222 protein-coding genes, 3 tRNA genes, 1 pseudogene and 1 riboswitch (1 of these 227 running past the window's edge) are annotated in these 220,691 nt (G+C 60.9%); of the genes and pseudogenes, 117 read left to right on the top strand and 109 right to left on the bottom strand.

Going from position 1 to position 220,691, the window contains the following annotated elements:
- A protein-coding gene (locus AC0JZ8_RS04710) for a pilus assembly protein N-terminal domain-containing protein (protein ID WP_092664131.1) crosses the window boundary here: on the bottom strand, nt 1-130 show its 5' portion. 269 nt of this gene lie to the left of the window's left edge; the window shows 130 of its 399 coding nt (coding positions 1-130); it begins with the start codon at nt 128-130; its stop codon lies off the left edge, out of view.
- A 415-nt stretch (nt 131-545) separates the two neighbouring features.
- On the opposite strand from AC0JZ8_RS04710, the gene AC0JZ8_RS04705 reads away from it, so the two are divergent.
- The 9 genes from AC0JZ8_RS04705 to AC0JZ8_RS04665 all read left to right on the top strand — a co-directional run bounded on the left by AC0JZ8_RS04705 (nt 546) and on the right by AC0JZ8_RS04665 (nt 9,444).
- A complete protein-coding gene (locus AC0JZ8_RS04705; RefSeq protein WP_062454124.1) occupies nt 546-716 on the top strand; it encodes a Flp family type IVb pilin in 171 nt (56 codons plus the stop codon).
- 102 nt (nt 717-818) lie between these two features.
- Nucleotides 819-1,337, top strand: a complete 519-nt coding sequence (locus tag AC0JZ8_RS04700; RefSeq protein ID WP_471891930.1) for an A24 family peptidase — start codon at nt 819-821, stop codon at nt 1,335-1,337.
- Nucleotides 1,338-1,456: 119 nt separating this feature from the next.
- On the top strand, nt 1,457-2,263 hold the full coding sequence (gene cpaB, locus AC0JZ8_RS04695) for a Flp pilus assembly protein CpaB (RefSeq protein WP_062454122.1): 807 nt from the start codon (nt 1,457-1,459) through the stop codon (nt 2,261-2,263).
- A gap of 13 nt (nt 2,264-2,276) precedes the next feature.
- On the top strand, nt 2,277-3,839 hold the full coding sequence (locus AC0JZ8_RS04690) for a type II and III secretion system protein family protein (protein ID WP_062454121.1): 1,563 nt from the start codon (nt 2,277-2,279) through the stop codon (nt 3,837-3,839).
- Nucleotides 3,840-3,852: 13 nt separating this feature from the next.
- Complete coding sequence (locus tag AC0JZ8_RS04685) at nt 3,853-4,569, top strand: CpaD family pilus assembly protein (RefSeq protein ID WP_209902838.1); 717 nt, start codon at nt 3,853-3,855, stop codon at nt 4,567-4,569.
- 25 nt (nt 4,570-4,594) lie between these two features.
- On the top strand, nt 4,595-5,884 hold the full coding sequence (locus AC0JZ8_RS04680; protein ID WP_471891929.1) for an AAA family ATPase: 1,290 nt from the start codon (nt 4,595-4,597) through the stop codon (nt 5,882-5,884).
- Nucleotides 5,885-5,911: 27 nt separating this feature from the next.
- Nucleotides 5,912-7,408 (top strand): CpaF family protein, encoded by a 1,497-nt coding sequence (locus AC0JZ8_RS04675; protein WP_062578692.1) that lies wholly within the window; start codon nt 5,912-5,914, stop codon nt 7,406-7,408.
- A gap of 35 nt (nt 7,409-7,443) precedes the next feature.
- Nucleotides 7,444-8,457 (top strand): type II secretion system F family protein, encoded by a 1,014-nt coding sequence (locus AC0JZ8_RS04670; RefSeq protein WP_113166919.1) that lies wholly within the window; start codon nt 7,444-7,446, stop codon nt 8,455-8,457.
- A gap of 48 nt (nt 8,458-8,505) precedes the next feature.
- Nucleotides 8,506-9,444, top strand: a complete 939-nt coding sequence (locus AC0JZ8_RS04665) for a type II secretion system F family protein (protein WP_062580105.1) — start codon at nt 8,506-8,508, stop codon at nt 9,442-9,444.
- A gap of 100 nt (nt 9,445-9,544) precedes the next feature.
- On the opposite strand, the gene AC0JZ8_RS04660 is transcribed toward AC0JZ8_RS04665, so the two are convergent.
- On the bottom strand, nt 9,545-10,396 hold the full coding sequence (locus AC0JZ8_RS04660) for a tetratricopeptide repeat protein (protein WP_162734904.1): 852 nt from the start codon (nt 10,394-10,396) through the stop codon (nt 9,545-9,547).
- 155 nt (nt 10,397-10,551) lie between these two features.
- On the opposite strand from AC0JZ8_RS04660, the gene AC0JZ8_RS04655 reads away from it, so the two are divergent.
- The 4 genes from AC0JZ8_RS04655 to AC0JZ8_RS04640 all read left to right on the top strand — a co-directional run bounded on the left by AC0JZ8_RS04655 (nt 10,552) and on the right by AC0JZ8_RS04640 (nt 13,755).
- On the top strand, nt 10,552-11,946 hold the full coding sequence (locus AC0JZ8_RS04655; RefSeq protein WP_471891928.1) for a leucyl aminopeptidase family protein: 1,395 nt from the start codon (nt 10,552-10,554) through the stop codon (nt 11,944-11,946).
- A gap of 86 nt (nt 11,947-12,032) precedes the next feature.
- Complete coding sequence (locus tag AC0JZ8_RS04650; protein ID WP_184654226.1) at nt 12,033-12,386, top strand: MarR family transcriptional regulator; 354 nt, start codon at nt 12,033-12,035, stop codon at nt 12,384-12,386.
- A 48-nt stretch (nt 12,387-12,434) separates the two neighbouring features.
- Nucleotides 12,435-13,283, top strand: a complete 849-nt coding sequence (locus AC0JZ8_RS04645) for a C40 family peptidase (RefSeq protein WP_471891927.1) — start codon at nt 12,435-12,437, stop codon at nt 13,281-13,283.
- 103 nt (nt 13,284-13,386) lie between these two features.
- Complete coding sequence (locus AC0JZ8_RS04640) at nt 13,387-13,755, top strand: hypothetical protein (protein WP_062454111.1); 369 nt, start codon at nt 13,387-13,389, stop codon at nt 13,753-13,755.
- A 65-nt stretch (nt 13,756-13,820) separates the two neighbouring features.
- Here the strand turns inward: AC0JZ8_RS04640 and AC0JZ8_RS04635 are convergent, their stop codons facing one another.
- From AC0JZ8_RS04635 to AC0JZ8_RS04615, 5 genes are all read right to left on the bottom strand, one after another.
- Complete coding sequence (locus AC0JZ8_RS04635; protein WP_471891926.1) at nt 13,821-14,669, bottom strand: hypothetical protein; 849 nt, start codon at nt 14,667-14,669, stop codon at nt 13,821-13,823.
- A 52-nt stretch (nt 14,670-14,721) separates the two neighbouring features.
- On the bottom strand, nt 14,722-15,582 hold the full coding sequence (locus tag AC0JZ8_RS04630) for a hypothetical protein (RefSeq protein WP_325263826.1): 861 nt from the start codon (nt 15,580-15,582) through the stop codon (nt 14,722-14,724).
- 406 nt (nt 15,583-15,988) lie between these two features.
- Nucleotides 15,989-16,075, bottom strand: a tRNA-Leu gene (locus tag AC0JZ8_RS04625).
- A 91-nt stretch (nt 16,076-16,166) separates the two neighbouring features.
- Nucleotides 16,167-16,478 carry an Rdx family protein gene (locus tag AC0JZ8_RS04620; RefSeq protein WP_471891925.1) on the bottom strand — a complete coding sequence of 104 codons (312 nt, stop codon included), beginning with the start codon at nt 16,476-16,478 and terminating at the stop codon, nt 16,167-16,169.
- A gap of 17 nt (nt 16,479-16,495) precedes the next feature.
- A complete protein-coding gene (locus AC0JZ8_RS04615; RefSeq protein WP_471893324.1) occupies nt 16,496-17,377 on the bottom strand; it encodes an NAD(P)-dependent oxidoreductase in 882 nt (293 codons plus the stop codon).
- 77 nt (nt 17,378-17,454) lie between these two features.
- Here AC0JZ8_RS04615 and AC0JZ8_RS04610 point away from each other — a divergent pair, with 77 nt between their 5' ends.
- The 3 genes from AC0JZ8_RS04610 (at nt 17,455) to AC0JZ8_RS04600 (ending at nt 18,471) form a co-directional block, all read left to right on the top strand.
- Complete coding sequence (locus tag AC0JZ8_RS04610; RefSeq protein ID WP_062454108.1) at nt 17,455-17,643, top strand: YegP family protein; 189 nt, start codon at nt 17,455-17,457, stop codon at nt 17,641-17,643.
- A 126-nt stretch (nt 17,644-17,769) separates the two neighbouring features.
- The gene (locus AC0JZ8_RS04605) at nt 17,770-18,063 is read left to right on the top strand and encodes a hypothetical protein (RefSeq protein WP_062454107.1); all 294 of its coding nucleotides are present in this window, start codon (nt 17,770-17,772) and stop codon (nt 18,061-18,063) included.
- A 156-nt stretch (nt 18,064-18,219) separates the two neighbouring features.
- On the top strand, nt 18,220-18,471 hold the full coding sequence (locus tag AC0JZ8_RS04600; RefSeq protein WP_062454106.1) for a hypothetical protein: 252 nt from the start codon (nt 18,220-18,222) through the stop codon (nt 18,469-18,471).
- A 52-nt stretch (nt 18,472-18,523) separates the two neighbouring features.
- Here the strand turns inward: AC0JZ8_RS04600 and AC0JZ8_RS04595 are convergent, their stop codons facing one another.
- From AC0JZ8_RS04595 to AC0JZ8_RS04585, 3 genes are all read right to left on the bottom strand, one after another.
- Entirely contained in the window at nt 18,524-21,469 is a 2,946-nt protein-coding gene (locus AC0JZ8_RS04595; RefSeq protein WP_471891924.1) for a PAS domain-containing protein, read from the bottom strand.
- 220 nt (nt 21,470-21,689) lie between these two features.
- Nucleotides 21,690-23,513, bottom strand: coding sequence for a translation elongation factor 4 (gene lepA / locus AC0JZ8_RS04590; RefSeq protein WP_062454104.1), 1,824 nt, complete (start codon nt 23,511-23,513; stop codon nt 21,690-21,692).
- Between the two features lie 72 nt (nt 23,514-23,585).
- Nucleotides 23,586-24,833: an MFS transporter gene (locus AC0JZ8_RS04585; RefSeq protein ID WP_471891923.1), complete on the bottom strand. Its 1,248-nt coding sequence runs from the start codon at nt 24,831-24,833 to the stop codon at nt 23,586-23,588.
- A 172-nt stretch (nt 24,834-25,005) separates the two neighbouring features.
- Between AC0JZ8_RS04585 and AC0JZ8_RS04580 the strand changes: the two genes are divergently transcribed.
- Both AC0JZ8_RS04580 and AC0JZ8_RS04575 read left to right on the top strand, forming a co-directional pair.
- Nucleotides 25,006-25,584, top strand: a complete 579-nt coding sequence (locus AC0JZ8_RS04580) for a helix-turn-helix domain-containing protein (RefSeq protein ID WP_092663873.1) — start codon at nt 25,006-25,008, stop codon at nt 25,582-25,584.
- Between the two features lie 17 nt (nt 25,585-25,601).
- Nucleotides 25,602-26,123: a GNAT family N-acetyltransferase gene (locus AC0JZ8_RS04575; RefSeq protein ID WP_471891922.1), complete on the top strand. Its 522-nt coding sequence runs from the start codon at nt 25,602-25,604 to the stop codon at nt 26,121-26,123.
- Nucleotides 26,124-26,163: 40 nt separating this feature from the next.
- Here the strand turns inward: AC0JZ8_RS04575 and AC0JZ8_RS04570 are convergent, their stop codons facing one another.
- Nucleotides 26,164-27,405, bottom strand: coding sequence for an MFS transporter (locus tag AC0JZ8_RS04570; protein ID WP_471891921.1), 1,242 nt, complete (start codon nt 27,403-27,405; stop codon nt 26,164-26,166).
- Nucleotides 27,406-27,453: 48 nt separating this feature from the next.
- Nucleotides 27,454-28,071, bottom strand: coding sequence for a TetR/AcrR family transcriptional regulator (locus AC0JZ8_RS04565; RefSeq protein WP_471891920.1), 618 nt, complete (start codon nt 28,069-28,071; stop codon nt 27,454-27,456).
- Nucleotides 28,072-28,214: 143 nt separating this feature from the next.
- Between AC0JZ8_RS04565 and AC0JZ8_RS04560 the strand changes: the two genes are divergently transcribed.
- A complete protein-coding gene (locus AC0JZ8_RS04560; protein ID WP_471891919.1) occupies nt 28,215-28,382 on the top strand; it encodes a hypothetical protein in 168 nt (55 codons plus the stop codon).
- A gap of 93 nt (nt 28,383-28,475) precedes the next feature.
- Here the strand turns inward: AC0JZ8_RS04560 and AC0JZ8_RS04555 are convergent, their stop codons facing one another.
- A complete protein-coding gene (locus AC0JZ8_RS04555) occupies nt 28,476-29,576 on the bottom strand; it encodes a TRAP transporter substrate-binding protein (protein ID WP_062454098.1) in 1,101 nt (366 codons plus the stop codon).
- Nucleotides 29,577-29,737: 161 nt separating this feature from the next.
- Complete coding sequence (locus tag AC0JZ8_RS04550; RefSeq protein WP_113109669.1) at nt 29,738-30,844, bottom strand: TRAP transporter substrate-binding protein; 1,107 nt, start codon at nt 30,842-30,844, stop codon at nt 29,738-29,740.
- Between the two features lie 254 nt (nt 30,845-31,098).
- On the opposite strand from AC0JZ8_RS04550, the gene mbfA reads away from it, so the two are divergent.
- Nucleotides 31,099-32,082 (top strand): iron exporter MbfA, encoded by a 984-nt coding sequence (mbfA, locus tag AC0JZ8_RS04545; protein WP_062578723.1) that lies wholly within the window; start codon nt 31,099-31,101, stop codon nt 32,080-32,082.
- 125 nt (nt 32,083-32,207) lie between these two features.
- Here the strand turns inward: mbfA and AC0JZ8_RS04540 are convergent, their stop codons facing one another.
- Both AC0JZ8_RS04540 and AC0JZ8_RS04535 read right to left on the bottom strand, forming a co-directional pair.
- Nucleotides 32,208-32,822, bottom strand: a complete 615-nt coding sequence (locus AC0JZ8_RS04540; RefSeq protein ID WP_062454096.1) for a transglutaminase-like cysteine peptidase — start codon at nt 32,820-32,822, stop codon at nt 32,208-32,210.
- 135 nt (nt 32,823-32,957) lie between these two features.
- A complete protein-coding gene (locus AC0JZ8_RS04535) occupies nt 32,958-33,758 on the bottom strand; it encodes an alpha/beta hydrolase (protein WP_471891918.1) in 801 nt (266 codons plus the stop codon).
- 219 nt (nt 33,759-33,977) lie between these two features.
- Between AC0JZ8_RS04535 and infC the strand changes: the two genes are divergently transcribed.
- The 6 genes from infC (at nt 33,978) to pheT (ending at nt 39,493) form a co-directional block, all read left to right on the top strand.
- The gene (gene infC, locus AC0JZ8_RS04530) at nt 33,978-34,514 is read left to right on the top strand and encodes a translation initiation factor IF-3 (protein ID WP_062454094.1); all 537 of its coding nucleotides are present in this window, start codon (nt 33,978-33,980) and stop codon (nt 34,512-34,514) included.
- 197 nt (nt 34,515-34,711) lie between these two features.
- Nucleotides 34,712-34,915 (top strand): 50S ribosomal protein L35, encoded by a 204-nt coding sequence (gene rpmI / locus AC0JZ8_RS04525; RefSeq protein WP_046793986.1) that lies wholly within the window; start codon nt 34,712-34,714, stop codon nt 34,913-34,915.
- Nucleotides 34,916-34,957: 42 nt separating this feature from the next.
- Complete coding sequence (gene rplT / locus AC0JZ8_RS04520; protein ID WP_062454093.1) at nt 34,958-35,362, top strand: 50S ribosomal protein L20; 405 nt, start codon at nt 34,958-34,960, stop codon at nt 35,360-35,362.
- A gap of 146 nt (nt 35,363-35,508) precedes the next feature.
- Nucleotides 35,509-36,591 (top strand): phenylalanine--tRNA ligase subunit alpha, encoded by a 1,083-nt coding sequence (pheS, locus tag AC0JZ8_RS04515; RefSeq protein ID WP_062454092.1) that lies wholly within the window; start codon nt 35,509-35,511, stop codon nt 36,589-36,591.
- Nucleotides 36,592-36,617: 26 nt separating this feature from the next.
- Entirely contained in the window at nt 36,618-37,061 is a 444-nt protein-coding gene (locus AC0JZ8_RS04510) for a GFA family protein (RefSeq protein WP_471891917.1), read from the top strand.
- A complete protein-coding gene (gene pheT, locus AC0JZ8_RS04505) occupies nt 37,058-39,493 on the top strand; it encodes a phenylalanine--tRNA ligase subunit beta (RefSeq protein ID WP_471891916.1) in 2,436 nt (811 codons plus the stop codon). Before AC0JZ8_RS04510 ends, pheT begins: the two co-directional genes overlap by 4 nt.
- Here the strand turns inward: pheT and AC0JZ8_RS04500 are convergent.
- Complete coding sequence (locus AC0JZ8_RS04500; RefSeq protein WP_471891915.1) at nt 39,490-39,723, bottom strand: tautomerase family protein; 234 nt, start codon at nt 39,721-39,723, stop codon at nt 39,490-39,492. The two genes, pheT and AC0JZ8_RS04500, sit on opposite strands and share 4 nt — an antisense overlap.
- Between AC0JZ8_RS04500 and AC0JZ8_RS04495 the strand changes: the two genes are divergently transcribed.
- Nucleotides 39,716-40,333, top strand: a complete 618-nt coding sequence (locus tag AC0JZ8_RS04495) for a hypothetical protein (protein WP_471891914.1) — start codon at nt 39,716-39,718, stop codon at nt 40,331-40,333. The genes AC0JZ8_RS04500 and AC0JZ8_RS04495 overlap by 8 nt on opposite strands.
- A 9-nt stretch (nt 40,334-40,342) precedes the next feature.
- Here the strand turns inward: AC0JZ8_RS04495 and AC0JZ8_RS04490 are convergent, their stop codons facing one another.
- From AC0JZ8_RS04490 to AC0JZ8_RS04475, 4 genes are read right to left on the bottom strand one after another with little or no spacing between them, the layout of a single operon-like run.
- Nucleotides 40,343-40,702 (bottom strand): nuclear transport factor 2 family protein, encoded by a 360-nt coding sequence (locus AC0JZ8_RS04490; RefSeq protein ID WP_471891913.1) that lies wholly within the window; start codon nt 40,700-40,702, stop codon nt 40,343-40,345.
- A gap of 54 nt (nt 40,703-40,756) precedes the next feature.
- A complete protein-coding gene (locus tag AC0JZ8_RS04485) occupies nt 40,757-40,981 on the bottom strand; it encodes a DUF3072 domain-containing protein (protein ID WP_471891912.1) in 225 nt (74 codons plus the stop codon).
- A gap of 54 nt (nt 40,982-41,035) precedes the next feature.
- Nucleotides 41,036-42,031, bottom strand: a complete 996-nt coding sequence (locus AC0JZ8_RS04480; protein ID WP_471891911.1) for an aldo/keto reductase — start codon at nt 42,029-42,031, stop codon at nt 41,036-41,038.
- Between the two features lie 36 nt (nt 42,032-42,067).
- Nucleotides 42,068-43,018 carry an aldo/keto reductase gene (locus tag AC0JZ8_RS04475; protein WP_471891910.1) on the bottom strand — a complete coding sequence of 317 codons (951 nt, stop codon included), beginning with the start codon at nt 43,016-43,018 and terminating at the stop codon, nt 42,068-42,070.
- Between the two features lie 190 nt (nt 43,019-43,208).
- On the opposite strand from AC0JZ8_RS04475, the gene AC0JZ8_RS04470 reads away from it, so the two are divergent.
- On the top strand, nt 43,209-44,195 hold the full coding sequence (locus AC0JZ8_RS04470; protein ID WP_471891909.1) for a Gfo/Idh/MocA family protein: 987 nt from the start codon (nt 43,209-43,211) through the stop codon (nt 44,193-44,195).
- A gap of 1 nt (nt 44,196) precedes the next feature.
- On the opposite strand, the gene AC0JZ8_RS04465 is transcribed toward AC0JZ8_RS04470, so the two are convergent.
- Both AC0JZ8_RS04465 and AC0JZ8_RS04460 read right to left on the bottom strand, forming a co-directional pair.
- Complete coding sequence (locus AC0JZ8_RS04465) at nt 44,197-44,577, bottom strand: GtrA family protein (protein ID WP_062454083.1); 381 nt, start codon at nt 44,575-44,577, stop codon at nt 44,197-44,199.
- Nucleotides 44,574-45,587 (bottom strand): glycosyltransferase, encoded by a 1,014-nt coding sequence (locus AC0JZ8_RS04460; RefSeq protein WP_471891908.1) that lies wholly within the window; start codon nt 45,585-45,587, stop codon nt 44,574-44,576. The genes AC0JZ8_RS04465 and AC0JZ8_RS04460 overlap by 4 nt, the downstream gene beginning before the upstream one ends.
- Before the next feature lie 152 nt (nt 45,588-45,739).
- On the opposite strand from AC0JZ8_RS04460, the gene AC0JZ8_RS04455 reads away from it, so the two are divergent.
- From AC0JZ8_RS04455 to AC0JZ8_RS04445, 3 genes are all read left to right on the top strand, one after another.
- Nucleotides 45,740-47,584: a hypothetical protein gene (locus AC0JZ8_RS04455; protein ID WP_471891907.1), complete on the top strand. Its 1,845-nt coding sequence runs from the start codon at nt 45,740-45,742 to the stop codon at nt 47,582-47,584.
- A gap of 32 nt (nt 47,585-47,616) precedes the next feature.
- Nucleotides 47,617-49,230 (top strand): exodeoxyribonuclease VII large subunit, encoded by a 1,614-nt coding sequence (gene xseA / locus AC0JZ8_RS04450; protein WP_471891906.1) that lies wholly within the window; start codon nt 47,617-47,619, stop codon nt 49,228-49,230.
- Nucleotides 49,231-49,353: 123 nt separating this feature from the next.
- Nucleotides 49,354-49,689 (top strand): hypothetical protein, encoded by a 336-nt coding sequence (locus AC0JZ8_RS04445; RefSeq protein ID WP_430258078.1) that lies wholly within the window; start codon nt 49,354-49,356, stop codon nt 49,687-49,689.
- 43 nt (nt 49,690-49,732) lie between these two features.
- On the opposite strand, the gene AC0JZ8_RS04440 is transcribed toward AC0JZ8_RS04445, so the two are convergent.
- The 3 genes from AC0JZ8_RS04440 to AC0JZ8_RS04430 form a co-directional block, all read right to left on the bottom strand.
- Entirely contained in the window at nt 49,733-50,986 is a 1,254-nt protein-coding gene (locus AC0JZ8_RS04440; RefSeq protein ID WP_471891905.1) for an aminopeptidase, read from the bottom strand.
- A gap of 92 nt (nt 50,987-51,078) precedes the next feature.
- Nucleotides 51,079-51,552, bottom strand: a complete 474-nt coding sequence (gene ybaK / locus AC0JZ8_RS04435) for a Cys-tRNA(Pro) deacylase (RefSeq protein WP_471891904.1) — start codon at nt 51,550-51,552, stop codon at nt 51,079-51,081.
- Nucleotides 51,553-51,557: 5 nt separating this feature from the next.
- A complete protein-coding gene (locus AC0JZ8_RS04430) occupies nt 51,558-51,911 on the bottom strand; it encodes an ArsC family reductase (protein WP_192078114.1) in 354 nt (117 codons plus the stop codon).
- Between the two features lie 170 nt (nt 51,912-52,081).
- Here AC0JZ8_RS04430 and AC0JZ8_RS04425 point away from each other — a divergent pair, with 170 nt between their 5' ends.
- A complete protein-coding gene (locus AC0JZ8_RS04425; protein WP_092663836.1) occupies nt 52,082-52,246 on the top strand; it encodes a hypothetical protein in 165 nt (54 codons plus the stop codon).
- 255 nt (nt 52,247-52,501) lie between these two features.
- Here the strand turns inward: AC0JZ8_RS04425 and AC0JZ8_RS04420 are convergent, their stop codons facing one another.
- The 14 genes from AC0JZ8_RS04420 to AC0JZ8_RS04355 all read right to left on the bottom strand — a co-directional run bounded on the left by AC0JZ8_RS04420 (nt 52,502) and on the right by AC0JZ8_RS04355 (nt 66,648).
- Nucleotides 52,502-53,092 carry a YqaA family protein gene (locus AC0JZ8_RS04420; protein ID WP_062578755.1) on the bottom strand — a complete coding sequence of 197 codons (591 nt, stop codon included), beginning with the start codon at nt 53,090-53,092 and terminating at the stop codon, nt 52,502-52,504.
- Between the two features lie 65 nt (nt 53,093-53,157).
- A complete protein-coding gene (gene guaA, locus AC0JZ8_RS04415) occupies nt 53,158-54,747 on the bottom strand; it encodes a glutamine-hydrolyzing GMP synthase (RefSeq protein WP_471891903.1) in 1,590 nt (529 codons plus the stop codon).
- 40 nt (nt 54,748-54,787) lie between these two features.
- Nucleotides 54,788-55,426: a 5'-methylthioadenosine/S-adenosylhomocysteine nucleosidase gene (locus AC0JZ8_RS04410; RefSeq protein ID WP_471891902.1), complete on the bottom strand. Its 639-nt coding sequence runs from the start codon at nt 55,424-55,426 to the stop codon at nt 54,788-54,790.
- Nucleotides 55,423-55,872 carry a PaaI family thioesterase gene (locus AC0JZ8_RS04405; protein WP_062454073.1) on the bottom strand — a complete coding sequence of 150 codons (450 nt, stop codon included), beginning with the start codon at nt 55,870-55,872 and terminating at the stop codon, nt 55,423-55,425. Before AC0JZ8_RS04405 ends, AC0JZ8_RS04410 begins: the two co-directional genes overlap by 4 nt.
- Before the next feature lie 70 nt (nt 55,873-55,942).
- A complete protein-coding gene (locus AC0JZ8_RS04400; protein WP_471891901.1) occupies nt 55,943-56,395 on the bottom strand; it encodes a TspO/MBR family protein in 453 nt (150 codons plus the stop codon).
- Between the two features lie 37 nt (nt 56,396-56,432).
- Complete coding sequence (locus AC0JZ8_RS04395; protein WP_471891900.1) at nt 56,433-57,518, bottom strand: DUF1513 domain-containing protein; 1,086 nt, start codon at nt 57,516-57,518, stop codon at nt 56,433-56,435.
- A 3-nt stretch (nt 57,519-57,521) separates the two neighbouring features.
- Nucleotides 57,522-58,628 carry an imelysin family protein gene (locus tag AC0JZ8_RS04390; RefSeq protein WP_471891899.1) on the bottom strand — a complete coding sequence of 369 codons (1,107 nt, stop codon included), beginning with the start codon at nt 58,626-58,628 and terminating at the stop codon, nt 57,522-57,524.
- Nucleotides 58,628-60,298: a di-heme oxidoreductase family protein gene (locus tag AC0JZ8_RS04385; RefSeq protein WP_471891898.1), complete on the bottom strand. Its 1,671-nt coding sequence runs from the start codon at nt 60,296-60,298 to the stop codon at nt 58,628-58,630. The genes AC0JZ8_RS04390 and AC0JZ8_RS04385 overlap by 1 nt, the downstream gene beginning before the upstream one ends.
- Before the next feature lie 29 nt (nt 60,299-60,327).
- Nucleotides 60,328-61,599, bottom strand: a complete 1,272-nt coding sequence (locus tag AC0JZ8_RS04380) for an imelysin family protein (RefSeq protein ID WP_471891897.1) — start codon at nt 61,597-61,599, stop codon at nt 60,328-60,330.
- Between the two features lie 126 nt (nt 61,600-61,725).
- Nucleotides 61,726-63,015: an RsmB/NOP family class I SAM-dependent RNA methyltransferase gene (locus AC0JZ8_RS04375; protein WP_113109365.1), complete on the bottom strand. Its 1,290-nt coding sequence runs from the start codon at nt 63,013-63,015 to the stop codon at nt 61,726-61,728.
- A gap of 99 nt (nt 63,016-63,114) precedes the next feature.
- Nucleotides 63,115-63,531 carry a septal ring lytic transglycosylase RlpA family protein gene (locus tag AC0JZ8_RS04370; RefSeq protein ID WP_062454067.1) on the bottom strand — a complete coding sequence of 139 codons (417 nt, stop codon included), beginning with the start codon at nt 63,529-63,531 and terminating at the stop codon, nt 63,115-63,117.
- A gap of 381 nt (nt 63,532-63,912) precedes the next feature.
- Nucleotides 63,913-64,785 (bottom strand): SDR family oxidoreductase, encoded by an 873-nt coding sequence (locus tag AC0JZ8_RS04365; protein ID WP_471891896.1) that lies wholly within the window; start codon nt 64,783-64,785, stop codon nt 63,913-63,915.
- Nucleotides 64,785-65,963, bottom strand: coding sequence for a tRNA epoxyqueuosine(34) reductase QueG (gene queG / locus AC0JZ8_RS04360; RefSeq protein WP_471893323.1), 1,179 nt, complete (start codon nt 65,961-65,963; stop codon nt 64,785-64,787). Before queG ends, AC0JZ8_RS04365 begins: the two co-directional genes overlap by 1 nt.
- A complete protein-coding gene (locus AC0JZ8_RS04355) occupies nt 65,956-66,648 on the bottom strand; it encodes a glutathione S-transferase family protein (RefSeq protein WP_062454065.1) in 693 nt (230 codons plus the stop codon). Before AC0JZ8_RS04355 ends, queG begins: the two co-directional genes overlap by 8 nt.
- Nucleotides 66,649-66,810: 162 nt before the next feature.
- Here AC0JZ8_RS04355 and AC0JZ8_RS04350 point away from each other — a divergent pair, with 162 nt between their 5' ends.
- Nucleotides 66,811-67,617: an undecaprenyl-diphosphate phosphatase gene (locus AC0JZ8_RS04350; RefSeq protein WP_062578775.1), complete on the top strand. Its 807-nt coding sequence runs from the start codon at nt 66,811-66,813 to the stop codon at nt 67,615-67,617.
- Nucleotides 67,618-67,687: 70 nt separating this feature from the next.
- On the opposite strand, the gene AC0JZ8_RS04345 is transcribed toward AC0JZ8_RS04350, so the two are convergent.
- The 3 genes from AC0JZ8_RS04345 to AC0JZ8_RS04335 all read right to left on the bottom strand — a co-directional run bounded on the left by AC0JZ8_RS04345 (nt 67,688) and on the right by AC0JZ8_RS04335 (nt 69,438).
- Entirely contained in the window at nt 67,688-67,840 is a 153-nt protein-coding gene (locus tag AC0JZ8_RS04345) for a hypothetical protein (protein ID WP_092663810.1), read from the bottom strand.
- A 216-nt stretch (nt 67,841-68,056) separates the two neighbouring features.
- A complete protein-coding gene (locus AC0JZ8_RS04340; protein ID WP_325263860.1) occupies nt 68,057-69,037 on the bottom strand; it encodes a complex I NDUFA9 subunit family protein in 981 nt (326 codons plus the stop codon).
- A gap of 113 nt (nt 69,038-69,150) precedes the next feature.
- Nucleotides 69,151-69,438 carry a DUF1330 domain-containing protein gene (locus AC0JZ8_RS04335; protein WP_092663808.1) on the bottom strand — a complete coding sequence of 96 codons (288 nt, stop codon included), beginning with the start codon at nt 69,436-69,438 and terminating at the stop codon, nt 69,151-69,153.
- 57 nt (nt 69,439-69,495) lie between these two features.
- Here AC0JZ8_RS04335 and AC0JZ8_RS04330 point away from each other — a divergent pair, with 57 nt between their 5' ends.
- Nucleotides 69,496-70,566 (top strand): right-handed parallel beta-helix repeat-containing protein, encoded by a 1,071-nt coding sequence (locus AC0JZ8_RS04330; protein WP_471891895.1) that lies wholly within the window; start codon nt 69,496-69,498, stop codon nt 70,564-70,566.
- A gap of 24 nt (nt 70,567-70,590) precedes the next feature.
- Here AC0JZ8_RS04330 and pyrF read toward each other — a convergent pair whose 3' ends face one another.
- The 4 genes from pyrF to dnaN all read right to left on the bottom strand — a co-directional run bounded on the left by pyrF (nt 70,591) and on the right by dnaN (nt 73,731).
- Nucleotides 70,591-71,283, bottom strand: coding sequence for an orotidine-5'-phosphate decarboxylase (pyrF, locus tag AC0JZ8_RS04325; RefSeq protein ID WP_174195490.1), 693 nt, complete (start codon nt 71,281-71,283; stop codon nt 70,591-70,593).
- 5 nt (nt 71,284-71,288) lie between these two features.
- Nucleotides 71,289-71,876: a histidine phosphatase family protein gene (locus tag AC0JZ8_RS04320; protein ID WP_471891894.1), complete on the bottom strand. Its 588-nt coding sequence runs from the start codon at nt 71,874-71,876 to the stop codon at nt 71,289-71,291.
- 19 nt (nt 71,877-71,895) lie between these two features.
- On the bottom strand, nt 71,896-72,489 hold the full coding sequence (gene pmtA, locus AC0JZ8_RS04315) for a phospholipid N-methyltransferase PmtA (RefSeq protein ID WP_062454058.1): 594 nt from the start codon (nt 72,487-72,489) through the stop codon (nt 71,896-71,898).
- Between the two features lie 123 nt (nt 72,490-72,612).
- Nucleotides 72,613-73,731, bottom strand: a complete 1,119-nt coding sequence (gene dnaN / locus AC0JZ8_RS04310) for a DNA polymerase III subunit beta (protein WP_062454057.1) — start codon at nt 73,729-73,731, stop codon at nt 72,613-72,615.
- Between the two features lie 262 nt (nt 73,732-73,993).
- Here dnaN and rsmI point away from each other — a divergent pair, with 262 nt between their 5' ends.
- The 4 genes from rsmI (at nt 73,994) to AC0JZ8_RS04290 (ending at nt 78,083) form a co-directional block, all read left to right on the top strand.
- Nucleotides 73,994-74,935 carry a 16S rRNA (cytidine(1402)-2'-O)-methyltransferase gene (gene rsmI, locus AC0JZ8_RS04305; protein WP_471891893.1) on the top strand — a complete coding sequence of 314 codons (942 nt, stop codon included), beginning with the start codon at nt 73,994-73,996 and terminating at the stop codon, nt 74,933-74,935.
- Nucleotides 74,936-74,944: 9 nt separating this feature from the next.
- Nucleotides 74,945-75,316 carry a YraN family protein gene (locus AC0JZ8_RS04300; protein ID WP_471891892.1) on the top strand — a complete coding sequence of 124 codons (372 nt, stop codon included), beginning with the start codon at nt 74,945-74,947 and terminating at the stop codon, nt 75,314-75,316.
- A gap of 110 nt (nt 75,317-75,426) precedes the next feature.
- Nucleotides 75,427-76,377, top strand: coding sequence for a glutathione synthase (gshB, locus tag AC0JZ8_RS04295; RefSeq protein WP_471891891.1), 951 nt, complete (start codon nt 75,427-75,429; stop codon nt 76,375-76,377).
- A 173-nt stretch (nt 76,378-76,550) separates the two neighbouring features.
- Nucleotides 76,551-78,083: a YifB family Mg chelatase-like AAA ATPase gene (locus tag AC0JZ8_RS04290; RefSeq protein ID WP_471891890.1), complete on the top strand. Its 1,533-nt coding sequence runs from the start codon at nt 76,551-76,553 to the stop codon at nt 78,081-78,083.
- Between the two features lie 36 nt (nt 78,084-78,119).
- On the opposite strand, the gene dut is transcribed toward AC0JZ8_RS04290, so the two are convergent.
- Nucleotides 78,120-78,590 (bottom strand): dUTP diphosphatase, encoded by a 471-nt coding sequence (gene dut, locus AC0JZ8_RS04285; RefSeq protein ID WP_471891889.1) that lies wholly within the window; start codon nt 78,588-78,590, stop codon nt 78,120-78,122.
- Between the two features lie 90 nt (nt 78,591-78,680).
- Between dut and AC0JZ8_RS04280 the strand changes: the two genes are divergently transcribed.
- Entirely contained in the window at nt 78,681-80,261 is a 1,581-nt protein-coding gene (locus AC0JZ8_RS04280; RefSeq protein ID WP_471891888.1) for a peptide chain release factor 3, read from the top strand.
- Nucleotides 80,262-80,263: 2 nt separating this feature from the next.
- On the opposite strand, the gene AC0JZ8_RS04275 is transcribed toward AC0JZ8_RS04280, so the two are convergent.
- The 4 genes from AC0JZ8_RS04275 to otsB all read right to left on the bottom strand — a co-directional run bounded on the left by AC0JZ8_RS04275 (nt 80,264) and on the right by otsB (nt 84,202).
- On the bottom strand, nt 80,264-80,848 hold the full coding sequence (locus tag AC0JZ8_RS04275; protein ID WP_471891887.1) for an IMPACT family protein: 585 nt from the start codon (nt 80,846-80,848) through the stop codon (nt 80,264-80,266).
- A 49-nt stretch (nt 80,849-80,897) separates the two neighbouring features.
- Complete coding sequence (locus tag AC0JZ8_RS04270; protein ID WP_471891886.1) at nt 80,898-81,836, bottom strand: threonine/serine dehydratase; 939 nt, start codon at nt 81,834-81,836, stop codon at nt 80,898-80,900.
- A gap of 153 nt (nt 81,837-81,989) precedes the next feature.
- Nucleotides 81,990-83,369 carry an alpha,alpha-trehalose-phosphate synthase (UDP-forming) gene (otsA, locus tag AC0JZ8_RS04265; protein WP_062454049.1) on the bottom strand — a complete coding sequence of 460 codons (1,380 nt, stop codon included), beginning with the start codon at nt 83,367-83,369 and terminating at the stop codon, nt 81,990-81,992.
- Nucleotides 83,370-83,404: 35 nt separating this feature from the next.
- Complete coding sequence (otsB, locus tag AC0JZ8_RS04260; RefSeq protein WP_471891885.1) at nt 83,405-84,202, bottom strand: trehalose-phosphatase; 798 nt, start codon at nt 84,200-84,202, stop codon at nt 83,405-83,407.
- A 192-nt stretch (nt 84,203-84,394) separates the two neighbouring features.
- Between otsB and AC0JZ8_RS04255 the strand changes: the two genes are divergently transcribed.
- Nucleotides 84,395-85,213 carry a class II glutamine amidotransferase gene (locus AC0JZ8_RS04255; protein ID WP_113166959.1) on the top strand — a complete coding sequence of 273 codons (819 nt, stop codon included), beginning with the start codon at nt 84,395-84,397 and terminating at the stop codon, nt 85,211-85,213.
- 3 nt (nt 85,214-85,216) lie between these two features.
- Here the strand turns inward: AC0JZ8_RS04255 and coaBC are convergent, their stop codons facing one another.
- Nucleotides 85,217-86,422: a bifunctional phosphopantothenoylcysteine decarboxylase/phosphopantothenate--cysteine ligase CoaBC gene (gene coaBC, locus AC0JZ8_RS04250; RefSeq protein WP_471893322.1), complete on the bottom strand. Its 1,206-nt coding sequence runs from the start codon at nt 86,420-86,422 to the stop codon at nt 85,217-85,219.
- Between the two features lie 146 nt (nt 86,423-86,568).
- Between coaBC and AC0JZ8_RS04245 the strand changes: the two are divergent.
- Nucleotides 86,569-86,930: pseudogene (locus AC0JZ8_RS04245) on the top strand (glyoxalase superfamily protein); the annotation flags it as partial.
- A 9-nt stretch (nt 86,931-86,939) separates the two neighbouring features.
- On the opposite strand, the gene AC0JZ8_RS04240 reads toward AC0JZ8_RS04245, so the two are convergent.
- Nucleotides 86,940-87,812, bottom strand: a complete 873-nt coding sequence (locus tag AC0JZ8_RS04240) for a LysR family transcriptional regulator (RefSeq protein WP_471891884.1) — start codon at nt 87,810-87,812, stop codon at nt 86,940-86,942.
- 97 nt (nt 87,813-87,909) lie between these two features.
- On the opposite strand from AC0JZ8_RS04240, the gene AC0JZ8_RS04235 reads away from it, so the two are divergent.
- Entirely contained in the window at nt 87,910-89,178 is a 1,269-nt protein-coding gene (locus AC0JZ8_RS04235) for an MFS transporter (protein WP_471891883.1), read from the top strand.
- Here AC0JZ8_RS04235 and AC0JZ8_RS04230 read toward each other — a convergent pair.
- From AC0JZ8_RS04230 to ubiE, 5 genes are all read right to left on the bottom strand, one after another.
- Entirely contained in the window at nt 89,175-89,960 is a 786-nt protein-coding gene (locus tag AC0JZ8_RS04230; protein ID WP_471891882.1) for a COG3904 family protein, read from the bottom strand. The two genes, AC0JZ8_RS04235 and AC0JZ8_RS04230, sit on opposite strands and share 4 nt — an antisense overlap.
- Nucleotides 89,947-91,314, bottom strand: coding sequence for a hypothetical protein (locus AC0JZ8_RS04225; protein WP_471891881.1), 1,368 nt, complete (start codon nt 91,312-91,314; stop codon nt 89,947-89,949). Before AC0JZ8_RS04225 ends, AC0JZ8_RS04230 begins: the two co-directional genes overlap by 14 nt.
- Nucleotides 91,315-91,407: 93 nt before the next feature.
- Nucleotides 91,408-92,994, bottom strand: coding sequence for an aromatic amino acid lyase (locus AC0JZ8_RS04220; RefSeq protein WP_209902942.1), 1,587 nt, complete (start codon nt 92,992-92,994; stop codon nt 91,408-91,410).
- An 87-nt stretch (nt 92,995-93,081) separates the two neighbouring features.
- Nucleotides 93,082-94,644 carry a 2-polyprenylphenol 6-hydroxylase gene (ubiB, locus tag AC0JZ8_RS04215; protein ID WP_471891880.1) on the bottom strand — a complete coding sequence of 521 codons (1,563 nt, stop codon included), beginning with the start codon at nt 94,642-94,644 and terminating at the stop codon, nt 93,082-93,084.
- A gap of 4 nt (nt 94,645-94,648) precedes the next feature.
- On the bottom strand, nt 94,649-95,425 hold the full coding sequence (gene ubiE / locus AC0JZ8_RS04210; protein ID WP_062454932.1) for a bifunctional demethylmenaquinone methyltransferase/2-methoxy-6-polyprenyl-1,4-benzoquinol methylase UbiE: 777 nt from the start codon (nt 95,423-95,425) through the stop codon (nt 94,649-94,651).
- A 127-nt stretch (nt 95,426-95,552) separates the two neighbouring features.
- Between ubiE and mutM the strand changes: the two genes are divergently transcribed.
- From mutM to AC0JZ8_RS04185, 5 genes are all read left to right on the top strand, one after another.
- Complete coding sequence (mutM, locus tag AC0JZ8_RS04205; protein ID WP_471891879.1) at nt 95,553-96,431, top strand: bifunctional DNA-formamidopyrimidine glycosylase/DNA-(apurinic or apyrimidinic site) lyase; 879 nt, start codon at nt 95,553-95,555, stop codon at nt 96,429-96,431.
- A 280-nt stretch (nt 96,432-96,711) separates the two neighbouring features.
- Nucleotides 96,712-96,978, top strand: coding sequence for a 30S ribosomal protein S20 (rpsT, locus tag AC0JZ8_RS04200; RefSeq protein WP_062454038.1), 267 nt, complete (start codon nt 96,712-96,714; stop codon nt 96,976-96,978).
- A gap of 847 nt (nt 96,979-97,825) precedes the next feature.
- Nucleotides 97,826-99,394 (top strand): chromosomal replication initiator protein DnaA, encoded by a 1,569-nt coding sequence (gene dnaA, locus AC0JZ8_RS04195; RefSeq protein WP_471891878.1) that lies wholly within the window; start codon nt 97,826-97,828, stop codon nt 99,392-99,394.
- Nucleotides 99,395-99,520: 126 nt separating this feature from the next.
- Nucleotides 99,521-100,138 carry a LysE family translocator gene (locus tag AC0JZ8_RS04190; RefSeq protein ID WP_184654175.1) on the top strand — a complete coding sequence of 206 codons (618 nt, stop codon included), beginning with the start codon at nt 99,521-99,523 and terminating at the stop codon, nt 100,136-100,138.
- 5 nt (nt 100,139-100,143) lie between these two features.
- Nucleotides 100,144-100,737 (top strand): class I SAM-dependent methyltransferase, encoded by a 594-nt coding sequence (locus AC0JZ8_RS04185; RefSeq protein WP_062454036.1) that lies wholly within the window; start codon nt 100,144-100,146, stop codon nt 100,735-100,737.
- Here the strand turns inward: AC0JZ8_RS04185 and hemW are convergent, their stop codons facing one another.
- The 4 genes from hemW to rph form a co-directional block, all read right to left on the bottom strand.
- On the bottom strand, nt 100,738-101,901 hold the full coding sequence (gene hemW, locus AC0JZ8_RS04180; RefSeq protein WP_062454924.1) for a radical SAM family heme chaperone HemW: 1,164 nt from the start codon (nt 101,899-101,901) through the stop codon (nt 100,738-100,740).
- Nucleotides 101,902-101,937: 36 nt separating this feature from the next.
- Nucleotides 101,938-102,582: an RdgB/HAM1 family non-canonical purine NTP pyrophosphatase gene (gene rdgB, locus AC0JZ8_RS04175; RefSeq protein WP_471891877.1), complete on the bottom strand. Its 645-nt coding sequence runs from the start codon at nt 102,580-102,582 to the stop codon at nt 101,938-101,940.
- An 8-nt stretch (nt 102,583-102,590) separates the two neighbouring features.
- Complete coding sequence (locus tag AC0JZ8_RS04170) at nt 102,591-102,995, bottom strand: VOC family protein (RefSeq protein WP_192087615.1); 405 nt, start codon at nt 102,993-102,995, stop codon at nt 102,591-102,593.
- A gap of 123 nt (nt 102,996-103,118) precedes the next feature.
- The gene (gene rph / locus AC0JZ8_RS04165; protein WP_092663772.1) at nt 103,119-103,838 is read right to left on the bottom strand and encodes a ribonuclease PH; all 720 of its coding nucleotides are present in this window, start codon (nt 103,836-103,838) and stop codon (nt 103,119-103,121) included.
- Nucleotides 103,839-103,971: 133 nt separating this feature from the next.
- Here rph and hrcA point away from each other — a divergent pair, with 133 nt between their 5' ends.
- Together hrcA and grpE are read left to right on the top strand one after the other, a co-directional pair.
- Nucleotides 103,972-105,051, top strand: a complete 1,080-nt coding sequence (hrcA, locus tag AC0JZ8_RS04160) for a heat-inducible transcriptional repressor HrcA (RefSeq protein WP_062454032.1) — start codon at nt 103,972-103,974, stop codon at nt 105,049-105,051.
- A gap of 89 nt (nt 105,052-105,140) precedes the next feature.
- Nucleotides 105,141-105,779, top strand: a complete 639-nt coding sequence (gene grpE, locus AC0JZ8_RS04155; RefSeq protein WP_062454031.1) for a nucleotide exchange factor GrpE — start codon at nt 105,141-105,143, stop codon at nt 105,777-105,779.
- A 72-nt stretch (nt 105,780-105,851) separates the two neighbouring features.
- Here the strand turns inward: grpE and AC0JZ8_RS04150 are convergent, their stop codons facing one another.
- From AC0JZ8_RS04150 to lptC, 7 genes are all read right to left on the bottom strand, one after another.
- Nucleotides 105,852-106,088: a hypothetical protein gene (locus AC0JZ8_RS04150; protein WP_062454030.1), complete on the bottom strand. Its 237-nt coding sequence runs from the start codon at nt 106,086-106,088 to the stop codon at nt 105,852-105,854.
- Between the two features lie 139 nt (nt 106,089-106,227).
- Nucleotides 106,228-106,692, bottom strand: a complete 465-nt coding sequence (gene ptsN, locus AC0JZ8_RS04145; RefSeq protein WP_062454029.1) for a PTS IIA-like nitrogen regulatory protein PtsN — start codon at nt 106,690-106,692, stop codon at nt 106,228-106,230.
- A gap of 61 nt (nt 106,693-106,753) precedes the next feature.
- Nucleotides 106,754-107,326, bottom strand: coding sequence for a ribosome hibernation-promoting factor, HPF/YfiA family (gene hpf / locus AC0JZ8_RS04140; protein ID WP_062454028.1), 573 nt, complete (start codon nt 107,324-107,326; stop codon nt 106,754-106,756).
- 228 nt (nt 107,327-107,554) lie between these two features.
- Complete coding sequence (gene rpoN / locus AC0JZ8_RS04135; protein ID WP_471891876.1) at nt 107,555-109,138, bottom strand: RNA polymerase factor sigma-54; 1,584 nt, start codon at nt 109,136-109,138, stop codon at nt 107,555-107,557.
- A 167-nt stretch (nt 109,139-109,305) separates the two neighbouring features.
- Nucleotides 109,306-110,106: an LPS export ABC transporter ATP-binding protein gene (lptB, locus tag AC0JZ8_RS04130; RefSeq protein ID WP_371816128.1), complete on the bottom strand. Its 801-nt coding sequence runs from the start codon at nt 110,104-110,106 to the stop codon at nt 109,306-109,308.
- Between the two features lie 18 nt (nt 110,107-110,124).
- The gene (locus AC0JZ8_RS04125) at nt 110,125-110,673 is read right to left on the bottom strand and encodes an LptA/OstA family protein (protein WP_062454026.1); all 549 of its coding nucleotides are present in this window, start codon (nt 110,671-110,673) and stop codon (nt 110,125-110,127) included.
- A gap of 12 nt (nt 110,674-110,685) precedes the next feature.
- Entirely contained in the window at nt 110,686-111,363 is a 678-nt protein-coding gene (gene lptC / locus AC0JZ8_RS04120) for an LPS export ABC transporter periplasmic protein LptC (RefSeq protein ID WP_062578831.1), read from the bottom strand.
- A 213-nt stretch (nt 111,364-111,576) separates the two neighbouring features.
- On the opposite strand from lptC, the gene sppA reads away from it, so the two are divergent.
- The 3 genes from sppA to AC0JZ8_RS04105 all read left to right on the top strand — a co-directional run bounded on the left by sppA (nt 111,577) and on the right by AC0JZ8_RS04105 (nt 113,375).
- Entirely contained in the window at nt 111,577-112,533 is a 957-nt protein-coding gene (gene sppA, locus AC0JZ8_RS04115; protein WP_471891875.1) for a signal peptide peptidase SppA, read from the top strand.
- Between the two features lie 47 nt (nt 112,534-112,580).
- Entirely contained in the window at nt 112,581-112,880 is a 300-nt protein-coding gene (locus AC0JZ8_RS04110) for an integration host factor subunit beta (RefSeq protein ID WP_062454023.1), read from the top strand.
- Nucleotides 112,881-112,997: 117 nt separating this feature from the next.
- Nucleotides 112,998-113,375, top strand: coding sequence for a lipopolysaccharide assembly protein LapA domain-containing protein (locus tag AC0JZ8_RS04105; RefSeq protein WP_062580121.1), 378 nt, complete (start codon nt 112,998-113,000; stop codon nt 113,373-113,375).
- A gap of 10 nt (nt 113,376-113,385) precedes the next feature.
- Here the strand turns inward: AC0JZ8_RS04105 and AC0JZ8_RS04100 are convergent, their stop codons facing one another.
- Nucleotides 113,386-113,856: a CoxG family protein gene (locus tag AC0JZ8_RS04100; protein ID WP_471891874.1), complete on the bottom strand. Its 471-nt coding sequence runs from the start codon at nt 113,854-113,856 to the stop codon at nt 113,386-113,388.
- 133 nt (nt 113,857-113,989) lie between these two features.
- Between AC0JZ8_RS04100 and AC0JZ8_RS04095 the strand changes: the two genes are divergently transcribed.
- From AC0JZ8_RS04095 to olsB, 5 genes are all read left to right on the top strand, one after another.
- Entirely contained in the window at nt 113,990-115,189 is a 1,200-nt protein-coding gene (locus AC0JZ8_RS04095; RefSeq protein ID WP_471891873.1) for a class I SAM-dependent methyltransferase, read from the top strand.
- Nucleotides 115,186-116,043, top strand: a complete 858-nt coding sequence (locus tag AC0JZ8_RS04090) for a TrmH family RNA methyltransferase (RefSeq protein ID WP_113166974.1) — start codon at nt 115,186-115,188, stop codon at nt 116,041-116,043. The genes AC0JZ8_RS04095 and AC0JZ8_RS04090 overlap by 4 nt, the downstream gene beginning before the upstream one ends.
- Complete coding sequence (gene lspA / locus AC0JZ8_RS04085) at nt 116,043-116,549, top strand: signal peptidase II (RefSeq protein WP_471891872.1); 507 nt, start codon at nt 116,043-116,045, stop codon at nt 116,547-116,549. Before AC0JZ8_RS04090 ends, lspA begins: the two co-directional genes overlap by 1 nt.
- Nucleotides 116,550-116,644: 95 nt before the next feature.
- Nucleotides 116,645-118,378 (top strand): hybrid sensor histidine kinase/response regulator, encoded by a 1,734-nt coding sequence (locus AC0JZ8_RS04080; RefSeq protein ID WP_471891871.1) that lies wholly within the window; start codon nt 116,645-116,647, stop codon nt 118,376-118,378.
- 112 nt (nt 118,379-118,490) lie between these two features.
- Nucleotides 118,491-119,375, top strand: a complete 885-nt coding sequence (gene olsB / locus AC0JZ8_RS04075) for a l-ornithine N(alpha)-acyltransferase (protein ID WP_062454017.1) — start codon at nt 118,491-118,493, stop codon at nt 119,373-119,375.
- A 122-nt stretch (nt 119,376-119,497) separates the two neighbouring features.
- Here olsB and AC0JZ8_RS04070 read toward each other — a convergent pair whose 3' ends face one another.
- Together AC0JZ8_RS04070 and AC0JZ8_RS04065 are read right to left on the bottom strand one after the other, a co-directional pair.
- The gene (locus AC0JZ8_RS04070; protein ID WP_471891870.1) at nt 119,498-119,761 is read right to left on the bottom strand and encodes a type II toxin-antitoxin system Phd/YefM family antitoxin; all 264 of its coding nucleotides are present in this window, start codon (nt 119,759-119,761) and stop codon (nt 119,498-119,500) included.
- An 84-nt stretch (nt 119,762-119,845) separates the two neighbouring features.
- Nucleotides 119,846-122,143: an NADP-dependent malic enzyme gene (locus tag AC0JZ8_RS04065; protein WP_209902960.1), complete on the bottom strand. Its 2,298-nt coding sequence runs from the start codon at nt 122,141-122,143 to the stop codon at nt 119,846-119,848.
- Between the two features lie 213 nt (nt 122,144-122,356).
- On the opposite strand from AC0JZ8_RS04065, the gene mutS reads away from it, so the two are divergent.
- The 3 genes from mutS to AC0JZ8_RS04050 all read left to right on the top strand — a co-directional run bounded on the left by mutS (nt 122,357) and on the right by AC0JZ8_RS04050 (nt 126,555).
- Nucleotides 122,357-125,005, top strand: coding sequence for a DNA mismatch repair protein MutS (gene mutS, locus AC0JZ8_RS04060; protein WP_471893321.1), 2,649 nt, complete (start codon nt 122,357-122,359; stop codon nt 125,003-125,005).
- Between the two features lie 30 nt (nt 125,006-125,035).
- Entirely contained in the window at nt 125,036-125,518 is a 483-nt protein-coding gene (gene greA, locus AC0JZ8_RS04055; protein WP_092663754.1) for a transcription elongation factor GreA, read from the top strand.
- Between the two features lie 92 nt (nt 125,519-125,610).
- Nucleotides 125,611-126,555 carry an MYG1 family protein gene (locus tag AC0JZ8_RS04050; protein ID WP_471891869.1) on the top strand — a complete coding sequence of 315 codons (945 nt, stop codon included), beginning with the start codon at nt 125,611-125,613 and terminating at the stop codon, nt 126,553-126,555.
- Between the two features lie 4 nt (nt 126,556-126,559).
- Here AC0JZ8_RS04050 and AC0JZ8_RS04045 read toward each other — a convergent pair whose 3' ends face one another.
- On the bottom strand, nt 126,560-127,612 hold the full coding sequence (locus AC0JZ8_RS04045; RefSeq protein ID WP_471891868.1) for an alpha/beta hydrolase family protein: 1,053 nt from the start codon (nt 127,610-127,612) through the stop codon (nt 126,560-126,562).
- A 126-nt stretch (nt 127,613-127,738) separates the two neighbouring features.
- Here AC0JZ8_RS04045 and AC0JZ8_RS04040 point away from each other — a divergent pair, with 126 nt between their 5' ends.
- The 3 genes from AC0JZ8_RS04040 (at nt 127,739) to murJ (ending at nt 133,614) form a co-directional block, all read left to right on the top strand.
- Entirely contained in the window at nt 127,739-128,803 is a 1,065-nt protein-coding gene (locus AC0JZ8_RS04040) for a helix-turn-helix domain-containing protein (protein WP_471891867.1), read from the top strand.
- A 175-nt stretch (nt 128,804-128,978) separates the two neighbouring features.
- Nucleotides 128,979-131,849, top strand: coding sequence for a [protein-PII] uridylyltransferase (locus tag AC0JZ8_RS04035; protein WP_471891866.1), 2,871 nt, complete (start codon nt 128,979-128,981; stop codon nt 131,847-131,849).
- A gap of 172 nt (nt 131,850-132,021) precedes the next feature.
- Nucleotides 132,022-133,614 (top strand): murein biosynthesis integral membrane protein MurJ, encoded by a 1,593-nt coding sequence (gene murJ / locus AC0JZ8_RS04030; protein ID WP_471891865.1) that lies wholly within the window; start codon nt 132,022-132,024, stop codon nt 133,612-133,614.
- A gap of 2 nt (nt 133,615-133,616) precedes the next feature.
- On the opposite strand, the gene AC0JZ8_RS04025 is transcribed toward murJ, so the two are convergent.
- Entirely contained in the window at nt 133,617-134,108 is a 492-nt protein-coding gene (locus tag AC0JZ8_RS04025) for a YcbK family protein (RefSeq protein ID WP_471891864.1), read from the bottom strand.
- A 225-nt stretch (nt 134,109-134,333) separates the two neighbouring features.
- Between AC0JZ8_RS04025 and AC0JZ8_RS04020 the strand changes: the two genes are divergently transcribed.
- The 16 genes from AC0JZ8_RS04020 to trmB all read left to right on the top strand — a co-directional run bounded on the left by AC0JZ8_RS04020 (nt 134,334) and on the right by trmB (nt 148,506).
- On the top strand, nt 134,334-134,741 hold the full coding sequence (locus AC0JZ8_RS04020; protein ID WP_471891863.1) for a VOC family protein: 408 nt from the start codon (nt 134,334-134,336) through the stop codon (nt 134,739-134,741).
- Nucleotides 134,742-134,879: 138 nt separating this feature from the next.
- On the top strand, nt 134,880-135,944 hold the full coding sequence (gene trpS / locus AC0JZ8_RS04015; protein ID WP_092663740.1) for a tryptophan--tRNA ligase: 1,065 nt from the start codon (nt 134,880-134,882) through the stop codon (nt 135,942-135,944).
- 116 nt (nt 135,945-136,060) lie between these two features.
- Complete coding sequence (locus AC0JZ8_RS04010) at nt 136,061-136,552, top strand: universal stress protein (protein WP_430258136.1); 492 nt, start codon at nt 136,061-136,063, stop codon at nt 136,550-136,552.
- 121 nt (nt 136,553-136,673) lie between these two features.
- Complete coding sequence (locus AC0JZ8_RS04005; protein ID WP_174195519.1) at nt 136,674-137,240, top strand: NifU family protein; 567 nt, start codon at nt 136,674-136,676, stop codon at nt 137,238-137,240.
- A 21-nt stretch (nt 137,241-137,261) separates the two neighbouring features.
- A complete protein-coding gene (gene tsaB / locus AC0JZ8_RS04000) occupies nt 137,262-137,915 on the top strand; it encodes a tRNA (adenosine(37)-N6)-threonylcarbamoyltransferase complex dimerization subunit type 1 TsaB (RefSeq protein WP_174195520.1) in 654 nt (217 codons plus the stop codon).
- Nucleotides 137,916-137,954: 39 nt separating this feature from the next.
- On the top strand, nt 137,955-138,449 hold the full coding sequence (locus tag AC0JZ8_RS03995; protein WP_092663734.1) for a GNAT family N-acetyltransferase: 495 nt from the start codon (nt 137,955-137,957) through the stop codon (nt 138,447-138,449).
- 38 nt (nt 138,450-138,487) lie between these two features.
- Nucleotides 138,488-138,913 carry a Fur family transcriptional regulator gene (locus AC0JZ8_RS03990; protein ID WP_062454001.1) on the top strand — a complete coding sequence of 142 codons (426 nt, stop codon included), beginning with the start codon at nt 138,488-138,490 and terminating at the stop codon, nt 138,911-138,913.
- A 39-nt stretch (nt 138,914-138,952) separates the two neighbouring features.
- Nucleotides 138,953-139,756 carry a lyso-ornithine lipid O-acyltransferase gene (gene olsA, locus AC0JZ8_RS03985; RefSeq protein WP_471891862.1) on the top strand — a complete coding sequence of 268 codons (804 nt, stop codon included), beginning with the start codon at nt 138,953-138,955 and terminating at the stop codon, nt 139,754-139,756.
- A gap of 42 nt (nt 139,757-139,798) precedes the next feature.
- Entirely contained in the window at nt 139,799-141,208 is a 1,410-nt protein-coding gene (miaB, locus tag AC0JZ8_RS03980; RefSeq protein ID WP_092663732.1) for a tRNA (N6-isopentenyl adenosine(37)-C2)-methylthiotransferase MiaB, read from the top strand.
- A 24-nt stretch (nt 141,209-141,232) separates the two neighbouring features.
- Nucleotides 141,233-142,288, top strand: coding sequence for a PhoH family protein (locus tag AC0JZ8_RS03975; RefSeq protein ID WP_062453998.1), 1,056 nt, complete (start codon nt 141,233-141,235; stop codon nt 142,286-142,288).
- Nucleotides 142,289-142,305: 17 nt separating this feature from the next.
- Nucleotides 142,306-142,815 (top strand): rRNA maturation RNase YbeY, encoded by a 510-nt coding sequence (gene ybeY / locus AC0JZ8_RS03970; protein ID WP_062578871.1) that lies wholly within the window; start codon nt 142,306-142,308, stop codon nt 142,813-142,815.
- A gap of 9 nt (nt 142,816-142,824) precedes the next feature.
- Nucleotides 142,825-144,021 (top strand): transporter associated domain-containing protein, encoded by a 1,197-nt coding sequence (locus AC0JZ8_RS03965; protein ID WP_113166986.1) that lies wholly within the window; start codon nt 142,825-142,827, stop codon nt 144,019-144,021.
- Between the two features lie 90 nt (nt 144,022-144,111).
- A complete protein-coding gene (gene lnt, locus AC0JZ8_RS03960; protein ID WP_471891861.1) occupies nt 144,112-145,713 on the top strand; it encodes an apolipoprotein N-acyltransferase in 1,602 nt (533 codons plus the stop codon).
- Nucleotides 145,714-145,862: 149 nt separating this feature from the next.
- Complete coding sequence (locus AC0JZ8_RS03955; RefSeq protein WP_062453994.1) at nt 145,863-146,282, top strand: helix-turn-helix domain-containing protein; 420 nt, start codon at nt 145,863-145,865, stop codon at nt 146,280-146,282.
- A gap of 176 nt (nt 146,283-146,458) precedes the next feature.
- The gene (gene metK, locus AC0JZ8_RS03950; RefSeq protein WP_471891860.1) at nt 146,459-147,718 is read left to right on the top strand and encodes a methionine adenosyltransferase; all 1,260 of its coding nucleotides are present in this window, start codon (nt 146,459-146,461) and stop codon (nt 147,716-147,718) included.
- Between the two features lie 86 nt (nt 147,719-147,804).
- Nucleotides 147,805-148,506, top strand: a complete 702-nt coding sequence (trmB, locus tag AC0JZ8_RS03945; RefSeq protein WP_113109405.1) for a tRNA (guanine(46)-N(7))-methyltransferase TrmB — start codon at nt 147,805-147,807, stop codon at nt 148,504-148,506.
- 12 nt (nt 148,507-148,518) lie between these two features.
- Here the strand turns inward: trmB and AC0JZ8_RS03940 are convergent, their stop codons facing one another.
- Both AC0JZ8_RS03940 and AC0JZ8_RS03935 read right to left on the bottom strand, forming a co-directional pair.
- Nucleotides 148,519-148,776, bottom strand: a complete 258-nt coding sequence (locus AC0JZ8_RS03940) for a BQ00720 family protein (protein WP_062453991.1) — start codon at nt 148,774-148,776, stop codon at nt 148,519-148,521.
- 43 nt (nt 148,777-148,819) lie between these two features.
- Nucleotides 148,820-149,263 carry an Hsp20 family protein gene (locus tag AC0JZ8_RS03935; RefSeq protein ID WP_062578879.1) on the bottom strand — a complete coding sequence of 148 codons (444 nt, stop codon included), beginning with the start codon at nt 149,261-149,263 and terminating at the stop codon, nt 148,820-148,822.
- A gap of 160 nt (nt 149,264-149,423) precedes the next feature.
- On the opposite strand from AC0JZ8_RS03935, the gene AC0JZ8_RS03930 reads away from it, so the two are divergent.
- Nucleotides 149,424-150,365: a nucleoside hydrolase gene (locus AC0JZ8_RS03930; RefSeq protein WP_430250558.1), complete on the top strand. Its 942-nt coding sequence runs from the start codon at nt 149,424-149,426 to the stop codon at nt 150,363-150,365.
- A gap of 102 nt (nt 150,366-150,467) precedes the next feature.
- Here AC0JZ8_RS03930 and AC0JZ8_RS03925 read toward each other — a convergent pair whose 3' ends face one another.
- A complete protein-coding gene (locus AC0JZ8_RS03925; protein ID WP_062453988.1) occupies nt 150,468-151,328 on the bottom strand; it encodes an LOG family protein in 861 nt (286 codons plus the stop codon).
- A 164-nt stretch (nt 151,329-151,492) separates the two neighbouring features.
- Between AC0JZ8_RS03925 and dapD the strand changes: the two genes are divergently transcribed.
- From dapD to AC0JZ8_RS03905, 4 genes are read left to right on the top strand one after another with little or no spacing between them, the layout of a single operon-like run.
- Nucleotides 151,493-152,353: a 2,3,4,5-tetrahydropyridine-2,6-dicarboxylate N-succinyltransferase gene (gene dapD, locus AC0JZ8_RS03920; protein WP_062453987.1), complete on the top strand. Its 861-nt coding sequence runs from the start codon at nt 151,493-151,495 to the stop codon at nt 152,351-152,353.
- A gap of 15 nt (nt 152,354-152,368) precedes the next feature.
- Nucleotides 152,369-153,565 carry a succinyl-diaminopimelate desuccinylase gene (gene dapE, locus AC0JZ8_RS03915; protein ID WP_471891859.1) on the top strand — a complete coding sequence of 399 codons (1,197 nt, stop codon included), beginning with the start codon at nt 152,369-152,371 and terminating at the stop codon, nt 153,563-153,565.
- Nucleotides 153,549-154,169, top strand: a complete 621-nt coding sequence (locus tag AC0JZ8_RS03910; RefSeq protein WP_062453985.1) for a hypothetical protein — start codon at nt 153,549-153,551, stop codon at nt 154,167-154,169. Before dapE ends, AC0JZ8_RS03910 begins: the two co-directional genes overlap by 17 nt.
- A gap of 48 nt (nt 154,170-154,217) precedes the next feature.
- Nucleotides 154,218-154,814 carry a hypothetical protein gene (locus tag AC0JZ8_RS03905; RefSeq protein ID WP_471891858.1) on the top strand — a complete coding sequence of 199 codons (597 nt, stop codon included), beginning with the start codon at nt 154,218-154,220 and terminating at the stop codon, nt 154,812-154,814.
- On the opposite strand, the gene truA is transcribed toward AC0JZ8_RS03905, so the two are convergent.
- From truA to def, 3 genes are read right to left on the bottom strand one after another with little or no spacing between them, the layout of a single operon-like run.
- On the bottom strand, nt 154,802-155,566 hold the full coding sequence (gene truA / locus AC0JZ8_RS03900) for a tRNA pseudouridine(38-40) synthase TruA (RefSeq protein WP_471891857.1): 765 nt from the start codon (nt 155,564-155,566) through the stop codon (nt 154,802-154,804). The two genes, AC0JZ8_RS03905 and truA, sit on opposite strands and share 13 nt — an antisense overlap.
- On the bottom strand, nt 155,566-156,501 hold the full coding sequence (gene fmt / locus AC0JZ8_RS03895; protein WP_430250553.1) for a methionyl-tRNA formyltransferase: 936 nt from the start codon (nt 156,499-156,501) through the stop codon (nt 155,566-155,568). The genes truA and fmt overlap by 1 nt, the downstream gene beginning before the upstream one ends.
- 58 nt (nt 156,502-156,559) lie before the next feature.
- A complete protein-coding gene (gene def, locus AC0JZ8_RS03890) occupies nt 156,560-157,075 on the bottom strand; it encodes a peptide deformylase (RefSeq protein ID WP_062578892.1) in 516 nt (171 codons plus the stop codon).
- 205 nt (nt 157,076-157,280) lie between these two features.
- Between def and AC0JZ8_RS03885 the strand changes: the two genes are divergently transcribed.
- Both AC0JZ8_RS03885 and AC0JZ8_RS03880 read left to right on the top strand, forming a co-directional pair.
- On the top strand, nt 157,281-158,393 hold the full coding sequence (locus tag AC0JZ8_RS03885; protein WP_471893320.1) for a DNA recombination protein RmuC: 1,113 nt from the start codon (nt 157,281-157,283) through the stop codon (nt 158,391-158,393).
- A gap of 49 nt (nt 158,394-158,442) precedes the next feature.
- Nucleotides 158,443-159,345 carry a ribokinase gene (locus tag AC0JZ8_RS03880; RefSeq protein ID WP_471891856.1) on the top strand — a complete coding sequence of 301 codons (903 nt, stop codon included), beginning with the start codon at nt 158,443-158,445 and terminating at the stop codon, nt 159,343-159,345.
- Between the two features lie 94 nt (nt 159,346-159,439).
- Here AC0JZ8_RS03880 and AC0JZ8_RS03875 read toward each other — a convergent pair whose 3' ends face one another.
- Together AC0JZ8_RS03875 and AC0JZ8_RS03870 are read right to left on the bottom strand one after the other, a co-directional pair.
- Nucleotides 159,440-160,168: a hypothetical protein gene (locus tag AC0JZ8_RS03875; protein WP_471891855.1), complete on the bottom strand. Its 729-nt coding sequence runs from the start codon at nt 160,166-160,168 to the stop codon at nt 159,440-159,442.
- A 105-nt stretch (nt 160,169-160,273) separates the two neighbouring features.
- Nucleotides 160,274-160,987, bottom strand: coding sequence for a pyrimidine 5'-nucleotidase (locus tag AC0JZ8_RS03870; protein WP_184654148.1), 714 nt, complete (start codon nt 160,985-160,987; stop codon nt 160,274-160,276).
- 106 nt (nt 160,988-161,093) lie between these two features.
- On the opposite strand from AC0JZ8_RS03870, the gene AC0JZ8_RS03865 reads away from it, so the two are divergent.
- Nucleotides 161,094-161,996 carry a DMT family transporter gene (locus tag AC0JZ8_RS03865; protein WP_471891854.1) on the top strand — a complete coding sequence of 301 codons (903 nt, stop codon included), beginning with the start codon at nt 161,094-161,096 and terminating at the stop codon, nt 161,994-161,996.
- Nucleotides 161,997-162,017: 21 nt separating this feature from the next.
- On the opposite strand, the gene argB is transcribed toward AC0JZ8_RS03865, so the two are convergent.
- A complete protein-coding gene (gene argB, locus AC0JZ8_RS03860; protein ID WP_062578904.1) occupies nt 162,018-162,905 on the bottom strand; it encodes an acetylglutamate kinase in 888 nt (295 codons plus the stop codon).
- 142 nt (nt 162,906-163,047) lie between these two features.
- Here argB and AC0JZ8_RS03855 point away from each other — a divergent pair, with 142 nt between their 5' ends.
- The 3 genes from AC0JZ8_RS03855 (at nt 163,048) to AC0JZ8_RS03845 (ending at nt 165,052) form a co-directional block, all read left to right on the top strand.
- Nucleotides 163,048-163,587 (top strand): sigma-70 family RNA polymerase sigma factor, encoded by a 540-nt coding sequence (locus AC0JZ8_RS03855; protein WP_062454914.1) that lies wholly within the window; start codon nt 163,048-163,050, stop codon nt 163,585-163,587.
- Nucleotides 163,584-164,324, top strand: a complete 741-nt coding sequence (locus AC0JZ8_RS03850) for an anti-sigma factor (RefSeq protein ID WP_471891853.1) — start codon at nt 163,584-163,586, stop codon at nt 164,322-164,324. The genes AC0JZ8_RS03855 and AC0JZ8_RS03850 overlap by 4 nt, the downstream gene beginning before the upstream one ends.
- A gap of 170 nt (nt 164,325-164,494) precedes the next feature.
- On the top strand, nt 164,495-165,052 hold the full coding sequence (locus tag AC0JZ8_RS03845; protein ID WP_062453974.1) for a fasciclin domain-containing protein: 558 nt from the start codon (nt 164,495-164,497) through the stop codon (nt 165,050-165,052).
- A gap of 82 nt (nt 165,053-165,134) precedes the next feature.
- Here AC0JZ8_RS03845 and yihA read toward each other — a convergent pair whose 3' ends face one another.
- The 5 genes from yihA to rpmH all read right to left on the bottom strand — a co-directional run bounded on the left by yihA (nt 165,135) and on the right by rpmH (nt 169,357).
- Entirely contained in the window at nt 165,135-165,788 is a 654-nt protein-coding gene (gene yihA / locus AC0JZ8_RS03840; RefSeq protein ID WP_113109416.1) for a ribosome biogenesis GTP-binding protein YihA/YsxC, read from the bottom strand.
- 58 nt (nt 165,789-165,846) lie between these two features.
- Nucleotides 165,847-166,803 carry a DMT family transporter gene (locus tag AC0JZ8_RS03835; protein WP_471891852.1) on the bottom strand — a complete coding sequence of 319 codons (957 nt, stop codon included), beginning with the start codon at nt 166,801-166,803 and terminating at the stop codon, nt 165,847-165,849.
- Between the two features lie 193 nt (nt 166,804-166,996).
- A complete protein-coding gene (gene yidC, locus AC0JZ8_RS03830) occupies nt 166,997-168,805 on the bottom strand; it encodes a membrane protein insertase YidC (protein WP_062453972.1) in 1,809 nt (602 codons plus the stop codon).
- Nucleotides 168,805-169,197, bottom strand: a complete 393-nt coding sequence (rnpA, locus tag AC0JZ8_RS03825; protein WP_062453971.1) for a ribonuclease P protein component — start codon at nt 169,195-169,197, stop codon at nt 168,805-168,807. The genes yidC and rnpA overlap by 1 nt, the downstream gene beginning before the upstream one ends.
- A gap of 25 nt (nt 169,198-169,222) precedes the next feature.
- A complete protein-coding gene (rpmH, locus tag AC0JZ8_RS03820; protein ID WP_062578914.1) occupies nt 169,223-169,357 on the bottom strand; it encodes a 50S ribosomal protein L34 in 135 nt (44 codons plus the stop codon).
- Between the two features lie 484 nt (nt 169,358-169,841).
- Here rpmH and AC0JZ8_RS03815 point away from each other — a divergent pair, with 484 nt between their 5' ends.
- The 5 genes from AC0JZ8_RS03815 (at nt 169,842) to AC0JZ8_RS03795 (ending at nt 176,565) form a co-directional block, all read left to right on the top strand.
- On the top strand, nt 169,842-171,878 hold the full coding sequence (locus AC0JZ8_RS03815; RefSeq protein WP_471891851.1) for a methyl-accepting chemotaxis protein: 2,037 nt from the start codon (nt 169,842-169,844) through the stop codon (nt 171,876-171,878).
- A gap of 218 nt (nt 171,879-172,096) precedes the next feature.
- On the top strand, nt 172,097-173,605 hold the full coding sequence (locus AC0JZ8_RS03810; protein WP_113109678.1) for a sensor histidine kinase: 1,509 nt from the start codon (nt 172,097-172,099) through the stop codon (nt 173,603-173,605).
- 136 nt (nt 173,606-173,741) lie between these two features.
- Nucleotides 173,742-173,818: transfer RNA gene (locus tag AC0JZ8_RS03805), tRNA-Arg, on the top strand.
- Nucleotides 173,819-173,931: 113 nt separating this feature from the next.
- Nucleotides 173,932-175,461, top strand: a complete 1,530-nt coding sequence (locus tag AC0JZ8_RS03800; protein WP_471891850.1) for a glycosyltransferase family 39 protein — start codon at nt 173,932-173,934, stop codon at nt 175,459-175,461.
- Between the two features lie 66 nt (nt 175,462-175,527).
- Nucleotides 175,528-176,565, top strand: a complete 1,038-nt coding sequence (locus AC0JZ8_RS03795) for a 4-hydroxyproline epimerase (protein ID WP_184654142.1) — start codon at nt 175,528-175,530, stop codon at nt 176,563-176,565.
- A 38-nt stretch (nt 176,566-176,603) separates the two neighbouring features.
- Here AC0JZ8_RS03795 and AC0JZ8_RS03790 read toward each other — a convergent pair whose 3' ends face one another.
- On the bottom strand, nt 176,604-177,530 hold the full coding sequence (locus AC0JZ8_RS03790) for a tetratricopeptide repeat protein (protein ID WP_184654141.1): 927 nt from the start codon (nt 177,528-177,530) through the stop codon (nt 176,604-176,606).
- A gap of 253 nt (nt 177,531-177,783) precedes the next feature.
- On the opposite strand from AC0JZ8_RS03790, the gene pyrC reads away from it, so the two are divergent.
- From pyrC to AC0JZ8_RS03770, 4 genes are all read left to right on the top strand, one after another.
- On the top strand, nt 177,784-178,827 hold the full coding sequence (gene pyrC / locus AC0JZ8_RS03785; RefSeq protein ID WP_471891849.1) for a dihydroorotase: 1,044 nt from the start codon (nt 177,784-177,786) through the stop codon (nt 178,825-178,827).
- Nucleotides 178,828-178,940: 113 nt separating this feature from the next.
- Nucleotides 178,941-180,116: a GGDEF domain-containing protein gene (locus tag AC0JZ8_RS03780; RefSeq protein WP_062578921.1), complete on the top strand. Its 1,176-nt coding sequence runs from the start codon at nt 178,941-178,943 to the stop codon at nt 180,114-180,116.
- Between the two features lie 160 nt (nt 180,117-180,276).
- Nucleotides 180,277-180,972: an orotate phosphoribosyltransferase gene (locus tag AC0JZ8_RS03775; protein ID WP_062453965.1), complete on the top strand. Its 696-nt coding sequence runs from the start codon at nt 180,277-180,279 to the stop codon at nt 180,970-180,972.
- 91 nt (nt 180,973-181,063) lie between these two features.
- Nucleotides 181,064-181,990: a carbohydrate kinase family protein gene (locus tag AC0JZ8_RS03770; protein WP_192087585.1), complete on the top strand. Its 927-nt coding sequence runs from the start codon at nt 181,064-181,066 to the stop codon at nt 181,988-181,990.
- A 60-nt stretch (nt 181,991-182,050) separates the two neighbouring features.
- On the opposite strand, the gene AC0JZ8_RS03765 is transcribed toward AC0JZ8_RS03770, so the two are convergent.
- From AC0JZ8_RS03765 to AC0JZ8_RS03750, 4 genes are all read right to left on the bottom strand, one after another.
- Nucleotides 182,051-182,215, bottom strand: a complete 165-nt coding sequence (locus AC0JZ8_RS03765; protein ID WP_082471821.1) for a DUF3096 domain-containing protein — start codon at nt 182,213-182,215, stop codon at nt 182,051-182,053.
- A 176-nt stretch (nt 182,216-182,391) separates the two neighbouring features.
- Nucleotides 182,392-184,008 (bottom strand): glucose-6-phosphate isomerase, encoded by a 1,617-nt coding sequence (pgi, locus tag AC0JZ8_RS03760; protein ID WP_471891848.1) that lies wholly within the window; start codon nt 184,006-184,008, stop codon nt 182,392-182,394.
- 101 nt (nt 184,009-184,109) lie between these two features.
- On the bottom strand, nt 184,110-185,363 hold the full coding sequence (locus AC0JZ8_RS03755) for an alpha/beta hydrolase (protein ID WP_062578927.1): 1,254 nt from the start codon (nt 185,361-185,363) through the stop codon (nt 184,110-184,112).
- Between the two features lie 135 nt (nt 185,364-185,498).
- Entirely contained in the window at nt 185,499-187,196 is a 1,698-nt protein-coding gene (locus AC0JZ8_RS03750) for a long-chain-fatty-acid--CoA ligase (RefSeq protein WP_471891847.1), read from the bottom strand.
- A gap of 262 nt (nt 187,197-187,458) precedes the next feature.
- Between AC0JZ8_RS03750 and AC0JZ8_RS03745 the strand changes: the two genes are divergently transcribed.
- Entirely contained in the window at nt 187,459-187,851 is a 393-nt protein-coding gene (locus AC0JZ8_RS03745; protein ID WP_113167380.1) for a PRC-barrel domain-containing protein, read from the top strand.
- 64 nt (nt 187,852-187,915) lie between these two features.
- On the opposite strand, the gene AC0JZ8_RS03740 is transcribed toward AC0JZ8_RS03745, so the two are convergent.
- Together AC0JZ8_RS03740 and AC0JZ8_RS03735 are read right to left on the bottom strand one after the other, a co-directional pair.
- The gene (locus AC0JZ8_RS03740; protein WP_471891846.1) at nt 187,916-188,761 is read right to left on the bottom strand and encodes a GNAT family N-acetyltransferase; all 846 of its coding nucleotides are present in this window, start codon (nt 188,759-188,761) and stop codon (nt 187,916-187,918) included.
- A gap of 29 nt (nt 188,762-188,790) precedes the next feature.
- A complete protein-coding gene (locus AC0JZ8_RS03735) occupies nt 188,791-189,741 on the bottom strand; it encodes a D-2-hydroxyacid dehydrogenase (protein ID WP_471893319.1) in 951 nt (316 codons plus the stop codon).
- 85 nt (nt 189,742-189,826) lie between these two features.
- Here AC0JZ8_RS03735 and AC0JZ8_RS03730 point away from each other — a divergent pair, with 85 nt between their 5' ends.
- Both AC0JZ8_RS03730 and AC0JZ8_RS03725 read left to right on the top strand, forming a co-directional pair.
- Nucleotides 189,827-190,939, top strand: coding sequence for an NAD(P)/FAD-dependent oxidoreductase (locus tag AC0JZ8_RS03730; protein ID WP_471891845.1), 1,113 nt, complete (start codon nt 189,827-189,829; stop codon nt 190,937-190,939).
- A 115-nt stretch (nt 190,940-191,054) separates the two neighbouring features.
- On the top strand, nt 191,055-191,309 hold the full coding sequence (locus AC0JZ8_RS03725) for a DUF6074 family protein (protein WP_062453958.1): 255 nt from the start codon (nt 191,055-191,057) through the stop codon (nt 191,307-191,309).
- A 172-nt stretch (nt 191,310-191,481) separates the two neighbouring features.
- Here the strand turns inward: AC0JZ8_RS03725 and AC0JZ8_RS03720 are convergent, their stop codons facing one another.
- The 5 genes from AC0JZ8_RS03720 to AC0JZ8_RS03700 form a co-directional block, all read right to left on the bottom strand.
- Nucleotides 191,482-192,399, bottom strand: a complete 918-nt coding sequence (locus tag AC0JZ8_RS03720; RefSeq protein WP_471891844.1) for an SMP-30/gluconolactonase/LRE family protein — start codon at nt 192,397-192,399, stop codon at nt 191,482-191,484.
- Nucleotides 192,400-192,439: 40 nt separating this feature from the next.
- The gene (locus tag AC0JZ8_RS03715) at nt 192,440-193,387 is read right to left on the bottom strand and encodes an ABC transporter permease (RefSeq protein WP_471891843.1); all 948 of its coding nucleotides are present in this window, start codon (nt 193,385-193,387) and stop codon (nt 192,440-192,442) included.
- Complete coding sequence (locus AC0JZ8_RS03710) at nt 193,384-194,325, bottom strand: ABC transporter permease (protein WP_471891842.1); 942 nt, start codon at nt 194,323-194,325, stop codon at nt 193,384-193,386. Before AC0JZ8_RS03710 ends, AC0JZ8_RS03715 begins: the two co-directional genes overlap by 4 nt.
- Entirely contained in the window at nt 194,322-195,800 is a 1,479-nt protein-coding gene (locus AC0JZ8_RS03705; protein ID WP_471891841.1) for an ATP-binding cassette domain-containing protein, read from the bottom strand. The genes AC0JZ8_RS03710 and AC0JZ8_RS03705 overlap by 4 nt, the downstream gene beginning before the upstream one ends.
- Before the next feature lie 87 nt (nt 195,801-195,887).
- Nucleotides 195,888-196,895 carry a substrate-binding domain-containing protein gene (locus AC0JZ8_RS03700; protein WP_471891840.1) on the bottom strand — a complete coding sequence of 336 codons (1,008 nt, stop codon included), beginning with the start codon at nt 196,893-196,895 and terminating at the stop codon, nt 195,888-195,890.
- A gap of 239 nt (nt 196,896-197,134) precedes the next feature.
- Here AC0JZ8_RS03700 and AC0JZ8_RS03695 point away from each other — a divergent pair, with 239 nt between their 5' ends.
- Both AC0JZ8_RS03695 and AC0JZ8_RS03690 read left to right on the top strand, forming a co-directional pair.
- Nucleotides 197,135-198,367 carry a GAF domain-containing sensor histidine kinase gene (locus AC0JZ8_RS03695; RefSeq protein ID WP_184654130.1) on the top strand — a complete coding sequence of 411 codons (1,233 nt, stop codon included), beginning with the start codon at nt 197,135-197,137 and terminating at the stop codon, nt 198,365-198,367.
- A gap of 2 nt (nt 198,368-198,369) precedes the next feature.
- Nucleotides 198,370-199,095, top strand: a complete 726-nt coding sequence (locus AC0JZ8_RS03690) for a response regulator transcription factor (protein ID WP_062580135.1) — start codon at nt 198,370-198,372, stop codon at nt 199,093-199,095.
- Between the two features lie 32 nt (nt 199,096-199,127).
- Here AC0JZ8_RS03690 and AC0JZ8_RS03685 read toward each other — a convergent pair.
- Both AC0JZ8_RS03685 and AC0JZ8_RS03680 read right to left on the bottom strand, forming a co-directional pair.
- Nucleotides 199,128-199,203, bottom strand: a tRNA-Thr gene (locus AC0JZ8_RS03685).
- A 116-nt stretch (nt 199,204-199,319) separates the two neighbouring features.
- Nucleotides 199,320-200,276 (bottom strand): NAD(P)H-dependent flavin oxidoreductase, encoded by a 957-nt coding sequence (locus AC0JZ8_RS03680; protein ID WP_471891839.1) that lies wholly within the window; start codon nt 200,274-200,276, stop codon nt 199,320-199,322.
- Between the two features lie 295 nt (nt 200,277-200,571).
- On the opposite strand from AC0JZ8_RS03680, the gene AC0JZ8_RS03675 reads away from it, so the two are divergent.
- Nucleotides 200,572-201,843 carry a hypothetical protein gene (locus tag AC0JZ8_RS03675; RefSeq protein WP_162734930.1) on the top strand — a complete coding sequence of 424 codons (1,272 nt, stop codon included), beginning with the start codon at nt 200,572-200,574 and terminating at the stop codon, nt 201,841-201,843.
- Nucleotides 201,844-201,893: 50 nt separating this feature from the next.
- On the opposite strand, the gene ppk2 is transcribed toward AC0JZ8_RS03675, so the two are convergent.
- Nucleotides 201,894-202,772, bottom strand: coding sequence for a polyphosphate kinase 2 (gene ppk2 / locus AC0JZ8_RS03670; protein WP_062453936.1), 879 nt, complete (start codon nt 202,770-202,772; stop codon nt 201,894-201,896).
- Nucleotides 202,773-202,869: 97 nt separating this feature from the next.
- Between ppk2 and phoR the strand changes: the two genes are divergently transcribed.
- The 7 genes from phoR to phoB all read left to right on the top strand — a co-directional run bounded on the left by phoR (nt 202,870) and on the right by phoB (nt 210,812).
- Nucleotides 202,870-204,186: a phosphate regulon sensor histidine kinase PhoR gene (phoR, locus tag AC0JZ8_RS03665; protein WP_174195551.1), complete on the top strand. Its 1,317-nt coding sequence runs from the start codon at nt 202,870-202,872 to the stop codon at nt 204,184-204,186.
- A gap of 195 nt (nt 204,187-204,381) precedes the next feature.
- Nucleotides 204,382-205,416 (top strand): substrate-binding domain-containing protein, encoded by a 1,035-nt coding sequence (locus AC0JZ8_RS03660; RefSeq protein ID WP_062453935.1) that lies wholly within the window; start codon nt 204,382-204,384, stop codon nt 205,414-205,416.
- 193 nt (nt 205,417-205,609) lie between these two features.
- A complete protein-coding gene (gene pstC, locus AC0JZ8_RS03655) occupies nt 205,610-207,094 on the top strand; it encodes a phosphate ABC transporter permease subunit PstC (protein ID WP_471891838.1) in 1,485 nt (494 codons plus the stop codon).
- Entirely contained in the window at nt 207,091-208,407 is a 1,317-nt protein-coding gene (gene pstA, locus AC0JZ8_RS03650; protein ID WP_113109437.1) for a phosphate ABC transporter permease PstA, read from the top strand. Before pstC ends, pstA begins: the two co-directional genes overlap by 4 nt.
- A gap of 15 nt (nt 208,408-208,422) precedes the next feature.
- Nucleotides 208,423-209,238, top strand: a complete 816-nt coding sequence (pstB, locus tag AC0JZ8_RS03645; protein WP_062453932.1) for a phosphate ABC transporter ATP-binding protein PstB — start codon at nt 208,423-208,425, stop codon at nt 209,236-209,238.
- A 51-nt stretch (nt 209,239-209,289) separates the two neighbouring features.
- Nucleotides 209,290-210,003: a phosphate signaling complex protein PhoU gene (gene phoU, locus AC0JZ8_RS03640; protein ID WP_062453931.1), complete on the top strand. Its 714-nt coding sequence runs from the start codon at nt 209,290-209,292 to the stop codon at nt 210,001-210,003.
- Nucleotides 210,004-210,128: 125 nt separating this feature from the next.
- On the top strand, nt 210,129-210,812 hold the full coding sequence (gene phoB / locus AC0JZ8_RS03635; RefSeq protein WP_062453930.1) for a phosphate regulon transcriptional regulator PhoB: 684 nt from the start codon (nt 210,129-210,131) through the stop codon (nt 210,810-210,812).
- Here the strand turns inward: phoB and AC0JZ8_RS03630 are convergent.
- On the bottom strand, nt 210,794-211,708 hold the full coding sequence (locus tag AC0JZ8_RS03630; RefSeq protein WP_471891837.1) for a DMT family transporter: 915 nt from the start codon (nt 211,706-211,708) through the stop codon (nt 210,794-210,796). The two genes, phoB and AC0JZ8_RS03630, sit on opposite strands and share 19 nt — an antisense overlap.
- Nucleotides 211,709-211,832: 124 nt before the next feature.
- Here AC0JZ8_RS03630 and AC0JZ8_RS03625 point away from each other — a divergent pair, with 124 nt between their 5' ends.
- Nucleotides 211,833-212,621, top strand: a complete 789-nt coding sequence (locus tag AC0JZ8_RS03625; protein ID WP_471891836.1) for an ArsR/SmtB family transcription factor — start codon at nt 211,833-211,835, stop codon at nt 212,619-212,621.
- Here AC0JZ8_RS03625 and AC0JZ8_RS03620 read toward each other — a convergent pair.
- Both AC0JZ8_RS03620 and AC0JZ8_RS03615 read right to left on the bottom strand, forming a co-directional pair.
- On the bottom strand, nt 212,560-212,994 hold the full coding sequence (locus AC0JZ8_RS03620) for a PACE efflux transporter (protein ID WP_471891835.1): 435 nt from the start codon (nt 212,992-212,994) through the stop codon (nt 212,560-212,562). The two genes, AC0JZ8_RS03625 and AC0JZ8_RS03620, sit on opposite strands and share 62 nt — an antisense overlap.
- A 196-nt stretch (nt 212,995-213,190) precedes the next feature.
- Nucleotides 213,191-213,730, bottom strand: a complete 540-nt coding sequence (locus AC0JZ8_RS03615) for a GcrA family cell cycle regulator (RefSeq protein ID WP_062453927.1) — start codon at nt 213,728-213,730, stop codon at nt 213,191-213,193.
- A 451-nt stretch (nt 213,731-214,181) separates the two neighbouring features.
- Between AC0JZ8_RS03615 and AC0JZ8_RS03610 the strand changes: the two genes are divergently transcribed.
- From AC0JZ8_RS03610 to AC0JZ8_RS03600, 3 genes are all read left to right on the top strand, one after another.
- Nucleotides 214,182-215,378 carry an acetylornithine transaminase gene (locus AC0JZ8_RS03610; RefSeq protein ID WP_471891834.1) on the top strand — a complete coding sequence of 399 codons (1,197 nt, stop codon included), beginning with the start codon at nt 214,182-214,184 and terminating at the stop codon, nt 215,376-215,378.
- Nucleotides 215,379-215,427: 49 nt separating this feature from the next.
- On the top strand, nt 215,428-216,345 hold the full coding sequence (argF, locus tag AC0JZ8_RS03605) for an ornithine carbamoyltransferase (protein WP_471891833.1): 918 nt from the start codon (nt 215,428-215,430) through the stop codon (nt 216,343-216,345).
- Nucleotides 216,346-216,544: 199 nt separating this feature from the next.
- Nucleotides 216,545-217,534 carry an Hsp33 family molecular chaperone gene (locus AC0JZ8_RS03600; RefSeq protein WP_092663650.1) on the top strand — a complete coding sequence of 330 codons (990 nt, stop codon included), beginning with the start codon at nt 216,545-216,547 and terminating at the stop codon, nt 217,532-217,534.
- Nucleotides 217,535-217,547: 13 nt separating this feature from the next.
- Here the strand turns inward: AC0JZ8_RS03600 and apaG are convergent, their stop codons facing one another.
- Nucleotides 217,548-217,940 carry a Co2+/Mg2+ efflux protein ApaG gene (gene apaG, locus AC0JZ8_RS03595; protein WP_062453923.1) on the bottom strand — a complete coding sequence of 131 codons (393 nt, stop codon included), beginning with the start codon at nt 217,938-217,940 and terminating at the stop codon, nt 217,548-217,550.
- Nucleotides 217,941-218,106: 166 nt separating this feature from the next.
- Entirely contained in the window at nt 218,107-219,297 is a 1,191-nt protein-coding gene (locus AC0JZ8_RS03590) for an O-succinylhomoserine sulfhydrylase (RefSeq protein WP_062578956.1), read from the bottom strand.
- 46 nt (nt 219,298-219,343) lie between these two features.
- A riboswitch (SAM riboswitch) is annotated at nt 219,344-219,422 on the bottom strand.
- Nucleotides 219,423-219,495: 73 nt separating this feature from the next.
- Here AC0JZ8_RS03590 and AC0JZ8_RS03585 point away from each other — a divergent pair.
- On the top strand, nt 219,496-220,590 hold the full coding sequence (locus AC0JZ8_RS03585; RefSeq protein WP_471891832.1) for a 2'-deoxycytidine 5'-triphosphate deaminase: 1,095 nt from the start codon (nt 219,496-219,498) through the stop codon (nt 220,588-220,590).
- Nucleotides 220,591-220,691: the final 101 nt, after the last annotated feature.

The following is a 220,691-nucleotide window of genomic DNA, read 5'->3' as shown; positions in this document are numbered from 1 at the left end:
CCACTGGCCTATCCAGTTTCAGTACCCGCGCGTGATTCATGAACACGCGCACAAGGCCGTCTTCCTGCGCCAATGCCGGGCCGCTGAGGCTTGTGGCAATGCCGCAAAGGCATGCGAAGGCAACGAGCATTTTGCGCACAACCATCGTGGTGGCCTTTGAATCGATGAACAGTCGTGTCTCAAAGATGGCGTGGAATGGTGAATGAAGCCTTAAGTAAACATCTCGAGGCTGAGCTTTCCGAAACGTTAACCAATGATGACAGGAGCAAGAGCGGCATTTCCGTGCAAAAATGCGGCTGCAAATATCCCATATCCGCATGTTTATGATATTTTATTAGGTAAATATAATGTTCGGGGACGCAGTTTTCGATTTGAATGATGCTGTTGGTGGGTTGTTTACCCAATGTGCCGTATCAGCGGAGTTAACACTTTGGAAAGGTTCTTCGTTAAGTCGATAGCAATCGTCTAGGGTTAGTTTGGGTTATCCGAACAGCGGAAAACAGTTGTCGGTAAGTGCTGAACCGTAGGTGGGAATAGGAGATTCCATGTCCAAGATTTTTGCTCGTTTTATGAAGGATGAGTCTGGTGCGACCGCCATCGAGTATGGCCTCATCGCAGCTCTCATTTCCGTGGCCCTGATCGCCGGTGCGACCACGCTCGGCGGCGCTCTGAACAACCAGTTCAAGAACCTCGCTACCAAGCTGAACCAGCAGTAAGTTCTTAAGAACCGTGATGTCTATGTGTAGACCGCCCCACCAGGGGCGGTTTTACAGCTTTAGGCCTTGATACATAAGATCGAGGGACGCGGCGCCAAAAGGATGCTTGAAATGGTTGTCATTGTAACCTTGATCGTTCCATTCTGTCTTGCGCTCGCTGCCATCAGCGATCTTTTCACCATGAAGATCCCGAACAAGCTGTCTGCCGCTATCCTCGTTTCGTTTCTCGTCTTCGCACCGCTGGTCGGTCTTGGATGGGCGGACTATGGGATGAGTTTTGCCGCAGCTTCCGCCGTGTTTGCTGTGTGCTTCATGCTGTTTGCGATGAACGTGATGGGCGGCGGCGATGCCAAGCTTCTGACGGCAACGGCAATCTGGTTCGGATTTACGCCCGCCCTGATTTCGTTTCTGGTGACCGTCGCCTTCGTCGGCGGATTTATTACACTCATCTTCCTGCTGTTGAGAGCAAACGCCAATACAGCAATGGCAATGGGGATCCGCCTGCCGGCTTCGCTGGTGACAGAAAGCAAGATTCCCTATGGTATCGCGATCGCGATCGGCGGCTACTTGACCTTCCAGCAGTCGCCTGTCGTCAATCTTGTGCTTCTCTCCGCAAGCTAATCGACGCGCACGGCAGGGTAACATTGCGTTAACCCAAATCGTAAGCTTCCTATTAACCATAATTACACCATTCCGGCGCATGCTCTCGAGGATTGATTTGTATTCCTCCGAGGAAGCTCATGAAGCCCGCTCGTCTTATGATTCTCGCAGTCGCAGTTGTAGCGGCAGGTCTTGCCGGCCTGCTGGCGATGCGCCTTACTGGTCAGAAGGGCCCGGACCTCGTCGAGACGGTCATCCAGCGGGAGCCGACGACGAAAGTTCTCGTTTCGGCTGAGAACATTCCCGTCGGAAGCCGGCTCAATGACAAGTCGGTCCAGTGGGTAGAGTGGCCGAACGGCAGCGTCGTCGAAGGCTTTATCACGAGCGACGCCCGGCCGGATGCCATCGCCGATGTCGCCGGCTCTGTCGTTCGCCTGCCGATCTTCAAGGGCGAGCCAATCCGCGCCGAGAAGATTGCAGACTCCTCCAGCCGCATCATGTCCTCGCTGCTTCCGTCCGGAAAGCGCGCTGTCGCGACCGAGATTTCCGTCGCCACCGGTGCCGGCGGCTTCGTGCTCCCCAATGACCGCGTCGACGTGATCATGGTGCGCGAGAACAAGGACAGCGGCAATTTCATCACCGAAAACGTCCTCAACAACGTCCGGGTGCTCGCGATCGACCAGCAGATCCAGGAGGCGCCGGATGGCAGCAAGTCGGTGGTCGGAACGACCGCCACGCTGGAACTGACCCCCGATCAGGCAAAGATCATCACGGTGGCGCAGCAGATGGCAGAGCGCCTGACGCTTGCTCTCCGTTCGGTCGCGGATGCCCAGGAAGCCGATACGGTTGCAGCAGATTATCTGCTGCATGGCGGCGGCAAGGCAGAGGTCCAGGTCATCAAATCAGGGGCGATCGTCAAAAGTTCTGCCTCACAGCAGACGAAGTGAACGGGGCGGGCACATGAGCAAGCTAAGAGCCAGAATTCGTAGGTCCTCGGTCGCCGGGATAGCCCTCTGCCTGTCGGTATCGGGTTTTCCAGGCGGATACGCGCCGGTCGGTCTGTCGGTCCGCGATGCAGTGGCCGCTTCCGATGCCAACCTTATCCGCATCACCGAAGGCGGCCCTGGCGTGAAACGCCGAGTCCAACTCGGTTTGAACAAGGCGCTGGTTGTCGATCTCCCGGCCGATGCGCACGACATCCTGGTCGCAGATCCTTCGCTTGCCGATGCGGTCACGCGAACCTCGCGCCGCATCTACCTGTTCGGGAAGACTGTCGGCCAGACCAATATCTTTGTGTTCGGCCCGAACGGCGAGGAGATCGTCAGTCTCGACGTCGAGATCGAACGCGACATCTCCGGTCTGCAGCAGAACCTTCGCCGGTTCCTGCCGGAATCCGACATCAAGGTCGAGATCATCTCCGACAACATCGTGCTGTCGGGCACGGTGCGCACGCCGCAGGATTCGTCGCAGGCGGAAAAGCTCGCGCGCGCCTTCCTCAAGGGCGGTGAAGCAACCACCCGCAACATCACCGCACAGGGCAATAACGGCGATGCGGATATCTTCGCCGAAAACCGCCAGCAGTCGCAGATCGTCAACCTGCTGACGATCGAGGGCGAAGACCAGGTCACGCTCAAGGTCACGGTTGCGGAAGTCAGCCGCCAGGTCCTGAAACAGCTTGGTTTCAACGGCTCGATCAGCGGCAACAAGGGTAGCTTCTCCTTCTTCAATCCTGCGAATCTGGGGAATGCTGTCAGTCTGGGAAGCCAGGGGGCATTGTCTGGCTCCGTTGGTGCAGCCACTCTCGCCACAACCATGAATGCCATGGAACAGGCCGGCGTCATGCGCACGCTTGCCGAACCAAGCCTGACGGCGATTTCGGGTCAGCAGGCTAAATTCTATGTTGGCGGCGAGTATCGACTGCCAGCGGAGCAGGAAGTCAACGTTGACGACGAAACCCGCAAGACGACGGTCAACCGATCCATCACCACCGTGGACTATGGCATCGAGCTGAATTTCAAGCCGATCGTTCTGTCGCCTGGCCGTATCAGTTTGAATATCGAAACCAATGTTTCGGAGCCGACCTATGAGGGTTCCGTAACGACGGGCAACGGCACAAGCCTGAGCGTTCCGGGCAACACCTACATGTCGATCCGCAAGCGCGAAGCCTCAACCACGGTCGAGCTTCCCTCCGGCGGTTCGATCGTTATCGCCGGCCTCGTGCAGGACAATGTCCGCCAGGCGATGTCTGGACTGCCGGGCATCTCTAAGGTTCCTGTCTTCGGTACGCTGTTCCGCAGCAAGGACTTCATCCGCAACGAGACCGAACTCGTCATCATCGCGACGCCCTATCTCGTAAGGCCTGTGGCCCGCAACGAGATCGCCCGCCCGGATGACAACTTCAATCCTGAGAACGACGCGGCTTCCTTCTTCCTGAACCGCGTCAACAAGATCTACGGCCGCAATGAGCCGGCCAAAAGCGGTGGCAGCCAGTATCATGGCTCCGTCGGCTTCATCTACAAGTAAGCGGGGATCGATCATGACCATCACATCGACATCGGCCTCCGCTGCAAAGCGTCGCCAAATCCGGTCTGCCCTGGGCATTGCGGCACTTGCCGCGCTTTTGTCCTCCTGCGGCAACAACATGACGACCGGCTCGGTTCCAGACGACTACCGCACCCGTCATCCGATCGTTCTGGCGGAGGGTGAATCCTCGTTGGATATTCCGATTGGATCGGGCGACGTTCGTCTGACGATCGGACTGCGCGACACGGTGAAGGGTTTCGCACAGCGGTTCGTATCCTCGCCTGCCGGCGTCATCCAGGTCCAGGTTCCGCAGGGCTCATACAATGCCGGTGCTGCATCGCATCTGGCTGGCGACGTTCGCCGCACCCTGATCGCCAACGGCATCAAGCCACAGCGCATCCTGATGACGAGCTATGGAGCCTCGCCGACCGGCGATGCGGCCCCGATCCGGCTTTCCTTCGTCACGACAAAGGCGATGACCGGCCAGTGCGGCAAATGGCCGGCAGACCTGTCGAACGATACCTACAACAACAGCAACTGGTACAATTTCGGCTGCGCCTCGCAAAACAACCTGGCCGCCCAGATCGCCAACCCGTCGGACCTGATTGCTCCACGCGGAATGACGCCGATCGATGCCACGCAGCGCGCCGGTGTGATCCGCACTTACCGCGGCGAGACGACAACCAGCGACAGTGGCAGCGGCACGACGATCAACATCAACGGCAACTGACGGCGGCCTTGAACCGGAGAGAACCATGAGCGCGATCAACTACGAAATTCGCGGTTCCGGCCAGGAGGAGATCTCGGGCGCCGAGCCGGAGCGGAACGGCGACATGGAGGCCCTGCGGCCTCTGCCGCGCATTTCCATCCACGCCTTTTGCGAAAGCGACACCATGCAGCGGATGATGGACCGCATGGGCCGCGACCGTCGCATGGCAAAAGTCAATCTGCGTGTCACAAGCGGCAGCGTTGCTGCAGCCGCCAACATGGTTGCGTCGTCACCAACCCCCAATCTGGTCATTCTCGAGACCGATGCGGAGCCAAGAAACCTGCTGCACGAGCTGACACCGCTTGCGGAAGTCTGCGACCCGACGACCCGTGTGATCGTCATCGGGCGCTATAACGATATCCCGCTTTACCGCGAACTGATCCGCAACGGCATATCGGAATATCTTGTCGGTCCTGTCGAGATGGCGGACATGCTGGCATCGATTTCGGCCATTTTCGTCGATCCGGAAGCCGAGCCTCTGGGCCGTTCGATCGCCTTTGTCGGCGCCAAGGGTGGCGTCGGTGCATCGACCATTGCGCATAACTGCGCATTCGGCATTTCCAGCCTGTTCTCCACCGAAACCATTCTTGCCGATCTCGACCTGCCGTTCGGGACCGCCAATATCGATTTCGATCAGGATCCGGCCCAGGGTATTGCCGAAGCGGTGTTTGCACCCGAGCGCCTCGACGAAGTTTTTCTCGATCGCCTGCTGACCAAATGCTCCGAACACCTCTCGCTTCTGGCCGCCCCCTCGCTGCTCGACCGGGCCTATGATTTCGACAGCATGGCTTTCCAGCCGATCATCGAGGTCCTGCAGCGCTCGGCGCCCGTGGCTGTTCTCGATATCCCGCATGGCTGGTCGGAATGGACCCGTTCGGTTCTCGCGTCGGTGGACGAGGTGGTCATCTGTGCGGCTCCCGACCTTGCCAACCTGCGCAACACCAAAAACATGATCGATGCGCTGAAGAAGCTGCGTCCCAACGACCGCGCTCCGCATCTCATCCTCAACCAGGTCGGCATGCCGAAGCGCCCGGAGATTGCGCCTGCCGATTTCGTCGAGCCGCTTGAAATCGAACCGATCGCCATCCTGCCTTTCGATGCGCAGTTGTTCGGCAATGCCGCAAACAGCGGTCGGATGATCTCGGAAATCGACGCCAAATCTCCGATGGCCGAAACCTTTTCGCAGATTGCTCACATCGTCACCGGTCGGGTGGCCATGAAGAAGGCGAAAAAGGGCGGTCTCGGCAAGGTCATGCAAATTCTCGGCCGCAAATAGTCAGACGTTTAGGGACTGGATCAAATCATGTTTGGAAAGCGCGGAAACGAAGGTTCTGGGAAGAGCGTCGGCTTGATGCCGCCCGTCTCTGCGCCGCCTGCCATGACGCCGCAATCGGCCATGAAATCCACAGCACCGGAGATTCTGGCCGAGCCCGTGCGCGATACAGGCGGAGTACGCCAAGCCGTCGCACCGCCACCGCTTGCGCCACCGGCCGCCGGCCGTCGTCGCCAGGCCCGCACCGAACAGTATTACGATACCAAGAGCCAGGTTTTCTCAGCACTTATCGATACGATCGATCTGTCGCAACTTGCCAAGCTCGATGCCGAGAGCGCGCGCGAGGAAATCCGCGACATCGTCAACGACATCATCACGATCAAGAATTTCGCGATGTCGATTTCCGAGCAGGAGGAACTGCTCGAGGACATCTGCAACGACGTGCTGGGCTATGGTCCGCTGGAGCCGCTTCTGGCCCGCGACGACATTGCCGATATCATGGTCAACGGCGCCGGCCAGACCTTTATCGAAGTCGGCGGCAAGACGATCGAGTCGGAGATCCGCTTCCGCGACAACGCGCAGCTCCTGTCGATCTGCCAGCGCATCGTCAGCCAGGTCGGCCGCCGCGTCGACGAAAGCTCGCCGATCTGCGACGCCCGTCTGCCGGACGGTTCGCGCGTCAACGTCATCGCGCCGCCACTGGCGCTCGACGGGCCTGCTCTCACCATCCGCAAGTTCAAGAAGGACAAGCTGACGCTCGATCAGCTGGTCAAGTTCGGAGCGATCACGCCTGAAGGCGCAACTGTTCTGCAGATCATCGGCCGCGTCCGCTGCAATGTCGTCATTTCCGGCGGTACCGGCTCTGGCAAGACCACGCTTTTGAACTGCCTGACGAGCTATATCGACAAGGACGAGCGCGTCATCACCTGCGAGGATACGGCCGAACTGCAATTGCAGCAGCCGCATGTCGTGCGTCTCGAAACCCGGCCGCCGAACATCGAAGGTGAGGGCGAGATCACCATGCGCGACCTCGTCAAGAACTGCCTGCGTATGCGCCCGGAACGCATCATCGTCGGCGAAGTGCGCGGACCCGAAGTGTTCGACCTTCTGCAGGCGATGAACACGGGCCACGACGGATCGATGGGCACGATCCACTCCAACACACCGCGCGAATGCCTGAGCCGCATGGAATCGATGATCGCCATGGGCGGCTTCACCCTGCCGGCTAAGACCGTTCGCGAGATCATCACGGGATCGGTCGACATCATCATCCAGGCGGCACGTCTGCGCGACGGTTCCCGCCGCATCACCCAGATCACCGAGGTGATCGGCATGGAAGGCGACGTGATCGTCACCCAGGACCTGATGCGCTACGAAATCGAAGGCGAGGATGCCAATGGTCGCCTGATCGGCCGCCACGCATCGACCGGTATTGCCAAGCCGCATTTCTGGGATCGCGCACGCTACTTCGGCGAGGAGCGCCGTCTGGCGGCAGCTCTCGACGCGATGGAAATGGTAAAATCTTGAGAGCGGATCAGAGATAGGTCTCGCGGGAGCGACGGATGTTCGGACTGGATATGACCGTTGTGTTGATCATCGCTCTGGCGGCCGTAGCCGCCGGTGCGGTCTGCTATGCGCTGCTGTTTTCCCGCATCGAGGTCGAGAAAAAGACCGATGCGCGGTTGAGCCGGGTCAAGAGTGCGGAAACCGACCTGACCCGCATGAAGGCATCGCGGGATCGGGTCCAGGAGCTTTCCAAGCGCCGCAAGTCGGTCCAGGACAGTCTCAAGGACCTCGAAAAGCAGCAGCAGGAAAAAAACAAGAAGATGGGCGACCGCAGCCTGAAGGCGCGGCTGCCGCAGACCGGTCTGTCTCTCACCGTCCCACGCTTCTACGTCTACAGCGCCGTGTTCGGACTTTTCGTCTTTCTGGTGACGTTGATCGCCGGCTTGCCGCTGCTTGGCGCCACCGGTGCCGCGTTTGCGGCGAGCCTTGGGTTTCCGCGCTGGGTCGTCGGTTTCCTGATCAAACGCCGTCAGGCCAAGTTCCTGGACGAGTTCGCCAATTCGCTGGATGTCATGGTTCGCTCGATCAAGTCGGGACTGCCTCTCAATGATGCCATCCGGCTGATCGCGTCGGATGGTCAGGAGCCGGTCAAGACCGAGTTCCGGCGCGTGGTGGACTCCCAGCAGATCGGCCTCAGCATCCCCGAAGCCTGCGCACGCATGCTGCAGACGATGCCGCTTTCGGAAGTCAACTTTTTCGCCATCGTCATCGCCATCCAGAGCCAGGCTGGCGGCAATCTTTCCGAAGCGATCGGCAATCTTTCGCGCGTCCTGCGCGAGCGCAAGAAGATGAAGGCCAAGGTGAAGGCGCTGTCGATGGAAGCCAAGGCTTCCGCGTGGATCATCGGCTCATTGCCCTTCGTCGTGTCGACGCTCGTCTATCTGACCTCGCCGGACTACATATCGATCCTTTTTACAGACCCACGCGGCCATATCATCATGCTCTTCTCCGCAGTCTGGATGGGCATCGGAATTTTCGTGATGCGCAACATGATCAACTTCGAGATCTGAGGAGAACCGCACGTGAAGGATCTCGCCGCCACCTTAACCGATCCGGCCATGTTGTTTGCGCTTCTGGTCGCCGTCGCAGTGTTTGCGACCTGCTACACGCTGGCGATCCCCTTCATGGAAAAGGGAACGCTCGACAAGCGCATGAAAGCGGTTTCGACCGAGCGCGACGCAATCCGCGCCCGTGAGCGCGCGCGAATGAACGATCTGTCGAAGGCATCGCTGCGCACCCAGAACAACCGCTCTGCAAGTCACATCGTCGACCGGTTCAATCTGCGCGAAGCGCTTGTCGATGCCAATACGGTGAACAAGCTGCGCGCCGCAGGTCTGCGCACCCAGAACGCCCTCAACTTGTTCCTGGCGGCGCGTTTCATCCTGCCGTTCTGCTTCCTCGCAGCAGCCGCGGTGTGGATCTTCGTGCTTGGCAATCTGGAATCCAAACCGATTGCCATCCGCATGCTGGCGGCCATCGGGTTCGGCTATCTGGGCTTCTACGCTCCCAACATCTATATTTCCAACCGTATGAAAAAGCGGCAGCATTCGATCAAGAGAGCCTGGCCCGATTCGCTCGACCTGATGCTGATCTGCGTGGAGTCAGGGATCTCGATCGAAGCCTCCATGCGCCGGGCGGCCGAGGAGATCGGCACCCAATCGCCTGAATTGGCGGAAGAACTGGTGTTGACCACGGCGGAGCTGTCCTTCCTTCAGGATCGGCGCACGGCTCTCGAAAACCTCGGCATCCGCACTCAGCTTGATATTGTGAAGGCCGTGGCGCAGGCGCTGATCCAAGCCGAACGCTATGGTACGCCCATCGCGCAGGCTTTGCGCGTTCTGGCTCAGGAAGGCCGTGACGAGCGCATGAATGACGCGGAAAAGAAGGCTGCGGCGCTTCCGCCGAAGCTGACCGTCCCGATGATCCTGTTCTTCCTGCCGGTCCTCATCGCCGTTATCCTCGGCCCGGCCGGCATCCAGGTCTCCGACCGGTTCTGACCGGCAGCCTGATAACCGCCCGCATTGGCTCAAAAGCAAAAACCGCCATCCCGATGGAAATGGCGGTTCTGTTTCGCTGAAATTGTCGAAGCCGACTGGATCAGTTGACCGCCGTCGTGCCCTTGTCGCTGTCGGCGAGTTTGCGCCAGGAGTTCTGCTGGGAGAGCATGGAGCGCAGGTAGGTCACGTTGGCATCGGCCTGCTGCTGGGAGAGTTCGCGGCGAGCGATGCCCTCTGCCTCTGCGAAGCGTCCCTGCAGACCGACGACGAGCGCCAGGTTCTGGCGCACGCGGCTGTCGGCGCCCGGCTGTTGCGAGGCGTTCTTCATGTAGCTTTCGGCAGTCTTCAGATCGCCGGAGAGAACATAGGACATGCCGAGGTTGGACATGACCGTCGGCTCGTTCGGCCGTGTGTTCAGGGCCTGGCGATATTTCGCGCGAGCTTCCTGCGAGCGGCCGAGCTGATCGAGAACGGCACCTTCCGCCGAATAGAGGCGCCAGTCGGGATGGTCAGGAGTCTGCGCGCGGTTGATCGTTGTCAGTGCCTGTTCGAGCTGGCCGGCGCCTGCCTGTGCCTTGCCATAGGCGGAAAGGACATCGCGATCTGCAGGATGCGCAATCGCCACCTGCTGCATTACGGCGAGTGCCTGGGTGTTCTTGCCGGTCATGCCGAGAACGTTGGCGTAGCGCAGGCCGATATCCTTGTTGCTCGGGTTCTTGACATAAGCAGCGCCGATGGAGCGTTCCGCTTCAGCGAGTTCGCTTGCGTTCATGCCATCCAGCGGCGCAGCGGAGATCCTCTGGGGAATCGAGCCCGTCGTCAGCGTATCGCGCTTGCTCGTGGTACACCCCGTCACAGACAGTGCCAGAAGAACGATCGCGGTTGCCTGCGCAAGCGGCGCGAGCGCGAACAGCCGGGACGAGCGAGACGGGGTGGCGACAGATGCAGTCATCGATGGCGATCTCGTTGGGGGCGTCGTTCAATCGTCGTCCGGTCTAGCAGCCGATTGTCGTCGGCGCTTTGCGAACACATTTGAAAGAAAGGAATAAACTGTTAACCCTAACGATCCGTTAAAATGAACGTTTCCAGATCCTTGCGAAGGCTGCCATGACCCCATACCAGCATACCGTCCGTCCAGCACTGTTCAGCTCTATGGGTGTTGCGACCCGGCCCGTCCATGCCGTCACGCCCGCGGATCTGGAGAACGGTCGTCTCGACGCGGCGGTCACCGACTGGGCGAGGGCTGCAGGCTTCAAGGCCGAAGCCGGCGCATTCACCTTGCTGCCGGGCAAGGACGGCGGCGTTGCCGGCGCGCTGTTCGGACTGGGCAAGAACCCGTCGGAGCAACCGTTCGTCGCGGGAAAGCTGTCAAAGCTGCTTCCGCCAGGTGATTGGCATCTGGAAGGCGAGGGCGTATCGCCCGAGCAGTTCGCGCTCGGATTTGGTCTCGGCAGCTATTGCTTCAGCCGTTACAAGACTGAAAAGTCGAAGGATGTCCGCCTCGCCATTGGAGCTTCTGCGGATGCGGCAGATCTCGAGCGCCAGCTTGCCGGTGTGTTCCTCGCCCGCGATCTCGTCAACATCCCGACCAACGAGATGGGGCCGGACGAACTGGACGCAGCCTTCCGGGCGCTCGGCGCGCAGTACGGCGCAACCGTCACCACGATCGTCGGTGATGACCTGCTGACACAGAACTTCCCGCTCATCCACACGGTCGGTCGCGCCAGCGCCTCGCAGCCGCGTCTCCTCGAGATGCGCTGGGGCAAAAAGGGCGATCCGCGGGTCACGCTGGTCGGCAAGGGCGTGTGCTTCGATACCGGCGGTCTCGACATCAAGGGCGCCGCCAACATGGCGCTGATGAAGAAGGACATGGGCGGTGCCGCCAATGTCATGGGTCTTGCGTTGATGATCATGGATGCAGGCCTGGCGATCGATCTTCAGGTTCTGGTGCCCGCGGTTGAAAACTCGATCTCATCCAACGCCTTCCGTCCCGGCGACATCTACAAGAGCCGCAAGGGCATCACCGTCCAGATCGACAATACCGATGCGGAAGGCCGGCTCGTGCTGGCCGACGCGCTCGCCTATGCGGACGAGACCCCGCCGGAGCTGCTGATCGACATGGCGACGCTGACGGGTGCCGCACGCGTCGCGCTCGGCACAGAACTCGCCCCCTATTTCACCGACGACGAGGCGCTCTCAGCCAAACTTACGGCAGCAGCAGGCTCGCAGGCGGATCCGATGTGGCGACTGCCTTTGTGGATGGGCTACGACAAGGACATCCGGTCTCGCGCCGCCGACATCACGAACGCGCCTTCCGGTGGCATGGCCGGTGCGATTACCGCGGCGCTGTTTCTCAAACGCTTCGTCACGGCCGCAAAGAGCTGGGTGCATTTCGATATCTATGCCTGGGTTGCAGCGGACAAGCCGCATGCCTCCGTCGGCGGCGAAGCATTCGCGATCCGGGCGCTCTACAAGGTCATCAAGGACATGGCGGCGAGGTAAGGTCGCGGGCGCGGAAGATGCGGTGCCAAACGAAGCGGTAAGATCTCGCACCTAAGATGCTCGACACAAGCAATCTTGGAGGCGGGATGGCCGCAGACTTAACCGCAACGCAGGCACTCGGCCTCTGGCATCGCGTTTCGCTGGAACAGGTGAAGCGCGACGAGCGGGATCTCACCTTGCGCCAGTTGTCGATCCTCCTGCATATCTATCTCGTGCCGCCGCCCCACACGGTGCGTGGCTTGGCCGCCACCCTCGCCGTCACCAAGCCGGTAGTCACCCGCGCACTCGATACGATGGGTGCGCTCGGTCTGGTCGATCGGGTGAGAGACGAGCGCGATCGCCGCAATGTCGTGATAAAGCGGACCGTGGCCGGCGCCCTTTACCTCGAAAATCTCGGCGACCTCATCATCCGTGAAAGCCGCCGCACGGCTGCCGCATAGTGCGACGAACCTGCTGATAAATCCGATCTGACCCTGGAACACACAAAGATGACCGATCTCGACAAACGCCTCCATGCCTTCCGTGCCGACCTTGCCGATGCGGCGCTCGAAGGTCGCGTCGATGCCCCCCGCTTCGTGCAGGGCGTCGCAGCCCAAATCGCCGTCCCCGTTGCCCCGCTTCGCCCGTCACCGGATCTCGAAAGCGGTATCGACACGCAACTCCTGTTCGGTGAAACCGTGCGTGTCTTCGACCGCAAGGATGGCTTCGTCTGGGTCCAGGCCGATCAGGATGGCTATGTCGGTTACCTCCCGGACGTGATGCTCGACGTCGTCGAACAGGCGACGCACCGTATCGCCACGCAGCGCACCTTCGTCTATCCGGGCCCGGAATTGCGCAAGCCGCCGCTTCGCGCACTGTCGATGGGCAGCCGCGTGACGATCGTCGGCAAAAGCGAAACCCGCGGCACCCACTATTTCACGCTGGCCGGCGGCGGCGCCGTAATTGCCGACCACTGCCTGCCGATCTCGGAAGTTGCCGGCGACGACTATGTCGCGGTCGCTCTCCGGTTCCTGGAAACGCCCTATCTCTGGGGCGGGCGCACGGGCTTCGGCATCGACTGCTCCGGCCTCGTCCAGCTGTCGATGGCGATGATCGGCAAACCGGTACCGCGTGACAGCGACATGCAGGCAGCCTTTGGTGGGAGAATCGATGCCGAGGATCTCCGCCGCGGCGATCTCGTCTTTTGGAAGGGCCATGTCGGAATCATGGAAGACCCGGAAACCCTGCTCCACGCCAACGGCCACACGATGACTGTGGCGCGCGAAAATTTCAAAGCCGCTGTGGAGCGGATAGGCTGGCTCTACGGACAGCCGACCGATTACCGCCGCTTTCCATGATCCGGGCGCAACGATCACGCAAATGTGGGATCGCATCCGCTGGCACCGTGGCGTTGCACCTCTTATTTCGTGAAGGTGATAGAGTGCCGACAGGGACAGAAAAATGCTGAAGGGTGCATGGATTTTACCAGCCGCGATGCTGATGGGGGTCGTCGTAACGGCCCTTGTTCCTGATGACACGATGGCTGCGGAAGGCGACGTGTTCACCCAGTCGCCCCAGACCTTCTTCAAGAACCTGCCCGGCGTGAAACCGACGGAAAGCCTCGTCAAGTCGGATCCCGATTCCTATTCGTGCACCAGTGATATCGGCTACGTCTCGGAATTGAGGTCAGGGCCGGGCGCCCGCTTCTGGGATGACGTGCCGCGGCGGCTGTATCACTGCGAAACGAACAACGGCATTCGCTATACGGGCACGCAGATGCCGAATACGCACTGGGTCCCAGGCATCAACCCGCGGCATCTTCCGAAGTAGAGCGGAGGTGTTTACGAGGCTTCACACGTCTCTCTCGGATTGGGGTTGACGCTGAGAGGCAGTCGCTAGGTCATCAGCCCGCGGATATACTGGCGCAATTCGCATTCCTCGCGAGGGACGCGTTTGACGCTGAATATCCCGTCGAAGGTTGATACACCGATATGTGGAGAGCGCATCGACCGGGGTACGCGCTGAGCGTAGACCGCGCCGTTGCCTGATCTAATCTGGTCGATCAACTCCGGCGTAATTTTAATGGCCGTGCAGTAATCGCAGAAGGTAATCGGGTGAGCGTAGTTTACGCCCGCCATTGAAAGGCTCGCTGCGACGGTAGGAGGGATGACCTCTTCGCTATTGAACCCGCACGGAGCCATAGGAAAATTCTCGACGAATAGGCGCGCAATCCGAGCGAATATGCGATTGCTGTAGAACTGGCCTTCCGCCTGCCCAGCGAAGTACGACGTTAGCCCGAGACTGGCGACGAAGTTGCGGACGGACATATCGCTCGCGACGTCGGTGCGGAAACCTCCCCAATCGGCAGCAAGGTCGTAGATCTGGACATGAGACCCCATTGCATACTTGGACACATACTCACTAAGCCCTGGCTTCACGAGAAGTTCGTTGGATGAAATCAGAACGACGCGATCGAAGTCGGCGCCCCGCTCGAGCGCGTAGAGATAGTTGCTGACATGCGTATGGAGGAGGCCCGCGTTCCATCTGGTCTCGTATGAACTAGGATTGATCAGGACATTCGGAAGGTCGCACTCCCGACGAAACTCGTCCTGCAGCGCGGCGGCTCCCGCTGATATGTGGATGGCAATTGTTGAGCCGGGGCAGAAGTAATTAATGTTTGCGATTTGATCCCGCACGATGGCGGGCATTTCATGGACCGGCAGGGAAAAGAGGATTTTGGTCATCAACGGGCCTGGCTCAGAAAAATTGACGATGGCGTTGGAACACTGCGGCGACTTAACCATCTTCCGATTGTGACATCACGTTCTCCCAGGCTTCGTATCGATCAGCCGGCAAACTGACCGCATAGACGTCTTTCAACACACACGCTCCGAGATGAACCGGCCGCAGAGACCTTGGTTTAGCGCGCGCGTGGAGAGCTCCGTCGCCCGTCTTGAGTTGGTGAAGAACAGCTTCCGATATGTCCATCTGAGCGTTGGCAGCCGTGAACGTGATGGGCAGTGAGACGTTCGTGCCGGTAAAACCAAGCCACATGTTAAGCGTTGGAGGTAAGATCTGCTCCGTCGGAAAACCGCACGGCTCCATCGGAAACGATTCCATGTACATGCGCTCCAGATGGGCGAAGACACGTCGGCTGAAGAACTGACCTTCCGCCTGCCCGCCAGCGAAGAGCGGAAGCCCAAGCAGGGACAGGAAGTGTTTCATACCGGCCGAGTCTAAAACCTCAGGCCGAAACACAGACCAGTTGTTCGCGGTCTCTATGCTTTCATAGAGCTCGGTCTGAGCGCCCGTTGTGAACCGCTTCGTATACTCGCCTAATCCGGATTTGATGAGCAGGTCCTCCGCTGAGAAAAGGACGATCTTGTCAAAATCTAGAGACTGCGCAACGGCATGTTGGAAGTTGCTGACATGGGCATGTAAAACGCCCTCCTGCGGCCTGATCTCATAGGAATTTGGATTGAAGAAGACGTTGCAGGAGCCGCTGCTTTGAGGGACATCGCCTCCTCGAAATGTCGAGCCCCGCGCATGATGAACGCAGATAAACGACCCAGGCGAGAAACGATCGATTGCCGAAATCTGACGCTCGAGAACTTCCGGGCTACCATTCGCAGTGATCGAGAAAAGCAATTTTTCCATAGGGACACCTGGTCGTTAAATGGCGATTGCGTTGCATTCGACGACTGAAGACCGAGCATCGTTGCTGCTGCATGCGTTACGTGCATTGGCTGTCCTGAGGCTTATCTGGATCTTGGAGTATCGGAGCTGATCCGAGATTGTATCTCAGTCCGTGTTGCGACGTTGAGCATCGATCCAATGATCACTGGAGTGGTGTTGGTGAGGCCCTCGACAGAGCAGAGGGCAAGGACCAAACCTCACTGGCAGATCAATAGCCTTGAACAGTCTTTCCAAGACCTCATCCGCACCATCCATTCCTTGGGGGACAATGGTTACTCATCGCGCGTGTCATGCGCCGCGGAGACGCAGACAGAACAAGACCTGCACAATCAGTGGCTTATAGCTAAAGCCAATAGTAAAATGGGAATGGTGCCCAGAAGAGGACTCGAACCTCCACACCCTTTCGGGTACCAGCACCTGAAGCTGGCGCGTCTACCAATTCCGCCATCTGGGCGACGGAGAGCGATGTACGAGGGACACCGGGTCAAGTCAACAGGGTTTTTGAAGTTTTCATGTCAGGCCCCGAAAAACTTTCAAAAACCGTCCTAACCCGCGGTGTCGACTTCGGTTTTGGCTTGGTGTCGGTCGATGTGGCCAAGGTCCCGGTCGGGGTCGAGGATATCGCGAACCCGCTGCTTCAATTCCTTGGGACCAGGAAAACCGCCATCGCGTTTGCGCTCCCAGATCAACGCGCCGTCGATGCGGATCTCGAATGCTCCGCCGGTGCCCGGGATAAGCCCGACCTCGCCTAGCGAATCACCGAATGTCTGCAGCATTTCCTGCGCCATCCAGCCGGAGCGCAGCAGCCAGTTGCACTGGGTGCAGTAGAGGATGGTGATATGCGGTTTGTCCGTCATGCAACTCAACTCCTGTTTCAGTCCGCGTCGGCAACCAGTTTGACCATGGTCGCCAAGTCTGCGTCGCCATAGCCGGCGTCCAATGCCGCCTCGAAGCTTGCAAGCGACGCCGAGATCGCAGGGATGGAGATCCCGAGCTCCTCTGCAAAATCGCGCACCAGCCGCGCATCCTTCACCGCACCCGACACAGGAAACCCGACCGTGTCCGTCTCACCTGAAATGACAGGAAGCCTGCTCTTCATCGCCGGGCTCGCAGCCGGGCTTCCCGCAAGGATTTCTAGGATCTTCGCTGAAGAGAGGCCGGCGCTCTTGCCTAGCAGCAGTGCCTCCTTGAGATTCTGCCACAGTCCCATCAGCATCATGTTGTTGACGAGCTTGGCCGATGCGCCATCTCCGAGTTTTCCCACATGCAGCGCACGGTCGGAAAGCGTTTCCGCAACGGGCCGGAAGCGCTCGTGGTCTTCAGGCGAGCCGCCGATATAAAGCCCGACCTTTCCCTGAAGCAGCATCTCCGGGCCGCCGGCGATCGGCGCGTCGAGGAGGCCGGCACCCGATCGACCGATGGCCTCCTGGTGGCTCCGCAGAGTCATAGGGCTGACCGTGCTGGTATCGACGATCAGCTTGCCCGTAAGGTCCGTAGCCGCGAGTGTGTTAAGCACATCATGCACCGCCTGATCGTCGATCAGGGCAAGAATGATGACGTCGGAACGCTCTGCTAGGGAGGAAAGGTCTTCAACGGCATCAATGCCGAGAGCCCTCTGCCGCGCACCAAAAGCGTCGCTTCGGCTCCAGCCGGTGACAGCGAAGCCCTGTTGTGCAAGGCGGGCTGCCATGGCGCTTCCCATCCGTCCGAGACCGACGATACCGACACGCTCTTTGTTCAAACCCGTTTCCTTCATGGCAGGCGCATATCCCTCTTGTTCCATCCCTTATCCAGTGGCATCTTCTTGTTTAGGGTCAGCTGAGGGAGGCTAAATTGTACAAGTTTCAGGTCTACAAGGACAAGACTGGTGAGTTCCGTTTCCGCTTCAAAGCGTCGAACGGCGAAACGATGTTTATCTCTGAAGGATACAAGCAGAAGGCGTCGGCAATCAACGCGATCGAATCGATCAAGAAGAATGCGCCTGGTGCCACAACCGAAGACGGTACAACCGCCACCGTTTGACGGTTTGAATGTTCGTCTGCCGGATTCCAACGTAAGGTTTTAGCGCAGACACAATGTCCGATCCGCAGATCTTTGGAACAAATTCCTTGTGGTCGCATTGTCTCTGCTGAAACGGAGGAAACAAACATGGCTTACGATCCAAACTCGAATAACACCCGCCCTGACCTTCGCACCACCCCGGAGACGCGTAAAAGCTCTTCCTGGATGGGCTGGGTAGCCATTCTGGCAGTTATCGTCGTCGGCGCGTTTGTCTGGTCGCAGATGGGTGGCTCGACCACCGATCCTGCCACGACATCCTCGACCGCAACGCCGCCTGCTGTCACGGAACCGGCAGCACCTGCTCCGGCAACGCCAGCAGCGCCTGCTCCGGCCGCACCGGCTCCTGCTGCACCGGCAACGGGCGGTACGACCCAGCCGTAACAGGCAGGGAAAGACCATCGATCGAACCGCTCGTCCGCAAGGACGGGCGGTTTTTCGTTTGCGGGGGGACGCCCCCGCGTCGTTAACCTTTTGTTAACCAAATTTGCCGACCCTTCGATGACGCCTCAACCCCATCCGTCTGTCGAAGGAGAGAGCATGAAGCTCGTTACCATCGAAAACAAAATCGTCGAGAACAGCCATCATACGTTGATCGTGATGCGGGATGGCCCCACCTGCCAGGCGGTCCGGGTCCTCAACGATGACGGAATCGGCAGCGTGCGATCAAAGCTCTCCCTGATGGAGACGATCGCCAGCCGCAAACTGGACCATGGGGAAGTGGCATTTGACGGCTGCGTCTGGATCACACCGGCGGACCTTCCGCATCCCTTCCTCCCGGCGAAACATTGAAGCCGCCGGGGCGTGATGCAGGCAACAGGCCCCGGCCATGCGGGGATCCGGACTACGAACCCGCGTTGACGCCTGCCAGAACCGCCGCAAGGTCCATCTCGTTGTAAGGCTTCTGCAGAAGGCGGGAGCCGGGTGGCGCGTTGTCCGGCTTGTGGCTCTCTCCCGTTGCGAACACGACGGTCAGGTCGGGCTTTTCCGCCACGGCACGCACCGCCAGATCACCGCCGACTGTATCCGGCAGGCCGATATCGGTGATCAGGACATCGATCGAATTGCTTTCGAGCTCGACCAGCGCTTCTTTTCCCGTCCCAGCCTCGATTACCTGATGGCCGAGTTCGGCAAGCATCTCGGCCGTGTTTCCCCGGATCAGAAAGTCGTCTTCGACCAGCAGGATCGTCAGCGTTTTCGGCGTCGCGGCGGCAACTTCGGCAACGGGCTTGACTGTTTCCGCCCTGGGGGCGGTCGCCTGGTCCACCTGCTTCTGGTTGGCGATGACATGGCGAATACGGCGCGCCAAAGCCTCGCGGGTATAGGGCTTTGACAAGAGCTCGACACCGGCATCCAGAATGCCGCCGTGGACGATGGAATTTTCAGTGTAGCCGGAGGTGAATAGCACCGCGAGATGCGGCAGGCGCTCCTTTGCGCGACGCGCCATTTCGCGGCTCTTCAGCGGGCCCGGCATCACGACGTCGGTAAAGATGACGTCGATTGGAATGCCGCTCTCGACCACGTTGAGGCCGGCCTGTGCATCCTTTGCCGTCAGGACGCGGTAGCCGAGATCGGTCAGCGTCTCGAAAACAGTGTTGCGCACCGCCTCGTCGTCTTCCACGACCAGCACGGTTTCCGAGCCGCCGACGACCGGGCCGGCCTGGACGACCACTTCGCGGTCCTCATCGGCGACGGACCGCGGCAGGTAGACCTTCACGGTCGTGCCCTCGTTCACCTCGCTGTAAATCTTCACATGCCCGCCGGACTGCTTGACGAAGCCGTAGACCATGGACAGTCCCAATCCGGTTCCCTTGCCCTCTGGCTTGGTGGAAAAGAACGGCTCGAACACTTTATCGAGAATATCTGGCGCCATGCCGGCGCCCGTGTCCGTCACGGCCAGCATCACGTATTGACCGGGCGTGACTTCCACATGGGTGCGAGCGTAATCCTGGTCGAGAAAGGCGTTGCCCACCTCAATCGTCAATTTGCCGGACCCCTCCATCGCATCACGTGCGTTGATTGCGAGGTTCAGAAGCGCGTTTTCGACCTGCGTCGGGTCGGCATAGGTGTTCCACAGCCCGCCGCTGGCAATTACCTCGACCTCAACCGCCTCACCGAGCGACCGGCGCAGCAGATCGTCCATTCCGGCAATAAAGCGGCTGATGTTGATGACGCGTGGCTCCAGCGCCTGCCGGCGGCCGAAAGCCAGCAACTGGCTGGCAAGCTTTGCACCGCGGCTGACGCCGGCAAGCGCATTGCCGACACGCCGTTCCGCCTGTGCATTGCCGACAATGTCCTTGGCCAAGAGCTGAAGATTGCCGGCAACGACCTGCAACAGGTTGTTGAAGTCATGCGCAACGCCCCCGGTCAGCTGACCGATCGATTCCATCTTCTGCGCCTGCTGCAATGCCCGTTCGGCCTGGCGCCTCTCGGCGATCTCCGATTCGACGCGGGCTTCCAGGCTTTCGTTCAGCTGTCTCAGCTGTTCCTCTGCCCGCAGGCGGTGGCGGACCTGCCGTTCCAGGTTGCTGGCATGGTCCTGCAGGTTCGATTCGGCCTCCCGCTGCTCGGTGATATCGGTATGGACACCGACCCATTCCTCGATGTCGCCCGAGGAACCGATGATCGGCACGCCGCGGATGGCAAAGGTACGATAGAGGCCGTCATGGCGGCGGACGCGATGTTCCCAGACATAGGTGGATTTGGACGCGACGGCCGCCTGCCAGCTGGCGACCGAACCTTCCCGATCATCGGGATGCACGGCATCTGCCCAACCGTAGTCCTGGTATTCTTCGAAACGCTGGCCGGTCAGCGTGGCCCAGGCCGTCTGTTCGCCCAGCATCCGGCCGTCGGCGGTGTTGGTCCACAGCACGCCATGGATGGCCGCGACCGCGGCCCGGAACCGTTCATTGCTGCGACGAAGTGCGTTCTCGGATTGTTTGCGGTCCTCGATATCGATGATCAGCACATAGATGCCGTCGATCTCACCCTTGGAGGTGAAGCGCGGAACGTAGCGGATTTCGGCTGTCCGTTCTTCTCCGTCAGGACGTTTGATCACCGTGTCCGTGATCACCCGTTCGCCGGAGAGCGCTTTTTGAAGCAATGGTATGCGGGCAGCGTAATAGGCGTTGCCGATCACCTCCGCGGCATGCTTGCCAATCACGTCGCTGGCGGCAAGTCCGAACCACTCCTGATAACCGTCATTGGCGAAGCGATAGACATGGTCGCGGTCGAGGAACCCGACGAGGATGGGGAGCGCGTTGGTAAGGCGGCTGAGCTCTTCCTGGCTCTGAGCCAAGGCGTTCAGCGCGTGCACCTTCTCGGTGTTTTCGAGCACCGTGCACAGGACACCGTCTACCTTGCCGGTTTCGTCGTAGATCGGCGTGTAGAACAGATCGAAGACGACATCCTCAGGCGATCCATGACGGTTCAGCACCATGACCTGGTCGCGGAAGGACTGGACCTCTCCCCGAAAGCCGGCTTCAAGGATTGTCTTGTTCCATTCCCAGATTTCCGGCCAGACAGCGGAAACCTTGTCACCGAGCGCGCGTGGATGATAATCCCCGGCAATCTCCTTGTAGCCGTCATTGTAGATCATCACATGGTCGTCGCCCCACATCAAAACCTGCGGGATCGGCGAATTGACCATCGAGTTGACCTTGATCCGCAGATGCGAAGGCCAGTCTTTGATCAGCCCGAGAGACGTCTTCGTCCAGTCGAACTGGCGTATGAGCTCGCCGCTCTCGCCTCCGCCAATAGGCCAATGCGCGGATACGACCTGATAGTTCATGACGTCACCAAATGCGTGTGATGGAATAGGCGCCGGTAATATGCCGTCAATCGGCGGTTTTCAAAGCAATTTTTGCAGATTATCAAACTTTGGACGGCGCGATCTGTTCGTTTATTGCGGTCCGGCCCAGATCTTTTGATTCCTGTCCCGAAATGATCCGGCTGACCGAGCAATCGGCGAGTAAAAAGGGCCGGTTCTTTCGAACCAGCCCCTGTGCAAATCAATCGTCTTTCATCTTCAGCGCTGCAATGAATGCTTCCTGCGGAATGTCGACTTTGCCGAACTGCCGCATGCGCTTCTTGCCTTCCTTCTGCTTGTCGAGCAGCTTGCGCTTGCGGGTGGCGTCGCCGCCGTAGCACTTCGCCGTCACGTCCTTGCGCATCGCAGAAATCGTCTCGCGGGCAATCACGTTGCCGCCGATGGCTGCCTGGATCGGGATCTTGAACATGTGCCTGGGGATCAGATCCTTCAGCTTCTCGCACATGTCGCGGCCTCGCTTTTCGGCAGCAGTCCGGTGCACCAGCATCGACAGCGCGTCGACAGGCTCGCCATTCACCATGATCGACATCTTCACGAGGTTGCCCTCCTGATAGCCGTGCAGGTGGTAGTCGAACGAGGCATAGCCCTTGGAGATCGACTTCAAACGGTCGTAGAAATCGAACACCACTTCGTTGAGCGGCAGTTCATAGGTCAGCATCGCGCGCTTGCCCACATAGGTAAGCTCGGTCTGGATGCCGCGGCGGTCCTGACAAAGCTTCAGGATGCCGCCGAGATAGTCGTCCGGGGTCAGGATCGTCGCCTTGATCCAAGGTTCGCGGATTTCCGAGATCTTGACGACATCAGGCATGTCGGCCGGGTTGTGCAGCTCGCGCTCGGAACCGTCGGTCATGGTCAGCTGATAGACCACCGAAGGCGCGGTTGCGATCAGATCGAGGTTGAACTCGCGTTCCAGACGCTCCTGGATGATTTCGAGATGCAGCAGTCCGAGGAAGCCGCAACGGAAACCGAAGCCCAGAGCCGCAGACGATTCCATCTCGAACGAGAACGAAGCGTCGTTGAGGCGCAGCTTGCCCATCGCGGCACGCAGGTCTTCGAAATCGGCCGCATCGACCGGGAACAGGCCGCAGAACACGACCGGTTGCGCAGGCTTGAAGCCCGGCAGAGCCTTGGCGGTCGGCTTCTTGTCTTCGGTAATGGTATCGCCGACGCGGGTGTCGGCCACTTCCTTGATCGAGCCGGTGAAGAAACCGATCTCGCCCGGGCCGAGACTATCGACCGCCAGCATCTTCGGCGTCAGAACGCCGACGCGTTCTACCTGATATTTGGCGTCCGTGCCCATCATGCGGATGGTCTGGCCCTTGGTCAGCACGCCATCAAGGATGCGAACGAGAACCATGACGCCGAGATAGGTGTCGTACCAGCTGTCGACCAGCAGCGCCTTGAGCGGACCCTTGTCGCCCATCTCGCTCTTCGGCGGCGGCAGCTGGTGGACGATGGCTTCGAGAACGTCGGGAATGCCGAGGCCGGTCTTTGCCGAGATCAGCACAGCCTGGCTGGCATCGATGCCAATCACTTCCTCGATCTGGTCGCGGATACGGTCGGGCTCGGCAGCCGGCAGGTCGATCTTGTTGAGGACCGTGACGATCTCGTGATTGTTGTCGATCGCCTGATAGACGTTCGCAAGGGTCTGCGCTTCGACGCCCTGTGACGCATCGACGACCAGCAGCGAACCTTCGCAGGCCGACAGCGAGCGCGACACTTCGTAGGCAAAGTCGACGTGGCCGGGCGTGTCGATCAGGTTGAGAACATAGGTCTCGCCGTTGTTCGCCTTGTAATGCAGGCGCACGGTCTGGGCTTTGATGGTGATGCCGCGCTCGCGCTCGATATCCATCGAATCCAGAACCTGCTCGGACATGTCGCGTTCGGCAAGGCCGCCGGTCGTCTGGATTAGACGATCGGCGAGCGTCGATTTGCCGTGGTCGATATGGGCCACGATCGAGAAATTGCGGATATGGTCAAGCGGCGTGCGGGAATTGGTGCTCATGGCTCGCGCATATAGCAGCGCCCGTGTCTGCCGCAAAGAGGGAAGATAACCTTTCGTTGAGGATGAAAGACCTTAATTCTCGGGATTTACAGCTCCGGGTTCGGTCAGCGCCGCTGCATTCGGAAGCTGGGCGCTGCGCACTTCGTGGCTCTCCCGGTCGGCCTCGGGTGCCGGACCGCGTTCTTTCAAGCGCTGCAGAACGAACAGGCCATAGACGACAGCCACCGCCATTGCCGCGACGATGAAGGTTTTTCCGCCCAGAACAGGTGTCAGCATCGTCACCATCAGCGGCACGATCGTCGCAGCCGTCGACCATGCAACGAGAAGCGTGGAAGACAGCGGCACGAAATCGCCGGGGTCCGCGCGGTCGTTGGCATGAGCGTTGGCCACCGAATACACGGTCTCCACCGAACCCCCGAAGATCAGGAAGACGATCATCAGGATATAGAGATGCGAGAAGGAGGAGAAAAACGCTCCGAAGCCGGCAAACACGATGAGCACGCAGGTGATCAGAAGCACAAAGCGGCGATCCATCCGGTCCGACAGGATACCGAGCGGATATTGCACGAACAGCAGTCCCGTCTGCATCACGAACATCAGCATCGCGACATCGGTCTGCGATACGTTGTTGGTAGAGGCGTAGATCGGCAGGAAGCCCTGTACCACCATCGAAAGACCACCCGAGGCAAGCACGCCGACCAGACCGACCGGCGAGATCTTCCAGGCCATCTTGATATCGACATTGACGCGCGCCGGGGCGGGCGGGTTCGGCAGACGGGTCAGCCCGATCGGCAGGATCGCAAGCGCGGTAAAGAAGACCACCGCAAGCGGCGCAAGATTGCCGTCGGTCGGGATCTGGCCGAAAATCCAGTTGCCACAGCCGAGGCCCAGAACATAGGCCATGTAGAAGAACGACATCGCCTTGCCGCGCCATTCGTTGGAGGCGGCGTGATTGAGCCAGCTCTGGGCGATGATGAAATTGACGTTGGCGGCCGCACCATAGATGCCGCGCGCAAAAATCCAGATATAGGCGGGAAGGTCGGCGGCAATCAGCACGGCTGCAATGATGACCATCGCCATCGAGCAGGCAAACAGCCGCGCATGTCCGACGCGCTTGATCAGCGGTCCGCCCAGCACGCAGCCGACGAGGCCGCCGAATGCGACGGCCGTTACCGCAGCACCTGCCGCCCAGGGCGTTTCCGACCTTGTCAGCATGAACGGCACGTAGGCGAACATGATGCCGCTTCCGATCGCGGCGATCGTCATCGAGACGACGATGCTGGCGATTGAAAAGGGCGATACAGCCGCTCGTCCATTCATGTCGAAAATCCTGATTTTGATGAAACCTTGGCGCTACCGGCGCGGCTGCTCGGTCGACGATCCATAGCGTATCGAATGGGACATTCGCTATCGCGGAAACGCCATCACCTTTAAAAATTCATCCAGCCTTCGCAAATCTCTTGATTCCATCAAAAGAGAATTTATATCTCTGATAATGGAAAATTCAGACAGCGAAATCGAACTGGCGATTGGCGAAAGGCTGAAGGCGCTACGGGCCTCTGCAGGGCTAACGCTGGACGAACTGTCGGTGCGCTCCGGTGTCAGCCGGGCGATGATTTCGCGCATCGAACGCGCAGAGGCGAGCCCGACGGCCGCGCTGCTGGCAAGGCTCTGCGAAGGACTGGGTCAAAGCCTCTCCACCTTCTTTGCGCCAGACGAGCCGTCATCATCACCTCTGTCGAAGAAGACCGAGCAAAGGCTGTGGCGCGATCCGACCACCGGATATCTGCGCCGCTCCGTCTCGCCGCCGGGCATGCCGACACCGATCGATATCGTCGAGGTGGAGTTTCCGGCCGGTGCACGTGTCAGTTTCCCGCCGCGCGAGGAAAGCCGGATCATGACCCAGCATGTCTGGCTGTTCGAGGGGGAACTGAACATGGTGCTTCCGGACGTGACCCACCGTCTCATGCCCGGCGACTGCCTGTTCATGGATATTGGCGACGCCTTCGAATTCCACAATCCGAGTGATCGCCCCGCCCGCTATGCGGTGATCCTCAACCGCGGCCGCTGACGCCACAGGAGCAAACAATGACCCCGACCATCCGTATACTCGATGCCGTCGCCACCCGCGCTGCGATCCCCGATCTCAGTGACATCCTGTCCGATTGCATCAATGGCGGCGCATCGCTGGGCTTCATGCTGCCTTTCGCGCCTGAGGATGCCACCGGATACTGGAATGGTATCGCAGACGAGGTGGAAAAGGGTGCCATCATTCTGGCTGTCGCAGAGGTCGAGGGGCGGGCGGTCGGCACCGTCCAGATCGGTCTTGCGTCGAAGCCGAACCAGCCGCATCGGGGCGACCTGATGAAACTCCTCGTCCACCACGATGCCCGCGGCCTTGGCCTTTCGCGCAAGCTGATGGAGGCCGTCGAAGCGGAAGCAGCACGGCAGGGACGCACGCTTCTGGTGCTGGACACCGCAACCGGCAGCGACGCGGAGCGCATCTATCCCCGCTTCGGCTGGGAACGCGTCGGCGTCATTCCCGATTACGCCCTTTGGCCACAGGGCGGCCTTTGCGGCACGACGCTGTTTTACAAGCGGATCGGGTAAGCGCCATGAGTGGCCCGCAAAACACGCGGGCCATATCTCGTCATCGTTTTTCCGTGAGGAAATAGGCAAAGGCTGCGGCCGGCAGGGCGAGGCCGATCGCCGATGCGGCGAGCCAGCCGCTTTGCGCATAGGCCCAGGCACCGATTGCCGAACCCAGTGCTCCGCCGACAAAGAAGGTGGCCATGAAGAGGCCGTTCAGGCGGCTGCGCAGCTCAGCATCAAGGCCGTAGATCGACCGCTGGCCGATCACCAGCGTCATCGACACGCCGAAATCGAGCGCGATGGCGGCCAAACCCAGCATCACCAGCGCAAAGGACGAACCTTCAGGCGCGACATGGGTGATCAGGAAGGCGGCAACGACAGCGAGGATGCCGAATGCGGTTGCCGGCTTGCCGAGGCCGCGGTCGGCCAGCCGCCCGGCGATCGGAGAAGCAACCGCACCGGCGACACCGACAAGCGCGAAGATTGCGATGGCGCCCTGGCCCAGCTGGAAGGCCGGCCCTGCCAAGAGAAGCGGCGTCACAGTCCAGAACAGGCTGAACGCGAAGAACTGGGCGAACTGGTAGAAGGACCGCCGGCGCAGGAGCGGTTGCGTCGTGTAGATCCTTCCCATGGAAGCGATCAGGCCGGGATAGCTAAGCGTCGTCTTCGGCATGCGCCTGGGCAAACGGACGGACAGCACCAGACCGACGGCAACCATCACGGCAGCCGACAGGAAGAACACCGTATGCCAGGAGGAGAAGCCGGCGATGAAGCTCGCGACCGGTCGCGCCATCATGATGCCGATCATCAGCCCGCTCATGACATTTCCAACGACCCGGCCGCGGCTCTCCTCCGGTGCAAGGTTTGCAGCAAAAGGCACGATCATCTGCACGGCTGTGGACGTGATGCCGATCGCAAGCGATGCCGCAAGGAAGGGGAGCGGTGTCGTCGAAAGCCCGGCTGCAATCAGGGCAACGCTCGTGGCGGCAATCATCAGGATGATCAGCCGGCGGTTCTCGACGAGATCGCCGAGCGGCACCATGAACAGCAGGCCGAGCCCATAGCCGATCTGCGTCAGCGTGACGATCAGGCCGGTTGCGCTTTCGGAAAGTCCGATCGATGCGGCAATCGGGCCCGCAAGCGGCTGCGCATAGTAAAGGTTGGCGGCGATCAGACCGGCCGCAGCGGCCATGGTGAAGGCCATTACCGGGGAGAGGGTGGGCGCTGCACTTGGCGATGTGGCCGCCGTTTCGGCGTCCGGCGAAACCCGACGAGCGGGGGAAGGAACTGGGGATGTCATGGTGGGCTCTTGGGAGGAGAAAGGGGAGGGAGAAAAAGAGACGTGCTGTCAGTCGAGAATTCTAAGCGCGGTTTCCACGGTGGCGATGGCGCGTGCCTGGCCCTGTCCGGCCTTACCCGCGATCCGCAGACCCTGGATGACGGCGTAGAAGAACTGCGCCGTCACTTCGGGATCGCTCCCACCGGAAATCGATCCGTCCGCCTGGCCCTCCCGAACCAGGTTCTCGAACAGATCTTCGATGCGGGCTTGCGATAGTTTCACACGTCGATCCGTTTCGAGATCGAAAAGCGCAAGTTCGACGGCAGCGCCGACGACGAGGCATCCGCGTCGGCCAAGTTCGCCATGCGCCGAGTTTGCATAGTGATGCAGCGCAAGACGCATGCGGTCGCGGCCGTTGCCGCCAACGGCTATCGCGTCTGCAAGGGCTGCGTTGCGCACCTGCTTGTAACGATCGAAGGAGGCGAGAAAGATCGCCTTCTTGTCCTTGAACGCCTTGTAGAGGCTTCCGGCCGTCAGCCCCATCGCGTCCTTGAGGTCCGCAATCGACGTCGCGTGATAACCCTGCTCGGAAAACACGACGATCGCCTTGTCCAGCGCCGCTTCGATTTCGAACTCGCGCGGCCGGCCTGCCGTTCGAGCAGTATCGGTGAGGGTTTCGATCGTCATAGTGGAATGCCTAATTAGGAAACGATCGTTTCCAAATAGGATCGGATTATGTTGTCGTCAAGGGAGATGTCGGTTTTTCGGGAACAGATCTTTGAGAGTTGAGTTGGAAACACCGTCACCAACCCCAAAAGCTGGAGGACATTATGAGCAAGAGTGACGTAGCACAGACCGTAAAGCGCGCAGAACGCCAGGTGGAAAACACCAGTTCCGGCGGCCACCTCGGTGGTACCTATTACGGCCAGAGCGCCGACGGGAAGACCGCGTCGACAAATATCAATGTCGGCAGCAATCGCCCCAACACCGGTAGCTAAGATCGTCCAGGCCCATCTGAAGAGATAGGCCGGAGCTCTTACAAGTTTTGAAAGCCCCGTCGCGTGCGGGGCTTTCGTCGTTTTATTCGATGCTCAGAGCGTGCCGGCGCGCTGCTGCATCATCATGAACGTATCGTAGCTGTATTCGGCCACCTGCGCCCAGAGATAGGAGTCCTTCTTGAACGCCTGCTGGTGATCGTAGATCTTCTTGAAGGCCGGGCTTTTCTGGGAAAGCTCCGCATAGGTTTCCATCGCGGCCTTGAAGCACACATCCAGAATGTCGCGGTTAAACGCCTTCAAGACGGCGCCTTCGCCGACCAGCTTCTTCAGAGCGACAGCGTTATGGGCGTCGTAATTGGCAAGCATGCTCATGTTCGCTGCCGCGCAGGCATCGGTCAGGATCTGCTGGTAGCTCTTCGGCAGGCTGTTGAATTTTTCGAGGTTGAAGAAGGCATGCATGGCCGGGCCGCCTTCCCACCAAGCCGGATAGTAGTAGTATTTCGCGACCTTGACGAAGCCGAGCTTCTGATCGTCATACGGACCGACGAATTCGGTCGCATCGATCGTGCCCTTTTCGAGCGCTGCATAGACATCGCCGCCGGCAATCTGCTGGGGCGTCACGCCGACCTTCTGCATCACCTGGCCGGCAAGGCCAGCAATACGCATCTTCAGGCCCTTCAGGTCGTCGATCGTGTTGATCTCCTTGCGGAACCAGCCGCCCATCTGCGTGCCGCTATTGCCGGCCGGCAGTGCGTAAAGGCCACGCGGCGCAAGGAACTCGTTGATCAGATCATTGCCGCCGTTGAGGAACCAGGCATTCGTCATGCGGGCATTGAGGCCGAACGGAATGGCGGTGCCAAGCGCAAAGGCGGGATCCTGTCCGATGTAATAATAGGAGCATGTATGCGCCATCTCGACCGTGCCGTTGGCAACCGCGTCGGCGGCCTGCAGAGCCGGCACCAGTTCACCGGCGCCATAGGTCTGGATGGTGAAATTGCCGTCCGTTGAATTCTTGACGCTGTTGGCAATCTGGGTCGCCGCATCGAAGATGATGTTCAGGCTCTTTGGAAACGACGAGGTCAGCCGCCAGGTGATCTTCGGACGCTCCTGGGCGATTGCCGGCGTGGCCAACGCGGCAGCCGCGGCGCCGATGCCGGCAGTGGTAGCATTGTGCAGGAAACGTCTGCGATCCATGAAATATCCTCCTGAGATGTCTGAAAAATCTCGTTCAAGCCGTCTTGGTCTTAAAGCTCTTTTCCCGGCTCCGACAAGAGGAATCGACAGTGTTTGCCTTGCCGCAAAAGGAAAACCCCGGGCTGGGCCGGGGTTCTCGATTGAGCAGGTGCGCTTGATGATCAAAGCTTGCCGTTGCGCTGCTGGATCATCATGAACGTGTCGTAGGTGTAATCGGCGATCTGCGCCCAGAGATAGGCATCCTTCTTGAAGGCCTGCTGGCTGTCGTAGATCTTCTTGAAGGCAGCGTTCTTGGCCGTGAGTTCCGCATAGGTTTCCTGCGCCGCAGCGAAGCTGGCATCTAGGATCTGCTGGTTGAAGGCCTTCAGCACGGCACCTTCCGACACAAGCTGGCGCAGCGCCTTGGCGTTGCTGGCATCGTAGCGAGCCAGCATGTTCATGTTGGCGTTGGCGCAGGCATCTTTCAGAATGCGCTGGTAGCTCTTCGGCAGATTGTTGAACTTGTCGCGGTTGAAGAAGGCGTGGACGGCCGGGCCACCTTCCCACCATGCGGGATAGTAGTAGTATTTCGCGACCTTCACGAAGCCGAGCTTCTGATCGTCATACGGACCGACGAATTCGGTCGCATCGATCGTGCCCTTTTCCAGGGCCGCATAAACGTCGCCGCCGGCGATCTGCTGCGGCGTGACGCCAAGCTTCGTCATCACCTGGCCGGCAAGGCCGGCGATGCGCATCTTCAGACCCTTCAGGTCGTCGATCGTGTTGATCTCCTTGCGGAACCAGCCACCCATCTGGGCACCCGTATTGCCGGCCGGCAGCGCATAGAGATTGTAATTGCCGAGGAATTCGTTGAGCAGGTCGTTGCCCCCGCCGATCGAGAACCAGGAGTTCGTCTGGCGGGCATTGAGACCGAAGGGCACCGACGTGCCGAGCGCGAATGTCGGATCCTTGCCAATGTAATAGTAGGAGCAGGTATGCGCCATTTCGACGGTGCCGTTGGAAACAGCGTCTGCCGCCTGAAGGCCGGGCACAATTTCGCCGGCAGCGAATGTGTGGATGGTGAAGTTGCCGTCCGTCGCTTCCTTGACGCTTTGCGCGATATCGGTGGATGCGGCCCAGAGGATGTCGGTGTTCTTGGTAAAGGAGGATGTCATCCTCCAGGTGAGCTTGGGACTTTCCTGCGCGATCGCGGGAGCGGCAAGAGCCCCGGCTGCAACTGCGCCGATTCCGGCGGTCCCTGCCTGCCGAAAGAAATGTCTGCGGTTCATACGGGTCATGCCTTTCTGACTGGCCCTTGACGGCCGGTAACTTCATTTCACCGGTCCTCACCGGCGTCTGCTCTTAATCCGATCATTTCGTCACCGGCAAGTAAAAAGTGCAGGAAGTTGCGCTGCGCTGCAGCATTGGTTTGCGAATATTGCGCGCGATTTTTTTTCTCAAACGGATCGAAGGGCACGGTTTGGAGTGACTTGAACTTTCACACAAAAAAGTTAGGTTAGAATTATTCTAATAAGGAGCTTCGATGTTCACTCGTTTGGTGCCCGGGTCCCGCCGGGCGTTTTTGTCGCTGAGCGAAGAGGAAATCCTCGCTCTTGCCATCTCGTCGGAAGAGGAGGACGCGCGCATCTATCTCTCCTACGCGAAGAACCTGAAAGAGGCATATCCGAGCTCCGCAAAGGTGTTCGAGGACATGGCCGAGGTCGAGCAGACCCACAAGAACATGCTGATCCAGATGTTTCGCTCCCGCTTCGGCGAGAACATTCCGCTGATCCGCAGAGAGCATGTGCAGGGATTTTACGCCCGCAAGCCCGACTGGCTCATGCGCAATCTGCCGCTCGACAAGATCCGCGAACAGACGGAAGCGATGGAGCGCCAGGCGGCACGGTTCTATCGCGAGGCCGCCAAAAGGGTATCGGATGCCTCGACGCGGCAGCTCCTGGGCGATCTGGCCTTGGCCGAGGACGGGCATGAAGACATCGCCCGGATGCTCGGCGAAAAGCACGTAACCGAGGAAACGCGTTCGGAAGAAGACCTGTCTGCCCGGCGTCAGTTTATCCTGACCTATGTCCAGCCAGGGCTTGCCGGCCTTATGGACGGTTCGGTTTCGACACTGGCGCCGATCTTTGCGGCAGCATTCGCCACGGGCGATACCTGGTCGACCTTCCTGATCGGTCTGTCCGCATCGGTCGGTGCGGGTATCTCGATGGGCTTTACCGAAGCGGCACACGATGATGGCAAGATTTCCGGTCGCGGCTCCCCCATCAAGCGCGGATTTGCCTCAGGCATCATGACCGCCATCGGCGGCCTCGGCCATACGCTACCCTATCTCATTCCGCATTTCTGGACGGCTACCATCGTTGCGGCGATCATCGTCTTCTTTGAACTCTGGGCGATTGCCTTCATCCAGAACCGTTACATGGAGACACCGTTCTTCAAGGCTGTCTTCCAGGTCGTGTTCGGCGGCTCGCTGGTCCTGGCCGCAGGTATCCTGATCGGCAACGGATAGCGCGCTGGTTATCGGTTCGCCGCAGCCGGCGCATCGACAGCAAAAAAGAAGACCCGCCGCTGCAAAGCAGGGCGGGTCTTGTCATTTCTGCTAGATGATGCGGACCGTCGTCTGAACGGATGGCTTTACCGGAGAGCGCCGACGAGAAGATCGCGGCCATTTTCAATGGTGACCCAACGCCCTGCGTTGAACGAAGCCTGGCGCTTCAGGAACGTGTAATGCGTCGCGGTCCAGGGCAGGACATCGTTATCAAGATTGTCGAGAATGAAATCTCCATCCGCAGTGCGAAGCGTCAGAACGGCGTGACCTTCTCCATCCGGCTTGCGCACGACCGTCATCAGAAGGTCGGAATAACTGAAGCCTGCTTCGGCCAGTTCCTTGCGCTTCTGCAACGCGAAATCCTCGCAGTCGGCAAAGATGGTCGGATAGGTCCAGAACTCTTCCCGACCGTAAGCATCCATGTCGGTCTTGGCGATATAGCGCTCGTTGACTTCCAGGTTGATCCGGCGAACCGTTTGCCAGCTGTCTTCGTTGAGTTTGGGAGCGGGCGCCGACCGGCTCTTCAGAGAACATTCCGCGGGGAGGCGCTGGCAGAACTCGAAATGGCCGATCGGTTGCGACGTCACGTCACCGGTCACCATCGATGCAATCGACCGCGGAGCCGGCATTGCGGCGCCGGCAGGCACCAGCGCGCACAAAAGGATCACCGCAAAGCGCCGTACCAGCAAGGCTTTCATCATGACCCGTCCCTTAAAGTCCTAACGAAAAGTTAAGGGCCGAATGGGGGTCAAGTCAATCGTTCAGGTTTTGTTAATCTTCATTAAAACTGCTTTATGGTTAACAATGCTGCATTCTCGCATCAGCCCAAAATTTACTCATTTATTTATTAGGCCCATGATTGCACCCCTCATTTTTTCGATATCCTGAGGCCTGGAAAGGCGGTGATCACCGTCACGTACAAGCGTCAGCGTCACGTCGTCGGCAGGCAGGAATTCCATGAGTTTCAGCGCGTGTTCATAAGGCACGTCGCGGTCGTTCATTCCCTGAAGGATATGCACGGGGCAACCGGTTTCGATAATGCCGGTCAGTACTCGGTTGCGTGCTCCATCCTCAAGCAGGTCGCGGGTGTAGATATCAGGTTCGCTGCTATATTCGGAGGGTTCCTCGACATAGCCGTTGACAGCAAGCGACTGTCGCTGCTCTTCCGTCAGATGCGGCTCGATCAGCTCCCCCGTAAAATCGGGGGCGGGGGCAATCAGCACCATACCCTCGACTTTGGGCGACCCGCCACGCTTCTTAAGCTCTTGGGCCACACGAAGCGCGATCCAGCCGCCCATCGACGAGCCGACCAGCACTACGCTCTTGGGTTTCGTGTGGTCGAGCACGGCAAGAGCCTCCTCCAGCCAGCGGGAAATCGTGCCGTCGCGAAACGCGCCGCCGGAGACGCCGTGGCCGGAATAGTCGAAGCGGATGCACTCGGTGCCGAGCGTCTCGGCCAGCGCGTCGAGTTCGACGGCTTTGGTGCCCGTCATGTCCGATCGGTAGCCGCCGAGCCAGACGAAAGCCGCATTGTCGTTGGAAGCGGATGCCGGCCTGACGAGGATTGCGATCTCGCGCATTGTCTCTGCGGTGCCAACCGGAATGCGGATAAGGTCTGATGGGGTGGTCGCTGACATGTGGGTCTCCTTGACGTCGCAGCCTCCGATTGCGTCAAACAGAGGCATCCTGAAAGGTGGGCATCTATAAATCACATTGTCAGACGATTGCAGCAGGTGATTTTTCCCCGCGTATATGGTATTGACATCTATCCAGTGATGACGACATTCCGCTTTCGGCTGCAGCCAAGCGAGGAATTGTCGTTGCTGCGTGCTGAAATTATCTAGGAGAACACGACCATTCGCAGACCATTCAAAGCCGATGCCCCCGTCAAGGAAGGCCCGCGCTCAAACCGGGAAATCCGCGTTCCCAAGGTCCAGCTTATCGATGCCGAAGGCTTGAATCTCGGTGCGATACCGACCGACCAGGCCCTCAAGATGGCCGAGGACGCCGGACTCGATCTCGTCGAGATCTCGCCGAACAACGATCCGCCGGTATGCAAGATCCTCGATCTTGGTAAGCTGAAATACGCGAACCAGAAGAAGGCGTCCGAAGCGCGCAAGAAGCAGAAGATCGTCGAAATCAAAGAAATCAAGATGCGCCCGAACATCGACACCCATGACTATGAGGTGAAGATGAAGGCGATGAACCGGTTCTTTGAGGAAGGCGACAAGGTAAAGGTGACGCTGAAGTTCCGTGGCCGCGAAATGGCCCACCAGGAACTCGGCATGAAGCTTCTGCTGCAGGTCAAAGAAGACACTGTTGAAATTGCCAAGGTGGAAGCCGAGCCCAAGCTCGAAGGCCGCCAGATGATGATGGTGCTGGCGCCGAAGTAAGCGCCACGCCAATCGCCCCGTGCCTTTAGAAGGTCAGGGTATCGGCGTTGTCACGCCATTCTTCTTATCCCATTGCGCTTTTAATCCTCTGCGGTTATAAGCGCGCGTCCGAACGGTCCGGCAGGGCATGCCGTGGCAGTTCAAAATGCTTGGAATTCGCATCGTCTGTGGTTCCGATACAATTATGGAGTAGCAAAATGCCCAAGATGAAGACGAAATCGGCTGCCAAGAAGCGATTCAAGGTAACCGCGACCGGTAAGGTCGTTGCCGCCGCTGCTGGCAAGCGCCACGGCATGATCAAGCGTTCCAACAAGTTCATCCGCGATGCACGCGGCACGATGATCCTCGCTGAGCCTGACGGCAAGAAGGTTATCAAGAACTACCTGCCGAACGGTCTCTAAGACTCATTCGACGATTTGGAACAGTTTTAAGGAGATCATGACATGGCACGCGTAAAACGTGGCGTAACTTCCCGCGCCAAGCACACCAAGACACTCAAGGCAGCCAAGGGCTTCTACGGCCGCCGCAAGAATACCATCCGCGCCGCAAAGGCAGCAGTCGATCGTTCGCGTCAGTTCGCAACGCGCGACCGTCGCGTCAAGAAGCGCAACTTCCGCGCTCTCTGGATCCAGCGTATCAACGCCGCTGTGCGCGAATCCGGCCTGACCTACGGCCGCTTCATCGACGGCCTCAACAAGGCTGGCATCGAAGTCGACCGCAAGGTCCTGTCTGACCTGGCAATCCATGAACCTGCAGCATTCGGCGCTCTCGTCGAAGCTTCCAAGACGGCTCTGGCCTACCTCAAGGACGCCGGCACGAAGAACGAGTTTGAAAGCGCGGTCAAGTAACCAGCGCTTCCCAAGCTTGTAGCTGATAGATTTTGGGGAACCCGCGCTGGCAGTGAGCTGGCGCGGGTTTTTCTTTTGTCGGCTCTGATATTTTGTCTGCCCGCATTCGCATTCGCTTAATTGTCCGAGCATCAACGGAACACATCATGTCCGATCTGGAAAATCTGAAAACCTCGCTTCTGGCTGAAATCGAAGGTGCCAGCGATGAGGCGTCGATCGAAGCCGTGCGCGTCAACGCGCTAGGCAAGAAAGGCTCCGTCTCCGAGCTCCTGAAGACGCTCGGCGGCATGTCTGCGGAAGAACGCCAGACCCGCGGCGCGGCGATCAACGCGCTGAAGACTGAGGTCACCGAGGCGATCACGAGCCGCAAGACGATGCTGAAGGACGCAGCGATCGACGCGCGTCTGAAGGCCGAGACGCTCGATGTGTCGCTGCCGGTGCGCTCTTCTCCTGCCGAGCGCGGCCGTATCCATCCGATCAGCCAGATCACCGACGAAATCACCGCGATCTTTGCAGACATGGGCTTCTCGATCGCCGAGGGCTCTGATGTCGAGACCGACTACTATAACTTCACCGCGCTGAATTTCCCCGAAGGCCATCCCGCCCGCGAAATGCACGACACGTTCTTCTTCCAGCCGGATGAAAAGGGTGAGCGCAAGGTGCTGCGCACCCACACCTCGCCGGTCCAGGTTCGCACGATGGAAGCGCAGGACCCGCCGATCCGCATCATCATTCCCGGCAAGACCTATCGCCAGGATTCCGACGCGACGCATTCGCCGATGTTCCACCAGGTCGAAGGCCTCGTGGTCGACAAGAAGGCGCATGTGGGCAATCTGCGCTATGTGCTGGAAGAGTTCTGCAAGACCTTCTTCGAAGTGCCGTCAGTGACGATGCGGTTTCGTCCGTCCTTCTTCCCGTTCACCGAACCGTCCTTCGAAGTCGATATCCAGTGCGACCGTTCAGGACCGATCGTGAAGTTCGGCGAAGGCACCGACTGGATGGAAATCCTCGGCTGCGGCATGGTGCATCCAAACGTGCTGCGCGCCGGCGGGCTGGATCCGGATGAATATCAGGGCTTTGCCTGGGGCATGGGCCTCGATCGTATCGCCATGCTGAAATACGGCATGCCGGACCTGCGCGACTTCTTCAATGCCGACGTGCGCTGGATGAACCACTACGGTTTCCGTCCGCTCGACATGCCGACATTGTTTGGTGGGTTGAGCCAGTAACCGGAACCATTGCGGACGGAATTGCGATGAGTGAGATGGTGACGCGACAGGGGAGGGTGCACCGCGGTGGCTGCCGCTGCGGCGCGATCCTCTTTGCGGCCAGCGCTGACCCGATCTACGCCAGTTACTGCCACTGCAGCGATTGCCGGAAAGCAACCGGTTCGCCTGTCGCTGCCTTTGTCGGGTTCAAAACCGGCGACGTGACTTTCGCAGGCGAGACCGGCTCGGCCTACGGCACAGCACCCGTCAAGCGCAGCTTCTGCGCGACCTGCGGCGCACCGATCGCCTATACCGATGAGCGGCTCGCCGACCGGATCTACTTTATGCTTGGCGCCATGGATGCGCCGGAAAACTATCCGCCCAGCGTGCACGGTTACGTGCGCGAAGAGCTTCCTTTCTTCCATGTCGATGACGGCCTGCCACGGATGGAAACCATGACCGTGCAGAGACCTTCAGGAGAAAACCGATGAAATTCACGCTTTCCTGGCTCAAGGATCACCTTGAAACCGATGCCAATCTCGAGCAGATCTGCGAGCGCCTGACGGCGATCGGGCTGGAAGTCGAGGATGTCGATGACAAGGCAGCCTACAAGCCTTTCGTCATCGCAAAAGTCCTGTCGGCGGAAAAACATCCGGAAGCGGACCGCCTGAAGGTTCTTTCCGTCGATGCCGGTCCGGATGTCAACGGCGGCAAGCCGCTGCAGATCGTCTGCGGCGCGCCGAATGCCCGCGCCGGTCTGGTCGGTGCGCTTGCGCGTCCGGGCGATTACGTTCCGGGTATCGATGTGACGCTTGCCATCGGCAAGATCCGCGGCGTCGAAAGCCACGGCATGATGTGCTCCGAAAAGGAGCTGAACATGTCGGAAGATCATAACGGCATCATCGATCTTCCCGACGATGCGCCGGTCGGCACCTCGTTCGCCGCCTATGCCGGCCTCGACGATCCGATGATCGAGATCAACCTGACGCCGAACCGTCCCGATTGCACTTCGATCTATGGCATCGCCCGTGATCTGGCTGCATCCGGCCTCGGCACGCTGAAGCCCCGCGCGGAGCCTCAGCTCAAGCTCGAAGGTGAAACCTCGGTCGGCCTGTCGATCGATCTCGATGACGAAAACCTGTGCCCCGGCTTCGGCCTCCGCCTCGTGCGCGGCGTGAAGAACGGCGCGAGCCCGGCCTGGATGCAGACGCGCCTGAAGGCGATCGGCCTGCGTCCGATCAACGCGCTCGTCGACATCACCAACTACATGACCTTCGACCAGGGCCGGCCGATGCACGTCTTCGATGCCGCCAAGGTCAAGGGCGATCTGGTCGTTCGCCGCGCAAGCGAAGGCGAAACGATCCTCGCGCTCGATACCCGCGAATACAAGCTTTCACCCAACAACGTCGTCATCGCCGATGACAACGGCGTCGAATCCATTGGCGGCATCATGGGTGGCGAACATTCCGGCTGCGACGAGAACACCGTCGATGTCCTGATCGAATCGGCTCTGTGGGACCCGATCAACATCGCGAAATCCGGCCGCGCGCTCGGCATCATCACCGATGCCCGCTACCGGTTCGAACGCGGCGTCGACCCAGACTATATGCTGCCCGGCCTCGACCGCACCACGCAACTGGTTCTGGAACTCTGCGGAGGCACCGCGGCCGAAGCAAAGGTCGTCGGCTACACGGCATATGAGCCGAAGGTCGTCGATTTCCCCTTCGCCGAGGTCAAGCGCCTGACCGGCCTTGAGATCTCCTCAGAAGAAAGCCGCCAGATCCTCGATCGCCTCGGCTTCACGGTCGAAGGTTCAGGCGAGCGCGTATCGGTGAAGGTCCCATCCTGGCGTCCGGATGTCGATGGCAAGGCCGATCTCGTCGAAGAGGTCATGCGCATCCACGGTGTCGATCACATCAAGCCGGAGCCGCTCGAAAGCATCGGCAGCGTCAATGGCAAGATCCTGACGACGTTGCAGATCCGCACCCGCACGGCCAAGCGTGCACTCGCTGCCCGCGGCATGCTGGAAGCGGTCACCTGGTCGTTCATTCCCGAGGCGCAGGCAAAGCTGTTCGGCGGCGGCGCGCCCTCGCTGAAGCTCGCAAACCCGATCGCAGCCGACATGTCGGATATGCGTCCCTCGCTGCTGCCGGGTCTGTTGACCGCTGCCCAGCGCAATGCTGACAAGGGTTTGGGCGATGTGGCGATCTTCGAAGTCTCCGGCACCTACGAGAACGACACGCCGGAAGGCCAGCGTCGCGTTGCCGGCGGTGTCCGCCGCGGCACGGCCTCCATCAATGGCGCAGGCCGCCTTTGGTCGAACGGTGCCAAGGGCGGCGGCAAGCCGGTGGATGTCTATGATGCCAAAGCCGACGCGCTGGCCGTGATCGAAGCCTGCGGCTTGCCCATGTCGAACGTGCAGGTCGAACAGGGTGGTCCCGCCTGGTATCATCCGGGCCGCTGCGGCACGATCAAGATGGGTCCGAAGATCGTGCTTGGCACGTTCGGCGAATTCCATCCAAAGACGCTGTCGGCGCTCGATGTCTCTGGCGCGCTGTGCGGCTTCGAGGTCTATCTCGACGCCATGGCCGAGCCGAAGAAGAAGGCGACCCGCACAAAGCCGCCGCTGGAACTGTCGCCCTTCCAGGCGGTCAAGCGCGACTTCGCCTTCGTGGTGGAATCATCAGTCGAAGCCGGCGCGATCGTCAAGGCCGCGACCAGTGCCGACCGCAAGCTGATCTCAGGTGTGAACGTGTTCGACGTCTTCGAAGGCGCGTCGGTCGGCGAGGGCAAGAAGTCGGTCGCGATCGAGATCCTGATCCAGCCGGTCGACAAGACACTGACGGACGAGGATTTCGAAGCACTCACCGCCAAGATCGTCGCCAACGTCGTCAAGGTGACCGGCGGCGTGCTGCGCGCCTAATTGGCGCGCTGGTAACGCCATTCCTGTGTCCTGCCGCCATATCCATAGGATGCGGCGCGGACGTCCTGAACATAGATGTAGCTCTCCTCATGCAGATCGCCGAGGAGAGCCCCAAATCCCTCGAAGGCCGCCCGGATAAAGGCGGCCTTTTCGCTTTTGGTATTGGTTTTGTGGGTTTCAAACGGGCGTGGTAACTTCACAAGAATCGTGAAGGAAGGGCCGGTGCGCAAGCCAAATTCCATGAAGGGGCTGGAGGAGCTTGGCCGGGTCAGGCTATCGGAAAACTTCTTCTTCCGCGATTTCCTGTTTTCCGAGATTGCCGCGGTCTATGGCCTGGCCAATGTCCCTGACGATCCGCATCTGGCGATCGAGGCGGGGCGGCGCCTTTGTGAAGAGTTGCTGGAACCGCTGCAGGCGACATTCGGCCGGCTGCATGTGCGCTCAGGTTACCGCGCAGCTGAAGTCAACGCCTTCGGCAATATCAGGGGATTAAACTGCGCCACCAATGCCGCCTCGTCTGCGGATCATATCTGGGATCTTCGCGATGCCGATGGCTGCATGGGCGCAACGGCCTGCGTCGTCGTCCCATGGCTGATTGACAATGTCAGCGAGGAAGGCGACTGGCGAAAGCTCGCCTGGTGGATCCACGATCACCTTCCCTATGCCTCGCTCTGCTTTTTCCCGAAACTCTGGGCCTTCAATATCCAGTGGCATGAGCGACCGGTTCGGCGGATCACGAGCTATGCCCAGCCCCGCGGCCTCCTGACAAAGGCCGGAATGGAAAACCATGGGGGCGACCATTCGGAATGGTACCAAGGCTTTCCGGAGATGAGGCGATAGCAAGCGGTGTCAGGAATGCAGGTGGTAGAGCTTGCTGACAATGACCCAGCGGTTATCAACCTTCAATAGAGAGAGGTAGTCGGTAAACCGGAGGCCGGCAAATTCGTCGATGAGTTTGACGCTGGCTGCGTCGCCGGTGATATCCAGAGCAAGGATCTCGATCAGAGGCTGCGTACCTGCCGGCGCTGGCCCTTCTGAAGCGACCGCTGCGACAAATTCGGCCACCGACAGCCATTCGACCGCATTGTCGTAGTTTCCGATGATCGAAGCTTTTGGATGAAACGCTTTGCGGAGCGCACCTTCATGCGCAAACGTCATCCCGTCCACGTAGAGATGCACGACCGACTGTACTGCCTGCTCTTCAGACATGACGAGGCCCTCCCCAAGGCTCTACAATAGCAGAACCCGGGGAGGGCTCAACACTCACATCTTCAGCTTCTCGCGCAGCGCATCGATGCGCTTGGAGGCTTCGGCCTTGGACAGATCTTCGGCGAAAGCGTCGGGATCCTTCGCCTGCTCGCTGAGGGTCTTGAGATAGGAGCCCTGGGCACCTGTCATCGGCTCGTCACCGGTGACCCAGTCATCCGGGTCCTTCTCGGTGTTCGATGCGGGATCCGGGTCAGTCTTCGGGTTATGTATGTCGCTCATAGTTTCCTCACCGTTTGGATGTTCCTTAAACGTTCTCGGTGAAACGAAGTTCCATCATCGGCGTGGCGTCCATGCCGCCTGTCCGCCGTAACGGGCCCCGGCAATCTTGTCGGGAGACAGCATGTCGTCGAGGAGCTTCACGTCATCGGCGGTCAGCACGACGTCGGCTGCTCCGGCATTCTGCTCCAGATTGGGGATTTTGCGCGCGCCGGGAATGGGCACGATGAAATCGCCTTTGGCGAGCACCCAAGCGAGGGCAAGCTGCGCCGCCGTGATGCCCTTTTCGGCCGCCATCTGTTCGACAAGCCGCACCAGCGCTAGGTTCGCTTCCATGTTCTCAGCCTCGAAGCGCGGCATGGTCCGGCGAAGGTCACCCTCGCCGAATTCCGATGTGTTCTGGATCTTGCCGGTCAGGAAGCCGCGGCCGAGCGGGCTGAACGGCACAAAGCCGATCCCCAGCTCACGGCATGTATCGATCACATCGCCCTCGGGATCGCGGGTCCAGAGCGAGTATTCGCTTTGCAGCGCCGCAATGGGGTGCACCGCATGAGCGCGCCGGATGATGTCAGGGCTCGCCTCCGAAAGCCCGAGCGCGCGCACCTTGCCTGCCATCACCAGCTCCGCCATCGCTCCGACCGTCTCCTCGATCGGCACATCAGGATCGACGCGGTGCTGGTAGAAGAGGTCGATCACGTCGATGCCGAGGCGTTTCAGCGACGCTTCGGCAACCGCGCGTACCTTCTCCGGCCGGCTGTCGAGACCGGACATTGCGCTCGAGTCCTTTTTAGTGGGATCGATCCTGAATCCGAACTTGGTGGCGATCACCACCTTGTCGCGGAACGGCTTCAACGCCTTGCCGACCAGCTCCTCATTCACGTAGGGGCCATAAACTTCGGCCGTGTCGAAGAAATTGACACCGATCTCGACGGCGCGGTGCAATGTCCTGATCGACGTCGCCTCATCCTGCCCGCCATAGGCATGGCTCATGCCCATGCAGCCAAGGCCAATCGCCGAGACCGTCAGTTCAGTTCCAAGCTTGCGTGTCTGCACGGGAATTCTCCAGGTTAAACGTTACGGAGGGATAGATCAGGCGCCGGCCTCGTTGAGCAGCGCCATCTGCGCGTCGCTGAGCTTGAGTTTTCCGGCCGCGATGATCGCCTCAAGCTGGTTCAGGCTGGTGGCGCTGGCGATCGGCGCGGTAATGCCCGGACGCGCGGCGACCCAGGCGATCGAAATCGCAGCCAGGCTTTCGCCTGTTTCCGCGGCCACCTGGTCGAGTGCTGCAAGCACCTTCAGGCCCCGGTCGTTGATATAGTCGGGCATGCGATTGCCGCGCGTCCTGCCTTCTGCATCTTCGGCCTTGCGATACTTGCCCGTCAGGAAGCCAGCCGCCAATGCGTAGTAGCTGATGACGCCGATATCCTCTGCGATGCAAAGGTCCGCAAGCGGGCCTTCGAACTTGTTGCGGGTGTAGAGATTGTATTCCGGCTGCAGCACATCGTAGCGGGGCAGGCCGTTTTTGTCAGCGGCATTGAGCGAGGCCCGCAACTGTTCGACACTGAAGTTCGAGCAGCCGATGGAACGCACCTTGCCGGCATCCTTCAGCTTCGCAAGCGCGCCAAGCGTCTCCTCATGCGGCGTGTCGTCATCGGGAAAATGCGAAAGGTAGAGGTCGATATAGTCGGTCTGCAACCGCTGCAGGGATTTGTCGACGGCTTCCACCACCCACTTCGCCTTCAGCTTCTTGTCGTCGCCCATGGTGGGGTAACCGAACTTGGTTACAATGACAGCCTTGTCGCGGGCCACCGTGCCGCGCTTCAGCCAGTTGCCGATCACGGTCTCGCTCTCGCCACCCTGATGTCCCGGCGCCCATGCGGAATAGACGTCGGCGGTGTCGATCGTATTGAACCCCGCCTCGAAGAACGCGTCCAGCATCTCGAAAGAGGTTTTTTCGTCCGCGGTCCAGCCGAACACGTTGCCGCCGAAAACGACGGGCGAGATGGAAAGTCCGGTACGGCCGAGCAAGCGCATGTCCATGATGGTCTCCAGATAGATGACGTGGGGAAGCGATAGTGGTGAAGGATGAAACTATGCTGATTGGATCGACTGTCAAACCGACAAGCGGGCACAAGGTTTCAGCACTGCCAACAACGACAGTTGCCCGCCCGACCAAGCGGCCCTAGGTTAGCCTCCCAATGACTGTCTGTGAATGTGTGGAGGCACTGCTATGTTGCGTTTTGGAATCCTGTCGACGGCGAAAATCGGACGGGACGCTGTCGTTCCCGCACTGCTAGACGCCGAAAACTGCGTGGTCAGCGCCGTTGCCAGCCGTGACATTGCCAAGGCGCGCGCATTTGCGGACCGGTTCGGCGTGCCGCATGCGTTCGGTTCCTACGACGAGATGCTGGCGTCGGACATGATCGATGCCGTCTATATCCCGCTGCCGACCAGCCAGCATGTGGAATGGTCGATCAAGGCGGCCGAGGCCGGCAAGCATGTTCTCTGCGAAAAGCCGATCGCGCTGAAGGCGAGCGAGATCGAGCGACTGATCGCTGCAAGGGATGACAATGGCGTTCTGATTTCCGAAGCCTTCATGGTGACCTACGCGCCCGTCTGGCACAAGGTGCGCGAACTCCTGAAGGAAGGCGCAATCGGCGACCTCAAGCATGTCCAGGGCGCCTTCAGCTATTTCAACCGCGATCCGGATAACATGCGCAACATCCCGGAACTCGGCGGCGGCGCGCTGCCGGATATCGGCGTCTACCCGACCATTGCGACGCGCTTTGCGACCGGCCTAGAACCTCTACGCGTCCAGGCCACGGTAGTGCGCGATCCGGACTTCGGCACGGATATCTATGCAAGCGTCAAGGCGGCGTTCGAGACATTTGAAATGAGCTTCTACATCTCGACCCAGATGGCGGGTCGCCAGCTCATGGTGTTCCACGGCACAGAGGGCACGATCGAGGTCAAGTCTCCGTTCAATGCGGATCGCTGGGGCGCCGAAGAGATCGAACTCACCAACCAGAAGCACAACGTCTCGCAGATCTTCCGTTTCCCCGACAGCCGCCAGTATCGCCGGCAGGCAGAAGCCTTTGCCAAGGCAGCCATGGGCGAGGCGGCGGACATCGTGACGCTCGAGAACTCGCTTCTCAACCAGCGCTTCATCGATGCGATCTACCGCGCCGGAGAGACCGACGGCTGGGAGACGGTCTGACCTAGTTCTTGTGGCGGAAGACGAAGCGGGAATACCCGAAATAGCTGTAGGCCGTTGCTGCAGCCGAGGCGAACACGATCGCCGCAATCGGCTGCAGGAACGGCGCCCGCCACATTAGCAGGGAATAGACGGCGTAATTGATACAGGCCGAGGTGATGCCCACGGCCCAGTATCGAAAGCCCTCTTGCGCCAGCGAGTGCGGCGATGGCTCGAACGTCCGGTTGCGGTTGATGAGCCAGGTAAAGCTCATCGCGGCCATGATCGCAGGAATACGGGCCGCAAACGGACCGAACCCGGCAACCGCGATGAGAAAATACGTCAGTCCAGCATCGATAACGAAGCCGCAGCCGCCCGCGGCCAGGAACCAGAAAAGTCGCTTCATGCGGCGCTCTTGGCGTCGCCTTTTGCATCCTTGCGGCGGCGGCCGGCAGGCTTCTGCAGCGAGACCGGAGCGTGCACCCGTTGTGGCATGCTCATATAGTGGATGCGCAACTGCTCTGACCGCGCCCGTGATACGGAATCGAGGATGAGCCCGGCCGTGAACACCAGGAACGAGATCAGCATCAGCACCAGCGAGAACACCCAGGTCGGCATCCGCTCGACCAGGCCCGTCTCGAAATACTCGACCAGCACCGGCGCCATGAAGGCGAGGCTGGTTGCCATGATGGCAGAGCTGATCGTGCCGAAGAAGGCGAAGGGCCGTGTTTCCTTCATCAGCATTGCAAACATCCAGAGGATTTTCGCGCCATCGCGGAAGGTGGAGAGCTTGGAATGCGATCCTTCCGGACGCCGTCCGTAATCCAGCTCGATCTCGCAGATCGGCAGTTTCAGACGCGACGCATGCACCGACATTTCCGTCTCGATCTCGAACCCGCCTGATACGGCCGGAAAGCTTTTGACGAAGCGACGCGAGAAGGCGCGGTAACCGGAAAAGATATCGGTGAAGTCGCGCCCGAAAATCGTCCGGTAGAGAATGTTGAACAGCCGGTTGCCGGTCGCATGGCCCTGACGCCCGGCATCCGCATGAACGCCGCGGCGGGTGCCGACAACCATGTCGGCGCGCTCGGTCAGGAGCGTGCGGATCAGCTCTTCCGCGTCTTTCGGAGAATAGGTGCCGTCGCCATCCGCCATCAGATAGATATCGGCGTCGATATCGGCAAACATGCGGCGCACCACATGGCCTTTGCCCTGGCGCCGTTCCCGCATCACCTCGGCACCGGCGAGCATTGCTTTCAGCGCGGTGCCATCGGTCGAATTGTTGTCGTAGACATAGATGCGCGCATCGGGCAGTGCCTGTCGAAAGCCGTTCACCACAGCTTCGATCGTCGATGCTTCGTTGTAGCAGGGCAGAAGAACGGCGATCTTCAGATCACCCGTCAGGGCATCGGTCATGGTTTTCACTCGATACAAAGAAGACCGCAGACGGCACACGCCGCTTCACCGCTTTACTATTTCTTGGGAAGGTTAAGGCTAGGTTTCGGGCTGGAATATTTCGGGGCGAAAATGCGAAAGCCCCGGAAATCATGGTCGGAGGTGGGGAAGACATGCAGGTCGTTAGCGGGCGCGGTGCGATATCGTCGAGGCTTGCGCCCGTGGTGATGATCTACTGGCTTGCAATCTCGATCATGGCATTGGTCATCAAGCTGCCCACCGCGACCGATCTGATCGGTGCCGACAACGACGACATCATGCGGCTGGTCGAAGTCCGCGATCTCCTTGGCGGTCAGAGCTGGTTCGACATGATGCAGTACCGGCTCGGCCTCGCCGATGGCACGCTCATGCACTGGTCACGTCTGGTCGATCTGCCGATCGCGACATTGATCAAGTTTTTCTCGCTGTTCATGGCAATGCCGCTGGCCGAAGGCGTCGCGGCAACGGTCTGGCCGCTTCTCGTCTCGCTCCTCCTGTTCGTCCCGCTCGGCCTTGCCGGCCGCCGCATCGGCGGGGTGGTCACCCTGCATCTGGTGCTCGGCATCGGCGCGATCTTCGTCTTCACCAACATCAAATTTCAGCCGGGCGCGCTCGATCACCACAATGTCCAACTGGCGCTTGCCATGTGGGTCACAGCCATGCTGGTCGATCCGCAATATCGCCGGTCAAGCTATGCCGTCGCCGGCATTGCAGCGGCGCTGGCGATCGCCGTCGGTGCCGAAACGGTCCCTTTCGTCGCTGCCGCCTGCATCTGCGTCGTGCTGCAATGGGCCTGGCACGGCAGGTCGTTCGCCGGGGCCGCCAAAGCGTTCGGCCTCTGCCTCACGCTTGCGATCTCCGCCGCCTTTTTCGCCACCGTGCCGCCCTATCGCTATGCGGTCGTCACCTGCGATAATCTTTCCTTCGGCTTTTATTCGCTGACGGCGATCGGTGGCGCCGGCCTGTTCATTCTGGCAAGCCTGCCCTTGCCCGATAAACGGTTGCTGCGTTTCGCCATGCTGGGGGCGGCCGGCGTCGCCCTTCTTGCTGCAGCCCGCGCAATTGCGCCGGAATGCCTCGGCAATCCGCTGGCAAACCTTGATCCGCTGCTTGTCGAACTCTGGCTGAACGGCGTAACCGAGGCACGCTCGATCGTGGCGGAAGTGCGCGACACACCCGAACTCGTCGGCGGCTTCTATGCCGTGGGCCTTTTCGCCATCCTCGTCTGCCTTGCCCGCATCGCGTGCCGCAGCAAAGTCGAAATCCACGTCGTGCTTGTGGTTCTGCTCGGCGTTTCCTTCGCTGTTGCCGCTATTCAGGTGCGCGGCACGATCTTCTCAAACCTTCTCAGCATCCTGCCGCTGTCTCTGCTGATTGCCGATATCCGCGTCCGTGCCAATGCAGACCGCAACAATCCAGGTCTTGCCGCGGCCTATATTGTCACGGTCCTTGCGTCCGTCCCGGTCGTCTGGGGCGTGGTCGGCATTCTCGTGAAAGACGGCGTCGGCTCCGTCGACCTCAATATCCTGTCCACCGATAATGCCGGCGAGGCGGGGGAATGCGGCGGGCCGCAGGCATGGGCGGCGCTGAACACGCTGCCGGTCGGCGTCGTCGCGTCTCCCTCCAACAGCGGCGCGGAGATTATCCGCTTTACCCGACATCGCGCGCTCTCTGCGCCCTATCATCGCAATCAGGGCGGCATGCTGACCGAACTGCATATCGGCCTGGCGCAACCCGATGAAGCCAAGGCCTTTATCGATGGTGCCGGTGTCACGGCTCTCACCTTCTGCAAGAGCGATCCGCAGACCGAGCGGCTGATCGCGATGAAACCTGACGGCCTCTATGCCGCGCTCGCCCGGAGTGACGTCCCACCATACCTGCAGCCTGTGGCCACAGGCCCGCTGGATGGGTTCATGATCTATCGGGTTGTTCGAGACTACCGCGAGATTAAGCGTCGGATGATCCGGAAAGACGGATGAAATCGGCGCAGCCTTCGGTTAGAACAAAGGGCATGACGAGCCCTATCGCCCAAGAATCGCCGACGAACCTCACCGAATTTTCCGTGTCGGAGCTTTCCGGCTCAATCAAGCGCACGATGGAAAATGCGTTCGATCATGTGCGGGTGAGGGGAGAAATTTCCGGTTATCGCGGTCCGCACTCTTCCGGTCATGCCTATTTCTCGCTGAAGGACGACCGCTCGCGCATTGATGCGGTCATCTGGAAGGGCACCTTCTCGCGCCTGCGGTTCCGGCCGGAAGAAGGCATGGAAGTGATCGCGACCGGCAAGATCACCACATTTCCAGGCTCGTCGAAATATCAGATCGTCATCGAAAACCTCGAGCCGGCAGGCGCCGGCGCGCTCATGGCGCTGCTTGAGGAGCGCCGCCGCAAGCTCGGTGCCGAAGGCCTGTTCGATCAGGACCGCAAGCAGCCCCTGCCTTATCTGCCGCGTGTCATCGGCGTGGTGACCTCGCCAACCGGCGCCGTCATCCGCGATATCCTGCACCGCATTTCCGATCGCTTTCCCGTCCATGTGGTCCTATGGCCCGTCAAGGTTCAGGGCGAGGGGTCCGGCGAGGAAGTCGCCGCTGCCATCCGCGGGTTCAACGCGCTCGGGCCAGGTGACGCCATCCGAAGACCAGATGTGCTGATCGTCGGGCGGGGCGGCGGCAGTCTGGAAGACCTCTGGAGCTTCAACGACGAGATCGTCGTGCGCGCTGCAGCCGAAAGCCGGATACCGCTGATCTCGGCCGTGGGCCACGAGACCGACTGGACGCTCCTCGATCACGCCGCCGATGTTCGCGCACCGACGCCGACAGGCGCCGCCGAAATGGCTGTTCCCGTGAAGGCGGATCTCGAAGCTCAGCTCGCCAGCCTGGCCGCCCGGCTGCGGGGCTGCGCAGCGCGCCAGATGGACCACCGCAAACAGTCGCTGCGGGCGCTCGTCCGCGCGCTTCCGTCGCTCGACCAGCTGCTGGCACTTCCGCGCCGACGGTTCGATGAAGCCGCGGCTGGCCTCGGCCGCGGGCTGGAGCGCACGACGGTCGTCAAGCGCCGCGCGTTCGAGCGTGTCTCGTCCGGTCTGCGCCTCGATCTCCTGACGGGCAGGCTCCAGCAACAACGCCAGGCTTTGAACGACCGGCTGCTACGGGCCGATCGTTGCCTGGAGAGAAGAGCGTTGAGCGAACGCGGGCGTCTGTCGCGTTTCGAAGCGTCGCTGAAATCTCTGCCCGCGCGGCTGCTCGGCCAGATCCAGCGCGAGCGTCAACATCTCGTATCGTTCGGGCGCCATGCCGATACCGCCATGTCGCACACGCTCGCGCGCAGCCGTTCGGCCATCTCGGCGCAGGATCGCGTCCTGCAGTCGCTCTCCTACAAGAACGTCCTGCAACGCGGTTTTGCGGTCATTCGAGATGAGAACAACCACCCCCTGACACGGGCCGCTGGCATCGGCGAGGGCCGGGCGATTTCCGTGGAATTCGCTGACGGTCGTATCTCGGCCGTCACGGGCGGCGAGGCACCCGTTGACGATCCGTCGCCCTCCGCACGGCCATCTCAGCCGAAAAAGAAGCTGCCGAAACCGGAAGGTGCCGACCAGCCTGCCAAGCAGGGCACGCTGTTCTAACCCTTGGGCGGCAGCCCATTCAAATCCCCGCCAAGACTTCCTATCTTCTCCACGAAGAGACCTCTCTGGAACACGGCGTTGCAAGCCGCGTTTCCTCGGCAGTTGCAAACGGAGACCATGGCCATGAAAAAAGCATTCGCGACCTCGTTGCTGATCCTCTCGGCGGCAGCTTTCGGCACTCCGGCACTGGCCGGACAGACGAGGGCATCGGAGATCATCTTCGGCAAGGCCTATGACGACAACGTCATCGCCATCCAGTCCGGCTCGCTCACCAGCCGCAAGGACGGGTATTCCGAGTGGTCGGGTTCCGGCAACGACTTCATCATGCGCCGGGCCCAGGCGGAAGTCAGTGCCGACAGCAGCCTGATGCGCTCGCTCGAAGCCCGCGGCATTGCGGTCCACAACGTCCTGTCGGTGGAAACCGCTGCCAATGGCGGCAAGGTCGTCTATTACCGTTGATAGTGGCAAAGGCCCGGCAAATCCGGGCCTCGCGTCTCGTGCGTCAGGCCCATTCGCCGGCGCGCATGACAGGCACTTTGGAACCATCGGCCCTGATGCCGTCGATATCCACCTTGTCGGATCCGATCATCCAGTCGATGTGGATGAGGCTCGAATTGCCGCCCTGCGTCCTGATCTGCTCCGGCGTCAGTGAAGCTCCATCGAGGAAGCATTTCGAATAGCACTGGCCGAGCGCGATATGGCACGACGCGTTTTCGTCGAACAGTGTGTTGTAGAACAGGATGCCGCTTGCCGAAATCGGCGAGGAGTGCGGCACCAGGGCCACTTCGCCCAGCCGGCGAGCACCCGCATCCGTATCGAGAACCCGGCTCAGCACTTCCCCGCCCTTGGCGGCACTTGCCTCGACGATGCGGCCACCCTCGAACTTAACCCTGATATCGTCGATCAACGTGCCCTGATGCGACAGCGGCTTGGTGCTGGAAACATAGCCTTCCACCTTCAGCGCGTGGGGGGTGGTGAACACTTCCTCGGTCGGAATGTTCGGATTGCAGGTGATCCCGTTCTTCGCAACGGACGCCCCGCCATGCCATTCATGGCCATCAGCCAGGCCGACCGTGAGATCCGTGCCGGGGCCGGTGAAATGAAGCGCCGAAAAACGCTCGCCGTTCAGCCAGGTGGAGCGCTTCTTGAGGTTCGCATTGTGCGAGGCCCAGGCAGCGACGGGGTCGTCGAGATCGACGCGGGAAGCGGCAAAGATCGCATCGGCCAGCTTGCGCACCGCCACCTCTTCGGCCACGTCCGGGAACACCTGCCGCGCCCATGCCGGGTTGGGATAGGAAATGATGTTCCAGTTGATGTCGAAATTGGCGATCTTTTCAAGCGCCGGCTTATAGGCCATCGAATTGGCCTTGTTGGCCCGCGCCACCTTGGTGGGATCCTGTTCGGAGAGCATCATCGGGTTGTCACCGGAGATCGCCAGCCGCGCGGCACCATTGGCGTAAGCCTTCGCCATGCCCTCGTAGAGCCAGTCCGAGGCCTTGTCGAAACTCGCATCGGGCGCGAATTCGTAGCGCGCAAGCGTCGTCTCTTCGTCGGAATAGAACGTGGTAACAAGACCGGCACCGGCCTTGTAGGCGTGGCGGGTCAGGAACCGCACCAGCGGCAAGGCCGCAATAGGCGCCGTGATGACAAGATCCTGGCCCTTCTCCAGCCCAAGACCAACCTTGACCGCCACTTCGGCAAGCTTTTCGAGTTTCTGCGGATCGATGGCGGTCTGGAAATTCGGCACGATTGTCATAATGGCCTCTGTTCTTGGAATATCTGCTGACACGACTTAGGGTAACTGAGGTGAATTTGAAGTCGATCGGTCACGATCATAGTCCCCTCGCTTCACGCAACAAGGGCCGCCGCTATCGCTTTCAACGCCGATTGTGCGTCTTTTGGGGCAAGACGAACCTGAAGCCCTCGCTGGCCACCATTGATGAAAACGTGGACCTCCTCGAGAGCTGTCGCTTCGATGGCCGTCGGGACGAGCTTCCTCTGTCCGAACGGGCTGATGCCGCCGACACGATAACCGGTTATCCGTTCCGCATCGGCCGGCTTCATCATGGCCGCAGACTTGCCGCCGAAGGCCGCCGCAAGCTTCTTCATCGAGACTTCCCTATCGGACGGGATGACAACGCAGACCGCCTTGCCGTCCACCTCCGCCATCAACGTCTTCAGGACACGGCAAGGCTCTTCGCCGATCGCCTCGGCTGCCTGAAGGCCGATGCGTTCGGCGTTTGGATCATAGTCGTAGGTGACCGTCGTGAAGCTCACGTCAGCCTTCTCGAGGACTTCGGTTGCGCGGGTCGCCCTGGACATGAAATTCAGGTCTCGGTGAATGTCGCGGCGTAGGTTTCCGGTTTGAAGCCGACAACCAGCTCGCCATCCGCTTCCAGTATGGGCCGCTTGATCATCGATGGCTGAGCCGCCATCAGCGCGATCGCCTTCTCCCGGTCGAGATCCAGCTTGTCGGTCTCGGGAAGTTTCTTGAACGTGGTGCCTGCGCGATTCAGCACCTGTTCCCACCCGGCGCGCCCCGTCCAGTCGTCAAGATGATCGGGGTCGATACCGAGCGCCTTGTAGTCGTGGAAGGTGTAGGCAACGCCCTTCTCATCCAGCCAGGCGCGGGCCTTCTTCATCGTGTCGCAATTCTTGATGCCATAGATGGTGATCGCCATGAAAACCTCTTCAGTTGATGACGATCGATAGCAACGACACCTCGGTTTAGGCAAGGCATGGATGCCGTGAGGTCCGTGCCATGTGATTGGCGCATGCCTCCTCTGTGAGCTTGTCGATTGTATAGGCACAATCAGAAGCCTATTTTAGGAACATCACAAGGAGAGATCAAATGTCTGCATCTATCAAGAACCGCGTTGGCGCATTCGGTCGTGCATTTGCACTGTTCGGCGCTGCCGTCTCCGCATCCGCTGCTGTCGAGAACAACCGTCGTCCGCACGCCCGTGATCTCGAGATCCTCGGCATCGATCCCCAGGCTTTCCGCAAGGTTCGCTAATCATACTTCCAAAGACCGCCCGGCGGGAAAGCTCCTGCCGGACATGTGTGGCGTAATCCTTCACCACACCATAAGCGCTGATGATACGACCCGGCTGAGCCCTTCAGCCAGAGCAGGTCACCATCCCGCTAAACGCATGGCTTGTTTCGAAAGCCAATAGGCGATCAAGCCACAAACTTCCCCGCAAAAATAATGATACTAGGCCAGGCGCGCCCAGGCTGCCTGATAGCATAGACGAGCTGGCGTCGCGCCAACTCAGCTCATCAGCATCTTGTAGGCGCAATAGACGGCGATCAGCACGACGGCGCCGATCAGTGCGATCTTCCCGAGCCGCTTCTCGATGAAGTGCCGGATGCTCTCGCCGTGGCGGCGCAGGAGCCATGCCAGGAGAAAGAAGCGGGCACCGCGGGTCACCACGGCCGCCGCGATGAACAGCCAGATGTTGACATGCACGGCACCGGACAGGATCGTGACCACCTTGATCGGCGGCAGATGCGCAAAGCCTGAGGTGACCAGCATCAGCAGGATCGTCTCGTAGGTGATGCCGGACTTCAGCTCGTTGAACGTATCGAGCTTGCCCCAGAATTCGAGGATCGGCACAGCGATCGCATCGAAAGCGAAAAACCCGATCCACCAGCCCGCAATGCCACCGAGGACCGAAAACGTTGTAGCGATCAGGGCGTAGCGCCAGGCGCGCTCTGGTCTCGCGAGCGCCATGGGCAGAAACAGCACATCTGCCGGCACCAGGAAGACAGAGCTTTCGACGAAGGCGATGACCGCAAGCCACACGCTTGCGGACTTGCGGGCGCTGAGCGCCATCGTCCAGTCATAGAGGCTGCGGAGCATAGGAATATCCGGGAAGGGATTGGGACGTGACAGGCCGCCGAGTGATGCGGCCGGTCACTAAAGGCCTATTCCCACTCGATCGTGCCGGGCGGCTTGCTCGTCACGTCGTAGACGACGCGGTTGATGCCGCGCACTTCGTTGATGATGCGGGTTGCCGCACGGCCGAGGAAGTTCATGTCGTAGGGGTAGAAGTCGGCCGTCATGCCGTCGACCGAGGTGACCGCGCGCAGCGCACAGACGAAGTCGTAGGTGCGGTAGTCGCCCATCACGCCCACGGTCTGGACCGGCAGCAGCACGGCGAATGCCTGCCAGATCGTGTCGTAGAGACCGGCCTTGCGGATTTCGTCGAGATAGATCGCATCCGCCTTGCGCAGGATATCGAGCTTTTCGCGGGTAATCCCACCGGGGCAGCGGATGGCAAGGCCTGGACCCGGGAACGGGTGGCGGCCGATAAAGCTTTCCGGCAGGCCGAGTTCACGGCCGAGTGCGCGGACCTCGTCCTTGAAAAGTTCGCGCAGCGGCTCCACCAGCTGCATGTTCATGCGCTCAGGAAGGCCGCCAACATTGTGGTGGCTCTTGATGGTGACCGACGGGCCGCCGGAGAACGAAACGCTCTCGATGACGTCGGGATAAAGCGTGCCCTGCGCGAGGAAGCGCGGAGCGCCCTTGCCGTCGGAGGCGATCTTGGCGGCTTCCGCTTCGAAAACCTCGATGAACAGGCGGCCGATCGTCTTGCGCTTGACCTCAGGGTCGGAAACGCCGGCAAGCTGGGTCAGGAACAGGTCGGATGCATCCACGGCAACGAGCGGGATGTTATAGGCATCGCGGAACATGCCGACGACCTGTTCGGTCTCGCCCTGGCGCATCAGGCCGTGGTCGACATAGATGCAGGTCAGCTGGTCGCCGATCGCCTCATGGATCAGAATGGCTGCAACGGATGAGTCGACGCCGCCGGATAGGCCGCAGATGACGCGCTCCGTGCCCACCTGTTCCTGGATCTTGCGGATCATTTCAGCCTTGTAGGCCGCCATGGTCCAGTCGGACTTCAGGCCGACGATCTTGTGCACGAAATTGGACAAGAGCTTGGCGCCATCTGGCGTGTGCACCACTTCCGGATGGAACATCGTCGTGTAATAGCGGCGGCTCTCGTCGGCAGCGATCGCGAACGGCGCGTTTTCGGATGTGGCGATGACTTCGAAGCCATCGGGCAACTGCGTAACGCGGTCGCCGTGGCTCATCCACACCGGATAGCGTCCGCCCTGTTCCCAGAAACCATCAAACAGCGGGCTGGATTTCTTGATTTCGACATCGGCGCGACCGAATTCCGCGGCATGGCCACCCTCGACGACGCCGCCGAGCTGGGTTGCCAGCGTCTGCTGGCCGTAGCAGATGCCAAGGATCGGAACGCCGCTGTCGAACACGGCCTGCGGCGCGCGGGGGCTACCCTCTGTCGTGACCGATGCCGGGCCGCCGGAAAAGATCACACCCTTCGGCGCAAGCTTGTCGAACGCGTCCGAGGCACTCTGAAACGGGTGGATCTCGCAATACACACCCGCTTCGCGCACGCGGCGCGCAATCAGCTGCGTCACCTGGCTGCCGAAATCGATGATGAGAATGCTGTCGGGATGAGCTACCAAGGGCGTTGTCTGGGTCATGGCGAGCCTTTAGAGAAAAACTGGCTTTTGTGCAACTGCGTCAGAGCGCCAAATCGCCGCTTTCGAGGGCGTTTTCAAGCCGGTCGATGACCGCGGCAAGCTTCTCGTCAATGACATGGAGATATTCCGTCCAGTTGTCGACATGCTTCAGCTCTGCCTTGCCGTCGGAAATGCCCCGCAGGCCGATCAGCGGAACACCGAAAAGCTGACAGCATCGCAGCACGGCAAAGGTCTCCATGTCCACCATGTCGGCGGCCACGAGATCGTAAGCTGATCCCGAAACGATATTGCCGCCCGTCGAAAGCGACGCTTCCGCAATGCCGGGGATGCGTAGCGGCATGGGGACGATTGCCGGGTGATCGAGAAACGGTGTGCGTCCCTTCTCGAAACCAAGCGGGGAGGCGTCCATGTCGCGATAGGCAACGGAGGATACCTGATAGACTTCTGTCTGCTCGTGACTGCGCGACCCGGCGGACCCGAGTGAGACGACCAGATCCGGCAACCGGCTTTCCGTTTCCAGCCGTGTCAGCGCGCGCGACAGGACGGCCGCCGCCTCAACCGGGCCGACGCCGGTCATCAGCGGCTTGATCCGCGTTTTGAGATGCGGACCGTATTCGGCATCGACGGCCATCACGAACATGACCTTTTTGCCCGCAACCGACTTGAGTTCGAAATTCATCCGACGATATCCTGCCTGCCCCGGATGACCATCATCGATGCGGTCATGGACGCAATGAGTTTTGCCGGCCCGTCACTGATCGCATAACCGCGCCCGTCCGCGACAATGATCGTCGACCCGGGCTTGGTGATTTCGCCGCGAAACAGAAACCGCTCTCCACGTCCGGGCGACAACAGGTTCACCTTGAACTCGATCGTCAGGATCGAGGCATCAGGCGCAATCGTCGTGTAGGCGGCATAGGTGCAGGCGGTATCGAGGGCTGCCGAAATCACGCCGGCATGCAGAAAACCATGCTGTTGGGTCAGCTTTTCGCTATAGGGCAGCTCGATCTCGATCATCGCCTGCTCGACCCGGGTGAGCTCCGCATCGAGCATTGCCATCGCGCCCTGCCGGTCAAAACTCTGGCGAATACGCTCGCGAAAATCGCCTGTTTCGAGAATGCTCATGCCTGCCCCTTTGATCGAGGCAAGGTGCCATGCCGGGCCGGTATCGGCAAGCCGGTTTGGTCTCGGCTCGTCAATTGAGCATGACGATCGAAATGTTGAGCATCGTCGCAAACGCGACCCACAGCGCGTAGGGCACGAATAGGAGCGCGGCGGTTCGGTTGGGCTGCCAGCTCATGGCGATGAAGAGCAGGATGAAAGCGAGCATCGGAACGATGATGGTGAGGCCCAGAACCGGGTTCTGCATTCCGAAGAAGGCCGGAGACCAGAGAAGGTTCAGGACGGCCTGCACCGCAAACACCACGAGCCTTCGAGTGTTGTTCTGGTCGTACCACGTGGATGCGAGCGCTGCCCCAATCATGCCGTAGAGAACCGTCCAGACCGGTCCGAAGATCCAGTTCGGCGGATTGAAGAACGGCTTGTTCAGCTGTTGGTACCATTCGCCGGGAATGTTGCTGACGCCGCTGATCACGCCGACGGCGACCGACGCGATGATGAAGAGACCGTAGACAATAGGTTTGCGCATGTACCCTCAGATAGAGCGGTTTGAGCGGCCGGAAAGATCATCCGATGCGAACGATGTGCTGGTCCCAGGCTATCCGGCTTTTGGTCTCGTTGAAACGCCCGTCATAGGTCGAGACCGCGATGCCATGCGCGGCCGGTGCGACGCCCGCAGCCTCCCGCACCGTCTCCTCCTTGAGCAGTTGACCGGTCCTTGCATCCAGCGTCACCGCCGCACCGCCGACCGGTGATGTCAGGCCGACCAGCCCCTCGCGACGGTTGACGGCAATCGCGCCCACATAATTGCCAAGCCGCACCGTGGTTTGTTCGGGCAGGTCGAGGAAGGCGATGTCTTCGCCCTTCGAAAACCAGCCGGCAAGCGGAGGCAACGCGTTGCGCGCACCTTCCCACTGGCAGGCAAACCAGATCCGGCCACTATCGGCAATGTCGAGATGCCGGGTGGAAAGCTGCGATAGCGCCGGCGGCATCAGGTGTTTCTGGATCAGCGCGCCGGATCGTGCATCCAGCAGCACCAGCGATGGCTCCATACGATCGAGATTGAGCTTGGTGCGGCCGAAATCCGGATGCGTCTCGATACCGCCATTGGCAATGACCAGCATCGACCCGTCGTCGGAGACGGTCATATCGTGGGTGCCGACACCATGGGCATCGAATTCGCCGATGCGGCGGAAGCCGTCGCGTCCATCATAGACGCCGATCATGCCGCGATTGCCGTCGAAATCATTCTCGCTCGCGTAGAGCCTGGTACCATCAGGCGAGAAATGCCCGTGCCCGTAGAAATGTCGCCCCTCCGGCGCGGTGATCATGACAGGCTCCGCCCGGCGTGCCGCATCGAACACCATGGCGAACGTGCCGGGCCGCCTGGCGAAGGCCACCGTTCGACCGGTCGTAGCACTGAAGGCCATGCCATGCGCCCGGGCGGGCAGCGCCACACGATCGATGATCTCGCCGCGCTCCGACACGGTCGCGATGCCGAATGAGCCGTCGGGTGCGCGAAAACCCGAGGCATAGACCGCGTCTGCCCGTTCCAGCGCCATCAGCGAGCCCGGGTTAAGGGCCGCGGTAAAGGCGACGCCGGCCGCCTTCAGGAAGCCGCGTCGATCGATTGTTTCGCCGCGCCAGCTCATGGCCTAGTCGCCGTCTGCAAACGAGAAGCCGGAGGAAAGCCCGATCGCGCCGCCGTAACCGTCGTTCAGCTTGGCGATCACGTCCTTTCCGCCGTCGAGAAGCGATTGCAGCTTCGCCTGCTCGCCGGGGTTTTCGACCGCCACTTCGATATTGGGCATGACGGTGCGGGCCGTGGCGATCATCGACTGCAATCTGGCCTGCGTTGCCGCGACGACCGGTCGGTCCTTTTCCTGCAGCAGCTCGACCATGCCCGACGTGGCGAGCAGCTTTGACAATCCATCAAGATTGCCGTGCAGGCTGTCCCAGGTGTTTTGCGAACGCCAGAACAGCGCCTGTTTCGGAAACGTCGCCTTGCCGGCACCCTTGTAGAATGTCTCGATCCGCTGGTCGCGCACGGCCTCCGCGCCATGGACCAGAATACCGAGCAACGCAGTTATCGCCTCGCCGCCTGTGCGAAAGGCCGGGTTGTCGGGTCCCGGCTGTTCCCAAGTCTTGGCGATGCCATCCGGCGCGTCCCAGATACCGGCCACTTCCTTTGCGACATTGGCAACGTTCTGCGCGGCTGCGGCGGCATATCGGCAGCGAAATGCATTCTCGGCCGTCAGCAGATCGCTATCGGCATTGGTGCCGTAAAGCAGATATTCGAGTGCACCGAGACCCTGCGTCGCAACACTTTTCGCGGCAAGCGTCGCTGGGTCCGTCGCTGTTTCGTCCTTCTTGGCAAGCACAGCCTGCACCTGCTTCAGACCGGTGCTCTTGCGGTCGGGATAAAACAGAACCCGCTCGAACCGGTTCTGCTCGATGATCGGTCCGGTGCGGACGATCTCGATCGACCCCCAGCTGACGACGAGCGCGCGGAATGCGGTCTTAACGACGTCGAGATTGGCGACCGAAGGCGCCTTGCAGAGCGCAGCACTCTTGTCGGCCATATTCTGCGCAGACGTCTCGAAGGCATCATAGCCCGGCCGGACAAAGCCGTTGACCGCCGCAGTCATCACCTTCGTGACGGTAGCTGCCGGAAGTTCGACTGCCGGCACGCTGTCGGCATCCTGCGCCTGCGCTGTTGTGGACAGCAGCAGAGCCAGGCCGGCCGCGAAGATCATGCGCATCAGAGTGACTCCAGGAAGGTGAGAAGAGAAGCGCGATCATCCTTGGAAAGCGATGCAAAGGCATCGCGTGCCGTCTGCGCCTCGCCGCCATGCCAGAGAATTGCCTCGGTCAGGTTTCGCGCCCGCCCGTCATGCAGGAAGAACGTGTGCCCATTGACGGTCTGCGTCAAGCCGATACCCCAGAGCGGCTGGGTGCGCCATTCCTGCCCGTTCGCCACGCCCACCTGCTGGCCATCGGCAAGGCCTTCGCCCATGTCGTGCAGCAGGAAGTCGGAATAGGGCCAGATCAGCTGGAACGCATGCGCCTTGTTTCCCGCATCGCGGCGGGTCACGAATTTCGGCATGTGACAGGAAGCACAGCCCGCCTGATAAAACAGCTGCTTGCCCTTCAGCACGCCGGCATCGCCGATATCGCGTCGCGCGGGCACGGCGAGGTTTTCCGAGTAGAAGGTGACGAGCGGCAGCACTGGATCAGGTGCTTCCACAGGGCCGAGCCGCGGCTGGACACCGGTCGGCAGGGCCAGACAGTCGCTCTGCGCCTTCCTGCAGTCGCCGTGATCGAACGGATCGTCCGGCGTCGAGATGCCGATATCGCCGGCGAAAGCCGATGAACTCTGGTCGCGGATGGAGGCGTTCTGCGCCTTGAAGCCGAAACGGCCGATCTTCAGCTCGCCGCTCTTGTGGTCGCGCACCAGCGCGGCCTTTCCCGAAATACCGTCACCATCAGTGTCATCAGGATCGGCGTTGGCAAGCAGGTCGGCCTCGTGGATCGCCTGAATGAGGCCCATGCCGATCATGGGCGGAGCCACGCGCGGCGAAAGCGTGACATCGCCCTCCATCGGGCCAAATCCCAGGTCTGCAACCGAATAGCTGGGCTTGCGCAGAGTAACCACCTCGCCATCGGCAAGTTTCACCGGCAGGTCCTGATAGGCAATCTGCAGTCTGCCTTCGGCCTGCAGCCCGGGCACGGCGAGATCCTGCAACTGCTCGCCATAGACCGCATCCGGAAAGTTGAGCTTGCGATAATCGGCGATCACCGCGCGTTCTTCGTCGGTCCGGGCCGGGCGGGCCAGCCGCAGGAACATCGAGGTCGCGTCGGCGCCACCTTCCGGCGGATGCCCGCGACCATCCTTCAGGTGACAGCTCTGGCAGGCCCGCGCATTGAACAGCGGACCCAACCCGTCGGAAGCCTGGGTCGACGAGGGAGATGACACCCAGAGCTTCGTGAACAGCGCATTGCCGAGCTTGAACTCCTGCTCTTCCTCAAACGTGATGTTGGCAGAAAAATGCGAGAAGATATTGCCGTTGACGCTGGCCTTCGTCGTCGCGCCGCCGCCGGCCATCAGCTCGAACTGCTCCGGCTTGGAGAAGTCCGTCGTGGCACGCGTCACGCTCTCCACCCGCTTCTGGTCTTTCGGGTTGAGATCGGTGCGCGACGTCGGAAAAATGCTGTCGCCGCCGGTGGCGATCAGCGGGATCAGGAAGAGAGCGCCGGAAACGACTGGCAAAACCAGCCGAAACAAATACCCGCTGCTCCTCCTGGCACTTTTCCCGGGAGGAGGAAGGCAGCGGGAAGCGGCCTCGTCGTCCAGCGGGTGCTGGCGACAAGTCGGGGAGTGGTTATGCCCCTCCCGCGTTCGGGGAGGGGTGAATGAGGTGAAATGTTTCATCGCAATCGCTTGGCAACCGCTTCAGCGGCTCACTGGAATACCGCATCGGGATTGTCGAGGCTGTCGGAGCCTTCGAGCTCAACCTTGCCGAGATCGAGCGACGCGACGACGCGCTCGATGGTCTTGGTCTGGTCGATCAGCCCGTCGATCGCCTTCTGGACCACGGCATTGCCGTCGGCATTGTTCTCGCCGATCATCTGGTCGTAGGCCTCGACCTTCTGGGCGCGGTCGGCCATCGCGTTCATGGCCGCAAGCGTCGCATCCAGCTTGCCCTTCATCTCGTCGTCCAGCGCCTTGTCCTTGGCCAAGACGAGATCTGACAGCGAGGCACCGGTCATCTTGGTGCCGTCGATACGGGTATATTCTCCCGTATAGGCCGACTTGATGCCGATCGCGTCGTTCAGGTGCGAGGCATAGGTGTTGTCGGAGAAGCAGTCATGCTCTTCTTCCGGATCATGCAGCAGCAGGCCAAGCTTCATCCGCTCGCCGGCAAGCTCGCCATAGGAGAGTGAGCCCATGCCGGTCAGGATGGCGCTCAGACCCTTCTTGCCATTGGCCTCGACGGTCTTGGCGGCCTTGCCCTTGGGGCCCCACGCCACAACCATGTCTTTCAGATCGGCAACCAGCAATGCGGTTGCCGCTTTCAGGTAGGCGGCGCGACGGTCGCAATTGCCGTTGGTGCACTCGGTCTTGCTGTAATCCGTGTAGGGCCGCGTGCCGGCGCCAGGCCCGGTGCCATTGGTATCCTGGCCCCACAGCAGAAACTCGATCGCGTGATACCCGGTCGCCACATTCGCCTCGATCTCGCCGGCCTCATGCAGGCTGCGAAGGGTCTTCGTGGTGATCTTGGTCGTGTCCAGCGTCTTGCCGTTCACCTTGATCTTGGGGTTGGCAATGATGTTGGCCGTATAGAGCGCGTTCTCGTCGCTTTCGGTGCCATAGGAGGGATCGACGTAATCGATCAGGCCTTCATCCAGCGGCCAGGCATTGACCTTGCCCTCCCAGTCATCGACGGCAGAATTGCCGAAACGATAGACTTCGGTCTGCTGGTAGGGAACACGGGCCGCGATCCAGGCCGCTTTTGCTGCCTTCAGGGTTTCCTCGCTCGGATTTGCAATCAGTGCGTCGACCGCCTTTTCGAGGCTTTGCGCTGATATCAGCGAATCCTCGAACTTGGCATGCGCCAGCTCGGAATAATGCTTGAGCACGGCGGCCGGCTTCGTGTCGGCGCGCGCTGCCGTTAATGTAGTCGATGCGGCGAGAAGCGCCAGTGCGGCGCTGAAAGCGAATTTGCGGATCATGTCCCTCTCCATTGCGGCGTCGTTTGAAAACGAGGCTGCCTCAAAGGCTCATCGCGCAAATCTAAACTTGTGTCAAATGATCTAGTTTAGAATGCTTTCAGGGTAAATCCGCAAGACAAGTCCCGCTCAAACCTTGCGTTGCATGCGGCAGAAAAAGAATCCGTCCGTATCGGTACTTGCGGGAGACAGTGTCACCGTCGCTGCATCCTTGGCGCGAGGCGTGGCCGCGTCGTTGCCGAAAATCTTCGCCCACTGGTCGGCTGCCGGCACAATGGAGAATTCGGGGTTTTGCTCGCAGAAACGGACAGCCTGCTGGTCGTTTTCTTCCGGCAGGATCGAACAGGTCACATAAAGAAGCGCGCCGCCCGGCTTCACGAAAGCGGATGCTTCGGAAAGTGCGTCCTGCTGCTGCGCAATGCGCTCGTCGAGGTTCTTCTGCGTCAGCCGCCATTTCGTGTCGGGGCGACGGCGCCACGTACCCGTGCCGGTGCAGGGCGCATCGACCAGAACTGCGTCAAGCTTGTTCCGGAGACCTTCAAGCTGGCGTGCATCGTCGTGAACCTGAACATTGCGGGTGCCGGCCCGACGCAGGCGCTCGATGATCGGCGCCAGCCGCTTGCGGTCGGTATCGTAGGCGTGAACCTGGCCCTTGTTGTTCATCGCAGCCGACATCGCCAGCGTCTTGCCGCCGCCACCGGCGCAATAGTCCAGCACCTGATGGTTCTCGGCAGGCTGTACGAGCTCGGCCACGATCTGCGAGCCCTCGTCCTGCACCTCGAACCAGCCCTTCTGGAAGGAAAGCTCGGCGGTGATATTGGGAAGCCGGGAAGCACCTTCGCCGGCAGCGATCCGGATGCCGTTGCGGGCAATGCGCGCAGGCTTGGCACCGGCGCGGTCCAGCGCCTTGACCACCTTGTCGCGCGACGCCTTCAGCGTGTTGGCGCGCAGATCAAGCGTCGGTCGGGTGGCAAGTGCCTTTGCCTCGGCCAGCCAGTCGTCGCCAAAATTTGCTTCGAAGGAAGGCTGAACCCAGTCCGGAATGTCGCCCTGGATGTGAAGCGGCGCGTCTTCCAGCTTGCGGGAGGAAAAGGCGGCGATATGCGCTTCGGTCAAAACCGGCGGCGCGAAACGGTCGTCGGCAAAATCGGCAGCCAGGGTTTCCGGAGAATATCCCCACTGGCGAAGGAGAACCGCATAGGCCAGTGCGACAGCACTGTCGTCATCCATGATGAATGCGTGGCTGAGCCGCATGCGCAATGCGTCGTAAACGATGTTACCGATTGCGGCGCGGTCGCCGGATCCGGCAAAGCGGTGCGCGAGGCCCCAGTCCTTCAGCGCGTCGGCGACGGGGCGTCTGCGTGCCTCGATATCCGCCAGTACGTCGATTGCTCCGGCTACTCGTCCGCCCAGTCGCATGTCATTCTCCGTCTCGGTTGAACCCGTGTGGGGTGGGTCGTAACCGCGAACGGTCGAAAGGGCAAGTGCAGCACGTCAGGCGTTCAAAGCTCTGGTGCCTCAGCCGTCGACGTCCTTGATGCCCTTGCCGGAGATCTTCTGGCTGGAAGCGCGGGTGTCGGCAACGATCTGGTAGCAGACCTGCGCAGTGCCCGAAGAGACCATGCCGATATCCTTGGCTGCGGCTTTCGAAACGTCGATCACCCGGCCGCGAATGAACGGACCGCGATCGTTGATGCGCACGACGACGCTTTTGCCGTTGCGCTTGTTGGTCACGAGAACCCTGGTGCCGAATGGTAGCGAGCGATGTGCGGCGGTCAGCTTGGCGGCGTTCATCCGCTCGCCGGAAGCGGTCTTTGATGAAAGAGCATACCAGGATGCATGGCCGCATCCGGGCGCAGCATTGGCCTGCGCGGTGCCGAGTAGTGCAAAAGCAGCAATGGCAACCGCGAGTGTCGAGCGTCGAATTGTTGTCAAGTCGGTCGTCCCCGTCCGTTTGTCCCTGCACGTTGCGTGCAGCCGGCTTAAGCGGGGCCAAAAATGGCGAAAAAGTGGGATTTGTTATCACGGAGTGTTACGCATTGTAACATTCGTGATTACATTGCGATCGATGTTGTTAATACACCCGGCTAAGCTTTTTCGGAAGAAAAGCTTTAGAATCAGTCTCCAAGCGAAACGTCATTCCACTGTTCCCCACGGACGACTCGTGTTCACGAAAACAGGCAAAATTTTTTTCTCTTAAAGTCGGTCTGTTGTCTTATTTGGACCGGTTTTGGGGCGCCGCGCCCCAGGCATTAAGAATTTATGACCGGGATAATGGCTCAGGATGAAAATTCCCACCGATGAGTAGAGGAGATTTCACGCTCTCCAGCGGTCGGAAGACCACAATTCCGAGAGTGAAACATGGTAGTTCGGAAAGCGGAATTGGAAGCCGGCGGCCCTGATCTTCTCATTCGAGACGCGCTTGCTGGCGCCATAGAAGGACCGCGCCATCGGCGACATGTCGGCGGTGTCGAAATCCTGTTCGGGCGGCGGTTCGACGCCCATCATCCGGGCAGCCTCGACGATCACGTCCTGGGGCGGGCATGGCTCGTCGTCGGTGACATTATAGAGGCCACCCATCCGCTGGCTCCCGAGAAACAGCGAGGCGCCCCCGATATCCTCTACCCGGATCCGGTTGAACACCTGACCCTTCTTGATGATGCGTCGCGCGCTGCCGCGGGAGAGATTGACGAACGCATTGCGGCCGGGTCCGTAGATGCCGGAAAGACGCATCACTGCGCATGGCACGCCGACACTGGTCGCCTGCTCGCTCCAGGCATCCTCCGTATCGACGCGCTCGATTGAGCGCCCAAGAATGGGGCTTCCCGGCGTCTCCTCGGTCACCCAGTCACCGCCATGGTCACCATAGACACCGACGGTCGAGAGATAGCCGATCCATTCGAGCTTCGGAAACAAGGCCGAGAGCTTGCCGTCGATCAGCTTCAGGAGCGGATCGCCTTCATGACCGGGTGGGATGGACTGAACCAGATGCGTCACCTCGGCCATCTCGCCCGGCAGCGCTCCATCGAAGTCGCTGCCGTCGAAGATGAAGGGCCGAATGCCCTTTACGCGAAGAGCCACGGCCTTCTCCTCGCTGCGAACCGTACCGGAAACCGTAGCGCCGTCGGCCATGAAGGCCTCCGCAATCGCCTGGCCGGAATAGCCGCATCCGAAGATCATCACCCGCATCAAACCACTCCTGCCATCATCCATTCGTCTTTAACCTCCGCATCATCCTCCGGCCCGCGCGCATCTGCAAACAAAGCGAAGTCACCTTGCGACATCAGCCGCTTCAGCGCCCAGATCGCCATGCCGCGCACGACAGGGGACGCATCCGCTGACAGGCTGCGACACTGGTCGATGAAGCCGCGGTCACCGGAATTGCCGGCGGCGATCAGCACGTTACGCACGAAACGGTCACGACCAATCCTCTTTACCGGCGAACCGCTGAAGAAGGTGCGAAACGCCGGGTCGTCCAGCGTCAGAAGAAAGGCGATCGACGGTTCCTTGAGGTCCTCGCGCGCCTTCAGCTTCATCTCAGACGCGCTGGCCGCGAACTTGTTCCATGGGCATGCCGCAAGGCAATCGTCGCAGCCATAGATACGGTTGCCGATCATCGGCCGGAATTCGGGCGCGATCGGTCCCTTGTGCTCTATCGTCAGGTAGGAGATGCAGCGCCGCGCATCCAGCCGGTAGGGCGCCGGAAACGCCGCCGTCGGGCAAGCGTCGAGACAGGCGCGGCAGGAGCCGCAATAGTCCCGCTCAGCCTCGTCGAAGGCCAGATCCGCTGTCGTGAACAGGCTGCCGAGAAAAAGCCAGGACCCGTGCGTGCGGCTGACCAGATTGGTGTGCTTGCCCTGCCATCCGATGCCGGCGGCTTCGCCAAGCGGCTTTTCCATCACCGGTGCCGTATCGACGAATACTTTGACATCCTCGCCGGCACGGGCGGCAAACCGTGTGGCGATCTCCTTCAGCCGACCCTTGATCACGTCGTGATAGTCGCGGTTGCGGGCATAGACGGAAATCGCGGCCTTGTCGGGCTTCTCCAGAATGCCGCGCGGATCCTCGTCCGGCCCGTAATTCATCGCAAACATCACGATCGACCTGACTTCGGACCAGAGCGCCTTGGGATCGCCGCGACGCTCGCGCGTCTCCGCCATCCAGTCCATCGTGCCGTGATGCTCGTCAGATAGAAATGTCGTTAGCCGTTCCGGTGCTTTCGGAATGCTGTCGGGCCTTGTGATGCGACAGAGATCAAAGCCCTGGGCTGCGGCTTCCTCGCGAATGAAGGCAGCCAGCTTCTGCCGACGCCGGTCGGCCCGAAGGTCGACCTTCTCCTGGCTCAGGTCGTGGTCCGGCTCAGAAATCAAGGTCCGCATAATGCGATACCGGAGTGAGGCCGCGAATGCGCTCGGACAGCAGCGGACGGAAGGAGGGGCGGGATTTGATCCTCTGGTACCAGTCCTTGGCGATCGGGATTTCCGACCAGTCGATTTCGCCGAGATAATCGAGCACGGAAATCGAGGCGGCGGCAGCAAGGTCCGCATAGCTCAGGCGCTCGCCGGCCAGCCACTGGCGCGAGCCGGCAAGCCAGGCAAGATATTTCATGTGCTGGCGAATATTGGCGCGAGATGTCCGCAGCACTTTCGAATCAGGTGCACCGCCGCCCTGAGCCGCGGTCATCTGCAGCTTGTAGACCCGTTCGCGCGTCAGCGGCCGGGTCACGTCCTGCTCCATCTTGATCAGGAACCATTCCGTCAGCCGGCGTATTTCAGCGCGTTGCCACGGGTCTTCGGCAAGCAGCCGGCGGTCGCGCTTCAGCACGCCATGGGTCTCGTCGAGAAATTCCATCAGAACCGACGGACCGCACAGAACGCGCATATTGTCGTCAACATAGACAGGCAGGGTCGCCGCCGGGTTGAGCGTGAGAAACTCGCGGCGTTTCTCCCACGGCTGCTCCTCGACAAGATCCGTCTGGAAGCCGTATTCGGCGAGGATCAGACGGACGAAGCGAGAGGAAGACGACATTTGATGATGATACAGGGTGGGCATCGATAAGAAAACTTCAGTTATAATGTATAGGAAAGCGGCTGCTTCGGGCGCCCGCCTGACATATGCCAGCTATATGGATTTGGTAGGGCCAGTACAAGCAGGGGCCACAAACCGCTAAGAAACGATTAAAAACCACCTCTATCGCATAGCAAAGGACTAAGAATGGTGGATCAGCCCATTATCAGCGCCCTCGTACTCGGTATTATCGAGGGGCTCACGGAATTTTTGCCCGTTTCATCCACCGCACATGTGCTGCTCGCCGGCCATTTTCTCGGTTTCAATTCTCCGGGGAATACGTTTGCGGTCCTGATCCAGCTCGGCGCCATACTGGCCATTCTCCTGGTCTATGCGCAAAGGCTGATCTCGATCGCCGTCTCGCTGCCGACCAGTGTCCAGTCGCGCCGTTTCGTTCTGACCATACTGGCGGGTTTTCTCCCGGCCGCCGTGATCGGCGCGATCGCGCATGATTTCATCAAGACGGTCCTGTTTGAAACGCCGATGTTGATCTGCGTCATGCTGATCGTCGGTGGCTTTATCCTGCTTGCCGTCGATCGCATGAAGTTCGAGCCGAAATACCATGACGTGATGGACTATCCACTGTCGCTGGCGATCAAGATCGGCTTCTGTCAGTGCCTCGCGATGATCCCAGGTACGTCGCGCTCCGGCGCCACCATCGTCGGCGCGCTTCTGCTTGGCGCGGACAAGCGTTCGGCCGCGGAGTTCTCGTTCTTCCTCGCGATGCCGACAATGGTCGGCGCCTTCACGCTCGATCTCGTCAAGAACCGTGCGCTGCTCTCCTTCGACGACAGCGCGGTCATCGTGGTCGGCTTTCTGGCAGCCTTCGTGACGGCAGTGTTTGTCGTGCGCTCGCTTCTCAATTTCATATCGAGCCGCGGCTACGCGCCTTTCGCCTACTGGCGTATCGCAGTCGGCGCCATCGGCCTTGTTGCCCTGTTGCTCGGGGCCTGAAGGCCGCTACCCGAAAAAGAAAAAGGCGGCCATCGGCCGCCTTTGTCATATGGGTCGTTCAATCACTGCTTCAGTAACGAATGGATGCAGTGCTGCAGGGATCGACGCCATAAGCAGGCGCACAATCGAGCTTGCCGGCGGCTCCGGTTTCAGGAGCCATGAACGATCCTGCAAGGATCACAAGTGCTGCACATACGAAAAAGAGGGCGATGGGTTTGCCCATGCAAATGCGCCTTTCAGAAGGGAAATATCTGTGTGTGGGTCTACGGGCCGTGTGGCTGATATTCAATAAACGTTTTTGCTAAACTGCCCGTTAACGCAAGACGGCCAATAACTGCGACCTTTGCGCCACAGAGCTTTCGGCACCTGCGCCCAAAAAAAACGACGCGCCCCGGAGAGCACGTCGTCAAGGATCCGGTAAGGATCTAGGATATTGAAATCAGGCGGCCTTGCCGGAGCCCGTGTACTGGCCCTGCGGCCGGTAACGCACGAGGTAGGACGCAAGAACGGAGGTAGCCAGCGTCGGCGTGATGCCGATACCGGCAAGAGTGCGGCCTTCTTTTTCCGCAGCGTCCGAAACCACATTGTCCCGTTTCAGGAGTTCCACCTGGTCCGCCGTGATCGGCGGGGTGATCAGGGGCACCATCGAGGCAACGCTGCCGATCATGGAGGCCACGCCGAAAGGCAGCGAGAGAAGCGGTTTCTTGCGGGCGGTCACACGCATGACCGTTTCCATGCAGTCGCGCATCGTCATTACTTCGCCGCCACCCAGCTCGTAGATCTTGCCGGACGGAATGGAGCCGTCGACGGAGCGTCCCACGGTTTCCGCCACGTCTTCCACGAAGACCGGCTGCAGTTTCGTATGGCCACCACCGATCAGCGGTAGGAACGGGAACGTCCGTGCCATCGAGGCGAACCGGTTGAAGAAGCTGTCGTCAGCACCGAAAACCACTGAAGGACGCAGGATCACCGCATCCGGAAGTGCGGCCTGGATCGTCGCTTCGGCGCGGCCCTTGCTGCGTGCGTAGCTCGAGGCGGAATTGATATCGGCACCGATTGCCGAAACATGGGTCAGCTTCGCGCCGGCAGCCTTGACGGCTTCGACCAGCGTCTTCACGCCGATATCCTGGACGCCGTCGAACGTGTTGCGGCCGCTTTCAAACAGGATGCCGATGCAGTTGACCACATGCGCGGAGCCTTCGACGGCCCGCAGCACGGAATCGCGGTAGCGCAGGTTCGCCTGCACCAGCGAGATCTGGCCGACATAGCCGGCGGGCAGAAGAAAGCCGGCAAGATCCGGGCGTCGCACCGCGACGCGAACGCGGTAGCCGCGTTTGGCAAGCGTGCGCACCACCTGTCTGCCGACGAAGCCGGATCCCCCGAAGACGGTGACGAGAGGCGGTAGATTGTTGATGGTCATGATAAGCTCCGGGAGCCTGAAGAAGGGACGACGAAATATGGAATGCTGTTTAGCCGAATCCGGGCGACGGTGGAAGTGTTTCCGCAACCGGTTGTCGCTGTCAGCGAGCGATATCAGACACCCTCGACCACAACCATTTCGGCATCGGCCGCTTCCTGGCGGATTTTAGCAGCGATCTGATATGCCGGCGAGTTGTAGCAATCGACTGCAGCCTGCATCGACGGGAACTCGATCACCACATTGCGGCCACGGGCTGTGCCCTCCAGTTCGGTCATCGCGCCGCCACGAGCAAGGAAATTGGCGCCGTATTCCTCAAACGCCGGTTTTGCCGCCGCGACGTAGTCCTTGTATCGCTCGGCGTCGCGAACATCGACCCGAGCAATCCAGTAACCTTTTGCCATAATAACCTCTCCTCGATTGGGCATATTCGATTCGAGCAAATCTGGCGGGGAGTCAACATGATAAAGACCGGACAACGCGGCCGGATTGCAGCGCGCAACGCCTGTTGGGCGCTCCCTTATCTCGTGCCGTTCATGCTTCTTGGCGCGCCTACGGCAAGCGCGGCATCCTGCAGCGCCGATACGCTGGAACAGCTCCGCTCGCCCGCCGAAGCGGCCACGCGCCCGATCGAAATCGATTGCGATCTCACCCTTCAGAAGAATTCCGTCATCACCGTGCCGATCGCGTTTTCCGGCAGTAGAGCATCCGGCGCGACGCTGGATTGCAACGGCGCGACGCTTGATGGCACCAAGCCCAAGGCCCGCACGATCGTGATCCGTTCGGTTCAACGCAAGGACGGCAGCTGGGATACGCCCCGCGACATCCATATCCGCAACTGCACAATCAAGGGTGATATCCGCATCGAAGGCCTCGGTCACAACGGAGAGGCCGAGAAGGTCAGGGAATCCTCACTCACGCCGGGCCATACACAGCGAGCGCAGTCGATTGCGCCAAGCGATATCGTGCTGTCACAAAACCGCTTCATCGCCAATGTCGGCACGCCGGTCTATCTCGCGCCTGGCGTCACCAACGTCATTGTCGAAAACTCGCGCTTTACCGGCAAGACGGTCTCGGCCGTTATTTACCTGGATGCGGAATCGGCCAGAAACCGCGTCATCGGCAATACGTTTGAAACATCAGCCAGCCAGCGCGAGATCATCGCCATCGACGGATCTGCGGAAAATCTCATCGAGAAAAACACGTTCGTGAACCCGGTCAAGGGCGGCGTGTTTCTGTACCGCAATTGCGGCGAGGGCGGCACGATCCGCCACCAGGCGCCGCAGCGCAACGTCATCTCCGACAACAGCTTCCGCTACAAGGACTGGCTTGCCATGCCGGCGGTCTGGCTCGGCAGCCGGCAAGGGGTGCGCAAATATTGCATGACACGGCCAACGGCGTCGTTTGGCAGCGGAGCCAGCCCGCTCGATTACGCGCAGAACAACCGGGTCACCGGCAACCGCCTGTCGGGCGGCGTCGCCACCTTCGTCCTCAACAGCGACGCGAACAATGTCGTCTCGGACAACCGCTGATCCGGATCAAGCGTCGTCTGCAGGTCAGAGCGCCGCCTGCATCGCCGCGAGGATAGCCTGCGCGGCCGCCTTCGGGTCGGCTGCTTGGACGATCGGGCGGGCAACGACAAGGTGGCTGGAGCCTGACTTCAGGGCATCGAAAGGTGTCACGACACGTTTCTGGTCGCCGGCATCGGAGCCGGTCGGACGGATGCCGGGGGTGACCACCGCCATGTCGGCTCCGACGATCGCCCTGACGGCGGCCGATTCCTCGGCCGAGCAGACGATGCCGCCCATGCCGGCCGCACGCGCTTGTTCGGCGCGGCGTGCCACCAGCTCGCCCGGTGTCTGCGCATAGCCGGCTTCGATCATATCGGCCGCATCCATCGAGGTCAGCACGGTAACGCCGAGCAGGCAGAGATCGGAGCCCTTTGCTGCTTCGACCGCGGCGCGCATTGCCTTCGGATAGGCATGCAGCGTCAACATGGTCATGCCCATCTTGGCGATGTTCTCGACAGCTTTGGCGACCGTGTTGTCGATATCGAGCAGTTTCATGTCGAGAAAGATCTGCTTGCCATCCTCTGCAAGCTCGCGGGCAAACTCCAACCCACCGGCAAAGGCCAGCTGGTAGCCGATCTTGTAGAAGGAAACGGTGTCGCCAAGCGTTGCCACCATCTTTTCCGCTTCGAACACGGTCGGGATATCAAGGCCCACGATCAGCCTGTCACGCGCTTGCATGTCTGTCAGTCTCCCTTCCATGTTTCGATCGGGGTCCAGTCGCATGTGACGGCGCGATCCGCAAGGGTGAAGCGGAACAGATTGCCACCGCCACCCGGCTGATCTTCCGTGCGGGATATGGCCGATCGTTTCAGGTGACATTTCAGGAGCGTGCCGACGCCGCCATGACCGACAAAGGCGATCGGCACCGCGGGATCGTGGCCCGCCAGAATGGATTCGACCAAAGACACGATCCGCGCCTGCGCATCCGCGGCGCGCTCCCAGCCTTTGAAGCTCTCGGTCGGGTTGGCGAAAAACCAGTCGGCTGCCGCCTCGAAATCAGGCGGCGCCAGAAAGCCTGTCGCCGAGCGATCGTTCTCGTGCAGTTCCCCGATGATTTCCGTCTTGAGACCGACGGCCGCAGCCAGGATGTCGGCGGTCTCGATTGCCTTTGTCTCGTCGCTCGAGACGATGCGCCCGAGCTTGGATACCCAGCCGGATGTCGCCGCCTGTTCGGCGCGCAGGCGACCCGTGTCGGACAGGCCACATTGCGGCACCGGCACGTTGGGGTCGATCCGGACCTGCGGATGCGTGATGTAAATCCCAAATGTCATGTCGGAGAAGGTCCGGACGCTAAGCTCGCGTATATGTCCATAGCTGCGCCGGCGGAATGTTGCGCACCACGAAGTCATAGTGCTTGATCTTGTAGCGCTCTGGCTTGGCGATAATAGGCGAAACCGGGCTGTAGGTGATCTGCATCACCGGGCGTCCCGGCGGGACGCGGTCGAGAAGATCTTCCAGAAGTTCGATGCGGCGTTCCATCGGAAAGCTCAGCATCGGAATGGCGCAGATCACGCAGTCGAATTTCTGGTGTTTCAACGTGTCGAGCGTGCGATCCAGATCGAACGCGTCGCCATTGATGAAATGCACGCCTTCGAATGTCTTCATCAGATGCTGGTAGAAATCGGTCGAATACTCGATCGAAACAAGGTTCTGAGGCTCGATGCCGGTTTTCAGGATCGCCTTGGTGATGACGCCGGTGCCTGGTCCGAGCTCGAGAACCGGCAGGCCAGAACTTGTGTCGATGATGCTCGCCATCCGCTTGGCAGTGACTGAGGATGTGGGGATGATGGCTCCGACCTGTTTTGGACCGTCGATCCATCCCTTGAAGAAACGGATCTCCTCGTCAAACTTCCGGCCGAGCCGTTCCTTCAAACGCAGTTCCATCAGGTCGTCCCCTCCAGTTTCATCCAATGTGAACCGTTTTGCCGCAAACACAAGATGAAATGTCGCAAGCGGAATACGGCACAAAAAAGGCGGCTGGGGTTAACCGAGCCGCCTGGTAAGATGCTATACGCGCATCGGCATCAGCACATAGAGCGCATCGTCGCCCGCCGTATCACGAACCAGCGTCGGTGACCCCGCATCCGCCAACATGAAGATCGCGTCGTCGCCGGAAAGCTGGGCGGTGATGTCGAGCAGATATTTGGCGTTGAAGCCGATTTCCATCGCGTCATATTCGTAGCCGACGGCCACTTCTTCCGTGGCGCTGCCGGAATCCGGATTGTTGACCGTCAGCATCAGCTGCCCTTCGGACAGCGACAGCTTCACGGCACGTCCGCGCTCCGAAGAGATGGTCGAGACGCGGTCCACGGCCTTGGTGAAGCTCTGGCAATCGACGCGCATTTCCTTGTCGTTGCCGGTCGGGATGACGCGCTGGTAATCGGGGAATGTGCCGTCGATCAGCTTCGATGTCATGACGATCCCGCCGATCGACAGGCGGATCTTGGCGTCCGAGACTTCCACCGTCACGAAGGCTTCCGGATCATCGACCAGCTTCTGCAACTCGCCCACGGTCTTGCGCGGCACGATGATGCCAGGCATGCCTTCAGAGCCGGATGGCGCCTTGAGATCTGCACGGGCAAGGCGATGGCCGTCGGTTGCAACAGCGCGCAGCTTCAGGTCGCCACCGGCCTCGATCGTGTGGAAGAAGATGCCGTTCAGATAATAGCGGGTCTCCTCGGTCGAGATCGCAAACTGGGTGCGGTCGATCAGCATCTTGAGATCGGTCGCCTTCATCTTGAACGTATGGCTGAAGCTGCCGGCGGTGAGATCCGGGAAATCCGTTTCCGGCAGGCACTGCAGCGAAAATTTCGAACGGCCGGACTGCACGGTCATGGTCGCGCCGTCGGCGCTGGTGGCGAGCAGCACTTCCGATCCGTCCGGCAGCTTGCGGACGATTTCATAAAGCAGATGCGCCGGCACGGTCGTGGCGCCGGACTGTTCCACCATGGCCGGTGTCGATTCCGTCACTTCCAGATCAAGGTCCGTCGCCTTCATGTCCAGGCTCGCGTCGGACGCGCGCAGCAGGATGTTGGACAGGATCGGAATCGTGTTGCGCCGTTCCACGACGCGGTGCACGTGATTCAGCGACTTCAAGAGATTGGAGCGCTCAAGAGTAATACGCATGGACACTATCGCTTTCGACCGTGGCGATCCGGCTGGCCGGACCACCTGATATTCTCTGCCGGCCATTGCGCAGCCGGAACATGTGGACCGGCAAAATGGCAGACATTCGGATGCGAAAGCAAGAGCAGAACCGTCCCCGCGCCATTTGAATTGCTTGTTCATACCGCACTTGCACACAGAAAACGCAACGCCGCGAAACCGGACGCGCAAAACATCGCCGGCCTCTGCTTGCCGAAGCCTGCGGCCTCGACCATAACAGGCGATGACCCTCGACCAATCTTCAGAGCAATCCACCGAAACCGCTGCCGAACCCGTCAAGGGACAGCGCGGTTACCGCGTCGGCAACACGTTTATCGCTTCCCGCCCCATCGAGCCGGCGCTCTATCTCGTCGCCACCCCGATCGGCAATCTCGGCGATATCACGCTGCGCGCGCTCGAAACCCTGTCCGGCGCCGATGTTTTGGCCTGCGAGGACACAAGGGTGACCCGCGTGCTGCTCGATCGTTACGGCATCGTCAATCGCCCTTATTCCTACCACGAGCACAATGCCAACGAAGCCGGGCCGAAGCTGATTGCGGCACTCGAAGCCGGCAAGTCTGTGGCGCTGGTCTCCGATGCCGGCACGCCGCTTGTGTCGGATCCCGGCTATCGCCTCGGCCAGATGGCGATCGATGCCGGTTATCGTGTCGTGCCGATCCCCGGCGCGTCCGCCCCGCTTGCGGCCCTCGTCGGTTCCGGCATGCCGTCGGATGCTTTCCTGTTCGTCGGGTTCCTGTCTTCCAAGGACAAGGCCCGCCGCGACCGGCTTGCGGAGCTTTCAAAGATCCCGGCAACGCTGATCCTGTTTGAATCGCCCCATCGCATCGCTCACACTCTCGTTTCTGCAGCCGATGTGCTCGGCGGTAGCAGGCTTGCCTGCGTCTGCCGGGAACTCACCAAGACCTATGAGGAGTTTCGCCGGGGCACGCTGGCAGAGCTTGCCGCGCATTACGGTGACGGCCACAACATCAAAGGCGAGATCGTCCTCCTGATCGAACCCCCAGCGCCTGAAGAGGCGCCGGGCGAGGTGGAGGTCGATGCCATCCTCCAGGACCTTTCCAAAACGCATCCGACGGCAAAGGCTGCGACTGAGGCGGCGCGGATCACCGGCCTGCCGCGCAAGGATCTCTATCAGCGTTTGATCGCCATGAAGAACGGAACTTGATGGATCGCGATGGCACAACGGGATGAGATCGGCGCCAGACGCCGCAAGGCAGAGCGCCGCGGCCATGTCTCGGAGTATGTCGCTGCCGCCTATCTCATGCTGAAAGGCTACCGCATCCTCGCCATCCGCCACCGCACGAAGCTGGGCGAGATCGATCTCATCGCCCGCAAGCACGATCTCGTGGTGTTCGTCGAGGTGAAGGCGAGACAATCCGAGATGCAGGCGCTCGACGCCGTCTCCTACGCATCACAGAAACGGATCCGGGCCGCGAGCGATCTCTGGCTGCAGAAACGCAAGGACGCATCCGGGTTATCGCAGCGATACGACATCATCGCCGTCCTGCCGGGAAGGTTTCCCCGCCATTTTCAGGATGCGTTCTAGGCCTTTGGCAGCAATGCCAAGTCGCCGGCAGTTCGGAATATCTCGGCCACGGTTGCCTTTCGGGGTTCGTCGTCCTACATCAGGCGGGCCAATCCTAGGGGACTGAAGTCATGGCGAAAATTCGCAAGGTCGCATTTCAGATGGACCACATTTCCGGTATCAACATTGCCGGCGATTCCACTTTCGCCATGGCGCTCGAAGCGCAATCGCGCGGTTACGAGCTGTTCCACTATACGCCCGACCGCCTGACCATGCGCGACGGCCGCATCTTTGCAGCCCTTGAACCGCTGCAGGTGCGTGACATCAAGGGCGATCACTTTACCCTTGGCGAAAAGGAATCCACCGATCTGTCGACCATGGATGTCGTGCAGCTTCGCCAGGATCCGCCCTTCGACATGGGCTACATTACATCCACCCATCTGCTGGAGCGCATCCATCCGAAGACGCTCGTCGTCAACGACCCGGCCTGGGTGCGCAACTCGCCGGAAAAGATCTTCGTCACCGAATTCGCCGACCTGATGCCGCCGACGCTGATTTCCCGCGATCCGGCGGAGATCGCCAAGTTCCGCGAAGAGCTCGGCGATATCATCCTGAAGCCGCTTTACGGCAATGGCGGCGCCGGCGTGTTTCATTCCGCCCGCGATGATCGCAACTTTACCTCGCTACTCGAAATGTTCGGCCAGATGTATCGCGGCGAACCCTATATCGCGCAGGCCTACCTGCCGGCCGTGCGCAAGGGCGACAAACGCATTCTTCTCGTTGACGGCGAACCGGTCGGCGCGATCAACCGCGTGCCCTCGGAAACCGACAGCCGCTCCAACATGCATGTCGGCGGCCGTGCCGAGGCGACCGATATCACGCCGCGCGAAAAGGAAATCTGCGCCCGTATCGGGCCGGCTCTGCGCGAGCGCGGCTTCATCTTTGTCGGCATCGACGTGATCGGCGATTACATGACCGAGATCAACGTCACATCTCCGACGGGCATCCGCGAAGTGAAGAAGTTCGGCGGTGCTGACGTCGCGAGCCTCATGTGGGATGCAATCGACGCCAAGCAGAGCTGATAACCGTTCACATCTGTTCTCGTTATGCAACTTGATGCACGCTGTCTTCGTCTCATGCGCGAAATTGTTCACTACCTGTTCTTGAAATTCACCGTCAATCGTGCGAGCTTTCAACCTGCGGCACGGTAGGCGGGAATTTCCCCACCTTAGCTTGCGCAAGTGGGCGGGTCGGAATGGTCGCGCGTATCAGAACGGTAGCATTTCAGGGCATTGAAGGCATTCCGGTCGATGTGCAGGTCATGATCGGGCCGGGCAAGATCGGCATGCATATCGTCGGCCTGCCGGACAAGGCAGTCGCCGAAAGCCGAGAGCGGGTGCAGGCAGCGCTGCATGCCTCGGGTCTCGCCATGCCGCCGAAAAAGGTCACGGTCAATCTCGCGCCTGCCGATCTGCCCAAGGAAGGCAGCCATTTCGACCTCGCGATCGCCGTCGGCCTGATGGCGGCACTCGGTGCCGTTCCGGGCGACATGCTGGCCGACTATGTCGTGATCGGCGAACTCAACCTCGATGGAACGCTTGCAGCCGTTGCCGGTGCGCTTCCGGCAGCCATCAGCGCCAACGCAATCGGAAAGGGCCTGATCTGCCCGGCGGAAAGTGGAGCGGAGGCGGCATGGGCTGGCCCCGGCGTCGATATTCTTGCACCCCGCAGCCTGATTGCGCTCGCCAACCATTTCCGCGGCACGCAGGTCATGTCGCGCCCTCAACCGGCCGTGCGCGCACCGCCCGCCAATCTGCCTGACCTTGTCGATATCAAGGGCCAGGAAAGCGCCAAACGCGCGCTCGAAGTCGCGGCTGCCGGCGGCCATAACCTCTTGATGGTCGGTCCGCCCGGTTCGGGAAAATCGATGCTCGCCGCCCGGCTTCCATCGATATTGCCGCCGCTATCGGCCACCGAACTGCTCGAAGTCTCGATGATCCACTCCATCGCCGGCCAGCTTTCGGGCGGAAAGCTGTCGGATCGGCGGCCCTATCGCATGCCTCACCATTCCGCCACGATGGCGGCACTGGTCGGCGGCGGTCTGCGCGCGAGGCCCGGAGAAGCCTCACTCGCGCATCACGGCATCCTCTTTCTCGACGAGTTTCCGGAATTCTCGCCCCAGGTTCTCGATGCGCTTCGCCAGCCGCTGGAGACAGGCGAATGTGTCATCGCCCGGGCCAATCACCGGGTGTCCTATCCGGCCAGCATCCAGCTCGTTGCCGCCATGAACCCGTGCCGTTGCGGTATGGCGGGCCAACCGGGGCATAGCTGCGCCCGAGGTCCGCGCTGCGCTTCGGATTATCAGGCGCGTATCTCCGGCCCGCTCATGGACCGCATCGACATCCGCATCGATGTCCCGGCCGTCTCCGCAAGCGATCTAATCCGCCCGGCGCCGGCAGAACCGAGTGCCGGCGTGGCAAGGCGGGTGGCGGCCGCACGCGACAGGCAAAGAGAGCGCTTCGAAGGCGAGGGCCAGTACACGGTTCTCACCAACGCGCGCTGCTCCACCGCCATGATCGAGAAATTCGCCGAGCTCGATGCGGGAGGGCTGCAATTGTTACGCGACGCGGCGGAAAAGCTGAAATTCTCCGCCCGCGGCTATCATCGGGTCTTGCGGGTGGCGCGGACGCTGGCCGATCTCGACGCGAAGGATGGTATCGGCAGAATTCACCTCGCCGAGGCGATCTCCTACCGCATGGCCGGGGAGCGCCCCACGGTATCCGCCTGATTGACCTAGATCGGTGTCACAGGATTCCGGCAGACGTCAGACGCCGGTGGATCCGAACCCGCCGGCGCCGCGTGCCGTCGCACTTGCCTCGGAAACTTCGACGACCTGCGCCTGGACAACGGGCGCGATCACCATCTGCGCGATCCGCATGCCGCGGGTAATGACGAAGTCCTCGTCGCCCAGATTGACCAGCAAAACCTTCACTTCGCCGCGGTAGTCGCTGTCGATCGTGCCCGGCGTGTTGAGGCAGGTGATGCCGTTCTTGAAGGCAAGCCCCGAACGCGGGCGGATCTGCACCTCGAACCCGGCGGGGATCTCGAACACGAGACCGGTCGGCACCAGGGCGCGCTTGCCGGGTGCGATGGTCAGCGGCTCGCCATCGGTCACGGCGGCACGCAGGTCCATGCCGGCAGCGCCTGATGTTTCGTAGGCGGGCAGATCGAGGTCCTGCCCGTGCGGCAGACGCAGGACATTGAGCACAGGTGAGGAGGGGGCTTGAATGATCATTGCCCATTACTTTGCGCCGCAGCGCGGCAGGTCAATTGCAATGGCGGGCTTTAGTCGCTAGATACCGCGGCAATTCACAGGATATAAAAGATGGCCGAAACCATTGCAGAGGCGGTCTCCCGCCGCCGCACATTCGCGATTATTGCGCATCCGGACGCGGGCAAGACGACGCTGACGGAAAAGCTGCTTCTGTTCGGGGGCGCTATCCAGCTCGCTGGCGAGGTCAAGGCCAAGAAGGATCGCATCCAGACGCGGTCCGACTGGATGAAGATCGAACGCGAGCGCGGCATCTCGGTCGTGACGTCGGTGATGACGTTCGAATATGCCGACAAGGTCTTCAACATTCTCGATACGCCCGGCCACGAAGACTTCGCGGATGATACCTATCGCACGCTGACGGCAGTTGATGCGGCGATCATGGTCATCGATGCCGCCAAGGGCATCGAGCCGCGGACGCTGAAGCTGTTCGAAGTCTGCCGCATGCGCGACATTCCGATCATCACCTTCATCAACAAGATGGACCGCGAAAGCCGCGACATTTTCGAGGTTCTCGACGAGGTCGAGGAAAAGCTGGCGCTGGATACGGCCCCCATCACCTGGCCGATCGGTCGCTCCAAGAGCTTCTGCGGAACCTACCACCTGGCCGATAACCGGGTGCGTGGTCCAGACAGCGAGGACGCGATCTCGGTCAACGGACCCCAGGCCGTCGCCGACCGACTGCCGGAAAACGAACGCCCGGCCTTCGTCGAGGAAGTCGAACTGGCGCGGGAAGCCTGCCGCCCGTTTGACAGAAAGGCCTTTCTCGAGGGTCACCTGACGCCGGTCTTCTTCGGCTCGGCGCTGCGCAATCTCGGCGTCCGGGATCTGATCACGGCACTGGCCGATTTTGCTCCGCCGCCGCGTGACCAGGTCGCCGATATCCGCACCGTGCATGCAAGCGAAGACAAGATGACGGCCTTCGTCTTCAAGATCCAGGCCAACATGGATCCGAACCACCGCGACCGTATCGCCTTTGCGCGCATCTGCTCGGGCAAGCTGGAGCGTGGCATGAAGGCAAGGCTTGCCCGCACCGGCAAGCAGATGGGCCTCACGGCGCCGCAGTTCTTCTTCGCCTCCCAGCGTCATATCGCCGATACCGCCTTTGCCGGTGATGTCGTCGGCATTCCCAACCACGGGACGCTTCGTATCGGCGATACGCTGACGGAAGGCGAAAATCTCGTCTTCCAGGGCGTCCCGAACTTCTCGCCGGAAATCCTGCGCCGCGTGCGTCTGGAAGATGCGATGAAGGCGAAGAAGCTGAAGGAAGCCCTGCAGCAGATGGCGGAAGAGGGCGTCGTGCAGCTGTTTTCCCCGGAAGACGGTTCGCCTGCCATCGTCGGCGTCGTCGGCGCGCTGCAGCTCGACGTTCTCAAAGAGCGGCTGTTGGGGGAATATACGCTGCCGGTCTCGTTCGAAATGTCCCGCTTCTCGGTATGCCGCTGGATCTCGTCGGATCAGCCGGCGGAGCTTGAGAAGTTTCTCACCGTCAAGCGCGGCGATATCGCCCGCGATCTCGACGGCGATCCGGTTTTCCTGGCGCAGGACTCGTTTTCGCTGCGCTACGAGTCCGAACGCTTCCCGGCGATCAAGATGGTCGCCATCAAGGAATATCACGTCGCCAAGGCGGCGTGATTTCAATCGAGCGATAGCTCCGACCTGCCGCTGGTGAGGTCGGAGATCAGCCTTGAAATGATGTCCTGCTCGCCTTCCGGTATCTGGATCCGCAGCTCGGCACCTGTCTCTGTGAACACTTCCTCGGTGATCTTCACGTCCTCGATCGACTGCAGCCGGGCTTTCGTTCTTGCGAGGTCGGAAAACTCGATGCTGACGGCACCCGTCAACGACGGCTTGACTTCAATAAGCGCGGCCCCCCTCAGACAGGCGGCCGCCGTGCCGCCATAGGCACGCACCAGGCCACCGCTGCCGAGTAGGATGCCGCCGAACCAGCGGGTCACGATGACGACCGCCTTGTCCAGCGACTGCCCGTCCATGGCCGCCAGGATCGGCTTGCCCGCCGTCCCGCTCGGCTCGCCATCATCGGAAAAGCGATAAGCTGATCCAATCCGCCAGGCCCAGCAGTTGTGAGTGGCATCTGTAACGCTTTGCAATGCGATAGCGTCTTTCGCTTCACCCTCGCTCGCGACGGGAACCGCGATCGCCAGAAAGCGGCTCTTCTTGATAACCTGCTCGAATGTGGCCGGCTGCTCTAGCTGAAACATGGTCTCAGCATTATCGCCGCCGCATCGCGAAGGGAAGTGGGGCGCTCGCTCAGCCGAAATCGACGTCCGTCGTGTTCGATCCGCACACCAGCACGCAGACGCGCTCACCCGATTGCGGACGGTATTTGCCGCACAAGACAGCCGCAAACGCCGCCGCACCACCCGGCTCGGTCACCAGCCGCGCGCCGGACCAGAGCGCCTTCTGGGCGTTCAGAATGTCCTCGTCGGTCACCAGGACCGGCGGCTCGATGAATGCCTGGGCCACCCGAAACATGAGCTGCCCCACCTGCCGTGGCGCAAGCGAGTCGGCCGCGATACCGCCCGCCGGTGCATCCACGGGCCGGCCGGCCTTGAAGGCTTCGTAAAGCGTCGGCGCGCGGTCGGATTCCACGGCGACGATCTTCACCCGGCCGCGCATCCAGGATGCGATACCGCCGATCAGTCCGCCGCCGCCGACGGCCACCAGCAACGTCGTGATATGCGGCAGGTCTTCCTCGATTTCCTTGCCGAGCGTACCTTGTCCCGCCAGCGTTTCCGCCTGGTCGAAGGCATGCACGGCCATCGCCCCGGACTGCGCGACATAAGCCTCGCTGGCAGCGAGCGCATCCGCATAGCGGTCGCCGCCGATCACGAGCTCTGCCCCGTAGGAGCGGATGAGATCTATCTTCGCCTTGGAGGCGACGCTTGGCACAAAGATATGCGCGGGCACACCGAGCTTGTGGGCCGCATAGGCAACCGCTGCTCCGTGATTGCCGCCGGACGCCGCAACCACGCCTGCTGCCTGCACCTCGCGGCCAAGAAGATTGGTAAAGGCGCCGCGGACCTTGAACGAACCGGAATGCTGCAACTGCTCGAGCTTGAGATCGACTTGGCATGGTTCGGCCCCAAAGTCCTGCATGTCCACCCGCATCGTCGGCGTGCGGCGGATATGCGGACGGATCAGGGTTTCGGCTTCTGCAATATGTTCGGCTGTGACTGCGACCGGCATGGAGACCTCGAAATGAATTGGCATCAATTCGCAGGTCGCGAAATGATGAAAAGACAATGGGATCTATTCAGCGCATTGGCGGCGGCCGGTCAATCCGCCTCTCTCAATAGAGGCCGAAGCCGCCCGTCATTGCGGGGCGGCTCCAGCGGATACTCAGTCCTCGATAAGGTCCTTGAGGAAGTCGTCGCACCAGCGATTGATGTCGTAGGTCAGCAGGTGGTCCATCATCATCTGCCAGCGCTGCTTGCGCTCGTCGAGCGGCATGCTGAGCCCGCGCGCGATGGCATGCGCCGTTCCCTCGATGTCGTATGGATTGACCAGCAGCGCGCCGCGCAGCTCGCGGGCCGCTCCGGCAAAGCGCGACAGCACCAGCACGCCCGGATCTTCCGGATCCTGCGCCGCCACATATTCCTTGGCAACTAGGTTCATCCCGTCGCGCAGCGGCGTCACGAGGCCGATCTTCGCCAGCCGGTAGAGACCTGCAAGTACCGGGCGTGGCACGGATCTGTTGATATAGCGGATTGGCACCCAGTCCACGGTGCCGATCGCCCCGTTCACGCGGCCAGCCTGTTCGGCCACCATGCGCTGCATCTGCTCGTACTCAGGCACTTCGGACCGCGATTTCGGCGTGATCTGCAGATAGGTCACCTTGTTGTGGTGATCCGGGTTGGTGGCGACAAACTGCTCGAAGGCGTCGATACGCTGCGTGATGCCCTTTGAATAATCCAGGCGGTCGACGCCGATGATGAGATCCTTGCCCTCGACGCTCTGGCGGGCCTTGCGCACCATCGCGTTCTTTTCGGCCTTGATCGCGAATTTGGAAAAGATCTCGGTCTCGATCGAGATCGAATAGGCGCCGCCCTTGAAGGTGCGCCCGAAGGTCGAAAACTTCTTGCCGCCGTCGATCCGCTCGCCGATCCCTTCGCGCACCAGCCCGCCGCCAAAATTGTCCAGATCGAAATCCGTCTGGAAACCGACCAGGTCATACTGCGAAAGACCGCGCATGATCTGCTCATGAACCGGCATGGTGAACAGCACGTCGGCTGGTGGCCACGGGATATGCAGGAAGAAGCCGATCTTGTTCTTGAAACCCATCTGGCGAAGTTCGGCTGCCAGCGGGATCAGGTGGTAGTCATGCACCCAGATGATGTCGTCTTCCTTGAGAAGCGGCGCAAGCTTCTGCGCAAAGAAGCGGTTCACCCGGAAATAGCCGGCCATTTCCTTGCGACCGTATTCGGCCAAGTCCATCCGGTAGTGGCAGATCGGCCAGAGCACCCGGTTGGCAAAGCCGTGATAATATTCCTCGACGTCGGTGTCGGTGAGATCGGTCAGCGCATAGGTGATCGCGCCATGCTCCTGCATCTCGAGCGGGCCGGGTTCCTCGTTGCCGCTGGAATTGCCGGACCAACCCATCCAGATGCCGCCGCGTTCCTCAAGGGCTGCCTGCAGGGCTACGGCAAGGCCGCCGGCAGGTGCCGCACCGGTCTTGTCCGGAACGGTGACGCGGTTCGATACGACCACTAGACGGCTCACGATATTTCCTTTCGAAAATGCATTCTCAAATCAGTTCAGGCTGCGGCAAGCTTGGCGATCAGCGCGCGCAGTTCGGCGGCCGATCCCAATGTTGCCGACGCGACGGTGTCGGCCGCGATATCGGAAATACGGATCGAGTGGCCGCCCAGCTTGTTGGCAACCCTGAACATCGCTTCATCAGTTACATCGTCACCGATCGCGATAGGCAACCGGCCGGCAAATGGCTCTTCGCTGAGAAAAGCCCGTAGCGCATCGCCCTTGCTGGCGCGGGCAGGGCGGATTTCCACCACCATCTTGCCCCGCTGCAGCGTAAAGTCGGATCCTGCCCGCTCGCGGTAGCGTTCCATCGCCGCCTCGACTTGCCCCTTGAATGTCGGCGCCTGTCGGTAGTGGGCAGCCACGGCGAGACCCTTGTCCTCGACAAGAACGCCCGGCCAGGCTGTTGCTTCCTCGGCAAGATCCACCTTCAGCGCCTCGAAATCAGGACCTGGCGTTACCCGCTCGATCGCTCCCGACATGGATCGTCTTTCCGCCCCGTGCAGGCCGGCAATCGGAAAGACATGCGGCTTGAAGAGCTGATCGGCGTAGGGCAGAGCCCGACCCGTCACCAGCGCCACGGCGCCGCTCAGTTTCGCGGAAAGCCGGGTCAGATTCTCGGCCAGATCGTCAGGCACGACGATACCATCAGGCGTATCCGCGATGTCGATCAGCGTACCGTCGATATCGAAGAAAACTGCCCATTTCCCGGGCTGGTTCAGCACTTCGTGCAGAATGTCGGTGCCGTCAGATGTGCCGGCATGCGCGTCCGCGCTCGATTTTGTATCATCAACCATGCAGCTTCATTTAGGCTTTGAAGCCGCCGCGACAACAGGCTGAGGCAACATTGCGTTGCAAAACGTGATGGGGAAGGGGCCACAAAACTGTCATCTGGGCCGGTAATTCATTTTTCATTAACCCTATTTCGAGACGCTTGATTTTCGACGGTTGCGTGCGTTGCAGGCAGACAGAGTGGAGCAGAAAGACAGATGTGTCGTTGGGCAGCTTATCGGGGCGAACCGCTTTATCTGGAAGAACTGGTCTCTTCGCCCGCCCATTCCCTGATCGAGCAATCCCACTGTGCCACACGCGCAAAGACCGCCACCAATGGCGATGGTTTCGGCATCGCCTGGTATGGAGACAGACCAGAGCCTGGCCGCTACAGGGACATTCTTCCGGCCTGGTCCGACTGCAATCTGCGCAGTATCGCACGGCAGATCCGCTCGCCACTGTTTCTTGCCCATGTCCGCGCCGCAACGACGGGCGCAACACGGCGCGACAACTGTCACCCCTTCGTGCATGGCCACTGGTCCTTCATGCACAATGGCCAGGTCGCGAGCTTCGAAGCGATCCGCCGGCCGCTCGAAAGCCTGTTATCGGACGAACTGTTCTCGGCCCGGACCGGATCGACTGATTCCGAGCTTCTCTTCCTGCTGGCGCTGCAGTTCGGCATGGATGCCGATCCCTTGGGCGCAATGGAAAAGGCGATCGCCGCCGTCGAAGACATCTCGATGGAACGGCTCGGCACGGCACTCGTGCGCTTCACCGCATGCTTTTCCAACGGCCGCCAGCTTTATGCGGTGCGCTATGCCACGGATCACAAGCCACCGACCCTCTACGCCGCACCGATGACGGGCAAGGGGTCGGATGCGGATGGATCAAAGACCGGTTACTGCCTGGTGTCCGAACCTTTGAACGACGAGGCCGATACCTGGGTAGAAATTCCAGACGGCAGCGCCGTCAAGGTCTGCCCGGATGGCATGCAGGCACTGCTCTTCCAGCCGCAGGCGCTGTCGAAGGCCGCGTGATCCTCATGCGAGCCGGGCCGCTATCAGCTCGGCGAGCCGCATCGCAACCTCGTCCTTGCCGAGATCGGGCCACGCATTGATCGCGGTCTCGCTGATGATCTTCACCTGATTGCGCATGCCGCCCATGACGCCGGTCTGAGGAGAGACGTCGTTTGCAACAATCAGGTCCGCACCCTTGCGCTGAAGCTTCGATCGCCCGTTCTCTTCGACATTCTGCGTCTCGGCAGCAAAACCGACGACAAGTCTGGGGCGCTTTTCGTGATGCCCGACAGTTTTGAGGATGTCGGGGTTTTCGGTCAGCATCAGCGGAGCCGGTGCTTCGCCCGGCATTTTCTTGATCTTCTGGTCGGCGGAGGAAGCCACCCGCCAGTCGGCGACGGCCGCCACCATGACGGCGATATCGGCGGGAAGATGGCTTGTCACGGCTTCGAGCATCTCGGCCGCCGTCTCCACATGCAGCGTCGTGACGCCATCGGGATCGGGGATTGTCACCGGGCCTGAAACGAGTGTCACATCGGCACCGAGTTTCGCCAGCGCCGCAGCAATCGCGTGGCCCTGACGGCCGGACGAGCGGTTGGCAATGTAGCGCACCGGGTCGATCGGCTCATGGGTGGGACCGGAGGTCACAATCGCCGTCTTGCCGGCGAGCGGCTTGGGCGAAGCATCCAGCAGCGCAATCGCCGCGGCAACGATCTGAAGCGGCTCTGCCATCCGGCCGGCGCCGGCCTCGTTGCTCTCAGCCATCTCGCCGACCATCGGGCCAATCATATGGATGCCATCAGCCTTCAGTGTCTCGGCATTGCGTTTCGTCGGAGGAGCCGACCACATTTTCGGGTTCATGGCAGGCGCCACCAGCACGGGCAGATCGGTCGCCAGAAGCACGGCGCTTGCCAGGTCGTCCGCCATTCCGTGGGCCATCTTTGCCATCAGGTCGGCACTTGCGGGTGCGACGATCACGAGGTCCGCGTCGCGCGCCAGCCGGATATGGCCGACATCCTGCTCGTCCTCGCGCGAAAAAATCTCCGTATAGACATGCCCGCCCGACAATGCCCCGACGGCAAGCGGCGTCACGAACTCCTGGGCAGCCCTGGTCATGACCGGCCGCACCGAGGCGCCGCGTTCGCGCAGCCGCCGGATCAGGTCGAGGCTCTTGTAAGCCGCGATCCCGCCGGAGATGATGAGAAGGATACGCTTGTCTTTGAGTTCCATAGCCCGCCCGCTTTCGAAGTGACCGGAAGCTAGGGTTTTGTTCTTGAACATGCAATCGTCCTGCAGCAAGAGTGGTGAAACTCCGATGAACGGCGGTCGCAATGAATGATTTCAAGTCGGTCGAACCTGCCTCAAGCCAGACCCTGATCCAGCCGGCCATCCCGATCTTCCGCATTTTCGACGTCGGCAAGGCGATGGAGTTCTATTGCGGGTTCTTAAGCTTCACCGTCGACTGGGAGCATCGGTTCGCTCCCGACGCACCGCTCTATTGCCAGATATCGCGCAGCGGCATGCTGATGCATCTGTCCGAACATGCGGGCGATGCCTCGCCGGGTGCCCGCGTGTTTGTCCCCATCACCGGTGCTGCAGCGCTCCACGGTGAACTCAATGCCAAGGACTATCCATATATGCGGCCGGGGCTGCATCAGGCGCCCTGGGGCTGGAGGTTTCGGTGACGGATCCGTTCAGCAACCGCATCACCTTCTGCGAACGCGAAATCAAAGGCTAACCGGTCGGCCTAGACCAGTTCGAACAGGTTGAGCGCGATCGGGGAACGCTGTGCCTTCATGACGGCGATCCCCAGCCGCGCCACCGGTCCCGGCCCCTCGATCGGCCGGTACACGACGCCCTCGATGGCGATCTTCGTGATCGAGCCCGGCACGATCGAGACGCCCAGCCCCGCCGCAACCAGATTGACCACGGACGGGATCTGCGGCGCTTCCTGCGTGACGTTGAGCTCGAACCCGGCATCGCGGCAGGCGCTCAGGATATCGTCGAAGAGGCTGAGACCCACCGTGCGCGGGAACAGCACGAAGGGTTCTCCCGCAAGCGCTGCGATCGGCACGGTGCTTAAGGTCGCAAGCTCGTGGTGCGCCGGCAGTGCGATCAGCATCGGCTCGTCCGCCAGACGTTTCAGCCGCACCGCCTTCGGGTCTTCCAAGCCTGGACGGATAAAAGCGGCGTCGATCTCACCGCGTTCCAGTTTCTCGATCAGCCAGTTGCTGTTCATTTCCGCCAGCGACAGCGCAACGCCCGGCCACTCGCTCCGGAAACGCCGGATAGCGCCCGTCACGACCGGGTTGAAGGCCGCAGACGCGGTAAAGCCCAGTGCCAGCTTGCCTGTCTCGCCGCGCGCGGCGCGCCGGGCAGAAAGTTTCGCAGCCTCTGTGGCCGCAAGCGAAGCCCGCGCTTCGGGCAGAAACGCTGCGCCGGCCGCAGTCAGTTCCGCACCATGCGGCACGCGGTGAAAAAGCGCTGCCCCGATCTCGTTTTCGAGATCTCGGATCTGCTGGCTGAGCGGCGGCTGACCAATACCAAGCCGCGCCGCAGCCCGCGTGAAATTCTGCTCCTCGGCGACAGCGAGGAAATAGCGGATATGCCTCAGTTCCATCGGTATCTGTAAAACCTATCAAGAACGCCTGCGCCATATATTGGATTAATGGGAACCGACTGGCTACGTTTGATGGATCTGAAAGGTCGAATTCCCCATGCCCGCCTCCGCATCCCTGAACGCCGATCTGCCCGCGGCACCGAACGGTCAAGCTCTTGCAGAAGCGGGCGAGGGGGAGAAGCTCTATCTCGTCCGCGGCACGCCGGCCTATCGTAGGGCAAGTCTCGCCTTCTTCATGTCGGGCTTTTCAACCTTTGCGCTGCTCTACTGCGTCCAGCCGCTGATGCCGATCTTCGCGCGTGATTTCGGCGTCAGTCCGGCGGCAAGCTCGCTGTCCCTGTCGCTGTCGACGGGCTTTCTGGCACTCGCCATCTTTTGCGCCGCCGCCGTGTCGGAGCGGTTCGGCCGCCGCAGCCTGATGTTCGTGTCTCTGCTCGGCGCCTCGATCTGCACCATCGCCTGCGCCGCCATGCCGAACTGGAACCTGCTTCTGATCATTCGTGCGCTTGAAGGCCTGTTGCTCGGCGGCGTTCCGGCGGTCGCCATGGCCTATCTGTCGGAGGAAGTCGATCCGAAAGGGCTCGGCGCCGCGATGGGCCTTTATATCGCCGGCAACGCCTTTGGCGGCATGGCTGGGCGTGTCGTCACCGGGGTTCTGGCGGAATATTTCTCCTGGCGCCTGGCGCTTGTCGGCATGGGCGCGCTCGGCATCGTCGCCGCCATCGGCTTTCTCGTTCTCCTGCCGCCATCGCGCAACTTCGTGCCGCGCAAATCCAACCTGCGCTATCATGTCGATGCCTGGCTCGGCCACCTGAACCATGCGGCCCTGGCACTACTATTTGCCATCGGTTTCCTGCTGATGGGAGCGTTCGTTACCATCTACAATTACATCGGCTTCCGGCTTGTGGACGCACCCTACAGCCTCGATCAGACGGAGCTTGGGCTGATCTTCACGGTCTATCTGTTCGGCATCGTCGCGTCCTGGGCCGCCGGTATTCTTGGAGATCGCTTCGGCCATTTCGCCGTCATGCTCACCGGCATCGTCCTGGCCTTTACAGGCGTCGTCATCACACTCGCCACGCCGCTGCCGCTGATCATTCTCGGCATCGTGCTGCTCACCTCCGGCTTCTTCATCGCCCATTCTGTGGCAAGCGCATTGGTTGGCCGGATGGCGAAAGGCACCAAGGGACACGCCTCCTCGCTCTATCTTCTGGGATATTATCTGGGCTCAAGCGTCGCCGGCTCGGTGGGCGGCCACTTCTGGAGCGCCGATGGCTGGTGGGCCGTATCGGCATTTACCGGGACCATGCTGGCGCTCGCCCTCGCGGCAGCACTGCTGTCGCGCAGTATCACGCGCCGCGGCTAGCTCTTCTTGGCCGATGCGTTGACGGCGGGAGCCGGCGAGGTCGTCAGTTTGAAATCCGTCATTTCCTTCGGCGTCAGATAGTACAGTCGGTCCGGCGGGGTCTCCAGTGCGTGCAGCCACAGGCCGGAGCCGATCCCCATTTCTTCGAGATGTCGCGTCACGCGTGCGGTCGTCGCCTGTGCGCCGGACATCGCCTCGTCGGCGCTCGGCCTGTTGCGGCCGCCGTTGAACACCTGGTGCACGCCGATCACCGCATCCTTTTGGGCCACCCGCGTGACACCGCCGGCAAACACGATGGGGCAGGAGGAAGCACAGAGCCCCTTGGTCACCACAAGCGTGGCCAGCTTCTTCTCTCGGATCAGCTTCGACATGGCGATCGCGTCGCCCACCGAGCCGCCGGGGGAGTTGAGCGACACCGTCTTCACATATTCGCCGCGGGCTTCGATCTCGGTCGCAAAGCGCTCGGCAGCACCCGGCTCGATCGCTCCTTCAGCCTTCAGAATGCCACCCGTTGTCAGGTTGAAGTTCATCGCCTTGCGCAGCACGTCTGCCGGGCTTGAAGGCTCGACGGGCGGCGCTGCCGGTCGCCCCTCGGTCAGCGCTGGTGGCAGCACGGGATCCGTCTCGCGCATCGGATCGTAACCCGGGCTCTCGGGCTTTGCAGTCGCGATCTCGCGAATGTCGGTCACGAGGAAAATGCCGGAAATGCCGAGCATCAAATAAAACACGCCGCGCAGGATGACACCGTCGTCGAGCCGGCGGATTGCCTCACCGATCCTCATGGCTGCGGTCCCGGCGCGTTTTCGGATCGAGACTGGTGATATTGGTATTCTCGTCGGCCTTTGCCTCTTCGGCCTTCACCTCGTCCGCCTTCCGCTCGGCCAATCGGGCGTCCTCCTCGGATGTCACGGGCTTTTCCATGGCAGCGGTCGCCTGTTCCACGCTCATGCCGCTGGCGCTGACGGCGCGCTGGACTTCGAGCGCCTGCAAAAGCTCGGCAGCGGTAATGCGCTCGGCAAACGGAAGCGGGTCCTCCTGTCTCCGGATCGCGCCATGCACGACGGCCAGGATGAACACCATCACACCCGGCAGAAGGTCGATGGAGATCGCGCCGGCCCAGGCGGGAATAAAGTCGCCGGCATATTCCAGAACGGCGCCGGCCGGCGAAAGCGGCACGAAGCGCCGTTCTCCGACAGTCGGACGCGACAGGATCTCGTCGGCAGCCTTGGCCAGCGCCTTGGATTGCGCGCTCACCGAAGCCTTCACCGTCTCCATTACCTGGTTCTGGCGGTTGACGAGGTCGGGCGCGGCGCCATCCGGCACCGGCGCAATAAAGCCGATCGCCAGATCGTCTGCCGCACGACGGATCGACGGCGCGATCGAGGTCTGCGAGAGCGAGGACACGACCCCCGTCAGCGCCACGGCTTCGGTTGAGAACTGGTCGGCGCGAGGTCCGATATCGCCCGGCGCCGAGACCAGCCCGCGCATCGCCTCAAGCCGCTTCTGGCCCTGTTCGAAAAGATCGGCCACCTGTTCGCGCGACCCGTTGATATTGCCTTCCAGCGATTTCATCTGGGCCGACATCTGGGTGAGCAACTGCACCACGCTGCCGGAGCCGGTGGTGCCGGTCAGCGAGCCGGACTGGCGCTCGACACCGGCAAGCTGCGAGAACCGCTCACCGGCGCGCTGGATATCCGGCAGCAGGCTCTGCGCGGCGATCGCGTTCTGGTGCGCGCGGTCGAGATCGGCCGTATAGGCTTCCACGGTTTCGGAAAGGTGCTGTTCGACGGCGGACGAACCGGCAAGTGCCGCAGCGTTCAGCCAGCTCGACATCGCCATGATCATCACGGTACCTGCGGCCATTACTGCCAGCATTGCCGTGCGCCCGGTCCGCGATGTGATATGCGGATAGAACCGCGCCATGTAGGACCAGAAGGCATAGATGCCGACCGACACCGACACGGAATAGATGATCGCGGCAAAGAACACCGCCGTCGGCGACCCGTCGAGAATGGTGCGGGCACCGAGATAGGTATAGACGCCCGATGCCAGGGCCAGCACTGCCAGCGCAAATCGCGTCATCGTTTCGACGGCAACGACGCCGTCCTGCAGCCGTCGGGAAGCGCCAAGCGCCATGGGCAAACTCCAAATGGCCACCTGGGGCACGCGAAAGGACTATATTCCTTCAAGAAAGTCTGAAGAACCCGGCGGAATAAAGGCGCATTACGCTCACGCTTGCGTGGGTTGTACGCCCTGCATGCCGAAGCCACCAAGCGCAAAGAAACCGTCGATCGCATGGATCGGCGAGATGGCGATCAGCTCTGTCAGGAAGGCCTCGGACGCGAGTTCTGCCTCGATCGCCTCAACCTCCGCCGAAAGCGGCCGATCGACCGTGTAGAAGGCTGCATGGCGGCGTACGGCATCGTAGATCAGCTTGACCGCGCCACCCGGCTCGTCGCCGTGGATATCCATGGCCTGGGCAGCAAGCAGCGCTTCCAGCGCTGCCAGTCTCTGCAGGGCCTGCACCTGTCGCTCGAACCGCTCGATCACCAGCGGCAGAAACGCTGCCTCGTCCTCCATGCCGCCGGCCACCACCAGCGACTGCGCCGAAACCGGGTTGGTCATCGACAGCACGCGCGAAAAGATCTCGCCGGCCAGCTTGATGATCGGCCCGAAGCCCGTCGCAATCACACCATGCGGAACCAGATTGACCGGCAGATCGCGGCGCTGGCCGTTTCCAAGAAGAACGCAGCGGTTGAAGGCATTGCGTGCCGCATGCGCCATCGTCAGCGATGCCGATTCCAGGAGCACCGTAACGTCGAGCGGCAGCGAACCGCCTGACGTCAGAACCCGGCCGTCGACGATCACGGGGTTGTCGTCGGAGCGGCCCGTCGCCGCCAGTATCTTGTGGCCGGCGGTCAGCACGCTTTCAAACACCGTGCCGAACACCTGCGCGATCATACGCAGGCTCAACGGGTCCTGGATTTGCGTTGCCTTCGGCCAGTCCCAGCCTTCGGACGCGTTGCACAGCCATTTGCCGATCATCGCCTCGCGTGGCGTGCCCACATGGGTGACGGCAATCCACGGGTCGCGGGATCCGCCCATCGCACCGGAAGCGGCCATGCCTGTGGCAAGCAGCGTTCGGATGGCGCAGGCGGCCGTGCGCGTCGCGTCGGCGGCGGCCGCAAAGCTGACGGAATTGACGCTGAGCGAGGCAAGGCTGTCGCGCGGCGCCATTTTCATCGGCGCGATGCCTGCCGCCGCAAAGGCTTCCGCTGCGGGCAGGCGGCGTCCCTCGAACATTGCCTCGCCGACGCCGGTCAGGACAGCACCGATCTGCCCCATCAGACCGATATCGGCGCAGCCGATCGAGCCGGTGCGCCGCACGACCGGAATGACGTCGGCCTGCAGCAGATCGAGATAGGCCTGAACCAGTTCGGTCGAGCAACCCACATAGCCCGTCAGCGCCGTGTTGACGCGCAACGCCATCGCATTGCGCACGACGCAGATCGGAAACGGTTCGCCGGTGCCGAAGTGATGGGCCCGGACGAGCCCGATATTGAAAGCGTCCAGCTCTTCCGGCGACCACGCGACGTCCTTCATCGCACCAACGCCGGTCGTCGCGCCATAGACGGGCGTGCCCTCGGCAATCGTGCTTTCCAGCACCAACCGCGCCGCAGCGACACGGGCAAGCCCTTCGGCACTGGCTGTCACGGTTACCTCGCCACGGCCGATCTTGATCAGCTCGGCAAAGCCGATCGGCTGGCCGGTGAGTTCGATTGTGATGCGGTCTGGGTTTTTGGGTGCGGCGGACATGGCATTCCTTTTTGCCCGCACACTAATTCATCCTGTCGTCCAAGGTATATCCCAGAACCTGGACATCTGATGTCGCAACGCGCCTTTTCAGACGACGGCGAAGGCGATGACGACGAGCGAGATCGCGATGATCCACAGTGCCCAGCGGCCGGAGCGGCTGTGCCGGGCTTCCGCCTTGCCGATCGCGTCTGCCGTTTCGGGATCGAAACGCAGGCCGTGTTCGCTCATGTGAACGAGTTCCCGGTGCAGGGTTTCCGTCTTGGCGGCAATCTCCGGCAAGGCTTCGGCGAGCTTCAGCCCTGCCTTCATCCCGTCCTTAAGGTCGGATGCGATGCGCTTGGGGCCAAGATTGTCGCGGATCCACTGGCCGACGACCGGCTCTGCGGCCTTCCACATGTTGAAACGCGGGTCGAGGATACGCGAAACGCCTTCGACGACGACCATGGTCTTCTGCAAGAGGATCAACTGCGGCTGGGTCTGCATCTCGAACAGGTCGGTCACTTCGAACAGCAGCGCCAGCAGCCGGGCCATGGAGATGGTTTCGGCGGGCTGACCGTGGATCGGCTCGCCGATCGCCCGGATCGCCTGCGCGAAGGCCGCAACGTCGTGATGCGCTGGCACATAGCCCGCTTCGAAATGCACCTCGGCGACACGCATATAGTCGCGGGTGATAAAGCCGTAGAGGATTTCGGCTAGGAAGCGCCGTTCCTTTTTTCCCAGCCGTCCGGTGATCCCCATGTCGACCGCGACGATCGTACCATCAGGCTCGACGAAAAGGTTACCGGGGTGCATGTCGGCATGGAAAAAGCCGTCGCGCAGCGTGTGACGCAGGAAGGACTGGATCAGCACTTCCGCGAGCTTTTCCAGATCGTGGCCGGCAGCCCTCAGCGCCGGGACGTCGTTCATCTTGGCGCCGTCGATCCACTCCATGGTGATGACGTCGCGGCCGGTCCGTTCCCAGTCCACTTCAGGCACGCGGAAACCTGGGTCGTCCGCCGTGTTTTCGGCAATCTCGGAAAGGGCTGCAGCCTCCAGGCGCAGGTCCATTTCCATCTTGGTCGTCTGTTCCAGCGTCCGCGTCACCTCAATCGGGCGAAGCCGGCGGCTGGAGGGCATCAGGCGTTCCTGCATGCGGGCAACCACATACATGCCTTCGATGTCATTTGCGAAACGCTGGCGCACGCCGGGGCGCACCACTTTCACGGCCATCTTTTTGCCGTTCACTTCGGCCGGGTGCACCTGCGCGATCGAGGCGGCCGCAATCGGCTCTTCGAACGATGTGTAGAGATCACTGATCGGGCGGCCAAGCGAGGTCTCGACGGCGGTTTTGGCAGCATCCGTGGGGAAGAAGGCCATCCGGTCCTGCAGCATGGCAAGATCGACGGCCCAGTCGACGCCGACGACATCCGGGCGGGTGGCGAGAAATTGGCCGATCTTCACATAGGAAGGACCAAGCCTTCCCACGGCGCGGGTCAGCCTTTCGCTGCGGGGCTGCTTCTTCGCCCTGAAACGGGTGAGCGGCTCGAGCATGGACTTGAGAATGCCGACGGCCGGCGGCAGGTCCTGTGTCGGCAGGGCCGAAACCACGCCTTCGCGGACAAGAACCCAGCCGACACGGGCGAGCCGGAAATAAGCGCCGATCGTGCTCATCGCTTCAGAGCTTCCAGCCGGAATGCAGCGCCGCGATCCCGCCGGTATAATTGGTGTAGCTCACGCGCGAAAAACCGGCGGTGCGGATCATCGCTGCGAAATTTTCCTGGTTGGGGAATTTGCGGATCGATTCCACCAGATACTGGTAGGGCTCGGAATCACCGGTGATCATCTTGCCGAAGCGCGGGATCGCCCGGAACGACCACTCGTCGTAAAACTTGTCGAGCAGCGGAAGTTCAACTTCCGAAAATTCCAGAACCAGCAACCGTCCGCCACGCTTCAGCACGCGAAAGGCTTCAGACAGCGCCACGTCGATGCGCGGAACGTTGCGGATCCCGAAGGCGACCGTATAGGCGTCGAAGGAATTGTCCTCGAAGGGCAGGGATTCTGCATTCGCCTCGATGAAATCGAGATTGCCGGACAGCTTTTTCTTCTGCGCCCGCTCGGCACCCACGGCCAGCATCGAGCCATTGATATCGAGCACCGTCGTATGGGCCTTGAGGCCCGAGGCCTCGACGATGCGGAATGCGACGTCGCCGGTGCCGCCCGCCACATCCAGCGTCCGGTAGCTCGCATCCTTGCGCGGATTGAGCGCGGTAATCATCGCGTCCTTCCACACCCGGTGCATGCCCGCCGACATGACGTCGTTCATCACGTCATAGCGCTTGGCGACCTTGTGGAATACGTCGTTGACGAGGCCCTGCTTTTCCCCATCGGCCACCTGGCGGAAGCCATAGGAGGTTTCCATTCCGCCTTCGGCGCGGGTGCGGGCTTCGGTCATGGGCAGCTCCTCGGTGTCTCTATCCAGGCGGACCATAGCGAAACCGGTTTCCGGACGCTATGTGGTGGATTACCGCCCGGTCTATAGAGCACCGGCGGCATCGTTGAAACAGGAAGTTAGGTAGACCATGCCCGAATTGCCAGAGGTCGAAACCGTTCGTCGCGGCCTTTCTCCGGCCATGGAGGGAGCAAAGCTTGCAAGGCTGCAGCTGAACCGCACCGATCTGCGCTTTCCGTTCCCGGAAAATCTTGTCGCCGCAGTCGAAGGCCGGCAGATCATCGCGCTGGGAAGACGCGCCAAATACCTGCTGATCGACCTCGAAGACGATCTCACCATCATTGCCCATCTCGGCATGTCCGGCTCGTTCAGGGTCGAGGAAGAGGCGCTTGGCACATTTCATCATCCGCGCTCCAAGGACGAGAAGCATGACCACGTCGTCTTTCATCTGGAGCGTGGCAACGAGACATTGAAGGTCATCTATAATGATCCGCGCCGTTTCGGCTTCCTGCATCTGGCAAAGCGCAGCGAGCTCGATCTCTACCCGGCATTTGCGCAACTCGGTCCGGAGCCGACCGGCAACGCGCTCGATGCGGAGTATCTCGGCAAGCGGTTTTCCGGCAAGGCGCAGCCATTGAAGAGCACGCTGCTCGATCAGACCGTGATCGCCGGTCTCGGCAATATCTATGTCTGCGAAGCGCTGTGGCGCGCGCACCTGTCGCCGAAGAGGGCAGCGGGCAGCATCGTCACGCGCAAGGGCCGGCCGAAGAAGGAGCTGGTGCTGCTGACGGAAGCGATCCGCGCTGTCATTGCCGATGCGATTGCAGCCGGCGGCTCGTCTCTGCGCGACCATATCCAGACGGACGGCTCGCTTGGCTATTTCCAGCATTCCTTCTCTGTCTATGACCAGGAGGATAAGCCCTGCCGCACGCCGGGCTGCGGCGGCACCGTTTCTCGTATCACCCAAGCCGGCCGCTCCACCTTCTACTGCCCGCGCTGCCAGAAGTGATCAGCCGTTGCAGGCGATGTTTGAAGGCGCGTCCCTATAAGGAGAGTGGGAGGGGTTATGGTCGCGAAAAGGACGCGGGACTTCGCCAAACGGCAAATTCAGCAGCACCCTTCATGCGAATCCGCGTTGACGAGGCGCGCTATACCGGTTATATGCCCGCCCACAGTTGGGAAAGCCTGATCGACGGCTTCCTCTATTGCTCCCGAATTGCTGGATTGATGGTCGCAGGACCTACGCGGCAACGGCGGAGTTTTGGTTCGAATTCGTAGAGAGGCATGATATGGCCAATACAACTTCGGCGAAAAAAGCGACCCGCAAGATCGCTAGCCGTACCGCAGTCAACAAGTCCCGCCGCTCGCGCGTTCGTGGCTTTATCCGCAAGGTTGAAGAAGCGATCGCAACGGGTGACGTATCCGTCGCTGCTGCTGCTCTGAAGGCAGCTCAGCCGGAAATCGCACGCGCTGCAACGAAGGGCGTCCTTCACAGCAACACGGCGTCCCGCAAGGTCTCGCGCCTGGCAGCTCGCGTCAAGGCACTCTCCGCCTAATATCACCTTTAGCGTGCATGCATCAAAAGCCTGGTCGGTCGACCGGGCTTTTTGTGATTCTCGGTCCTTTGTACTTCGTTAACCGGCTCAGTAACGGTTACGTGTCAGGTGCGTGACAGATTTTCCCGATGAATTACAAAGGCTTATGAGAGGTCTGCCCAAGTCTGGCGGCAATTCCGCCAACCCGCCGCCTGCTTTCTGAGTCAAGGTTTTTTTTATTTTTTCTCTGAATCGTACCATCAGAAATAGATGGATTTTGAATCCCATTGATTCAACTGGGATTCTTCTCCGCAACCCTCCGGCCATTCAAATCGCGCCCAGAGAGTCAACGGTCGCGCTCGGATTTTGCGTAAAATTCATCATTGATCTTGCCATTTGATCCTGCCTAAATGGCTTTTAGCGAGAGGCATGGAGTTCACTCCTAGAGCCTGCCGACAACCGCTCGACACCGAGCGGCCCGGGGACTTTAAGCAGCTTGCGGCGAGATGTTTTTCTCGTTTCCTTATTTAACCGATGGTTGCAAGCCGGAAATTGGCTTTTCCGGCAACAGCTGAACTTATGCGTGACGGGGCCGACTGGGGAGTCGGAAGAAGGCATTGGGAAGTCAGCGGCTCTTCATAACGAGGATGGAGCGTGCGCTGAGTTGCGGGTTGGCTCCCGCAGGTCTGGATCAGACGAGGTGATCCGGATCGATCTTTGATGGTCCGGGCGGTTGGCCTGGAACTTTAATCGATGGGGAAGGGCAGTCATCGTTTCCTCGCGGAGACGGGCTGTCGGACGTAGTTAAAAAGAATGTGTCCTGGCGGGAAACAGAACCGCCGGGCTCCTATGGAAAAGGCGGCGAATAATGCAAATGAATAACGTATCGGCTCGTGCAACCGGCAACGGGGGCAATGCACGACAGGCGTTTGATTCCGTTTGCGCACAGGCGGCAGGGGAAACACCAGTTATGAAGCATGATGCTCTTTTCGAGCGGTTCAGTGTGCGTCTTAAAGCACAGGTCGGCCAGGATGTTTACGCAAGCTGGTTTGCAAGACTTAAGCTTCACACCGTCTCGAAGAGTGTCGTCAGGCTCACGGTGCCCACGACGTTTCTGAAGTCTTGGATCAACAACCGTTATCTCGATCTGATCACGTCGATCTTCCAGGCGGAAGATGCCGAGATCCTCAAGGTGGAGATCCTGGTCCGCACGGCAACCCGCGCTGCAAAGCCGGTATCGGATGTCCAGGACGGCGTCATTGGCTCGGATGCTCCGGCACCTGTCGCGTCGCAACGCCCATCTGCACCGCGTGAGATCGGCAAGATCGCCACGTTCCCGACTGCCGCGTCCATCCCGGTTCGCCAGTCCTCGCAGCCCGGCCCGTTGTTCGGTTCGCCACTCGACAGCCGTTATACGTTCGACACGTTCGTTGAAGGCGCCTCGAACCGCGTGGCGCTTGCCGCTGCCAAGACGATTGCGGAAGCCGGTGCCGGTGCCGTGCGTTTCAACCCGCTGTTTATTCATTCCGGTGTCGGTCTCGGCAAGACCCACCTTCTGCAGGCCATTGCCAACGCCGCCGTCGGCAGCCCCCGCATGCCGCGCGTGGTCTATCTCACCGCCGAATACTTCATGTGGCGTTTCGCAACCGCGATCCGCGACAATGATGCCCTGACGCTCAAGGACAGCCTGCGCCATATCGATCTGTTGATCATCGACGACATGCAGTTCCTGCAGGGCAAGATGATCCAGAACGAATTCTGCCATCTGCTCAACATGCTGCTCGACAGCGCCAAGCAGGTCGTGGTTGCTGCCGACCGCGCGCCCTGGGAGCTGGAATCGCTCGATCCGCGGGTTCGCTCGCGTCTGCAGGGCGGCGTGGCCATCGAGGTCGAGACGCCGGACTACGATATGCGCATGGAAATGCTCAAAGGTCGTCTCGCGGCTGCCCAGCAGGATGATCCATCGCTCGATATCCCGCACGAAATTCTCGATCACGTCGCACGCAGCGTCGTCAGCACCGGTCGCGAACTGGAAGGCGCGTTCAACCAGCTGCTGTTCCGTCGCTCGTTTGAGCCGAACCTCTCGATCGAGCGCGTCGACGAGCTTCTCGCCCATCTGGTCGGCGCCGGGGAAGCAAGGCGCGTCCGGATCGAGGATATCCAGCGCGTCGTGGCACGCCATTACAACGTCTCGCGGCAGGAACTGGTCTCCAACCGCCGCACCCGCGTCATCGTCAAGCCGCGCCAGGTCGCCATGTACCTCTCGAAAACCATGACGCCGCGCTCCTTCCCGGAAATCGGCCGTCGGTTTGGTGGCCGCGACCATACGACCGTGCTGCACGCGGTTCGCAAGATCGAGGACCTGATCTCGGGCGACAGCAAGCTCAGCCACGAGGTCGAGCTTCTGAAGCGCCTGATCAACGAAAACAATCTGTGATCATCGACTAACCGACCCAAGCCGGCTCTTATCCATCGGATGAGAGCCGGTTTTTGTTTGTCCGGGCGTTGACGGGATTTGGCTTCTGGCGCACACCAATTTTTTTTGGTGTGCGAGGAGCGTATCGTGTTTCTTTTATCCGTGGCGACCATCTGGGCTGTCGCCTGCATTACCCCCGGGCCAAATACGCTGCTGGTGATCCGCTATTGCCTCACAGCACCGCGCAGGGTTGCCATTACGGCAGCCATGGGAACGATTACCGGAACATGCCTGTGGGGCTTTGCGGGCTGGCTCGGGATCAATGCCCTGTTTCAGGCAGCTCCCTTCGCCTATGTCGCGCTGAAGATCGTCGGCGGTCTTTATCTCGTATGGCTCGGCCTGCGCGTCTTCATGGATGTCCGGAAGGCCCGGACAACACCCGAATTTGCCCCCACAGAACGCGAGATACCGCTGAGGAAGGCTTACCGACTGGGGCTTGCGACCAACCTCGCCAACCCGAAATCGGCTCTCTTCGTTGCCTCGCTGTTTGCCGCTACCATGCCGGCGGGCACGCCGTTTCTCTACGGGCTAGCGGCAATCGCTGTCATGGTCGCGGTTTCGGCCTGTTACTATACGTTTCTGGTCGGCCTGATCACCCATCCGCGGGTAGCGAGCGCCTATCTCAAGGCCAAGCAGAAGATCGACCTCGGCGTTGCCACCGTCTTCGTCGGCTTCGGCACCAAGCTTCTCCTGTCACAGAAGTAAGAGCCATGGCGGAACACGATCAGACCCTCCGCTTCTACGCCGACAATGCGAAGGCCTATGCCGGTTATCGGGAAAAGGCGAACGAGATCCGGCTGGAAGCATTTCTCTCCCGCCTCTCTCCGGGTGCCCGAGTTCTGGAACTTGGCTGCGGCAATGGCCGCGACAGCGGTTTCATGATTGAACGCGGCTTTGACGTCACCCCGACGGATGGCGTTGCGGAAATGGCAGAGCAAGCCTCGCGCCGTCTGGGGCGTAGAGTCGCGCTACTGCGCTTCGGGGATATCGACAGCGTTGCTGCCTATAGTGGCGTCTGGGCCAATGCCTGCCTTTTGCACACGCCGAGAAATGATCTCGCCGATATCCTTGCCCGCATCCACCGGGCGCTGCGCCCTGGCGGCATTTTCTACGCAAGCTATAAGACCGGCGAGGAAGAGATGACGGATGCGATAGGTCGCTATTACAACAACCCGTCGCGGCCCTGGCTCGAACAGGCCTACAGGACCGTCACGTGGTCATCGCTCGAGATAAGCACGAACGACGGCAGCGGCTATGATGACCGGCCGACCGAATGGCTGCATGTGACGGCGGTAAAGGCCTAGTCAGCAGGCGAGGTCGGCAACGACAGCATCGAGGATCAGCATGCCGGACGGCGTGCAGCGCAGCCTGGAATTTCCCAGCCGCTCGATAAAGCCGTGTTCCAGAAGCCGCTCTTCGCGGACCGGGTCGGGATCGCGGCCGGAAAGCTCCTGCCAGCGCGCCAGGTCGACGCCTTCGGTCAGGCGCAGTCCCATCAGAAGCAACTCGTCCGCCTGCTCGTCGAAGCCTAGCAGTTCCTGGTCGACCATGCCGTGGCCTTGTGTCTCGACCTGATCCAGCCAGGTCTCCGGACGCCGCTCGGTGGCAGTGGCGATCTTGTCGCGTCCCCGCGTCAGACGGCCATGCGCGCCGGGACCGATGCCGGCATAATCGCCATAGCGCCAGTAGGTCAGGTTGTGCCGGCTTTCGGCACCCGGCTTGGCGTGGTTGGAGACCTCGTAGGCCGGCATGCCATGCGCTGCGGTGATCTCCTGCGTCGCCTCATAGAGAAGCGCCGACTGCTCGTCATCTGGAACGATCAGCTTACCAGCCTTGTGCAGGCCGTAGAACGGCGTGCCTTCCTCGATCGTCAGCTGATAGAGGGAAAGGTGATCGACGGCATAGGAAATGGCCTGCTTCAGCTCCGCTTCCCAGGCCTCCACGGTCTGCTTGGGACGGGCGTAGATCAGGTCGAACGACATGCGCGGAAAGATCTCGCGCGCCAGCTTGATCGCCTTCAGCGCGTCTGCCACGTCATGCAGGCGGCCGAGGAATTTGAGATCCGTATCGTTGAGCGCCTGCACGCCCATCGAAACCCGGTTGATGCCGGCAGCCCGGTAGCCGCGAAAGCGCTCCGCCTCGACGCTTGAAGGGTTCGCCTCCATCGTGATCTCGATCCCGTCAGGCACATGCCAGTGCTGCGCGATCCCGTTGAGGATCGCCCCGACGGTTGAAGGATCCATCAGCGAAGGCGTGCCGCCGCCCAGAAAGATGCTCGTGACCGTCTTCGGCCCGCTCATCTTGCGCATCGTCTCCATCTCTTTCAGAAACGCGGCGGTGTAGCGAAGCTGATCCACGGGCTGGTGGCGGACATGGCTGTTGAAATCGCAATAGGGGCATTTGGCCGCGCAAAACGGCCAGTGCACGTAAACGCCGAAGCCCGGCTCACCCGTGTCGGGTAGCAGCATGCCGGAAAAAAGGGGAGCGACGGCGTTCAATGGGGATCAGGCCTCCAGGCAGGTTTCGACGAACAGCTTGAACGCGCGGGCCCGGTGCGAAAGCGCGTGCTCATCGCCAGGCTTCCAGCCGTGCTTTTCCTCGCTGGTCATTTCGCCGAACGTGGTCTCGTGACCTTCCGGCTGGAAGATCGGGTCGTAACCGAACCCGGCAGCACCGCGCGGCGGCCAGGCGACAACGCCCTCGACATCGCCGCGGAAGAGTTCGGTGTGGCCATCCGGCCAGGCAAGGCAGAGAACGCTCACAAAACGGCAGCTGCGCTTGTCGGGCGTGGTCGCACCCTTTTCCTGCAGCGCGTCTTCCACCTTCTGCATCGCCATCGCGAAATCACGGCTGCCATCCTCGCGCTCGGCCCAGTTGGCGGTATAGACACCGGGAGCACCGTCCAGCGCATCGATGACGATGCCGCTATCGTCGGAAAGGGCGGGCAGGCCGGACGCCTTGGCAGACGCAAGCGCCTTGATCGCCGCATTTTCCTCGAATGTCGTGCCGGTCTCGTCCGGTTCCTCGAACTTCAGTTCGGCTGCGGACTTTGCCGAAAAGCCGAACGGACCGATCAATTCGGCAATCTCACGGATCTTGCCGGCATTGTGGCTGGCAACGACGATCGTTTTCGTCTCAAGCTTGCGCATGAAGGTTCCTATAGATTCCAGAGCCTCGGCTCTGCGCATTCCAGACTGTTGCCGGCCGGGTCGCGGAAATAGAGGGATCGGGCGCCGGTTGGCCAGCGAAAATCGCTTTCAATCACGATGCCCGCCTTGTTGAGCTTTTCGACCATTCTGTCAATCGCCGGGCCGTCCATACGAAAGCACACATGCCCCGGTCCTGTCGTGCCATGCGGCGGAACCGGCAGCGCATCATCAGGCGGCGACTTCAGCGTCTCGGCGCGATTGAAGATCAACAGGATGCCGGGTCCGCATCGGTAAAACACGTGGCGATCGCCGGCCCGCAGCACCCGCTCAAGCCCGAGCAGTTCACCGTAAAAGGCTTCCGCCGCATCGAGATCATCGACATAGAGCGCTGTTTCGAGAATGCCGTCGATCAAAACAGTGGCTCCCTTGTCTGATGCTGCCCCGCCATGAAGGCGGGGGAGGAGGTTCGATCGAGAGGTAGTCTCTCCGGAAAGGAAGACTGCCCCTCGCAACTCTTGAATCAGCCAGCGTTGAAATCAGCCGCCGATCGCCTGCTTCTGCAGCGCTACCAGTTCCCGGGTGCCGTCCTGTGCCAGCGACAGCAGGTTGAGGAATTCCTCCTGGCTGAAGGGAGCACCCTCGGCCGTGCCCTGAATCTCGACGATGCCGCCGCTACCCGTCATGACGAAATTCGCGTCTGTCTCGGCGGCCGAATCTTCGAGATAGTCGAGATCGATGACCGGCTGGCTTGCAAAGATGCCGCACGAGATCGCCGCGACATGGTCTTTCAGAACCTTGTCGAGCTTGATCATCGAGCGGGTGTCCATCCATTTCAGGCAATCGTACAGCGCCAGCCAGCCGCCGGTGATGGCCGCCGTACGGGTGCCGCCATCGGCCTGGATCACGTCGCAGTCGATGGTGATCTGCTTTTCGCCAAGCGCGGAAAGATCGACCACGGCGCGCAGCGAACGGCCGATCAGGCGCTGGATTTCCTGGGTGCGGCCACCCTGCTTGCCGGTCGCAGCCTCGCGCTTCATCCGGTCGCCGGTGGCGCGCGGCAGCATTCCGTATTCGGCGGTGACCCAGCCCTTGCCGGAATTGCGCAGCCACGGCGGCGTCTTTTCTTCAAGGCTTGCGGTGCACAGAACATGGGTATCGCCGAACTTGACGAGACAGGAGCCCTCGGCATGCTTGGAGAAATTGCGCTCGAACGAAATCTTGCGCATCTGATTTGTCTGTCTGCCTGAAGGCCGCATCCGTCACTCCCTGGATTATTGTTTCCGCCTTCTAAGGCTCGGAGCCGTCATTTGCAAAGAATTTCCCTTTTGCGGATGCGCAAGTGAGCGACTATATCTGGGAGATGAGATCAGCAGCATGGTAAAGGGGCCAATGGTATTTCCGGGACTGACGGGTCGCGACAACGGCTCCGTGCTTGATGATCGTTCGCGGGAAATCTTTCGCCGCATCGTGGAAAGCTATCTGGAATCCGGCGAGCCGGTCGGTTCGCGCAATCTGTCGCGACTTCTGCCGATGTCGCTGTCACCGGCTTCCGTGCGCAACGTCATGAGCGATCTCGAAGAGCTCGGCCTCATCTACTCGCCGCATATCAGTGCAGGCCGCATGCCAACCCAGACAGGGCTGCGGTTCTTTGTCGATGCCTTCATGCAGGTCGGCAATCTCTCGGAAGAAGACCGCGCCAGCATCGACCGGCAGATCCGTCCGCCTGATCGCGATCAGACGCTCGAAAACCTGATGGCGGATGCAAGCCTGATGCTGTCGGGCGTCTCGCGTGGTGCTGGCATTGTCATCACCGCCAAGAACGATCCGGTCCTCAAACATGTCGAGTTCATCCGCCTAGAGCCGACCAAGGCGCTCGCCGTCCTCGTTGGCGATCATAACCAGGTGGAGAACCGCATCATCGATCTGCCGGCCGGCGTAACCTCGTCGCAGCTCGGCGAGGCCGCAAATTTCCTCAACGCGCATCTCGCCGGCCAAACGCTGCCGGAATTCCGCGGCCAGATGAAAATGCTGAAGGAACAGGTCGCAAGCGAGCTTCACACGCTGTCGCATGATCTGGTGGAGCGTGGTCTGGCTTTCTGGTCTGGTGATCAGGAGGACGGAAAGCCGGGCCAGCTCATCGTACGCGGCCGGGCAAATCTTCTCGAAGGTCTGGCTGACGTCAGCGATCTCGATCGGCTGCGTCTGCTGTTTGACGATCTCGAAAAGAAGGACAGCCTGATCGAGATCCTCGACCTTGCCGAAAAGGGACCGGGCGTGCGGATCTTTATCGGTTCGGAAAACAAACTGTTCTCCCTGTCCGGCTCCTCGCTCATCGTTGCGCCCTATCGTGATGGCGAGGAACGCATCGTCGGCGCGGTCGGCGTGATCGGCCCAACCCGGCTGAATTACTCGCGCATCGTGCCGATGGTGGATTACACGGCGCAGCTGCTTGCAAGGCTATCCCGCTAGGATGTTCCCAAGGCCTTGATTTTTTCGCCCCGAACCTCGATATCGGGCGCAACCACCCTTCCAGATTCCAATACGCACCGGAGACCGTCATGACCGACGAAACCAAGAAGAACGGACCTGACGCAGCTGCTGTCGAAAACACGGCGGAAGCCGTGGCATCCGCTCTCGAAGACGCCGCCGATCAGAGCGCAGGGGAAGCCTTCTTCGCGCAGGAGCCCGATCCGATCGATGTGCTCAAGGCTGAAAATTCCGATCTGCGCGATCGCTTCATGCGGCTTGCCGCTGAAATGGACAACCTTCGCCGCCGCACCGAACGTGAAGTAAAGGATGCCAAGTCCTACGCCGTCTCGGGCTTTGCCCGCGATATGCTGGCCGTCTCGGACAATCTGCGCCGCGCGCTCGACACTGTTCCGGCAGACAAGCGTGCCGGAGCCGATGCGACGCTGACGAGCCTGCTTGAAGGCGTCGAAATGACCGAGCGTGGCATGCTGTCGACACTCGAGCGGCACGGCGTCAAGAAGATCGATGCCGAAGGCGAGAAGTTCGATCCGAACTTCCATCAGGCCATGTTCGAGATCCCGAATGCGGATGTACCCAACAACACTGTCATGCAGGTCGTCCAGGCCGGCTTCATTATTGGCGAACGCGTCTTGCGCCCGGCCATGGTCGGCGTCGCCAAGGGCGGCCCGAAGGTTGAAGCAGCGGCGGCTGAAGACAAGAAGGACTGAGCTCCTTAGAGCCTTTCCAAGAAAAATGGGCGCCTCGGGCGCCCATTTGCGTTTGGCGACCGCGGGTAAGGATCAGTGCGTCGTATCCAGCGAAACATGCGCCAGGGAACGGATCAGGGCCAGTTCCGAATTGAGATGGGCTCGGGTCTTCTTGTCCGCATCGCCGATCAGTCCCTCCTGACCATCGGCAATTTTGAAGATTGCATCGAGCTCATCGAGAAGATGGGGATCCTTGATCGCCAGCAGGATGATAACCGCCTTGAGCAGTCTGTCATTCGCAGCGATCCTGGCACGTATGTCGTCATTCATGTCTATCTCCTTCAACGGGAAAGACATGTGGCGTATTTGACAAAAGGCAATTCTAAAGAGGGCTCGAAAACAAGATTAGCCGCTCCATTCGAGGGTGAACGCGCGGCTTTACTCTATAGAAAAGGAGTATAGAGCCGCCTCAGGCGGCGTGGTTTGCCTGTTCTGCATTCAGAAAGGCGTAGATTGCCGACGCGGAATCGGTCTTGCGAAGCTTGGCAACGAGATCCTGATCGCGCAATACGCGGGCAATACGCGAAAGCGCCTTCAGGTGGTCGGCACCGGCGCCCTCTGGGGCGAGCAGCAGGAACACAAGATCGACCGGCTCGTCATCAAGCGCTTCGAAGTCGATCGGCGATTCCAGGCGGGCGAACACGCCCTTGATGGACGATATGCTGCTGAGCTTGCCATGTGGGATGGCAATGCCGTGGCCAACGCCCGTCGACCCCAGCCGCTCCCGTTGCAGGATGACGTCGAAGATCTCCCGCTCGGGAACACCCGTCAGCTTGGCCGCTTTCACAGCAAGTTCCTGAAGAAGCTGCTTCTTGGAGGTCACTTTAAGGGCAGGAACAATCGCATCTTGCTGCAGCAAATCCGCCAAAGCCATTCTTATCATCCTTTTGCCGCGAAGGGCGAAGAGAGCGCCAAAGGCGCTCTCCCGAGAGTTTTTAGTTCTTCATACCGGTGGAATCGATCCAACCGATATTTCCGTCATTGCGCCGGTACACGATGTTCAGCTCCTTTCCAGGGCTGCGGAACAACAGGACCGGTTCGTCCGTCATGTCGAGCGCCATCACGGCGGTCGCAACGGACATCGTCATCAACTGCTTCGTGCTTTCCGCAACGATGGTCGGTGCGAAATCGTCTGGCACGTCGTCTTCTTCATCCGGTACACGGTCCATGACCGTGTAAGCCACTTCGGAAAAACCGTTCGCGTGATTGCCGGCGTGATGGTCCTTCAGTCGACGCTTGTAGCGACGAAGGCGTTTTTCGATCCGCTCCGCTGCAGCATCGAAACTTGCCTGTGGATCATTCGCTTCTCCGGCCGCATGCAGGACGATCCCGGTATCGAGATGCACCTTGCAATCTGCCGAAAAACGCGAGCCGGACTTCTCGACGATCACCTGACCCGAATACCCCCCGTCGAAGTATTTGGTCACTGCACCGCCGATGTGGTCCTCGATCTTCTGTCGAAACGAGTCGCCGATTTCCATATGTTTACCGGATACACGCACACTCATGGAGTTACTCCTTATTGTCGTGACTTGCATGTTCCAGTCTACGCCAACCGGCCTCTTGATCCAAGCGGTTCACGAATGGCAGGGCCAAATTGGTTTGGGAATTGGTTTAGATCCCGTGTCGCCCGGTCAGGTTGCGGCGGGTCTCTAAACTGCCATTAACGGAATGTCAATCTGTGCGGCACGTGTGGCGAATACCGGGTCGCCTATGACTGCCCTCGATATGTGAGGCTAGAACGCTGCCAGTTTCGCGATGGCGCGCTTTTCCCGCCTGCGTTGCACCGATGACGGAATATTCATCGCCTCGCGATATTTCGCCACCGTCCGGCGCGCAAGTTCGACACCGCCCTGCTTGAGGCTGATGACAATGTCGTCATCCGACAGGACGGCACTCGGCAGCTCATGAGAAATCAACAACCGGATGCGATGCCGCACCGATTCGGCCGAATGGGTGTCTCCACCTTCTTCCGCCGAGCCGATCGACACTGTGAAGAAGTATTTCAGTTCGAACAGGCCGCGTGGCGTCAGCACATACTTGTTGGAGGTGACGCGGCTGACGGTGGATTCGTGCATCTTGATGGCCTCTGCCACCGTCTTTAGGTTGAGCGGTCGCAGGTGATCGACGCCGTGCAGCAGGAAGGCATCCTGCTGGCGTACGATCTCGCTTGCCACTTTCATGATCGTCTTGGCGCGCTGGTCGAGGCTGCGGGCGAGCCAGTTCGCCGTCTGCATGCAGTCCGACAGAAAATTGTGATCTTCGCCGTTCTTCGGGCAGTGTTTGGAGACCGTGTTGAAATAGGTCTGGTTGACCAGAACGCGCGGCAGGGTATCGGGATTGAGTTCGACGTTCCATCCACCATCAAGCGATGGCCGGACCACGACATCAGGTGAGATAGACTGCGAGAACCCGCCCTCGAAGCCCGCACCCGGCTTCGGGTTGAGCTTGCGGATTTCAGCCATCATGTCGATCAGATCTTCGTCGTCCACGCCGCAGATCTTGCGCAGAGACGCAAAGTCACGCTTGGCGAGAAGATCGAGGTGATCGATCAGCGCTGCCATGGCCGGATCCAGCCGGTCGTTCTGGCGCAACTGGATCGCCAGGCATTCGCTCAGGCTACGGCAAAATACCCCGGGTGGATCGAAGGTTTGCAGCTGAACGAGAACGGCCTCTACCGCCTCCGGCGCCTTGCCGAGACGGGCCGCGACCTCTTCTATGTCGCCCTGGAAATAGCCGGCATCGTCCAGCTGGTCGAGCAGGTCCTGGGCGATCAACCGGTCGCCCGGGGTGGTCACCACGAAAGGCAGCTGTTGTCCGAGATGATCGCGCAGGGTCACCTGACCCGCAACGAAATCGTCGAGGTCGTAGTCCTCGCCGGCATCCCCGCCGGGCATCGATTTCCACTGGCCGAGAAGTTCGGGCGCGTCCGGCCGCTGTGCCGGTGCGTCGTCGGGAAACACGTTTTCAAGGCTGGCGTCGAGGTGATCGCCAAGCTTGGCCGTGCCGTCGCGGGTTGCGCTCTCATACCAGTCGAGGGAGCCGACATCGGCTTGCGCCGCCGATTGGCCTTCGAACTGTCCGTCATCCTCGCGCGAACCGGAAAATTCCAGATCGCGGGGATCAAGCGCGCCTAAATCCGCATCACCATCGCCGTCGCCTGCCGCTATTTCGAGCAGCGGATTTTTCTCGACTTCCTGGGCGATGAACTGGTTGAGTTCAAAATGCGTCATCTGCAGCAGCTGAATGGACTGCATCAGCTGCGGTGTCATCACCAGCGATTGGCTCTGTCGCAGAAAAAGACTGGCAGATAACCCCATGGCGGACGCGAAACTCCCGTGATCTCCTTAAAATCATGCGGTCATCGCACGATAGTCGAGAGGAAGACACCGAGATTATCGGTGCCATCCTTCAACTGGCACAAGAATTGCTTTTTTGATAGATTTGGTCAAGCGGCACGAAGCGGGAAAGTAGATTCTTTCTGGCCTCAGAGGCTGAACTTGTCGCCAAGGTAAAGACGACGAACATCCGGATTGTTAACGATATCGTCGGCCCTGCCATGCGTCAGGACTTCGCCTGCGTGAATAATGTAGGCGCGATCGATGAGACCAAGCGTTTCGCGGACGTTGTGATCCGTTATCAGTACCCCGATACCGCGCGCCGTCAAGTGGCGAACCAGGTTCTGGATGTCGGAAACGGAAATCGGGTCGACACCGGCAAACGGCTCGTCCAACAGCATGAAGGCAGGGTCGGTCGCCAGCGCGCGGGCGATCTCGAGGCGACGCCGTTCGCCACCCGACAACGCGACAGCCGCGGACTTGCGCAACTGGCTGATGTGGAATTCTTCCAGCAACTCGTCGAGCTTCGCTTCGCGCTTGTCGCGGTTCGGTTCGTGCACTTCCAGAACGGCGCGAATGTTGTCTTCGACGGACAGTCCGCGAAAGATCGAGGCTTCCTGGGGCAGGTAGCCGACGCCGAGACGCGCGCGCCGATACATCGGCATATGCGTCACCTCGTTGCCATTGATGGCAATCATGCCCTCATCGACAGGCACAAGCCCGGTGATCATGTAGAAACACGTCGTCTTGCCGGCGCCGTTCGGTCCGAGCAGGCCGACAGCCTCGCCCTTGCGAACGACCAGCGATACGCCGTTCACCACGCGCCGCGTGTCATAGGTCTTGGAAAGACCATGCGCCACCAGCGTACCCTCATAGCGCGCCTTGTCGCGTGCAATGAAAGGTTCGGTCACGGGCGACCGGTCGGCAGACCGGTTGGAGAGGAAAGGTATTTTCAAGGGCTTGGATTTCTATTGCTTAGGCCGCGACTTCGGGTCGAGCATAATTTCCACGCGGCCACCGCAGGAATCGAGCTTCGCCTGTCCGGTCGCCATCTGCACGGTCAGCTTGCAGCCGCGAAACACGTTGGCGCCTTCGGAAAGCACCACTTGCTTGCCGGAAAGCACGAAGGTCTGCGAGGTCATGTCGAACTCGCCCTTTTCGGCGGTCGCCTGCTGAGTGCCCGAGGTGAGGAAAACGGTGTCGTCGAGAAAGATCTTGTCGATGTCGGTGCTGCCGGAGGTCACCGAAGCGCCTTCACCTTTGTAAAGCACGGTCATCTTGCCGGCCTTCATCGTGGTCGTACCCTGCACCACCTGCACATTGCCGGTGAAGAAGGCACGTTTTTCCTGATCCTTGATTTCCAGCTGGTCGCTCTGGATCTGGATCGGCGCATCGTTGGAAAGCTTCAAGCCTTCCATCTTGCTGCTGGTGGTCTGGGCGGTCGCGCTGAAGGCAAGGCCGAACACGAGTCCGGTGGCCATCACGGCGGAAGAGATACGAAAGAGTCGATTCGTCATTGCGGCCGTGCCCTATTTGCCTTGGTTGCGGATGCGGGCAGGGTCGAGGTCGACCTGAACCTTGCCGATCAGGGTGATTGTGTGTCCCTTATCCGTTATCTTCAGGGAGTTCGCAACAATGGAACCCGCGTCCATGGAGATTTTGACCGGGTCCGGCGTATCCATCAATCCACCCGGTATATCGAGGCGGGCGGATTGGAAGCGCGCAGTAATCCCGTTGGACAAATTAACGTCGAATGGTTTGGTAAGATCCAGCTTGTCGGCGCCACGATCGAAGTCGGCTCCGGCGGCCGTGACACGCGCAACGACCTCGTCATTGATCGGCACGGCCGCCTTGACGTTTTCGAGGCTGATCATGTTCGGGTTCTGGATATCCTGCAATGCGCGGTTGGCAATCATCGAATAGCTGATGCCGTCGCTGTTGCGGCCGGAAATCGCGGGCCGTTCCATGACGATCTTGCCATTTTCGATGCGCGCGCTTTCGATCGACAGGTTTTCCGGCAGATAGGCGCGCACGATCGCCACCCCGATAAAGGCGGCGGAGATGATGGCTGCACTGATCGGCAGGAATATCTTGAGCTTGCGCACCCTTGCGGAATGGGCAAGTGCCGACTGATAGATATCGTCGGGCGACTGCCCGATCGCACGGGAAGCGCCGGCCAGGGCTGGGTTGCGGATATGCTGCAGCATTCTGCTCGTCCGGTCCTTTCCGGCAAGATTTGTCGTAAAGATGACTGGGCCGCCTGCGTTGAGATCGACGTAAGCGGCGCTAGTTGTTCACCTGCGGCCTCAATATGGTTTTTATCGTTCAACAAACAATAATGGATAACATAAAAACGTGATATGCCCGCTTGAAACAATAAGCCGGACCCTATTTGGGCTGGCTCGCTTTGAGGATTGAGAATGGATCAGATGGGGATTGCTGAACGGCGCCAGTTGCGTCGGAAACTGAGTTTCTGGCGGGTTGCGGCCCTCGTGTTTCTCGTCGGTATCGGTTTCGCGCTGTATCGGGTCACGGTCGGCACCAGTGGCAACTCCGCGGTCGCGCACGTCGCTCGCGTCGATATCTCAGGCATGATCCTCGACGACAGGGAATTGCTGGAGCGATTGGAGAAGATCGCCGAAAGCAGCCAGGCAAAAGCGCTCATCGTCTCGATCAATTCTCCGGGCGGAACGACCTATGGCGGCGAGCGCATCTTCAAGGCCATCCGCCATATCGCGCAAACCAAGCCCGTCGTCTCGCAGGTCCGCACCCTTGCCGCATCCGCAGGCTACATGATTGCGTCTGCTGGCGATCATATCGTCGCCGGCGAAAGCTCCATCACCGGCTCGATCGGCGTCATCTTCCAATATCCGCAGGTCGATGAAGCCCTGAAAAAGATCGGCGTGTCGCTAGAGGAGATCAAGTCCGCACCGCTCAAGGCCGAACCGTCGCCCTTCCATCCTGCCAGCGAAGAAGCCAAGACGATGATCCGCAACATGGTGATGGACAGCTACGCCTGGTTCGTCGACCTTGTGGCCGATCGCCGCAACATGCCGCGCGATGAGGTTCTGAAACTCGCTGACGGTACGATCTTCACAGGCCGTCAGGCGCTTGCCGTCAAGCTGGTCGATGAACTCGGCGGCGAAGACGAAGTTCGCGCCTATCTTGCGACCCGAGGTGTGGCCGAAAGCCTGCCCGAAGTGGAATGGAAGGATGGCAAATCCTCGTCCTCATTCTGGTTCGCCAGTGCCGTGGCGCAGTTTTTCCGCATGACCGGACTGGGCGACCAGATCTCCCCCGCAGCGCTTCGGATCTTCGGCTCCGACAAGTTGTTCCTTGACGGTCTGGTTTCCGTTTGGCAGGTTGGAAGCGACTGAAAGCCTAATTTTTTCAGGGGGCACCTAACTTTTTTCAGGGGGCAGAAGTGATCAAATCTGAACTGGTGCAGATCGTTGCAGCGCGCAATCCGCATCTCTACCATCGTGACGTCGAGAATATCGTCAATGCGGTCCTCGACGAGATCACTGATGCTCTCGCCGGCGGAAACCGGGTCGAGCTGCGTGGCTTCGGCGCCTTTTCGGTAAAGAACCGTCCGTCGCGCTCCGGCCGCAATCCACGCACAGGCGAAAGCGTCTTTGTCGAGGAGAAGTGGGTGCCCTTCTTCAAAACGGGCAAGGAATTGCGCGAGCGCCTCAACCCGGATCTTGCCGACGAGGATGATTGATCGCCTCGAAGGTCGGGCGTCACACTTGAAAGCATGACGCCGCCCTCTATTCTGCACTGGACGCCGGCAGCGATGACGGCGATCCATCGTTTGATTGTCACTTGCCGGGAGAAAACCATGACCAAGTTCAAGAGGATCGTGAGCCTCGTGATCTTTGTGCCCCTCGGCATCGTTTTGATCGTGCTGGCCGTCGCCAACCGTCAAAGCGTCACGCTCGCGCTCAATCCCTTCCGTCCGGAAGACAGCCTGTTGTCGCTGACGGCGCCGCTGTTTCTGCTGCTGTTCCTGGCCGTCCTGTTCGGGATGGCGCTCGGCTCGTTCGTGACCTGGTGGAGCCAGGGCAAACATCGCCGACAGGCGCGGATCGAAGCGCGCGAAGCCGTCCGACTGCAAAAGGAGAACACTGCCGCGGCCAAGCCGTCGCCGTCAGTCGTTCCGGCCAACCAGGCCATTGTTCCCGCCCCGGCCAGCAACGCCGCGCTTCCAGCCAGATAACGACCCGCGGTCAGAGCCCCTCGGTTCTGGCCTCCGCCGTCTTGGCGATGACCGCTGCGTTGAAGTCCGCAAAGAACTTTGCTGCCAGCTTCTCGGTTGTCGACCGCACGAGCTTGGATCCGAGCTGCGAGATCCGTCCTCCGGTTTGCGCACGCGCGATGTAATGCAGCACGGTCTCAGTCCCGTCTTCCTCAAGCCGCACGTCAGCCGCGCCCTTGGCAAAGCCCGCAATGCTTCCCTGACCCTCGGCGGAGATCGTGTAGCTTTCTCCCGCCCTGATGTTCGAAAGCGTGATCGTGCCGGCAAGGCCAAGCGAGATCAGGCTGAAGCGAACCTTGATGCTGGCGGCAAGTTCGTTGTCCGAAATCCACTCCAGCCGCTCGCAACCGGGAATGCACTGGCGGATGGTTTCGGCATCGTTCAGCGCGCGCCACACGATATCCCGCGGCGCCGCGATCCGTTCCTGCCCTTCGATATCCATCTCGATCTCCCGTTTCGCTGATTAGATAGGCGTCGAAGCGAGCGAAAACAGATCTGACGCTATTGCCGGCTTTGAAGAACGCGGCACAGATGCTATCTGCTGCGAAAGACAAGAACCCGAGCGGATGATCGCAGTGATGAACAAGGAAAGGCGGCCGACCGGCAAGCGCCCGGAGAAGCCAGCAGCCAAGGGCGCGCCTAAGTCGCCTGCCAAAAGCCCGGACAAGCGCCGCAGCGAAGCGGGCAGCCGTCCGGCCGTTGCCGCAACCCGCACCAGGTCGACCGGCCCCCAGGCTGCGCGCTCGGAAGGTCGGGCCGAAGCCCAAACCACCCAGTCGCGCCGTCCTGACAGACCACAGGCACAACCGCACGTACCGGTCGAAACGCGTCCGCTTCTTGCCCGCAGCGGCGATCTGCCAGCCGAACGCGTGCCGATCATTCTGGAATCGTCCGGCGCCGGCGATTTCCACCTGATCGACACCGGCCGCGGCCTGAAGCTTGAGCAATACGGCGATTACCGCGTCGTGCGCCCGGAAGCCCAGGCCCTGTGGCAGCCGACGCTTGCCGACGACATCTGGGAAAATGCCGACGCGATCTTCACCGGCGACACGGATGAAGACGGCATGGGCCGTTGGCGCTTTCCGGCGCAGACGCTCGGCGAAACCTGGCCTCTCGCCCTTCTCGGCATCGATTTCCACGGCCGCTTCACTGCATTTCGCCATGTCGGCGTATTTCCGGAACAGATCGTCCACTGGGCGTGGATGAAGGATCGCGTCGAGGAAGCCGCCAAGGCCGGACGCACCCTGAAAGTGCTCAACCTGTTCGGCTATACGGGCGTCGCGTCGCTGGTGGCGGCTGCCGCCGGTGCCGAGGTCACCCATGTCGATGCGTCGAAAAAGGCGATTGGCTGGGGTCGCGAAAACCAGGCCTTGTCGCGTCTCGAAAAGGCACCGATCCGCTGGATCTGCGAAGACGCGATGAAGTTCATCCTGCGCGAGGAACGCCGCGGCAACACCTACGATATCATTCTCACCGACCCGCCGAAATTCGGCCGCGGTCCGAATGGCGAGGTCTGGCATCTGTTCGATCATTTGCCGCTGATGCTCGATGTCTGCCGGCAGCTCCTGTCGCCCAAGGCTGTCGGCCTGGTGCTAACAGCCTATTCGATCCGCGCCAGCTTCTATTCCATCCATGAACTGATGCGCGAAACCATGCGCGGCGCAGATGGCGTGGTAGAATCGGGCGAACTCGTCATCCGGGAAGCGGGCCTCGACGGCAAAGTCCATGGCCGCGCGCTTTCCACCTCTCTTTTCAGCCGTTGGGTACCCGCATGAGCGATAATTTTCACAGAAACGGGCCACGACGCGTCGGGCAGGTGAAAGAAGTCACCTCGCTCGCCAACCCCATCATCAAGGACATCAAGCTTCTCACCGACAAGAAGCACCGGGAAGAAGCCGGTGCCTTCATGGCGGAAGGGTTGAAACTGGTCATCGATGCGCTGGAACTTGGCTGGTCGATCCGCACGCTCGTCTATGCCAAGGCTGCCAAGGCCAAGCCGCTGGTCGAACAGGTAGCGGCAAAGACCGTCGCGGATGGCGGCCTGGTGCTCGAGGTCAGCGAAAAGGTCTTGTCGTCGATCACGCGCCGCGACAATCCGCAGATGGTGGTCGGTATTTTCGAGCAGCGCTGGGCACGGCTTGCCGATCTGAAGCCTCAGGCTGACCAGACGTTTGTCGCGCTCGACCGCGTCCGCGATCCGGGCAATCTCGGCACGATCATTCGCACCGCCGATGCCGCCGGCGCCTCCGCCGTGCTGCTGGTCGGGGAAAGCACCGACCCGTTCTCGCTGGAAACAGTGCGCGCCACGATGGGCTCGATTTTCGCAATGCCGGTCATCCGCTGCTCTGCGGAAGAATTCTTAAGCTGGCAAAAGGGAGCGGGCGTCAGCGTCGTCGCCACCCATCTGGCCGGCGCCGTCGATTATCGCACGGCGGACTATACCAGGAAACCGGTCGTTCTCCTGATGGGCAACGAGCAGTCCGGCCTGCCAGACAGCCTTGCCCGCGCCGCCGATCGCACAGTCAAAATTCCGCAGCAGGGCAGGGCGGACTCGCTCAATCTCGCGGTCGCGACGGCAGTCATGCTGTTTGAAGCCCGCCGCCATCTGCTGACGCTGGAGGATAAATAATGACCGCTCGCGTTGGTTTCCTGTCTCGACCGATCAGTGCGGTCATCTTCATCATCATTGCCGTGCTGCTCGACCAGGCGATCAAGATCGCCGTCGAAAATTCGCTGCCGCTCGAGCAGATGGTGCCGGTCATTCCGTTTCTGGCGCTCTACCGCACCTATAATATGGGCGTAGCCTTCTCGCTTCTGTCCGGCATGGAGCGCGAATTCATCATCGGCATGCGCCTCGTCATCGTTGCCTTCGTGCTGTGGCTCTGGCGCCGCACGCCCAAGGACCGGCCCTTTGCCCATCTCGGCTATGCGATGATCATCGCCGGTGCGATCGGCAATCTGGTCGATGGCATCGTTTACGGGCACGTGGTGGATTACATCCTGTTTCACACCGCCACCTGGTCGTTTGCCGTGTTCAATCTCGCGGACAGTTTTATCAGCGTCGGTGCAGGTCTCGTCATTGTCGACGAGCTGTTCGGTCCCAAAGCGGCGGCATCCGTAGACGAGCAGAAGTAATTTTGCTCGACGGATAATTGTGAAATCGAGCGATTGGCATAATTTTACCGGATTGATCTAAGACTTCGGAAGGAAACCTCGGGTAATCTTTCCGTATGCGCGACATCGCCGAAATACAGAACCGTATCTCACAGGCCTTCACGTCGCTCGCGCCGAAGGACGGGTCTGACGACGCCGCATGGAATGGAGTGCCCCGCACGCCGGAGCAGCCGGTCGCGGCGAACGTCCAGAGACATCCAGGCGCTCTTCGCGCACTCTTCACGAAAATCCTCAAATGGCGCCGACCACAGGCCATTGCTCCCGACGTCTCGGGCTCTCCGCAGATCGCCAACGTCGTCCATGAGCTACGAACGCCACTGAACGGCATTCTTGGGATGACCCACCTCTTGGGTCAGACGAAGCTGACGGCGGAGCAGCAGAATTACTTGAGCGGTATCCGCCAGTCCGGCTACGCCCTGGCTCAACTGGTCGAAGATCTGCTGGATCATTCCACGATGGAGGCCGGCCGGTTCCGTCTCAACAACCGTGCAGCGGATCTGCGCCAGCTGATCGAAGGTGTCGTGGAAATGCTCGCTCCCCGCGCCCATGGCAAACGGATCGAGATCGCCGCCACCGTATCCGCCGCCGTGCCGGAGCTTCTCGACTTCGATCCTGCCCGCATTCGCCAGGTTCTGTTCAACGTCATCGGCAACGCCGTCAAGTTCACGACCACAGGCGGCGTGCTGGTTCGAGCCTTCATCGAGAACGAGACCGTGGCGATTTCTGTTGCCGATACCGGCCCGGGCATGACCGAGGAAGAGCAGACCCGGATCTTCGGTGCGTTCGAACAGGCAGGATCGGCGGAAACGCGCAGCGGCGGCACAGGTCTCGGCCTCGGCATCGCCTCGCGCATCCTGGCCGAATTCGGCGGCTCGCTGTCGGTCTCCAGCCGCAAGGGCAATGGCAGCGTCTTCACTATCCGCTACCCCATGCGTCTGGCCGAGGATGCGCCGGCCGGTGCTGCCGTTCGCAACCGCTCGCTGTTTGGCTCTCGCGTGCTTCTGCTCGCGCCAGATGGTCCGGCCGCCTTTGCGACCGTTTCCAGCATCGAAACACTCGGCGGCCGTGGGAGGCATGTGTCCGATCCCGCCCAGGTGCAGCTATTGATCGATCGGGCCAAAGCGACAGGCTCGCCCTATACCGATCTCATCGTCGATCACCGACTGGCCTCCGACTACGCGTGGGAACCGTCGCACGCGCCGCTGCACCGTATTCTACTGGTCAATCCGGAGGAAAGGGCGTCGCAACCCCAGGAATATTTCGATGCCTGGCTGATCCGGCCGCTGCGCGAAAAATCGCTGGTCGATGTCCTCAGTGGCCGCATGCGTGGTTTTGGCGCCCGCGACCGCCCGGTAATGGACGTGCCGGCTCCTGAAAATTCAAACTCGGTCGATCGCAAGCGGGAAGCCGGTCAGGCCCTCGATATTCTTCTCGGAGAAGACGATCCCGTCAGTGCGCTTCTGGTCGCCGCGGTTCTGCGCAAGGCAGGGCACACGGTTCGTTCCGTGGAGGATTTCGGAAGTCTCATCGAAGCCCTTGGCGAAAACCGCCCGGATGTCGTTCTCTGCGACATGCATATGCCCGGCGGCAACATCATGGATCTCATCTCTGCCGCCTCCAGAACCGCGCTGCAGCCGGTTCCCGTCATGGTGCTGACAGCCGAGAGCCGCGGCGAGGCGCGGCGCAAAGTCATCGATCAGGGCGCCTGCAAAGTACTTCAGAAGCCGCTCGATCCGGCTGTTCTGATTGAGGAATTGCGCCTTTTTGCGCAGGCTTCCAGCACGTCCTGACAGTCGCGTTGACGGGCCTTGCACCACTTCCTATTGTGACGATATCTGTCACGCTCTTGTTGCAGATGCATGTTTAAACGCGGGTGATCCAACCGGTACGGGAAGAATCACCATGGCTATCGAACTCCTGAACCGCACATTGACCTCTGAGACAAAGCAGGCCCCGGCTGCTGATCCGGCAAATAGCCGCGTTGGTAGCGATGTGTTCGGCCGCATCGGCACGCTGGAAACGCGGCTTGCCCGCAACCTGCGCGAAATCGATGCCGCCCAGGCCGTGCGCTACCGCGTCTTCGTCGAGGAGATGGGCGCCACGATTGAGCCCGAGGCGATGCGGCTTCGACGGGATATCGATAGCTACGATGCGATCTGCGACCATCTGCTTGTCGTCGACAACGCGATAGACGGTGAAATCGAAGACCAGATCGTCGGAACCTACCGGCTTCTGCGCCAGAGCGTCGCTGAGGCGAATGGCGGGTTTTATTCGACGTCCGAGTTCGATATCGCGCCACTTCTCGCCCGCCATCCCGACAAGCAGTTCATGGAACTCGGCCGCTCCTGCGTGCTGCCCGAATACCGCACCAAACGCACCGTCGAACTGCTCTGGCAGGGCAACTGGGCCTATGCGCTGAAGCATGGTGTCAATGCCATGTTCGGCTGCGCCTCTTTCCCCGGCGTGCGTCCGGAAGAACACGCGCTGGCGCTGTCCTTCCTCCATCACAATGCGCTGGTGAAGGACGAGTGGATGGTCCACGCATTGCCTGATCTCAATCGCAACATGGATCTGATGCCGGCCGAGGCGATCAATCCGCGCCAAGCGCTTTCCGCCATGCCACCGCTGGTCAAGGGCTACCTTCGCCTCGGCGCCATGATCGGAATGGGAGCCGTCGTCGATCAGGCTTTCAACACCACGGATGTGCTGATCGTGCTACCGATCGCATCGATCTCCGGCCGCTACATCAACTACTTCGGCGCCGACGCCGGTCGCTTCGCGAACTAGAGCGCTCTAGATTTGGAGCCTGGTCGGTCCGCAGTAGCGACCCACCATGTCGTGCACCGAGGATGGCAAGCGTTCGGACGCGGCGACAAGCCAGATCAGAAGATGGGAATCCGGCAACAGCCTCAATCGCGTCCGCCGTAGAACAGATCCTCGATCTCTTTGTCTAGCGCCTTATCCATGTCTTCCGGAATGAAGAACTGACCTTTAAGGAATCCGATCCGCCGTTTCCTGGGCCCGGTCACCTCGGGTGCGGCCGCCTCATCGACAGCAACCACCGTCACCAGCGGCTTGCCCGCTCTGGCGATCACGAACGGTTCCCCGTTCGCGGCTTCATCGACAAGCTGCGACAGGTTTTCTTCGGCTTCCTGAATGCTGACGGTCTTCATGAAACGGGAACTCCGATCGGACCAGATGAAACACCCTAATCCGATCGGCTGAAGCTTTCAACAAAAGCGTCGGCGCGGGGTCTCTCAGGACCCCGCGTTATAGGCCGCAATCGCCGCCATGTTGACGATTTCGGAGTCCTTCGCGCCCATCTGGGTGATCTGCACCGATTTATCCAAACCGACCAGAAGCGGCCCGATCAGCGTCGATGCGCCGATCTCCTGCAGCATGCGGGTGGCGATCGAGGCCGAATGAATGGCCGGCATGACAAGCACGTTGGCGGTGCCCGAGAGGCGGCAGAACGGATACTGCTCCATGCGGCTGGCATTGAGCGCCACATCGGCACCCATCTCGCCGTCATACTCGAAATCCACCCGGCGCCCGTCGAGGATCTTCACCGCCTCGCGGACACGCTCGGAGCGCTCGCCGATTGGCTGGCCGAAGGTGGAATAGGCAAGCAGCGCCACGCGGGGCTCGTAGCCCATGCGCTTGGCGACGCGTGCGGCTTCCACGGCGATGTCGGCGATCTGCTCGGCAGTCGGCATGTCGTGCACGGCGGTATCGGCCACGAAGATCGTCCGGCCGCGGGCCACAACGATCGACACGCCGATCACCTTGTGTCCGGGCTTGTCGTCGATGCAGCGGCGCACGTCGGAAAGAGCGGTCGCATAATTGCGCGTCGTGCCGGTTACCATTGCATCCGCATCGCCCACGGCCACCATGGTCGCGGCAAAATGGTTGCGGTCGTGGTGGATCAGCCGCTGCACGTCACGCAGAAGCAGTCCCTGGCGCTGCAGGCGGGCGTAGAGGAAGTCGATATAGGTATCGACGCGCTTGGAAATGCGCGCGTTGATGATCTCGATGCCGGGGCGTTCGAGGTCGATACCGGCCTTTTCCGCCGTCTCGCGGATCACATCGTCGCGACCGAGCAGGATGGCGGTGCCGAGACCCTGGCTGCAGAAGGAGATCGCGGCCCGCATGACCTGCTCTTCTTCGGCTTCGGCAAACACCACGCGCTTGGGGAAGCGGCGAACCCGGTCGTAGATCCCTTGCGTCGTTGCAGCGATCGGGTCGCGGCGGGCGGAAAGCTCGCGACCATAGGCGTCAAGGTCGGTGATGTCGCGGCGCGCTGCTCCGCTTTCCATCGCGGCTCTGGCGACGGCGACGGGAATGGCCGAGATCAGCCGCGGATCGAACGGCACGGGAATGATGTATTGCGGCCCGAAACGCGGCCGGTTGCCCTGGTAGGCGGCAGCCACGTCATCAGGCACGTCCTCGCGGGCAAGATCGGCCAGCGCCTGCGCTGCGGCAATCTTCATCGCATCGTTGATCTGGCGGGCTCGCACATCGAGCGCACCGCGGAAGATGTAGGGAAAGCCCAGCACGTTGTTGACCTGGTTCGGATAGTCCGAGCGGCCGGTCGCCATGATCGCGTCGTCGCGGATCCGCGCCACTTCTTCCGGCGTGATTTCCGGATCGGGATTGGCCATCGCGAAAATGATCGGCTTGTCGGCCATCGAGCGGATCATCGCTTCGGTAAACGCACCCTTCTGGGAAAGACCGAACACCACGTCGGCACCCTTCATCGCCTCTTCCAGCGTCCGGCTGTCGGACTTCACGGCATGTGCGCTCTTCCACTGGTTCATGCCCTCGGTGCGGCCCTGGTAGATCACGCCCTTGGTGTCGCAGAGGATGATGTTGGCAGGGTTGAACCCCATCGCCTTGATCAGCTCGATACAGGCGATCGCGGCAGCACCAGCGCCATTGCACACCAGCTTCGTCGTCTTGAGGTCGCGGCCGGTGAGTTCCAGCGCGTTGATGAGACCGGCGGCGGCGATGATCGCCGTACCGTGCTGGTCGTCATGGAAAACCGGGATGTCCATCAGTTCGCGCAGACGGCTCTCGATGATGAAGCATTCCGGCGCCTTGATGTCCTCAAGGTTGATGCCGCCGAAGGACGGGCCGAGATAGCGCACGCAGTTGATGAATTCGTCTACGTTTTCCGTATCGACCTCGAGATCGATACTGTCCACATCGGCAAACCGCTTGAACAGGACAGACTTGCCTTCCATGACCGGCTTGGATGCCAGTGCACCGAGATTGCCGAGACCAAGGATTGCCGTGCCGTTGGAAATCACGGCCACCATGTTGCCGCGCGTCGTGTAGTCGTAGGCCTTGGAAGGGTCGGCGGCGATCGCCAGAACCGGCACGGCGACTCCAGGCGAATAGGCAAGCGAAAGGTCGCGCTGCGTCGCCATCGGCTTTGTCGGAGTGATCTCAAGCTTGCCGGGGCGTCCCTGCGAGTGGAAATCCAGCGCTTCCTGCTCGGTCACCGACGCTCTGTTGCGCGTGTTCTTTTCCGGCGTCTTGTCGTTTGCGGGCATTGGCCTCTCCAGCTTTTTGTGGGCAGCGCCCCTCGAGGTCGCGGGGGATGTTGTAATTCAAGGGTCATCACCGATAGTGTCGCCTCTTTCCAGACGCAACAACAAATCTGCGCAACAAACATTGGTGCCGTGACCCATTTTCAAAGACCTACGCTCGATGCCCTGACGACCGACCAGCTGGCTTCGGAGGAAAGCCGCACGTCGGCAACGCCGATGATGGAACAGTTCATCGAGATCAAGGCCAACAATCCCGGATCGCTGCTGTTTTATCGGATGGGCGATTTTTACGAGCTGTTCTTCGAGGATGCGATCGATGCCTCGCGCGCGCTCGGCATCACGCTGACGAGGCGCGGCCAGCATATGGGGCAGGACATTCCGATGTGCGGCGTGCCTGTCCATGCAGCGGATGACTATCTGCAGCGGCTGATCATGCTCGGCTTTCGCGTCGCCGTTTGCGAACAGGTGGAAGATCCGGCGGAAGCGAAGAAGCGCGGCTCCAAATCGGTCGTCAAACGCGATGTCGTGCGGCTCGTCACACCCGGCACGATCACTGAGGAAAAGCTGCTCGTCGCTTCGGAATCCAACTACCTGATGACGCTTGCCCGCATCAAGGGCGCTGCTGAACCTCTGATGGCGCTTGCCTGGATCGATATCTCCACCGGCGTCTTCCGGTTGGCGGAAACCGAGCCCTCGCGCCTGCTGGCTGATATCCTGAGGATCGAGCCGCGCGAACTGATCATGCCCGATACGATGTTTCACGATGCGGAGCTGAAGCCGGTCTTCGACGTGCTTGGCCGCGTCGCTGTGCCGCAGCCTTCGGTTCTGTTCGACAGCGCCACGTCGGAAGGCCGCATCGCGCGCTATTTCGGCGTCGGCACGCTCGATGGCTTCGGCACGTTTTCCCGCGCCGAAATGGCAGCGGCCGCAGCGGCCATCGCCTATGTGGAAAAGACCCAGATGGCCGAGCGCCCGCCGCTCGGGAGGCCCGAGCGCGAAAGCGGCGCCTCGACGCTCTTCATCGATCCAGCCACCCGCGGCAATCTGGAACTGACGAAAACCTTGTCAGGCGAGCGCGAAGGCACGCTTCTGAAGGCGATCGACCGAACCGTCACCGGCGGCGGTGCAAGGCTTCTGGCCGAACGGCTGATGTCGCCGCTGACGGATCCCGACCGCATCAACCGCCGGCTCGATTCCGTCTCCTTCCTCCGTGACGAGCCGGGCCTGTGTTCGGATCTACGCTCCTCGCTGAAACATGTGCCGGATATGCCGCGCGCCCTGTCCCGTCTGGCGCTCGATCGCGGCGGCCCGCGGGATCTCGGTGCGATCCTTGCAGGTCTTGAAGCAGCGCGTGGTGTTGCAAGCTTCCTCGATGGCGCAATGCTGCCGCAGGAACTGTCGGAGGCTCTCGATGATCTGAAGATGCTGCCGGGAGAACTCGAAACCCTGCTTGGCAGCACGCTTGCGCAAGACCTTCCGCTCCTCAAGCGCGATGGCGGCTTTCTTGCGGATGGTGCACGTGCCGAACTGGACGAGGTCCGCGCACTGCGCGATCAGTCGCGCAAGGTCATCGCCGGGCTGCAGCTGCAATATGCCGAAGAGACCGGTATCAAGTCGCTCAAGATCAAGCACAACAACGTGCTCGGCTATTTCATCGAGGTGACGGCTGGCAATGCCGGCCCGATGACCGATACGCCGGAAGCCAAGGCGCGCTTCATCCACCGACAGACCATGGCGAATGCGATGCGCTTCACCACGACCGAACTGGCCGATCTCGAAAGCCGCATCGCCAACGCCGCCGACCAGGCGCTGACGATCGAGCTCGAAGCCTTCCGTCTCATGGTCGAGGCGGTGATTGGCGAAGCCGAGGCCATCAAGGCCGGCGCCCGCGCGCTTGCCATCGTGGATGTCGCAGCCGGACTTGCGATGCTTGCCGAGGAGTGGGACTACCGCCGCCCGGCGGTCGATGCGTCCCGCATGTTCGCGATCGAAGGCGGTCGCCATCCGGTGGTCGAGCAGGCCCTGCGCCGTCAGTCGTCAGGACCGTTCATCGCCAACGAATGCGATCTTTCACCTGGTGGGACCGACGAGTTCGGCGCCCTGTGGCTCCTCACCGGTCCCAACATGGGCGGTAAATCGACGTTTCTGCGCCAGAACGCGCTGATTGCCATCCTAGCTCAGATGGGGTCCTTCGTTCCTGCCGCGTCCGCCCATATCGGCATCGTCGACCGCCTGTTTTCCCGCGTCGGAGCCTCCGACGATCTTGCCCGCGGCCGTTCCACCTTCATGGTCGAAATGGTCGAGACGGCAGCGATCCTCAACCAGGCGACGGACCGTTCGCTGGTCATCCTTGATGAGATCGGCCGCGGCACGGCAACCTTCGACGGCCTGTCGATTGCCTGGGCCGCAGTCGAGCACCTGCACGAAGGCAACCGCTGCCGTGGGCTGTTCGCCACCCATTTCCACGAACTCACCGTGCTCTCGGAAAAGCTCAACCGCCTTTCCAATGCCACGATGAAGGTCAAGGAATGGGACGGCGAGGTCATCTTCCTGCATGAAGTCGGACCCGGTGCTGCCGATCGCTCCTACGGTATCCAGGTCGCACGGCTTGCCGGCCTGCCCGACAGCGTTGTCGCCCGTGCCCGAGATGTGCTGACCAAGCTTGAGGACAGCGATCGCAAGAACCCCGCAAGCCAGCTCATCGACGATCTGCCGCTATTCCAGGTGGCGGTGAGAAAAGATGAGATGAAGCGCGGTCCGTCAAAGGTCGAGGAAACGCTGAAAGCCATCAATCCGGACGAAATGAGCCCGCGCGATGCGCTCGACGCCCTATATGCGTTGAAGAAGCAACTTGCGGCCAAGTAAGGCCGCATCTCAGTTGAAAGGAACACGCACGTGAGCGTCGCCTTCGTGAAGGAAGAAAGTGCCGAAACCGCAGCGGAAACCCAGCTGCCGGACAGGCCTGTCTCGTCGCATCCCAACCTCGTCACCGAGGCCGGCCTGAAGGCGCTAGAGGCGCAGCTTCGTACCGCAAAGGAGGCTTTTGACGCGGCCAACACGGTTGAGGACGTCAACGAGCGCCGCCGCCAGGCCGCAGGTCCCGCGCGCGACCTCCGCTACTTCGCCGAGAGGCTGCACAGCGCTCAGCTAGTGCCTGCACCGGTTTCGACTGAAGTCGTCGCCTTCGGCAACACGGTGCGCTTCAGCCGTGACGACGGCCGCGAGCAGGCTTATCGCATCGTTGGCGAGGATGAGGCCGATCCGAAGGAAGGTTCGATCTCCTACGTTTCTCCCGTTGCAAGTGCGCTTCTGGGCAAGTCGGTCGGCGATGTCGTGACCGTAAACGGTCATGAACTCGAAATTACTGCAATTTCCTGACGCATTCTCCTGAAACCACACCTCAGCGCTTGAGAAGGCCCTCCGCTCCGGCTATCTGATTCTTTCCATTGAAAGAAAAGGCTGATCGCGGCATGGCTCCAGATTATCTCGTCACCCATTCCGGTGGCTTCCATGCCGACGAACTCCTGTCCAGTGTCATCCTGACGCGGCTGTTCCCCGATGCACGCATCGTCCGCAGCCGGGCTCCCGAATGGATCACGCCGGGTGGCGACCGCATCATCTACGACGTCGGCGGCTCCTTCGACGCGCAGGCGCAGATTTTCGATCATCACCAGCGCGGTGCGCCCTTGCGCGAAGACGGTGCGCCGTTCAGTTCCTTCGGCCTGATCTGGAAGCACTACGGCCGCGATTACCTGCTCGCCTTCGGCGTTCCGGAAGCGCATGTCGAGGCCGTGCACGCAGCCTTCGATACCAAGTTCGTACTGCCCATCGACCTGATGGACAATGGCGCGCTCAGCCCCTCGGTCGCAGGTCCGATGGCCGGCCTGACACTGCCGTCGCTTCTTGAAACGTTGAAGCCCGCCTTCGACGAAAAGGACGAAGGCGCCGATGACCGTGCCTTCCATGCAGCGCTCGTCATCGCCCGCGCCTTTGTCGAAGCCGGCATTTCCCAGCGCGCCGCAAAGCTGCGGGCAGAGACGCTGGTTCTGGACGCCATTGCCAAGGCCGGCGAGGGGCGCATTCTCGAATTGCCGATGGGCATGCCGTTCCGCCCCGCCATCCTGAAGGCCGGCGCCGATCAGCTTCTCTTCGTCGTCCACCCGCGCGACAAGGACTGGTGCGTCACCGGCATCCGCCGCGCCGATGACGGTTTCGAACTGCGCGCCGATCTCCCCGCCGCATGGGCCGGCCTCACCAATGCAGATCTGGAAGCCGCATCCGGCGTCGAAGGCGCCACGTTCTGCCACAACGGCCGCTTTATCGCCGCCGCCAGAACCCGCGAAGCAACGCTCGCCATGGCGGAACTCGCGGTGAAGGAGGCCCTGTCTAAAGGCCTCCTCCCTGCGGCTGGCTGAGCGCTCAGCGTTCCAGCAGCGTTCTGCGAAGAAAGACGGCAATATTGAAGAAGATCTGCTGATGCAGCTTTTCGCGTGGGATGTCGCTCACCTCATCGCAAACCGGATCATCCTCATACTGCTTCAGCAATTCTGCTCCATTCGCGTTGCAGATGCTCAGGAACGAGAAATGGTTTGCGCCGGGAACTAGCGCGTAGTTGGCCTCCGGAATATCGACTGCCAGCGACTGGGCGTTGGTGCCGGACATGATGCCGTCGCCTTCGCCGAGGTTGATGAAAAGCATTGGTCTATCGATGCCGGCAAGACTTTCGTTCTGGTAAGCCATGGCAAAACCCGGATCGACCGCAATCACCGCTGAAACGCGCTTGTCGCCATAACCACCTTCGAATGCCTCCCGATCGACTTGGGAAAAATCCACCCCGCCTTTCTGAAACCAGTTGCAGCCCGCATCCTTGCCGCCTGCCTCCGCGCAATGGGTGACAAAGGTCTGAAGCGACGCGCGGGCGCCGGCGGTCAGCATCATCGTGGTGCCCCCGAGCGAAAAGCCGATGCCGCCGATCCGCTCCTTGTCGACAAGCGCGCTCCAGGTGGCGCTCGTCGTCAGTGTATCGATCAGGGCTGAAACATCCTGTGCCCGCTCCCAGATCTTGAAGCTTTCCACTGGAATGGAATCGCCTGATGTCGAATGGATATGATTGGGTGCCGCAACGATGAAGCCGTTGCGCGCGAGTTCTGTCGAAAGCCAGCCCAGCCCCGCTGCATTGCCGCCCGAGCCATGGCTCAGAATGACCAGCGGAAACTTTTCCTGCACAGGCGTGGCATTGCGGCGAGCAGGCACGCCGACCCACAGAGCATCGGCGCCCAGCGTATACGGCTCGCCGTCGGCCTTCGCCGGGTAGGTGATCAGCACCCTCTCGGGTTGGGTTCGATGCGACGGATTGATCTGGATCCACTGGGTTCCCGCCTCGAAGGCGAAGGCCGGCAAGGCGGTTGCGGAATACCCGAAACCGATCAGGGCAAGGGTTGCAAGGCGAAGGCGGGGTAGGGGCAGGGCCATGGAAATCTCCATCGGGGTTGTGAACGGCACCACCCTTGCGCCTGTATCTGCCTGCCTTTCGACCTCGATCGTGATATGGTCGGACCTCAAACATGTTTCAGGCCATTTCCCGCCGGGGTCACTGCAGTGCTCTCTATCCCTTTGCCGTTTCTGGTCGGTATCGTCTTTGCCCTTGCTCTCTATCACAGCCTCAAAGGCGTCGACGTGCCGGGAAGCCGTCGCTACTTCATCGCATTTGTCGTTCTCTATGCGGCCCAGGGCTTGGTCGTCGGCCTTCATTTCGGCTACGGCATAACGGCGCTCGCACCGGTTCAGCCGGTCACGGCCTCCGTCATGCCGCCGCTTGCGTTCCTCGCCTTCCAGTCGCTTTCCGGCGACGGGCGATCTGCACCCTGGCGCCACCTCGCCGCACCGTTTTGCGTCGGCGCTTCAATCCTTTTTGTACCGATCCTGGTCGATCCGCTCCTGCTGGTGATCTTTCTCTTTTACGGCGTCGCCCTCTGGCGGCTGATCCGTTCGGAAGGTTCCGATCTCATGGTCGAAGCCAGCCTTCAGCGAATGCGTCCCGCCCTACGGGCCGCCAGAATGACGGCCGCGCTGATGCTGTTTTTCGCAGTCAGCGATGCTGCCCTCTCGATCTACACAACGTTCAACGGGAGGGACGACATTCCGCTTGTCCTGACGGCGATCAACATCGTCGTTCTCGTGGTAACCGGCATCTACTATCTTGCGCCGGAAGCAGGAGAAGGCCCGCTGCCGAACGGGAAGGCAAATGAGGCCAATCCACAGGATGAGGGTCTCGTCGCGCGCGCGACAGAGGCTTTGGATCGGGACGGTCTCTACCGCGACGAAAACCTCAGTCTAGCGAAACTCGCCCGCAAGGCCGGCGTGCCGGCGCGGGATCTGTCGGTTGCCATCAACCGCGCAACCGGCCTCAATATCTCGCAGTTCGTCAACCGACGCCGGATCGCGGAAGCATGCGTGCTTCTGCGCGAAACCAGCCGGCCGGCGACGGTCATCATGTTCGATGTCGGGTTTTCGACCAAGTCGAACTTCAACCGCGAGTTTCGCCGCATCACTGGCATGAGCCCGCGTCAGTGGCGCAGCGGATCGAAGTCTATCGCAGACCCCGGCAATATCGGGCTTGACGTTCCGGTCGCGAACAAACAACTTGGCGCCGTCAAGCCGTAACCGTGGTAAGCACGCCGCTCACATGCGGAGCACTGTGCGGTAACGGCTGCGCAACAAAAATGAGCTAAAGCGTATGGGGCAGGGCCGCAGGGACCTGGGAACGCTTTAGGGGAGGTGCCCGAAATCCGTCGTCGTCTCCATCGGGAATGGAGAGGGCGGGCACCGGCAGGAAGACATGGCCAAGCAAGCAACAAGACAAGATCATCGTCACGATATCGATTTCTCCGAACTGATGGACGTCGCCGGCCTGCAGACGAAATGCCGCGAGGCGCTCGGAACCAAGGATCGGCCGCTGCTGGAATCGCGGGCAGCTCTCCTGCCGATCCTGCGGCAGGCCAGTGTCGACGGTCGCGAAAAGGCACGCGAACTGCTGAGCCAGGATGGCAGCGGTCTTCGCTGCGCCCGCCGCATATCCTGGATCCAGGACCAGCTGATCTGCGTCCTCAATGAAACCATCACCGAGAGCCTCTATCCGGAAGGCCGCGAGATCGCCGTTGCCGCCACCGGCGGTTACGGCCGCGGCACGCTCGCGCCGGGGTCCGATATCGATCTTCTTTTCCTGCTGCCCGAAAAGAATTCCGATGCCATGCGCAAGGCGGTGGAATTCCTGCTCTATCTCCTGTGGGATATGGGCTTCAAGGTCGGCCACGCCACCCGCACGGTGGAGGAATGCATTCGCCTGTCGAAAACCGACATGACGATCCGCACCGCCATTCTCGAATGCCGCCCGATCTGCGGCAGCGGCGCGCTGGTCGATCAGCTGATGTCGCGCTTCGATCTGGAAGTCGTCGCCGGCACCGGTCCGGAATTCGTCGCTGCCAAACTTGCCGAGCGCGACCAGCGCCACAAGAAGGCGGGCGATACGCGTTATCTGGTCGAGCCCAACGTCAAGGAGGGCAAGGGCGGCCTGCGCGACCTGCACACGCTGTTCTGGATTGCCAAATATTACTACCGCGTCCGCGAAACGACCGAACTCGTCAAGCTCGGCGTCCTCTCGCGCGAGGAGGCAAGGTCCTTCGAAAAGGCCGACGACTTTCTCTGGGCGGTGCGCTGCCAGATGCATTTCCTGACCGGCAAGGCGGAGGAACGTCTGTCGTTCGACATCCAGCGCGATATCGCGGCAAGCCTCGGCTACAATGCGCGGCCTGGCCTCTCCTCCGTCGAACGCTTCATGAAGCATTATTTCCTGGTCGCCAAGAACGTCGGCGACCTCACCCGCATTCTTTGCGCGGCCTTGGAGGATCAGCAGGCGAAGGCCGCACCGGGCCTTACCCAGCGCGTCATTTCGCGCTTCACCAAGCGGCTGCACAAGATTGCCGGCTCCGTCGAATTTGTGGAAGACCGCGGTCGCATCACGCTCGCCGATCCCGGCGTCTTCAAGCGCGATCCGGTCAGCCTGATCCGCTTTTTCCACGTGGCGGACCTGACCGGGCTGGAACTGCATCCCGACGCGCTGAAAAGCATCACCCGATCGCTTTCCCTCATCGACAGCGCCCTGCGCGAAGACGACGAGGCGAACCGTCTCTTCCTCTCCATCCTCACCTCCAGGCGGGATCCCGGCCTGATGCTGCGGCGGATGAACGAGGCCGGCGTGCTCGGCCGCTTCATTCCCGAATTCGGCAAGGTCGTGGCGATGATGCAGTTCAACATGTATCACCACTACACGGTCGACGAGCACCTGATCCGCTCCGTCGATGCACTGTCGGAAATCGATCACGGCCGCGCCGCGGACATGCATCCGCTCGCCAACAAGCTGATGCCGACGATCGAGGAGCGCGCGGCGCTCTATGTCGCGGTGCTGATCCACGACATCGCCAAGGGCCGCCAGGAGGACCACTCGACCGCCGGCGCCCGGATCGCGAAAAAACTCTGCCCGCGTCTCGGCCTCAATCCGAAACAGACCGAACTCGTCGTATGGCTGGTGGAACAGCACCTGATCATGTCGATGACGGCGCAGACCCGCGATCTGCATGATCGCAAGACCATCGCCGACTTTGCCGAAAAAGTCCGCTCGCTCGATCGCTTGAAGCTGCTGCTGGTGCTGACCATCTGCGATATCCGCGCCGTCGGCCCGGGTGTCTGGAACGGCTGGAAGGGCCAGCTTCTGCGCACCCTCTATTATGAAACGGAACTGCGCCTCTCCGGTGGCTTCTCGGAAGCATCTGGCAAGGAGCGGGCCAAGGTGGCGGAGGAAGATCTCGCCAACGCCCTGTCCGACTGGAGCCAGCAGGATCGCGAGGCGCTGGTGAAGCTCCATTACCAGCCGTATCTCCTGTCCGTGCCCGTTGAGGACCAGGTCCGCCACGCAAGCTTCATCCGCGAAACCGACAAGGCCGGCAAGGCGCTCGCCACCATGGTGCGCACCGACAGTTTCCGGGCGATCACCGAAATCACGGTTCTGGCGCCCGACCATCCGCGGCTTCTGTCGATCATCGCAGGCGCCTGTGCGGCCGCCGGTGCCAACATCGCCGATGCGCAGATCTTCACGACCTCCGATGGCCGCGCGCTCGATACGATCCACATCAACCGGGAATTCGCGGTCGATGACGACGAAATGCGCCGTGGCGGCACGATCGGACGGATGATCGAGGACGTACTCGCCGGCAAGAAGCGCCTGCCGGAAGTCATCGCCATCCGCGCGAAAGCCAAGAAGAACAAGAACAAGGCCTTCGATATCCCACCGTCCGCGATCATCTCCAACGGGCTTTCCAACAAATTCACCGTCGTCGAGGTGGAATGCCTCGACCGCACCGGTCTCTTGGCGGAAATCACCGCGGCCCTTGCCGATCTTTCGCTCGATATCCAGTCGGCGCGGATCACCACGTTCGGCGAAAAGGTGATCGATACGTTCTACGTCACCGATCTCGTCGGTCACAAGGTGACCAACGAGAACCGCCAGGGCAATATCATCACCCGGCTGAAGGCTGTCATGGCGGAACAGGAAGACGAGCTTCAGGAAGCCATGCCGGATGGTATCGTCGCGCCGCAGCCGGCTGCCGCCGACGGAGCGAATGTCTTGCCGCGGAAGTCGAAAGTCGGTGTCTGAAACACGACACCGGTGCTATCCCTGCTGAACGGGTGCTTCGTTCGGTCCGCTCTTTTGCGCCACAGAGACTGTGGGGCAGGGCGCCGGCCGAGCGACGCATGCCAATGCACAGGCAGAACATGAACAATCCCAGCTTCCCCAAGCATGAGCGCAAGACGATGAGCCAAGCCAGATGAGCCTTGCCAGAAAATTCGCAACCGTCGGCGGCGCTACGCTCGGCAGCCGCATCTTCGGTTTCGCCCGTGAAACCTTCATGGCGGCGGCCCTTGGCACGGGGCCGATGGCAGACGTGTTTTACGCCGCCTTCCGGTTTCCGAACCTCTTCCGCCGGCTGTTTGCCGAAGGCGCCTTCAACGCCGCTTTCGTTCCGCTGTTTTCCAAGGAAATCGAGGCGAATGGCGTCGATGGGGCCAAGCGGTTTTCCGAAGAGGTCTTCGGCGTCCTGTTTTCTGCGCTGCTGATCATCACCATCGCAATGCAGCTGGCCATGCCCTGGCTGGTGCGGTGGGTCATTGCCCCGGGCTTTGCCGATGACGCGGAAAAGACGGCGCTGACGGTGCGCATGGCCATCGTCATGTTCCCTTATCTCATGTGCATGTCGCTGACGGCGATGATGAGCGGCATGCTCAACTCGCTGCATCATTTCTTTGCCGCCGCCATCGCGCCGGTGTTCTTGAACGTGGTGATGATCGCAGCGCTTTTCTACGGCCTCTGGGTCGGCGCCGATCCGCGCGAAATCGCCTGGTACCTGTCTTGGAGCGTGCTGGTTGCGGGCGTGTTGCAGCTTGGCGTCGTCTATGCCGGCGTGCGTCATGCGGGCATCAATATCGGCTTTCGCCGGCCCAAGATGACGCCCAACGTCAAGCGCCTGCTCTGGCTCGCGGTTCCGGCCGCAATCACCGGCGGCATTACCCAGATCAACCAGATCATCGGCCAGGCGATTGCGTCGGGCAAGGAAGGCGCAATCGCTGCCCTGCAATATGCCGACCGCATCTACCAGCTGCCGCTCGGTGTCGTCGGCGTTGCCGTCGGTGTCGTGCTTCTTCCAGAATTGTCACGGGCGCTGAAGGGCGGCCATGTCAAGGAAGCCGGCAACATCCAGAACCGCTCGATCGAATTCGTGCTGTTCCTGACGCTTCCTGCCGCTGCCGGTCTCTGGATCCTGTCGGATGCGATCATCCGCGTGCTTTACGAGCGCGGTGCGTTCTCGGCCGAAAACACCGCCGTCGTCGCGTCGATCCTTGCGATCTACGGCATCGGTCTTCCGGGTTTCGTGCTGATCAAGGCGCTGCAGCCGGGCTTTTATGCCCGCGAGGATACAAAGACGCCGATGCGCTTTACCATGGTGTCGGTCGTCATCAATTCCGGCCTCGCCATCACGCTGTTTCCGATGATCGCCGAACGCGGCATCGCGACGGCAGAGGCTGCGGCCGGATGGATCAACACGATCCTGCTATTTTCGACGCTGGTCTGGCGGGGTGATCTCGTCTGGGAATGGGCGCTCGCCCGGCGTACCGCCCTTTTGCTGGTCGCGACAGGGGTGATGGCGGCGGCGCTCTTCTATGCGCTTCCCTATGCCAGCCCATGGCTGCAACCGGGCTCGCATCTGTTGACCCAGGTGCTGGCTCTGGCCTGCCTTCTGGGCATTGCAATGGTCGTCTATTTCGCCTGCGCGTTTGCGATCGGCGGTGCCGATCTCGGCATGATCAGGCGAAACATCAAGCGGAAGCCAAAGTCTGCTGTCCCACCACCGGCGGAGTCCTGATCTCAGGACTTTCCGCGGCGCTTAAGGCTTGCAAGGCTGCCCTTGCCACCTTTTCCACCCTTGCCGCAATGCGCCCAGGCGCGCCGCGGGCCGACATCCACATGCACGATGCCGTTGCAGTAGCGGCCGATGCCGCCGATGCCCGGGGCGCTCGCTGCTGCCGCAAGCACCCTCTTTTCGGCAACGCCGGGAACGCGAATGTCAGCAGCGTAGCAATGGCTGTGCTGTGACGTTCCAGAGCGCGGACGGTGGCCGGAGGTCACCATCGGCTTCTTGCCTGTTTCCTTGGCGATATGGGCAAGGATGGCACCCAGCTTCTCGGGAAAGCAGTTGGTCCGAACGCTGACGCGCTGGACAGTATAGTAAGCAGAGTAGTCGTGTTTGAAAGAACTGCTGCGGCGTTTCTCGCCTTTTTCGGCGGCTTGTGCGGTCGCAAACAGCGTTAGGCAGAGCGTCATGAAGCAGGACAGCGCGACGCGGTAAAAGATGCGCATACGGGTAAACCTCGGAAAATACTCACGACCGACTGGGGTCGACTTGGTGGGGGAGTATTTCTTTCCGAAAAGTGACCTCAGTATGGAGGAATTTGCCCCAAAGTGGGATTTGTCTGCCTCAAGGGTTAAACTGCGTTAACCTTGCGGTTGCTTCGGCGTTCTTGACAGGCCAGGCAGGAAGCGTCGAAGACAGGTTCCCGCCACGTCAAAACAAGGTGTCCTTCAATGTCGATCCGTTCCCTTTTTCTGGTCACGCTGGTCGTTGACGACTACGATCGGGCGCTCGATTTTTATTGCGGAATCATGGGCTTTGACCTTGTCTCCGATACCCTTCTGGAGGCGACCAAGCGATGGGTGGTGGTGCGCCCGCCGGGCAAGGAGGGGGCAGCGCTGCTCTTGGCACGCGCCGACGGCGACGCCGAAACGGCGGCGATCGGCAATCAGACGGCGGGTCGGGTAAGTTTTTTCCTGAAAACTGACGATTTTGCCGATGATCACGCCCGACTGTCGGCAAAAGGCGTCCGCTTCATCGAAGAACCGCGCCACGAACCCTATGGCACGGTCGCAGTGTTTGAAGATTGCTACGGCAACCTTTGGGATCTCATTCAGCACGCGGATGATGCAGCCTCTTGATCCCTCGTGGCGGGGCGTGCATAAGCCCGGCCATCAGCTACATGGCCCGCGGGGCGCAGCAGCGGCAAGCACGCACACTTGTCAGGTTGCGCAAGTCCAACGGCCTGAGGCCTTCCATCAGCCTATCGAGGATCTAGAATGAACAGCTTCAAGCCGCTCGTCTTTTCCGGTGTGCAGCCCACCGGCAATCTCCATCTCGGCAATTATCTCGGCGCTATCCGCAAGTTCGTCGCCCTGCAGGAAAACAACGACTGCATCTACTGCGTCGTCGATCTGCACGCGATCACGGCCCAGCTCGTGCATGACGATCTGCGCGGCCAGATCCGCTCCATCGCGGCAGCGTTCATCGCCTCCGGCATCGACCCGAAGAAGCATATCGTCTTCAACCAGTCCGCCGTGCCGCAGCATGCCGAACTTGCCTGGATCTTCAACTGCGTCGCCCGCATCGGCTGGATGAACCGGATGACCCAGTTCAAGGACAAGGCCGGCAAGGACCGCGAGAACGCCTCGCTCGGACTGCTCGCCTATCCGAGCCTGATGGCCGCCGACATTCTCGTCTACCGCGCCACCCATGTGCCTGTCGGCGATGACCAGAAGCAGCATCTGGAGCTTGCCCGCGATATCGCCCAGAAGTTCAATATCGATTTCCAGGACAAGATCCGCGCAACCGGCACCGGCGTCGATATGGTCGTCGGCGAAGAGCCGATCCACGGCTACTTCCCGCTCGTCGAGCCGCTGATCGATGGTCCGGCCCCGCGCGTCATGAGCTTGCGCGACGGCACCAAGAAGATGTCGAAATCCGATCCGTCAGATCTGTCGCGCATCAACCTGATGGACGATGCCGATGAGATCCTGAAGAAGATCCGCAAGGCGAAGACCGATCCGGAGGGCCTGCCGAGCGAACTCGAAGGCCTCGAAGGTCGCCCGGAAGCGGCCAATCTCGTGGGCATCTATGCAGCGCTTGCCGATCGCACCAAGGCGGATGTGCTTGCCGAATTCGGCGGCCAGCAGTTCTCGGTGTTCAAGCCGGCTCTCGCCGACCTCGCCGTTCATGTCCTGGCGCCGATCTCGCTCGAAATGCGCCGCCTGCTGGACGACACGACCCATATCGATGCCATCCTGCGTGATGGGGGCGAGCGTGCCCGCGCCCGCGCCGAAAAGGTCATGGGCGAAGTCTTCGATATCGTCGGCTTCCTGCGCTAAGCGGGAACATCGGCGAAAATCTTGCACCCGTCACGGTCGCGTGGCGGGTTTTCATTTTCGCGGGTTCGTATAATTTCGCCACAACGACAACGTCCGACGGGAATTGAGGGGGCGGCATGGTTTCGAAACGGCTTTCCAGGCTTGAGGGACATCGGCGCAAGTTCATAGCGGTCATCGATGGCACCCCCGAATGCGAGCTTGCCGTGCACTATGCCGGCCGCCGCGCGAAGAATTCCAATGGCGGCCTGGTGCTGCTTTTCGTCATCCCCGATGGGGATTTCCAGCAATGGATCGGCGTCGAGCAGATCATGCGCGCCGAAGCCATGGAAGAAGCGGAATCGATCATGGCAAAGGCCGCCCAGAGGGTGCGCGAATTGATCGGGATCGATCCGGAAATCGTCATCCGCGAGGGAAGCGCGCCCGAGCAGATCAACATGCTGGTGGAAGAGGATCGCGATATCGCCGTTCTGGTTCTGGCGGCCGGTTCGACCAAGGAAGGGCCGGGCCCGCTGGTCTCGGCCGTCGCGGGCAGGGGTGCTGCATTCCCCATTCCCGTCACCGTTCTGCCTGACACGCTGACCGACGAGGAAATCGACGCGCTCGCCTGACCTCTCTTGACCGGATTGGCAGAAAGGCGCACTTGAACCAAAAGCTGATCGCGACTATCTTCTTTGGAAGAGTTCTAAGTTTGCGGCGCCCGCTGGCGCGCACGGGTCAAGGAGACAAATCATGTTCATTCAGACGGAAGCCACACCCAATCCGGCAACCCTGAAGTTCCTGCCCGGCAAGATCGTCATGGAAAAGGGCACGGCCGATTTCCGCAATGCGAGCGAGGCTGATGCGTCTCCGCTGGCCGCCAGACTGTTCGGCATCGACGGCGTCACCGGCGTCTATTTCGGCTACGACTTCATCACCGTCTCCAAGGATAGCGCCGAATGGCAGCATCTGAAGCCGGCCATCCTCGGCTCGATCATGGAGCATTTCATGTCCGGACAGCCGGTCATGGGCGGCGCCTCGTCGCTTGCCGAAGATACCGATGAAGACGGCGAGTTCTACGAGGCCGACGACGAGACCCTCGTCGCGACTATCAAGGAACTGCTGGAAACCCGCGTCCGTCCGGCCGTTGCCCAGGATGGTGGCGACATCACCTTCAAGGGTTTCCGCGATGGCACGGTCTATCTTAACATGAAGGGCGCCTGCGCCGGCTGCCCGTCCTCCACGGCAACCCTGAAACATGGCGTTCAAAACCTGCTAAAGCACTTCGTGCCTGAAGTGCAGGCCGTCGAAGCCATCTGATTTCGAAAAACAGTTCCGCTCATGCTCGTTCTGGCCATCGATACTGCCGGGGTTGATTGTTCCGCCGCGCTCTATGATGGCGCGTCCGGCAGACTTCTCTCGTCCGTCACTGAGACGATCGGCAAGGGTCATGCAGAGCGCCTGATGGCGATCGTCGACCAGGCGCTTGATGACGCCGGCCTGCCCCTCAAATCCGTCCAGCGCATCGCCGTCGGCATCGGCCCGGGCTCATTCACCGGTATCCGGGTTGGAGTCGCTGCCGCCCGCGGTCTGGCACTGGCACTCAATGTGGAATGCGTCGGCGTCACCACGCTCGAAACGCTGGCCGCCGCACATCTTGCAAAGCATCCGGGACGCCCCGTCGTTGCGGCCATGGATGCCAAGCGGGACGAGGTCTATGCCCAGGCCTTTTCAGCCGAAGGCTCCCCGCTCAGCGAACCCACGGCACTGTCTCCGGACGATGCCGCAGCACTCATTGCCGAGCTGTCGGCCGACGTGACCGGGTCATGGCGCCCGCACAAGGCGCCGGTCCTGCCTGACCATTTCGATATCGCCGTCATTGCAAGACTTGCGGCGTCAAAGCCGAAAGGTTCGCAAAAGCCGAAACCGCTTTATCTTCGTGGACCGGATGCAAAACCGCAGACAGGCTTTGCGTTGGCGCGGCAGATCTCGTAACTCCGCGTCGTTCAATTCTTTCACGCGACCGAATGCCCGATGTTTGACGATTATCTCAGCTGGAAGCCGTTTTTCGAAGTCGTCCCGATGGAGATCTCCGACTGCGTCGAAGTCTCCGAGCTTCATGGTGCGCGCTTTCCGCGCGGCTGGAACGATGGCGAATTTCAGAATCTTCTTCTTCAGAAAGGCGTGTTCGGTTTCGTCGCACGCCAGACCAACGCGTTCTTTTCCAAACCCTTCGGGGGCTTCGTGCTGGTGCGCGAAGCAGCCGGCGAGGCGGAAATTCTCACGATCGCCGTCCCCGAAAAGTTTGGCCGTCTTGGGCTCGGATGGAGGCTGATGCAGGCCGGCTTGCGCGAAGCGACATCGCGCGGCGCCGAAACAATGTTTCTCGAGGTCGAGGCCGAAAACAAGGCCGCTGTGACGCTCTATGGCAGGCTGGGTTTCAAAAAGGTCGGCGAACGCCCGGCCTATTATACAGGTGCCGATGGACGACGGTCCTCGGCGCTTGTCATGAGCCGCGTTCTTCGTTAGTTCGTGATGAAACGAGAGCATTTGAAGGCCAAAACGTCATGACGGATCTTTCCAAAAATCTGGAGGAACTGTGTGCCGAGAAGGGCATGCGCATGACGGATCAGCGCCGGGTGATCGCGCGTATCCTGCAGGACTCCGACGACCATCCGGATGTCGAGGAACTGTATCGTCGCTCCTCCAAGGTCGATCCACGGATCTCGATCTCGACCGTCTATCGCACCGTGAAACTGTTCGAGGACGAGGGCATTATCGAGCGCCACGATTTCCGTGACGGTCGCTCTCGCTACGAGACGGTGCCGGAAGAACATCACGATCACATGATCGATCTCAATGCCGGCACGGTGATCGAATTCCAATCTGCGGAGATCGAAGCGCTGCAGGAGCGCATTGCCCGCGAACTCGGCTTCCGGCTGGTCGGACACAGGCTGGAACTCTACGGCATCCCGCTCGACAAAGACGAATAGCCTGAACACGAACGGCGTGACGACAGCCAAGGATCGACAGTGATCACCTCAATCCGCATCGGGTTCATCGTCGTCTGTCTGCTGGTGGTCACGGCTGTGCTGTTGCCGTTTCAGCTGATCGGCCTCGCCTTCGATCTGAAGATGCGCCGTTATATTCCGCGCCTCTGGCACCGCACCGCCTGCTTCCTGCTCGGCATCCGCATCCACGTCCACGGTCACCTGCAGCATCGGCGCCCCCTGATGCTCGCCTCCAACCACGTCTCGTGGAAGGATATCCTCGTGCTTGGTGCTATCGCGGATGTCGTCTTCATCGCCAAGTCGGAAGTCGCCAAATGGCCGATCTTCGGCACGCTCGCGAAATTGCAGAAGACGATTTTCGTCGTCCGCGAGGAAAAACGCCGAACCGGCGACCAGATCAACGAGATTGCCGCACGCATGACGGCGGGCGAGATCGTCGTGCTCTTCCCGGAAGGCACGACGTCGGATGGCAACCGCCTGCTCGAGGTAAAGTCCTCGCTGTTCGGGGCAGCCGCTGCCGCCGTGCCGCACACGCCCCACGGCGTCGTGTATGTCCAGCCTGTATCGATCGCCTATACGCGGGTGCACGGCATGGCGATGGGTCGTTTCCACCGCCCGCTTGCGGCCTGGCCGGGGGATATCGAGCTCATGCCGCACCTGATGGGCGTGCTGAAGGAAGGCGCGATTGACGTGGATGTGGCGTTCGGCGAGACGGTCGATTTCCGCACGGGCGACAACCGCAAGCATCTCAGCCAGACCATTACCGCCCGGCTTCGCCGCATGCTGATCAGGCATCTTCGCCGAAGAGAGTACGACGCCGATTAGAACCGCTTCAAATCCGGTCCTTCTTGGAGTAAGGAGACGGCCATGAACGAACACGTCACCCTTTCGCCGGCAGAAGAGCCCGTCACCATCCCCAACACCCGCAAGGTCTTCATCAAGACCTACGGCTGTCAGATGAACGTCTACGATTCGACCCGCATGGGCGACGCGTTGGCGAGCGAAGGCTATGTCGCGACCGAAGAGATGGGCGAGGCGGATCTGATCCTCCTCAACACCTGTCATATCCGCGAGAAGGCCGCCGAGAAGGTCTATTCGGCGCTGGGGCGTCTGCGCGACATGAAGAAGGCGCGTGCTGCCGAAGGCCGCGAACTGATGATCGGCGTTGCCGGCTGCGTCGCCCAGGCGGAAGGCGAGGAAATCATCCGCCGCGCGCCATCGGTCGACGTGGTGATCGGCCCGCAGACCTATCACCGACTGCCGGATGCACTGCGCAAGGCCCGCGGCGGCAAGCCTGTGGTCGATACGGAATACGCGGTCGAGGACAAGTTCGACCATCTGCCGGCCACCGACCGCAAGCTTATCCGCGCCCGCGGCGTCACGGCTTTCCTTACCGTGCAGGAAGGCTGCGACAAGTTCTGCACCTTCTGCGTCGTCCCCTATACCCGCGGTTCGGAAGTGTCGCGCCCCATCAGCCAGATTGTCGACGAAGCCATCCGGCTGGTCGAAAGCGGCGTGCGCGAAATCACCCTGCTTGGTCAGAACGTCAATGCCTGGAGCGCTGAAGGTCCAACCGGGAACGACTGGGGTCTCGCCGACCTTCTCTATCGTCTTGCTGAAATCCCGGGCCTTGCCCGCCTGCGCTATACGACAAGCCATCCGCGCGACATGGATGACCGACTGATCGAGGCGCATCGCGACCTGCGCATCCTGATGCCCTATCTGCATCTGCCGGTTCAGTCGGGATCCGACCGCATCCTGAAGGCGATGAACCGTCGCCATACGGGCGCCGAATATCTGGCGCTGATCGACCGCATCCGCAATGCCCGTCCCGATATCGCCATGTCGGGAGATTTCATCGTCGGTTTCCCGGGCGAGACCGATCAGGATTTCGAAGACACGTTGAAGATCGTCGAGGACGTCAACTACGCCTCCGCCTTCTCGTTCAAATATTCGACCCGGCCGGGAACACCCGGCGCGGATCTCACCGATCAGGTCGCTGAAGAGGTAAAAGCCGAGCGTCTCGAACGATTGCAGGCTTTGCTCTTGAAACAGCAGGCCGATTTCGCCACATCCTGTGTTGGAAAGACGATCGATCTGCTTCTGGAAAAGCCGGGACGTATGCCCGGGCAGGTGATCGGCCGTTCGCCCTGGCTCCAGTCTGTGAATGTTGATGCAAAAACATCGCAAATCGGTGAGATTATCCGTGTACGAATCATTGGTACCGGCCCGAACAGCTTGTTTGCCGAGCCGGCAGAGAGTTTAATGGGTGCCTGACCAGCAAGTGAGGAGCTTGTTTACTTGAGCGGACGAGAATCGGTTTCTTCGACAGCGCGCCACCCCAAATCAGCAGCGACCGACGCCAACCACTTTGTCCTGACGTTCGAGAACAATCGCTTCGCGAGCGAGCTGTTCGGTCAATTCGACCAGAATCTGAAACTTCTCGAACAGCGCCTCAATATTGATGCGCGGCCCCGCGGTAATTCCGTGGCCATTTCAGGCGATGTCCCAGCCACCAATCAGGCCCGTCGGGCTCTCGATACCCTCTATGAGCGAATCCAGAAGGGCGGCACCATCGAAACATCCGATGTCGAAGGAGCTATCCGCATGGCACAGGCTGCGGACGACCAGCTGCAACTGCCGACGCTCGAGAAAAAGGCCAGGCTTTCGATGAGCCAGATCTCCACCAAGAAAAAGACGATTGTCGCGCGTACCCCGACGCAGGACGCCTATATGCGGGCGCTCGATCGGGCAGAGATGGTGTTCGGCGTCGGTCCGGCCGGTACCGGCAAGACCTATCTGGCCGTGGCCCATGCCGCGCAGCTGCTGGAACGCGGTGCCGTCGACAAGATCATTCTTTCGCGTCCGGCCGTCGAGGCGGGCGAACGTCTGGGCTTCCTTCCTGGCGACATGAAGGAAAAGGTCGATCCCTATCTGCGGCCGCTCTATGACGCGCTCTACGACATGATCCCAGCCGACAAGGTCGAACGGGCAATCACGGCCGGGGTCATCGAAATCGCGCCGCTCGCCTTCATGCGCGGCCGCACGCTTGCCAATGCCGCGATCATCCTCGACGAGGCGCAGAACACGACATCGATGCAGATGAAGATGTTTCTCACCCGTCTTGGTGAAAACGCACGCATGATCATCACCGGCGACCCGAGCCAGGTGGATTTGCCGCGCGGCGTGAAATCCGGTTTGGTCGAGGCGCTGCAGATCCTCAACGGGGTCGAAGGCATCTCGGTCATCCGCTTCAAGGATACCGACGTCGTGCGCCACCCGCTGGTTGGCCGCATCGTCAGGGCCTATGACGCGCAATATGCCGTCCACGAGGAAAGCGAGGAGGCCGGACGCTAGTCCGGTTTCCAGTCCCTATGCCCGAACTCGACATACAGATCAGCATCGACGACGAAGGCTGGCCGGAAGAGCCGGCGCTTTTGGCGTTGACGCAAAAGGTTTTCGCCGCGGCCGCCGATTATCTCGTCCGCGAAGAAGATCAACCGTTTCCGAAAATACCGCCCGAAGTCTCTCTCGTCTTTACCGACGATGATTCCATCCGGGCAATCAACGCCGAATGGCGCGGCATGGACAAGCCGACCAACGTCTTGTCTTTCCCTGCTTTTCCGCTCGAACCCGGCGGTATGCCGGGCCCGATGCTGGGCGATATCGTCATCGCAAGGCAGACCGTCGAACGCGAGGCAGTTGATCTCGATAAAAGTTTCGACGATCATCTGACCCATCTTCTGGTGCACGGCTTTCTCCATCTGTTCGGTTACGACCACATGGAAAAAGACGAGGCGGAGGAAATGGAAACACTCGAGACTCGCATTTTAGCCGGTCTCGGCCTATCTGACCCCTATGCGGGGCAGGACCCGATAGTGTAGTTTGGAACAATGAACGATTATTCGAGCAATGTCGCCCGCGAGGGCAAGGACAGTTCGGACTCACCCTCGTCGGACGAGGGAAGTAGTTCGGGACGATCCGAGCATCACCCCAAATCCCATAATACATTCTGGTCTCGGGCGGTGCGCCTGTTGCGGCCGTCGCAGGGCGAACAGCTGCGCGAGGATCTCGCCGACGCGCTGATGACCGACACCAATGTCAGCAACGCCTTTTCTCCGGAAGAGCGGGCGATGCTGCACAATATCCTCCGCTTCCGCGAGGTACGCGTCGAGGATATCATGGTGCCGCGCGCCGATATCGAAGCCGTCGACATGAGCATGACGATCGGCGAGCTGATGATCCATTTCGAAGAGACCGGCCGCTCGCGCATGCCGGTCTACAGCGACAATCTGGACGACGCCCGCGGCTTCGTGCATATCCGCGACCTTCTGTCCTATCTGGCAAAGCAGGCCCGCAACAAGCGCCGCACCGGCACCCGTGCAACGGCAGCAGCAGCCGTCGTTGCCGGTGGAGCGGTCGAGAAGCCGGCCCGTACCGCCAAGGCAGCCTTCGATCTCAGCCGCGTCAATCTCGATCAGACCGTTGCCGAGGCAGGCCTGGTGCGCAAGCTTTTGTTTGTGCCGCCCTCGATGCTGGCATCCGAGCTGATGAGCACCATGCAGGCCGCCCGTACCCAGATGGCGCTCGTGATCGACGAATACGGCGGCACCGATGGTCTCGTGTCGCATGAGGATATCGTCGAGATGGTGATCGGCGATGTCGAGGACGAGCATGACGACGAGGAAGTGATGTTCTCGCGTGCCGGCGACGATATCTTCATTGCCGATGCCCGTATCGAGCTGATGGAAATCTCCAAGGCGATCGGCTCCGATTTCGACGTGCGGGACCGGCTGGACGACGTCGATACGCTGGGCGGATTGATCTTCTCAGCGCTCGGTCGCATTCCGGTGCGCGGTGAAGTCGTGCAGGCTGTGCCAGGGTTCGAATTCCAGATCCTCGACGCCGATCCGCGCCGCATCAAGCGTGTCCGGATCATGCGCAAGCGCGCGCTCGTTCGCCGCAGGCAGCTGAAGGGTGAGGCCGAACCCGTGGCCGACACGCAGCAGAAGGCGATTACCGACGGGACGCCGACCGTGCTTCTGGCGGCTCCCTCGTCCGACCGCAGCAACGATCATCCATCGGCCTGAGTTTCCAGGTGTTTTGAACAGCCTGCAACAGGACAAGCCGCAGTTTTTCATGAAAGACTGCGGCTTCTGATTCGGGCGAAGGGGACATCGATGGAGCGACTGGCTGGCAGGGTCATGCTTCTATGGGGCTGGCCGCGTATCCTCCTTGCTTTTTTTGCAGGCGCTGTCGGCGCACTCGCACTTCCGCCCTTCGGTTTCTTTGCCGCCCTGTTCGTATCTTTCACCCTGTTCATCTGGCTGATGGACGGCACAACCGGTAATCCGGATGGTGGGCGGCTCAGCCGCCTGCGATCGACCTTTTTCCTCGGCTGGGTGTTCGGCTTCGGCTACTTCGTCGCCAGCCTCTGGTGGCTCGGCAATGCGCTTCTGGTCGAGGCGGATGAGTTTGCATGGGCGATACCGCTTGCAGTTCTGGGCCTGCCGGCTTTTCTGGCGCTGTTCTGGGGCTTTGCGGCGCTGGCGGCACGCATTCTCTGGTCCGATGGCTTGGGCCGGATTGCGGCTGCTGCGTTTGGCTTTGGCCTTGCGGAATGGCTGCGGGGCTTCATGCTGACGGGCTTTCCCTGGAACTCGATCGGCTACGGCGCCATGCCGATGCCGCTGATGATGCAGTCGGCCGCTCCGCTCGGCGTGACGGGTGTGACGGTGCTGGCTGTTTTCGTGTTCTCCGCACCGGCACTGATCGGGACCCGACGCGGCATGGGGCTTGGCCTCGCGCTCGTAGGTCTTCTCCTCTGCGCCCATCTAGGCTTCGGCGCTTGGCGGCTTGCGGGTGCCGACGCGGTGCTTTCAGCCACTGCCAAGGATCCGGTCGAGGTGCGCCTCGTCCAGCCGATGATCGACCAGTCCCGCAAACTCGACGATTCCGAGCGCGGTGCGATTTTTGAAGAACATCTGGCGATGACGGCGCTGCCCGCAAAGGATGGTGCAAAGCGTCCGGATATCATCGTCTGGCCGGAAACCTCGGTTCCGTTCATCTTGACCGATAATCCCGATGCCCTGTCGCGCATTGCTGACGTGCTGGAAGATGGTCAGGTTCTGGTGGCCGGCGCCGTCCGCGCTGAAAATGCCGGGCCGGGCTTTGCGACCCGCTATTACAACTCGATCTACGTCATCGACAGCAACGGCCAGATCGTGTCGGCGTCGGACAAGGTGCATCTGGTCCCCTACGGCGAGTATGTGCCTTACGAGGACATGCTGCGGTCGCTCGGCATCCCCGATGCGATCGCCATGCCGGGCGGCTTTACCGCAGCACCGGGCCGCACCATGCTGACGCTGCCGGGCGGGCAAACCTTCTATCCGCTGATCTGCTACGAAGCGATCTTCCCGGATGAAATCGGTGCCGGCATTGAACGCTCGAGCGCGCTCTTGAACGTCACCAACGATGGATGGTTCGGTGAAACGCCCGGACCCTTCCAGCATTTCCAGCAGGCGCGTGTCCGGGCTGTCGAAAACGGCATGCCGTTGATTCGCGGTGCCAACACCGGTATTTCGGCTTTCGTCGATCCTTTTGGCAGGGTCGTACGTGGCCTGGGTTACAATCAAAAGGGTGTGATTGACTCAACCATGTCGAGTGTCGAAGTCCCATTTTGGAACGCTTCCGAACGGCGTTTTTACTTCTGGTTGCTGATATGTCTCATGTTTGTGATTGCACTTATTTCCCGTACAAGTTTTAAATTCTGGAAGAATTGACCCAAAACCCCTAAAATTGCATAGTGGTTTGGCCTATCGTCTCGCCATACACCTTGCTTGCCGGATTTGTTGTGACCGGCGCCACCAAAGTGTATCTCCCACACGCGGACCGGGTTGAAGATTGACAGCAACTTCGTCAGGACGTCGTTATGATTGAAAACAAGAAGAAGCCGAACCCGATTGATATTCACGTCGGGAGCCGGATTCGTCTGCGCCGCACAATGCTGGGCATGAGCCAGGAAAAGCTGGGGGAGAGCCTTGGTATCACATTCCAGCAGATTCAGAAATACGAGAAGGGAACGAACCGCGTTGGCGCCAGCCGTCTGCAGAACATTTCGTCCATCTTGAACGTCCCGGTCTCCTTCTTCTTCGAAGATGCGCCAGGCGATCAGGCGGGTGGAGCGTCCGGCATGGCGGAAGCATCCAGCTCGAACTACGTGGTTGATTTCCTGTCGTCCTCTGAGGGGCTGCAGTTGAACCGCGCATTTGTGAAGATCGCCGATCCCAAGGTTCGCCGCCGTTTGGTGGATCTGGTCAAGGCTCTTGCCGCCGATGCCGAGACGGAATGACCGGTCGACCGGTCATTATTTGAAAGGCGGCCTCCGGGCCGCTTTTTTTATGCCGTGACCTCAAGGAATTGGTAATCGCTTGGACGCATAAAGATATATTTATGTCGTTGTACGCTTGTTTTCGGCAGGCGAACTTACTAAACATTCGATGTCTGTTCTTTGAGGGGAATCCCGTTATGCGCGCCAGTTATCTGTTCACGAGTGAGTCCGTTGCAGAAGGTCATCCGGACAAGGTCTGCGATCGTATTTCTGATGAGATCGTCGATCTCGTCTACCGCGAAGCCGCAAAGACCGGGATTGATCCTTGGGGCGTCCGCATCGCTTGTGAAACGCTGGCGACGACAAACCGGGTGGTGATTGCGGGCGAAGTCCGCCTGCCGCCGAGCCTGATGAAGAAGGACAAGAACGGCGTTGACGTGATCAATCCGTCGAAGTTCAAATCCGCTGCCCGCCGCGCGATCCGCGACATCGGCTACGAGCAGGATGGCTTCAACTGGAAGACCGTCAAGATCGACGTGCTCCTCCATTCGCAGTCCGCCGATATCGCGCAGGGCGTCGATAACGCCGCCGATCGTCAGGGCGACGAGGGTGCCGGCGACCAGGGCATCATGTTCGGTTACGCCTGCAAGGAAACGCCGGACCTGATGCCGGCGCCGATCTACTATTCGCACAAGATCCTGCAGCTGCTTGCCACGGCCCGCAAGAAGGGCGAGGGCGAAGCCGCCAAGCTCGGCCCCGATGCTAAGAGCCAGGTGACCGTCCGTTACGAAAACGGCAAGCCCGCGGCCGTCGACTCGATCGTGCTCTCCACCCAGCATATTGATCCCAGCTGGGACTCGAAGAAGGTACGCTCCGTCGTTGAACCCTATATCCGCGAAGCACTGGGCGAACTTCCGATCGCAGCCGACTGCAAGTGGTACATCAACCCCACCGGCAAGTTCGTGATCGGCGGTCCCGATGGCGATGCAGGCCTCACCGGCCGCAAGATCATCGTCGATACCTACGGTGGCGCAGCGCCCCACGGCGGCGGCGCATTCTCCGGCAAGGACACGACCAAGGTCGACCGCTCGGCAGCTTATGCAGCCCGGTACCTCGCCAAGAACGTTGTGGCCGCCGGCTTTGCCGAACGCTGCACATTGCAGATTTCCTATGCGATCGGCATTTCCCAGCCGCTGTCGATCTATGTCGACCTGCATGGAACCGGCAAGAACGTGACGGAAGACCAGATCGAAGCGGCAATCCGCAAGACCATGGACCTTTCCCCGTCCGGCATCCGCCGTCACCTCGATCTCAACAAGCCGATCTATGCAAAGACCTCTGCTTACGGCCATTTCGGTCGCAAGGCCGGTCGCGACGGTTCCTTCTCCTGGGAAAAGACCGATCTCGTGAAGCCTTTGAAGGACGCCCTCAAGGGTGATCAGCTCGAAGCGGCCTGATCGCCCTTTACGAGCACGCCTGTAAGACAGTAAAGCGGGTGCCTTCTGCCGAAGGCGTCCGCTTTTACCGTGAGAGAATTCGATCCATGACCGACAAGCCGCATCCCAGCCGTTCCACGGAAGCCTTTTTCGGCCGCCGCAAGGGAAAGCCGTTGCGCGAGAAGCAGGCGGAAGGTCTGGCGACGCTCTTGCCGCAGCTGAAGCTCGATCTGGCCAACCCTGCACCGGAGACGATCGAGAGCCTCTACGACTTCTCTGTCGAGCGGATGCGGCTGGAAATCGGTTTCGGTGGCGGCGAGCACCTGATCCACCGCGCCGCGGAAAATCCGTCGACCGGCTTTATCGGCGTCGAACCCTTCGTCAATTCCATGGCAAAGCTTCTGACCAGCGTGGAAGAGCAGGGCCTGCGCAACATCCGCCTTTACGATGACGATGCGACCCAGGTTCTGGACTGGCTGCCGGATGCGTCGATCGATCAGATCGACCTTCTCTATGCCGATCCCTGGCCAAAGCGGAAGCACTGGAAGCGCCGCTTCGTTTCGCAGGTCAACCTGGAGCGGTTCCACCGCGTGCTGAAGCCGGGCGCAACATTCTGCTTCGCCTCCGACATCGATACCTATGTGAACTGGACGCTGCTCCATTGCCGCGATCATGGCGGCTTCGCCTGGCAGGCGGAACAGGCTTCGGACTGGCTGACGCCCTACGCCGGCTGGCCGGGTACGCGATACGAGAACAAGGCCCGCCGGGAAGGGCGGTCATCGGCCTACCTGACATTCATCAAGGTCTGACGGTTATTCCGATCAGTGCAGGGTAACGGTCTTCAGCTCGTCTTCGGCAGCCTTGAAAAAGGTGCTGGAGCGGTTGTCGGTGAGCAGGATCGGCGTACCGTCCGCACCGAACAGGGCCCAAAGGTCAAGGCTGGGATCGATGTCCGGAGCCTCGGGAAAACAGCGGGACACATCGTCCGACTTCATCTTGCGAATGTAACCGACTTCGCCGTTTCCGAGATGCGCGAGTTCGGACTCCGTCAAGCTCGGATTCGCTTCTTTCATAAGCATTTCTGCCTCCACAGTGGGGACGCATCAGCGATTGCTGATTGATCTACTGTGAGACGGAAATGTTAATTTTTCGCACTACACGCTCCGGCTCGGGGCGGATCAGATCGATCGAAAGAAGACCATTTTTCAACGATGCGCCGGACACCTGCATCCCGTCCGCCAGCACGAAGATCCGCTGGAATTGGCGGGCCGCAATACCGCGGTAGAGGTAGTCGCGCTCGTTCTGCTCGGCCTGCCGGCCGCGAATGATAAGCTGGTTTTCTTCGGTCATGACCTCAAGCTCGGCCTCCGAAAAACCGGCAACCGCAAGCGTGATGCGCAGCAGGTCGCCTTCGTCTTCGGGCGGCTCGTTACCCGCTGTCTTCTTGACGCGCTCGATATTGTAGGGCGGGTAGCCGTCGCTTCCCTTGCCCAATCGCTCGAGTGTCTTTTCCATCGCGTCGAAGCCCAGGAGGAGAGGGCTTGCGAAAGGTGTCATACGGCTCATCGGTCGTCCCAGCTTTTATCCAGCGACTGTGCCGGCGTCCATAAGGCCCGCCGACGGGTCAATATATGGGAATTTGCGGCAGTCAGCGCAAGACGCCGGCGAGCGCTTGACACGATCCGCAACCCGGCTCAAAAACCCGTAAAGTTCAAGGGGAAGAGACATGCAACGCAGAAAGATCATCATCGACACCGATCCCGGTCAGGACGACGCAGCGGCCATCATGCTGGCCTTTGCGAGCCCCGACGAGCTGGATGTGCTGGGTTTGACTGCCGTTGCCGGCAACGTGCCGCTGTCGTTTACCAGCCGCAATCTGAGGATCGTCTGCGAGCTCTGCGGCAGGCCTGATGCCAAGGTCTATGAAGGTGCATTGAAGCCTTTGAACCGGCCGCAGGTGACGGCCGAACACGTCCACGGCAAGACCGGTCTCGACGGAGCGGAACTGCCTGAGCCGACCATGGCGGCGCAGGAACAGAACGCCATCGACTTCATCATCGAGACGCTGCGCCGCGAGCCCGAGGGCACCGTGACGCTTTGCACGCTCGGTCCGCTCACCAACATCGCCATGGCGCTTACCAAGGCGCCGGACATTGCTTCGCGCGTCCAGGAACTGGTGATGATGGGTGGCGGCCTGTTCGAAGGCGGCAACATCACGCCAGCAGCCGAATTCAACATCTATGTCGATCCGGAGGCGGCCAAGATCGTGTTCGGCGCCGGTATCCCTGTGGTCATGATGCCGCTCGATGTCACACATCAGCTGCTGACCACCAAGGCACGGGTCGAAAAGATCGCCGCACTCGGCAACCGCCCGTCGCAGGTTCTCGTCGAATGGCTTGCCTTCTTCGAGCGCTTCGACATCGAGAAATACGGCTCCGACGGCGGCCCGCTGCATGACCCGTCGGTCATCGCCTATCTCTTGAAGCCGGAGCTCTTTACCGGCCGCCATTGCAATGTCGAGATCGAGACCGAATCGGAACTCACCGTCGGCATGACGGTCGCCGACTGGTGGGGCGTTACCGGCCGCACGGCCAATGCGACCTTCATGCGCCATGTCGACGCGGATGGTTTCTTCGAATTGCTGACGGAGCGCGTCGGCCGTCTCTAGGGCTCAAGCTCAACCGGCAAGCTGAATGGTCATTGCCCGATCAGGGCCTGTTTCCTCTCCCCGCGCACGGGGAGAGGGTAAGGAACCTGCACCGTACCACCATCAAAGCCCGTAGAAATCCGCGATGATCTTCCACGCCTGATCTGCGGTTTCCACAAAGCTGATCAGCTCAAGATCCTTCGGCGAGATCGTGCCGAAATCGGCAAGCGCTTCGAAGTTGACGATGCCGCGCCAGAACTTTTCTGAAAACAGGATGAGCGGGATTCGCTCCATGCGCTTGGTCTGGATCAGCGTCAGCGCCTCGAACATCTCATCGAGCGTGCCGAAGCCGCCCGGGAAGACGGCAACGGCCTTGGCGCGCATCAGGAAGTGCATCTTGCGGATCGCGAAATAGTGGAAGTTGAATGAGAGCTCCGGCGTCACGTAAGGATTGGGCGCCTGTTCGTGCGGCAGCATGATGTTGAGCCCGATGCTCGGTGCGCCAACCTCCGACGCGCCAAGGTTGCCGGCCTCCATCACGCCGGGTCCGCCACCGGTCACGACCACATATTCCTGATGGTCGTAGGCTGCCGAATGCACACCACAAAGCGTCGCGAACTTGCGGGCCTCTTCGTAGAAAACCGAGGCTGCGATCAGGTTATTGCGCTGGGTCTCGTTGTGAGCCGCCCAAGGCGCCTGGCCCGGTGCCGGAATGCGGGCACCGCCGAACAGCACGACCGTGGATTTGATCCCGGCCTCGGCGAGCATCATCTCGGCCTTCATGAGTTCCAGCTGCAGCCGCACCGGCCGCAATTCTTCGCGGCTCAGGAAATCCTCATCGGCAAAGGCAAGGCGATAGGTCGGCGACAGCGTCTGCGGTGTTTTCGGCTGAACTGCGGCGGCACTTTTGTCGGCCTTGTTGTCCTTCAGCGGATCCCAGACCCCGTCCTTCCGCCGTGGTCCGTCATTCTTCACCCGTGCCATCGCAATAACCCTTCTGGAGCCGTTCGCTTATATGCGTTGACGCCAATTCGCATTGACGCTTGAGTGCCGGTCGCTTAGAGCAATTGGCACCATTTGGCCAGCCACACGGCTGTGTCCCGGGCCTTTGCGGCCATCACGATATCGACGACGACGAAGGATTCTCCATGAGCAGCGCAGACCTCTCCTCCCTCGAAAAGACGATCGAAACCGCGTTCGACAACCGCGACACTGTGACGATCTCGACCAAGGGAGAGATCCGCGATGCCGTTGAGCAGTCGCTGAACCTGCTCGATGCCGGCGAGGCCCGTGTGGCCGTGCGCGGCGAGGATGGCAGCTGGACCGTCAACCAGTGGCTGAAGAAGGCGGTTCTTCTGTCCTTCCGTCTCAACGACATGGAAGTCGTCAAGGGCGGCCCCGGCGCCTCCACCTGGTGGGACAAGGTTCCTTCGAAGTTCGAAGGCTGGGGCGAGAACCAGTTCCGTTCGGCCGGTTTCCGCGCGGTGCCGAACGCCGTCGTGCGCCGCTCGGCCTATATCGGCAAGAACGTCGTGCTGATGCCATCCTTCGTCAATCTCGGCGCCTATGTCGATGAAGGCACGATGGTCGATACCTGGGCAACCGTCGGCTCCTGCGCACAGATCGGCAAGAACGTGCACCTGTCCGGCGGCGTCGGCATTGGCGGCGTGCTGGAGCCGATGCAGGCCGGCCCGACCATCATCGAAGACAATTGCTTTATCGGCGCCCGTTCGGAAGTCGTCGAAGGCTGCATCATTCGCGAAGGCTCGGTCCTCGGAATGGGCGTCTACATCGGCAAGTCGACCAAGATCGTCAATCGCGCCACCGGCGAAGTCTCGTTCGGCGAAGTACCGCCTTACTCGGTCGTCGTTGCCGGCTCGATGCCGTCAGGCAATGCCACGATGCCGAACGGCCTGGCCGCACCGCATCTCTATTGCGCTGTCATCGTCAAGACGGTCGATGAGAAGACCCGCTCCAAGACCGGCATCAACGAACTGCTGCGCGACTAACCGAAGGCAAGCCCGATGTCCGCTGTCGATCCGATCGCAAACCTGCGGGACCTCATCCGCTGCCCGTCCGTCACGCCCGCCGAAGGCGGCGCGCTGTCGGCGCTTGAGGCGATGCTTGCGCCGCTCGGCTTTACCGTCGAGCGGATGGTGGCGACCGAGCCCGGCATGCCCGACATCGAGAACCTCTATGCCCGGCTTGGAACGAACGGTCCGCACCTGATGTTTGCCGGCCATACGGATGTAGTGCCGGTCGGCGACGAGGCGTCCTGGAGCCATCCGCCGTTTTCCGCCGAGATCGAAGGTGGAGAGATGTTCGGTCGCGGCGCCGTCGACATGAAGGGCGGCATTGCCTGCTTTGCCGCAGCCGTTGCCCGCCATATCGAAGAACACGGCGCCCCGCAGGGCTCGATCTCATTCCTGATCACCGGCGATGAGGAAGGCCCGGCCGTAAACGGCACCGAGAAGCTGCTGAAATGGGCAGCCGACAGGGGCGAGCGCTGGGATGCCTGCCTGGTCGGCGAACCGACCAATCCGGACGTGCTCGGCGACATGATCAAGATCGGCCGCCGCGGCTCCGTCTCCGGCAAGGTTACGGTCCATGGCGTTCAGGGCCACGCTGCCTATCCGCATCTTGCAGACAACGCGGTACGCGGGCTGTTGCCCTTGGCGCATGCACTGATGCATCCGCCCTTCGACGAAGGGACACCGGAATTCCCGGCCTCCAACCTCGAAGTCACCACGGTTGATATCGGCAACCCGGCAACCAATGTCGTGCCGGCCAAGGCGAGTTTTGCCTTCAACATCCGCTTCAACGACACCTGGACGGCCGAAACCGTTCAGGCCGAGATCCTGCGCCGTCTCGATGCGGCCGCAGGCGACCAGACGCTGCGTCCCGGTCGCGACAAGGTCCGTTACGAGATCGTCTGGGCCGAGCGACCGAGCCACGTCTTTTTGACCCGCAACAACGCTCTGATCAGTTCGCTTTCGGGCGCCGTCGAGGCGGTGACGGGCAGGGTGCCCGCGCTGTCGACCACCGGCGGCACATCCGATGCGCGTTTCATCAAGGATTACTGCCCGGTCGTCGAGTTCGGCCTCGTCGGCCAGACCATGCACATGGTGGATGAGCGGGTAGCGATTGCCGACCTCGAAACGCTGACGCAGATCTACGGAACCTTCCTCTCCCGCTGGTTCGGCGATGCTGCGGTTTCATGACCTCAGCCATCACTTAAGCGGTCTCTGGCTGCTGATCCGCGGCGATGCGCGCGGCCTCAGCGCCTTCGACATTTCCGACAAGGGCGTTGCCCGGTCCTTTCTCGCGATCCTGTGGTGCCTGCCCGCGATCGTCGCGGGATGGATGTTCAAGCGTGCCGAATATGCGCAGGCGCATCCAAGGGGCGGTGACGGTGTCCTCGCATTCGCCGGAAAGATGTTTCTGGTGGAGATCGCGCAGTGGATCGTTCCGGTTCTCGCCATCTGCCTCGTCGCTGTCGCCTTCGGACTGCGACCGCTGCTGCGCACGCTGATCGTGACGCGCAACTGGTTCACGGTGCCACTGGTCTATGCGTCTTACGTGACGGCATTTCCGGTCAGCCTTGCGCTGGGCAGCCTGTTCGGTGCGGGCCTCGTTTACCGATATGGATTGCTTGCCGTCATGCTCGCCGTTCTCGTCGGTGCAGTTCTTCTCTACTGGCGGCTCCTGACGACGGTTGTCGGCGGTTCCCCATGGTTGCGGGCTTCGCTGCTCGGGTTCACCGTGTTGACCGAACTGGTCGTCGTGTCCTGGCTGGAGACAAGCCTTGGAGTGACGGTCGCATGATTGCCCACCGCGGACATTCTTCCCGCATTCCTAATCCAAGAGGTGCCGATGCCCAGCTACGCTGAAGTCCGGTTTTACGTGTCCGGCATCTGGCTGCTGATCAAGGGCGATGAGCAAGGGTTCAAACAGCTCGATCTCTCCGACCGCGGCCTGCTGCGCTCCTTCTGGGCCTTTGTCTGGTGTCTGCCGGCAATGTTCGTCACCTGGGCCTGGTGGCGGATGATGTTTCTGCAGGCGATGCCGCCGGGGACGAAGACCGGTGGCCTGTTCTTCTTCCGGCTCGGCATGCTGGAGGCGATCGACTGGATCCTGCCGCTCATTCTGGTGGGCATCGTCTGCGCGCTGTTCGGGCTCGGCCAGAAATTCCCGACGATGGTGATCGTGGTCAACTGGCTGTCCGTGCCGTTTGCCTACGCCTATGCGGTTCTGGCGGCAGCCTTCATCCTGCCTGTGGGCATGACCGGGTTTCTGGCGCTCCTGCATCTGTCGCTGCTGATCGCCGTCGTCGTCGCGCTGACGCGGGTGATGCGCATGCTTTGCGGCCCGCAGCCGCTGCTGGTGACGGCACTGGTGATGGTGCTGATCGTGCCGGACATGCTTCTGTCCGAGGTGCTGCAGCGGTTCCTGGGCGTCTATCCGTCCTGACGGTCGTCAGGATAATCCACCTTCATGAAATAGAGGCCATCCGGCGGTGCCACCGGGCCGCAGCGCTTGCGGTCGCGTGCCTCGAGCGCTGCCCTCACGTCTTCGGGCGTGACCTTGCCTTGTCCGGCGATCTTCAGCGTGCCGGCAAAGGAGCGGATCTGGTTGTGCAGAAAGCTCTGGGCCGAGGCGCGGATTTCGATCAGATCGCCTGAGCGCGTCACGTCCAGCCGATCGAGCGTCCGGACCGGGCTTTTCGCCTGGCAGTGGGTGGAGCGGAAGGTGGTAAAATCGTGATGCCCGACCAGCATCTGGGCTGCGGCATGCATCGCCTCGTGGTCGAGAGGTTTTGACACCCACCACGCCCGGTTCGCCTCGAGCGCCAAGGGAGAAGGGCGGTTGAGGATGCGGTAGAGGTAATGCCGCTTGGTGGCCGAGAACCGCGCATCGAAGGTCTCGTCGACGAGGCTGACATCGATGACCGAAACCTTTTCCGATGCCGTCATCAGATAGGCGTTGACGGCGTTGCGCAGCTTGTACGGCACCCACTCGCGGGAAAGATCCGTATGAACCGTCTGGCCCCAGGCATGTACGCCTGAATCGGTGCGCCCTGCGCCACGGACCGATACGGTCTCGCCGGTCAGCTTCAGGATCGCTTTCTGCAGCGCGGCCTGCACCGAATGACCGTTGTCCTGCATCTGCCAGCCCACATAGGACGTGCCGTCATATTCGACGATCATCTTGTAACGCGGCATCAGGCCACCCGCATTCCGGCCGTGATCGCCGTGCCACGCAGGAAATCGGCCGCATCCAGCGCCTTGCCGCCGGCCTTCTGCAGCCGCGTCAGGCAAACGGTGCCATCACCGCAGGCGATCGTCAGGTGGTCGTCCAGCACCGTGCCGGCGTCTCCCTGCCCGGAGCCCATTGCGGACGAGAGAACCTTGATCCGTTCCGGCTTTCCGTTGATCTCGGCCTCGAACCAGGCGCCCGGAAACGGAGAGAGCCCGCGGATATGGTTGTGAACGTCGCGCGCCGGTCTCGAGAAATCGATGCGAGTTTCGACCTTGTCGATCTTCGACGCGTAGAGCACGCCGTCAGCAGACTGCGGTGTCAGCGGCAGGTCGCCGGCTTCGAGCTTCTCCATCGCCTCGACCATGGCGCGGGCGCCCGTCAGCATCAGCCGGTCATGCAACTCGCCTGCGGTCATGGCCTCGCCGATCTCGACTTCCCGGGTAAGCGCGACCGGGCCGGTATCGAGGCCCTTTTCCATCTGCATCACCATCATGCCGGTCTTTGCATCGCCGGCCATGATGGCGCGCTGGATCGGGGCAGCTCCGCGCCAGCGCGGCAGCAGCGAAGCGTGGCCGTTGTAGCAGCCGAGCCGGGTGCCGGTCAGGATCGCTTCGGGCAGAAGCAGGCCATAGGCGACGACCACGGCGACGTCCGCCTTGAAGGACCTGAAGGTCTCGCGGTCTTCCTCGCTTTTGAAATTGAGCGGTGTCAGGACCGGAATGCCGAGCAGTTCCGCCGCCTGATGCACCGGCGACTTGACGAGATCGAGCCCGCGGCGCCCGCCGGGACGCGGCGGCTGGCTATAGACCGCGACGATCTCGTGGCCTGCCTGCTTCAGGTTCTGCAGTGTCGGCACGGAAAATTCCGGCGTGCCCATGAAGATGATGCGAAGAGACATGGACCTTTCGCGCCCGCAAGGAACGCGCCTTCATACCGAGATTGCCTGCAAGCGATGGCTAGACCGCCTTCGCCTTGGCAGCCTTGGTGAACCTCTTGACCACCATTTCGCGCTTCAGCCGCGATATATGGTCGATGAACAGCACGCCGTCCAGATGGTCGATCTCGTGCTGCAGGCAGGTGGCGAGCAGGCCATCGGCCTCGATCACGTGTTCCTTGCCGTCGCGACCGATATGCTTGACCGTCACGGACGCCGGGCGCTCCACCTCGGCATAGTATTCCGGGATGGAAAGGCAGCCTTCCTCATACACCGATCGTTCGTCCGAAGAGCGGATAATTTCCGGATTGATCACCACGATCGGGTTCTTCTCGTCTTCCTCGCGCGACACGTCGACCACGAGAATGCGGCGGGCAACGCCGATCTGGATCCCGGCAAGGCCGATGCCCGGAGCGTCGTACATGGTTTCCAGCATGTCGTCCGCGAGCTTCAAAAGAGCGTCGTCCACCCGTTCGAAAGGCTTGGACACCTGACGCAGGAGCGGATCGGGGAGAATGATAAGCGGCTTGATCGTCATGGCGATCCCATAACCTATCTTTTTCGCCGATGGAACAGGCCCGGATCGCCGTTTTCCATCAATGTTCCCGTTTTGATCTTTCCAATCCGCGGTTTTCTGCTAGCTTGCCGCCATGAATGACCTGTTCCCCGAGATTTCTGGTTTTCTGGAGAGCCAGCACCCCCTGGTGCTGATGGCTGCTTCCTGCATCTTCGGCATGCTTCTGATGCTGTTTCTCATGCGTATTTCCGGAAGTAGCGGTCGCCAGGCGGAAGACGCAGAGGCCCGCATGGGCGAGTTGATGCGGATGCAGGGGGAAATGCAGGGCAGGCTTTCGGCGATGGGCGAAACGCTCGCGGCGCGCCAGGTCGAGCTCAGCCAGGTCGTCGGACAGCGGCTCGATGGCATGACCCACCGGATCGGCGCAACCATTACCGAACAAACCAGATCCACCCATGACAACCTGCGCCAGTTGCAGGAGCGCCTGGCCGTCATCGATGCTGCGCAGAACAACATTCAGAGCCTAGCCAAGGATGTCGTGGGGCTGCAGGCGATCCTCTCCAACAAGCAGACGCGTGGCGCCTTTGGTCAGGGCCGGATGGAAGCGATCGTTTCCGACGGCCTGCCGATGGGCGCCTTCGAATTCCAGAAGACCCTGTCGAACGGTTCGAGACCCGATTGCGTGATCCGCATGCCGAACGGCTTGCCGCCACTGGTCATCGACGCGAAATTTCCGCTGGAAGCCTGGAATGCCTTTCGCGAGGCGGCTGCACCCGAAGCGCGACGGGCGGCATCCCAGCAGTTCCGTCGCGACATGGAAGTCCACATCCGCGATGTCTCGGAGAAATACCTGATCGCCGGAGAAACGCAGGACACCGCTTTTCTCTTCGTGCCATCCGAATCGATCTTTGCCGAGATCCACGAGCATTTCGAGAGCGTGATCCAGAAGGCGCAGCGCGCCCGCATCGTCATCGTCTCTCCGTCGCTGCTGATGCTGTCGATCCAGGTTATCCAGGCGGTGCTGAAGGATCAGCGCATGCGCGAACAGGCGCATCTGATCCAGGGCGAGGTGGCCTTGCTGATGGAGGACCTCGGCCGGCTGGACGAGCGGACCCGCAAGCTGCAATCGCATTTCTTCGCAGCCCAGAAGGATGTCGAGCAGATCGTGACGTCGACCGAGAAGCTCGGCCGGCGCGGCGCACGGATCGAAGCGCTCGAACTGGAAGCACCAGTGGCCGCCCCGATACCGCAGACTGGACCAACCCCCACAGCTCCGGCATCCGGCGCAGTCGAGAGCCGCACCGGATCGCTGCGCCTGAGGGTGGTTGACGAGGACTGATCCTCTCGGGCAGTGTCAGCCCGCATTTCACAAAACAGGCAGGCACAGCATGATTACCGTCTTCGGCTCCATCAACATGGATCTTATCGCAACGACGGAGCGGTTGCCGGGCCCGGGCGAAACGGTTGTGGGTTCGACCTTTGCGACGGCCTCCGGCGGCAAGGGTGCGAACCAGGCACTGGCCGCCCGCCGCGCAGGCAGCGACGTGCGCATGGTCGGCGCTGTCGGAAACGACGGTTTTGCAGACCCGGCGCTGGCTTTGCTCCAGGCATCCGGAACTGACCTGTCAGCGGTCACGCGGACAAACATTTCAACCGGCACAGCACTGATACTGGTCGGCGATGACAGCGGCGAGAACATGATCGCCGTCGTGCCCGGTGCCAATGGCACGATCGGCGAGGCGCAGGCGCAGGGCGCGGTGGAGGCCATGTCTCCATCCGACACGTTGATGCTGCAGCTCGAGATCCCGCCGGCAGCCGTCGAGGCGGCACTGCGCGCAGCAAAGGCAAAGGGCATCCGGACGATGATCAACACCGCGCCGCTGACGGCCGATGCGGTTCGACTATCCGGCCTCGCTGATATCGTCGTCGCCAACGAGACCGAATTTGACCTTCTCGCAGGGAGCCCTATCAGCGACGCGAAGACGCGCGAAGAGGTTTTGCGCCGCCTTCACAGTGAGACCGGCCAGACATTCGTGGTCACGCTCGGTGGCGAAGGTGTCGTTGCCATGCTTGATGGTGAAATCCTGTCGGCCAAGGGCCTGAAGATCGAGCCCGTCGACACGGTGGGCGCCGGCGATACGTTCTGCGGCTATCTGGCTGCGAGTCTCGATCGGGGGATAGGCTTTGCGGATGCCCTGCGGCGCGCAGCCGTTGCAGGTTCACTTGCCTGCCTCGAAAGGGGCGCCCAGCCGTCTATCCCTCAGGCGACGGCCGTCGAGGCGCGGCTCTGATACCGCTCAGCAAGTAGAAACGACTGGACCCGCCTCCCGGAAGGGAAGGCGGGTCCATCAGACGACTACCGGTCTAGTTCAGGGGGGCGTAGAACTAGAGGGGGCGGTCCGGCAGGTCGTCGATCGTGATCTGTCCGTCGTTGTTCGTGTCCATGCGGGCGAACAGCTTTTCGGTGGCGGCTGCGGCCTCTTCCTTGCTGATCTTGCGATCGCGGTTTTCGTCGATCATGCGGAACATGGCAGGACCCATCATGCCGCCGTCTGGTCCACCCCTTGGACCGCGGTCCCTGCGGGCTTCCCGGCGCTCATGCCGGTCGTGGTGGCGGTCACGGGCCTGTTCGCGGTCGGCACGTGGTCCGTCAGCCTTAGGGCCCTCAGCCTTAGGGCCTTCACCCTCGGGTCCTTCCGCCATCGGGCCGTCTGCATCCGGGCCTTCGTCCTCAGCCTCTTCAGGCGTCGGCGGCGGGTTGTTCTTGCGGAACTCGGCCATCTTGTTGTCACGGAAATCAACCATTTCACCGCGAGTGATGGACCCGTCCTTGTTGAGGTCGATCTCGGCGAAAAGCGCTTCCTGGCGAGCGGTCAGCTCTTCCTTGGAAATCTTGCCGTCCTTGTTCGTATCCGCCTGCTTGAGAAGGCGAACGAACATTACATCCTGCATCATCGCAGCGCGTGGACCGCCATGCGGGCCGCCGTCAGGGCCTCCGCGCCGACCTTCATGGTGGCGTGGTCCGTCAGGGCCTGGTGCAGCGAAGGCGGGGATGGCTGCGCCAGCGATAAGAGCAGCGCTCAGGCTTGCCAAAACTATCTTCTTCGCGATCATCGAGTGGTCCTTTCCGGTTGCTTCGATAGCCTGAAGATAGGATCGGCAACTGGTCAAAACCACTTAAACATCTGTAATGTAGATGAACTTTTGGTAAGGCGCGGCCTACGCGAATTTGAGGCCTGACAGGAATGCGGTGAGATCGTCGGTGACGTAATCGATGTGATCGTCCTCGTCGGAAAACTTTTCCCAGCGCTCAATGACGACAGTATCGAGGTTGCGCGGCACCAGCAGCACCGTGCGCATGCCGAGCGCTTTCGGCGCGACGAGGTTGCGGGGCAAGTCCTCGAACATCACGGCATTCTTCGTATCGACCGTGTGGAGGGCCGCAAACTTATCGTAGGTCTCGCCGGCGGGCTTGGGCAGGTAACCGGCGGCGACGATATCGAAGATGTCGTCGAAATCGTCGAGAATGCCGAGAGCGCGGGCAGCCGCCTGCGCATGCGGCACGCTGCCATTGGTAAAGATGAACTTGCGGCCGGGAAGCGCCCGGATTGCCGCGCCCAGTTCCGGATGCGGCAACAGCGCCGAGTAGTCGATCGCATGCGCCTGTTCGAGAAACCCGTCCGGATCGATACCGTGGTTCAGCATCAGGCCCTGCAGAGTCGTGCCATGCTCGTGATAATACTGCTTCTGCAGCCGCTTGGCCTCGTCATGCTCCAGTTGCAGCAATTCCTGCACATAGGCCGTCATGTTCTTGTCGATCTGCGAAAACAGATTGACGTGATGCGGGTAGAGCGTGTTGTCGAGATCGAAAACCCAGTCACGGATATTTGCGAAATCGGCGGCGTCGGGGGCAGTCTTCGGCGTCTTGTCCATCGCCGTGTTATGCCAGCGTTTGAACGGGAAGAAAATCCGCCTCTACGAACATTTACACGCCGCACCGACCTTGGCCGGTCGTGACCCTGCGTGATACCGCCTTGGGATGGAACTTTGGATCCCCATCACCATCGCTGCCGCTTTTTGTCAGAATTTGCGGTCAGCGCTTCAGAAGCATCTGCAAGGCTCGCTCGGCACCCGCGGCGCAAGCTTCGTGCGCTTCGGCTACGGATTTCCGCTCGCCGTCATCTACGTGCTCGTTCTGCATTTCGGTGTGGGCTATGCATTGCCCAGCCCGGATCTTGAGTTCGTCTTCTGGGTCGTGCTCGGCGGGCTTGCGCAGATATTCGCGACCATGCTTCTGGTCTACCTGTTTTCGCTAAGGAATTTCGCGGTCGGCACCGCCTATTCGAAGACAGAGCCGGTGCAGGCGGCAATCTTCGGCTTCATTATTCTGGGCGACAAACTGACCACCGGCGGCATAGTGGCGATCATCGTCGGGGTGATCGGGGTGATGCTGATCTCGATGGCCAATCTTCCGATCTCATGGCGCAATCTCGGCACCGCCATGGTCGGCAGGATCGCGCTGATCGGCATGGCGTCGGGCGGCCTTTTCGCCATCGCCTCGATTTCCTTCCGATCCGCGTCGCTGTCGCTCAACGGACCCAATTCGATCATGCAGGCCGCCGTCACGCTGACATGCGTCACGATATTCCAGACCGTTTTCATGCTGATCTGGATGTTGTGGAAGGACAAGCGAGAGATCGTCCAGGTCGCGCGCACCTGGCGCTCCTCGGCGCTTGTGGGGCTCGCTGGCGTTGTCGGCTCCGCCTGCTGGTTCACGGCCATGACGCTGCAGCAGGTGGCCTATGTGAAGGCGCTCGGCCAGATCGAGCTGATCTTCACCTTCGCCTCGTCCTATTTCCTGTTCCACGAGCGGTTGAACCGCATGGAACTGTCGGGCTGCCTGCTGATCGTCTGCGGCATTCTCGGCCTTCTGATGTCCTGAAGGCCGAGTTCTTGCTGCTGATCAGGGAACGATCAGCGTGCCCGCACCGTGTTCGGTGAAGATCTCGAGCAGAACCGAATGTGCGGTCTTGCCATTGAGGATGACGACGCCCTGCACGCCCGCGCGGATCGCCTCGATGCAGGTTTCGACCTTGGGGATCATACCGCCGGAGATCGTGCCGTCCTTGATCAGCGCCTGTGCCTGCGCGACGGTCAGTTCCTTAATCAGGTTCTTGTCGCGGTCGAGCACGCCTGGAACGTCCGTGAGGAACAAGAGGCGGGTGGCGTGCAGCGCGCCGGCAATGGCGCCCGCGAACGTATCGGCATTGATGTTGTAGGTGGCGCCGTCGCGGCCGGGTGCCACGGGGGCGATGACCGGGATCATCTCGGACTTGGCGAGCAGGTCGAGCAGCGTCCGGTCGACTTCGACCACCTCGCCGACGAAGCCGAGGTCGAGGACGCGCTCGATGTGGCTATCAGGGTCGATGATGGTCTTCTTGGCCTTTTCGGCAAACACCATGTTGCCGTCCTTGCCGCAGAGACCGATCGCCCATTCGCCGGTCTGGTTGATCAGCGCGACGATTTCCTTGTTGATCGATCCGGCAAGAACCATTTCGACGATCTCGACCGTCTTTGCGTCGGTGACGCGAAGCCCGCCCTCAAATTTCGATTCGATGCCCATCTTGGTCAGCATCGCACCGATCTGCGGGCCGCCGCCATGAACGACGATCGGGTTGACGCCGGACTGCTTGAGAAGCGCGATATCGGCCGCGAAAGCCTTGCCCAGAGCCATATCGCCCATTGCATGGCCGCCGTATTTGACGACGATCGTCTTGTTCTCGTAGCGCTGCATATAGGGCAGCGCCTGTGCCAGAAGTTGTGCCTGAAGTTCGCTTTCCGAAGCCGTCATGGAAATACCTCTGGGGAAATGTGTGGGGCCTTTTAACGCATGTTTTTGACAGATCAAATAATTCATGAGCAAAATTACGGTGAGGCATGTATGTGGCAGCGATGCATTGCGTCTTGTGCCGCACGGGGAGGCTTTGGTTTTGGTGAGTGATCGCGAGATTGCCGAATTGATCGGCCGCGTAGGACTGCGCGACCGGACGGCATTCACAAAGCTTTATTCCGGCGTTTCGCCGAAACTATTCGCAGTCTGCCTGCGTATCCTGAAGGATAGGGCCGAATCAGAAGATGCCCTGCAGGAGATTTTCGTGCGGATATGGCAGAGAGCCGATCGGTTTGCCCCTTCGGGAACAAGCGCAGCCGGTTGGCTCGTCGCAATCGCCCGAAACCATTCGATCGACCGCCTTCGCGCCCGCCGGCCCGTGACGGACGCTCTGGAAGACAGGACGGATATTGCCGACCTCGGTCCTGATCCGGAGGAGGCGTCGGTGATGCGCGGTGAAGGAAGGCGTATTGACAGCTGCATGCAGGAGCTCGATCCTGACCGCGCAGGGGCGGTCAAAAGCGCCTATGTCGAAGGCCTGACCTATCAGGAACTGGCGGAACGCCATGGCGTGCCGCTGAATACGATGCGAACCTGGCTGAGGCGCAGCCTTCTCAAGCTGAGGGAGTGCCTGGACCGATGACGACACCAGACCAAAGCGAAAACGATCGCTCCCGCGACCAGCTTCTGGCTGGCGAATATGTGCTCGGGGTCCTGCCGCTTGACCAGCGCCGCCGCGTCGAGGATCGCATCGTCCGTGATGCGGCCTTTGCGGCCATGGTGATGCGCTGGCAGGAAAACCTGTCTTCCGACCTCGATGCGGAATACGGCGAGGAACGTCCGCCGAAAGGCGTTTACGCCAGGATCGAAAAGCGCGTCTTCGCCCAGAACGGTTTCGGAAACGAGCTGGCGCGTGGTGGATGGTGGAACTCGCTGCTTTTGTGGCGCGGCCTGTCATTCGCCTCGACTGCCCTTTTGGTGACATACGCGTCCTTGTCGACGGGCTGGATCGGCGGACCTGTGGGTGGCTCTGCGCCGGGCAAGCAACTGGTCGCCGAGATGAGCGGCGAGGGCAATGCATTCGGCCTGAGGGCGCGGTATGACGGTGCCAGCGGTCGCTTGCAGCTGACGCCCGTTGCCGCAACGACGGCGGAACGCCGCTCGCTCGAACTGTGGCTTGTCCCCGGCAGCGGTGAAGAAGCAATCTCGCTCGGTATCCTGCCGGAAAGCGGCAGCGACACGATCGAAGTGCCGGCCGGGCATCGCAAGCGTGTCGAGAACGGCGCGTCCTTCGCCGTCAGCCTTGAACCATTGGGCGGCTCGCCGACCGGTCACCGGACCGGGCCGGTTGTCGCCGTCGGTAAAATCCGGGATCTTTAATTAAGGGATGCTAAATCAGAGGCATAGCGGATTTCTGTCTTCGCGTCGCCAGCCTTTGAAACTCTTCCCGCTTTCCTCTCGTCTCTAGCCATGTCCCCACAGAGGGAAAGCCGGACCTGGGAGGCGCCTTCAGCGCCGGGGTCGTTCAGGCTGTAGAGAGGAAGAGAACAATGTTTAAATCCGCAATCCGCCTTGCCGCATGCGCCGCAATCCTGTCCGCCTCCGTTGCCGGCGCCTACGCCGCAAACCCGAAGGTCGGTGGCGCTGCCATGTATGAAGACAAGAACATCGTCGAGAATGCCATGAACTCCAAGGATCACACGACATTGGTCGCCGCCGTGAAGGCTGCGGGCCTCGTCGAGACCCTGCAGGGCAAAGGTCCGTTCACCGTGTTCGCGCCCACCAACGAAGCCTTCGCTGCGCTGCCGAAGGGCACTGTCGAAACCCTGCTGAAGCCGGAAAACAAGGCGCAGCTGACCAAGATCCTTACCTGCCACGTGGTGGCCGCGAACGCCATGTCGACGGCGATCGAAAAGATGATCAAGGACGACAAGGGGACGCATGACGTCAAGACCGTCGGCGGCTGCGTTCTGAAGGCCAAGGAAAGCATGGGCAAGATCACGCTCACCGACGAAACCGGTGGTGTGGCCACTGTGACGATCGCCGACGTCAAGCAGTCGAACGGCGTCATTCACGTCATCGACAAGGTTCTGCTGCCGAAGATGTAACGGCTGACCCAAACAGGTCGAAGCCTCGCATAGAGATCCGGTCGCCTGTCGCAGGCGGCCGGATTTTTGCGTTTCGGGAGATTTACCGGCCGATGGTCTTCATGATCTCGGCGCGCAGCTCGTCCAGGCCGCGGCCTTTTTCAGACGATGTCGACAGCACTTCCGGATAGGCAGCGGGCCGCTTGCGGATCTTTTCGAGCGTCTCGGCAATCAGCCTCGGAACCGCAGGATCCTTGATCTTGTCCGTCTTGGTCAAGACGATCTGATAGGAGACGGCGGCCTTGTCGAGCAGGTCGAGCACGTCCTCGTCGTTCTTCTTGATGCCGTGGCGGCTGTCGATCAGCACATAGACGCGCTGCAGCGTGGCGCGGCCCCGCAGGTAATCGAACACAAGCTTCGTCCAGGCATCGACGTTTTCTTTCGGCGCCTGCGCATAGCCGTAGCCGGGCATGTCAACCAGCGCCATCGGCGGCAGGTCACCTGCCTGGCCGGAATAGCCGTCGGGCACGAAATAGTTCAGTTCCTGTGTGCGGCCCGGCGTGTTGGATGTGCGCGCCAGCCCCTTGTAGCCCACGAGCGCATTGATCAGCGAGGACTTGCCGACATTCGAGCGTCCGGCAAAGGCGATCTCAAGCGGTCCTTCCGGTGGCAGAAACTCCATCGAGGGCACGCCGCGGATAAAGATCCACGCGCTGCCGAACAGCGTCTTTTCCTCGGAATTATGGTCTGCGGCCATGGTCTCGTCGTCCTGTCTTCAATTCAAGGACATCGCTTCCGGGTTTTAACCCCATATGTCAAGCGTCCGACCGGTTCTGTCTCTTCTGGCGACGAAACTCGAATGTCAGATGGGTGATGAGCGCCGCAAGGATCAGCGCCCCGCCCGCGATCGTGCGCGGTGCCGGGATCTCGCCGTGGATCATGGCGACCCAGACGGGCCCGAGAACGGTTTCACCAGTGCCGAGCAGGGCAGCCAGCGCTGAGGGGATAAGCCGCGCACCGGTGACGAACAGTGCCATGCCGAGCCCGAGATTGAGCGCACCGAAGATGAAGAGAATACCGAGTTCGCCCGGGGTGACCGCGAGGTTCGAAGACATCGTCAGCGCGATCATGCCGGCTGCAAAGCATCCGAAGCAGGTGGCGGGTGTCATCCGCACATGCGGGTAACGGCGGGTGATGACGGTCGCCAGCGCAAACACCAGCGGAATGATCAGCGCCAGACCGTCTCCGAGCGGCGAGACCTTTCCGGTAAACGAGGACGATACCATGATGCCGACACCGACGATCACGGTGCCGATCGCAAGCCAGGTAACGCCCGATATGCGCTCGCCGTAAAACAGCCAGACCATCAGCGCCGCAAACAGCGGCACACCGGCACCGAGCAGCACCACATTGGCGACGGTCGTATACTGGATCGATATGATGAAGCAGGTGGACGCCACCATGAAGCAGAGGCCGACCGAAAGGCCCGGCCAGCCCATGCTGCGAAACAGCGCCACCGTGCCGCGCGGCCCGTCGCGCAGCAGCATGAAGGCGAGCAGGAACAGGGTGCCGAACAGGCTGCGCCAGAACACGATCGTCCAGCTGTCGGGGATATCGAGAAAGCGGGCGATCGCACCGCCGAAACTCCAGGCAAAAGCAGAGCCGAAGACGAGCAGGGCGCCGATACGGTATTCCGAGCCGGGAAGGCTCGCGGGGATCGTGCCGGCCAAGGGTGGACCCGGTGGGGTGGGCGGCGGGAAGGGCGCGGGCATGGGACTGTTCCGGTTGCTGGAGCAATTCCAGCGTCAGCATGTTCTACTCTGCTTGCGGAACTTGCCTCGGGCAACCTAGCGCCGGCCTAAAGGCGGGACTGATCCACCCACGCCAGCCAATGTCGCTTTCCGCTCGCTAGGCTTTCAATCGGCCAAAGAAAAACCCCGGCGAACCGGGGTTTCTGAAGAATAGCTATTTGGACGCCGCGGGCTTTCGTTTGAACAGCCCCTTCATGTTGTCGAACAGCTCGATCTTGGCGCCGTGGCGCTTCATGATCAGGGCCTGCTGCGACACCGAAAGCGTGTTGTTCCATGCCCAGTAGATCACGAGACCGGCCGGGAAGGACGCCAGCATGTAGGTGAAGACCAGCGGCATCCATGTAAAGATCATCGCCTGTGTCGGATCCGGCGGCGTCGGGTTCATGCGCATCTGGATGAACATCGTGATGCCCATGATGATAGGCCAGACGCCGATCATCAAGAAATGCGGGACGTCGTAAGGCAGAAGACCGAACAGATTGAACAGCGATGTCGGGTCCGGCGCAGAAAGGTCCTGGATCCAGCCGAAGAACGGCGCATGCCGCATTTCGATGGTGGTATAGATCACCTTGTAGAGCGCAAAGAAGACAGGGATCTGCAGCACCACAGGCCAGCAACCGGCGATCGGGTTGATCTTTTCTTCCTTGTAGAGCGCCATCATCGCCTGCTGAAGGGCCATGCGGTCATCACCGTGCTTGGCCTTCAGCTCTTCCATCCGCGGCTGCATGCGCTTCATGTTGGCCATGGAGGCATACTGCTTGCTCGCCAGCGGGAAGAAGAGCAGCTTGACGACGACGGTTGTCAAAAGGATTGCCACGCCGAAATTGCCCACGTGACGGAAGAAGAAGTCCATCAGTTTGAACATTGGCTTGGTGATGAAGTAGAACCAGCCCCAGTCGATGACGAGATCGAAATGCGGGATCTTGAGCTGCTCGACATACTGGTCGATCAGCGGAACTTCCTTGGCGCCGGCAAACACGAGGCTCTTCAGCTCTGTCGACTGGCCGGGAGCGATCGAAAGCGCGTCGCCCTTGTAATCCGCCTGGTAACGCGGCTGGCCGTCGGTGAAATGCGTGAAGCGGGATTCGAACGGCATCGCCTGTGGCGGCACGATCGTCGAGGCCCAGTATTTGTCGGTAATGCCGAGCCAGCCGCCGGTCGCCTTCGTGTTGGCGACAGCCTCTTCCTCGATATTGTGATAGGTATGTTCGCTGAGGCTGCCGTCGGCACCGAGAACGCCGATGAAGCCTTCGTGGATGACCCAGACGGACGGCGTTGCCGGCTTGTTGTAACGGGTCACGCGGCCATAGGAGGAGATCGAAACCGGCTCTTGGGTCGGGTTGTCGATCTTGTCGTTGACCGTGATCATGTAGTGTTCGTCGATCGCGATGGTGCGGTTGAAGACGATGCCCTTGTCGTTCGTGAACGACAGCGTCACCGGCGTTTCGCGCGTCAGCCGGTCGCCGCCAGCAAGCGTCCACCGCGTGCCGGAACCGGGTACGGTGCCGCTGGTGTCACTGCCGATGTAACCAAGCTCGGTGAAATAGCCGTCTCTGGTATCGGCCGGGGAGAATAGCGTGATGATCGGGCTCTTGTCGTCGACCGTCTCATGATATTCGCGAAGCTTCAGATCGTCGAAGCGAGCGCCGACCAGGTTGATGGAGCCCGAGACGGCCGCGGTCTCGATCGCAACGCGCGGAGACTTTGCAAGCGCCTCTTCGCGGGTAGCCGTCGCCTGCGCCTGGTTTGCGCCAGGAAGGTTGCCGGTCGAGGTTGCAGCGCCCGGGCTTTCCGGCGTGAAGTTCTGTCCGGCCTGCTCGGTGGTCTGCTGCTGCTGCGCAAGCCGTGCTTCGTCGGCGCGCTGCTGAGCTTCCATCCTCGGGTTCATATAGAGGAACTGCCAGGCAAGGACGATCATCACAGAAAGTGCGATCGCGATGAAGTAATTGCGGTTTTTTTCCATCATGCTTTCCTGGAAAGGGTCTCCTCGGACCGCTTCGATTTCGGCAGGCTTTCGATGCGCTCGATGAGCTGTGCCGTCATGTCTGCAAACGGGGTCTTGAGGACCTCCCTCCGCGCGACAATGACATAGTCGTGTCCGTTCTTCATTGCAAATGCGGCTGAGTGCCGAACCGCCTCTTTCAGGCGGCGGCGCATGCGGTTTCGTTCAACCGCGTTGCCGTGCTTCTTGGTAACAGTAAATCCGACCCGCGGCGCTTCGTCCGGCTGATGTCGATCAAGGACTTCCAGAAGGAAAGTCCGGCCGCGTCGGGTTTCACCCTTTCGCACGGCAAGGAACTGCGGCCGGCTTTTCAGCCGCCCGGCAGTCTTCTTGTTCGTAGGTTCGGTCGTCATCGCCCGCTATCCGGGCATCCCGGCGTTAAGCCGAGAGACGAGCGCGGCCACGTGAGCGGCGAGCGGCAAGAACCTTCTGGCCACCCTTGGTTGCCATACGGGCGCGGAAGCCGTGACGACGCTTGCGAACAAGCTTGGACGGCTGGTAGGTACGCTTCATTTTTTTAATACCGCGGTGTGCGGCCCTTCTTGAAGTTTGCTTCGTTAAAAGCAAGAGCGTTTAGGAAACGTTCGGGCGCCGGCCGCAGTGCGACTGGGAGCCTTGTGAACGTGCGCGGCTTATAAGGGGAAGAGGCGCGAAAAGTCAATCGCAGCACCGCGATTGCGCTCGGTTCCGGGCAAGTGTCTGATGAAACTGGCTGGATTCTGGATGTCGCGTTAACGCTTGTGTCCACACGGGCTTTCCATGTCCTGTAAGCCTGACGGATGAAAACCGTGCTTTCCCGGAGTAGACCCCATGTATTTTCGTGGATTCGGGAGACTTCAGTCAGTTGCGAGGCAGCGCTAGACTAGGCAGGCGCTCACTAATTGAGCTTTTGATCATCAACAAATGTTAATCTCTGAGTGCTATTTCTCGCACCATCAAGATGTAGGGGTTTAGGGCCCTCCGCATTTTTTGATTTGTCGCTTCGGGGGAATGCATTGTGAAGATAAGAGCCAAGATCAACATGCTCGTTGGTGTGATGAGCGTTGTAACCTGTGTCATCGGTGGCATATCGCTCTTCGCAGTCCAGAAATACAATCAGCAGACCAGAGACTATGCTGCTGTTGCGCAGCGCGTGTACCAGGGTGAGCATCTTAACCGCATGGTGACGGCCGTTGTTATGGATGCGCGGGGCGTCTATGCAGCCAAGGACGCAGCAAGCGCCAAGCCGTTCGGCGATGGTATCATGAAATCGCTTGCCGAAATCGAGAAGCTCATCGCCGCTTGGGGGCCGACCGTCCCGGCGGAGGAGAAGGAAATCTTCGACAAGCTCGTCGCGCGCTTCCAGGAATTTAAGGCCTTCCGCTCCGAGACTGCGCGTCTCGGTCAGGCCGAAGGGCCACAGGCCGCCAACGTTCAGGGCAATAACGACGCCAATCGCGCCAACCGCAAGGCTTACCAGGAGCAGATCGACGCAATCGTCAAGATCGACCAGGCGGCGATGGACAAGCTCAGCGCCGAAATCGACGGCTTTGGCGACATGATCTTCTACAGCGTGCTCGGTGCTACCCTGCTGGGTGTGATGGGTGGTCTTGCATTCGGCATTTCGCTCGGTCGCAAGCAGATAAGCCAGCCGATTCTCGAGCTTACGTCTTCGATGAAGCAACTGGCCACCGGCGACTACGCTGCAGCTGTGCCCTTTGCCGGCCGTGCCGACGAGATCGGAGACATGGCCGAGGCCGTCGGCGTGTTCAAGAAGAACGGCCTCGAGGTGGCGCGGATGAGCGGTGCCGAAGCTGAGATGCGATCGAAGAACGATGATCTTCAGGCGCGCATGGCCAACGTCGTCGGCGCAGCGGTCGAAGGTGATTTTTCGCGGCGCATCGACAAACAGTGGGGCGATGAAAACCTCGACAGGTTCGCACGCAATGTCGATCAGCTTGTCTCAAGTGTCGATGCAGGCGTGGCGGAAACGCGCCGTGTCATTGGTAGCTTGGCGGAAGGCAAGTTCGACGACAGCATGGCTGGCCATTTCAAGGGCGCCTTTGCCGAACTGCAGCAGAACGTCAATGCGACGATGGACACGCTGCGTGGCACGATGCGCAACATCCGTGCCGGAACCGGCGCGATGAACGACGGAGCATCCGAACTCAGCTCCGCCGTCAACGATCTCTCCAAGCGCACCGAGCAGCAGGCAGCAGCTCTGGAAGAAACCTCGGCGGCACTCGACGAGATCACAGCTGTCGTGAAGACCTCGACAGAGCGCGCCACCGAGGCGACCGTGATGGTGAGCGAAGCCAAGACCAGTGCCGTGCAGTCCGGTGAGGTGGTGCGCAGCGCTGTCGACGCCATGGGCCGTATCGAGCAGGCATCGCGCGAGATTGCCCAGATTACCAACGTCATCGACGAGATCGCCTTCCAGACCAACCTCCTGGCGCTCAACGCCGGTGTCGAGGCAGCTCGTGCGGGCGAAGCCGGCAAGGGATTTGCCGTCGTCGCACAGGAAGTGCGCGAACTGGCGCAGCGGTCTGCCAGTGCGGCCAAGGATATCAAGGCGCTGATCGGCAAGTCCGGTGACGAAGTAGCGGCCGGCGTGCGTCTCGTCCAGAACACCGGCCATGCCCTGTCCGACATTGAATCCCGCGTCATCAGCATCAACGATCACATCAACTCGATCGCCGTTGCATCGCGCGAGCAGGCGACCGGCTTGGCGGAGATCAACAGCGCCATCAACCAGATGGATCAGGTGACGCAGCAAAATGCCGCGATGGTGGAAGAAACATCCGCCGCGACCTCTAGGCTCTCCGGTGAAGCGGACAATCTCTTCGCACTCGTATCCAAGTTCCGGATCGACGGCGAAGCGTCGGGTCATCGTGCGCCCGTCGCGGTCGCTTCCGGTTCTGCCTCCGCAAGAACACCGGCGCCCCGCGTGTCCCCGGTCAAGACCATGACCAAATCGATCGCCCGCGCATTTGGCGGCGGATCCGCCGCTGCGGCAGCGGCGCCGTCGGCAAGCGCGGACTGGGAAGAATTCTGAGCCGAACCACCCGTGCAAGCGAACAGGGGCCCGGGTGGTATCGTCCATCCGGGCCCTTTGTTTTTGTCGGTTCTGTCGTGCTTCAATCTAGCCCAGGAAACGCTCCAAGGCCGACTTCCGGTTGGGGGGTGGAAAAAATGCGCCAGAAAGCTAGAATATGCAGATGATTGCAGCCACCACCGAACGGCTGGACAGGCGAGATAACGATGACGAGCCACATGGATGATGCGGCCGAAACTCCAAAGCAGGAGCAATCGGCGCAGACCGGAACAGCCTCCAGGGCGTCTGCCGAGCAGATGCCGCAGCTTTTCCGTGGGCTCTCCGGTCGTCTTCTCTGGCTGACGATCGTCTTCGTGATGCTGGCCGAAATCCTGATCTTCATGCCGTCTGTTGCCGGCATGCGGATGAACTGGCTGCGTGACCGGCTGGATACTGCCGCTGCGGCCGGAATCGTCATCGACGGACTTCAGCCGGCGGAACTGCCCCGCGCCGTACAGGACGACACGCTTCTTGCCACCGGAACCAAGGTGATTGCGCTGCGCAAGGACGGGACCTCGCGCCTGCTGGCAGCAGTCGATGTGCCGCCGCAGATCGACGAGCAGTATGATCTGACCGATACGCCGCTTCTGGTGACGATGCGCGACGCGCTGGACACGCTGTTTTTGGGCGGCGGACGCGTCATGCGCATCTACGGCCCGATCGGCGAAAGTGACATGATCATCGAACTGGTCATGACCGATGATGCTCTGCGCAAGGATATGCTCAAATACGCGAAGATGATGTTTCTCCTGTCGCTGCTGATTTCGATCATCACGGCAGTTCTTATCTTCCTCGCCATCAACCGCATGATGATCCTGCCGATCCGGCGCCTGACGAAAAGCATGCAGAAATTTTCCGAGCAGCCGGAAGATCCTGCGCGTGTGTTTACTGCCGACCGGTCTCGTGGCGAGCTCGCCGTCGCCGGCCGGCATTTGTCGGCCATGCAGACGGAGCTGCAGCGGACGCTGAAACAACAGCGCAACCTGGCCGATCTCGGTCTCGCCGTCTCCAAGATCAACCACGACATGCGCAACATCCTTGCGTCAGCGCAGCTGATGTCGGACCGCCTGACCGATGTCGAAGATCCGATGGTGCGCAGCTTCGCACCAAAACTGTTGCGCACGATCGACCGCGCCGTCGGCTACACGACCGAAGTGCTGGCTTACGGGCAGGCCTCGGAAGCCGCGCCGAAGCGGCGCCGGATTCTTCTCGCCGAACTTTTCCAGGAAGTCCGCGACATCCTGGCCATCGATCCTGATGCCGGCATCGAATTTCACGATCAGATCGCCGTCGATCTCGAGGTCGATTGCGACAGCGAACAGATCTTCCGGGTGATCCACAACCTCTGCCGCAACGCGCTGCAGGCGCTGGTGACGTTCGAGCCGGACGACAAGTCGATTGCGCGCCGCATCACGGTGTCAGCCCACAGGGTCGGCAGCGTCGTCAGCATCATGATTGACGACACCGGACCCGGCATGCCCCGCAAGGCCCGCGAGAACCTGTTCTCGGCCTTCCGCGGTTCGGCCCGGTCCGGCGGCACCGGTCTTGGCTTGGTGATCGCACGCGAGCTTGTCCTTGCCCATGGCGGCACGATTGCGCTGGTGGAAAAGCCGACCGAGGGTACTCAGTTCCGCATCGAAATTCCCGACCGTCCCGTATCGCTGGACGACTACCGCGCCCGCGCCTGATCGCAAAATCACGCAAATTCAGGGGCTTGCGAACTATTTGACATGAAAATGACAGCCGCTGACCGAAAATCGCTTGCAATCCTTTGCCGCAGCATTTAGAGGATCGCCACGCAAGTAAAACACACTGCTTGCAGACGCACCCGTAGCTCAGCTGGATAGAGCACCAGACTACGAATCTGGGGGTCAGGAGTTCGAATCTCTTCGGGTGCGCCATTCTCTTCTTCCCAAAAATGTTCTCTCAACTCTCGGTCCGCCGGCAATCATTTTTGTTGATTTGTCGATAGGGGATATGCGACCTGCTGTTCCGTCAATTCGGAGCGAGAACCATGCAGAACGCAAACATGCTGTCATCGAGAGACGGTGGCTCCGGCGCTAGTGGGGGCATCTCCGGCTTTCTTTCCGGCGGTGTGAAGCCGGTCGCGGTGTTGTTCGGCATCTACTTCATACTCAGCATCGCCATTCGCGTGTCGCTTCCCAATTCGTTGACGCTCGACGAGGCTGAGCAGTCGCTCAACTCGCAGTTCTGGCTGCTCGGCTACGGACCGCAGCCGCCTTTCTACAACTGGGTACAGAACCTGTTCGTTGGCGCGCTCGACATCTCGCTGCTGTCGCTGGCGCTGCCCCGGTTCGGAATGCTGTTCCTGGTCTATCTGTTCATGGGCCTTGCCGCGCGGGAACTGCATGTCAGCCGCAGCTTTGCCGGCCTTGCCATGCTCAGCCTGACGCTGCTGCCGCAGGTTTCCTTCATGCCGCAGCAGGATCTTACCCACACGATCGCGCTCCTGATGGCGACCTCCCTGTTTTTCTACGGTCTTTGCCGCACGCTGGTGCGTCCTGACTGGCAGGGATATGCGATCATCGGCATTGCGATCGGGATCGGTACGATCTCGAAGTACAATTTCGTCATCCTTCCGGCCGCGACCATCGTGGCGGTTGCGCTCGATCGGGACTGGCGCGCGCGTCTTCTTGATCCGCGCATGCTGCTCGCCGCCGTCATCTGCATTGCCATCGTCCTGCCGCACGCGGTCTGGCTTCTCGGCAATCTCGATCTCGCAACGCGTGGCACGCTCGGCAAAATGGTTGAGTCGGATGCGCCGCAGGGTATTTTCCGCGTCACCAAGGCGCTCGGATCGCTCCTCGTCGCCTGCCTCGCCTTCGGCGCACTGGCTGTCGTCGTGCTGGCACTTGCATTCAAGTCGTCGGTCAAACGGGCGGTCAGGGCAGGGGATCGCTGGACCACGCTGTTTGGCCGCATCATGCTGTTCTCGCTGGTCGGCGTGGTTGCGGTCGTCCTCGTGGCTGGAACGACACGGATCACCGAGCGCTGGCTCGACCCTTATCTGCTGGCGTTGCCGTTGTATCTGCTGCTGAAATTCGATCGCGCCGGGGCCGACCTTGGTTTGGGTTTCAAACGGCTGGTCCCCGTGTTTCTGGTGATCATGGTGGTCGTGCTGGTACCGGGGCCGGCAAAGGTTCTGACGGCAGGCCTGCTTGGACCTCCGGGCCGTATCAATATGCCGTTTGCTGACCTGGCAAAGCAGATCCGCACCGAGGATCGCCCGGCAACCATTCTGGCGCTCGGGATGCATCTTTCCGGCAATATCCGCATGCAGTTTCCCGATGTACCGGTGTTCGACATCGACAGCGCATCAGTCAAGCGCGCGATGCGGGATCTCGCGCCGCCGGTCCTGGTGATCGAGGCGGATGGAGACGGTGCCGTTGTCGAGCCGAAACTCGATGCGGCAATGCTGGAAAGCGCGACTGGTCTTTCCGCCACCGATTTCCGGACAAGGCTCGTTCCGTATCATCGCGCGCCGGACCGAAACATGGGCTTCCGGTACCTCTGGCTTCGCTGAGGCCGGTTTCAAAGAGATCAGGCCGGTGAGATCCGGCAACAGGTTCAAGCGCGTCAGGGGCGAAACATGAGATGGAAACGTACGATCCAGTTGCTGGATGTCCATGCCGAAGGTGAGATCGGACGGGTCGCAATCGGTGGCGTCCCGAAGATCCCGGGCGATACGGTCGCAGCCCAGCTTGCCTGGTTGAATTCCGATCCCAAGGGCCACGAACTGCGCCGCTTCCTCTGCCTGGAACCGCGTGGCGCCCCGATCGGTTCCGTCAACCTGCTGCTGCCGGCGAAGCATCCGGATGCGGATGCAGCCTTTGTGATCCTCCAGCCGGATCAGGCGCATGCCAGTTCCGGGTCCAACTCCATCTGCGCCACCACCGCGCTTCTGGAAGCCGGTATCGTCGAGATGAAAGAGCCCGAGACGGTCGTGACGCTGGAAACGGCTGCGGGCCTCGTCAGGGCCGTTGCTACCTGCCGCGACGGACGATGCGAGAAGGTGAAGCTCACCATGGTGCCGTCCTTTGTCCATCAGCTTGATGTGACGATCAGCACACCGCAATGGGGAGATGTCACGCTCGACCTGTCCTACGGCGGCATCTTCTATGCATTGGTTGATGTCGACCAGATCGGCCTGAAGATCGAGAAGGGCAATGCCGCGGAACTGGTCAAGGCCGGCATGATCCTGAAGGATCTGGTCAACCGGCAGGTCGAGGTCGTACACCCTGAAATTCCCGAAATTTCCGGCGTTGCTTATGTGATGTTTCGCGATACGGAAGTGGATGGCACGGTTAGAACCTGTACGACAATGTGGCCGGGCCGGGCAGACAGGTCGCCCTGCGGCACCGGCAACTCGGCCAATCTCGCAACGCTTCACGCGCGCGGCAAGGCAAAGGTCGGAGACAGCTTCATCTCGCGCTCCATCATCGGCACCCAGTTCGAAGTGGGATTGGCTGCCGAAACGACGGTAGCCGGCAAACCTGCGATCATTTCGACGATAGCGGGACGCGGTTTTACATTTGGTCTGCACCAGATCGCGCTTGATCCGTTCGACCCACTGGCCGATGGTTTCGCGATGACGGATGTCTGGGGTCCGTCAGCCGGAGAGATCTAAGCGGAGGCCGTCGGCGAGCCTGCGTTGTCTCGACGGACTTAGATATCTCTGCCGTTCTTGGCAGGAGTCTCAATGTCGCCCTGCTTCAGAACCAGCGTGTTCATACCCTCGTTCATGTCCTGCTTTGGCTGAGAGGGGATCATGCCGAGTTCCTGGAACTCCATGACCTTCTGGGCGCCGAACAGGTCGCCCTTCTCGGCAGCCTTGCGATAGAGGTCGACCGCCTTCTGCGCGTCGGCCGTAATGCCCTCGCCGCTTTCGTACATCAGGCCGAGGTTGATCATCGCATCGGTATTGCCGCGCTGTGCAGCCAGATCGTACCAGGCAATCGCCGTCTGATCGTCGGCCGGCAACATAGTGCCTTCGTCATAAATCGCGCCGATATTGAACGCAGCGGTATCGTCGCCTTCAGCAGCTGCCTTTTCAAACCAGGTGAGCGCCTTGGTGACGTCGACCTGAGTTCCCAGGCCATCGCGATAGGCGACGCCAAGATTGTAGGCTGCGAGCCGGTTACCGCCGTTTGCGGCTTCGGTATAGAGACGGAATTCCTGCTGCTCGTCACCGAGGCGGCCCATCAGCATGCCGAAGTTAACCTTGGCTGCAGGGTAGTTTGCTTCGGCAGCTACATTATAAGCCGTCATCGCCTGATCGGCCTGTTCGGAATTATTGAGCGCGCGGCCCAGCTGATAGGCGAAACGCGGGTTGCCGGTCGCCTCGTAAGCGGTGCGGCACGCATCAACGGCCTTAACGTCGATGTTTGCGATATCGACCGGAGCAAATGAACCATTGCGCTGCTCGTCAAATGGGCTGCCGGCAAGCTGGTCGCACTCGGTCTGAAGAGCTACAGTCACGAGGAGGTTGGAACGCTCCTGGGCACTCAGGGAAACCGTCAATGCACAGAAAGCTGCGGCAGCGCCTGCTGCAATTGCCAATCCCCTGTTGACTTTCGAATTAAGGGATTTCATCTTCTCGCTCCGGCTGGTAGAACTGTTCGATTGGTGGACGAACGCCGGAAATGCGGACTGGTTCCTGCCGATCTTAAGCTTTCATTGATAAATGGTATCCAGCCTGTGCACATTTGCGTGTAATCGGGGCGTGTAGTGATGGGGTTCCACACTATCGTCCGCGTCAGTTTGTTGTCGCGGTGATTGTTTTGAGCGGAATGTTGATGCTAAGGGGGAGGAACTCTTCCAGCGCCAACAACCGCCCAGAGGCCCCATGAATACCATCAGTATCCGCCGCCCCGACGACTGGCATCTGCATTTGCGCGACGGCGCGGTTCTCGAAGGGGTGATCGGCGATACCAGCCGGCATTTCGCGCGCGCGATCATTATGCCCAATCTGGTCCCGCCGGTGGTCACGACCGCAGACGCAAGAGCGTACCGCGAACGGATCATGGCGGCATTGCCCAAGGGCGACCGGTTCGAACCGCTGATGACGCTGTACCTGACGGAACAGACCGATCCCAATGATCTCGAAGACGGCAAGAACAGCGGCCTGATCACCGCAGTCAAACTCTACCCCGCCGGTGCCACCACCAACTCGCATGGTGGCGTGCGCGATTTCGACAAGGCGATGCCGGCGCTGGAGCGCATGGCAAAGATCGGCCTGCCGCTTTGCGTACACGGCGAAGTCACGACGCCGGACGTCGATATCTTCGACCGCGAAGCCGTCTTCATCGAGACCGTTCTCGATCCGCTGCGCAAGCGCCTGCCGGAACTGAAGGTGACGATGGAGCATGTGACCACGGCCGACGGCATCGACTATATCAAGTCGGCCGATTCCAATCTGGCTGGAACGATCACCACGCATCACCTGATCATCAACCGCAACGCGCTTCTGGTGGGCGGTATCCGCCCGCATTATTACTGCCTGCCGGTCGCCAAGCGCGAAAACCATCGGCTGGCGCTGAGAGCCGCTGCGACTTCCGGCGATGCCCGCTTCTTCCTCGGCACCGATTCGGCGCCGCATGTGGATCCGCTGAAGGAATGCGGTTGCGGTTGCGCCGGCATCTATACCTCGCTCAACACCATGAGCTGCCTTGCCCATGTGTTCGAACAGGATAACGCGCTCGACAAGCTCGAAGCCTTCACCTCGCTGAACGGCCCTGCTTGGTATGGTCTGGCGCCCAACGAAGAACGCATTTCGATGGTTCGCCAGGCTGATCCGGTTGCTTTCCCGGACAAGCGGGACACGGGGGCTGGCCTCATCACCGTGTTTGATCCGATGTTTCCGCTGCACTGGGAAGTCGTTGAAACCTAAGCGGCATTTGGCAGGAAATTTAAGCTTGACGGTTGCTTGGTAATAATTTGGAGACAAACGGGAGATAGTTTTCCGCCCGTTACCTGACTTCGATCACCGAAGAGTTTGCCGGCATGACGCTAGACTATAAATCTCTTCTGCTTGCGCTCGGCGTTTCTGCCGCGTGCCTGATGGTGACCTTGTTCGGCACCTGGTTTTCAAGGCGGACCGATTCTTTCCTGCTGACGCTGGTCATCGCATTGAGCATGACGGTAACCGGCATCTTCGCCTATGGCTTTTATACGGCCGAAGCCGGTACCCTGACCGCATCCGTCGCATACGTGTTCATGATCTCCGGCCTCAGCGTGATATACGGTGCTTCCGTGCAGTTCCGCACCGGTGCAAAGCCCTGGCGGCTTGCCGCACTTTTGGCGCTTGCGGCGATCGCCCCGGGTCTGCCGCTGATGATCGGCGGTCTCGACGGGCTGGGCTTCATCCTGATGAACATTGCAGCAGCGCTGCTTCTTGGCGGTACGGCATGGCAATACTGGCTGGCGCGCAGCGAAGCGCCCGGTCCGCTGACCGGCATGGCCATCCTTTATGCGATGAGCGGATTTTCCTTCGTTCTGTGTGCATCCGTCCTCATTGCCAACCAGCAGTGGGTGCTGGGTCACGCCCCGAACAACTGGGCCGAGACGCTCAATATCGGCATCTGCATCGCCGGCATGACAGGCATCGGCGCGCTCTCGCTGGCGCTTCACCAGTGGCGCATGGCAGCGCTCCATCGGCGCGAGGCAATGACCGATGCGCTGACCGGACTGATGAACCGCCGCGCCATGTTCGAGCGCAACGGCGGTCGGATGCTGGGCACCTCCACCGCAGTCATCGTGTTCGACATCGACCGTTTCAAGACAATCAACGACCAGTACGGTCATGCGGTCGGCGATGAAGTGCTGAAGATCTTTGCCGAGGATCTGCTGGTGGAAACGCCGGGCCCCAACACCGCGCGACTGGGCGGCGAGGAATTCGCCGTCCTTCTCGACAATGTTCTGCCGGGGCGCGCCGAGCGGATCGCCAACGATATCCGCAATCGTTTCGGTGCCCGTGACATCACGGTCGGGGTTGACCGCGTGCGCTGCACGGTCAGCGCCGGAATCGCGGTGGGTTCCCAATCGGGCGTGCTTTTCGAAACTGTGCTCAGTCTCGCCGATGCGGCACTTTACGAAGCAAAGCGGGCCGGGCGTGACCGCGTCCAGGTCTCAGGCTACCTGCGGTCAGTGTCGTCGGGCGAAAATCGCACAAGCGCCTGAAAACGCCTGAATTCAGTAAATCGTACCCGCCTTGCGCTGGCGCGGTCTCCCGCTTGCTGATATTGCGGCGCGTGGTTTCTAGATGCAGTTCCGACGAGAATGTCATGCGGCCTTTCCGCAGGGACTTGCGACACGATGAATCGAGCAAAGGAGCGGGCGCATGATTCAGACCACATTTCCGGACCGTAGCGTTATGGCCGAACTCATGGCCAAGATGCTGTGGGAAATCGGTGCGGTGCATTTCAATGCCGAAAAGCACTACAAGTTTGCCTCAGGCATGATGAGCCCGGTCTATATCGATTGCCGCAAGCTGCTGTCCTACCCGCGCATCCGCTCTACCATCATGGATTTCGCCGTGTCGACGCTTCTGCGTGACGCCGGCTTTGAAAAATTCGATTGCATCGCAGGCGGCGAGACAGCCGGCATTCCATTCGCAGCCCTCCTGGCAGATCGCCTGGCGCTGCCGATGATCTATGTGCGCAAGCAGCCCAAGGGCCATGGCCGCAACGCCCAGATCGAGGGTAACCTGCCCGAAGGTTCACGCGTCCTCGTGATCGAGGATCTGACCACGGCCGGCGGTTCGATGTTCAAGTTCATCGATGCCATCCGCGCTGCCGGCGGCGTCGTCGATCATGGCATGGCCCTGTTCTACTACGGTATCTTTGACGAGGGCGCGCTGCGGTTTGCCGATGGCAAGGTGCAGTTCCACCACATTGCCACATGGCGCAACGTGCTTTCGGTCGCCCGCGACCAGAAGCTGTTCGACGAGAACACGCTGTCGGAAGTCGAGGCATTTCTGGATGCCCCGCTGGCATGGTCGGCCCGCAACGGCGGCATCAGCGAACTGCCGCGCTAAGCATTCGCGGAACGCGAGCTTTTGCTCTGGTCAACGGACAAAAGCTCGCTTATTCCTGTCGAAAACAGGCAAATTCCTTGGGAGGAAATCCATGATCCTGTGCTGCGGCGAAGCTCTTATCGACATGCTTCCGCGTGAAACCACGCTTGGCGAAAAGGGCTTTGCGCCCTATGCCGGTGGCGCCATTTTCAATACGGCCATCGCGCTCGGGCGCCTCGGCGTGGACACGGGCTTCTTCACAGGCCTTGCCGACGACATGATGGGCGATGTGCTGCGCGAGACGCTGCGCGGCAGCAATGTCGATTTCAGCTACTGTGCCATCACCGCCCGCCCGTCCACCATTGCCTTCGTCAAGCTGGTGGATGGCCATGCCACCTACGCCTTCTATGACGAGGGCACGGCCGGCCGCATGATCACCGAGGCCGACCTGCCAGCGATCGGCGACGATTGCGAAGCCCTGCATTTCGGCGCGATCAGCCTCATCCCGGAACCCTGTGGCTCGACCTACGAAGCGCTGATGGCCCGCGAGCAGGGCAAGCGCGTCATCTCTCTCGATCCGAACATCCGTCCCGGCTTTATCAAGGACAAGGCCTCGCATCTCGCCCGCATCAACCGCATGGCGGCGATGTCGGATATCGTCAAGTTTTCGGATGAAGACCTTGCCTGGTTCGGCCTTGAAGGCGATGAGGACACGCTTGCCCGCCACTGGCTGCATCACGGCGCAAAGCTCGTCGTCGTGACCCGCGGCGCCGATGGTGCAGTCGGCTACACCGCCAATCACAAGGTGACCGTGCCGAGCGAGAAGGTGACGGTGGTTGATACCGTCGGTGCCGGTGATACGTTCGACGCCGGTGTGCTGGCCTCGCTGAAAATGCAGAACCTGCTCACCAAGACACAGGTCGCAAGCCTGTCCGAAGATCAGATTGCGGCCCTTCTGGCGCTCGGCGCCAAGGCTGCGGCAGTCACCGTCTCGCGAGCAGGGGCGAACCCGCCGTTTGCCCACGAGATCGGGCTCTGACAAGGACCGTGTCGCCTGCCAGCTGTCCTCGTTGAAGAACGAGGCAGCGGCAGGACAGGCTTAATTTGGCATCGGGATGTTTTGCATCACATTGGGCCAGAGGCCAGTAACGCCAATGAAGATCAGATAGAGCGCCACCACGTAATTCAGAATGCGCGGCATCAGAAGGATGACAATCCCCGCGATGAGCGCGACGAGCGGCTGTATGAAGACGATCGATTGCATTGTCTTGGCTCCTGGTCAGACTATGGGCGTTTCGCCAGCAACGGCAGAAGTGTCCGCGCCTTCACAAACTCGGTGAGGAGCTATTGGTTGCTCGGAGCGCCAATCACGACGAGTGCGGCATGCGCTTCCGTGGTATCAAGGATGAGCCGGGCGAACCCGGCTCATCCTAAGGCGTCTCAGCCAATCAATGCCTTCACCAGACCTTGCGTCGAGCCGTCCTGGTCGTCAGCGGCGGCCTTGCCCTGCACGACTGGCAAAAGACCGGTCGCCAGTTCCTTGCCAAGCTCCACGCCCCACTGGTCGAAGGAATTGATGCGGAACAGCACGCCTTCGACAAAGACCCGGTGCTCGTAGAGCGCGATCAGCCGGCCGAGCGCAAACGGCGTCAGCTTGTCGTAGACGAAGGTGATCGACGGGCGGTTGCCGGTGAAGACCCGATGCGGCGCGATGTGGCTGGCCTTCGCCTCGTCCATGCCGGCCTTTGCCAGCTGCGCCTTGGCCTCATCCAGTGTCCGGCCTTTCATCAGGGCCGCCGACTGCGCCAGGCAATTGGCGATCAGCAGATCGTGCTGATGGCGAAGCTCCGGCTCGAAGCCAGTCTTTGCAATCATGAATTCGGCCGGAATGACGCTCGTGCCTTGGTGGATCAGCTGGTAGAAGGCATGCTGGCCGTTGGTGCCGGGTTCGCCCCAGACGACCGGGCCGGAATTGCCCTCGACCGGAGTGCCGTCGATCGTCACGCCCTTGCCGTTCGATTCCATGTCCAGCTGCTGCAGATAGGCCGGGAAGCGCAGCAGCCGCTGGTCATAGGGAAGGATCGCGCGGGTCGGGTAATCCAGCACGTTGCGGTGATAAAAGCCGACCAGGCCAAGCAGCATCGGCAGGTTCTGCGCGGTCGGCGCCGTGCGGAAATGGGTATCCATCGCATGCGCGCCATCGAGAAACTTGCCGAAATTCTCAGGACCGACGGCAAGCATCAGCGGCAGGCCGATCGCCGACCAGATCGAATAGCGACCGCCGACCCAGTCCCAGAAGCCGAACACCCGGTCCTGGTCGATGCCGAAGGCGGCAACCTTGTCGAGCGCCGTCGAGACCGCGCAGAAATGATGCTTCACCGCATCGTCACCCAGCTTGTCGGCGATGAACTTGCGGGCCGTGGCGGCATTGGTCATCGTCTCGATCGTCGTGAAGGTTTTCGAGGCGACGATAAACAGCGTCGTTTCGGCGTCGAGATGCTTCAGCGTATCGGCGATATGGGCGCCATCGACATTGGAAACGAAATGCGCGCGTGGGCCGTCATGGAAAGGCGCAAGTGCCAGCGTTGCCATGACCGGGCCGAGATCGGAGCCGCCGATGCCGATATTGACGACGCCGGTGATCGCCTTGCCCGTTGCGCCCTTCAGGCTGCCGGAGCGGATGCCGTCTGCGAATTTGCCCATCGCCGCAAGCACGGCGTTGACATCAGGCATCACGTCCTTGCCATCGACCATCACCGGAGCGTTGGAACGGTTGCGCAAGGCAGTGTGAAGAACGGCACGGTCTTCCGTGAAGTTGATGGCGACGCCCGAAAACATCTCATCGCGCTTTTTCGCAACACCGGCAGCTTCGGCCAGCGTCTCGAACAAAGCGAGGATGTCGTCGTTCACCGCAGTCTTGGAATAATCCATGGTGAGGTCGTCGAAGCTGACGCTGAATTTCCCGAACCGGCCGGGATCAGCAGCAAAAGCCGCGCGGATATCCGTGGCATTTGTCTTCTCGGCAGTGGATTTCAGCTCGTTGACGATGGTCTGCATGGACGTTCCTCGCATTCGGATGGATGCGTGGGAACCTATTCGCTTTCGCGTTCAAATCAAGCGCTGCGCGCGATGTTCGCTGCGTGCCTGGACTTCTGGCCTTACGGAACGATGGCACTTTCGGCCGTGTTGCCGATGGCGCGGCCGAAGCGATCCACCTGTTCGGCGTAGTTGCGCCGCGTGCGCGGGTCGAAGATCGAGATCGGTGTTGAGACGGCAACGCTTGCCGCACTGCCGACCGTCTGCGCCGTGCCGAGTGCTACGGCACCCAGGCGCTCGCCAAGTCCGACATCGCTGTCGGTCACTTCCTGGCCGGCGATCAGCCGGTTGCCGATCAGCTTCACGACATCCGGGCTTGAGGCGAACTTGCCGTGGTTGAGCGGATCGTTCCCCTTCAGCGCCGTCAGATCGAGCACGGTAATACCGGCCTTCTCGAATTCGGTACGATAGGGTTCGACGGTCGGATCCACCTGCCCGAGCCGATCGATATTGCCCGAAATCCGTCGCGACAGATTGAGCGCACGGTCATCGCGCGAAACGAACAACGTGAATTTCGGATGCTTGGGACCAAGCGCCGAGAACTGGTTGGTGAACACGTCGACATCGAGATCCGGCGAGGCAAGGATGACGTTGGTGATCTTCGGTGCCACGCGACCGTCGCGGATCGCCATCTGGCGCAGCGCCTCGACTGTCAGCCATGAACCCATCGAATGCGCCATGATCGTTACTTCGCTGACTTGGGAATCCTTGGAAAGCCGGCTCAGCATGTCTTCCAGCGCGTCACGGGAATAGTTGGTGCTTTCCTTGTCGTAGTTATAGGCAAAGATGCTGCCGCGCGACGGCCATGTGAAGAGGACCGGTGCCACATCGGTGCCGCTGTCGTGGACGATCTGGGCAAAACGGTAGACGGCGTCGTCGTAGCGGTTGTTGAACCCGTGCACGAACACCATTACCCGTCGGCTTTTCGGCAGGTTGCCGCGCAGCCACTCACTGGCACGCTGCGGCGAGAGCGGCGTGACCGAAAGCGTCGCAAATTCCTTGGTCGGATCCGCCACGATCTTTTTCGGCCACTGGACCTCGCCGATCTTGCGGACGGAATCGGGGGGTATCGAGACGCTGATTTCGGTCACGCTCGGGGTCTTGTCGCGCTCTCCGGAAAACAGCACGCCCGGCGTCTCGGAGGGTCGGCGGGTGGTGGCGACGAGAACGTCTACCTTGGATATGCCCTTGGTTTCCGCAGCCCCTGCCGCGGCTGGAACGAGCACGCCTTCAGGCCGCCCGGCGCAGCCCGAAAGGGCGGCTGCCAAGAGCGCAGCAATGACGATGCAACGAAAGGGTCCAGCGCTTTTATCCAAGCGAACTCCACATGCCAAAAAGTTATTTATCCTTAACGGCTAACGGAGCAGGCGTCCAAGGTCCACCTCAAACGGGTGATCTCTCGTCGGACGGGGGCAGTTGGGCAGCGCTTGTCGCAGCCGCGCAACGATTGGCTATTGCCGAAGCTCGCGCCTCAGAATTTTTCCGACATTCGTTTTCGGCAGCGCGTCGCGGAACTCGATAAAGCGAGGGCGCTTGTAGTTTGTCAGGTTGGCAATGCAGTGCGCCTTGATATTGGCCTCGGTCAGTTCCGGATCCCGGCGCACGACGAACACCTTGACCGCCTCGCCGGAATGTTCGTCCTTGACGCCAACTGCTGCGCATTCCAGCACGCCCGGATGGCTCGCCACGACTTCCTCAACCTCGTTCGGATAGACGTTGAAGCCGGAGACAAGGATCATGTCCTTCTTGCGATCGACGATCTTGATATAGCCGGCAGCGTCCATGTAGCCCATGTCGCCGGTTCGGAAGAATCCGTCCGGGGTCATCGCCTTCTCCGTCTCGTCCGGCCGGTTCCAGTATCCGGCCATCACCTGCGGGCCGTGGATGCAGATTTCGCCGACGCCGCCGAGTTCGACCTCCAGCCCGTCGTCGTCGCGGATCGAGATATCGGTAGACGAGATCGGCAAGCCAATCATGCCGGTGAATCCCTGGACATCCATCCGGTTGGCGGTGGCGACCGGCGACGTCTCGGACAGGCCGTAGCCTTCGGTAATCGGGCAACCGGTCATCTCAAGCCAGCGCTCGGCGACCGGCCGCTGCACCGACATGCCACCGCCGAACACAAGCAGCAGCGCCGAAAAGTCCAGCTTCTGGAAATCGGCATTGTTCATCAGCGCATTAAACAGCGTGTTGAGCCCGGGGAAGACGTGGATCTTGTATTTCTGCAGATCCTTGACGAAGGCCGGGATATCGCGCGGATTGGCAATCAGGATATTGTGGCTGCCGGTCGCAACCCCCATCAGCGAATTCACCGTCAGCGCGAAAATGTGGTAGAGGGGTAGCGCGCATAGGAACTGCAATTGCGGCGGACGCGGCTTTGTCAGGAAGGCGGTGTCCAGCCACAGGCCCATCTGCGATGCGTTGGAAAGAAGATTGGCGTGCGTCAGGATCGCGCCCTTGGAAACACCCGTCGTGCCGCCCGTATATTGCAGGAACGCGACATCCTGTGGTCCCACATCCTGCGGCGTCAGGGTTTTGCCCGATCCGTCGGAGAGAACCTGCTTGAAGCTTGTCGCCGAGGGTAACGACCAGTTCGGAACGAGCTTCTTCACCTTTCGCACGACGAGATTGACGATATGGCCCTTGAGGCCCAGCATGTCGCCCATCGTTGCTACGACCACATGCTTCACATCGGTGCCAGCAAGCGACTGTTCTACCGTATGGGCGAAGTTTTCCAGTACGAAGAGCGCCTTGGCACCCGAATCCTCCAGCTGGTATTGCAGTTCGCGCGGTGTGTAGAGCGGGTTGACGTTGACGACCGTATAGCCTGCCCGAAGGATGCCGTAGACAACGACAGGGTTCTGCAGGATGTTCGGCAGCATCACCGCCACCCGGTCTCCCTTTTGCAAGCCCGTCGATTGCAGCCAGGCGCCGATCTTGCGGCTCTCGGCTTCAAGCTCGCGAAAGGTGATGGCCTTGCCCATGCTCGAGAAGGCCGGGCGATCGGCATAACGGGCGAAGCTATTTTCGAATAGAGCGCCGAGCGAAGCATGTGCCAGGGGTGGGATTTCGGGGGGAACGCCGGGCGGGTAGCTGGCAAGCCAGATCTTTTCCCTCGCTGTGGCGGGCTGCTTGGACAATTCGCTCATCTGCGTCTCCTCCCATATCGATCTGCGCGCATCAGGCGCAGCTGGCTGGCGGCTTCCTCCTCCGCCGGCCATCGTCGATGATTATGCCATGCGTCAGCCCCAACAGACCAGCGCAACCTATCGTGAATTGCTATCTAACTTTGACGTAAGCGTCAACGTGCCGAGACTTGATACTCGACAAGCTTTTGGCCGCAAAGTGCGGAACCTCCACGGCCGCAAGCCGTTTTTCAACCATAACGACACGACAAAAAGGAGTTGCGTTATGATGCATCATGAACCGCGTGCGGGGCAGGACCCCTATGTCAAGGATACCGTTTCGCTGATTGCCAGCGACAAGGTCGAAGGCACCGCAGTTTACGGCGCCGATGGCAAGCGGATCGGCTCGATTGCGCGTATCCTGCTGGAGAAAAAGGGTGGCCGCGTTGCCTACGCCGTCCTGAGCTTCGGTGGCTTCCTTGGCATTGGCGACGATTACTATCCGCTGCCGTGGGAAAAGCTTCACTACGACGAGGAGCTGGACGGTTACCGGATCGACCTTACCAAGGACCAGATCTCCGGCGCGCCGCGCTACAAGGATATCGACGACGACAGCTTCTACAGCGCGAGGGACAAGTCGGTTTACGACTACTACGGCGTCCCGCCATACTGGATGTAGTCGCTCAATAAGCTATTTTTGATCGAAGGGCCTCGCCGCGTGCGGGGCCTTTTTGGGTTTCCGATCAATCCAGCCTCAGCACCATCTCGGACTGCGTCAGCCGGCTGCGTCGCCATCCGATGCGGCGCATGAAGGGATCAAGCAACCCACCTGCAATATTCTCCGCCGTATATAGCCTGCGACCGGGATAGCGCGCCGCGAGGCTGTCGGCCAAGGCGCGGCCGAGACCCTTGCGCCGTTCCGCCGGATCGACCGCGAAACCATAGATCCGCACGTCGTGCTTGGTATCATCAAGCAATGCGACCGCCTTTGTCCCGATCGAAAAGCTCTTCAGCGGCGAACCGGGATGGCGGAAACAGACCGGATCCGTCTGCCATGTCGGGTGTGCATCCGCAAAACAGAACAGCATCGCGGCCACTTCCATCTGGTCGCATTCGGCTGCTGCTTGCACGTCCGGTACTGGCCTTGTCCGGCTGCGGCTGAAGCCAACCTGCCTGCGGGACGTCTCGAAGCCGAGTGACAGATAAAGGTCACGAGCGCGGATATTGGAATCGATCACTTCGAGGATAAGGACGTCATCGCCCCGTGCCCTTGCAGCGGCAATCGCATCCGTCATGACGCGGGTCCCGAGGCCCTGACCGCGGATCGTCGGGCCGATGCCGAGCGCACTGACGCGCGACCGTTTCCCCCGTCGCGCAATCAGCAGGGTCCCGGCGGGCTTGTCACCGTCGAAAAACACTTCGCTTGCTTCAGGGTCGACATCTTCACGCGCCATGCGCAAAGAGAACGCCTCAGGCGAAATCGTGAATTTCACCACATAGCCGCGAAAGCCTTCGGTGAAGGCGGCGGCTGCATCCTCCATCGTTGTTTCCGCAAGGCTGCGACGCGTGATGGCTTCCGTTCGCTGCATTGATCAAGACCTCCACCCACCGACACTGTCTACAGAACGTTGGAGGGTGCGCCTTTCTCGAAATTCTCCACATGGTCGATGACCTGTGCCCAGAGCGATTGCATCGCCTCGTCGCTTGCCCAGGCGACATGCGGCGTGACGATCACGTTCGGCCGGTCGAGAACGGCAAGCAGCGGATTGTCCGGTGCCGGAGGCTCCTTCGTCAGCACGTCGAAGCCCGCCCCGCCGATCAAGCCCTCGTTCAGTGCCGTCACCAGGTCGGCCTCGTTCACCAGCCCGCCGCGCGCCGTGTTGATGACCAGCGGCTTGCGCTTCATCCGCCGGAATTCCGCGATGCCGATCATATCGCGGGTCTCGGGCGTCAGCGGCATATGAAACGTGATGATATCGGCGCGCTCGAGCACCTCGTTGAACGCCGTATAGCCCGGCGCAACCTCCGTCGATCCCTTGCGATCGGCAAAGAGCGGGCTCATGCCCAGCGCTTCGCCGATCCGTGCCACCGATTTGCCCAGCGTCCCGCCGCCGAAAATGCCGAGCGTCGAGCCGGCAAGATCCTTGATCGGATGGTTGAAGAAACAGAACTGGTTCGCCCGCTGCCATTCGCCATCGATCACGTCCTGACGGAAGCCGATGATCGAGCGGCGCAACGCAAAGATCAGCGCGAATGTATGCTCCGGAACCGTGTTGACCGCATAACCGCGCACGTTCGAAACGACGATGTCGCGCTCCTTTGCCGCTGCCAGATCGATCACGTCATAACCTGTGGCGGCGACCGCAATCATCTTCAGCCGCGATGCCTGAGCGATCGAGGCGCCACGCACCGGTGCCTTGTTGGTGATGACGATATCGGCATCGGCAATGCGCGCTGCGACGTCATCTTCAGGCGTCTTGCCGTATTCGATCCACTCATGCGCAAACCCCGGCCTTGTGATCGTTACCGAAGGGCCGATCGTGTCGCGATCCAGGAATACGATCTTCAGCACTGGCTTTCCTCCTCTGGCTTCACCGGATTTCTCGTATAACATCCGTCATGCCGCGTGGAAGGCGGAAACTGCGAGAGTGGGCATGGCGGAAATACTGGAGCTCGATTGCGTCGTCATCGGCGGCGGTGTGGTGGGGCTGGCGATCGCGCGTCGCCTTGCGCTCTCCGGCCGCGAGGTGATCGTGCTCGAGGCCGAATCACTGACCGGCAGCATTACCTCCGCCCGCAACAGCGAAGTCATCCATGCCGGACTCTATTACGCGACAGGCAGTCTCAAGGCGTCACTGTCGGTCGCCGGCAAACACAGTCTCTACCAGTACTGCGAGGAGCGCGGCATTCCCCACCGGCGCTGCGGCAAGCTCGTCGTTGCTTCCAGCGAGACAGAGGTCGCCTATCTCGACAAGCTGCTGAAGCAGGCGTGGGCGAATGGCGTCGAGGATTGCCGGCTGATCGACGGTGCGGAACTGGCCGCCATGGAGCCTGATATCCGCGGCTTCAAGGCGCTGCTTTCTCCCTCGACCGGCATCATCGACAGCCACCGGCTGATGGAAGCCTATATCGCCGATATCGAGAACAACGGCGGCAGCATCGTCCTCAGCTCTCCGGTTCTGAGCGGCGCGCTGCTCGACGGCGCAATACGCCTGTCGGTCGGTGGAGCCGATCCGGTTGATGTCGAAGCAAAGCTGGTCGTCAATGCTGCAGGCCTCGGCGCGTGGGGCATTTCCGCCGGTCTCGAAGGTCTCGACCCCGCGACCATTCCCGAACGCCATTATGCCAAGGGATCCTATTTCTCGCTGTCCGCACGCGCGCCGGCGCAACGGCTGATCTATCCGGTGCCGGAACCCGGCGGGCTCGGCGTGCATCTGACGCTGGACATGGCCGGTCAGGCACGGTTCGGCCCTGACGTCGAATGGGTGGAGAGGGTCGACTATGACGTCGATCCCGATCGATCGCAGAAGTTCTATTCCGCCATCCGCCGTTACTGGCCGGGCCTTGCCGATGGCACGCTTGTTCCCGCCTATTCCGGCATCCGCCCCAAGGTCGTCGGTCCCAAGGGAGGCGGCGGGGGAGATTTCTTCATTCAGGGACCGAAGCAGACGGGTCACCCGGGGTATGCGGCGCTCTACGGAATAGAGTCGCCAGGGCTGACATCGTCGATGGCAATCGCCGAATATCTAGAAAAACTAATATATTAACGATTTCGCGAGGTTTGGGAACGCACCTCTGCGAGCCTCGTTCAGCTTTTGTGAAGGAGTAAAGCTCATTGTTTCGCTCAGTACGGGCGATTCGCCCGGTATTTACGGAGTTGAAATGACGCTCTTACAGTTCCCGGCCGATCGACGCACTGGTGATGTCAGACGATGTGCTGAAACCCTGAGTGATCTTCATGGCCACGCCGCCAACCAGTTCTGGAGAACGGAAATGGCGGAATTTGCACGGTCCATGCGCCAGCGCGGCGCTGACGACCAGGAAATCTCAAGGCAGGCCGCACTGTTCATGCATGCCGTCCAGATGGAACTGCAGATGATGTTTGCAGAACAGGATGCGGACGTATCGGCTGGCTGATTTTTCGCGGAGCGCGTGACTGGTATCGCGTGACGCGTGAATGACGGGAGGACCGCCTACGGCGGGTAGCCAATCCTCCCGAATGACGCTCCTTGGCGGTGAGCGACGGGTTGTTGAATAATAACCGAAGCTTGCCTCACCATGGATTGCGTTTTGCTAATTTTACACTTGCTCAGCTAACGCCGGCGCCCGTTGTTGCAAGGAAGATCGCATAGAGCGATTTCGTTGCCGTGATGAACAACTGGTTGCGCCGCGGGCCGCCGAAGGTGAGGTTCGCCGCCGTCTGCGGCAGCAGGATTTTTCCCAAAAGCTTGCCGTCCGAACCGAAGCAATGCACCCCGTCTCCGGCGCTCGTCCAGACATTTCCGTCGACATCGACGCGGAACCCGTCCGCCAGACCGTTGTCGATATCGCAAAATACCCGGCTGTTTTTGAGCTGCCTGCCGTCCACGACATCGAAGGCGCGGATATGACGCGGCGCGGACGGGTCATGGCTCGACGAGGAGTCGGCCACATAGAGGATCTTTTCGTCCGGCGAGAAGGCGAGCCCGTTGGGCTGGCCGAAATCAGTCACCACCGCGTCGATCTCGCCGGTTTCCGGATCCAGCCGATAGACGTTGCGGGTCGCCTGTTCAGGCTCTGCCCGAAAACCCTCGTAATCGGATTTGATGCCATAGGTCGGGTCGGTGAACCAGACGCTTCCATCCGAGCGCACCACCACGTCATTGGGCGAATTCAGCCGCTTGCCCTCGTAGCTGTCGGCAAGCACGGTGATCGAGCCGTCGATCTCCGTGCGTGTCACGCGGCGGCCACCGTGCTCGCACGAGACAAGCCGCCCCTGCCGGTCGCGGGTATTGCCGTTGGTGAAATTGGAAGGCGTGCGAAACACCGAAACGCCGCCATCTTTGACCCAGCGCAGCATCCGCTGGTTGGGAATGTCGCTCCAGATCAGGCATTGCAGATCGGAAAACCACACAGGCCCCTCCGCCCAGCGGCAGTCCGAATAGAGTTCTTCCAGGCCTGAACTCGGGACGATCAGGTGCCGGAAGCGGTCGTCGTGGATTTCGTAAGGTGAAGATGTCTTCGACATGGCATTGCGTCCGGTTGAATGTGTCTGAAGTATTTAAAATCTATCGGCTCGATTGCCGACCGCCGGCGAGAAGAATGACGGCGATGATGATCGTGCCGGTGAGGATGAGGCGCACACCGGCGCCGAAGCCATAGGTGTTGAGCATCGACACCACCAGGAACATGAACAGCGAGGCGCCCCAGATGCCCGGTATGTTCGAATTTCCACCCGCCACCGCCGTGCCGCCGATGACCACGACGGCAATCGACATCAGCAGGTATTCCGAGCCCATGTTGAGCGCAGCACCTCCGGAAAAGCTCGCCAGCAGATAACCGCAGACGGACGCGAGAACCGCGCACAGCATATAGGTGACAAGCCGGGTTCCATCGACGGGAATGCCGGTCATGCGGGCCGCAAACGTGCTCTGGCCGATCGCCGAGATCCAGCGCCCGTAGATCGACTTTTCCAGAAGCACCCATGCTACGGCCGACAGGATCAACGCCACCAGCGCCACATTGGGAATGCCGAGCAGGCCGGATGTGGCAAATTCCGCCAGCGTTTCCGGCGGCTTGATGCGCAGGCCGCGATTGCTCCAGATCGCCACCGACTGGACGATGAAACTCATCGACAGCGTCGCGATGATCGGCGGAATGCGCAAGAGCCTGATCAGGATGTAATTGCCCAGCCCGACAACGAGGCCGATGCCAACAGAGGCAAGAAGACCGACGACGATCATGCCGTCCTGCACATCCATCAGCTTCAGGGCAAGCGTGCCTGACAGCGTCATCGTCGCCGGCACGGACAGATCGATATTGCCCGGCCCGAGCGTGATGACGAACATCTGGCCTATGCCGACGATGACCGAAAAGGCGGCAAAGGTCAGCGCTGCCTGCGACAGGCCGAACGAGCTTGCTCCGCCGGTAAAGAGAACGGTGATGACCCAGACGATGGCGGTCGCTGCAAACGACCAGATCCACGGCTTGGCGACGAGAAGACGTTGCACGGTCATTGGCTCTTCTCCCGCTTTTCGAGACGGTTGAGGGCGAGGCGAAGGGCAAGCACGACGATCAGGATCGCCCCTTGCGCGCCGATCTGCCAGTCCGGCGAGATCCGCATAAAGGAGAGGAACGACCCCGCAAGCGTCAGCGTCAGCGCGCCGATGACGGCCCCGATCGGCCACACCTTGCCGCCAACGAACTCACCGCCACCAAGGATGACGCCGGCGATCGATAGCAGGGTGTAGCGCAGGGCGATATTCGCATCGGCAGAGGTGGTAAGCCCCACCAGCGCGATGCCGGCAAGCACGGCGAACAGCCCGGCCAGCGCATAGGTTCCGGCGCGAATGCCGATCACCGACCAGCCGGCCCGCTCAACCGAACGGTCGTTGCCGCCGACGCCCCGCATCAAAACGCCGAACGACGAGCGCATCACGATAGTATGGGTGACGGCGGCGATCAGGATGCTGGCGACGATCGCCATCGGCACCAGTGGCGGCTTGGCGGTCATGATCCAGCGTGCAAATGCCGGTGCCGTACCGCCAGGCGAGGGGAGGATCAGCACCGCAAGCCCGCCCCAGACAAAACTCATCCCGAGCGTGACGACAATCGACGGCAGTTCGCGCAGATGGATGACGACGCCGATGACGGCATAGGTCGCGATCGCTCCGAGCAGGATCAGGATGCCGAGTGCCGGCGAGGTCTGCAAAAGCGTCGCAGCGACACAGGCGCAGAAGCTCACAAACGTGCCCATCGACAGGTCGAGGTCGTTGACGGACATGATCAGCATCTGGGCGATCGTCGCGAGCGCAATCGGCACCGCCAGATTGAACAGCAGGTTGAGGCCGTTATAGCTCATGGCGCGCGGCTGCATGTAGAAGACGGCCGCCAGCAGCAGCACCAGCGATGCGGCGGGAATGATCAGGCGAATGGTCCCGGAAGAAATCTTCATGCCGCTTCTCCCTGCGCAAACGAGGCAGATAGCACGCTCTTCTCGCTGATTTCCTCACCGACAAGTTCGGCGACGATCGCGCCTTCGCGAAACACATAGACCCGGTCGCAGAGGCGGATTTCGTCCATTTCGGTCGAGTACCAGATGAATGTCCGGCCGTTGGCGGCCTCGGAACGAAGGATCTCGTAGACTTCCTGCTTGGTGCCGATATCGACGCCGCGCATCGGATCGTCCATCAGCACGATATCTGCGGTGGTCGCGAGTGCCCGCGCAAACAGAACCTTCTGCTGGTTGCCGCCGGAAAGCGACAGGATGCGGTTGCCCATGTCGGGCGTGCGAATCTCGATCCGCTTCTTCCAGCCTTCGCCGAGCGCAGTCTCGCGGTCGCCATCGATCATCCGCTTCGATGACAGCTGGTCGAGCGAAGCGATCGACAGGTTCTTGAGAATGCTCCAGAGCGGAAACGTGCCGTTCAGGCTGCGGTCACCGGCGACGAAGGCGATGTCGCGCTTTTTCGTCGGAAACCAGTTGCTGTTGCGCGCCAGATAGAGATCGAGCAGCGCCTGCGTCTGGCCATGGCCGCCGAGACCGGCAAGCCCGATCATCTCGCCGCGATAGGCTTCGAAGGGCAAAGCATTTCCCTGTCCATGCCCGTGCCCACGCCGCGCCGGCATCGAAAGCACCGGAGCGCCCGACTTTGCAACCGCTTTGCGCGATAGCTCCTGCTCGCGCACCACATTGCCCATCGCCTCGACAAGGCTGCGGTTATTGAATTTTGAAGCGGCGCGGTCTGCCACCACGCGTCCATCCTTCATCACAACGATGCGGTCGGAGGTGGTGAGGATTTCGCCAAGAATATGCGAGATCAGCAGAACCGACCCGCCGGCGGCGACGAACTTGCGGATATAGGCCATCAGCTGTGCCGCAAGCCCGGCATCGAGCGATGACGTCGGTTCATCGAGGATGACCAGTTTCGGCGGAGCCGAGATACCGGCAAAGCTGATGGCGATCTCCACCATCTGCCGTTCGGCGATCGAGAGGTCGTCGACCGTGCTGTCGCAATCGATCGCATGGCCGGGAAAGATGTCCTGCAACTGGGCTTCCACCAGCGAAAGCGCCCGGCCGCGCCAGTTCCATCCTTTCAGCTCCGCATGCATGATGCGGGCGTTTTCGCCGACCGTCAGGTTCGGGCAGAGCGACAGTTCCTGAAACACGCAGCGCAAGCCGTTGGCACGTGCAGCCGATATGCCGCGCACATCGTTGCCGCTGTAGCTGAGTGTGCCTTCATGGGGAGACAAGCCGCCATTGATGACATTGACGATGGTGGACTTGCCGGCACCGTTATGGCCGACCAGCCCGACGCATTCGCCGGCGTGGATCACGAGGTCGGCGCCATCAAGCGCCTTCACGGCTCCGAAAGTCACACGGACGCCGCGCGCGGCCACAACCTCTTGTCGGTTCAAGGTTTCGCTCATGCAGATCGCAGTCTGTTTGTCTGATGGGAAATCATGCCGGGTCGCGAGAGGTCGAAGCCCTCGCGGCCCGGCACGCGGGAGGCGACGCTACTTGGCGTCGATCACCTTTTGGGCGTCTGCCAGCGAATATTCGACATTCGCCACGCCACCCTTCTGGGTGGTCTTCAGGCTTTCTTCCAGGCCGGCCTGGTCGATGCTGAGGAACGGCACGACGAGGTCTTTCTTGACCTCCTTGCCGTCGAGGATCTGCTGGGAGACCCAGAAGGCGAGCGTCGAAACGCCAGGCGCGATCGAGACCGACATGGTCTCGTAACCGTCCTTGTCCTTCTGCTGCTTCCACCAGACGAGTTCGTCTTCGCGGTTGCCCATCACGATTGTCGGCGTCGGGCGCTTGGCGGCGGCAAATGCCTGTGCCGCACCATACCCGTCGCCGCCCTGCGTCACCACGCCGACGACATCCGGCAGGCTCGGCAGGATACCGGCAACCGCACGCTGGGCCACGTCCTGCGCCCAGTCGCCGTTAACAGAGCCGACCACCTTGAACTGGCTGTGCTTGGCAACGCCCGCCTGAATGCCGGCATGGATCTGGTCGTCCACGGAAACGCCGGCAAGGCCGCGGATTTCGAGAAGATTGCCGCCCTTCGGCAGCTTCTTCGCGAGATAGTCGACCTGGCTCTCGCCCATCTTCTTGAAGTCAACCGCGATGCGCCATGCGCAGGGTTCGGTGACGATGCCGTCGAAGGACACGACGGTGATGCCGGCGTCGCAGGCTTCCTTGACGGCGCCGTTGAGTGCGGTCGGCGACGCGGCATTGATGACGATCGCATCATAACCCTGCAGGATCATGTTCTGGATCTGGGCGGCCTGTTCGGTCGCCTGGTTTTCGGCCGTGGTAAACGGATCAGCAGCTGCGACCACGCCATTGGAAACGGCTTCCTTGGTGATTTTGTCCCAGCTCGTCAGCATCGCCTGTCGCCAGGAATTGCCGGCATAATTGTTGGAAAGCGCGATCTTCTTGGATGAGGTATCGGCAAGCGCCGGACCACACAGGCACGCGACGGCAACGGATGCCGCAAGCATCGTTCTGATATTCATGATTTCCTCCCAAAAGCTCCCTCTATATCCCCGGGCCGCTCCTCAACGGGTGTCCGGAGATAATGATTGCCCTGAGCCCCTTTTGCTCAGTAAATCGAGAATGGAGGAGTTTTCTAATGTTGTACAGGCGCATCCAAGCACGCTTTCTGCGGGCTTTCGCGCAAAGTCTGCGGGTTCCCGCAGGACGCAACCGAAAAGCTGGCGCTTAATGTCGCCAAGGCCTGGGAGGAGGCCTGATCATGCTCAATCCGGCGCGCAACTCTCTGTTCGACCGCTATCTCGGCATCTCGAGATTGCTGGCAGGCCAGCTCGATTTCGATGCGATCATCAAGGCCGTGGGCGAGGAGATCAGCCATATCATCCCGCACGACCATCTCGATGTCTGCATCAAGATGCTGGATGGAAAATACCATATTGCCTACGAAAGCGGCCTCGATACCGCCTGGAGCAAGGAGCCGCCCGCACTTCTGACCGGCAGTCCAATCCGCACGCTGCTGGCTGGCGAGGTGGACTATCTTCTCTCGGGCAATGCCCTGACCGATCCGCGCTTCCATTTCGACGGCGCCTTTGCGAGCCCCATCATCGAGCTGTCGCTCAAAAGCCGTCTCCATGTTCCGCTCAAAGCCCAAGGCGACGTGATCGGCGCGCTCAGCTGTTCCAGCCGGCAGTATGACTGCTACACGATGGAGGATGTCGAGAACGCACGCGCGGTGGCCGACCTGCTCGCCCCCTATTTCTTCGCGCTGCGGGCCGCCGAACAGGCCAAGCGCTCGGCCGTGATCCAGACCGAAGCCAGCGCCCGCGAAGAGGGCTTGCGGCTCGGCGCCCTCAAACTCACCGAGGCCCTGGAGGCGGAACGCCAGCGGATCGGCATGGATCTTCATGACCAGACGCTCGCCGACCTCACCCGGCTGACCCGCCGCATGGAGAAGCTGACGGGTGTTGCGAGCGTGCCGGGCGATGCGCTGGAGCCGCTCTGCCGCGCCATGCAGCAATGCATGCACGATCTCCGCGAGATCATCGAGGAAGCCAAGCCCACTGTGCTGCAACTGTTCGGCGTCGCCGAGGCGATCGAGAACCATCTGGAGCGGTCGGTGCGCGAAAGCGGCCAGACGATCGCCTGGGAGATGACCGACGAGACCGGCGGCACGCTTCGCGATCTTGATCCGACGGTGGCGATCGCCCTGTTCCGGATCGTTCAGGAAGCAGTCAACAACGCCATCCGCCACGGCCAGACGGACCGGATCGAGGTGGCGCTGACCCAGTCGGGCAGGGCTCTTTCGATCGAGGTGAAGGATGACGGCGGCGGCATCGGCGCGCCCGAAAACCGCGCCGGCCACGGCATCGACAACATGAAGACCCGCGCGCGGCTGATCTCCGCAAGGTTCGAGATCACCAGCGCGAAAGATCGCGGCACGCTCGTGCGGCTGACCCTCCCGATACAGCCGAAAAACGGGGCAGAGATAGGATGATGATGGATGTCCTGATCATCGAGGACGATGCGCTTCACCGCTCCTATCTCCATGAGGCGGTGCGCGCGGCCCTTCCCGAGTGCCGTAGCGTTGTGGAGGCCGAAAACGGCCTCATCGGCGAAGCACAGGCGCGCTCCTCGCGCATCGAGCACGTGGTGATGGACCTGCAGATGAGCGAGCGCAACGGCATCGAAGCGGCGCGCACCATCTGGCGCGAACGTCCGGATACGAAAATCCTGTTCTGGTCGAACTATTCCGACGAGGCCTATGTGCGGGGCGTCTCGCGCATCGTGCCTGAGGGCGCGACCTACGGCTACGTGCTCAAATCCGCATCCGAAGACCGCTTGAAGCTGGCGCTCCGCAGTGTCTTCATGGAATCCCAATGCGTCATCGATCGCGAAGTGCGCGGCATCCAGCAGAAAAGCCTCGGCAATTCGCTCGGCCTCAGCGATGTCGAATACGAAATCCTCATCGACGTCGCGCTCGGCCTCACCGACAAGGCGATCGCCCACCGCAAGCACCTGTCGCTCCGCAGCGTCCAGAACCGTCTGCAGCAGCTCTACGAAAAACTCGATGTCTACGAATCATGCGGCCGCAACCACGAAGGCAGCGAAGGCTGGTTCAACCTCCGCATGCGCGCCGTCGCGGTCGCCCTCCAGCGCAAGGTCCTCAACACCAGCGCACTTGAACGCGCCGAACGCGATTTGCAGGCATCGGGGCGGATGTGAGGGGGTGGTGAGATGAGAGGTATTGGGAAAAATGGTGCCGCTTAGAGGACTCGAACCTCTGACCCCATCATTACGAATGATGTGCTCTACCACCTGAGCTAAAGCGGCCTACGCAGCGCAAGGTGTTGCCTTCTGCGAGTGAAGGCGCTGATACAGGCAATGGGGCGTGATTTCAAGCCGGTTTTCGATTGGCGTGAAATTTTATCGATGCGCTCCTTGGACTATCAGAGGGCGAGCCTTGTGCGCGCGTCTGCATATTCGCGCTCCAAGCGGCCGACCAGATCCGCGACTGAGGTCACTGATTTAACGGCGCCGACGCCCTGGCCGGCGCCCCAGATGTCCTTCCAGGCCTTCGGGCCGCTTACAGCCGCGTCGAAATCCATCTTGGTCGGATCGGCGCTTGGAAGCGCATCCGGATCGAGCCCCATCGCCGTCACTGAGCCCTTCAGATAGTTGCCGTGGATGCCGGTGAAATAGTTGGAATAGACGATATCGGAAGCGGAGGATTCAACGATCATCTGCTTGTAGCCGTCGACGGCGCGTGCCTCATGCGTGGCGATGAAGGGTGAGCCGATATAGGCCATGTCGGCCCCCATCGCCTGCGCCGCCAAGATGCCGCCGCCGGTGGCGATCGAGCCGGCGAGCAGGAGCGGGCCGTCGAACCACTCGCGGATCTCCTGAATAAGCGCGAAGGGAGACAGCGTCCCCGCATGACCGCCGGCACCGGTTGCGACAGCAATCAGCCCATCGGCACCCTTGCGGATCGCGGACTTCGCATGCCGGTTGTTGATGACGTCATGCAGCACGATGCCGCCATAGGAATGGACCGCTGCATTCACTTCCGGCACCGCGCCGAGCGAGGAGATGACGATCGGCACCTTGTATTTCACGCACATCGTCAGATCGTGTTCCAGCCGCCTGTTGGACGTATGAACGATCTGGTTGACGGCGAACGGTGCGGCCGGCCTGTCGGGATTGGCTGCATTATAGGTGGCAAGATCCTCGGTCATCATGGCAAGCCATTCGTCCAGCTGGCTTTCCGGTCGAGCATTGAGGGCAGGGAAGGCGCCGATCACGCCGGCCTTGCACTGCGCCAAGGTCAGTGCCGGATGCGAGATGATGAACAGCGGCGACGCCACGACGGGAATTCGCAGTCCTTGTCTCAGCACGTCCGGAAGCATCGGCAATCTCCTTTTGATTTACGTTTACGCACACGTAAGATCGGTTTTAGCAGATGCATTCGGCTCGGGAAAGATGGCGCCGTCTGGCGAAGGTATGCGTGCCATGCGCACTGGCGGCTCGATAAGCGGCTGTTTCCGCGGCATTCTCACGCCTAACCATATCTTCTCCCCAATCTTGGCGAAGGAAGGCCATTGACCACCGGCTTGCAGTTCAGCGACGGAGAGGTTACCGAAAATTAACGCCGTCTTTTCAGCAAGGCCGGCAGTCGGGTATGCACAACCGGAAGGATCCGCAGTGAGCGGTTTGGAAACAGCCATCAGGAATGCCCTTGATCGTTCCGATCGGACCGATGGCGACACGCGGGCACGGATTTATCAGTCGGCGCGACAGGCGCTGGAAGCAGGTCTGCAGCGCCAGGGCGTGACCGACAAGCTGATTGTCATGCAGCAGCAAAAGCGGCTGGAAGAAAAGATCCGCGAGATCGAGACGGAGGAAGTGGACCGGCTGGCCGGTCCCGCTATCGAGCCTGACGAGATCACTCACCCTGTCATCGACCCGGTTGTCGCACCTGCCGCCACGGCCAGAGCCGCAGCTCCAGATGTCGCAGCCCCGATCGTTGCGGATGAAAGGGTAGCCGCCCCCGATCCGGATACCGGTCTCGGCGGCGCAACACGCGCACCATCCCCGGCAAATGACCAGAGGCAGCCCAACGATGTCCAGTCGGCCGGGGATCTCGGAAGTCTCGGCGCCGCGCGACCGGATTTCCGTCCGGCCTCATCCGAAGTGCCGCAGATGGACGGACTGACCTCGGTCGAGCCGGACCGCGTGCAACGTGGCCAACCGCCTGTTGCCAAGCCCGAGCGCGGCAGGAAGCGGCGCGGATCTCTCGACGCCGAGACGAACCCTGCAGCCAAGCCGCGCAAGAGCCGTCGTCAGCGGCTGATCTCCTGGCTGCTGAAATGGGTCATCTCGCTTGCAGTCGTCGGCGTCGCTTGCTGGTATTTCTATAATTCGGGCCTGGTCCAGTCGGTGATGGACGAGGCCCTGCAGGCCGCCAACCGGGCGTCGCAATCGCAGGCGGGTCCCAATGCGCGCTTTGATCCTCGCGGCGGCTTTTCCGATGAATGGGCGCAGGTCTTCGAACCGAAGCAGATCGATACGCTGCAGGTCGGTCGCGAGGCAAAGGCAGAGGCTGCAACCGGTTCGGAAGGTCCAGCCGTTCGGCTCCTGTCGGCAACCCCGCAAACCGGCGGTGATATCGCCGTCACGGTTCCGGCGGATGTATTGCAGCGCCTGGCAGGCGGGCCGGCCACCATCGCAGTCACCGTCCAGGCTGGCGGCAACCAAGGTGTCCAGATGTCGATACGCTGCGATTTCGGCAGCCTTGGGGGCTGCGCAAGACATCGGTTCACGGCAACCCAGGAGCGACTGGAAGCCCTGTTCAAGGTCAGCTTCGACCGGGCGATCGCGCCAAACGCGCCGGGTCGCATCCTGATCAATACCGGCCTCGACGGTGCCGACAGACCGGTCCTGCTCTACTCCGTCCGCATTTTGCCCGCAGGCTGAACCCTGAACGCCGGACGACAACGTCGTCCGGCTCACTCACCTGTCTGTCTCTATTTCAGGAACTTGCTGCCAAAGCCGAGGATCTTGTCGTCGATCTCGCCGATCGCATCCCTGTCTTTCCCCTCGTAATCGAGGGACCCAAGAATGTGGCGGATGACGTTCAGATGCGCACGCCGCTTGTCGTTTGCCAGCACCACCGTCCATGGCGCAAGCTTGCTGTGTGTTCGCTCCAGCATCTGGTCGCGCTTTGCGGTGTAGTCAGGCCATTTGTTCAGTGCCGCGATGTCCATCGGCGAAAGCTTCCAGATCTTCAACGGATCGTGGCGCCGGTCGTGAAACCGCTTCAGCTGCATTTCCTGGCCGATATCCAGCCAGAACTTGAACAGATGGATATCGTCGTCGACGATCATCTCTTCGAACTGTGGCACGTCCTTCATAAAGGCTTCGTATTGGCCCGGCTTGCAGAAGCCCATGACAGGCTCGACCACGGCGCGATTGTACCAGGAGCGGTCGAACAGCACGATCTCGCCCGACGTCGGGAAATGCGACACGTAACGCTGGAAATACCATTGGCCCGCTTCGGTGGGCGAAGGCTTGCTCAACGCCACCACGCGTGCAGATCGCGGATTGATATAGGAGCGGATGGACATGATCGTACCGCCCTTGCCGGCAGCATCCCGGCCTTCGAACAGCGCAATCATCCGCTTGCCGGTATCCTGCAGCCAGTACTGCACCTTCACGAGCTCGATCTGCAGCTTCTCCAGCTGCTTGGCGTATTTCTCCTTGTCCAACTTGTGGTCATAGGGAAAGCCGCCGGATTCCAGCGCGTGATCATGCACCCAGCCGGGCAGTTTCGGATCGTCAATGTCGAAATGCCTCAGCTTGCCATCGATTTCTAGTTCCGCTGACCGGCTGCTTGTCTCTGCCATGATTGCTGTCCTTTTTCCTTCGGCGGCCGAAACGGCTGCGACTGCTTCAACGGTTTGCAGGGCTTGAGGTTTCCCTCAGGACCGATGCATATCTGTCATGCAAGCGTTATATGACCGCAAGTTCGACCAAACAAAAAGGGGTTCGCGCGTGGAAGCGTTGCCGAAGGAAGAGCGCGGGTTTGCGCAAGAGCTGGCACTTCGCTTCCGGCGCGAGTGGCTGCTGCTTCTGCTGCTCTCGACGATCGCGGTGATCGCTTTTGTTGCCGGCGCGAACGATCTTCTGGTCTTCGTGCTCTGGCTTCCCCTCGTCGTCGCCGTCCTGTCCCGGCCCTTGCCGGAGATACCTGTCGTACCGGTTGAAATGCCTGTTCCGGAGCCACCCGTCTTCGACCCGCTGCCGCTGATCTCGGCAACTCTCGGCACGCTGGACATGCCGGTCGTGGTGCTGGGTGGAGACATCTCCGTTCTCTACCGCAACAAGGCGGCGGAGCGGGCCTTCGGCGATCTGCCGATCGGCACCCATCTGACAGCGCGGCTGCGGTCGCCCGGCATTCTCGACATGCTGCGCGAAACTATCGCAACCGGCCAGCCGAACCAGATCGAACATTCTGAGCGCCTTCCGTCCGAACGGGTCTTCATCCTGCGCGTGGCGCCGATCGATATCGGCGGCCTGGCGCCGGGCATGGGAAACTATTACCTCCTGTCGTTCCGCGATGTCTCCGAACTGCGCAGCATCGACCGGATGCGATCCGATTTCGTCGCCAATGCAAGCCATGAGCTGAGAACGCCGCTTGCCTCGCTCAGAGGCTTCATCGAGACAATTCAGGGCCCGGCTCGCGGCGATCCGAAGGCGCAGGAACGCTTTCTCGGCATCATGCTCGACCAGGCGACCAGGATGAGCCGACTGGTGGACGACCTTCTCTCCCTGTCGCGGCTGGAACTGAAGTCGCATATCGCTCCGGACCAGACCGTGGACCTGAAGCCGCTGATCATCCATGTCAGTGACGCGCTCTTGCCTTTGGCTGAGGAACTGGGCGTCGAAATCCGCCTGCATCTTCCCGAAGGCAGGGTCGATGTGCTGGGCGATCGAGACGAACTGATCGAAGTGATCGAGAACCTCATCGAGAATGCCTGCAAGTATGGTCAGGAGGGCAAGTTCGTCGATGTCTTCCTGAAAGGCGGCGGCAGGCTGCCGGTCGAAGTCAATGTCATCGACAAGGGGCCGGGCATACCGGCGGAGCACGTTCCGCGCCTGACCGAGCGTTTCTATCGCGTCAGCGTCGCCGACAGCCGCTCCAAGAAGGGTACCGGATTGGGGCTTGCCATCGTCAAGCATATCCTCACCAGGCACCGCGCCCGCCTGCTTGTGAAGTCGGAACTCGGCAAGGGGACGGAGTTTACCGTCCGTTTCTGACATAAAACCAACCCAGTTTTCCCGGTCTCTTCCAGAACGTCAATATTTTCAACAGCTTGAATTGTCACAAATGTTTCACCGAAGTGACATAAAAGCTAAGGCCAAGGGCGGCTATGACCAGCGGGCCGAGAGCCGGCAAATGTCTAAGAGGCCGGCATGACAAGATTTCTGGAAACCCATACCGGGAGAACTTCGATGAACATGTTCAAACTTTCCGCAGCAGCCCTCGTGGCCTCTGTTGCCTTTGCCGGCGTTGCATCCGCACGCGACCAGGTTCAGGTTGCCGGCTCCTCCACCGTTCTTCCCTATGCGAAGATCGTTGCCGAGACCTTTGCCGAGACCAACCCGAACTTCAAGGCACCGGTTGTTGAGTCCGGCGGCACGGGCGGCGGTCTGAAGGCATTCTGCTCCGGCGTCGGCGAAGGCACGATCGACGTTGCCAATGCTTCGCGCAAGATCAACAAGAGCGAAGCCGAAGCCTGCAAGGCTGCCGGCGTCACGGACGTTCAGGAAATCCGCATCGGTTACGACGGTATCGTATTCGCCGCCGACTCGTCGAACGGCGACATGAAGATCACCCCGAAGGATCTCTACAAGGCATTGGCCGCTGAAGTCGTCGTCGACGGCAAGCTCGTTGCCAACCCTTACAAGAACTGGTCGGAAGTCAATGCGACCCTGCCGAAGGGCCCGATCGCAGCTTACATCCCAGGCTCCAAGCACGGCACCCGCGAAGTCTTCGAAGAGAAGATCATGGCTGAAGGCTGCAAGGAAGCCGGCGCGACGGACGTCATCAAGGCTGCCATCACCGATGCCAAGCAGGCTGCTGCCAAGTGCGTTGCAGTTCGCAAGGACGGCGCAGCTGTCGACATCGACGGCGATTACACGGAAACCCTCGCTCGCATCTCGGCCAACAAGACCGGCCTCGGCGTGTTCGGCCTGGCCTTCTATGAAAACAACATGGACAAGCTGAAGGTCGCGACCGTTTCGGATGTCGTTGCTTCCACCGAAACCATTGCTTCGGGCAAGTACCCGGTGTCGCGCCCTCTGTTCTTCTACGTCAAGAAGGCTCACCTCGGCGTTATCCCAGGCCTCAAGGAATATGTTGAGTTCTTCATCTCCGACGAAATGATCGGCCCTGACAGCCCGCTCGCCGAATACGGCCTGGTTGCTGCTCCGGACGATCAGCGCGAACAGGTCCGCAAGGACTTCGAAGCCGGCAAGACCATGTAATCAAGGATCCGGCGCCGCTTTTGCGGCGCCGGTCTTCTTTGCTATCGCGCCGGCCGATCAGGCTGGTCCGCCGCGCGACAGAAGCAACGCCTGGCGCCGATCGCTGCGCTTTGGGTGGCGAAATATATCGGTTCCGATGGTGGGATTTGTGCGGTAATGGGTGCCGTCGATGGCGGTAGGCCGGGGGATTTTAATGAGCACACCATTGATTTTGTTGGTTCTTGCGATCATTGCGATCGCTTGTTACGTTGTCGGAACCAGGCACGCCCTGGCAATCGCCGGCGGCCGTTCCTCAAAGCTTCATTCACGTCCGGGCTATTACGGCACCTTCGTCGCACTCTGCGCCGTTCTGCCATCGGTTCTCATCCTGGCCGCGTGGCTGGTCGTCAGCCCCCTCTATATCAACTCCACTGTCCTCGATGGCTTTCCTGAAGACGTAAAGGCGCGTTCGCCGGCCGAACAGGGTCTCTCCTTCGGCATGGTAAGCTCGCTTGCGCGCGGCATGAACGTATTGAGCCTGGACGAGATCGAGCGCATCGGCGGAAATCCCGTCGAACTGCGCGCAGCGCTTGGCGCTAAGGGCGTCCCGCTTGCCGGCGACCCCGAACCATACATGGTCGAGTCCGCTGGCGATCTCAACGTCATGACCAAGATCAGCAACTGGGTTATGACCGCGGTAGTCCTTCTGGCAGCCCTGATCGGCGCCGGCTTTTCCTACACGCGCATCGCGCCACGGTTTCGGGCCCGCAACCGTGTCGAGAAGGTGATCCTCGCCAGCCTCGTCGTCGCATCCTCGATCGCGATCCTGACGACGGTCGGCATCGTTGCCTCGATGCTGACGGAAGCGACGCACTTCTTCACCAGCATCCCGCCGTGGGAGTTCTTCTTCGGCACCGTGTGGGATCCGCGCTTTGCGGCCGCCGGCGCCACGGACTCGGCTGGTCAGTTCGGCCTTATCCCGCTGCTTCTCGGCACACTCTATATCGGCTTCGTCGCCATGCTCGTCGCCGTCCCGAGCGGCCTGTTTTCCGCGATCTACATGTCGGAATACGCCTCCCGCGGTGTCCGCTCCGTGGCAAAGCCTCTGCTCGAAGTTCTCGCCGGCATTCCCACCATCGTCTACGGCTTCTTTGCCCTGACGACGGTCGGCCCATTCCTGCGCGACCTGTCTTCGCAGCTGAACGGCCTTGTCACAGGCGATTACGGCAACTTCATCCAGGCACAGAGCGTTCTCACTGCCGGCTTCGTCATGGGCATCATGCTGATCCCTTACGTCTCGTCGCTGTCGGACGACATCATCACCGCCGTGCCGGGAACGCTTCGTGACGGCTCGCTCGGTCTCGGCGCCACCCAGTCCGAAACCATCAAGAAGGTCGTCCTGCCGGCAGCACTGCCGGGCATCGTCGGCGCACTTCTGATGACCGCCTCGCGCGCCATCGGCGAAACCATGATCGTAGTGCTCGCCGCCGGCGTCGCCGCCCGCATGCAGCTCAACCCGTTCGAGCCGATGACGACGGTGACCGTCAAGATCGTCAGCCAGCTGACGGGCGACCTTGAATTCACCTCGCCGCAGACGCTCGTCGCCTTCGCACTCGGCATCACGCTGTTTGCGATCACGCTTTGCCTCAACATCTACGCGCTCTACATCGTGCGCAAATACCGGGAGCAGTACGAATGACCGACGTGGTTTCCTCCACCGCCGGCGTCTTGGCCAAGCCTGCCCGTCGCGATATCGGTATCAAACGCCGCTACGCCGCCGAGCGCCGCTTTCGTGCCTATGGCATCGCTGCTCTCTCGTTCGGCATCCTGTTCCTGATGCTCCTTCTGTGGTCGGTCGTCTCGAAGGGCTATACCGCCTTTCAGCAGACGATGATCACCATCCCTGTGGAGTTCTCGCAGCAGATCATCGACAAGGATAATGTGCGGGCTACGGATCCGGCCAAGCTGATGACGGCCAACTACCCGATCGTCGCCCGCAATGCGCTGGCGAAGGTTCTGGGCGTCGCCGAAAACGATCGCCAGGGTCTGCGTGCCGTCAACCAGATGATTTCGGACGGCGTTCGTGGCCAGCTGCGCGATATGGTCGTTTCCGATCCTGAGATCATCGGCACGACCCAGACGGTTTCGCTCCTGGCGGCCGGCGATATCGACAGCGCCGTGAAAGGCCAGATCAATCTCGACGTGGCGGAAACCAGCCGCAAGGTGTCCGACCAGCAGGTCGGATGGATGAAGCAGCTGACCGACAGCGGTGCGCTCGCCAAGGAATTCAACACCGGCATTTTCTTCAACGGCGCGTCCAGCCGTCCGGAAGCAGCCGGCGTCGGCGTCGCCCTGATCGGCTCCTTCTATATGATGCTGATCGTGCTCGTCCTGTCCCTGCCGATCGGCGTCGCAGCCTCGATCTATCTTGAAGAGTTTGCCCCGAAGAACCGGTTCACGGACCTGATCGAGGTCAACATCAACAATCTCGCAGCGGTCCCGTCGATCGTCTACGGTCTGTTGGGTCTCGCGGTCTTCATCAACTTCATGGGCCTGCCGCGCTCGGCCTCGCTGGTCGGCGGCCTGGTGCTGACGCTGATGACGCTTCCGACCATTATCATCGCCACCCGCGCGGCACTGAAAGCAGTGCCACCGTCGATCCGTGCTGCAGCGCTCGGGCTCGGTGCCTCGAAGATGCAGACCATCTTCCACCATGTCCTGCCGCTTGCCATGCCCGGTATCCTGACCGGTACGATCATCGGCCTCGCGCACGCCCTTGGCGAAACCGCGCCGCTCCTCTTGATCGGCATGGTCGCCTTCGTGGCGAACTATCCGACCACGCCGATGGATCCGTCGACAGCGCTGCCGGTACAGATCTACATGTGGGCTAACGAGGCGGAACGCGCCTTCGTTGAACGAACCTCGGGAGCGATCATGATCCTGCTCCTGTTCCTGATCTTGATGAATGTTGGCGCAATTCTCTTGCGACGCCGCTTCGAACGGCGTTGGTAGAGGAAGGGGGAAGCAATGAACATGATGTCAGAAGCTGCAGTTGAGAAGGCGCTGGACAAGAAAATGAACGACGTTGCATATAAGATGATCGGCAAGGATGTCTCCGTTTATTACGGTGACAAGCGCGCTCTTTATGACGTGAACCTGAATGTCCGCCAAAATACCGTCACTGCTTTGATCGGTCCGTCCGGCTGCGGCAAGTCCACCTTCCTGCGCACGATGAACCGCATGAACGACACGATCGAGGGTTGCCGCGTCACCGGCAAGATCACGCTCGACGGCGACGATATCTACGACAAGGAAATCGACGTTGTGGAGCTGCGTGCCCGGGTCGGCATGGTGTTCCAGAAGCCGAACCCGTTCCCGAAGTCGATCTACGAGAACATTGCCTACGGTCCCCGCATCCACGGCCTTGCCCGCGGCAAGACGGAAATGGACGCGATCGTCGAGGCAAGCCTGCAGCGCGCCGGCCTCTGGGCAGAAGTCAAGGATCGCCTGCATGAAGGCGGTACCGGCCTTTCCGGCGGTCAGCAGCAGCGCCTGTGCATCGCCCGTGCGATCGCCGTTTCGCCTGAAGTCATTCTGATGGACGAGCCGTGCTCGGCACTCGACCCCATCGCCACGGCCAAGGTCGAGGAACTGATCCACGAACTGCGCGCCAACTACACGATCGTGATCGTCACCCACTCGATGCAGCAGGCGGCCCGCGTTTCGCAGCGCACGGCGATGTTCCATCTCGGCCACCTGGTCGAGGAAAACGATACCGACAAGATGTTCACCAATCCGGATGACCAGCGCACCCAGGATTACATCATGGGCCGCTTCGGCTGATGCGGGCGCAGAGCCCGTCAGCCGCAACTGCAGACATCAAGGATCAGACACATGGTTTCGACCCATATTCTCTCGGCCTATGACGAGGAACTGAAATACCTGAACCGCCGGATCTCCGAAATGGGCGGCCTGGCGGAGCAGATGTGCGGTGATGCCGTGCGTGCGCTCGTCAACTCCGACTCCGCACTGGCCCAGAAGGTCATCTCGGACGACGTCATTCTCGACCATGCCGAGCGCGATATCCAGGACAAGGCGATCGTCACCATCGCCAAGCGTCAGCCGATGGCGGCCGACCTTCGCGAGATCATCGGCACGCTGCGCATTGCAGCTGACCTGGAACGCGTCGGCGACCTTGGTAAGAACACCGCCAAGCGCGTGCTCGCCGTGCAGGGAACAGGCGTCCCGCGCAAGCTCGCCCGTGGTCTGGAGCATCTTTCCGAACTGGCGCTGGTGCAGCTCAAGGACGTTCTTGATGTCTTCGCCAACCGCTCCGCGGAAAAAGCCGAAATCATCCGCCAGCGCGATGAAGAGATTGACGCGATGTACACCTCGCTGTTCCGCGAACTCCTCACCTACATGATGGAGGATCCGCGCAACATCACCACGTGCACCCATCTCCTGTTCTGCGCCAAGAACATCGAGCGCATCGGCGACCACGCGACGAATATCGCCGAGACCATCTACTACATCGCGACCGGCGCACAGCCGGAGGGCGAACGTCCGAAGGACGATACGTCCAACATGCTCGGCTCCGCCGGGACATGATGCAGCTCTCCCGAAATCGCCTGCCGGTTTCGGGACGATAACTGCCAAAACCAATGACCTGAAGCAGCGCGAGCGGATCTGGCGGATCTAAGTGCGGTTCGGGACGAGTGACGGAGCAAGTCGGAATGCAGCCGAAGATCGCAGTCGTGGAAGACGAAGAGGCCCTCAGCGTCCTCCTTCGGTATAACCTGGAGGCCGAGGGTTACGAGGTCGATACCGTGCTTCGCGGTGACGAAGCGGAAATCAGGCTTCAGGAGCGCGTTCCGGATCTTCTCATTCTCGACTGGATGCTGCCGGGCGTTTCAGGCATCGAACTCTGCCGTCGCCTGCGTATGCGGCCGGAGACGGAACGCCTGCCGATCATCATGCTGACGGCGCGCGGCGAAGAAAGCGAGCGCGTTCGCGGGCTTGCCACCGGCGCAGACGACTATGTGGTCAAGCCTTTCTCGACGCCGGAACTGATGGCCCGCGTCAAGGCGATGCTGCGCCGTGCCCGACCGGAGGTCCTTTCGAGCGTCCTCAAATGCGGCGATATCGAACTCGATCGCGAAACCCATCGCGTTCACCGCAAGAGCCGCGAAGTTCGCCTCGGGCCGACAGAGTTTAGACTTCTGGAATTCCTGATGGCCTCACCCAGCCGCGTCTTTTCGCGCTCGCAGCTGCTCGACGGCGTCTGGGGTCATGACATCTATGTCGACGAACGCACCGTCGACGTGCATGTGGGGCGCCTGCGGAAGGCACTCAACTTCTCCAACATGCAGGATGTCATCCGCACGGTCCGCGGTGCCGGTTACTCAATGGAAGCCTGAGCACCGCGTCTCCTAGCCGGCAGCGTCATGGCAATCACGCCGGTCACGACGCAGGCGAGACCGAGCCAGGCTGTCGAGGCAAGCGTTTCGCCGAGAAACACGACGCCGATGCCAACGCCGATCGGCACCCGCAGATAGGCCTGCGCCGTCGTGCCGACGGAGCCCAGCGTCTGCACCAGCCGGAAATAGATGACGAAGGCGAGCGCCGTCGAAAATACCGCGAGCGCCAACAGGGCGAGCATCGAATCGGTGCTGGGCGTCAGCGTCCAGGGTCTGTCGACCACGAGGCTCACGGGAATGAGGATGGCCGCCCCTGCGATCAGCGATCCCGCGGCGGGCATCATCGGGTCCAATCCCTTAAAATTCTTCCCGAAGATGGCAGCCGCCGCATAGCAGATCGTCGCGGTCACGATGGCGAGTTGAGCCCAGAGGTTCTCGCCCGACCCGGCAAGCGCCTCCATGCCGACGATCAGGCATATGCCGACAATGCCTGCCGCAACTCCGAACAGCTTGGCCGCAGAGACGCTTTCATGGCGCGTGATCAGCGCCGTCAGCAGAAACGCGAAGATCGGCGTCGTTGAACTCAAAATGGTGGCAAGGCCCGCATCGGTCGTCTGTTCGGCCCAGGCAATCAGGGTGAAGGGGACAGCGCTGTTCAGGCAGGCCTGAACCGTGAAGAGCGTCCAGGTCTGCCGGTCCCTCGGCAGTTTCAAGCCGCGCAGGTGCAGTGCCGCAACGAGAATGAGACCGGCGACCAGCGTCCTGACGGCGATAAAGGTGATGGGCGAGATCGTCTCCACACCGACCTTGATCAGCGTGTAGGACGCGCCCCAAAGCGTCGCGAGCGTGAGGAGCAGCAACAGATCCGTTGCCATGCTTGTTTTGGTGTCCGCCATTCCAGTTCCTATCCCCATCCATGCAATCTCCGCCCGTCTTAGCGGAGAGAGGAAAAGAAATGCTTCGACGACGGCCGAACCGTTGACCGCTGACGGCAAAGTTTTCCGGTGCTAGAACTGGATCATGCCCAATATGGTTTCAGGAAACACGATTGCGGAAGTTGCAAGCCTGATCGGCGATGCTGCACGCGCCAACATGCTGTCCGCGCTGATGGGCGGACAGGCGCTGACGGCGGGCGAACTGGCACGCCACGCCGGCGTCACCGCGCAGACCACCAGCGGCCATCGCGGCAAACTGGCGCAGGTTCGCCTGATCGAGGTCGAGAAGCAGGGCAGGCACCGCTATTACCGACTTGCCTCTCCGGAAGTCGCGCACGCGATCCACGCGTTGATGGCAGTCGCCGCGGATGGGCCGAAGCGCCATCATCCTGTCGGCCCGAAAGACGAAGCGTTACGGCTTGCCCGCACCTGTTACGATCACATGGCCGGCCGTCTCGCCATCGCGCTCGCCGATGCCCTAACAGGAAGCGGCTACATGCTGCTCGGCGATGGAGCCGGCCTGATCACCGACGAGGGCAGACGGTTCTTTTGTGATTTCGGGATCGATCTCGAACAGCTGACCCGTTCGAAACGCCCGCTCTGCCGGACATGCCTCGATTGGAGCGAGCGACGGCCGCATCTGGCGGGACAAATGGGTGCGGCGCTGCTGGACCGCGCTCTTGGCGTCGGCTGGATCGGCCGCCGAGAGGAAACCCGGGCTCTGCGGATCACGCGCGCCGGAGAGATCGGGTTTGCCGAGACATTCAGGCTTCCATCGGACTGGCGTATTGCACCGTCCGAAACTCTGATGGTCAGGCGGCTTCCTGGGTCTTCCATTCCGGCAGCGGGAACAGCTTGTCGTAGCCAAGATTGAAGAGATAGGCATAGACCACGTAGAACAGCGCGATCGCGATATCCATTGTCAGCGCATGGAGAAGGGTAATCTGCAGATACCACGCGATAAACGGCATCAGCACGACCAGCAGACCGATTTCGAACAGCACCGCATGAGCAATGCGCAAGGCAGGCGTCTTTAGCGTCGTACCCCGTCGCGCCTGCAGAAAGCGGTCGAAACCCAGATTGTAGAGGTAGTTCCAGCCGGTCGCGACCGTCGCAGACACGACGCCGACAATGCCCATATGTTCGACCGGCATGTCGAAGACGAAGGCGCCGAGTGGCACCATCATCAGAAGCCCGATGATTTCAAAGCTGATAGCGTGGCGAATACGGTCTCTTATCGAGCGCATGATCTTCCCCTTTAGGTCAGGTTCATGCCGGGTCGTCCCGGCGTTATGCCCATTCAGGGGGAGGTCGTCCTCTCTCGAGGCCGAAATAGGAGCCCAGGGAGTGCGAGGCAAGTTTTTTCAGCGCAAGTCAGCCATGCCGAAAACGCAAAAGGCGGGCCAGAGCCCGCCTTCGATCTTGTTTCCGTAGCCGCCTGACTTAAGACGCGCGGGCAGCCGGACGACGGCGCTCGTGCACGGGCTGGTAGGCAAGCTTCGCGTGATATTTGCAATAGGGCGACGCATCCTGCGCATCGCAACCGCAGAAATGGAAGTCGTCCGTCAGCGGATCGCCGACCGGCCACTTGCATGTGCGCTCGGTGAGATCCGTCAGCGACAGACGGCGCGAGATCGGCACGACGACGCTGCCGGAAGCGGTGTATTTCACCGGTTCGGCGACGTTGACGTCCTGATCTTCCTTGAGGGCGTTTGCACCCACCGTCCGTGCTGCGGGACGGGCTGTGTCGCGTCCGGCAAAGCTCGGCGCGCGCGGAGCTGCGGGCGCTGGGCGCTTGGATGCCGGGCGATTGGCCGACGCCGAACCGCCTGCTTTGGCGCGACCCGGAAGGTTGAGACGGTGCACTTTGCCGATCACGGCATTGCGGCTTACGCCTCCAAGTTGGGCTGCAATCTGGCTGGCGCTGAGACCTTCCGACCATAGTTTTTTAAGTCGCTCGACGCGCTCATCAGTCCAGTTCATGCCGTTCTCCGCCTTTGAACGTTGCTGGCAGACAGAATCCGTTCACCTCTGCGGCGAAATAAATCCGCCGCACCCACGCAATCTATGCTTCGAGGTGACTAGTTCCGCCGCATGCGTTCTAGTAATTGAGGATTAACCTAGTGTGTGGCTGACTCCGTGGCAAGAGTCGCTCGAATCGCCGCGAATCGATTTCGCGGTTTTCCCCAACTTGCTGCCCTCAAGAGTCATTTTTGTCACAGACCGAAATGCCGCAATACAGCATCAGGTTGCATCGCGGCATATGCCCCGAAAGCCCTATAAAACACCAAGTTTTGTTGACATGGAGGCACTTAGCCATGATAGTGCCCGCGCCGCCCGGTGGGCGGCATTTTTGATTTTTCAGGCCGCATTCCCGGTCTCCGGAGAGGTCTGGAGAGGGGGGTCGGAACCTACCCAGAGGAGTGATGTCGCCATGGCTGAAGCCGCACTTTACGACACGTTTGCCCGGGCACCTTTGCGCTTTGATCGAGGCGAGGGCGTATGGCTTGTGACGGAAGGTGGCGAGCGATATCTGGATTTCGGGGCAGGCGTTGCCGTCACCTCCTGCGGTCATTCCAATCCGCATCTGGTAAACGCGCTGAAGTCGCAGGCCGAGAAGGTCTGGCACCTCTCCAACCTCTACGAGATCCCGGAGCAGGAACGTCTGGCCCGCCGTCTGGTGGATGCCACGTTCGCCGACAAGGTGTTCTTTACCAATTCCGGCGCCGAAGCGCTTGAGACCGCCATCAAGACGGCGCGTCGCTATCATTTCTCCAAGGGCCATCCGGAGAAATTCCACATCATCACCTTCGAGGGTGCTTTCCACGGCCGGACCATCGCGACGATCGCCGCCGGTGGTCAGGAAAAATACATGGAAGGCTTCGGCCCGAAGGCGCCAGGGTTCGATCAGGTCCCATTCGGTGATCTCGATGCCCTCAACGCTGCGATAAACGAAAACACCGGCGCGCTGCTGATCGAGCCGATCCAGGGCGAGGGCGGCGTGCGCGTCGTGGACAAGGAATTCCTGCGCGAGCTGCGTCGCATCTGCGACGACCGGGGTCTGCTGCTGATCCTCGACGAAGTGCAGAGCGGGGTTGGCCGCACCGGCCGGTTCTTCGCCCACGAACTGACAGGCATCACGCCTGATATCATGGCTGTTGCCAAGGGCATCGGCGGCGGCTTCCCGTTCGGCGCCTGCCTTGCGACCGCAGAGGCTGCTTCCGGCATGAAGCCCGGCATTCACGGCACGACCTATGGCGGCAATCCGCTCGGCATGGCCTGCGGCAACGCGGTGCTCGACGTCGTGCTGGCCGATGGCTTCCTTGAAAATGTCCGCGATGTCGCGCTCGTGTTCCGCCAGGGACTGGCAAGCCTGAAGGACCGTTTCCCTGACGTGATCGAAGATATCAGAGGCGAAGGCCTGATGCTCGGCATCAAGGCAAGGGTGCCTGCTGGCGATCTGGTCGTTGCAATGCGCGATGAGAAAATGCTGTCAGTACCTGCTGGCGATAACGTCGTGCGCCTTCTGCCGCCGTTGACGATCACGGCCGCGGAAGCCCGCGAGGGGCTCGCACGGATCGAACGGGCAGCCGAAAAGCTGACCAAGGCAGAACTTAAGAAAACAGCCTGAGCGCGATGAGGGGTGCCGGTGACGGTTCCCCTCGATAGGGGACGATAGCATGGCATCACCAAAGCATTTCCTGGATCTTTCGGCGGTTTCGCCGGAGGACCTCCGCACCATTCTTGACGACGCCAAGAGCCGCAAGCAGGCCTTCAAGGCCGGCAAGGGCGATCAGCCACTCGCCGGCAAGATGCTGGCGATGATCTTCGAAAAGCCGTCCACCCGCACCCGCGTCTCCTTCGATGTCGGCATGCGCCAGCTCGGCGGCGAGACGCTCTTCCTGTCCGGCACGGAAATGCAGCTCGGCCGCGCCGAGACGATCGGCGATACGGCACGTGTCCTGTCGCGCTATGTCGATGCGATCATGATCCGCACCACCGATCACAACCGCATGCGGGAAATGGCCGAGCACGCCACCGTGCCTGTTATCAACGCGCTGACCGACGATACCCATCCCTGCCAGATCATGGCCGACCTGATGACCTTCGAGGAGCATCGCGGTCCTGTCAAAGGCAAGACCATCGCCTGGACGGGTGACGGCAACAACGTGCTGCACTCGCTCGTCGAAGGCTCGGCGCGGTTCGGCTACAAGATGAACATGGCCGTGCCAATGGGCTCCGAGCCGCATGACAAGTTCCTGAACTGGGCCCGCAACAATGGCGGCGAGATCATGCTCTGCCACGATGCCGAACGGGCAGTCACCGGCGCCGATGTCGTCGTCACCGATACGTGGATCTCGATGAACCAGGAGCACAAGGCGCGCGGCCACAACATCTTCCAGCCCTATCAGGTCAACAAGGCGCTGATGGATAAGGCAAACAAGGACGCGCTCTTCATGCACTGCCTGCCGGCGCATCGCGGCGAGGAAGTCACCGACGAGGTCATCGACGGACCACAGTCGGTGGTGTTCGACGAGGCGGAAAACCGCCTTCATGCGCAGAAGTCGATCCTAGCCTGGTGCTTCGGCATCGTCTGAGGATCGAAAGCGCTTCCGACTTGAATTCGATGAGAGCCGCCACCATCTGACGGCTTTCAAAGCGCGCCGCCGAACGAGTGCGGCGCTTCAACACGATATCGTCAACGTTCTCAAATCCCCGGCCGGCGGTTCCGCTGCGGCTGGCGCTTGTGTAAAAGCGTTCGAGGAACTGAGAGCGCCGGCGCGAAGGAGTTAACTCATGGCGGAAGCGACTGTTGAACTGAACGAACTCGATTTTGCCGGCGACGACCGCGTCGTGCCCTTCCAGGTGGATGGTCTTGATGTGCGTGGCCGTGCAGTCCAGCTCGGGCCACTCCTCAACGCGATCCTCGGACGGCACGATTATCCGGCACCGGTCGCGCGGCTGCTGGCGGAAGCCGTCGTGCTCACTGCACTGCTGGGCACTTCGCTGAAATTCGAAGGCAAGTTCACCATGCAGACCAAGGGTGACGGCCCGGTCGACCTGCTGGTTGCCGATTTCTCCACGCCGGATGCACTGCGCGCCTATGCCCGCTACGACGAGGATGCACTGGCCGAAGCCGTCGAGAACGGCAAGATCTCGCCTGCCGAACTGCTCGGCCATGGCTTTCTTGCGCTGACGATCGATCAGGGCCGCGGCATGCAGCCCTATCAGGGCATCGTGCCGATGGACGGCTCGTCGCTTGAAGAAATGGCCGGCGTCTACTTCCGCCAGTCCGAACAGATCCCGACCCGGGTTCGCCTCGCCGTCGCCGAACTCATCGACCGCGACGAGGACGGCAACCCGCGCCATAACTGGCGCGCCGGCGGACTTGTCGCCCAGTTCCTTCCGCAGGCGCCTGAGCGCATGCGCCAGCCCGACCTGCATGGCGGCGACGGTGACGAACGCGATGCCGTCGAAGTCGAGGACGATGCCTGGTTAGAGGCGAGCACGCTGGTCGGCACCATCGATACGGACGAGCTGACCGATCCGCAGGTGGCGATCGAACGGCTGCTGTTCCGGCTGTTCCACGAGCGCGGCGTGCGGGTCTATGATCCGCAGACGGTGTTCGACCGCTGCAGCTGCTCGCGCGACAAGATCAAGGGCGTTCTGGACGGGTTCTCTGCGGAAGAAATCCACGCGAGTGTGGAAGATGGAGAAATCGCGGTAACCTGCGAGTTCTGCTCGACCACCTACAAGTTCGTGACGGAGGAATTCGAAAGCGCCTGATCCGCTTTGCGGGTCAGTTCAGAACGCGCACGACGCCTGGTGAATCCAGCGAGAAGGCGGGAATGTCGACTTTGAAAGTCTCGCCTTCGTCCGTCTTCATATCGTAGGTGCCGAACATGACGCCGGATGGCGTGTCGAGCGGGCACCCGGACGAATATTCATAGCTGTCGCCCGGCTCCAGTCGCGGCTGGTCGCCAACGACGCCTGGTCCGTCGACCTCGTCGACGATCCCGTTTTCGTCCGTGATGTTCCAGTAGCGATGCACGAGCGTGACGCTGATCGAGGACTTGTTCTCGATCACGATCCGGTATCCCCAGACATAACGACTGTCCTCGGGGCTCGACTGCTCCTCGAGATAATAGGGCTCGACGGCGACGTCTATGTCTCTGGTGCGGGCGCGGTACATTGGCACCTCAAGATTGCTCATCGTGCCGATATCGTACAGTGGGGGAGAAAGGTCAAGAATTCTCGCGGCTTGCATCTGAGGCAATGTCGCGTTCTTGATGATAGGGATAACTGATATGGTAAACCCGGAGCGTTCCGGGTCTACCCATCGTTCGGCGTAAAGCCGATCAGATCTGCTTCAGCGCCTGCGCGAAATCTTCCAGCAGGTCGTCCGCATCCTCGATGCCGGCCGAAAAGCGCACGGTGCCGGGAGAAATTCCCAGTTCCGTACGGGCTTCGTCGCTGAGGTTTTTGTGCGTCGTCGTTGCCGGATGCGTGATGATCGAGCGGGTGTCGCCGAGATTGTTGGAGATGGTGACCACCTCCATGGCATTCTGCAGCTTGAAGGCCGCTTCCTTGCCGCCCTTCAGCTCGAAACAGACCAGCGTCGATCCGCCCGTCATCTGCTTGGCGATGATATCGGCCTGCGGATGGTCTTTGCGACCGGGATAGATCACTTTCGCGACCTTGGACTGCTCGGCCAGGAAATCGGCGATCTTTGCCGCATTCGACGTCTGCTGGGCAACACGGATCGGCAGCGTTTCCAGCCCCTTGATCAGTGTCCATGCCGTGAACGGCGACATTGCCGGACCGGTATGGCGATAATAGTCCTGCAGGTGCTCCAGAACCCATTCGCGGTCCGAAAGGATGACGCCGGCAAGGCTGCGGCCCTGGCCGTCGATATGCTTGGTGGCGGAATAGACGACCACATGGGCGCCGAGTTCCAACGGCCGCTGGAAGAGCGGCGTTGCAAACACATTGTCGACCACCAGACGGGCGCCGACCTGATTGGCAAGCTTGGCAACGCCGGCAATGTCGATCACTTCCAGCGTCGGGTTTGTCGGGCTTTCCAGGAAAAACACCTTGGTGTTGGGCTTGATCGCCGCTTCCCAGTTGGCAAGGTCGCGACCGTCCACCAGCGTGCATTCGATGCCGTAGCGCGGGGCGAGCGTTTCGACAACCCAGCGGCAGGAACCGAACAGGGCCCGCGCGGCAACGATATGGTCGCCGGCGCGAAGCTGGCACATGAGCGCTGCCGTGATGGCGGCCATGCCGGAGGCGGTGGCGCGGGCTTCTTCTGCACCCTCCAGCGCACACATGCGCTTTTCGAACATGTCGTTGGTGGGGCTGCCGTAGCGGGCATAGATATAGCCGTCGGCCTCGCCCTTGAAACGGGCCTCGGCGGCTTCTGAACTGTCGTAGGCGAAGCCCTGCGTCAGGTAGATGGCTTCCGACATCTCGCCATATTGCGAGCGCAGCGTGCCGCCATGGACGAGCGTGGTGGCCGGGCGCCAGTTCTTGTTCGGGGATTTGCTCATGTGTTCATCACCTTCGTGATACAAAAAAACCGGCCGCAATCGCAGACCGGTTTTCAACCCGGTCTTTTTAGCCACTTGTTTAACGTGGCTGCAAGCCGACCGGCCAAATCACCACGGGATAAAGCTGCCTTACGCCTCGCTTCCGCTTGCGTCAATGGTCCGCATTTGGTTTTGTCGCCCCCAAAATCTGAAAGAGACATGATGGCTCGCGAAACGGGAATTCTGGCGGACCGCGCAATTGCGGCGCTCTTCGAACAAGGACGGCTGAAGTCCGAGAGGGCGCTTGATCAGGACCAGATCCAGCCGGCGAGCCTTGATCTGCGCTTGGGGCAGAAGGCGTTTCGCGTGCGCGCCTCGTTCATGCCGGGGCCGATGAGCCTCGTGTCCGACAAGCTCGAGCGCCTCAGCCTGCACGTCATCGATCTCTCCGAAAGCGCCGTCCTCGAAACCGGCTGCGTCTATATCGTGCCGCTGATGGAAAGCCTCGATCTGCCGGCCGAGATGTCGGCTTCGGCCAATCCGAAAAGCTCCACCGGCCGCCTCGATATCTTCACCCGCGTCATCACCGACCGGGCCCAGGAATTCGACAAGATCCCTTCAGGCTATCGCGGTCCGCTCTATCTCGAAATTTCCCCGCGCACATTTCCGATCGTCGTGCGCCAGGGCTCGCGCCTGTCGCAGATCCGCTTCCGCGTCGGCAACGCCCTTCTGCAGGAGCCGGAGCTGTTGGCGCTGCATGGAGCCGAAACGCTGGTCGCCGCCGCGCAGCCGAACATCTCCGGCGGCGGCATAGCGCTATCGATCGACCTTGCCGGCGACAAGGATGGCCTGATCGGCTATCGCGGCAAGCACCACACGGCCGTCGTCGATGTCGACAAGAAGGCTCAGCACGATCTGTTCGATTTCTGGGAGCCGATCCACAGCCGCGGCCGCAACGAACTGATTCTGGATCCGGATGAATTCTACATCCTCGTCTCGCGCGAGGCCGTCCATGTGCCGCCGCTCTATGCGGCCGAAATGACGCCGTTCGACCCGCTGGTCGGCGAATTCCGCGTCCATTACGCCGGCTTCTTCGACCCCGGCTTCGGCCACGAAGCCGCCGGCGGCCGCGGCAGCCGCGCCGTCCTCGAGGTGCGCAGCCACGAGGTCCCGTTCATCCTCGAAGACGGCCAGATCGTCGGTCGCCTCGTCTACGAACACATGCTGGAAGAACCCCAGGGCCTCTACGGCTCCGGCCTCGGCTCGAACTATCAGGCGCAGGGCCTCAAACTCTCCAAGCATTTCCGCAGCTAGAAAGCCGCCCCCGGACGCTTCCACCCCGGCGACCTTGACAGACACGGCCCATTGTTGGAAACCTTCCCCCGACGCGGGTGTAGCTCAATGGTAGAGCAGCA

Source organism: Velazquezella soli (assembly GCF_977018685.1).
Note: the sequence above shows the minus strand (reverse complement) of the source record. Positions and strands in the feature narration are given on the sequence as shown.

What these genes read in the sequence shown, in the direction of transcription:
- apaG (WP_062453923.1), bottom strand. Translation starts at nt 217,940, where the DNA reads ATGTACCGCGCCCGCACCAGAGACATAGACGTCGCCGTCGAGCCCTAT.
- phoB (WP_062453930.1), top strand. Translation starts at nt 210,129, where the DNA reads ATGCAGCCGAAGATCGCAGTCGTGGAAGACGAAGAGGCCCTCAGCGTC.
- AC0JZ8_RS04080 (WP_471891871.1), top strand. Translation starts at nt 116,645, where the DNA reads ATGCGCGACATCGCCGAAATACAGAACCGTATCTCACAGGCCTTCACG.
- pstB (WP_062453932.1), top strand. Translation starts at nt 208,423, where the DNA reads ATGAACATGATGTCAGAAGCTGCAGTTGAGAAGGCGCTGGACAAGAAA.
- rpmH (WP_062578914.1), bottom strand. Translation starts at nt 169,357, where the DNA reads ATGAAGCGTACCTACCAGCCGTCCAAGCTTGTTCGCAAGCGTCGTCAC.
- ybaK (WP_471891904.1), bottom strand. Translation starts at nt 51,552, where the DNA reads ATGTCCAGGGCGACCCGCGCAACCGAAGTCCTCGAGAAGGCTGACGTG.
- otsB (WP_471891885.1), bottom strand. Translation starts at nt 84,202, where the DNA reads ATGGTTGATGATACAAAATCGAGCGCGGACGCGCATGCCGGCACATCT.
- AC0JZ8_RS03710 (WP_471891842.1), bottom strand. Translation starts at nt 194,325, where the DNA reads ATGAAGATTTCTTCCGGGACCATTCGCCTGATCATTCCCGCCGCATCG.
- AC0JZ8_RS03770 (WP_192087585.1), top strand. Translation starts at nt 181,064, where the DNA reads ATGATCCTGTGCTGCGGCGAAGCTCTTATCGACATGCTTCCGCGTGAA.
- AC0JZ8_RS03990 (WP_062454001.1), top strand. Translation starts at nt 138,488, where the DNA reads ATGACGGATCTTTCCAAAAATCTGGAGGAACTGTGTGCCGAGAAGGGC.
- AC0JZ8_RS04575 (WP_471891922.1), top strand. Translation starts at nt 25,602, where the DNA reads ATGACCCCGACCATCCGTATACTCGATGCCGTCGCCACCCGCGCTGCG.
- AC0JZ8_RS04705 (WP_062454124.1), top strand. Translation starts at nt 546, where the DNA reads ATGTCCAAGATTTTTGCTCGTTTTATGAAGGATGAGTCTGGTGCGACC.
- AC0JZ8_RS04685 (WP_209902838.1), top strand. Translation starts at nt 3,853, where the DNA reads ATGACCATCACATCGACATCGGCCTCCGCTGCAAAGCGTCGCCAAATC.
- AC0JZ8_RS04690 (WP_062454121.1), top strand. Translation starts at nt 2,277, where the DNA reads ATGAGCAAGCTAAGAGCCAGAATTCGTAGGTCCTCGGTCGCCGGGATA.
- rph (WP_092663772.1), bottom strand. Translation starts at nt 103,838, where the DNA reads ATGCGGCCTTCAGGCAGACAGACAAATCAGATGCGCAAGATTTCGTTC.
- pgi (WP_471891848.1), bottom strand. Translation starts at nt 184,008, where the DNA reads ATGCAGACCATCGTCAACGAGCTGAAATCCACTGCCGAGAAGACAAAT.
- AC0JZ8_RS04375 (WP_113109365.1), bottom strand. Translation starts at nt 63,015, where the DNA reads ATGCGACTGGGCGGACGAGTAGCCGGAGCAATCGACGTACTGGCGGAT.
- trpS (WP_092663740.1), top strand. Translation starts at nt 134,880, where the DNA reads ATGAACAGCTTCAAGCCGCTCGTCTTTTCCGGTGTGCAGCCCACCGGC.
- AC0JZ8_RS03630 (WP_471891837.1), bottom strand. Translation starts at nt 211,708, where the DNA reads ATGGCGGACACCAAAACAAGCATGGCAACGGATCTGTTGCTGCTCCTC.
- AC0JZ8_RS03835 (WP_471891852.1), bottom strand. Translation starts at nt 166,803, where the DNA reads ATGCCCGCGCCCTTCCCGCCGCCCACCCCACCGGGTCCACCCTTGGCC.
- AC0JZ8_RS04045 (WP_471891868.1), bottom strand. Translation starts at nt 127,612, where the DNA reads ATGGCCCTGCCCCTACCCCGCCTTCGCCTTGCAACCCTTGCCCTGATC.
- AC0JZ8_RS03600 (WP_092663650.1), top strand. Translation starts at nt 216,545, where the DNA reads ATGGCGGAAGCGACTGTTGAACTGAACGAACTCGATTTTGCCGGCGAC.
- AC0JZ8_RS04290 (WP_471891890.1), top strand. Translation starts at nt 76,551, where the DNA reads ATGGTCGCGCGTATCAGAACGGTAGCATTTCAGGGCATTGAAGGCATT.
- AC0JZ8_RS03790 (WP_184654141.1), bottom strand. Translation starts at nt 177,530, where the DNA reads ATGAAATCCCTTAATTCGAAAGTCAACAGGGGATTGGCAATTGCAGCA.
- AC0JZ8_RS04105 (WP_062580121.1), top strand. Translation starts at nt 112,998, where the DNA reads ATGACCAAGTTCAAGAGGATCGTGAGCCTCGTGATCTTTGTGCCCCTC.
- AC0JZ8_RS04680 (WP_471891929.1), top strand. Translation starts at nt 4,595, where the DNA reads ATGAGCGCGATCAACTACGAAATTCGCGGTTCCGGCCAGGAGGAGATC.
- AC0JZ8_RS03715 (WP_471891843.1), bottom strand. Translation starts at nt 193,387, where the DNA reads ATGACCGTGCAACGTCTTCTCGTCGCCAAGCCGTGGATCTGGTCGTTT.
- AC0JZ8_RS04300 (WP_471891892.1), top strand. Translation starts at nt 74,945, where the DNA reads ATGGCACAACGGGATGAGATCGGCGCCAGACGCCGCAAGGCAGAGCGC.
- AC0JZ8_RS04410 (WP_471891902.1), bottom strand. Translation starts at nt 55,426, where the DNA reads ATGAATTTCGAACTCAAGTCGGTTGCGGGCAAAAAGGTCATGTTCGTG.
- AC0JZ8_RS03995 (WP_092663734.1), top strand. Translation starts at nt 137,955, where the DNA reads ATGTTTGACGATTATCTCAGCTGGAAGCCGTTTTTCGAAGTCGTCCCG.
- AC0JZ8_RS04125 (WP_062454026.1), bottom strand. Translation starts at nt 110,673, where the DNA reads ATGACGAATCGACTCTTTCGTATCTCTTCCGCCGTGATGGCCACCGGA.
- AC0JZ8_RS04395 (WP_471891900.1), bottom strand. Translation starts at nt 57,518, where the DNA reads ATGAGCTGGCGCGGCGAAACAATCGATCGACGCGGCTTCCTGAAGGCG.
- AC0JZ8_RS03680 (WP_471891839.1), bottom strand. Translation starts at nt 200,276, where the DNA reads ATGCTTCCGGACGTGCTGAGACAAGGACTGCGAATTCCCGTCGTGGCG.
- ppk2 (WP_062453936.1), bottom strand. Translation starts at nt 202,772, where the DNA reads ATGGCAGAGACAAGCAGCCGGTCAGCGGAACTAGAAATCGATGGCAAG.
- AC0JZ8_RS03780 (WP_062578921.1), top strand. Translation starts at nt 178,941, where the DNA reads ATGACGCTAGACTATAAATCTCTTCTGCTTGCGCTCGGCGTTTCTGCC.
- miaB (WP_092663732.1), top strand. Translation starts at nt 139,799, where the DNA reads ATGAACGAACACGTCACCCTTTCGCCGGCAGAAGAGCCCGTCACCATC.
- rpmI (WP_046793986.1), top strand. Translation starts at nt 34,712, where the DNA reads ATGCCCAAGATGAAGACGAAATCGGCTGCCAAGAAGCGATTCAAGGTA.
- dnaA (WP_471891878.1), top strand. Translation starts at nt 97,826, where the DNA reads ATGCAAATGAATAACGTATCGGCTCGTGCAACCGGCAACGGGGGCAAT.
- AC0JZ8_RS03910 (WP_062453985.1), top strand. Translation starts at nt 153,549, where the DNA reads ATGCTGCGGTTTCATGACCTCAGCCATCACTTAAGCGGTCTCTGGCTG.
- trmB (WP_113109405.1), top strand. Translation starts at nt 147,805, where the DNA reads ATGACCGACAAGCCGCATCCCAGCCGTTCCACGGAAGCCTTTTTCGGC.
- argF (WP_471891833.1), top strand. Translation starts at nt 215,428, where the DNA reads ATGGCATCACCAAAGCATTTCCTGGATCTTTCGGCGGTTTCGCCGGAG.
- rsmI (WP_471891893.1), top strand. Translation starts at nt 73,994, where the DNA reads ATGACCCTCGACCAATCTTCAGAGCAATCCACCGAAACCGCTGCCGAA.
- AC0JZ8_RS04630 (WP_325263826.1), bottom strand. Translation starts at nt 15,582, where the DNA reads ATGGAAAAATTGCTTTTCTCGATCACTGCGAATGGTAGCCCGGAAGTT.
- AC0JZ8_RS03930 (WP_430250558.1), top strand. Translation starts at nt 149,424, where the DNA reads ATGCAACGCAGAAAGATCATCATCGACACCGATCCCGGTCAGGACGAC.
- rpoN (WP_471891876.1), bottom strand. Translation starts at nt 109,138, where the DNA reads ATGGGGTTATCTGCCAGTCTTTTTCTGCGACAGAGCCAATCGCTGGTG.
- AC0JZ8_RS04665 (WP_062580105.1), top strand. Translation starts at nt 8,506, where the DNA reads ATGTTGTTTGCGCTTCTGGTCGCCGTCGCAGTGTTTGCGACCTGCTAC.
- AC0JZ8_RS04275 (WP_471891887.1), bottom strand. Translation starts at nt 80,848, where the DNA reads ATGTTTCAGCTAGAGCAGCCGGCCACATTCGAGCAGGTTATCAAGAAG.
- AC0JZ8_RS04365 (WP_471891896.1), bottom strand. Translation starts at nt 64,785, where the DNA reads ATGCGGGTGATGATCTTCGGATGCGGCTATTCCGGCCAGGCGATTGCG.
- AC0JZ8_RS04445 (WP_430258078.1), top strand. Translation starts at nt 49,354, where the DNA reads ATGAAAAAAGCATTCGCGACCTCGTTGCTGATCCTCTCGGCGGCAGCT.
- AC0JZ8_RS04065 (WP_209902960.1), bottom strand. Translation starts at nt 122,143, where the DNA reads ATGCCCGCAAACGACAAGACGCCGGAAAAGAACACGCGCAACAGAGCG.
- AC0JZ8_RS03745 (WP_113167380.1), top strand. Translation starts at nt 187,459, where the DNA reads ATGATGCATCATGAACCGCGTGCGGGGCAGGACCCCTATGTCAAGGAT.
- dapE (WP_471891859.1), top strand. Translation starts at nt 152,369, where the DNA reads ATGTCCGCTGTCGATCCGATCGCAAACCTGCGGGACCTCATCCGCTGC.
- AC0JZ8_RS04465 (WP_062454083.1), bottom strand. Translation starts at nt 44,577, where the DNA reads ATGAAGCGACTTTTCTGGTTCCTGGCCGCGGGCGGCTGCGGCTTCGTT.
- AC0JZ8_RS04475 (WP_471891910.1), bottom strand. Translation starts at nt 43,018, where the DNA reads ATGGACATGCGCTTGCTCGGCCGTACCGGACTTTCCATCTCGCCCGTC.
- dut (WP_471891889.1), bottom strand. Translation starts at nt 78,590, where the DNA reads ATGATCATTCAAGCCCCCTCCTCACCTGTGCTCAATGTCCTGCGTCTG.
- AC0JZ8_RS03885 (WP_471893320.1), top strand. Translation starts at nt 157,281, where the DNA reads ATGCTGTTTCTCATGCGTATTTCCGGAAGTAGCGGTCGCCAGGCGGAA.
- AC0JZ8_RS04355 (WP_062454065.1), bottom strand. Translation starts at nt 66,648, where the DNA reads ATGCCCACCCTGTATCATCATCAAATGTCGTCTTCCTCTCGCTTCGTC.
- AC0JZ8_RS03750 (WP_471891847.1), bottom strand. Translation starts at nt 187,196, where the DNA reads ATGAGCGAATTGTCCAAGCAGCCCGCCACAGCGAGGGAAAAGATCTGG.
- cpaB (WP_062454122.1), top strand. Translation starts at nt 1,457, where the DNA reads ATGAAGCCCGCTCGTCTTATGATTCTCGCAGTCGCAGTTGTAGCGGCA.
- truA (WP_471891857.1), bottom strand. Translation starts at nt 155,566, where the DNA reads ATGCCGCGTTACAAGATGATCGTCGAATATGACGGCACGTCCTATGTG.
- AC0JZ8_RS03690 (WP_062580135.1), top strand. Translation starts at nt 198,370, where the DNA reads ATGGATGTCCTGATCATCGAGGACGATGCGCTTCACCGCTCCTATCTC.
- pyrF (WP_174195490.1), bottom strand. Translation starts at nt 71,283, where the DNA reads ATGCAAGCGCGTGACAGGCTGATCGTGGGCCTTGATATCCCGACCGTG.
- AC0JZ8_RS04320 (WP_471891894.1), bottom strand. Translation starts at nt 71,876, where the DNA reads ATGACATTTGGGATTTACATCACGCATCCGCAGGTCCGGATCGACCCC.
- AC0JZ8_RS03850 (WP_471891853.1), top strand. Translation starts at nt 163,584, where the DNA reads ATGACGACACCAGACCAAAGCGAAAACGATCGCTCCCGCGACCAGCTT.
- AC0JZ8_RS04640 (WP_062454111.1), top strand. Translation starts at nt 13,387, where the DNA reads ATGCTGAAGGGTGCATGGATTTTACCAGCCGCGATGCTGATGGGGGTC.
- hemW (WP_062454924.1), bottom strand. Translation starts at nt 101,901, where the DNA reads ATGCTGCTACCCGACACGGGTGAGCCGGGCTTCGGCGTTTACGTGCAC.
- coaBC (WP_471893322.1), bottom strand. Translation starts at nt 86,422, where the DNA reads ATGGAACTCAAAGACAAGCGTATCCTTCTCATCATCTCCGGCGGGATC.
- hpf (WP_062454028.1), bottom strand. Translation starts at nt 107,326, where the DNA reads ATGAGTGTGCGTGTATCCGGTAAACATATGGAAATCGGCGACTCGTTT.
- mutM (WP_471891879.1), top strand. Translation starts at nt 95,553, where the DNA reads ATGCCCGAATTGCCAGAGGTCGAAACCGTTCGTCGCGGCCTTTCTCCG.
- AC0JZ8_RS04235 (WP_471891883.1), top strand. Translation starts at nt 87,910, where the DNA reads ATGCCCGCCTCCGCATCCCTGAACGCCGATCTGCCCGCGGCACCGAAC.
- AC0JZ8_RS03795 (WP_184654142.1), top strand. Translation starts at nt 175,528, where the DNA reads ATGAGATGGAAACGTACGATCCAGTTGCTGGATGTCCATGCCGAAGGT.
- pheS (WP_062454092.1), top strand. Translation starts at nt 35,509, where the DNA reads ATGTCCGATCTGGAAAATCTGAAAACCTCGCTTCTGGCTGAAATCGAA.
- AC0JZ8_RS03880 (WP_471891856.1), top strand. Translation starts at nt 158,443, where the DNA reads ATGATTACCGTCTTCGGCTCCATCAACATGGATCTTATCGCAACGACG.
- pstA (WP_113109437.1), top strand. Translation starts at nt 207,091, where the DNA reads ATGACCGACGTGGTTTCCTCCACCGCCGGCGTCTTGGCCAAGCCTGCC.
- def (WP_062578892.1), bottom strand. Translation starts at nt 157,075, where the DNA reads ATGACGATCAAGCCGCTTATCATTCTCCCCGATCCGCTCCTGCGTCAG.
- guaA (WP_471891903.1), bottom strand. Translation starts at nt 54,747, where the DNA reads ATGACCCAGACAACGCCCTTGGTAGCTCATCCCGACAGCATTCTCATC.
- AC0JZ8_RS04615 (WP_471893324.1), bottom strand. Translation starts at nt 17,377, where the DNA reads ATGAAGGAAACGGGTTTGAACAAAGAGCGTGTCGGTATCGTCGGTCTC.
- AC0JZ8_RS03965 (WP_113166986.1), top strand. Translation starts at nt 142,825, where the DNA reads ATGAACGATTATTCGAGCAATGTCGCCCGCGAGGGCAAGGACAGTTCG.
- AC0JZ8_RS04600 (WP_062454106.1), top strand. Translation starts at nt 18,220, where the DNA reads ATGAAGCTCGTTACCATCGAAAACAAAATCGTCGAGAACAGCCATCAT.
- AC0JZ8_RS04220 (WP_209902942.1), bottom strand. Translation starts at nt 92,994, where the DNA reads ATGTCCGCCGCACCCAAAAACCCAGACCGCATCACAATCGAACTCACC.
- AC0JZ8_RS04430 (WP_192078114.1), bottom strand. Translation starts at nt 51,911, where the DNA reads ATGGCGATCACCATCTATGGCATCAAGAATTGCGACACGATGAAGAAG.
- AC0JZ8_RS04010 (WP_430258136.1), top strand. Translation starts at nt 136,061, where the DNA reads ATGGTTTCGAAACGGCTTTCCAGGCTTGAGGGACATCGGCGCAAGTTC.
- AC0JZ8_RS04565 (WP_471891920.1), bottom strand. Translation starts at nt 28,071, where the DNA reads ATGACGATCGAAACCCTCACCGATACTGCTCGAACGGCAGGCCGGCCG.
- AC0JZ8_RS03955 (WP_062453994.1), top strand. Translation starts at nt 145,863, where the DNA reads ATGATTGAAAACAAGAAGAAGCCGAACCCGATTGATATTCACGTCGGG.
- AC0JZ8_RS04150 (WP_062454030.1), bottom strand. Translation starts at nt 106,088, where the DNA reads ATGAATGACGACATACGTGCCAGGATCGCTGCGAATGACAGACTGCTC.
- AC0JZ8_RS03740 (WP_471891846.1), bottom strand. Translation starts at nt 188,761, where the DNA reads ATGCAGCGAACGGAAGCCATCACGCGTCGCAGCCTTGCGGAAACAACG.
- AC0JZ8_RS04280 (WP_471891888.1), top strand. Translation starts at nt 78,681, where the DNA reads ATGGCCGAAACCATTGCAGAGGCGGTCTCCCGCCGCCGCACATTCGCG.
- AC0JZ8_RS03585 (WP_471891832.1), top strand. Translation starts at nt 219,496, where the DNA reads ATGATGGCTCGCGAAACGGGAATTCTGGCGGACCGCGCAATTGCGGCG.
- AC0JZ8_RS04020 (WP_471891863.1), top strand. Translation starts at nt 134,334, where the DNA reads ATGTCGATCCGTTCCCTTTTTCTGGTCACGCTGGTCGTTGACGACTAC.
- AC0JZ8_RS03730 (WP_471891845.1), top strand. Translation starts at nt 189,827, where the DNA reads ATGGCGGAAATACTGGAGCTCGATTGCGTCGTCATCGGCGGCGGTGTG.
- rpsT (WP_062454038.1), top strand. Translation starts at nt 96,712, where the DNA reads ATGGCCAATACAACTTCGGCGAAAAAAGCGACCCGCAAGATCGCTAGC.
- AC0JZ8_RS03590 (WP_062578956.1), bottom strand. Translation starts at nt 219,297, where the DNA reads ATGAGCAAATCCCCGAACAAGAACTGGCGCCCGGCCACCACGCTCGTC.
- AC0JZ8_RS03935 (WP_062578879.1), bottom strand. Translation starts at nt 149,263, where the DNA reads ATGAGCCGTATGACACCTTTCGCAAGCCCTCTCCTCCTGGGCTTCGAC.
- AC0JZ8_RS04270 (WP_471891886.1), bottom strand. Translation starts at nt 81,836, where the DNA reads ATGCCGGTCGCAGTCACAGCCGAACATATTGCAGAAGCCGAAACCCTG.
- AC0JZ8_RS03610 (WP_471891834.1), top strand. Translation starts at nt 214,182, where the DNA reads ATGGCTGAAGCCGCACTTTACGACACGTTTGCCCGGGCACCTTTGCGC.
- AC0JZ8_RS04005 (WP_174195519.1), top strand. Translation starts at nt 136,674, where the DNA reads ATGTTCATTCAGACGGAAGCCACACCCAATCCGGCAACCCTGAAGTTC.
- mutS (WP_471893321.1), top strand. Translation starts at nt 122,357, where the DNA reads ATGATGGAACAGTTCATCGAGATCAAGGCCAACAATCCCGGATCGCTG.
- AC0JZ8_RS04350 (WP_062578775.1), top strand. Translation starts at nt 66,811, where the DNA reads ATGGTGGATCAGCCCATTATCAGCGCCCTCGTACTCGGTATTATCGAG.
- AC0JZ8_RS04535 (WP_471891918.1), bottom strand. Translation starts at nt 33,758, where the DNA reads ATGTCAGCGACCACCCCATCAGACCTTATCCGCATTCCGGTTGGCACC.
- AC0JZ8_RS04390 (WP_471891899.1), bottom strand. Translation starts at nt 58,628, where the DNA reads ATGCGCATGATCTTCGCGGCCGGCCTGGCTCTGCTGCTGTCCACAACA.
- AC0JZ8_RS04635 (WP_471891926.1), bottom strand. Translation starts at nt 14,669, where the DNA reads ATGACCAAAATCCTCTTTTCCCTGCCGGTCCATGAAATGCCCGCCATC.
- AC0JZ8_RS04230 (WP_471891882.1), bottom strand. Translation starts at nt 89,960, where the DNA reads ATGAGGATCGGTGAGGCAATCCGCCGGCTCGACGACGGTGTCATCCTG.
- AC0JZ8_RS04240 (WP_471891884.1), bottom strand. Translation starts at nt 87,812, where the DNA reads ATGGAACTGAGGCATATCCGCTATTTCCTCGCTGTCGCCGAGGAGCAG.
- AC0JZ8_RS04675 (WP_062578692.1), top strand. Translation starts at nt 5,912, where the DNA reads ATGTTTGGAAAGCGCGGAAACGAAGGTTCTGGGAAGAGCGTCGGCTTG.
- phoR (WP_174195551.1), top strand. Translation starts at nt 202,870, where the DNA reads ATGCAAGCGTTATATGACCGCAAGTTCGACCAAACAAAAAGGGGTTCG.
- AC0JZ8_RS04460 (WP_471891908.1), bottom strand. Translation starts at nt 45,587, where the DNA reads ATGACCGATGCCCTGACGGGTGATCTGAAGATCGCCGTTCTTCTGCCC.
- pyrC (WP_471891849.1), top strand. Translation starts at nt 177,784, where the DNA reads ATGAATACCATCAGTATCCGCCGCCCCGACGACTGGCATCTGCATTTG.
- AC0JZ8_RS03870 (WP_184654148.1), bottom strand. Translation starts at nt 160,987, where the DNA reads ATGGACAAGACGCCGAAGACTGCCCCCGACGCCGCCGATTTCGCAAAT.
- grpE (WP_062454031.1), top strand. Translation starts at nt 105,141, where the DNA reads ATGACCGACGAAACCAAGAAGAACGGACCTGACGCAGCTGCTGTCGAA.
- AC0JZ8_RS04650 (WP_184654226.1), top strand. Translation starts at nt 12,033, where the DNA reads ATGGCCGCAGACTTAACCGCAACGCAGGCACTCGGCCTCTGGCATCGC.
- AC0JZ8_RS04070 (WP_471891870.1), bottom strand. Translation starts at nt 119,761, where the DNA reads ATGAAGACCGTCAGCATTCAGGAAGCCGAAGAAAACCTGTCGCAGCTT.
- AC0JZ8_RS04655 (WP_471891928.1), top strand. Translation starts at nt 10,552, where the DNA reads ATGACCCCATACCAGCATACCGTCCGTCCAGCACTGTTCAGCTCTATG.
- AC0JZ8_RS03940 (WP_062453991.1), bottom strand. Translation starts at nt 148,776, where the DNA reads ATGCTTATGAAAGAAGCGAATCCGAGCTTGACGGAGTCCGAACTCGCG.
- hrcA (WP_062454032.1), top strand. Translation starts at nt 103,972, where the DNA reads ATGGTATTTCCGGGACTGACGGGTCGCGACAACGGCTCCGTGCTTGAT.
- AC0JZ8_RS04485 (WP_471891912.1), bottom strand. Translation starts at nt 40,981, where the DNA reads ATGAGCGACATACATAACCCGAAGACTGACCCGGATCCCGCATCGAAC.
- AC0JZ8_RS03725 (WP_062453958.1), top strand. Translation starts at nt 191,055, where the DNA reads ATGACGCTCTTACAGTTCCCGGCCGATCGACGCACTGGTGATGTCAGA.
- AC0JZ8_RS04555 (WP_062454098.1), bottom strand. Translation starts at nt 29,576, where the DNA reads ATGGATCGCAGACGTTTCCTGCACAATGCTACCACTGCCGGCATCGGC.
- AC0JZ8_RS03845 (WP_062453974.1), top strand. Translation starts at nt 164,495, where the DNA reads ATGTTTAAATCCGCAATCCGCCTTGCCGCATGCGCCGCAATCCTGTCC.
- ubiE (WP_062454932.1), bottom strand. Translation starts at nt 95,425, where the DNA reads ATGACCGAAGCCCGCACCCGCGCCGAAGGCGGAATGGAAACCTCCTAT.
- AC0JZ8_RS03810 (WP_113109678.1), top strand. Translation starts at nt 172,097, where the DNA reads ATGGATGATGCGGCCGAAACTCCAAAGCAGGAGCAATCGGCGCAGACC.
- xseA (WP_471891906.1), top strand. Translation starts at nt 47,617, where the DNA reads ATGACGAGCCCTATCGCCCAAGAATCGCCGACGAACCTCACCGAATTT.
- AC0JZ8_RS03925 (WP_062453988.1), bottom strand. Translation starts at nt 151,328, where the DNA reads ATGGCACGGGTGAAGAATGACGGACCACGGCGGAAGGACGGGGTCTGG.
- AC0JZ8_RS03705 (WP_471891841.1), bottom strand. Translation starts at nt 195,800, where the DNA reads ATGAGCGAAACCTTGAACCGACAAGAGGTTGTGGCCGCGCGCGGCGTC.
- AC0JZ8_RS04225 (WP_471891881.1), bottom strand. Translation starts at nt 91,314, where the DNA reads ATGGCGCTTGGCGCTTCCCGACGGCTGCAGGACGGCGTCGTTGCCGTC.
- argB (WP_062578904.1), bottom strand. Translation starts at nt 162,905, where the DNA reads ATGACGGCTTCGGAAAGCGAACTTCAGGCACAACTTCTGGCACAGGCG.
- AC0JZ8_RS04595 (WP_471891924.1), bottom strand. Translation starts at nt 21,469, where the DNA reads ATGAACTATCAGGTCGTATCCGCGCATTGGCCTATTGGCGGAGGCGAG.
- rdgB (WP_471891877.1), bottom strand. Translation starts at nt 102,582, where the DNA reads ATGCGCAAGCTTGAGACGAAAACGATCGTCGTTGCCAGCCACAATGCC.
- AC0JZ8_RS04340 (WP_325263860.1), bottom strand. Translation starts at nt 69,037, where the DNA reads ATGACCATCAACAATCTACCGCCTCTCGTCACCGTCTTCGGGGGATCC.
- ybeY (WP_062578871.1), top strand. Translation starts at nt 142,306, where the DNA reads ATGCCCGAACTCGACATACAGATCAGCATCGACGACGAAGGCTGGCCG.
- AC0JZ8_RS03695 (WP_184654130.1), top strand. Translation starts at nt 197,135, where the DNA reads ATGCTCAATCCGGCGCGCAACTCTCTGTTCGACCGCTATCTCGGCATC.
- AC0JZ8_RS03660 (WP_062453935.1), top strand. Translation starts at nt 204,382, where the DNA reads ATGAACATGTTCAAACTTTCCGCAGCAGCCCTCGTGGCCTCTGTTGCC.
- gshB (WP_471891891.1), top strand. Translation starts at nt 75,427, where the DNA reads ATGGCGAAAATTCGCAAGGTCGCATTTCAGATGGACCACATTTCCGGT.
- AC0JZ8_RS04585 (WP_471891923.1), bottom strand. Translation starts at nt 24,833, where the DNA reads ATGAATGGACGAGCGGCTGTATCGCCCTTTTCAATCGCCAGCATCGTC.
- AC0JZ8_RS04185 (WP_062454036.1), top strand. Translation starts at nt 100,144, where the DNA reads ATGGCGGAACACGATCAGACCCTCCGCTTCTACGCCGACAATGCGAAG.
- ubiB (WP_471891880.1), bottom strand. Translation starts at nt 94,644, where the DNA reads ATGAGCACGATCGGCGCTTATTTCCGGCTCGCCCGTGTCGGCTGGGTT.
- AC0JZ8_RS04335 (WP_092663808.1), bottom strand. Translation starts at nt 69,438, where the DNA reads ATGGCAAAAGGTTACTGGATTGCTCGGGTCGATGTTCGCGACGCCGAG.
- AC0JZ8_RS03865 (WP_471891854.1), top strand. Translation starts at nt 161,094, where the DNA reads ATGGAACTTTGGATCCCCATCACCATCGCTGCCGCTTTTTGTCAGAAT.
- phoU (WP_062453931.1), top strand. Translation starts at nt 209,290, where the DNA reads ATGGTTTCGACCCATATTCTCTCGGCCTATGACGAGGAACTGAAATAC.
- metK (WP_471891860.1), top strand. Translation starts at nt 146,459, where the DNA reads ATGCGCGCCAGTTATCTGTTCACGAGTGAGTCCGTTGCAGAAGGTCAT.
- AC0JZ8_RS03800 (WP_471891850.1), top strand. Translation starts at nt 173,932, where the DNA reads ATGCAGAACGCAAACATGCTGTCATCGAGAGACGGTGGCTCCGGCGCT.
- AC0JZ8_RS04540 (WP_062454096.1), bottom strand. Translation starts at nt 32,822, where the DNA reads ATGATGAAAGCCTTGCTGGTACGGCGCTTTGCGGTGATCCTTTTGTGC.
- AC0JZ8_RS04050 (WP_471891869.1), top strand. Translation starts at nt 125,611, where the DNA reads ATGGCTCCAGATTATCTCGTCACCCATTCCGGTGGCTTCCATGCCGAC.
- AC0JZ8_RS04605 (WP_062454107.1), top strand. Translation starts at nt 17,770, where the DNA reads ATGGCTTACGATCCAAACTCGAATAACACCCGCCCTGACCTTCGCACC.
- AC0JZ8_RS04385 (WP_471891898.1), bottom strand. Translation starts at nt 60,298, where the DNA reads ATGAAACATTTCACCTCATTCACCCCTCCCCGAACGCGGGAGGGGCAT.
- dnaN (WP_062454057.1), bottom strand. Translation starts at nt 73,731, where the DNA reads ATGCGTATTACTCTTGAGCGCTCCAATCTCTTGAAGTCGCTGAATCAC.
- AC0JZ8_RS03905 (WP_471891858.1), top strand. Translation starts at nt 154,218, where the DNA reads ATGCCCAGCTACGCTGAAGTCCGGTTTTACGTGTCCGGCATCTGGCTG.
- lptC (WP_062578831.1), bottom strand. Translation starts at nt 111,363, where the DNA reads ATGCTGCAGCATATCCGCAACCCAGCCCTGGCCGGCGCTTCCCGTGCG.
- AC0JZ8_RS03875 (WP_471891855.1), bottom strand. Translation starts at nt 160,168, where the DNA reads ATGATCGCGAAGAAGATAGTTTTGGCAAGCCTGAGCGCTGCTCTTATC.
- AC0JZ8_RS04470 (WP_471891909.1), top strand. Translation starts at nt 43,209, where the DNA reads ATGTTGCGTTTTGGAATCCTGTCGACGGCGAAAATCGGACGGGACGCT.
- murJ (WP_471891865.1), top strand. Translation starts at nt 132,022, where the DNA reads ATGAGCCTTGCCAGAAAATTCGCAACCGTCGGCGGCGCTACGCTCGGC.
- AC0JZ8_RS04660 (WP_162734904.1), bottom strand. Translation starts at nt 10,396, where the DNA reads ATGACTGCATCTGTCGCCACCCCGTCTCGCTCGTCCCGGCTGTTCGCG.
- olsB (WP_062454017.1), top strand. Translation starts at nt 118,491, where the DNA reads ATGGCTATCGAACTCCTGAACCGCACATTGACCTCTGAGACAAAGCAG.
- pmtA (WP_062454058.1), bottom strand. Translation starts at nt 72,489, where the DNA reads ATGGAACTGCGTTTGAAGGAACGGCTCGGCCGGAAGTTTGACGAGGAG.
- AC0JZ8_RS04550 (WP_113109669.1), bottom strand. Translation starts at nt 30,844, where the DNA reads ATGAACCGCAGACATTTCTTTCGGCAGGCAGGGACCGCCGGAATCGGC.
- AC0JZ8_RS04380 (WP_471891897.1), bottom strand. Translation starts at nt 61,599, where the DNA reads ATGATCCGCAAATTCGCTTTCAGCGCCGCACTGGCGCTTCTCGCCGCA.
- AC0JZ8_RS03765 (WP_082471821.1), bottom strand. Translation starts at nt 182,215, where the DNA reads ATGCAATCGATCGTCTTCATACAGCCGCTCGTCGCGCTCATCGCGGGG.
- AC0JZ8_RS04035 (WP_471891866.1), top strand. Translation starts at nt 128,979, where the DNA reads ATGGCCAAGCAAGCAACAAGACAAGATCATCGTCACGATATCGATTTC.
- AC0JZ8_RS03720 (WP_471891844.1), bottom strand. Translation starts at nt 192,399, where the DNA reads ATGTCGAAGACATCTTCACCTTACGAAATCCACGACGACCGCTTCCGG.
- AC0JZ8_RS04510 (WP_471891917.1), top strand. Translation starts at nt 36,618, where the DNA reads ATGAGTGAGATGGTGACGCGACAGGGGAGGGTGCACCGCGGTGGCTGC.
- AC0JZ8_RS04330 (WP_471891895.1), top strand. Translation starts at nt 69,496, where the DNA reads ATGATAAAGACCGGACAACGCGGCCGGATTGCAGCGCGCAACGCCTGT.
- yidC (WP_062453972.1), bottom strand. Translation starts at nt 168,805, where the DNA reads ATGGAAAAAAACCGCAATTACTTCATCGCGATCGCACTTTCTGTGATG.
- AC0JZ8_RS03775 (WP_062453965.1), top strand. Translation starts at nt 180,277, where the DNA reads ATGATTCAGACCACATTTCCGGACCGTAGCGTTATGGCCGAACTCATG.
- AC0JZ8_RS04670 (WP_113166919.1), top strand. Translation starts at nt 7,444, where the DNA reads ATGTTCGGACTGGATATGACCGTTGTGTTGATCATCGCTCTGGCGGCC.
- rnpA (WP_062453971.1), bottom strand. Translation starts at nt 169,197, where the DNA reads ATGACGACCGAACCTACGAACAAGAAGACTGCCGGGCGGCTGAAAAGC.
- pheT (WP_471891916.1), top strand. Translation starts at nt 37,058, where the DNA reads ATGAAATTCACGCTTTCCTGGCTCAAGGATCACCTTGAAACCGATGCC.
- AC0JZ8_RS04455 (WP_471891907.1), top strand. Translation starts at nt 45,740, where the DNA reads ATGCAGGTCGTTAGCGGGCGCGGTGCGATATCGTCGAGGCTTGCGCCC.
- AC0JZ8_RS04025 (WP_471891864.1), bottom strand. Translation starts at nt 134,108, where the DNA reads ATGCGCATCTTTTACCGCGTCGCGCTGTCCTGCTTCATGACGCTCTGC.
- AC0JZ8_RS04100 (WP_471891874.1), bottom strand. Translation starts at nt 113,856, where the DNA reads ATGGATATCGAAGGGCAGGAACGGATCGCGGCGCCGCGGGATATCGTG.
- rplT (WP_062454093.1), top strand. Translation starts at nt 34,958, where the DNA reads ATGGCACGCGTAAAACGTGGCGTAACTTCCCGCGCCAAGCACACCAAG.
- AC0JZ8_RS03615 (WP_062453927.1), bottom strand. Translation starts at nt 213,730, where the DNA reads ATGAACTGGACTGATGAGCGCGTCGAGCGACTTAAAAAACTATGGTCG.
- dapD (WP_062453987.1), top strand. Translation starts at nt 151,493, where the DNA reads ATGAGCAGCGCAGACCTCTCCTCCCTCGAAAAGACGATCGAAACCGCG.
- mbfA (WP_062578723.1), top strand. Translation starts at nt 31,099, where the DNA reads ATGTTCACTCGTTTGGTGCCCGGGTCCCGCCGGGCGTTTTTGTCGCTG.
- AC0JZ8_RS04440 (WP_471891905.1), bottom strand. Translation starts at nt 50,986, where the DNA reads ATGACAATCGTGCCGAATTTCCAGACCGCCATCGATCCGCAGAAACTC.
- AC0JZ8_RS04345 (WP_092663810.1), bottom strand. Translation starts at nt 67,840, where the DNA reads ATGGGCAAACCCATCGCCCTCTTTTTCGTATGTGCAGCACTTGTGATC.
- fmt (WP_430250553.1), bottom strand. Translation starts at nt 156,501, where the DNA reads ATGTCTCTTCGCATCATCTTCATGGGCACGCCGGAATTTTCCGTGCCG.
- sppA (WP_471891875.1), top strand. Translation starts at nt 111,577, where the DNA reads ATGGATCAGATGGGGATTGCTGAACGGCGCCAGTTGCGTCGGAAACTG.
- AC0JZ8_RS04405 (WP_062454073.1), bottom strand. Translation starts at nt 55,872, where the DNA reads ATGAGCATTCTCGAAACAGGCGATTTTCGCGAGCGTATTCGCCAGAGT.
- lepA (WP_062454104.1), bottom strand. Translation starts at nt 23,513, where the DNA reads ATGAGCACCAATTCCCGCACGCCGCTTGACCATATCCGCAATTTCTCG.
- ptsN (WP_062454029.1), bottom strand. Translation starts at nt 106,692, where the DNA reads ATGGCTTTGGCGGATTTGCTGCAGCAAGATGCGATTGTTCCTGCCCTT.
- pstC (WP_471891838.1), top strand. Translation starts at nt 205,610, where the DNA reads ATGAGCACACCATTGATTTTGTTGGTTCTTGCGATCATTGCGATCGCT.
- yihA (WP_113109416.1), bottom strand. Translation starts at nt 165,788, where the DNA reads ATGGCCGCAGACCATAATTCCGAGGAAAAGACGCTGTTCGGCAGCGCG.
- AC0JZ8_RS04490 (WP_471891913.1), bottom strand. Translation starts at nt 40,702, where the DNA reads ATGTCTGAAGAGCAGGCAGTACAGTCGGTCGTGCATCTCTACGTGGAC.
- AC0JZ8_RS03620 (WP_471891835.1), bottom strand. Translation starts at nt 212,994, where the DNA reads ATGCGCTCGATAAGAGACCGTATTCGCCACGCTATCAGCTTTGAAATC.
- AC0JZ8_RS04420 (WP_062578755.1), bottom strand. Translation starts at nt 53,092, where the DNA reads ATGCTCCGCAGCCTCTATGACTGGACGATGGCGCTCAGCGCCCGCAAG.
- AC0JZ8_RS04700 (WP_471891930.1), top strand. Translation starts at nt 819, where the DNA reads ATGCTTGAAATGGTTGTCATTGTAACCTTGATCGTTCCATTCTGTCTT.
- AC0JZ8_RS03625 (WP_471891836.1), top strand. Translation starts at nt 211,833, where the DNA reads ATGCCCAATATGGTTTCAGGAAACACGATTGCGGAAGTTGCAAGCCTG.
- AC0JZ8_RS04620 (WP_471891925.1), bottom strand. Translation starts at nt 16,478, where the DNA reads ATGACGGACAAACCGCATATCACCATCCTCTACTGCACCCAGTGCAAC.
- AC0JZ8_RS04645 (WP_471891927.1), top strand. Translation starts at nt 12,435, where the DNA reads ATGACCGATCTCGACAAACGCCTCCATGCCTTCCGTGCCGACCTTGCC.
- lnt (WP_471891861.1), top strand. Translation starts at nt 144,112, where the DNA reads ATGGAGCGACTGGCTGGCAGGGTCATGCTTCTATGGGGCTGGCCGCGT.
- tsaB (WP_174195520.1), top strand. Translation starts at nt 137,262, where the DNA reads ATGCTCGTTCTGGCCATCGATACTGCCGGGGTTGATTGTTCCGCCGCG.
- AC0JZ8_RS04255 (WP_113166959.1), top strand. Translation starts at nt 84,395, where the DNA reads ATGTGTCGTTGGGCAGCTTATCGGGGCGAACCGCTTTATCTGGAAGAA.
- AC0JZ8_RS04570 (WP_471891921.1), bottom strand. Translation starts at nt 27,405, where the DNA reads ATGACATCCCCAGTTCCTTCCCCCGCTCGTCGGGTTTCGCCGGACGCC.
- AC0JZ8_RS03700 (WP_471891840.1), bottom strand. Translation starts at nt 196,895, where the DNA reads ATGAATATCAGAACGATGCTTGCGGCATCCGTTGCCGTCGCGTGCCTG.
- lspA (WP_471891872.1), top strand. Translation starts at nt 116,043, where the DNA reads ATGACCGCTCGCGTTGGTTTCCTGTCTCGACCGATCAGTGCGGTCATC.
- AC0JZ8_RS04425 (WP_092663836.1), top strand. Translation starts at nt 52,082, where the DNA reads ATGTCTGCATCTATCAAGAACCGCGTTGGCGCATTCGGTCGTGCATTT.
- AC0JZ8_RS04090 (WP_113166974.1), top strand. Translation starts at nt 115,186, where the DNA reads ATGAGCGATAATTTTCACAGAAACGGGCCACGACGCGTCGGGCAGGTG.
- AC0JZ8_RS04560 (WP_471891919.1), top strand. Translation starts at nt 28,215, where the DNA reads ATGAGCAAGAGTGACGTAGCACAGACCGTAAAGCGCGCAGAACGCCAG.
- AC0JZ8_RS04400 (WP_471891901.1), bottom strand. Translation starts at nt 56,395, where the DNA reads ATGCGCAAACCTATTGTCTACGGTCTCTTCATCATCGCGTCGGTCGCC.